The 230,686-nt window shown below is 41.6% G+C and carries 248 protein-coding genes, 6 tRNA genes, 4 pseudogenes, 2 riboswitches and 1 other annotated feature (1 of these 261 cut by a window edge); of the genes and pseudogenes, 48 read left to right on the forward strand and 210 right to left on the reverse strand.

What is annotated here, in order from left to right:
- Positions 1–281 precede the first annotated feature (281 nt).
- From ON01_RS09680 to ON01_RS09710, 7 genes are all read right to left on the reverse strand, one after another.
- A complete protein-coding gene (locus ON01_RS09680) occupies positions 282–1,286 on the reverse strand; it encodes a YpdA family putative bacillithiol disulfide reductase (RefSeq protein ID WP_010530839.1) in 1,005 nt (334 codons plus the stop codon).
- 170 nt (positions 1,287–1,456) lie between these two features.
- A complete protein-coding gene (locus ON01_RS09685; protein WP_010530840.1) occupies positions 1,457–2,737 on the reverse strand; it encodes a Glu/Leu/Phe/Val family dehydrogenase in 1,281 nt (426 codons plus the stop codon).
- Between the two features lie 160 nt (positions 2,738–2,897).
- The gene (locus tag ON01_RS09690) at positions 2,898–3,479 is read right to left on the reverse strand and encodes a genetic competence negative regulator (protein WP_029329076.1); all 582 of its coding nucleotides are present in this window, start codon (positions 3,477–3,479) and stop codon (positions 2,898–2,900) included.
- 346 nt (positions 3,480–3,825) lie between these two features.
- Complete coding sequence (locus ON01_RS09695; RefSeq protein ID WP_010530842.1) at positions 3,826–4,143, reverse strand: hypothetical protein; 318 nt, start codon at positions 4,141–4,143, stop codon at positions 3,826–3,828.
- A 13-nt stretch (positions 4,144–4,156) separates the two neighbouring features.
- Positions 4,157–4,723: a CPBP family intramembrane glutamic endopeptidase gene (locus ON01_RS09700; protein WP_010530843.1), complete on the reverse strand. Its 567-nt coding sequence runs from the start codon at positions 4,721–4,723 to the stop codon at positions 4,157–4,159.
- On the reverse strand, positions 4,720–6,258 hold the full coding sequence (locus ON01_RS09705; RefSeq protein ID WP_010530844.1) for a RecQ family ATP-dependent DNA helicase: 1,539 nt from the start codon (positions 6,256–6,258) through the stop codon (positions 4,720–4,722). Before ON01_RS09705 ends, ON01_RS09700 begins: the two co-directional genes overlap by 4 nt.
- A gap of 7 nt (positions 6,259–6,265) precedes the next feature.
- On the reverse strand, positions 6,266–7,312 hold the full coding sequence (locus tag ON01_RS09710; RefSeq protein WP_010530845.1) for a YpbB family protein: 1,047 nt from the start codon (positions 7,310–7,312) through the stop codon (positions 6,266–6,268).
- A 134-nt stretch (positions 7,313–7,446) separates the two neighbouring features.
- Between ON01_RS09710 and ON01_RS09715 the strand changes: the two genes are divergently transcribed.
- Complete coding sequence (locus ON01_RS09715) at positions 7,447–7,701, forward strand: ferredoxin (protein WP_010530846.1); 255 nt, start codon at positions 7,447–7,449, stop codon at positions 7,699–7,701.
- 100 nt (positions 7,702–7,801) lie between these two features.
- Here ON01_RS09715 and ON01_RS09720 read toward each other — a convergent pair whose 3' ends face one another.
- From ON01_RS09720 to ON01_RS09780, 13 genes are all read right to left on the reverse strand, one after another.
- Positions 7,802–8,317, reverse strand: coding sequence for an ECF transporter S component (locus ON01_RS09720; RefSeq protein ID WP_010530847.1), 516 nt, complete (start codon positions 8,315–8,317; stop codon positions 7,802–7,804).
- Positions 8,318–8,321: 4 nt separating this feature from the next.
- On the reverse strand, positions 8,322–8,759 hold the full coding sequence (locus tag ON01_RS09725) for a DUF4430 domain-containing protein (RefSeq protein ID WP_010530848.1): 438 nt from the start codon (positions 8,757–8,759) through the stop codon (positions 8,322–8,324).
- Between the two features lie 232 nt (positions 8,760–8,991).
- Positions 8,992–9,182: riboswitch (cobalamin riboswitch) on the reverse strand.
- A 108-nt stretch (positions 9,183–9,290) separates the two neighbouring features.
- The gene (locus ON01_RS09730; RefSeq protein WP_010530849.1) at positions 9,291–11,045 is read right to left on the reverse strand and encodes an ATP-binding protein; all 1,755 of its coding nucleotides are present in this window, start codon (positions 11,043–11,045) and stop codon (positions 9,291–9,293) included.
- Positions 11,045–11,761 carry a response regulator transcription factor gene (locus ON01_RS09735; RefSeq protein WP_010530850.1) on the reverse strand — a complete coding sequence of 239 codons (717 nt, stop codon included), beginning with the start codon at positions 11,759–11,761 and terminating at the stop codon, positions 11,045–11,047. Before ON01_RS09735 ends, ON01_RS09730 begins: the two co-directional genes overlap by 1 nt.
- Positions 11,762–11,813: 52 nt before the next feature.
- Positions 11,814–13,004, reverse strand: a complete 1,191-nt coding sequence (ccsB, locus tag ON01_RS09740) for a c-type cytochrome biogenesis protein CcsB (RefSeq protein ID WP_029329077.1) — start codon at positions 13,002–13,004, stop codon at positions 11,814–11,816.
- A gap of 31 nt (positions 13,005–13,035) precedes the next feature.
- Positions 13,036–14,670, reverse strand: a complete 1,635-nt coding sequence (gene resB, locus ON01_RS09745; protein ID WP_010530852.1) for a cytochrome c biogenesis protein ResB — start codon at positions 14,668–14,670, stop codon at positions 13,036–13,038.
- Positions 14,671–14,697: 27 nt separating this feature from the next.
- Positions 14,698–15,273 (reverse strand): thiol-disulfide oxidoreductase ResA, encoded by a 576-nt coding sequence (gene resA, locus ON01_RS09750; RefSeq protein ID WP_010530853.1) that lies wholly within the window; start codon positions 15,271–15,273, stop codon positions 14,698–14,700.
- A gap of 55 nt (positions 15,274–15,328) precedes the next feature.
- Positions 15,329–16,072 (reverse strand): pseudouridine synthase, encoded by a 744-nt coding sequence (locus tag ON01_RS09755; RefSeq protein ID WP_029329078.1) that lies wholly within the window; start codon positions 16,070–16,072, stop codon positions 15,329–15,331.
- A gap of 70 nt (positions 16,073–16,142) precedes the next feature.
- Entirely contained in the window at positions 16,143–16,673 is a 531-nt protein-coding gene (locus ON01_RS09760) for a spore maturation protein (protein ID WP_010530855.1), read from the reverse strand.
- Positions 16,674–16,676: 3 nt separating this feature from the next.
- Entirely contained in the window at positions 16,677–17,261 is a 585-nt protein-coding gene (locus tag ON01_RS09765) for a nucleoside recognition domain-containing protein (RefSeq protein ID WP_010530856.1), read from the reverse strand.
- Positions 17,254–18,357, reverse strand: coding sequence for a D-alanyl-D-alanine carboxypeptidase family protein (locus ON01_RS09770; RefSeq protein ID WP_010530857.1), 1,104 nt, complete (start codon positions 18,355–18,357; stop codon positions 17,254–17,256). Before ON01_RS09770 ends, ON01_RS09765 begins: the two co-directional genes overlap by 8 nt.
- Before the next feature lie 161 nt (positions 18,358–18,518).
- Positions 18,519–19,115, reverse strand: a complete 597-nt coding sequence (scpB, locus tag ON01_RS09775) for an SMC-Scp complex subunit ScpB (protein WP_010530858.1) — start codon at positions 19,113–19,115, stop codon at positions 18,519–18,521.
- Positions 19,097–19,852: a segregation/condensation protein A gene (locus ON01_RS09780; protein WP_010530859.1), complete on the reverse strand. Its 756-nt coding sequence runs from the start codon at positions 19,850–19,852 to the stop codon at positions 19,097–19,099. Before ON01_RS09780 ends, scpB begins: the two co-directional genes overlap by 19 nt.
- A 183-nt stretch (positions 19,853–20,035) precedes the next feature.
- Here ON01_RS09780 and ON01_RS09785 point away from each other — a divergent pair, with 183 nt between their 5' ends.
- Complete coding sequence (locus tag ON01_RS09785; protein WP_040912433.1) at positions 20,036–20,119, forward strand: YjcZ family sporulation protein; 84 nt, start codon at positions 20,036–20,038, stop codon at positions 20,117–20,119.
- Between the two features lie 83 nt (positions 20,120–20,202).
- Here ON01_RS09785 and ON01_RS09790 read toward each other — a convergent pair whose 3' ends face one another.
- The 7 genes from ON01_RS09790 to ON01_RS09820 all read right to left on the reverse strand — a co-directional run bounded on the left by ON01_RS09790 (position 20,203) and on the right by ON01_RS09820 (position 25,929).
- Entirely contained in the window at positions 20,203–20,580 is a 378-nt protein-coding gene (locus ON01_RS09790; protein ID WP_010530860.1) for a GNAT family N-acetyltransferase, read from the reverse strand.
- A gap of 323 nt (positions 20,581–20,903) precedes the next feature.
- Positions 20,904–21,353, reverse strand: a complete 450-nt coding sequence (locus ON01_RS09795) for a site-2 protease family protein (protein WP_010530861.1) — start codon at positions 21,351–21,353, stop codon at positions 20,904–20,906.
- 5 nt (positions 21,354–21,358) lie between these two features.
- Positions 21,359–21,796, reverse strand: coding sequence for a peptidylprolyl isomerase (locus tag ON01_RS09800; protein ID WP_010530862.1), 438 nt, complete (start codon positions 21,794–21,796; stop codon positions 21,359–21,361).
- A 66-nt stretch (positions 21,797–21,862) separates the two neighbouring features.
- Entirely contained in the window at positions 21,863–23,170 is a 1,308-nt protein-coding gene (lysA, locus tag ON01_RS09805) for a diaminopimelate decarboxylase (protein ID WP_010530863.1), read from the reverse strand.
- Between the two features lie 221 nt (positions 23,171–23,391).
- Complete coding sequence (locus ON01_RS09810) at positions 23,392–24,867, reverse strand: spore germination protein (RefSeq protein ID WP_010530864.1); 1,476 nt, start codon at positions 24,865–24,867, stop codon at positions 23,392–23,394.
- Between the two features lie 38 nt (positions 24,868–24,905).
- Positions 24,906–25,334, reverse strand: coding sequence for a stage V sporulation protein AB (locus ON01_RS09815; protein ID WP_010530865.1), 429 nt, complete (start codon positions 25,332–25,334; stop codon positions 24,906–24,908).
- Positions 25,312–25,929, reverse strand: a complete 618-nt coding sequence (locus tag ON01_RS09820; RefSeq protein WP_010530866.1) for a stage V sporulation protein AA — start codon at positions 25,927–25,929, stop codon at positions 25,312–25,314. The genes ON01_RS09815 and ON01_RS09820 overlap by 23 nt, the downstream gene beginning before the upstream one ends.
- A gap of 193 nt (positions 25,930–26,122) precedes the next feature.
- Here ON01_RS09820 and spoIIP (ON01_RS09825) point away from each other — a divergent pair, with 193 nt between their 5' ends.
- Positions 26,123–27,280: a stage II sporulation protein P gene (spoIIP, locus tag ON01_RS09825; RefSeq protein ID WP_010530867.1), complete on the forward strand. Its 1,158-nt coding sequence runs from the start codon at positions 26,123–26,125 to the stop codon at positions 27,278–27,280.
- Between the two features lie 55 nt (positions 27,281–27,335).
- Here spoIIP (ON01_RS09825) and sigF read toward each other — a convergent pair whose 3' ends face one another.
- The 13 genes from sigF to ON01_RS09890 form a co-directional block, all read right to left on the reverse strand.
- Positions 27,336–28,091 carry an RNA polymerase sporulation sigma factor SigF gene (sigF, locus tag ON01_RS09830; protein WP_010530868.1) on the reverse strand — a complete coding sequence of 252 codons (756 nt, stop codon included), beginning with the start codon at positions 28,089–28,091 and terminating at the stop codon, positions 27,336–27,338.
- 8 nt (positions 28,092–28,099) lie between these two features.
- Positions 28,100–28,537 (reverse strand): anti-sigma F factor, encoded by a 438-nt coding sequence (gene spoIIAB, locus ON01_RS09835; protein WP_010530869.1) that lies wholly within the window; start codon positions 28,535–28,537, stop codon positions 28,100–28,102.
- Positions 28,534–28,887 (reverse strand): anti-sigma F factor antagonist, encoded by a 354-nt coding sequence (gene spoIIAA, locus ON01_RS09840; protein WP_010530870.1) that lies wholly within the window; start codon positions 28,885–28,887, stop codon positions 28,534–28,536. Before spoIIAA ends, spoIIAB begins: the two co-directional genes overlap by 4 nt.
- 101 nt (positions 28,888–28,988) lie before the next feature.
- A complete protein-coding gene (locus tag ON01_RS09845; RefSeq protein ID WP_010530871.1) occupies positions 28,989–30,164 on the reverse strand; it encodes a D-alanyl-D-alanine carboxypeptidase family protein in 1,176 nt (391 codons plus the stop codon).
- Positions 30,165–30,450: 286 nt separating this feature from the next.
- Positions 30,451–31,755 (reverse strand): pyrimidine-nucleoside phosphorylase, encoded by a 1,305-nt coding sequence (locus ON01_RS09850; RefSeq protein ID WP_010530872.1) that lies wholly within the window; start codon positions 31,753–31,755, stop codon positions 30,451–30,453.
- A gap of 17 nt (positions 31,756–31,772) precedes the next feature.
- On the reverse strand, positions 31,773–32,594 hold the full coding sequence (locus ON01_RS09855; RefSeq protein WP_010530873.1) for a purine-nucleoside phosphorylase: 822 nt from the start codon (positions 32,592–32,594) through the stop codon (positions 31,773–31,775).
- A 12-nt stretch (positions 32,595–32,606) separates the two neighbouring features.
- A complete protein-coding gene (gene deoB / locus ON01_RS09860) occupies positions 32,607–33,785 on the reverse strand; it encodes a phosphopentomutase (protein ID WP_010530874.1) in 1,179 nt (392 codons plus the stop codon).
- 151 nt (positions 33,786–33,936) lie between these two features.
- Positions 33,937–34,830: a site-specific tyrosine recombinase XerD gene (gene xerD, locus ON01_RS09865; RefSeq protein ID WP_029329079.1), complete on the reverse strand. Its 894-nt coding sequence runs from the start codon at positions 34,828–34,830 to the stop codon at positions 33,937–33,939.
- Between the two features lie 5 nt (positions 34,831–34,835).
- The gene (locus ON01_RS09870; RefSeq protein ID WP_029329080.1) at positions 34,836–35,054 is read right to left on the reverse strand and encodes a YqzK family protein; all 219 of its coding nucleotides are present in this window, start codon (positions 35,052–35,054) and stop codon (positions 34,836–34,838) included.
- Between the two features lie 237 nt (positions 35,055–35,291).
- Positions 35,292–35,750 carry a ferric iron uptake transcriptional regulator gene (gene fur / locus ON01_RS09875; RefSeq protein ID WP_010530877.1) on the reverse strand — a complete coding sequence of 153 codons (459 nt, stop codon included), beginning with the start codon at positions 35,748–35,750 and terminating at the stop codon, positions 35,292–35,294.
- A 113-nt stretch (positions 35,751–35,863) separates the two neighbouring features.
- A complete protein-coding gene (spoIIM, locus tag ON01_RS09880; RefSeq protein WP_010530878.1) occupies positions 35,864–36,502 on the reverse strand; it encodes a stage II sporulation protein M in 639 nt (212 codons plus the stop codon).
- Between the two features lie 113 nt (positions 36,503–36,615).
- Positions 36,616–37,785 (reverse strand): endonuclease Q family protein, encoded by a 1,170-nt coding sequence (locus ON01_RS09885; protein ID WP_010530879.1) that lies wholly within the window; start codon positions 37,783–37,785, stop codon positions 36,616–36,618.
- A gap of 3 nt (positions 37,786–37,788) precedes the next feature.
- Positions 37,789–38,337 (reverse strand): NUDIX domain-containing protein, encoded by a 549-nt coding sequence (locus ON01_RS09890; protein ID WP_010530880.1) that lies wholly within the window; start codon positions 38,335–38,337, stop codon positions 37,789–37,791.
- A 114-nt stretch (positions 38,338–38,451) separates the two neighbouring features.
- Between ON01_RS09890 and ON01_RS09895 the strand changes: the two genes are divergently transcribed.
- Together ON01_RS09895 and ON01_RS09900 are read left to right on the forward strand one after the other, a co-directional pair.
- Positions 38,452–39,366 carry an aldo/keto reductase gene (locus tag ON01_RS09895; RefSeq protein ID WP_010530881.1) on the forward strand — a complete coding sequence of 305 codons (915 nt, stop codon included), beginning with the start codon at positions 38,452–38,454 and terminating at the stop codon, positions 39,364–39,366.
- Positions 39,367–39,918: 552 nt separating this feature from the next.
- A complete protein-coding gene (locus ON01_RS09900) occupies positions 39,919–41,169 on the forward strand; it encodes a Y-family DNA polymerase (RefSeq protein ID WP_010530882.1) in 1,251 nt (416 codons plus the stop codon).
- Between the two features lie 7 nt (positions 41,170–41,176).
- Here the strand turns inward: ON01_RS09900 and ON01_RS09905 are convergent, their stop codons facing one another.
- The 3 genes from ON01_RS09905 to ON01_RS09915 all read right to left on the reverse strand — a co-directional run bounded on the left by ON01_RS09905 (position 41,177) and on the right by ON01_RS09915 (position 44,767).
- Positions 41,177–42,142 (reverse strand): MBL fold metallo-hydrolase, encoded by a 966-nt coding sequence (locus ON01_RS09905; RefSeq protein WP_010530883.1) that lies wholly within the window; start codon positions 42,140–42,142, stop codon positions 41,177–41,179.
- Positions 42,143–42,224: 82 nt separating this feature from the next.
- On the reverse strand, positions 42,225–43,841 hold the full coding sequence (locus ON01_RS09910) for a M20/M25/M40 family metallo-hydrolase (RefSeq protein ID WP_010530884.1): 1,617 nt from the start codon (positions 43,839–43,841) through the stop codon (positions 42,225–42,227).
- 41 nt (positions 43,842–43,882) lie between these two features.
- A complete protein-coding gene (locus tag ON01_RS09915) occupies positions 43,883–44,767 on the reverse strand; it encodes a TIGR01777 family oxidoreductase (RefSeq protein WP_010530885.1) in 885 nt (294 codons plus the stop codon).
- Positions 44,768–44,892: 125 nt separating this feature from the next.
- On the opposite strand from ON01_RS09915, the gene ON01_RS09920 reads away from it, so the two are divergent.
- From ON01_RS09920 to ON01_RS09935, 4 genes are read left to right on the forward strand one after another with little or no spacing between them, the layout of a single operon-like run.
- Positions 44,893–45,639: a glycerophosphodiester phosphodiesterase gene (locus ON01_RS09920; RefSeq protein ID WP_010530886.1), complete on the forward strand. Its 747-nt coding sequence runs from the start codon at positions 44,893–44,895 to the stop codon at positions 45,637–45,639.
- Positions 45,640–45,655: 16 nt separating this feature from the next.
- Positions 45,656–46,672 (forward strand): NADPH dehydrogenase NamA, encoded by a 1,017-nt coding sequence (namA, locus tag ON01_RS09925; RefSeq protein ID WP_010530887.1) that lies wholly within the window; start codon positions 45,656–45,658, stop codon positions 46,670–46,672.
- Positions 46,672–47,595 carry a ribonuclease Z gene (gene rnz / locus ON01_RS09930; RefSeq protein WP_010530888.1) on the forward strand — a complete coding sequence of 308 codons (924 nt, stop codon included), beginning with the start codon at positions 46,672–46,674 and terminating at the stop codon, positions 47,593–47,595. The genes namA and rnz overlap by 1 nt, the downstream gene beginning before the upstream one ends.
- Positions 47,596–47,609: 14 nt before the next feature.
- Complete coding sequence (locus ON01_RS09935; RefSeq protein ID WP_010530889.1) at positions 47,610–48,986, forward strand: aldehyde dehydrogenase family protein; 1,377 nt, start codon at positions 47,610–47,612, stop codon at positions 48,984–48,986.
- A gap of 37 nt (positions 48,987–49,023) precedes the next feature.
- Here the strand turns inward: ON01_RS09935 and ON01_RS09940 are convergent, their stop codons facing one another.
- Together ON01_RS09940 and ON01_RS09945 are read right to left on the reverse strand one after the other, a co-directional pair.
- Positions 49,024–50,274 carry a DNA polymerase IV gene (locus ON01_RS09940; protein ID WP_010530890.1) on the reverse strand — a complete coding sequence of 417 codons (1,251 nt, stop codon included), beginning with the start codon at positions 50,272–50,274 and terminating at the stop codon, positions 49,024–49,026.
- 118 nt (positions 50,275–50,392) lie between these two features.
- Positions 50,393–51,190: an RDD family protein gene (locus ON01_RS09945; RefSeq protein ID WP_010530891.1), complete on the reverse strand. Its 798-nt coding sequence runs from the start codon at positions 51,188–51,190 to the stop codon at positions 50,393–50,395.
- Positions 51,191–51,289: 99 nt separating this feature from the next.
- Here ON01_RS09945 and ON01_RS09950 point away from each other — a divergent pair, with 99 nt between their 5' ends.
- On the forward strand, positions 51,290–52,270 hold the full coding sequence (locus tag ON01_RS09950) for a stage II sporulation protein M (protein WP_010530892.1): 981 nt from the start codon (positions 51,290–51,292) through the stop codon (positions 52,268–52,270).
- On the opposite strand, the gene ON01_RS09955 is transcribed toward ON01_RS09950, so the two are convergent.
- The 8 genes from ON01_RS09955 to mce all read right to left on the reverse strand — a co-directional run bounded on the left by ON01_RS09955 (position 52,248) and on the right by mce (position 60,902).
- Positions 52,248–53,606: a DUF58 domain-containing protein gene (locus ON01_RS09955; protein ID WP_010530893.1), complete on the reverse strand. Its 1,359-nt coding sequence runs from the start codon at positions 53,604–53,606 to the stop codon at positions 52,248–52,250. The genes ON01_RS09950 and ON01_RS09955 overlap by 23 nt on opposite strands.
- Positions 53,560–54,489, reverse strand: a complete 930-nt coding sequence (locus tag ON01_RS09960) for an AAA family ATPase (RefSeq protein WP_010530894.1) — start codon at positions 54,487–54,489, stop codon at positions 53,560–53,562. Before ON01_RS09960 ends, ON01_RS09955 begins: the two co-directional genes overlap by 47 nt.
- Positions 54,486–55,613: a DUF4350 domain-containing protein gene (locus tag ON01_RS09965; protein WP_010530895.1), complete on the reverse strand. Its 1,128-nt coding sequence runs from the start codon at positions 55,611–55,613 to the stop codon at positions 54,486–54,488. The genes ON01_RS09960 and ON01_RS09965 overlap by 4 nt, the downstream gene beginning before the upstream one ends.
- Before the next feature lie 13 nt (positions 55,614–55,626).
- Positions 55,627–56,274, reverse strand: coding sequence for a DUF4129 domain-containing protein (locus ON01_RS09970; protein WP_010530896.1), 648 nt, complete (start codon positions 56,272–56,274; stop codon positions 55,627–55,629).
- Between the two features lie 33 nt (positions 56,275–56,307).
- Entirely contained in the window at positions 56,308–57,222 is a 915-nt protein-coding gene (locus ON01_RS09975) for a hypothetical protein (protein WP_010530897.1), read from the reverse strand.
- 159 nt (positions 57,223–57,381) lie between these two features.
- Complete coding sequence (locus ON01_RS09980; RefSeq protein ID WP_010530898.1) at positions 57,382–58,509, reverse strand: M20/M25/M40 family metallo-hydrolase; 1,128 nt, start codon at positions 58,507–58,509, stop codon at positions 57,382–57,384.
- A gap of 21 nt (positions 58,510–58,530) precedes the next feature.
- Positions 58,531–60,078, reverse strand: coding sequence for an acyl-CoA carboxylase subunit beta (locus ON01_RS09985; RefSeq protein ID WP_010530899.1), 1,548 nt, complete (start codon positions 60,076–60,078; stop codon positions 58,531–58,533).
- Entirely contained in the window at positions 60,078–60,902 is an 825-nt protein-coding gene (mce, locus tag ON01_RS09990) for a methylmalonyl-CoA epimerase (RefSeq protein ID WP_010530900.1), read from the reverse strand. Before mce ends, ON01_RS09985 begins: the two co-directional genes overlap by 1 nt.
- Before the next feature lie 332 nt (positions 60,903–61,234).
- On the opposite strand from mce, the gene prli42 reads away from it, so the two are divergent.
- Positions 61,235–61,372 (forward strand): stressosome-associated protein Prli42, encoded by a 138-nt coding sequence (gene prli42, locus ON01_RS19515; RefSeq protein ID WP_175284945.1) that lies wholly within the window; start codon positions 61,235–61,237, stop codon positions 61,370–61,372.
- A gap of 22 nt (positions 61,373–61,394) precedes the next feature.
- Here the strand turns inward: prli42 and ON01_RS09995 are convergent, their stop codons facing one another.
- The 8 genes from ON01_RS09995 to ON01_RS10030 form a co-directional block, all read right to left on the reverse strand.
- Positions 61,395–62,378, reverse strand: coding sequence for an aromatic acid exporter family protein (locus ON01_RS09995; RefSeq protein WP_010530901.1), 984 nt, complete (start codon positions 62,376–62,378; stop codon positions 61,395–61,397).
- 98 nt (positions 62,379–62,476) lie between these two features.
- Positions 62,477–62,908 (reverse strand): BrxA/BrxB family bacilliredoxin, encoded by a 432-nt coding sequence (locus ON01_RS10000; protein ID WP_029329083.1) that lies wholly within the window; start codon positions 62,906–62,908, stop codon positions 62,477–62,479.
- 172 nt (positions 62,909–63,080) lie between these two features.
- Positions 63,081–64,328, reverse strand: coding sequence for a dihydrolipoamide acetyltransferase family protein (locus ON01_RS10005; RefSeq protein WP_010530903.1), 1,248 nt, complete (start codon positions 64,326–64,328; stop codon positions 63,081–63,083).
- 32 nt (positions 64,329–64,360) lie between these two features.
- On the reverse strand, positions 64,361–65,344 hold the full coding sequence (locus tag ON01_RS10010; RefSeq protein ID WP_010530904.1) for an alpha-ketoacid dehydrogenase subunit beta: 984 nt from the start codon (positions 65,342–65,344) through the stop codon (positions 64,361–64,363).
- A gap of 2 nt (positions 65,345–65,346) precedes the next feature.
- Positions 65,347–66,297 (reverse strand): thiamine pyrophosphate-dependent dehydrogenase E1 component subunit alpha, encoded by a 951-nt coding sequence (locus ON01_RS10015; protein WP_083838388.1) that lies wholly within the window; start codon positions 66,295–66,297, stop codon positions 65,347–65,349.
- 89 nt (positions 66,298–66,386) lie between these two features.
- Positions 66,387–67,811 carry a dihydrolipoyl dehydrogenase gene (lpdA, locus tag ON01_RS10020; RefSeq protein WP_010530906.1) on the reverse strand — a complete coding sequence of 475 codons (1,425 nt, stop codon included), beginning with the start codon at positions 67,809–67,811 and terminating at the stop codon, positions 66,387–66,389.
- 122 nt (positions 67,812–67,933) lie between these two features.
- Positions 67,934–69,028, reverse strand: coding sequence for a Glu/Leu/Phe/Val family dehydrogenase (locus ON01_RS10025; protein WP_010530907.1), 1,095 nt, complete (start codon positions 69,026–69,028; stop codon positions 67,934–67,936).
- 141 nt (positions 69,029–69,169) lie between these two features.
- Positions 69,170–71,239 carry a sigma 54-interacting transcriptional regulator gene (locus tag ON01_RS10030; protein ID WP_010530908.1) on the reverse strand — a complete coding sequence of 690 codons (2,070 nt, stop codon included), beginning with the start codon at positions 71,237–71,239 and terminating at the stop codon, positions 69,170–69,172.
- A 237-nt stretch (positions 71,240–71,476) separates the two neighbouring features.
- Here ON01_RS10030 and ON01_RS10035 point away from each other — a divergent pair, with 237 nt between their 5' ends.
- Both ON01_RS10035 and ON01_RS10040 read left to right on the forward strand, forming a co-directional pair.
- The gene (locus ON01_RS10035; RefSeq protein ID WP_010530909.1) at positions 71,477–71,701 is read left to right on the forward strand and encodes a DUF2627 domain-containing protein; all 225 of its coding nucleotides are present in this window, start codon (positions 71,477–71,479) and stop codon (positions 71,699–71,701) included.
- A gap of 39 nt (positions 71,702–71,740) precedes the next feature.
- Complete coding sequence (locus tag ON01_RS10040; RefSeq protein ID WP_010530910.1) at positions 71,741–73,087, forward strand: aspartate kinase; 1,347 nt, start codon at positions 71,741–71,743, stop codon at positions 73,085–73,087.
- A gap of 105 nt (positions 73,088–73,192) precedes the next feature.
- Here the strand turns inward: ON01_RS10040 and ON01_RS19220 are convergent.
- The 12 genes and pseudogenes from ON01_RS19220 to ON01_RS10095 form a co-directional block, all read right to left on the reverse strand.
- Positions 73,193–73,288: pseudogene (locus ON01_RS19220) on the reverse strand (sporulation transcription factor Spo0A); the annotation flags it as partial.
- A 524-nt stretch (positions 73,289–73,812) separates the two neighbouring features.
- Positions 73,813–75,324 carry an IS66 family transposase gene (gene tnpC / locus ON01_RS10045; protein ID WP_245545002.1) on the reverse strand — a complete coding sequence of 504 codons (1,512 nt, stop codon included), beginning with the start codon at positions 75,322–75,324 and terminating at the stop codon, positions 73,813–73,815.
- 144 nt (positions 75,325–75,468) lie between these two features.
- Positions 75,469–75,825, reverse strand: a complete 357-nt coding sequence (tnpB, locus tag ON01_RS20230; RefSeq protein ID WP_010530912.1) for an IS66 family insertion sequence element accessory protein TnpB — start codon at positions 75,823–75,825, stop codon at positions 75,469–75,471.
- The gene (gene tnpA / locus ON01_RS10055; protein WP_010530913.1) at positions 75,825–76,151 is read right to left on the reverse strand and encodes an IS66 family insertion sequence element accessory protein TnpA; all 327 of its coding nucleotides are present in this window, start codon (positions 76,149–76,151) and stop codon (positions 75,825–75,827) included. The genes tnpB and tnpA overlap by 1 nt, the downstream gene beginning before the upstream one ends.
- Positions 76,152–76,229: 78 nt before the next feature.
- The gene (locus tag ON01_RS10060) at positions 76,230–76,619 is read right to left on the reverse strand and encodes a hypothetical protein (RefSeq protein WP_010530914.1); all 390 of its coding nucleotides are present in this window, start codon (positions 76,617–76,619) and stop codon (positions 76,230–76,232) included.
- A gap of 248 nt (positions 76,620–76,867) precedes the next feature.
- Entirely contained in the window at positions 76,868–77,563 is a 696-nt protein-coding gene (locus ON01_RS10065; protein WP_010530915.1) for a hypothetical protein, read from the reverse strand.
- Complete coding sequence (locus tag ON01_RS10070; protein WP_010530916.1) at positions 77,556–77,798, reverse strand: hypothetical protein; 243 nt, start codon at positions 77,796–77,798, stop codon at positions 77,556–77,558. Before ON01_RS10070 ends, ON01_RS10065 begins: the two co-directional genes overlap by 8 nt.
- Before the next feature lie 35 nt (positions 77,799–77,833).
- Entirely contained in the window at positions 77,834–78,118 is a 285-nt protein-coding gene (locus ON01_RS10075; protein ID WP_010530917.1) for a hypothetical protein, read from the reverse strand.
- 119 nt (positions 78,119–78,237) lie between these two features.
- Positions 78,238–78,867 (reverse strand): hypothetical protein, encoded by a 630-nt coding sequence (locus ON01_RS10080; protein WP_010530918.1) that lies wholly within the window; start codon positions 78,865–78,867, stop codon positions 78,238–78,240.
- A complete protein-coding gene (locus ON01_RS10085; RefSeq protein WP_010530919.1) occupies positions 78,867–79,328 on the reverse strand; it encodes a phBC6A51 family helix-turn-helix protein in 462 nt (153 codons plus the stop codon). Before ON01_RS10085 ends, ON01_RS10080 begins: the two co-directional genes overlap by 1 nt.
- 14 nt (positions 79,329–79,342) lie before the next feature.
- The gene (locus ON01_RS10090; protein WP_010530920.1) at positions 79,343–79,744 is read right to left on the reverse strand and encodes a hypothetical protein; all 402 of its coding nucleotides are present in this window, start codon (positions 79,742–79,744) and stop codon (positions 79,343–79,345) included.
- A 15-nt stretch (positions 79,745–79,759) separates the two neighbouring features.
- Positions 79,760–79,987 (reverse strand): helix-turn-helix domain-containing protein, encoded by a 228-nt coding sequence (locus ON01_RS10095; RefSeq protein ID WP_010530921.1) that lies wholly within the window; start codon positions 79,985–79,987, stop codon positions 79,760–79,762.
- A gap of 358 nt (positions 79,988–80,345) precedes the next feature.
- Here ON01_RS10095 and ON01_RS20075 point away from each other — a divergent pair, with 358 nt between their 5' ends.
- Complete coding sequence (locus ON01_RS20075) at positions 80,346–80,480, forward strand: hypothetical protein (protein WP_280990984.1); 135 nt, start codon at positions 80,346–80,348, stop codon at positions 80,478–80,480.
- A 165-nt stretch (positions 80,481–80,645) separates the two neighbouring features.
- Here ON01_RS20075 and ON01_RS10100 read toward each other — a convergent pair whose 3' ends face one another.
- Positions 80,646–81,302 carry a hypothetical protein gene (locus ON01_RS10100; protein ID WP_010530922.1) on the reverse strand — a complete coding sequence of 219 codons (657 nt, stop codon included), beginning with the start codon at positions 81,300–81,302 and terminating at the stop codon, positions 80,646–80,648.
- Positions 81,303–81,528: 226 nt separating this feature from the next.
- On the opposite strand from ON01_RS10100, the gene ON01_RS19520 reads away from it, so the two are divergent.
- Positions 81,529–81,678: a hypothetical protein gene (locus ON01_RS19520; protein ID WP_175284946.1), complete on the forward strand. Its 150-nt coding sequence runs from the start codon at positions 81,529–81,531 to the stop codon at positions 81,676–81,678.
- Positions 81,679–81,799: 121 nt separating this feature from the next.
- On the opposite strand, the gene ON01_RS10105 is transcribed toward ON01_RS19520, so the two are convergent.
- A complete protein-coding gene (locus tag ON01_RS10105; RefSeq protein WP_010530923.1) occupies positions 81,800–83,155 on the reverse strand; it encodes an IS1182 family transposase in 1,356 nt (451 codons plus the stop codon).
- Positions 83,156–84,049: 894 nt separating this feature from the next.
- Between ON01_RS10105 and ON01_RS10110 the strand changes: the two genes are divergently transcribed.
- The gene (locus ON01_RS10110) at positions 84,050–84,604 is read left to right on the forward strand and encodes a tyrosine-type recombinase/integrase (protein ID WP_010530924.1); all 555 of its coding nucleotides are present in this window, start codon (positions 84,050–84,052) and stop codon (positions 84,602–84,604) included.
- Positions 84,605–85,041: 437 nt separating this feature from the next.
- Here ON01_RS10110 and ON01_RS10115 read toward each other — a convergent pair whose 3' ends face one another.
- Both ON01_RS10115 and ON01_RS10125 read right to left on the reverse strand, forming a co-directional pair.
- Positions 85,042–85,389: a hypothetical protein gene (locus ON01_RS10115; RefSeq protein ID WP_010530925.1), complete on the reverse strand. Its 348-nt coding sequence runs from the start codon at positions 85,387–85,389 to the stop codon at positions 85,042–85,044.
- A 720-nt stretch (positions 85,390–86,109) separates the two neighbouring features.
- A protein-coding gene (locus ON01_RS10125; RefSeq protein WP_138919703.1) for an IS3 family transposase occupies positions 86,110–87,229 on the reverse strand; the annotation gives its coding sequence in 2 pieces (ribosomal slippage) (positions 86,110–86,962 and positions 86,961–87,229; 1,122 coding nt in all).
- Positions 87,230–87,311: 82 nt separating this feature from the next.
- Between ON01_RS10125 and ON01_RS19225 the strand changes: the two genes are divergently transcribed.
- Positions 87,312–87,848, forward strand: a complete 537-nt coding sequence (locus ON01_RS19225) for a sigma-70 RNA polymerase sigma factor region 4 domain-containing protein (protein WP_175284947.1) — start codon at positions 87,312–87,314, stop codon at positions 87,846–87,848.
- 38 nt (positions 87,849–87,886) lie between these two features.
- A complete protein-coding gene (locus ON01_RS10140) occupies positions 87,887–88,366 on the forward strand; it encodes a hypothetical protein (protein ID WP_010530928.1) in 480 nt (159 codons plus the stop codon).
- Positions 88,367–88,851: 485 nt separating this feature from the next.
- Here ON01_RS10140 and ON01_RS10145 read toward each other — a convergent pair whose 3' ends face one another.
- The gene (locus ON01_RS10145; RefSeq protein ID WP_010530929.1) at positions 88,852–89,070 is read right to left on the reverse strand and encodes an ORF6N domain-containing protein; all 219 of its coding nucleotides are present in this window, start codon (positions 89,068–89,070) and stop codon (positions 88,852–88,854) included.
- 129 nt (positions 89,071–89,199) lie between these two features.
- Positions 89,200–89,595 carry a hypothetical protein gene (locus tag ON01_RS10150; protein ID WP_010530930.1) on the reverse strand — a complete coding sequence of 132 codons (396 nt, stop codon included), beginning with the start codon at positions 89,593–89,595 and terminating at the stop codon, positions 89,200–89,202.
- A gap of 152 nt (positions 89,596–89,747) precedes the next feature.
- On the opposite strand from ON01_RS10150, the gene ON01_RS10155 reads away from it, so the two are divergent.
- Entirely contained in the window at positions 89,748–90,059 is a 312-nt protein-coding gene (locus ON01_RS10155; protein ID WP_010530931.1) for a hypothetical protein, read from the forward strand.
- Between the two features lie 47 nt (positions 90,060–90,106).
- Here ON01_RS10155 and ON01_RS10160 read toward each other — a convergent pair whose 3' ends face one another.
- On the reverse strand, positions 90,107–90,673 hold the full coding sequence (locus tag ON01_RS10160; protein WP_138919769.1) for a hypothetical protein: 567 nt from the start codon (positions 90,671–90,673) through the stop codon (positions 90,107–90,109).
- 62 nt (positions 90,674–90,735) lie between these two features.
- On the opposite strand from ON01_RS10160, the gene ON01_RS10165 reads away from it, so the two are divergent.
- On the forward strand, positions 90,736–92,343 hold the full coding sequence (locus ON01_RS10165) for an IS1634 family transposase (RefSeq protein WP_010530933.1): 1,608 nt from the start codon (positions 90,736–90,738) through the stop codon (positions 92,341–92,343).
- Here the strand turns inward: ON01_RS10165 and ON01_RS10170 are convergent.
- From ON01_RS10170 to ON01_RS10305, 29 genes are all read right to left on the reverse strand, one after another.
- Positions 92,321–92,779: a hypothetical protein gene (locus tag ON01_RS10170; RefSeq protein WP_010530934.1), complete on the reverse strand. Its 459-nt coding sequence runs from the start codon at positions 92,777–92,779 to the stop codon at positions 92,321–92,323. The two genes, ON01_RS10165 and ON01_RS10170, sit on opposite strands and share 23 nt — an antisense overlap.
- A 191-nt stretch (positions 92,780–92,970) precedes the next feature.
- On the reverse strand, positions 92,971–93,138 hold the full coding sequence (locus ON01_RS19525; protein WP_175284948.1) for a hypothetical protein: 168 nt from the start codon (positions 93,136–93,138) through the stop codon (positions 92,971–92,973).
- Positions 93,139–93,149: 11 nt separating this feature from the next.
- Entirely contained in the window at positions 93,150–94,115 is a 966-nt protein-coding gene (locus ON01_RS10175) for a tyrosine-type recombinase/integrase (RefSeq protein ID WP_040912455.1), read from the reverse strand.
- Positions 94,116–94,280: 165 nt separating this feature from the next.
- Entirely contained in the window at positions 94,281–95,063 is a 783-nt protein-coding gene (gene spo0A, locus ON01_RS10180) for a sporulation transcription factor Spo0A (protein WP_010530936.1), read from the reverse strand.
- Positions 95,064–95,326: 263 nt separating this feature from the next.
- Positions 95,327–96,619, reverse strand: coding sequence for a SpoIVB peptidase (gene spoIVB, locus ON01_RS10185; RefSeq protein ID WP_010530937.1), 1,293 nt, complete (start codon positions 96,617–96,619; stop codon positions 95,327–95,329).
- Between the two features lie 184 nt (positions 96,620–96,803).
- Positions 96,804–98,513, reverse strand: coding sequence for a DNA repair protein RecN (gene recN / locus ON01_RS10190; RefSeq protein WP_010530938.1), 1,710 nt, complete (start codon positions 98,511–98,513; stop codon positions 96,804–96,806).
- A gap of 16 nt (positions 98,514–98,529) precedes the next feature.
- Positions 98,530–98,979, reverse strand: a complete 450-nt coding sequence (gene ahrC, locus ON01_RS10195) for a transcriptional regulator AhrC/ArgR (RefSeq protein WP_010530939.1) — start codon at positions 98,977–98,979, stop codon at positions 98,530–98,532.
- 17 nt (positions 98,980–98,996) lie between these two features.
- Positions 98,997–99,809: a TlyA family RNA methyltransferase gene (locus tag ON01_RS10200; protein WP_010530940.1), complete on the reverse strand. Its 813-nt coding sequence runs from the start codon at positions 99,807–99,809 to the stop codon at positions 98,997–98,999.
- Positions 99,810–99,856: 47 nt separating this feature from the next.
- Positions 99,857–100,450: a hypothetical protein gene (locus ON01_RS10205; protein WP_010530941.1), complete on the reverse strand. Its 594-nt coding sequence runs from the start codon at positions 100,448–100,450 to the stop codon at positions 99,857–99,859.
- A 677-nt stretch (positions 100,451–101,127) separates the two neighbouring features.
- Positions 101,128–102,018: a polyprenyl synthetase family protein gene (locus ON01_RS10210; RefSeq protein WP_010530942.1), complete on the reverse strand. Its 891-nt coding sequence runs from the start codon at positions 102,016–102,018 to the stop codon at positions 101,128–101,130.
- Complete coding sequence (locus tag ON01_RS10215; protein ID WP_010530943.1) at positions 102,015–102,248, reverse strand: exodeoxyribonuclease VII small subunit; 234 nt, start codon at positions 102,246–102,248, stop codon at positions 102,015–102,017. The genes ON01_RS10210 and ON01_RS10215 overlap by 4 nt, the downstream gene beginning before the upstream one ends.
- Positions 102,232–103,590, reverse strand: coding sequence for an exodeoxyribonuclease VII large subunit (xseA, locus tag ON01_RS10220; RefSeq protein WP_010530944.1), 1,359 nt, complete (start codon positions 103,588–103,590; stop codon positions 102,232–102,234). The genes ON01_RS10215 and xseA overlap by 17 nt, the downstream gene beginning before the upstream one ends.
- The gene (gene folD, locus ON01_RS10225; protein WP_010530945.1) at positions 103,580–104,440 is read right to left on the reverse strand and encodes a bifunctional methylenetetrahydrofolate dehydrogenase/methenyltetrahydrofolate cyclohydrolase FolD; all 861 of its coding nucleotides are present in this window, start codon (positions 104,438–104,440) and stop codon (positions 103,580–103,582) included. Before folD ends, xseA begins: the two co-directional genes overlap by 11 nt.
- A gap of 51 nt (positions 104,441–104,491) precedes the next feature.
- Positions 104,492–104,872, reverse strand: a complete 381-nt coding sequence (nusB, locus tag ON01_RS10230) for a transcription antitermination factor NusB (protein ID WP_010530946.1) — start codon at positions 104,870–104,872, stop codon at positions 104,492–104,494.
- 125 nt (positions 104,873–104,997) lie between these two features.
- Entirely contained in the window at positions 104,998–105,384 is a 387-nt protein-coding gene (locus ON01_RS10235; RefSeq protein ID WP_010530947.1) for an Asp23/Gls24 family envelope stress response protein, read from the reverse strand.
- A gap of 2 nt (positions 105,385–105,386) precedes the next feature.
- Positions 105,387–106,745 carry an acetyl-CoA carboxylase biotin carboxylase subunit gene (gene accC / locus ON01_RS10240; RefSeq protein WP_010530948.1) on the reverse strand — a complete coding sequence of 453 codons (1,359 nt, stop codon included), beginning with the start codon at positions 106,743–106,745 and terminating at the stop codon, positions 105,387–105,389.
- Between the two features lie 13 nt (positions 106,746–106,758).
- Positions 106,759–107,262: an acetyl-CoA carboxylase biotin carboxyl carrier protein gene (gene accB / locus ON01_RS10245; protein ID WP_010530949.1), complete on the reverse strand. Its 504-nt coding sequence runs from the start codon at positions 107,260–107,262 to the stop codon at positions 106,759–106,761.
- Between the two features lie 871 nt (positions 107,263–108,133).
- Positions 108,134–108,712: a SpoIIIAH-like family protein gene (locus tag ON01_RS10250; protein ID WP_010530950.1), complete on the reverse strand. Its 579-nt coding sequence runs from the start codon at positions 108,710–108,712 to the stop codon at positions 108,134–108,136.
- Between the two features lie 12 nt (positions 108,713–108,724).
- Entirely contained in the window at positions 108,725–109,360 is a 636-nt protein-coding gene (gene spoIIIAG, locus ON01_RS10255) for a stage III sporulation protein AG (protein ID WP_010530951.1), read from the reverse strand.
- A complete protein-coding gene (gene spoIIIAF, locus ON01_RS10260; RefSeq protein ID WP_010530952.1) occupies positions 109,357–109,989 on the reverse strand; it encodes a stage III sporulation protein AF in 633 nt (210 codons plus the stop codon). Before spoIIIAF ends, spoIIIAG begins: the two co-directional genes overlap by 4 nt.
- Positions 109,990–109,999: 10 nt before the next feature.
- Positions 110,000–111,193, reverse strand: a complete 1,194-nt coding sequence (gene spoIIIAE, locus ON01_RS10265; RefSeq protein ID WP_010530953.1) for a stage III sporulation protein AE — start codon at positions 111,191–111,193, stop codon at positions 110,000–110,002.
- An 18-nt stretch (positions 111,194–111,211) separates the two neighbouring features.
- Complete coding sequence (gene spoIIIAD, locus ON01_RS10270) at positions 111,212–111,604, reverse strand: stage III sporulation protein AD (RefSeq protein WP_010530954.1); 393 nt, start codon at positions 111,602–111,604, stop codon at positions 111,212–111,214.
- Positions 111,605–111,610: 6 nt separating this feature from the next.
- Positions 111,611–111,817 carry a stage III sporulation protein AC gene (gene spoIIIAC / locus ON01_RS10275; RefSeq protein WP_010530955.1) on the reverse strand — a complete coding sequence of 69 codons (207 nt, stop codon included), beginning with the start codon at positions 111,815–111,817 and terminating at the stop codon, positions 111,611–111,613.
- A 19-nt stretch (positions 111,818–111,836) separates the two neighbouring features.
- Positions 111,837–112,349, reverse strand: a complete 513-nt coding sequence (gene spoIIIAB, locus ON01_RS10280) for a stage III sporulation protein SpoIIIAB (RefSeq protein ID WP_010530956.1) — start codon at positions 112,347–112,349, stop codon at positions 111,837–111,839.
- Positions 112,294–113,271, reverse strand: coding sequence for a stage III sporulation protein AA (gene spoIIIAA / locus ON01_RS10285; protein WP_010530957.1), 978 nt, complete (start codon positions 113,269–113,271; stop codon positions 112,294–112,296). Before spoIIIAA ends, spoIIIAB begins: the two co-directional genes overlap by 56 nt.
- Before the next feature lie 137 nt (positions 113,272–113,408).
- A complete protein-coding gene (efp, locus tag ON01_RS10290; protein ID WP_010530958.1) occupies positions 113,409–113,966 on the reverse strand; it encodes an elongation factor P in 558 nt (185 codons plus the stop codon).
- A gap of 20 nt (positions 113,967–113,986) precedes the next feature.
- Positions 113,987–115,048: a M24 family metallopeptidase gene (locus ON01_RS10295; RefSeq protein ID WP_010530959.1), complete on the reverse strand. Its 1,062-nt coding sequence runs from the start codon at positions 115,046–115,048 to the stop codon at positions 113,987–113,989.
- Between the two features lie 13 nt (positions 115,049–115,061).
- Entirely contained in the window at positions 115,062–115,496 is a 435-nt protein-coding gene (gene aroQ / locus ON01_RS10300; protein ID WP_029329089.1) for a type II 3-dehydroquinate dehydratase, read from the reverse strand.
- A 91-nt stretch (positions 115,497–115,587) separates the two neighbouring features.
- On the reverse strand, positions 115,588–116,106 hold the full coding sequence (locus ON01_RS10305; protein ID WP_010530961.1) for a YqhR family membrane protein: 519 nt from the start codon (positions 116,104–116,106) through the stop codon (positions 115,588–115,590).
- Between the two features lie 264 nt (positions 116,107–116,370).
- Between ON01_RS10305 and ON01_RS10310 the strand changes: the two genes are divergently transcribed.
- The gene (locus ON01_RS10310) at positions 116,371–116,748 is read left to right on the forward strand and encodes a UbiA family prenyltransferase (RefSeq protein ID WP_010530962.1); all 378 of its coding nucleotides are present in this window, start codon (positions 116,371–116,373) and stop codon (positions 116,746–116,748) included.
- 12 nt (positions 116,749–116,760) lie between these two features.
- Here ON01_RS10310 and ON01_RS10315 read toward each other — a convergent pair whose 3' ends face one another.
- The 6 genes and pseudogenes from ON01_RS10315 to ON01_RS10340 form a co-directional block, all read right to left on the reverse strand.
- Positions 116,761–117,651: a patatin-like phospholipase family protein gene (locus ON01_RS10315; RefSeq protein WP_010530963.1), complete on the reverse strand. Its 891-nt coding sequence runs from the start codon at positions 117,649–117,651 to the stop codon at positions 116,761–116,763.
- Positions 117,652–117,797: 146 nt separating this feature from the next.
- Positions 117,798–118,217 (reverse strand): transcriptional regulator MntR, encoded by a 420-nt coding sequence (gene mntR, locus ON01_RS10320; protein WP_010530964.1) that lies wholly within the window; start codon positions 118,215–118,217, stop codon positions 117,798–117,800.
- Positions 118,218–118,622: 405 nt separating this feature from the next.
- A complete protein-coding gene (locus ON01_RS10325; RefSeq protein WP_010530965.1) occupies positions 118,623–120,011 on the reverse strand; it encodes an ISLre2 family transposase in 1,389 nt (462 codons plus the stop codon).
- A 307-nt stretch (positions 120,012–120,318) separates the two neighbouring features.
- Positions 120,319–121,437: pseudogene (locus ON01_RS10330) on the reverse strand (hypothetical protein); the annotation flags it as partial.
- 258 nt (positions 121,438–121,695) lie between these two features.
- Positions 121,696–122,340, reverse strand: a pseudogene (locus tag ON01_RS10335) (response regulator SirA); the annotation flags it as partial.
- A gap of 474 nt (positions 122,341–122,814) precedes the next feature.
- Positions 122,815–123,609: pseudogene (locus ON01_RS10340) on the reverse strand (ribonucleotide reductase N-terminal alpha domain-containing protein); the annotation flags it as partial.
- A gap of 347 nt (positions 123,610–123,956) precedes the next feature.
- Between ON01_RS10340 and ON01_RS10345 the strand changes: the two are divergent.
- Positions 123,957–124,328: a rhodanese-like domain-containing protein gene (locus ON01_RS10345; protein WP_010530969.1), complete on the forward strand. Its 372-nt coding sequence runs from the start codon at positions 123,957–123,959 to the stop codon at positions 124,326–124,328.
- Positions 124,329–124,375: 47 nt separating this feature from the next.
- Here ON01_RS10345 and gcvPB read toward each other — a convergent pair whose 3' ends face one another.
- From gcvPB to gcvT, 3 genes are read right to left on the reverse strand one after another with little or no spacing between them, the layout of a single operon-like run.
- Entirely contained in the window at positions 124,376–125,833 is a 1,458-nt protein-coding gene (gcvPB, locus tag ON01_RS10350) for an aminomethyl-transferring glycine dehydrogenase subunit GcvPB (RefSeq protein WP_010530970.1), read from the reverse strand.
- Positions 125,826–127,175 (reverse strand): aminomethyl-transferring glycine dehydrogenase subunit GcvPA, encoded by a 1,350-nt coding sequence (gene gcvPA / locus ON01_RS10355; RefSeq protein WP_010530971.1) that lies wholly within the window; start codon positions 127,173–127,175, stop codon positions 125,826–125,828. The genes gcvPB and gcvPA overlap by 8 nt, the downstream gene beginning before the upstream one ends.
- Before the next feature lie 13 nt (positions 127,176–127,188).
- On the reverse strand, positions 127,189–128,295 hold the full coding sequence (gcvT, locus tag ON01_RS10360; RefSeq protein ID WP_010530972.1) for a glycine cleavage system aminomethyltransferase GcvT: 1,107 nt from the start codon (positions 128,293–128,295) through the stop codon (positions 127,189–127,191).
- A gap of 193 nt (positions 128,296–128,488) precedes the next feature.
- Positions 128,489–128,585, reverse strand: a riboswitch (glycine riboswitch).
- Between the two features lie 137 nt (positions 128,586–128,722).
- Here gcvT and ON01_RS10365 point away from each other — a divergent pair.
- On the forward strand, positions 128,723–130,381 hold the full coding sequence (locus ON01_RS10365; protein ID WP_010530973.1) for a DEAD/DEAH box helicase: 1,659 nt from the start codon (positions 128,723–128,725) through the stop codon (positions 130,379–130,381).
- Positions 130,371–131,141 (forward strand): YqhG family protein, encoded by a 771-nt coding sequence (locus tag ON01_RS10370; protein ID WP_010530974.1) that lies wholly within the window; start codon positions 130,371–130,373, stop codon positions 131,139–131,141. The genes ON01_RS10365 and ON01_RS10370 overlap by 11 nt, the downstream gene beginning before the upstream one ends.
- A gap of 33 nt (positions 131,142–131,174) precedes the next feature.
- Here ON01_RS10370 and ON01_RS10375 read toward each other — a convergent pair whose 3' ends face one another.
- Entirely contained in the window at positions 131,175–131,354 is a 180-nt protein-coding gene (locus ON01_RS10375; RefSeq protein WP_010530975.1) for a YqzE family protein, read from the reverse strand.
- 65 nt (positions 131,355–131,419) lie between these two features.
- On the reverse strand, positions 131,420–131,911 hold the full coding sequence (locus tag ON01_RS10380; protein WP_010530976.1) for a shikimate kinase: 492 nt from the start codon (positions 131,909–131,911) through the stop codon (positions 131,420–131,422).
- A 103-nt stretch (positions 131,912–132,014) separates the two neighbouring features.
- Here ON01_RS10380 and comGA point away from each other — a divergent pair, with 103 nt between their 5' ends.
- The 8 genes from comGA to ON01_RS10420 all read left to right on the forward strand — a co-directional run bounded on the left by comGA (position 132,015) and on the right by ON01_RS10420 (position 136,421).
- Positions 132,015–133,031 (forward strand): competence type IV pilus ATPase ComGA, encoded by a 1,017-nt coding sequence (comGA, locus tag ON01_RS10385; RefSeq protein WP_010530977.1) that lies wholly within the window; start codon positions 132,015–132,017, stop codon positions 133,029–133,031.
- Positions 133,003–134,043 (forward strand): competence type IV pilus assembly protein ComGB, encoded by a 1,041-nt coding sequence (gene comGB, locus ON01_RS10390; protein WP_245545000.1) that lies wholly within the window; start codon positions 133,003–133,005, stop codon positions 134,041–134,043. The genes comGA and comGB overlap by 29 nt, the downstream gene beginning before the upstream one ends.
- Before the next feature lie 19 nt (positions 134,044–134,062).
- Positions 134,063–134,377, forward strand: a complete 315-nt coding sequence (gene comGC / locus ON01_RS10395; protein ID WP_010530979.1) for a competence type IV pilus major pilin ComGC — start codon at positions 134,063–134,065, stop codon at positions 134,375–134,377.
- The gene (gene comGD, locus ON01_RS10400; protein WP_010530980.1) at positions 134,364–134,795 is read left to right on the forward strand and encodes a competence type IV pilus minor pilin ComGD; all 432 of its coding nucleotides are present in this window, start codon (positions 134,364–134,366) and stop codon (positions 134,793–134,795) included. The genes comGC and comGD overlap by 14 nt, the downstream gene beginning before the upstream one ends.
- The gene (locus tag ON01_RS10405) at positions 134,782–135,123 is read left to right on the forward strand and encodes a type II secretion system protein (RefSeq protein ID WP_010530981.1); all 342 of its coding nucleotides are present in this window, start codon (positions 134,782–134,784) and stop codon (positions 135,121–135,123) included. Before comGD ends, ON01_RS10405 begins: the two co-directional genes overlap by 14 nt.
- Positions 135,077–135,520, forward strand: coding sequence for a ComGF family competence protein (locus ON01_RS10410; RefSeq protein ID WP_010530982.1), 444 nt, complete (start codon positions 135,077–135,079; stop codon positions 135,518–135,520). Before ON01_RS10405 ends, ON01_RS10410 begins: the two co-directional genes overlap by 47 nt.
- The gene (gene comGG / locus ON01_RS10415; protein ID WP_010530983.1) at positions 135,492–135,866 is read left to right on the forward strand and encodes a competence type IV pilus minor pilin ComGG; all 375 of its coding nucleotides are present in this window, start codon (positions 135,492–135,494) and stop codon (positions 135,864–135,866) included. Before ON01_RS10410 ends, comGG begins: the two co-directional genes overlap by 29 nt.
- A 312-nt stretch (positions 135,867–136,178) precedes the next feature.
- On the forward strand, positions 136,179–136,421 hold the full coding sequence (locus ON01_RS10420; RefSeq protein ID WP_010530984.1) for a DUF2626 domain-containing protein: 243 nt from the start codon (positions 136,179–136,181) through the stop codon (positions 136,419–136,421).
- 235 nt (positions 136,422–136,656) lie between these two features.
- Here the strand turns inward: ON01_RS10420 and ON01_RS10425 are convergent, their stop codons facing one another.
- Positions 136,657–137,280 (reverse strand): MBL fold metallo-hydrolase, encoded by a 624-nt coding sequence (locus ON01_RS10425; protein WP_010530985.1) that lies wholly within the window; start codon positions 137,278–137,280, stop codon positions 136,657–136,659.
- Positions 137,281–137,433: 153 nt separating this feature from the next.
- Here ON01_RS10425 and ON01_RS18940 point away from each other — a divergent pair, with 153 nt between their 5' ends.
- A complete protein-coding gene (locus tag ON01_RS18940) occupies positions 137,434–137,601 on the forward strand; it encodes a DUF2759 family protein (protein WP_010530986.1) in 168 nt (55 codons plus the stop codon).
- 132 nt (positions 137,602–137,733) lie between these two features.
- Here the strand turns inward: ON01_RS18940 and ON01_RS10430 are convergent, their stop codons facing one another.
- The 4 genes from ON01_RS10430 to ON01_RS10445 form a co-directional block, all read right to left on the reverse strand.
- Positions 137,734–139,686 (reverse strand): LTA synthase family protein, encoded by a 1,953-nt coding sequence (locus ON01_RS10430; protein ID WP_010530987.1) that lies wholly within the window; start codon positions 139,684–139,686, stop codon positions 137,734–137,736.
- A 186-nt stretch (positions 139,687–139,872) separates the two neighbouring features.
- On the reverse strand, positions 139,873–140,844 hold the full coding sequence (locus ON01_RS10435; protein ID WP_010530988.1) for an ROK family glucokinase: 972 nt from the start codon (positions 140,842–140,844) through the stop codon (positions 139,873–139,875).
- Positions 140,844–141,056, reverse strand: a complete 213-nt coding sequence (locus tag ON01_RS10440) for a YqgQ family protein (RefSeq protein WP_010530989.1) — start codon at positions 141,054–141,056, stop codon at positions 140,844–140,846. Before ON01_RS10440 ends, ON01_RS10435 begins: the two co-directional genes overlap by 1 nt.
- A gap of 111 nt (positions 141,057–141,167) precedes the next feature.
- Positions 141,168–142,625, reverse strand: coding sequence for a spore germination protein (locus tag ON01_RS10445; protein WP_010530990.1), 1,458 nt, complete (start codon positions 142,623–142,625; stop codon positions 141,168–141,170).
- Between the two features lie 159 nt (positions 142,626–142,784).
- Here ON01_RS10445 and ON01_RS10450 point away from each other — a divergent pair, with 159 nt between their 5' ends.
- Positions 142,785–143,645 (forward strand): hypothetical protein, encoded by an 861-nt coding sequence (locus ON01_RS10450; RefSeq protein ID WP_010530991.1) that lies wholly within the window; start codon positions 142,785–142,787, stop codon positions 143,643–143,645.
- A gap of 61 nt (positions 143,646–143,706) precedes the next feature.
- On the opposite strand, the gene ON01_RS10455 is transcribed toward ON01_RS10450, so the two are convergent.
- From ON01_RS10455 to rpmG, 5 genes are all read right to left on the reverse strand, one after another.
- Entirely contained in the window at positions 143,707–145,269 is a 1,563-nt protein-coding gene (locus ON01_RS10455; RefSeq protein ID WP_010530992.1) for a rhomboid family intramembrane serine protease, read from the reverse strand.
- 94 nt (positions 145,270–145,363) lie between these two features.
- The gene (locus ON01_RS10460) at positions 145,364–145,555 is read right to left on the reverse strand and encodes a hypothetical protein (RefSeq protein ID WP_029329091.1); all 192 of its coding nucleotides are present in this window, start codon (positions 145,553–145,555) and stop codon (positions 145,364–145,366) included.
- A 64-nt stretch (positions 145,556–145,619) separates the two neighbouring features.
- Positions 145,620–146,633: a ThiF family adenylyltransferase gene (locus ON01_RS10465; protein ID WP_010530993.1), complete on the reverse strand. Its 1,014-nt coding sequence runs from the start codon at positions 146,631–146,633 to the stop codon at positions 145,620–145,622.
- A gap of 1 nt (position 146,634) precedes the next feature.
- The gene (locus ON01_RS10470) at positions 146,635–147,204 is read right to left on the reverse strand and encodes a 5-formyltetrahydrofolate cyclo-ligase (protein ID WP_217490462.1); all 570 of its coding nucleotides are present in this window, start codon (positions 147,202–147,204) and stop codon (positions 146,635–146,637) included.
- Between the two features lie 91 nt (positions 147,205–147,295).
- The gene (gene rpmG, locus ON01_RS10475) at positions 147,296–147,445 is read right to left on the reverse strand and encodes a 50S ribosomal protein L33 (protein ID WP_010530995.1); all 150 of its coding nucleotides are present in this window, start codon (positions 147,443–147,445) and stop codon (positions 147,296–147,298) included.
- 182 nt (positions 147,446–147,627) lie between these two features.
- On the opposite strand from rpmG, the gene ON01_RS10480 reads away from it, so the two are divergent.
- Both ON01_RS10480 and ON01_RS19905 read left to right on the forward strand, forming a co-directional pair.
- Positions 147,628–147,861, forward strand: a complete 234-nt coding sequence (locus ON01_RS10480; RefSeq protein ID WP_010530996.1) for a hypothetical protein — start codon at positions 147,628–147,630, stop codon at positions 147,859–147,861.
- Between the two features lie 9 nt (positions 147,862–147,870).
- Positions 147,871–148,419 (forward strand): MltG/YceG/YrrL family protein, encoded by a 549-nt coding sequence (locus ON01_RS19905; RefSeq protein ID WP_010530997.1) that lies wholly within the window; start codon positions 147,871–147,873, stop codon positions 148,417–148,419.
- Between the two features lie 43 nt (positions 148,420–148,462).
- On the opposite strand, the gene phoU is transcribed toward ON01_RS19905, so the two are convergent.
- The 16 genes from phoU to ON01_RS10565 all read right to left on the reverse strand — a co-directional run bounded on the left by phoU (position 148,463) and on the right by ON01_RS10565 (position 161,228).
- Positions 148,463–149,119, reverse strand: a complete 657-nt coding sequence (phoU, locus tag ON01_RS10490; protein WP_010530998.1) for a phosphate signaling complex protein PhoU — start codon at positions 149,117–149,119, stop codon at positions 148,463–148,465.
- Between the two features lie 20 nt (positions 149,120–149,139).
- Positions 149,140–149,961: a phosphate ABC transporter ATP-binding protein PstB gene (pstB, locus tag ON01_RS10495; protein WP_010530999.1), complete on the reverse strand. Its 822-nt coding sequence runs from the start codon at positions 149,959–149,961 to the stop codon at positions 149,140–149,142.
- A 14-nt stretch (positions 149,962–149,975) separates the two neighbouring features.
- Entirely contained in the window at positions 149,976–150,854 is an 879-nt protein-coding gene (gene pstA / locus ON01_RS10500) for a phosphate ABC transporter permease PstA (protein ID WP_010531000.1), read from the reverse strand.
- Position 150,855: 1 nt separating this feature from the next.
- The gene (pstC, locus tag ON01_RS10505; RefSeq protein ID WP_010531001.1) at positions 150,856–151,782 is read right to left on the reverse strand and encodes a phosphate ABC transporter permease subunit PstC; all 927 of its coding nucleotides are present in this window, start codon (positions 151,780–151,782) and stop codon (positions 150,856–150,858) included.
- A gap of 199 nt (positions 151,783–151,981) precedes the next feature.
- The gene (locus tag ON01_RS10510; protein WP_010531002.1) at positions 151,982–152,980 is read right to left on the reverse strand and encodes a PstS family phosphate ABC transporter substrate-binding protein; all 999 of its coding nucleotides are present in this window, start codon (positions 152,978–152,980) and stop codon (positions 151,982–151,984) included.
- Positions 152,981–153,324: 344 nt separating this feature from the next.
- Positions 153,325–155,385, reverse strand: a complete 2,061-nt coding sequence (locus ON01_RS10515) for a peptidoglycan D,D-transpeptidase FtsI family protein (RefSeq protein ID WP_010531003.1) — start codon at positions 155,383–155,385, stop codon at positions 153,325–153,327.
- A 70-nt stretch (positions 155,386–155,455) separates the two neighbouring features.
- The gene (locus tag ON01_RS10520) at positions 155,456–156,727 is read right to left on the reverse strand and encodes an MFS transporter (protein WP_010531004.1); all 1,272 of its coding nucleotides are present in this window, start codon (positions 156,725–156,727) and stop codon (positions 155,456–155,458) included.
- Between the two features lie 264 nt (positions 156,728–156,991).
- The gene (locus tag ON01_RS10525) at positions 156,992–157,600 is read right to left on the reverse strand and encodes a superoxide dismutase (protein WP_010531005.1); all 609 of its coding nucleotides are present in this window, start codon (positions 157,598–157,600) and stop codon (positions 156,992–156,994) included.
- 241 nt (positions 157,601–157,841) lie between these two features.
- A tRNA-Phe gene (locus ON01_RS10530) sits at positions 157,842–157,914 on the reverse strand.
- A gap of 60 nt (positions 157,915–157,974) precedes the next feature.
- Positions 157,975–158,067 (reverse strand) — tRNA-Ser (locus ON01_RS10535).
- Between the two features lie 9 nt (positions 158,068–158,076).
- A tRNA-Ile gene (locus ON01_RS10540) sits at positions 158,077–158,153 on the reverse strand.
- A gap of 28 nt (positions 158,154–158,181) precedes the next feature.
- Positions 158,182–158,257, reverse strand: a tRNA-His gene (locus tag ON01_RS10545).
- A gap of 15 nt (positions 158,258–158,272) precedes the next feature.
- Positions 158,273–158,349: transfer RNA gene (locus tag ON01_RS10550), tRNA-Met, on the reverse strand.
- A gap of 3 nt (positions 158,350–158,352) precedes the next feature.
- Positions 158,353–158,427 (reverse strand) — tRNA-Asn (locus ON01_RS10555).
- 335 nt (positions 158,428–158,762) lie between these two features.
- A complete protein-coding gene (locus ON01_RS10560; protein ID WP_010531006.1) occupies positions 158,763–160,388 on the reverse strand; it encodes a Na/Pi cotransporter family protein in 1,626 nt (541 codons plus the stop codon).
- Positions 160,389–160,571: 183 nt separating this feature from the next.
- On the reverse strand, positions 160,572–161,228 hold the full coding sequence (locus ON01_RS10565) for an NfeD family protein (protein ID WP_010531007.1): 657 nt from the start codon (positions 161,226–161,228) through the stop codon (positions 160,572–160,574).
- 77 nt (positions 161,229–161,305) lie between these two features.
- Here ON01_RS10565 and ON01_RS10570 point away from each other — a divergent pair, with 77 nt between their 5' ends.
- The gene (locus tag ON01_RS10570) at positions 161,306–161,632 is read left to right on the forward strand and encodes a hypothetical protein (RefSeq protein ID WP_010531008.1); all 327 of its coding nucleotides are present in this window, start codon (positions 161,306–161,308) and stop codon (positions 161,630–161,632) included.
- Positions 161,633–161,686: 54 nt separating this feature from the next.
- Here ON01_RS10570 and ON01_RS10575 read toward each other — a convergent pair whose 3' ends face one another.
- Positions 161,687–162,094, reverse strand: coding sequence for an MATE family efflux transporter (locus tag ON01_RS10575; protein WP_010531009.1), 408 nt, complete (start codon positions 162,092–162,094; stop codon positions 161,687–161,689).
- Between the two features lie 282 nt (positions 162,095–162,376).
- On the opposite strand from ON01_RS10575, the gene ON01_RS10580 reads away from it, so the two are divergent.
- Entirely contained in the window at positions 162,377–162,661 is a 285-nt protein-coding gene (locus ON01_RS10580; RefSeq protein WP_010531010.1) for a DUF2624 domain-containing protein, read from the forward strand.
- 104 nt (positions 162,662–162,765) lie between these two features.
- On the opposite strand, the gene ON01_RS10585 is transcribed toward ON01_RS10580, so the two are convergent.
- The 37 genes from ON01_RS10585 to gpr all read right to left on the reverse strand — a co-directional run bounded on the left by ON01_RS10585 (position 162,766) and on the right by gpr (position 201,068).
- The gene (locus tag ON01_RS10585) at positions 162,766–163,659 is read right to left on the reverse strand and encodes a deoxyribonuclease IV (protein WP_010531011.1); all 894 of its coding nucleotides are present in this window, start codon (positions 163,657–163,659) and stop codon (positions 162,766–162,768) included.
- A gap of 15 nt (positions 163,660–163,674) precedes the next feature.
- The gene (locus ON01_RS10590; RefSeq protein WP_010531012.1) at positions 163,675–164,988 is read right to left on the reverse strand and encodes a DEAD/DEAH box helicase; all 1,314 of its coding nucleotides are present in this window, start codon (positions 164,986–164,988) and stop codon (positions 163,675–163,677) included.
- 14 nt (positions 164,989–165,002) lie between these two features.
- On the reverse strand, positions 165,003–166,118 hold the full coding sequence (locus ON01_RS10595) for a Nif3-like dinuclear metal center hexameric protein (RefSeq protein WP_010531013.1): 1,116 nt from the start codon (positions 166,116–166,118) through the stop codon (positions 165,003–165,005).
- On the reverse strand, positions 166,099–166,812 hold the full coding sequence (locus ON01_RS10600) for a tRNA (adenine(22)-N(1))-methyltransferase (RefSeq protein ID WP_010531014.1): 714 nt from the start codon (positions 166,810–166,812) through the stop codon (positions 166,099–166,101). The genes ON01_RS10595 and ON01_RS10600 overlap by 20 nt, the downstream gene beginning before the upstream one ends.
- Before the next feature lie 117 nt (positions 166,813–166,929).
- A complete protein-coding gene (locus tag ON01_RS10605; protein ID WP_010531015.1) occupies positions 166,930–167,355 on the reverse strand; it encodes a c-type cytochrome in 426 nt (141 codons plus the stop codon).
- A gap of 220 nt (positions 167,356–167,575) precedes the next feature.
- Complete coding sequence (rpoD, locus tag ON01_RS10610) at positions 167,576–168,697, reverse strand: RNA polymerase sigma factor RpoD (RefSeq protein ID WP_010531016.1); 1,122 nt, start codon at positions 168,695–168,697, stop codon at positions 167,576–167,578.
- 24 nt (positions 168,698–168,721) lie between these two features.
- Positions 168,722–170,536 (reverse strand): DNA primase, encoded by a 1,815-nt coding sequence (gene dnaG, locus ON01_RS10615; protein ID WP_010531017.1) that lies wholly within the window; start codon positions 170,534–170,536, stop codon positions 168,722–168,724.
- Positions 170,537–171,257: 721 nt separating this feature from the next.
- Positions 171,258–172,058, reverse strand: a complete 801-nt coding sequence (locus tag ON01_RS10620) for a pyruvate, water dikinase regulatory protein (RefSeq protein ID WP_010531018.1) — start codon at positions 172,056–172,058, stop codon at positions 171,258–171,260.
- A 16-nt stretch (positions 172,059–172,074) separates the two neighbouring features.
- Positions 172,075–172,704: a transcriptional regulator CcpN gene (ccpN, locus tag ON01_RS10625; protein ID WP_010531019.1), complete on the reverse strand. Its 630-nt coding sequence runs from the start codon at positions 172,702–172,704 to the stop codon at positions 172,075–172,077.
- 91 nt (positions 172,705–172,795) lie between these two features.
- Positions 172,796–174,880 (reverse strand): glycine--tRNA ligase subunit beta, encoded by a 2,085-nt coding sequence (gene glyS, locus ON01_RS10630; protein ID WP_010531020.1) that lies wholly within the window; start codon positions 174,878–174,880, stop codon positions 172,796–172,798.
- The gene (glyQ, locus tag ON01_RS10635) at positions 174,880–175,758 is read right to left on the reverse strand and encodes a glycine--tRNA ligase subunit alpha (protein WP_010531021.1); all 879 of its coding nucleotides are present in this window, start codon (positions 175,756–175,758) and stop codon (positions 174,880–174,882) included. The genes glyS and glyQ overlap by 1 nt, the downstream gene beginning before the upstream one ends.
- Before the next feature lie 164 nt (positions 175,759–175,922).
- Positions 175,923–176,091, reverse strand: a binding site (T-box leader).
- A gap of 67 nt (positions 176,092–176,158) precedes the next feature.
- A complete protein-coding gene (recO, locus tag ON01_RS10640; protein WP_010531022.1) occupies positions 176,159–176,902 on the reverse strand; it encodes a DNA repair protein RecO in 744 nt (247 codons plus the stop codon).
- Positions 176,903–176,936: 34 nt separating this feature from the next.
- Positions 176,937–177,083 carry a YqzL family protein gene (locus ON01_RS18945; protein ID WP_010531023.1) on the reverse strand — a complete coding sequence of 49 codons (147 nt, stop codon included), beginning with the start codon at positions 177,081–177,083 and terminating at the stop codon, positions 176,937–176,939.
- 85 nt (positions 177,084–177,168) lie between these two features.
- Positions 177,169–178,071, reverse strand: a complete 903-nt coding sequence (era, locus tag ON01_RS10645) for a GTPase Era (RefSeq protein ID WP_010531024.1) — start codon at positions 178,069–178,071, stop codon at positions 177,169–177,171.
- 165 nt (positions 178,072–178,236) lie between these two features.
- Positions 178,237–178,608 carry a diacylglycerol kinase family protein gene (locus tag ON01_RS10650; RefSeq protein ID WP_010531025.1) on the reverse strand — a complete coding sequence of 124 codons (372 nt, stop codon included), beginning with the start codon at positions 178,606–178,608 and terminating at the stop codon, positions 178,237–178,239.
- Positions 178,598–179,062 (reverse strand): rRNA maturation RNase YbeY, encoded by a 465-nt coding sequence (gene ybeY / locus ON01_RS10655; protein WP_010531026.1) that lies wholly within the window; start codon positions 179,060–179,062, stop codon positions 178,598–178,600. The genes ON01_RS10650 and ybeY overlap by 11 nt, the downstream gene beginning before the upstream one ends.
- Before the next feature lie 171 nt (positions 179,063–179,233).
- Positions 179,234–180,193, reverse strand: a complete 960-nt coding sequence (locus tag ON01_RS10660; RefSeq protein ID WP_010531027.1) for a PhoH family protein — start codon at positions 180,191–180,193, stop codon at positions 179,234–179,236.
- 2 nt (positions 180,194–180,195) lie between these two features.
- The gene (yqfD, locus tag ON01_RS10665; protein WP_010531028.1) at positions 180,196–181,410 is read right to left on the reverse strand and encodes a sporulation protein YqfD; all 1,215 of its coding nucleotides are present in this window, start codon (positions 181,408–181,410) and stop codon (positions 180,196–180,198) included.
- Between the two features lie 129 nt (positions 181,411–181,539).
- Positions 181,540–181,836, reverse strand: coding sequence for a sporulation protein YqfC (gene yqfC / locus ON01_RS10670; protein ID WP_010531029.1), 297 nt, complete (start codon positions 181,834–181,836; stop codon positions 181,540–181,542).
- A gap of 118 nt (positions 181,837–181,954) precedes the next feature.
- Positions 181,955–182,425 (reverse strand): hypothetical protein, encoded by a 471-nt coding sequence (locus tag ON01_RS10675; protein WP_010531030.1) that lies wholly within the window; start codon positions 182,423–182,425, stop codon positions 181,955–181,957.
- 24 nt (positions 182,426–182,449) lie between these two features.
- Positions 182,450–183,457 carry a flotillin-like protein FloA gene (gene floA, locus ON01_RS10680; RefSeq protein ID WP_010531031.1) on the reverse strand — a complete coding sequence of 336 codons (1,008 nt, stop codon included), beginning with the start codon at positions 183,455–183,457 and terminating at the stop codon, positions 182,450–182,452.
- A gap of 210 nt (positions 183,458–183,667) precedes the next feature.
- Positions 183,668–185,005, reverse strand: a complete 1,338-nt coding sequence (locus tag ON01_RS10685; protein WP_010531032.1) for an NfeD family protein — start codon at positions 185,003–185,005, stop codon at positions 183,668–183,670.
- Positions 185,006–185,190: 185 nt separating this feature from the next.
- Positions 185,191–185,637 carry a GatB/YqeY domain-containing protein gene (locus ON01_RS10690; RefSeq protein WP_010531033.1) on the reverse strand — a complete coding sequence of 149 codons (447 nt, stop codon included), beginning with the start codon at positions 185,635–185,637 and terminating at the stop codon, positions 185,191–185,193.
- A gap of 19 nt (positions 185,638–185,656) precedes the next feature.
- The gene (gene rpsU, locus ON01_RS18950; protein WP_010531034.1) at positions 185,657–185,830 is read right to left on the reverse strand and encodes a 30S ribosomal protein S21; all 174 of its coding nucleotides are present in this window, start codon (positions 185,828–185,830) and stop codon (positions 185,657–185,659) included.
- 143 nt (positions 185,831–185,973) lie between these two features.
- A complete protein-coding gene (deoC, locus tag ON01_RS10695; protein ID WP_010531035.1) occupies positions 185,974–186,639 on the reverse strand; it encodes a deoxyribose-phosphate aldolase in 666 nt (221 codons plus the stop codon).
- 77 nt (positions 186,640–186,716) lie between these two features.
- Positions 186,717–188,069, reverse strand: a complete 1,353-nt coding sequence (gene mtaB, locus ON01_RS10700) for a tRNA (N(6)-L-threonylcarbamoyladenosine(37)-C(2))-methylthiotransferase MtaB (RefSeq protein ID WP_010531036.1) — start codon at positions 188,067–188,069, stop codon at positions 186,717–186,719.
- Positions 188,069–188,827: a 16S rRNA (uracil(1498)-N(3))-methyltransferase gene (locus tag ON01_RS10705; RefSeq protein ID WP_010531037.1), complete on the reverse strand. Its 759-nt coding sequence runs from the start codon at positions 188,825–188,827 to the stop codon at positions 188,069–188,071. Before ON01_RS10705 ends, mtaB begins: the two co-directional genes overlap by 1 nt.
- A 1-nt stretch (position 188,828) precedes the next feature.
- Entirely contained in the window at positions 188,829–189,785 is a 957-nt protein-coding gene (prmA, locus tag ON01_RS10710) for a 50S ribosomal protein L11 methyltransferase (protein ID WP_010531038.1), read from the reverse strand.
- Positions 189,786–189,976: 191 nt separating this feature from the next.
- Positions 189,977–191,095 carry a molecular chaperone DnaJ gene (gene dnaJ / locus ON01_RS10715; RefSeq protein WP_010531039.1) on the reverse strand — a complete coding sequence of 373 codons (1,119 nt, stop codon included), beginning with the start codon at positions 191,093–191,095 and terminating at the stop codon, positions 189,977–189,979.
- A 250-nt stretch (positions 191,096–191,345) separates the two neighbouring features.
- Entirely contained in the window at positions 191,346–193,184 is a 1,839-nt protein-coding gene (dnaK, locus tag ON01_RS10720; RefSeq protein ID WP_010531040.1) for a molecular chaperone DnaK, read from the reverse strand.
- 29 nt (positions 193,185–193,213) lie between these two features.
- Positions 193,214–193,819, reverse strand: a complete 606-nt coding sequence (gene grpE / locus ON01_RS10725; RefSeq protein WP_010531041.1) for a nucleotide exchange factor GrpE — start codon at positions 193,817–193,819, stop codon at positions 193,214–193,216.
- A 235-nt stretch (positions 193,820–194,054) separates the two neighbouring features.
- On the reverse strand, positions 194,055–195,086 hold the full coding sequence (hrcA, locus tag ON01_RS10730; RefSeq protein WP_010531042.1) for a heat-inducible transcriptional repressor HrcA: 1,032 nt from the start codon (positions 195,084–195,086) through the stop codon (positions 194,055–194,057).
- 76 nt (positions 195,087–195,162) lie between these two features.
- Positions 195,163–196,323, reverse strand: a complete 1,161-nt coding sequence (gene hemW / locus ON01_RS10735) for a radical SAM family heme chaperone HemW (protein WP_010531043.1) — start codon at positions 196,321–196,323, stop codon at positions 195,163–195,165.
- Between the two features lie 76 nt (positions 196,324–196,399).
- Positions 196,400–198,205: a translation elongation factor 4 gene (gene lepA, locus ON01_RS10740; protein WP_010531044.1), complete on the reverse strand. Its 1,806-nt coding sequence runs from the start codon at positions 198,203–198,205 to the stop codon at positions 196,400–196,402.
- Positions 198,206–198,345: 140 nt separating this feature from the next.
- Positions 198,346–198,654: a hypothetical protein gene (locus ON01_RS10745; protein WP_010531045.1), complete on the reverse strand. Its 309-nt coding sequence runs from the start codon at positions 198,652–198,654 to the stop codon at positions 198,346–198,348.
- A 16-nt stretch (positions 198,655–198,670) separates the two neighbouring features.
- The gene (gene spoIIP / locus ON01_RS10750) at positions 198,671–199,852 is read right to left on the reverse strand and encodes a stage II sporulation protein P (RefSeq protein ID WP_010531046.1); all 1,182 of its coding nucleotides are present in this window, start codon (positions 199,850–199,852) and stop codon (positions 198,671–198,673) included.
- Between the two features lie 112 nt (positions 199,853–199,964).
- Positions 199,965–201,068, reverse strand: coding sequence for a GPR endopeptidase (gene gpr, locus ON01_RS10755; RefSeq protein ID WP_010531047.1), 1,104 nt, complete (start codon positions 201,066–201,068; stop codon positions 199,965–199,967).
- 187 nt (positions 201,069–201,255) lie between these two features.
- Here gpr and rpsT point away from each other — a divergent pair, with 187 nt between their 5' ends.
- Entirely contained in the window at positions 201,256–201,522 is a 267-nt protein-coding gene (rpsT, locus tag ON01_RS10760) for a 30S ribosomal protein S20 (RefSeq protein ID WP_010531048.1), read from the forward strand.
- A 40-nt stretch (positions 201,523–201,562) separates the two neighbouring features.
- On the opposite strand, the gene holA is transcribed toward rpsT, so the two are convergent.
- A complete protein-coding gene (gene holA / locus ON01_RS10765) occupies positions 201,563–202,576 on the reverse strand; it encodes a DNA polymerase III subunit delta (RefSeq protein ID WP_010531049.1) in 1,014 nt (337 codons plus the stop codon).
- A 300-nt stretch (positions 202,577–202,876) separates the two neighbouring features.
- On the opposite strand from holA, the gene ON01_RS18955 reads away from it, so the two are divergent.
- Positions 202,877–203,011: a YqzM family protein gene (locus tag ON01_RS18955; protein ID WP_010531050.1), complete on the forward strand. Its 135-nt coding sequence runs from the start codon at positions 202,877–202,879 to the stop codon at positions 203,009–203,011.
- 61 nt (positions 203,012–203,072) lie between these two features.
- Here ON01_RS18955 and ON01_RS10775 read toward each other — a convergent pair whose 3' ends face one another.
- From ON01_RS10775 to ON01_RS10825, 11 genes are all read right to left on the reverse strand, one after another.
- Positions 203,073–205,355 (reverse strand): DNA internalization-related competence protein ComEC/Rec2, encoded by a 2,283-nt coding sequence (locus ON01_RS10775; protein WP_010531051.1) that lies wholly within the window; start codon positions 205,353–205,355, stop codon positions 203,073–203,075.
- A 9-nt stretch (positions 205,356–205,364) separates the two neighbouring features.
- Positions 205,365–205,928 (reverse strand): ComE operon protein 2, encoded by a 564-nt coding sequence (locus ON01_RS10780; protein ID WP_010531052.1) that lies wholly within the window; start codon positions 205,926–205,928, stop codon positions 205,365–205,367.
- 66 nt (positions 205,929–205,994) lie between these two features.
- Entirely contained in the window at positions 205,995–206,576 is a 582-nt protein-coding gene (locus ON01_RS10785) for a helix-hairpin-helix domain-containing protein (RefSeq protein WP_010531053.1), read from the reverse strand.
- Between the two features lie 113 nt (positions 206,577–206,689).
- Complete coding sequence (locus ON01_RS10790) at positions 206,690–207,448, reverse strand: class I SAM-dependent DNA methyltransferase (RefSeq protein WP_029329095.1); 759 nt, start codon at positions 207,446–207,448, stop codon at positions 206,690–206,692.
- A 5-nt stretch (positions 207,449–207,453) separates the two neighbouring features.
- On the reverse strand, positions 207,454–207,813 hold the full coding sequence (gene rsfS / locus ON01_RS10795) for a ribosome silencing factor (protein WP_010531055.1): 360 nt from the start codon (positions 207,811–207,813) through the stop codon (positions 207,454–207,456).
- Positions 207,814–207,817: 4 nt separating this feature from the next.
- The gene (gene yqeK / locus ON01_RS10800; protein WP_010531056.1) at positions 207,818–208,390 is read right to left on the reverse strand and encodes a bis(5'-nucleosyl)-tetraphosphatase (symmetrical) YqeK; all 573 of its coding nucleotides are present in this window, start codon (positions 208,388–208,390) and stop codon (positions 207,818–207,820) included.
- On the reverse strand, positions 208,377–208,946 hold the full coding sequence (locus ON01_RS10805) for a nicotinate-nucleotide adenylyltransferase (RefSeq protein WP_010531057.1): 570 nt from the start codon (positions 208,944–208,946) through the stop codon (positions 208,377–208,379). Before ON01_RS10805 ends, yqeK begins: the two co-directional genes overlap by 14 nt.
- An 88-nt stretch (positions 208,947–209,034) precedes the next feature.
- Positions 209,035–209,325, reverse strand: coding sequence for a ribosome assembly RNA-binding protein YhbY (gene yhbY / locus ON01_RS10810; protein ID WP_010531058.1), 291 nt, complete (start codon positions 209,323–209,325; stop codon positions 209,035–209,037).
- A 3-nt stretch (positions 209,326–209,328) separates the two neighbouring features.
- Entirely contained in the window at positions 209,329–210,174 is an 846-nt protein-coding gene (gene aroE, locus ON01_RS10815) for a shikimate dehydrogenase (RefSeq protein WP_010531059.1), read from the reverse strand.
- A gap of 10 nt (positions 210,175–210,184) precedes the next feature.
- On the reverse strand, positions 210,185–211,285 hold the full coding sequence (gene yqeH, locus ON01_RS10820) for a ribosome biogenesis GTPase YqeH (RefSeq protein WP_010531060.1): 1,101 nt from the start codon (positions 211,283–211,285) through the stop codon (positions 210,185–210,187).
- A 2-nt stretch (positions 211,286–211,287) separates the two neighbouring features.
- Positions 211,288–211,803 carry a YqeG family HAD IIIA-type phosphatase gene (locus ON01_RS10825; RefSeq protein ID WP_029329096.1) on the reverse strand — a complete coding sequence of 172 codons (516 nt, stop codon included), beginning with the start codon at positions 211,801–211,803 and terminating at the stop codon, positions 211,288–211,290.
- 389 nt (positions 211,804–212,192) lie between these two features.
- Between ON01_RS10825 and ON01_RS10830 the strand changes: the two genes are divergently transcribed.
- The 8 genes from ON01_RS10830 to sigK all read left to right on the forward strand — a co-directional run bounded on the left by ON01_RS10830 (position 212,193) and on the right by sigK (position 218,780).
- Positions 212,193–212,333 carry a sporulation histidine kinase inhibitor Sda gene (locus ON01_RS10830; protein WP_010531062.1) on the forward strand — a complete coding sequence of 47 codons (141 nt, stop codon included), beginning with the start codon at positions 212,193–212,195 and terminating at the stop codon, positions 212,331–212,333.
- A gap of 289 nt (positions 212,334–212,622) precedes the next feature.
- On the forward strand, positions 212,623–214,959 hold the full coding sequence (locus ON01_RS10835; RefSeq protein WP_010531063.1) for a Na+/H+ antiporter subunit A: 2,337 nt from the start codon (positions 212,623–212,625) through the stop codon (positions 214,957–214,959).
- The gene (locus ON01_RS10840) at positions 214,960–215,298 is read left to right on the forward strand and encodes a Na(+)/H(+) antiporter subunit C (protein WP_010531064.1); all 339 of its coding nucleotides are present in this window, start codon (positions 214,960–214,962) and stop codon (positions 215,296–215,298) included. It abuts the gene before it with no gap.
- The gene (locus tag ON01_RS10845; protein WP_010531065.1) at positions 215,291–216,766 is read left to right on the forward strand and encodes a Na+/H+ antiporter subunit D; all 1,476 of its coding nucleotides are present in this window, start codon (positions 215,291–215,293) and stop codon (positions 216,764–216,766) included. The genes ON01_RS10840 and ON01_RS10845 overlap by 8 nt, the downstream gene beginning before the upstream one ends.
- Positions 216,767–216,772: 6 nt before the next feature.
- Positions 216,773–217,249 (forward strand): Na+/H+ antiporter subunit E, encoded by a 477-nt coding sequence (locus ON01_RS10850; RefSeq protein WP_010531066.1) that lies wholly within the window; start codon positions 216,773–216,775, stop codon positions 217,247–217,249.
- On the forward strand, positions 217,246–217,554 hold the full coding sequence (locus ON01_RS10855) for a monovalent cation/H+ antiporter complex subunit F (protein WP_010531067.1): 309 nt from the start codon (positions 217,246–217,248) through the stop codon (positions 217,552–217,554). Before ON01_RS10850 ends, ON01_RS10855 begins: the two co-directional genes overlap by 4 nt.
- Positions 217,535–217,912, forward strand: coding sequence for a monovalent cation/H(+) antiporter subunit G (gene mnhG, locus ON01_RS10860; RefSeq protein WP_010531068.1), 378 nt, complete (start codon positions 217,535–217,537; stop codon positions 217,910–217,912). Before ON01_RS10855 ends, mnhG begins: the two co-directional genes overlap by 20 nt.
- A gap of 160 nt (positions 217,913–218,072) precedes the next feature.
- Positions 218,073–218,780 (forward strand): RNA polymerase sporulation sigma factor SigK, encoded by a 708-nt coding sequence (gene sigK / locus ON01_RS10865; protein ID WP_010531069.1) that lies wholly within the window; start codon positions 218,073–218,075, stop codon positions 218,778–218,780.
- Positions 218,781–218,804: 24 nt separating this feature from the next.
- Here sigK and ON01_RS10870 read toward each other — a convergent pair whose 3' ends face one another.
- From ON01_RS10870 to recD2, 14 genes are all read right to left on the reverse strand, one after another.
- Entirely contained in the window at positions 218,805–219,032 is a 228-nt protein-coding gene (locus tag ON01_RS10870) for a YrhC family protein (protein WP_010531070.1), read from the reverse strand.
- A 79-nt stretch (positions 219,033–219,111) separates the two neighbouring features.
- On the reverse strand, positions 219,112–219,801 hold the full coding sequence (gene mtnN / locus ON01_RS10875) for a 5'-methylthioadenosine/S-adenosylhomocysteine nucleosidase (RefSeq protein ID WP_010531071.1): 690 nt from the start codon (positions 219,799–219,801) through the stop codon (positions 219,112–219,114).
- Between the two features lie 27 nt (positions 219,802–219,828).
- Entirely contained in the window at positions 219,829–220,473 is a 645-nt protein-coding gene (locus ON01_RS10880) for a DUF1510 family protein (RefSeq protein ID WP_010531072.1), read from the reverse strand.
- 170 nt (positions 220,474–220,643) lie between these two features.
- Entirely contained in the window at positions 220,644–221,120 is a 477-nt protein-coding gene (greA, locus tag ON01_RS10885) for a transcription elongation factor GreA (RefSeq protein ID WP_010531073.1), read from the reverse strand.
- A gap of 103 nt (positions 221,121–221,223) precedes the next feature.
- A complete protein-coding gene (gene udk / locus ON01_RS10890) occupies positions 221,224–221,865 on the reverse strand; it encodes a uridine kinase (RefSeq protein ID WP_010531074.1) in 642 nt (213 codons plus the stop codon).
- On the reverse strand, positions 221,858–222,517 hold the full coding sequence (locus ON01_RS10895; protein ID WP_010531075.1) for an O-methyltransferase: 660 nt from the start codon (positions 222,515–222,517) through the stop codon (positions 221,858–221,860). Before ON01_RS10895 ends, udk begins: the two co-directional genes overlap by 8 nt.
- A 132-nt stretch (positions 222,518–222,649) precedes the next feature.
- Complete coding sequence (mltG, locus tag ON01_RS10900) at positions 222,650–223,768, reverse strand: endolytic transglycosylase MltG (protein WP_010531076.1); 1,119 nt, start codon at positions 223,766–223,768, stop codon at positions 222,650–222,652.
- Between the two features lie 418 nt (positions 223,769–224,186).
- Positions 224,187–224,474: a DUF1292 domain-containing protein gene (locus ON01_RS10905; RefSeq protein WP_010531077.1), complete on the reverse strand. Its 288-nt coding sequence runs from the start codon at positions 224,472–224,474 to the stop codon at positions 224,187–224,189.
- Positions 224,475–224,488: 14 nt separating this feature from the next.
- Positions 224,489–224,905, reverse strand: a complete 417-nt coding sequence (gene ruvX, locus ON01_RS10910) for a Holliday junction resolvase RuvX (RefSeq protein ID WP_010531078.1) — start codon at positions 224,903–224,905, stop codon at positions 224,489–224,491.
- Positions 224,906–225,175, reverse strand: coding sequence for an IreB family regulatory phosphoprotein (locus ON01_RS10915; RefSeq protein ID WP_010531079.1), 270 nt, complete (start codon positions 225,173–225,175; stop codon positions 224,906–224,908).
- 96 nt (positions 225,176–225,271) lie between these two features.
- Complete coding sequence (gene alaS, locus ON01_RS10920; protein WP_010531080.1) at positions 225,272–227,914, reverse strand: alanine--tRNA ligase; 2,643 nt, start codon at positions 227,912–227,914, stop codon at positions 225,272–225,274.
- A gap of 448 nt (positions 227,915–228,362) precedes the next feature.
- The gene (locus ON01_RS10925) at positions 228,363–229,430 is read right to left on the reverse strand and encodes an AI-2E family transporter (RefSeq protein WP_010531081.1); all 1,068 of its coding nucleotides are present in this window, start codon (positions 229,428–229,430) and stop codon (positions 228,363–228,365) included.
- Between the two features lie 45 nt (positions 229,431–229,475).
- Positions 229,476–229,667, reverse strand: a complete 192-nt coding sequence (locus tag ON01_RS10930; protein WP_010531082.1) for a hypothetical protein — start codon at positions 229,665–229,667, stop codon at positions 229,476–229,478.
- Positions 229,668–229,868: 201 nt separating this feature from the next.
- Positions 229,869–230,686: the 3' portion of an SF1B family DNA helicase RecD2 gene (recD2, locus tag ON01_RS10935; RefSeq protein WP_010531083.1), read on the reverse strand. Its footprint extends 1,507 nt past the window's final position; only the last 818 of its 2,325 coding nucleotides appear in the window; the start codon falls outside the window, past its right edge — the gene reads right to left on this strand; the stop codon is at positions 229,869–229,871.

Consider the following 230,686-nt stretch of genomic DNA (forward strand, 5'->3'; position numbering starts at 1 on the left):
GAGACCCCACAGCGAGCGTTCTTTGCGAGCGAGGAGGCTTGTGGTGAGCCCACGGAAAGCGAGTATATTCCAGCTGCGTCGTTAGAGATTCTCGCTAACTTCTGGTTTGTGTCGCAGTTTATATCAACTGCGTAAAAACGCAGTAAAATATGCGAAAAATAACTGGTTTTTATATTCGCTTCGCAGACTGGGTTTTCATACTGAAAAACCCATTACACTAAAAAAGTAACAGCATGGATGGGCTGTTACTTTTCTGAAATGCGATAAAATTATCTCTGTTCTTACATCAACGATCGGGCATGTTTTCGCTTTTGTTCTGTAATTGCTTCAGCTATTTTTCCTCCATGAAAGCGCCCGTTTTCAATAAAAATTTCGTTGTTGTTGTAGCCTGCTGCAACGACTCCGGCTACATAAACGCCAGGTATATTCGTTTCCATGGTTTCCGGATCAAAGAACGGCCGGCCGGAGCTCTCATCCACCCGGACACCTGTCTGCTTCAATAACTGAAAGTCGGGCTTATAACCGGTCATCGCAAACACATAATCATTTTCGATTTCTTTTGTTTCATTTCCTGCTGTATAGATAACTTTATCTGCAGTTATTTCTTTTATATGCGCATTAAATTCCATCTGGACAATTTCCTTACGCACAAGTGAATCAAATTCCGGTAAAATCCATGGTTTGATACTTTTCGAGTATTCATCACCGCGGTATAACACGGTAATATTTGCTCCCGCCTTATTAAGTTCGAGTGTTGTGTCAACTGCGGAGTTTTTCCCTCCGATAACAACCACATTCTTATTGAAAAATGGATGCGCTTCTTTAAAGTAATGCATAACCTTTGGCAGGTCTTCACCAGGAGTATTCATCATATTTGGCTGGTCATAATAGCCTGTTGCAATGATAACATTCCCCGCTGTATAAACTTGCTTTTCCCCATTCTCTTTTTGTGTTTCAAGCGCAAAGCTGTTTTTACCCGAAGCGTTAATACTGATAACTTTTTCAAATGAGTTGATTCTTAAGTTTTTCCGGCTGGCAACTTCCCGGTAGTAGGACAAAGCCTGATTGCGAACCGGCTTTTGCTTTTCCGTTATAAATGCCACTTCACCAATTTCCAGCTTATCACTTGAACTGAAAAATGTTTGGTGGGTCGGAAAATTGTAGATTGTATTGACCACATTTTCCTTTTCGATGACTAATGGATTGATCCCATTCTCCTGGAGAGTAATCGCGCAGGACATCCCGCATGGCCCGCCACCTACAATGATTGTATTCTCACTTTGCATCGTACGCACTTCCTTATAATAATGTTTTGAAAACTGTCTGTTCATCGGATTATTTGCTGTTTTATCATAATAAAAAACTCCTATCCAACTATACAAGATAAGAGTTTTTTCGTCACTAATTTCGTTTTAAAGTCTCCAACAAAATCGGACTGATAAGGCAGCCGTTTGTATCAGACCCAGCCGCGGAATCTTGCCGCTTCAGCCATTTTACGGACACCAGCCATATAGGCTGCTAAACGCATATCAACACGTCTCGTTTCCGCCGTATTGTAAATATTGTTGAAGGATTTGATCATAATTTCGTGAAGTTTTTTATCAATTTCTTCTGCTGACCAGTAGTACCCTTGGTTATTTTGCACCCATTCAAAGTATGAAACTGTCACACCGCCTGATGATGCAAGTACGTCGGGAACAAGCAATTTACCCCGTTCTGAAAGAATTCTGGTCCCCTCCAGAGTTGTAGGACCATTGGCAGCTTCGACAACGATGCTTGCTTTAATGTTATGGGCATTTTCTTCAGTTATTTGATTTTGTACCGCAGCAGGTACAAGGATATCGCAATCAAGCTCCAGTAATTGTTTGTTGGATATCGTATTTTCGAATAGTTTTGTGACGGTTCCAAAACTATCCCTTCTATCCAGCAAATAATCTATATCGAGTCCATCAGGATCGCTAAGAGCACCGTAAGCATCCGAAATGGCGACTATTTTGGCACCTGCATCATACAGGAATTTCGCCAGAAAGCTTCCGGCATTTCCAAAACCTTGAACAACGACTCTCGCCCCTTTAACATCAATACCTTTTTTCTTGGCAGCTTCATTGATGCAAATTGTTACACCTTTAGCAGTTGCAGACTCTCTACCGTGTGAACCTCCAAGGACAATCGGTTTTCCAGTAATGAAGCCAGGGTTGTTAAATTCGTCAATACGGCTGTACTCATCCATCATCCATGCCATGATTTGCGAGTTTGTGAAAACGTCAGGCGCAGGTATGTCCTTGTTTGGACCTACAATTTGACTGATCGCCCGGACATAACCACGGCTGAGTCCTTCCAGTTCACGGAAAGACATCTCACGCGGATCGCAGACGATACCGCCTTTACCGCCGCCATATGGCAAATCAACAATACCTGCTTTTAAGCTCATCCAAATAGATAAAGCCTTTACCTCTTTTTCGGTAACATTCGGATGAAACCTGACACCGCCTTTTGTCGGGCCGACAGAATCATTGTGCTGTGCACGGTATCCGGTAAAGATTTTAATGGAACCATCGTCCATGCGGACAGGGATTCTCACTGTCATCATGCGCATAGGTTCCTTCATTAATTCAAACACTTCATCAGGGTAACCCAATTTTTCCAGTGCGTTTTTAACAACAGTCCGTGTTGAGGCTAACACATCCATACTTTCGCTATTTTCTTTGGTAGAGTCTGCTGCGTTATCGGCTACCATGAATTTACCTCCTAGATATCGAAAAAAATTTTATTTATAGCTGTACTCAGAGTTTAGTATACACGTTCCTACCAAATATGCAATAAAATAAGTTGATTTTATTTGTGCAAAAGGAAAAAACATGAAGGCGTTTTCGTGAATTGTCATTGACCAGTTCACGTCAGCTGTAAAATGTATCAATCAGCTGCTTGACAGCTGATTCACTCATGATCACTTTCCCGTACTCTTTCAGCCTGTAGGACGTAATAATACTCGGAAAAGAAAACTCCGACATTATTGCAATCACATTCTCTCTATGGCCTTGAGGCAGCTCACCCTCATTAAATAACACGTAATAACAATGATCCATATGATAAATTTGACCGCCATTTATATCTGAAGCTTCCAAATAACTCGCCACCTGGATGATATCTTCAAAATCGTCGAAGGCAAAAATTAACTCTTTGCTCTCGTCCAAGGTGACTTTCATTTCCACAAAGTCTTCATCCCACTCTGAACTGCTGCCATTTCGGGTCACGAACACATGCATACCCTGAGCTTGCATTAAATGAACCTGAACCAGCAGTTCACCTTCGAGCTCAAACCCCAGTTCAGTACTCGCTTCATACATCATATCACTGAACAAGTGACGTACATTAGCTGCATCATACCATAAATCCTCTTTGGTAAAACCACGGTCTATTAAGTCGTCAAACGTCAGAAATATGGCGAATTGGTTGTTGGATACCCGCTCAATACGCATAAAGCATCCCCCTTCTAGCTTACATTTTAAAACCTGCTCGGCATTGTAATCAAAATGTCCGTTTACAATCAGCAGCTGTTTCTTTACTAATACTATATGCATCTGCGGCAGTTGTTGAACATTATAATTATTATTTGTCACTTTGAATGCTCTATAATATTTTAAGTCAATATATCCGAACCATTATTATACAGGTGAAAAGACTGCATGGAAAGCGTAAAAATTGGGCACCTTGCTACAGTCTATATTTACTATCAAGGCTCCGAAGGCCTCACAAATATAAGCAATATGTATACTGAATTTAGTTTACACCTTTAATGAAAAGCCAAAAAGACAGGTTTCCGTACTACATACGACTGATAACATCGATGAGTTCTTCTCCCCACAAATAAAACGACACGCTGAGTATAAAAATTAAAACTATAACCACAGATGCTAACCGTACAGATGCGCTACTGAGTTTGAATGTCGTTCGCTTATTATGGCCGCCATGCACTTCTTTTCTTGGGGGCAGGTTTAAGATGTCAATGTCGCGCTTTGTCTCTGCTTCCGGTTCAACTATCGTCTTTTTCTCTTCATTTTTTTGTTGACCTGCACTCTCTACTTCATCCAGGATTTTCTGAAGCTCTGCTCCATGATTATTATAATCTCTTGATTCGTTCATAATGTTCTGCACCTCATTTCTGAAAGCGAATGATAATCCCTAACACAAAATCCACTGTAAAATGAGCTATAATTGTAGTGAGTAAGTTTTCTGTTAGAACAAAAATATATCCGATATAGAAACTTACAAACAAAACTGAAATAAGCAATACTGGTTTCTTCAGGTAACGAATATGCACAAGTGCAAATAAAATGCTTGCTGCTAGATAACCGAATACTGTCTGAATCACACCGCGAAACAGCAGTTCTTCGGTAATGGAAACCATTAATGCAATACTAAAAGTTCCGGAGATGGGGCGATTTTTAAAGATTCTATCATTTATTCCGCCATCGTCATAGTACCTTTTAGGAAAAATATACATGAGCAATAAATCAACAGCGACAATAATAAATCCCGGTACTAAACCGTAATAAATAAAATCATTAATATCAATGCTGAAATAGTCAAACCAGTCCGAAACGTTATCAAACAAGAGAATGCTTAAAAATATACTTAAAATCAGCAATAACGACTGGGAAAAAATCAGTTGTTTTGTTAATTCTTTATCTGTTAATTGCTTAACAATCTCGCTTTGTTTCATGGTTGATCTCCAATAAAAAACAGCTTTTTTAATTTGGCTTCCCATGAAGAAACGTTCTCACTGGCTTGGGTTTGCTCCGGTTGCCAGCTTGTAAAGGAAAAGCCACAATTGCTGCAGCAGGCGTACAGTGGGGTATTGTAACCGCTCTGGAAACCTTTGTAAAGATGATCCCGCAAACACTGTTCATTATTTATCCAGCCGATGATTTCATCAAGTTTTCTGTCTTTTAAAACTGATCTTTCTGCTATGAATGCCTTAATATGTCTGATAGCATGTTCCCATCGTTCTTGTTGAAATACAAGTCGGTTTTCTTTAATTATACCATGCCTTTCCATCTGATAACGTAAAAATCGCCACTGGATTTCATTGAGCTCCAACATTTCATGCACTTCCTCTGCCGGCGGAAGTTGTGGATTTTGTAGATATAATTGATATAGCTCTCTAAACAAATGATTTATATTTTCCACAGAAGGCAGTTCATTTGCAAGCATCGACTTGGGAAGGACCTCATCACCAGGAGCGTATAGCAACAGACTGACACTTGATTTTCCATCTCGGCCGGCTCTTCCAATTTCCTGTAGATAGGATTCCAACTGCAGCGGAAAATGATAATGCAGAATGAGACGGATATCCTGTTTATTGATTCCCATACCAAAGGCACTTGTACAGCAAATCACATCAATCTGATCGTTCATGAACTGTTGTTGTATCGAAATCCTGTCTACCTGGTCCATCCCTCCGTGGTAATAGGCAATACGATGCGAGGGAAGTTTATTGGACAGTATCACAGCAATTTCCTCGGTTTTTCGTTTACTGGAAAAATAAATCAATGTCGGTACACGATATCGTTTTAATAACTTAATAATCATTTCTTGTTTTTGTCTATCCTCATTTACTTTTTGTACCGTTAATGTAATATTTTCCCGGTCCATAGGATAAATATGACTGACAATGCCTGGCCTGTTTAACGATGTGATAATATCGTTCTGTACTTCTTTGGTTGCTGTTGCACTTAATGCCATAACAGTCGGGTTATTCATTTGCTTTATAACATTACCAAGCCGCAAATAGTCAGGCCTGAATTCATGTCCCCACTGTGAAATACAATGTGCTTCATCGATCACAAATAAATCGATCATCATTTGTTTCAGGCGATGAATAATGTCTTGATGCTGTAGAATCTCCGGAGACAGATAAATCAGCTTGTACTGATCCAACTGCTGTAAAACACGTTTTTTCTCACGGGGATTCATAAAGCTGTTTAATGCTACAGCTGCTTTAAATCCCGTGGCCTTAAGCTGTCTAACCTGATCCTCCATTAATGAAATAAGCGGCGAAACAACAATCGTAGCACCTTTAAACAGACTTGCAGGCAATTGGTAGCAGAGCGATTTTCCTGAACCGGTCGGAAGAACGGCAAGCACATCATACCCGTCCAATATATCGTTTATAATTTCTTCCTGACCCGGCCGGAACGAAGAAATATGAAATTGGTTTCTTAACTGTTCATTTAGTTTTTCCTTTATCAACGTCATCACCTTGTTATGATATTTTCTCCACAGCCAGTACGAGTCGAATCTGAAAATAACTGATCGCTTCGCTTACTTCCTGTTTAATGGCTTTTAATTTAAAGGATGAGATTTTTTTGGCAGCAGCCAGAATTTCCTTCTGTTCATCTGCTGTCACGTATGTTTCAAGCGGGAAATTCTCATCATACAACGCAATCTCAACCATATGATCATAGATTGTATTCAACTTTAAATGACGCATTTCGGCAATTTCTTCTGCCGAATATTGCTTATTCAGCAAACCTTTTGTCTTACCTGCTGAATTCGTGATTCCCGCCTCTTGTGGCAGATCCTGTAAAAAGCGTGTGAACAGAGGATATACTGCCGTATTCCGGCTGATGATTGTCAGCATACGATGAATGATAGCAGTTTTGATTAATGGAATATCAAGCTGGTTCAATCCATAGAGTTCTGCAATCTGAAATCTGCTCATTCCATAATGGTTGTACCCTGTGAGGCTGTCAACAAAAATATTTGCCTCCATATCCGAATAATTCTTCAATAATTGATAGAGTTCTTCATGAAGTTGGTTCAGAAAAACTGCCTGATTCTGATACAATTGCTGATACTGTTTTTTCACCCAATTTGTTGCGACCGATTTATCGATGACAGGAATAAAATGAAAATTATTTTTTCTGCTGTTTGTCATTGTCTGAATGAGCAGAAGCAGTCTTTCCAGAAAAACAGGTGCTTTCTGATAATAATCCATCCCGTTAAAATAATTAATCGGAACATGTTCTTGATGCTCATGAAGCCAATTTTCTCCACGAGCGGTCGTTTTTGCTGTGTTGTCATTATACAAGGCCAGCAAGTTACCGTCGGCCAGTTTATGTATGTGTTTATCAAAATCCTGTTTTTGCAGCATGGGATATATTCCATAAAAACGATTCAATTGGTATAGGTGTGAATCCTGCACCGTTTGAATCGAACGTTTTCCTTTTAGTAAGTGGTAGACTGCCGAAATACTTCGTCCATCTTTAAATCTGGAGCAGCATGACATGACAATATAATCAAACAGCAATAGAGGCCCCCCTTTCGATAAATCTAATACACTTTCATGTCAATGATAACACGTTCTGACGCAGTTGAAATGTGTAACATACTTTTTTACAATAGAAGGTGTGGCAACAGGTTCTTTTAAATGGGAGAGATTAGATGCCGAAATATACAATAGTGGATCAGGAAACGTGTATTGCCTGCGGGGCATGCGGAGCGACCGCTCCTGATATATACGATTATAACGATGAGGCGCTTGCCTATGTTATTCTGGATGAGAACGAGGGGATTGCTGAGGTGCCGGAGCACTTGGAGGATGATGTGCTCGATGCATATGAAGGGTGCCCGACAGACTCCGTTAAGATCGCTGATAATCCTTTTCACGGAGACCCATCAAACTATGAGGAGTGTTAGAAAACATATCTTTATTTTGGCATACAGCGGCTTCCTTGCCGCTGGTTTTGTCTTCTAATGGACAGTTTTGATGAGAAAAACAGATAAAAATACCAGCTTGTCAACTGATATTTTGCAGATAGAAACGGTTATTGGCATACTTTTTAAAGAAGTGGCTGATAATCGGATACAATAAAGTAATGAACACAGCATTGCCAATAGCGTGATACGTATCAAACGGCAAACCTGCCAGATAATAAGGCCAAAATTTACCAGCGATGGAATACGTGGTCAACGAAATAATTAGACCGTATAAAAATCCACAAAAGATTGAAAACAAAACGATGATATATACCGGAACCCTTCGCGGATATTTCCCTAAAAAGCTGCTGATAAGTCCGATCAATGCCCAGGAAACTACCTGCCAGATAGTCCAGATCCCCATTCCCAATAGCATATTGGATAAAAACGTTGTTAATAATGCGAGTATGGTGGCCGCTGCCGGACCAAGCAGCAGACCGCAAATGATGATCAAAGATGTGACAGGCTGAACATTGGGGAGAAATGTAAACGCACTTCTACCAACCACCGCAAGTGAAGCAAGCAAAGCCAGTAAAGTCAGCTTGTAAGTGTTCATCAGATTATTCCCATGCCTGTAAATCGAATGTTACTTTATCGCCAGGCGATAATTCATATTCGGCGGCGCCCACATTTGCCATTTCACCATTCACCTTGAAGATCCAAGACTTTTGTTCATCTTCCTTGGCGGAAACTCGTTCGATGGAAGTGATAAATTGTCCGTTCTCTTTCGTTTCTACATAAAAATTCTCCTGCAGTACGTCCATTAGTACAGCGCCTTCTTCTATCTCAATTTCTTTTTCTGCAATGTATTCGGATCCTTGATCTTTGCTTATTGTCATTCGGATTTCATCTTCGCTGAGTTCACCATCCGTGTTTTCATTTGTTGAAGTCTTGGTACCGTTATTTGATTCAGATTGCTCCCCTCCCCCGGCACTGCAGCCAGCTATTAATCCGATAACCACCAGTATCGAGGCAATTCGTAAAAACAATTTATTCATTTTCGTTCCTCCTGTGTGTCAGTTTTGGACTGTTTCTAAAAACAACAAACAATCCGAATACAGCCTTAAGGAAAAGCAGTGATGGAACCCAAAAGCATTGTTAATAATGAAAGCATCAGAATACTAAAAAAGCCAACCTCCTTCAAAGGTTAGCTAAAAGACAATCGAAACATACATGCTGAATTCATATATATCGTTTTCGGTTGTCCCAATCACTCAAATCCTCGGAGCATTGAAACATTAGACATTGGCAGGTCTACTGACTTGTGACTCATACCTACTCTAAGCCCTTCCCGTACGGTATGCCATACAGTGGTCTATGCTTATTTCGTCAATCACATACAGTTGCGAGGGCAGTTCCAGACTTTCACTGGATTCCCTTTTAAGTGGCTGTTCAATAAGTCCGCTAAATGAAGTTTCACTTTATCGTCCTTTTTGAACACGCTCATTAAGCTTTAACACCAATATCTATTACGCTTATTAAGATTTCTGGAATATAGTATCATAAACCCGTCGATTTTTCCAGCATATCTACAACGGAATTCTGATTTCAAACGTTGTGCCTTCATCCATCATACTTTTGACATTGATCGTTCCTTCATGTGTTTCAACGATATTTTTCGCGATCGCGAGCCCCAGCCCGGTACCTTTTTTCTTGCCATTCCTTGTTCGCGATTTATCTGCTTTATAAAAACGTTCAAAAACAAAAGGTATATCTTCTTCTGGAATACCGCTTCCGTTATCCTCTATTGACACTTTCAGTTCAGTATCTGTATTTTCAGCTGTTACTTTGACAAAGCCCTGTTCATTTGTATGTCTGATTGCATTGTCAATCAGGTTGGTGAATACCTGCTCCATTCGGTCAGCGTCCATCGATATATGGGATATGCTTAAATGGTTTTTTGAAATGAGCTGAACTTTACTTTCCTCAGCCAGCCCTCTGAATTTCTTCAGGATACGATCCAGAAATTTACCGGTATCAACGTTTTCTTTGTTTAACATAGTCTGGCCTGCTTCCATCCGGGCAAGATCAAGGAGTTCATTAACAAGTCTCCCCATACGAAGTGACTCTTCATGAATTATCTGTGCCAGATCATTTTTCTCTTCTTTGGAATCGGCGACATCATCAACGATTGCTTCGCTGTAACCCTGTAGCATTGATATAGGTGTCCGCAATTCGTGGGACACATTGGCAATAAAGTCCTGCCGCATCTTATCCAGTCGTCTTTCCTCTGTCATATCGCGAATGACAGCCACAGCGCCGCGCACATAAGACTGGTCATACAGTGGTGTCATGATCATGACCCATGTTCGCCCCTGTGCGTTAATTTCTCGAATCATTTCTTTTTCGTCCTGAATGACATTTTGTAAAATATCACCCAGCGGCTCAGGAGATTTTGGGTTACCATCGCCTGATTCAATACCATTTTCGTAATAGAGTTTTTCAATAAATTGCTCTGCAGGCGAGTTGGTTACCAGCATATCACCGTTTCGGTTCAAAGTTATGACACCATCGGCCATTGAACTGACAATACTTGAAAACTGTTCCTTTTCTTGTCTCAAAGCATTAATATGGAATTTGAGCTGTCTTCCCATTCGATTGAAGGCCATAGCCAGTTCACCGATCTCATCATGAGTAAGAATCGGCACTTTTGTATTAAATTCTCCGCGAGTCAGATCAAGTGCTGCCTCCCGCATCTTTATCAGGGGTGAAGTGATTCGCGTTGACAGAAAAAAGGCAAAAATGGTTGTTAAAACAATGGCAATCCCGGCAGCCAGGAAGATAATTTTAGTCGTGTCAGCTTTGGTTTGATTAACGATATCAAGCGACTGATAAATAAAAACAGCTCCGTTCGGATTGATCGGAGTACCGACAATCATTGCTTTCACATCAGTGTTCGGCAGTGTCGTCTCCTTTTGGACATCCTCACCATTCCTGAAGACATTCACTAAATCTTCGTCATTCCGCAGCCACTGGGGATCAAGCTTATTTAAGTCACTATCAGTGCTGTCAGATGTACGGAATGTTCCATCACCATAAACGATGGCGACCCGACTCACTGGGTCTTTTAACAATTCAGCATTTTCCAGGGGCAGTTTCTGGTTATCATATTGCTCAACCATTTGGGACACTTTTGTCGCTGTCTGCATCATATCCTCTTCAGCTTCATTTACATGGAAATTTTCAAAAAAACCTAATAATAAAATTGTTAAAATAAATAACACAAAAGAAACTAGCAATAATATCGTTATTGCTAGCTTCCCAACAACACTACGCCAAAACATTATGCATCATCTGCCTCAAATTTATATCCGACACCCCAGACAGTTACAATCATATCTGCGGCCTGCTTGGATACATAATTTAATTTCTCCCGCAATCGTTTCACGTGTGTATCAACTGTACGTAAATCCCCGAAGAATTCATATTCCCACACTTCCTTCAGCAGTACTTCCCGGCTGAATACTTTATCGGGTTCTTCAGCCAGAAAGCATAATAATTCATATTCTTTCGGTGTCAGACTTACTTCGATACCGTCAGCTGTGACGCGATGGGCATCATAGTCGATTGTCAAATGAGGGAAAACAAGCAAATTTTTGGTTGGCTTCTCCGTTTCATGATAATTGCCGGAAGTAACACGCCTTAATACTGCTTTAACACGGAGCACGACTTCTCTCGGGCTGAAAGGTTTGACAATATAGTCATCGCTTCCGACTTCAAATCCCTGTACTCGATTGGATTCCTCTCCCTTTGCCGTCAGCATGATAAGCGGCGTATCCTTTTCCTTGCGCAATTCTTTGGTCATTTCAATGCCATCCATCTCCGGCATCATAATGTCCAGCAGTATAACATCATAGTCAATATCCAGTGCCATTTCCAGTGCTTTTTTGCCGTCCTCCGCTTCCTCTACTATAAAATCTTCTTTTTCAAGATACATTTTTACCAGCCGACGAATCCGATCCTCGTCATCCACTACCAAAATTTTTGGCTCTGCACTCATTGATACTCCCCCTTATCCAGGTTTTGTACGGTATTATATAAACGCTAAATAGTTATGCATAGGAGTGTAGCCCGGCCAGGATCAGGTTGACGGCAATCAGATTAAACATAATGATTGCAAACCCGCCCACGGCAAGCCAGGCTGATCGTTCGCCATGCCAGCCTCTTGATAGCCGTAAGTGCAAAAATGCTGCATAAAAAAACCAGGTCACCAATGCCCATACTTCTTTCGGGTCCCAGCCCCAGAAGCGGTCCCAAGCAATTTGAGCCCATATGGATGCAAATATTAAACCGCCCAGTGTGAATACTGGAAAACCGATGGCAACGGCACGGTATGATATTTCATCAAGCATGTCCGGCTTAGCTTTTTTCAAGAATGGCTGAATAGCTGCTCCTACACGTTTGCGAAGAATTAACCGGGTCAAACCGTATAACACAATGCCAGCCAATACTGACCAGATAAGCGTATTGAATTTTCTTGCCGCATCAACACCCTGCATCCAGCCCGGTGCATCAAATAATGGTTCCATTCTGTCACCCGTCAGCAGCTTGCCTTCATTCGGACCGGCAATCGGCGGCAAGTGGTAGTCCGTCGTAGTTGTTTGACCATTGAATGTATACTCAAATTCAGCGCTGTACCCTGATAGGTTGAATGCAGTTGAAATCACACTGAAACCGACAAAAATAAACAGTGAAAGCAGAACAATTTCGAGCCACGTTGTCCGTTTGCTGCGGACAGTCTGATCGATTTGTCTGATTAAATAAATAAGCCCTGCCACAAAACTGATTGATAAGATTGCCTCACCAAGGGATACTGTTGTGACATGAATATACAGCCAGTGACTTTGCAGTGACGGAACCAATGGCGCGATCTCAGTCGGGAACATACTGGCATAAGCGATTACAATCATTGCAATTGGGAGGGCGAATAATCCCAATATATTTAACTTGTAAATAAAGTAAATAATAATAAACGCAAACACGATTCCCATTCCGAAAAATGTCATGAATTCGAATAGGTTACTGACTGGTGCGTGTCCACTCGCCATCCACCTTGTTATAAAATAGACAATTTGTGCCAGAAAACCGATGATGGTTATGGTGATGCCTATTTTTCCGCTAATGCTTTTTTTCGCTTGTTTCTTATTTTCTTTGATTGTCGCCCCAAAAAATATTGTCGCAATCAAATAAAGGATAAATGCCGTATACAGCATTGTGCTGCTTATACCAACCAATGAATCCATTTTATATCCTCCTCCAGCTGTGGGGGTTCAGTTATTCGATTTCCTGCTGGTCTTTAACCATCTTAACATTGGTATCTTCAATAATATGTTCAATATCTTTCTTTAAACCATACCAGTTTTTATTCGTATGGCCTGCTACCATCATACCCTCACTTTCCGGATGCAGCCAAATCCGGCGGTGGTGCCAGTACATGCCCTGGATGACGCCAATCATGAAAATGGCTGCACCGATGATAAATAATGGAAGCGTATAGTCGCGTCTGACCGTTAAGCCACTAGCATAACGGGTTTCAAAGTTTTCAATGCCCAATTTATAATCGTTCTCACCGGTCGCATCCACATTCCTTCCAATACCGACAAAACTTATTTCTGATTCTTCATTTCCCGGTGGATTTACATTGAAAACGAAAGCTGGGTTCCTTGGGTAATTCGTTTTGGATCTCGGTTCACCCTCATCCATCTCATAATCTGGGTAATACTGACTGACTGTAACACTGAAACCATTATCCAGGTTATATTCGTTTTTTGGATCGGTCAGATCGACTGTAAACGAACCTAGCGATTTTTCATCTGGGTCATTTGTTTCATGAACCTTAAATGTCATACTTTGAAATTCATTTTGCTGATATCCGGACTGATAAAGTGTATAACTGTCAAATTTCAAAGGATGATTCAACTTTATCTTTTCTTCCTTCACTTTCTCAAGTTTGGGTTCGGCTCCTGCCACTTTTTCGCCGGTCTCTTTATAAATGACAGCGTTTGTCTGATAGTTTTTTGCAACATTTCCTTCCTGGGCAATGGCTTCTTGAAAACGTGGATCATTTTCATCATAGGTTTCCAGAATAAAATCCTTGTTCTTAATGTGATATTCACCATCTGTGCCCGGGATAACGGTTTGTTCACCTTCCCGAACCCACACATATTCATCAAGATACATGAACGGCGTCATGCGTAATAAGGCAGCAATCAGGACAATAATCAGACCGATATGGTTCACGTACGGCCCCCAGCGGGAGAACCTGCCTTTCTCTGCCAATATATGACCATTCTCTTCATGAACCTTATACCGTTTTTTCTTTAGCTTGGTAATCAGTTTTGCTTTGTCGTCATCCGTTGTATTATCTGTTTCACTGAATAAACGCTGGCGTTTTAAAAATTGTGTATGACGCCTTGGCCGTTGTCTTTTCAGTGCTTTGTACAATGGCACGAACCGGTCAATGCTGCATATGACGAGTGAAATCCCGATTAATGCAATCAGCAGCATATACCACCATGAACTGTATAAATTATGAAAACCCAATTGATAGTATATTTGTCCCAAAATTCCATACTGGGATTCATAATAGATGGACGGATCACGGGATGCAGCGTTTGCAGGTATGTACTGTTCCTGGGGGAAGATTGTTCCCAGACCTGAAGCAATCAAAGCGAGAACAATCAGCCAGACCCCGACTTTAACCGAGGAAAAGAAATTCCATGTTTTATCAACAATTGATTTATTATATGTCTGTGATCGGCGGGCACTTCCATCATATCGCATATTGAGCAACTTGCGTTTATCATTGCCATCGATATGCTGATTTCCTTCTACCGGTTTACCGCATGCTTCACAAAGCACTGTTCCCTCCGGATTAACATGCCCGCACTCACATTTAATTTTACTCATTCGTATCCCTCACAATTAACGCATCCTTTACTGCTCCGGCTGTATCTGCTGCAGATAACCCTCGATCTTGTCCAGCGTCAGGCCACCTTCAACAACTTCTTCAATTTCACCGTCCGGATTGATGAAGAATGTAGTTGGAAGCGGCTCGACATTATAAGCGTTCATCACTTCTTCATTGGAATCATACGGTACAGGGAATGTCAAATCGTATTTATTGATGAATTTATCTACAACGAATTTTGTTGTATCAAGGTTCACAGCAACAATTTCGACACCTTTCTCTTTATACTCGGGGTAAAGAGATTGCATATAGGGCATCTCGTCTTCACAAGGATCACACCATGTGCCCCAAAAATTTAGCATGACACCCTTGTTTTCCAAGTCGCTCAATTGAACCGTTTCACGCTCGTTATTTTCGTTTATCTGTTCAAGCTTGAAATCGGGCGCCTCAGTGCCAGCTTTAACAGCTGTTTCATCCTGGGTTAAATTAGACACTAAAGCATAGACAACGGCGGCAAGCAATACTGCCAGTACAACGGTTCTGAAAATCAGCCGGTTTCTTTTTTTCTGTTTTTTATTTGATTTTGATTGATTATTATTCATGATTGCTCACTCCTTACGCCATTATACCACGTAAACAGTATGATAAATTTGTCCATTAATCAACAATTTGACTACTCGCTGAAAGCCGCATCTTTTTTACTTCGTGGGGGGTCAGCCGCCGGTAGTCGCCCGGTTGCATCCCTTTAAGTGTTAGCAAACCATATCTTTCTCGTTTCAGTTTTGAGACAGGGTATCCGAGCGACTCCATCATCCGCCTTATATGCCGGTTTTTTCCTTCATGAAGGGTCATTTCGATGATCATATGATTTTTTTGTCTGTCCGTTTCAAGGATTTTATACCCGACGATCTTTAACAGTTCATCGTCCGAATGGATTCCTTTACGGAGCCTGTTGAGCTCGCGCTTGTCCGGGATCCCCTTTATTTTCGCAACATAGACTTTATCGATACCATATCTTGGGTGCATCAGGAGATTGGCAAAATTTCCATCGTTGGTTAATAATAAAATACCGGAAGTATCGTAGTCCAGCCGGCCTATGGGATAAATACGCTCCTCCACTTCACCAAGGTAATCTGTAACAACCTTCCGCCCTTTATCGTCTTCAATGCTGGAAATGACGCCCCTTGGCTTGTACAGCATGTAATAAACAGGTTCTTCCTTTTCTAGCTGTACACCTTCCACGTCAACTTTATCCTGCGGGCTGACTTTTGTTCCCAGCTCCGTGACTGTTTTGTTATTTACCTTTACTTTACCGTCAATAATTAGTTTTTCGGCTTTTCTTCGGGAAGTCACCCCGCTTTGGGCGATTACTTTCTGCAGTCGTTCGAATGAATTTGTCATCATATCACCATTTTCTTTAATTCTTACCATAATAATAGCGTTAACCATATGTTAACGCTACTCTAACAGTTTATCCAAATATTAATGTAACGATAATAACCGAGGCAATTATACCAACAAGGTCACTTAATAGTCCAACTTTTAGCGCGTACCGCATTTTTCGGATGCCGACTGCACCAAAATAGATAGTTAATATGTATAGAGTTGTATCCGTACTACCTTGCATGGTTGATGCCAGTCTTCCTATGAACGAATCAGGCCCGTATGTCCCGATTAGTTCTGTCGTCATTCCCAGTGCAGCTGTTCCGGAAATAGGTCTTACCATTGCCAGCGGAATAATTTCCGGTGGTACACCGATAAAGACCAGAACCGGCGAAATCAGCTGAATAAATGCATCCAAGGCACCCGAACTTCGAAGGATTGATATGGCGACAATCATACCTACTAAAAAAGGGAGTAAAGAAAATGCCATTTTGACACCGTCTTTCCCCCCTTCGACAAACGTTTCATAGGTCGGCACACGCTTCCACGTTGCAGCAAGGAGCACAATCAGAAGGAAACATGGTATCAGCCAGGTGCTGATCAAGGTAATAACGCCCAAAATCTATCTCCCCCCAACGCTTCGGTAATAGAAGATTCGATCAATGATCAGCGCACTGATCGAGGAAATGAGTGTTGCTATTATGGTTGTACCGACAATTTCAGTTGGCAAAACAGAATCATATTGCATTCGGATGGAAATGACTGTTGTCGGTATTATTGTCAGACTGGAAGTATTTAAAGCAAGAAATGTTATCATTGATCTTGATGCAGTGTCTGATCCGCTCAGCTCCTTCATTTGTTCCATGGCTTTAATTCCCAAAGGTGTTGCTGCATTGCCTAGACCAAAAATATTTGCCGTAATATTGGATAGTATATACCCCATAGCAGGATGGTCTTTTGGTATCTCGGGAAAGATTCTTGTGATAACCGGTCTGAATAAGTTGGCTAGAAATCGTAATATCCCAGCCTCTTCGGCCACTTTCATAATCCCAAGCCAGAATACCAATATGCTGATCAGTCCAATGGATAAAGTCACAGCTTCTTCTGCACTTTCAAATAAGGCCTCATTAACCTCATCCATTGTTCCATTAAACATGGCATAGATAATTCCGATAACTGCCATTAAAGCCCATATGATATTAACCATTGGAATCAAACCCAGTTATCAATTGATACACCGATACGATATCGCTCAGGAAAGCCGATTCATGGCGTTCCGAATATATGGGGGTTTCTGTAACTGGCACAGCATCTACAAAATAAATCGTTTTTCCGATCACATCTTCTGCTGCACCAGGATTATCTTGTAAGATGAATGATTTGCTCTCGATATCTTCTTGTTCATTTTTTTGCAATGGCAGTGTTATATTCTGATGGAGATAACCAGTAACTCGATTGCCGGAGTCTGTCATTTGGTAAATCGTTTCCCCTTTTTGGTCAATCGTTGTCATATCAAAGTTATCAAATCCCCACTCAAACATTCCAATATGATCACGCCAATCATCGGGCCCATCCAAGGTAACCGCAATCAGTTCCATATCATCCTTTAAAGCGGAACTTACCAGAGTCCTCCCTGCGATTCTGGTAAATCCGGTTTTCCCTCCGTTTGTATGTTCATACATCCCAGTCAGTAATTTGTTTTTATTTTTCCAGGAATATGCTCTGTTTTCCGATTTATAGCTTTCAGTTTTAGTTACCTCCCTGAAAGTTTCATTGTCCATCGCATAACGCATTAAGAGGGCCATATCATAAGCTGTGGAATAATGATTGTCAGAATCAAGCCCATGCGGGTTATCAAAAGAGGTGTTCGTCATACCAAGCCACTCTGCTTTCTGGTTCATTAAATGGACAAAGCCTTCCATACTTCCACCGACATGCTCGCTTATGGCTACAGCTGCATCGTTGCCGGAACGCAGCATTAATCCATAGACAAGATCTTTCAGCTTTATTTTTTCTCCATTTTCCAAATAAATGGAAGAGCCGATGGCATTGACTGCGCGATTGCTAACTGTGACCGTTTCGTTCAATTCCCCGGATTCAATGGCAATGATCGCAGTCATGATTTTTGTGATACTTGCAATTGGCTGCTGTTCATGTGCTTGTCTTTCAAAAAGCACCCTGCCTGATGATTGTTCCATCAATACGGCATTATTTGCTGATACTCCTGGATTTGCTTGTCCGGTATTTGGGTAAAAAAGACTGCTTATCAAAAAAAGGGCAAGTACTATTGCGGCATTACGCATACATTTTCCTCCCGCAGACGATTGGTTTTCCAATACAGTTTATGCGTCTCCTGTAGAAGGATATGCTAATAAAAACCGAATTGTCTCGACCAAAGGGGTAAAACTGACACTTAAGCAAAAAATCCTTACTGTTGTAAGCAAGGATTTTAACATAAAGGCTTTTATTTATAATCAGTATCATCCATATGTTCCGTAAATTTTTCAAAAAACAGATCAGTCTCCTGCTCAAGCTGATCAGTGTCGATACCTTCAGGGAGAGGCGGCAATTCTTCAAGCGATGTTAATCCAAAAAAAGTCAGGAAGTCTTTTGTTGTGGCAAATAGCATGGGACGTCCGGATCCTTCCTTCCTCCCTATTTCCTCAATCAATGATCTGGCCATCAATGTCTGTACAGGGCGGTCACTTTTAACACCGCGTATATCTTCAATTTCGGTTCTGGTAATGGGCTGCTGATATGCAACGATTGCCAATGTTTCCAGGGCCGCCTGGGACATTCTCGCCGTCTGCGGCGTTTCAAGCAGCCTTTTGAAATACGGACTATGTTCAGGTTTGGTCGTCAAATGGAATACGTCATGTGATTGCATTAAAAGTATTCCGCGCTCTGTGTTGTTATAATCATACTTTAATTTTTCCAGTAACTGTTCAATTGTTTGCTCAGGTATATTCAAAACCCGTGCTAATTGTTTAATCGTAATGCCCTCATCACCGCTGGCAAATAATAAGCCTTCTGTAATTGCCTTTAGTTCATTGAATTCCACGATTTCTCCCCCAAATAGAATACATACAATTGATCGAAATGGTGTTGCTGCTCGCATGTAACTTGATTGTTTTTCATTAGCTCCAGTATTGCCATGAATGTCACGACTACATGAGAACGAGATGGGTAGTCAAACAGCTGGTCAAAAGATACCCCTTCTGCAGAATGCTTCACCAAATCAAGAACTTCAGTCATTCGCTGCTCAATCGGAATATCACTGCTTTTAACTCTAGTTTCCAGCGGTTCATTCCACTTTTTACGCTCGAACATTTTTCCTAAAGCATCAAGCATATCGTAGATGGATACGTCCCCTCTGGTGACAGGCTGAGTGGTTTCATAGTGCTCGAATGCTACGGGTGGTCTCGTGAAAATTTGATTAGCTTTCAATTCCCTGTCTTGCAATTTTTGGGCGGCATCTTTATATTTTCGGTATTCAATCAAACGCTGCATCAATTCTTCCCGCGGGTCTTCCGTATATTCATCATCAGCTTCTTCTATTTCCTGTATTGGCAGAAGCATCTGGCTTTTCATGGCAAGCAATGTCGCAGCCATCACCAAATATTCACTGGCGATATTTAATTCAAGGCGCTGCATTGTATGAATATAGTGCATGTACTGCTCGGTTATCTGAGCTACAGGGATATCATATATATCAATCTCATACTGGTTGATCAAGTGCAGCAAAAGATCAAGAGGACCTTCAAAAGCATCCAACTTCACTTGATATGGCTGATTCACAACTGTTCTCCTTTCATTTACAGCAATACTTATCCACCTTAACACGTAGTCAGCTGAATAAAGTTTCGTAAATTTGAAATAAACGCCCATACAAGGTGATGACTGTTGTCATAGGTTATTAACGTAAGATAAATGTTACCAAAAAAACATTTATTCGTTAAGCAAAAAAGGAGGAGTATCATTATGAGTTATAACTATGGCGGAGGATTTGCGCTGATCGTTGTATTGTTCATCCTTCTGATTATTGTCGGTGCTGCTTGGATGTAAGCATTATCCGGCTGGGTGGCAACCCCACTCAGGCAAATATTTACAAACAAAAGCCAGCTCTATAAAAAGGAGCTGGCTTTTGTTTAGTCACTTTCTTCGTTTCGCTGCTGTTCCTCTTCAATCGATTTATTCAGAAATTGCTGTATCGTTTCATCAGCACAGACTGCATACTTATCACCAAACATGTTCTGGATTTCTTTCACCATCATTTTGCCAATCCCTGAATTTCGATGTGAAGGGTTGACAGATATATGCTGGACAACCGCGTCAATATCATTCTCAATGCGCACGCCGATTGCACCCAGCACATCTTCATTCTTCCATAAGAAAAGGTGCCAATTCGGATTGGTTTCATATTCTTTAATGGTCTGCTGTAATTTTTTCACATCTTTCTCTTCAGGCATGAAAGATAATAAGCCCATTGCAATCTTTTCATAATTCTTTTTGTAACGAATAAACATAAATATCCCTCATTATGATAGTAACTCACCAATCAAAAAGAGCTGAATATACCCAATATGAATGACTACTCATGCACACTGGATAAACGTTTGTATATATAGTTATGCAGCATCAGGCTTTATTTGTCAACACTGAACGCTGATTATACCCTCAATAAATTTGCAGGCTAACTAAAAATTAAATACAAATCAATGGTTAATTCCCCTCATGATATCAGGAATAAGAAGAATTAAAGCAGCAGTCAATCCCCTTTATGCTGATACAAAGCTGACTTTTTATTCTTATTCATCATTACGATATTTTCACATCAACATACACGTGCTTATTTGCGTCTAATAGCTTCAAAAACTGTATAACCATCTGACTCTTTCCCTTTAAAACGAAATGGAATGATATTAATGAAGGCTATCCATAAATTAAATAGTAACATTAACAGTAAATAGCTGCCAGGATATACATAATATATAATGGCGCAAATACCTGCAGCCAAAAGACTGCTGAACGGCCCAAAGACAGCTATCCTGATGCGTTCAGCCGGCTGGTACGGCGCTTGGCGTTCACTGTATGCCATCCCCCCGATAAAGAAGAATAGACGGATTGCGATATGCATCTTGTTCCATATCGTACGGTAAACGATGCTGCCGGCACCTATCGTCAGCGAGATTTTATCAGCTCCAACTGATTTTGCACCAAGCATATGGCCCAGTTCATGGATCGCCGTCCCTGCCGGAGCAACCACGAAAATCAGATACAGGAATATATAAATGTCCATATCTATTATTCTGTCGTGATTTTTACTTCTTTCATAACATCGCCATTTTTCATTGATTTAGCAAAGTCAATCCCCGAAGTTACCTGGCCAAAGACAGTGTGGATCCCATCCAAATGCGGCTGTGGTTCATGAACAATAAAAAATTGACAGCTACCGGTATCTTTTCCGGCATGAGCCATTGAGAGCGATCCTTCCATATGTTTGTGCGGATTTCCTTCTGTTTCACATTTGATCGTATAGCCGGCATTCCCGGTGCCGGTCCCGTTTGGACAGCCGCCTTGACTAACAAACCCGTCAATCACCCGGTGAAATGTTAACCCATCATAAAAATTGCTGTTAGCCAGCTTTTCAAAATTTGCTGCAGTGTTTGGTGCTTCATTTGGATAGAGTTCGAATTCTATTTTATTTCCGTTTTCCAGCAATATATACCCTTTCTTCTGCATCGTCTATGTCTCCTTTTCTCTATTCTTACATTATTTTAGCTGACCTTTCTTCAGAAAACAACAACATCATTCATATGATAGATCATTTTTCACGACATCTTGATATGATTCACGCTGGACTACCAGATGATCCCGGCCATTTTCTACAAAAACCACAGCTGCTTTAGCAAAACGATTATAATGGTTAGCCATTGAATAACCGTACGCACCTGTTGAAAATACAGCCAGAATATCGTTGCTTTCAACAGCTGGCACAGGCAGATCCCACATAAGCATATCGCCTGATTCACAGCATTTGCCAGCTATAGAAACCGTATCTGTTACTGGTTGGGCTGCCTTGTTTGCCAATACGCCTTCATATTTCGCATTATAAAGGGCGGGACGTATATTATCAGTCATACCTCCATCAACTGCAACGTAATGGCGTACACCGGGGATCTCTTTTATGGAGCCAACCGTATATAGTGTTATCCCGGCATTACCTGCAATAGCACGCCCGGGTTCAATCCATATTTCAGGCAGAGGTAAATTAAAGTATGCCGCCTGTTCCTGAACAACGACCGATAATTCCTTCACATGTACAGAATAATCAAGCGGTTTATCCTCTTGTGTATAGCGGATGCCAAAGCCGCCCCCAAGGTTGAGAACCTCCGGCGTATAATCATATTTTTCATGCCATTCAGCTAATTTCTGAAAAAGAACTTTTGCCGCCAGCAGAATCTCTTCTGTTTCAAATAATTGAGAGCCGATATGACTGTGCAAACCTTTGAATTGAATATGCTCGCTTCGCTGTAACTGTAAAAATGCCTCATCAGCCTGTCCATTAGCCAAATTAAAACCAAACTTGGAATCTTCATTGCCGGTTACAATATAATCATGTGTATTTGGCTCAATCCCCGGAGTCACGCGCATTAATACATTCATCGCTTTGTTTTTCCGCTGCAGAATGCTATTGATTAGTTCAATTTCATAAAAATTATCGGCAACTATACACCCTATGTCATATTCGATGGCCATTTCCAGTTCGTCAATACTTTTGTTATTGCCATGCATATGTATTTTATCTGCAGGGAATCCTGCTTCCAGTGCTGTGTATAATTCGCCCTGTGATACCACATCAAGACTTAATCCTTCCTGTTTAATTACCTGAAGCATTGCAACAGATGAAAAGGCCTTACTGGCATACGCTACTTGCGCCGGAACGCCAAGCTCCCGAAACGTTTCGACAAAAGCTCTGCAATTCTCTCGGATTAACGAAACATCATAAACATACAGCGGTGTGCCATATTTTTCTGCCAGGGCTACCGAGTCAATTCCTCCGATTGCTAGATGTCCTGCTTCATTTAAGTTGAATGGATGGTAATCCAGTATCATATTAAATTCCCCCGTTTAATTCTGATTGACTTTTTCAAAAATCAGAAAACCCGATATCTGCATTATGTGAATGCGGATATCAAAGTTTTCTATGTTAATTGAAATTCAGATGTCTTAAAGTGTAAAGATACTTTACCATACAAAAGCCAAAAACGAAAGAGGAAGCGTTCAGAGTTGAAGTGTTCGCTTTCCTTGTTTTTCATTTTCGGATAACATATGCCCTAGGATTTCGGCTGCCTATAATCATTTTTAGGATGGACGATACTCGGACGCTTCTTGGAGTAAGGTACTGGAACACGTAATACCACTTCAATCATTGCTCTCGCATCAAACGGTATAAACGGCCACATATATGGTGTATGCAATGATTTTAACTGAATAAGATATAATCCATAAAGGGTAAGACCGACTGTAAAGCCAATCGCGCCGAAAATTGCTGTAAATAGAATTAATACTATCCTCGCAATTTTATTAGCTACGCCTAACTCATAACTTGGGGTCACATATACCCCAATAGCACTAACCGATACATACAAAATAACCTCGGGACCAAACAGCCCGACATCAATGGCAATCTGTCCGATTAGGACTGCAGCGATTAACCCCATCGAGGTTGCTAGAGGAGTCGGTGTATGGATAGCGGCCATCCGTAAAAACTCAATTCCTAAATCCGCAAGTATGATTTGAATCGTAATCGGAATTGTCCCTTCCTCTTTAGGCCCAATAAATGCAAGTTCCTTTGGTAATAATGACGGATCCAACGCAAACAACAGCCACAAAGGCAATAGAAAAATCGATAACATAATCGCAATCATTCTTGCCCAGCGCATAACGGTACCGACTACCGGTGACTCACGATATTCCTCAGCATGCTGTGTGTGGTGAAAAAAGGTCGTCGGCAATATCATAACGCTTGGTGAAGTATCCACAATCAGTACGACATGCCCTTCCATCAGATGAGTCGCTGCAACATCAGGCCGCTCGGTATACCGGACTAATGGATATGGCTTCCATTTTGGACCGACTATAAATTCTTCCAAGGTTTTATCCGTCATCGTAATGCCGTCAATTTCAATTTGATTCAAGCTGTTTTTAACAATTTCAATCAGATCTCTGTCGGTAACATCATCGATATAACATAGACAGATATCCGTTTTCGATCTTTCGCCGACTTTAAGCATTTCGTGACGAAGCCTGGCATCGCGGATTCGCCTTCTTGTCAATGCCGTATTTTCGATAATATTCTCTGTATAGCCATCACGGGATCCTCTGACAACATGCTCTGTATCAGGCTCTTGCGGTGTGCGACCAGGATAATTACGCACATCCACAATAAACGCATATTTTACCCCATCAATAAAAATAACCACTAAACCGGATAATACCTGATCGACAACCTCATCCAAGGATTGTGTTCGCTCCACCTGCTGATAAATTATCCGGTTTTCAACGATTTCCGAAACCTTTTTCTTGTTAATTTCATCATCATTGATTTGAATAAGCTGACGCATGATTTGCTGTACCACCGAAGCATCACAGAGTCCGGTAACGTAATACAGCTGAATTTTCGTTTTTAGAACGACTAATTCGCGAAAACCAAGATCAAACGATGTATCCAGCCCAACATTATCCTTCATGTATTGCTTGTTTTTTTCTATTTTAGCGTAAATCGGACTTTTATTTTGGTTCTGACTCATAAGATTCAACGCTCCACTATTCTGTACTTATAAATAATTTATTTTACAAATATCGTCCATTGAAAAAGGGATCCGGCTATTTTGCCAAATACGATAGCCATTAATAACCACAACAACTTATCTTCCATCTGAATGCGTTTTGACAGAACTGGAAATACATTCAGCACTTCCGTTAAAGCAGCTGCCAGCATTCCATTAAATACCCCGTGAAAAGCACCCCATAACACGAGCAGCAGCACCGGTTGATCCCATGATACATCCGCAAAAGACATGAATATGCCAAATAACGACCCTAGAATGATACTTGCGATATATACCGGTATCAACTCGTCCGTCTTGCTCAACTGAATTAGCCTTGGTATGATGCCCAATACCGTTAAGAAAGCAACAAAACCGCCCCCAACAGCCACACCAGCAGCGAATCCGATCATCACCTCCAGCAGACTAGTGAATATGCTTGTCATCATTTAACGTGTTCTCATAATGGGCAAGATATTGATCCATGTTCTGCTGGTAATTAAAGATTTCAACTTCGAGAGGGCTTGGTTCCTCATTAATTCGTTTGCGGAACCAGTGATTAAAAAACAGAAGCATACCGATTCCCAGTCCAAACGAGTACGGTATCTGAATCCATAAGGGATATTGGCTCTGTTCGCCTGTCAGTAAGTAATGAAGTTTTTGCTGAACCTCCTGCATACTGACATCGTAATGAAAATTGATAATAGTCATGGCGGTTCCAATAAAAAGAAGCAGCCAAACAATTGCTGTAATCATAATGTTTGGCGATTTTTTATGTTTTGGGATACGTATAAGTGTATGTGATGGTCCGACAATCTGAAATTCAAGTCCGCTATATTGCGTGTTTAAATGATCAATGACCAGAAAACTGTCCACAATCACGACATTCAGATCTTTTTTTGTAATACGATAGATAGGTGTTTTTTCCAATTCATTTTTCAATCGAGACGTTGTAGAAATGTGGGCAATATCCTTAAGGTTAACTTTCTTCAAAACCGGCATTTCAATACTCTTCTTCATGCGCAAATATACAATCTCCGACATTCGGGATACACCCTCTCTACGATGTTGTATGAAGTAGTATTTGTTAAAAGCAGGATAATTATCACAAAAGAATTAGCTAGGTTATCTCGAATTTAAATTCTAATCAATCCAATTCAGCATATTATTTCTATTAAGGCGCTATTAGTTAACTGGATTAATGGCTCTTTGAGCACGATTGTCAAGAGACCTATTAATGGCTTTACAAAAAGGCGGGCTGGTTTTTGTGAAAATAAAGTACCATATTATAACTTACATCATTTGTGTTTGTCTTATATTTTTACTCGTGTCATTCATATCCGTATCCAATAAACAAAATGGAGTTTTTCATTTTGCCGCTATTAATGAATTAACAGAATCCGATTTAATTTCGGAATCACTCGTGCTTTTGATGAGTTCTGAAATACCTCAACTGAAACAAAATTTAAATGAAAATAATATAAATTCGCCTGATTTTTCTTCTTTAATGTTTGCATTCACTTCAGGCATAACTCCCAAAAATTTCACAAGTTTGCTTGAACTTGAACTGCCGGGGATGAAATCATTTTCCAATGGTGTGCATCTGCAAGGAAGCGATTCTGAATTGACAGCGATGCCGGTTGAGTCACCTCCTCCTGATTTTGACAAACTTCTGAAAGAGGACGGATCTGACAATCAGTCTGAACAGGAAGGTGAGACCACCCAGGAAACGTCCGATGCAGAGGTATTTATTTATCATAGTCATGCCTGGGAAGCTTTTTTGCCTTTACTTGATGATGAGGAGAAGAAACCGAGTGAAGCATCGAGTACAAATAATAAAGAAAATATTGTACTTGCAGGGTCAATGCTCGCGGATCAACTGGAAAAGAGAGGCGTCAATACCCTTCATGATAAAACTAATGTTACAGCAAGTCTTAACGAAAAAGGCTGGGGGCCCGGTAATTCATATGAATTTTCCCGGCAGTCCGTTAAAGAAGTCATGTCCTCGAATGACAATGTAAGCTATTTTATCGATATTCACCGTGATGCCTTGCGTAAAGACCAGACGACAGTAACGATTGACGGCAAGGATTATGCAAAATTATTCTTTATTGTAGGAGTCGGCCATGAGGATTACGAGAAAAACCTCAAATTTGCAAAGGAATTGAACAATCAGATTGAAGCGAAATATCCCGGGCTCAGCAAAGGTATATATGAAAAAAGCAAATCCGAAGGGAATGGTGTATATAATCAAGATATTTCAGGACGTTCACTGTTAATCGAATTCGGCGGGATTGATAATAATCGCGAGGAACTCAGCAATACAGCTGAGGTTATGGCGGAAGTCCTTAGTGAACACCAAAAAGACGCTGAAAAGGTTAACAATACAGATTAAAAAGTTAAAGCTGACAGAAAAGGCTGTCCCGGATTAACTTCAGGACAGCCTTGATTCATGGGTTCATATTTACTTTCATTTCCTCTAATATTTTCTTCTCGAGCCTCGATACCTGTACCTGTGAAATACCAAGCCGCTCTGCCACTTCCGATTGTGTCCGGTCTTTGTAATACCGCAAATACAAAATCAGCCGCTCGCGTTCATTAAGCCGTCTGATCGCCTCCTGGAGAGTTAGTTTATCAAACCATTTTGTATCATCATCGGCAATCTGATCCAGCAGTGTTATCGGATCTCCATCGTTCTCAAAAACCGTTTCATGGATGGAATGTGGTGATTTTGCAGCTTCCTCGGCATGAACGACTTCTTCTGAAGTGATATGAAGTGATTCGGCGAGTTCCAGAACAGTTGGGGCACGACCCAGCTGTTTTGTTAGTTCATCCCGTTTTTTTCGTATTTTGTTGCCGGTTTCTTTTAAGGAACGGCTTACCTTAATGCTGCCATCGTCCCGGATGAACCGCTGTATTTCTCCGATTATCATCGGTACAGCGTAAGTGGAAAACTTGACGTCATAAGATAAATCAAATTTATCAATTGCTTTAATAAGTCCGATACTTCCTATCTGAAACAGATCATCCGGATCATATCCGCGGTTGATAAAACGCTGTACAACTGACCAAACCAGTCTGACATTATTTTCAACAAGTATATCCCGTGCGTATTTATCACCTTGCTGGCTTTTATGGATATACGTCTTCACCTGTTCGTCATTTAACGATTCCTGCCGATTATCATGACTGACATTTAGGTCCATAGGCATCCCTATTTAGAAACCGTTTTTTTTGAAAGTTGTTTTGTCATATGAACAGTTGTGCCAGTTTCAGGTGAAGAAATGATCTCTAATACATCCATAAAATTTTCGATGATAGTAAATCCCATTCCGGATCTTTCCAATTCAGGCTTTGATGTATAGAGCGGCTGTCTTGCTTCATCCACATTACCAATGCCAATTCCGTGGTCCTTGATTGTCAGTTCGATCTCATCTTCATGCAGCACACAGGATATAGAAACATGATGCCCCGGATCATTATTGTAACCGTGGATTATGGCATTCGTTACGGCTTCGGAGACGACTGTTTTAATTTCGGTCAGTTCGTCCATCGTCGGATCAAGCTGTGCCACAAAAGACGCAACTGTTACTCTGGCAAACGACTCATTTTCGCTTACACTTGCAAATTCCACAAACATTTCATTTTTCATGATGCCACCCCCAACGTAAATAACGCATGTTCTTCGTTCTCCTCCAACCTTACAATTTTAAACATACCGGACATTTCAAACAATCTCCGGACTGGCGCTGAAACGGAACATACAACCATCTCCCCTCCCAGCTGAAGCACTTCTTTGTATCTGCCAAGAACAACACCAAGTCCTGAGCTGTCCATGAATGTTACCGATTCAAGATTCAGCACAACATGTTTGATGGCGTTTGTATACATCATTTCTTTCCATTCGTTCCTTAATACTTCCGCTTCATGATGGTCCAACTCCCCGGCCATTCTGACAACCAGGACATCTTCCTTGACGTCAAACGCAGTAGACAAACCCATATTGTTTCCTCCCCACTTTTTCGTTCTGGATACTTTTTCGCTAAAATCCGGATTAATTCCTGCTTCCTGACAAAATAAGAAGCAATTCGTCAGAGATTCTGTTATTTAACCATATTTTGAGCTGTTCGTTTTAATAACGTTAAATACGATGCTTTCTTGACATCATAATCCACAATTAGCGGTGTTTTTGACAATGTTTCGCCGTTGCTTTTTACAATTAATTCCCCTACCTGGTCGCCTTTATCGATCGGCAGGTCAAGGTCGGATTCCAGATTTACTGACGTTTTCACATTTTTATCATTCTCGCCTTTGCGATGGATTGTGCTGATTGATTCAGATGTTGTTACATCAATCGATGTATCCTCTGCCTTCAATAATTCCAATGTTGTAATGGTCTGTCCTTTCTCGTATAAATTTTTTGTTTCGAAATGATTGAAAGCATAATCGAGCATACCGGTGATCGTTGAATTTCGCTCCTTGGTCGTATCGGCGCCCATAACGACAGCAATCATTCGCATATCATTTTTCTCTGCTGTTGCTGTCAAACAATATTTTGCTTCGTTTGTATAGCCGGTTTTCAACCCGTCCACGCCCGGATAAGATTTAACCAGTTTATTTGTATTCACCAGCCAAAATTCGTTCTCCTCACCTTTTCGCAAGTAATCCTCATAAATGGACGTATATTCGGTTACGGATTCATATTTCAATAATTCTTTGGCCATAACTGCCATATCATGGGCAGTGCTGTAGTGATTCTCAGCTGGAAGCCCAGTAGAATTCTGAAATTGAGTATTTTCCAGTCCCAATGCTTTTGCTTTTTTATTCATCTGTTCTACAAATGCTTTCTCACTGCCGGCAATTCTTTCGGCCAGTGCAACACTTGCGTCATTTGCCGAAGCAACGGCTATCCCTTTCAAGAGATTGTTGACACTCATTTCTTCGCCGGTTTCAAGAAATATCTGCGAACCCCCCATCGATGCAGCACGTTCACTTACCCTGATGGTTTCATTTTTATCGATTTTCCCTTTATCAAGGCTCTCCATTATCAGTAATAGAGTCATAACTTTTGTCATACTGGCGGGCGGCAATTTCTCATGCGCGTTTTTATCAAACAGTAATTTACCGGTATCACGTTCCATCAAAACGCCGGACTGAGCATCCGGAGCTAAATTAAGTTCCTGATCCGTATCATCTTGACCGTTTTCTTCACCAAACACTGTAAATGGCATGAAGAGAATTGAAAATATAATGCTAGTCAATAAAACAAACTTTTTCATTGTTCAACCTCCAACATTCAATATAGTTTTATGTTTGCCATTTCAGTGTGTTCTTATACGAGATACAAAAGTATTTAAGGCAAAGAAAAATCCGAACGATGATTCAAAATTCTTTAGATAGATTTCGAATTAGTTCGGATTTTTCTTCTTTTGTAAAATAGACATCTGCGTCAACCTTCAAAACGATGGTGGAAAACCAAAGAGGACCGACTGCCAGTAAATGCCCGATTCGGTTCAACTAACAATCATTGGGGGTGAAGAACCCCCCAATGATTTTAGTTTTACTTTACCTTGAGATGTTCTCATAAATAAGCGGTGGTTTCTCAACGGTTTCATCCGAGATGACAATGCTTGCATATAATTTTTCTTTTACATCATCTACGGTTTTGGTGTTTGCATGAATCGTCAAAAGTGATTCACCTTGACTGACGGCATCCCCGATTTTTTTATTGAGCACGATGCCGACAGACAAATCAATATCAGAATTCTTCGTCGCTCTTCCTGCACCAAGCATCATAGCTGCGGTTCCGATGGCATCTGCTTCGATTTCAGAAACAGCCCCTGACTTTTCAGCAGGTAATTCAAATGTATAAGATGCTTGCGGCAATAAGTCCGGATTATCCGCTACATCTGAATCACCGCCCTGTGCTTCAAGAAACACTTTGAACTGTTCGATTGCTTTCCCGCTATTTAGATTGTCCGTCAGCTGTTTTTTGGCTTCATCCAGTGTGTCAGCTTTATTTGCCAATACAACCATCTGACTGCCCAGCTCCAGACATAATTCAGTTAAATCGTTCGGTCCTTTCCCCTGCAGCGTATCAATTGCTTCTCTGACTTCCAGGGCATTACCGACAGCGTACCCAAGCGGCTGGCTCATGTCCGATATAAGAGCCATCGTATTTCTGCCAACCCGGTTGCCGATCGATACCATTGCCTGAGCCAATTCCCTGGCATCATCAAGTTCTTTCATAAAAGCTCCGGCACCAGTTTTAACATCCAAAACAATAGCATCAGCACCTGATGCTATTTTCTTGCTCATGATTGAGCTGGCAATCAGCGGGATTGAATTCACTGTTGCCGTAACATCCCTTAGACTGTAGAGCTTTTTATCAGCAGGCGTCAGATTGCCGGTCTGGCCGACGACGGCTGCTTTAATTCGGTTAACCAGATTAATAAATTCATCAATGGAAATTTCGACATGAAATCCAGGCACTGCCTCCAATTTATCAATCGTTCCGCCGGTGTGCCCGAGTCCTCTGCCACTCATTTTGGCGACAGGTACCCCGGCAGAAGCAACCAGAGGGGCAAGTATCAAGGTGGTCGTATCGCCAACCCCACCGGTCGAATGTTTATCAACTTTAATACCGGAAATGGCAGAAAGGTCAATTTGGTCTCCTGACTCCACCATCGCCGTAGTCAATTCGGCCCGTTCCTCCTCGATCATATCCTGGAAATACACAGCCATCAGCAGTGCACTTGCCTGGTAGTCCGGGATGTCACCATTTGTACAGCCGTCGACAAAAAAGCGGATTTCTTCGCTTGAAAGCTTTTCCCCGTCACGTTTTTTTTCAATGATGTCATACATTCGCATATAATCATCCTTATTGATTAGTTTGGCAGTGTACGTATGATTTCTTTAACAAACTTGAGAAAGTCTTCGCGCACCTGTTTCGTTGTCTCAATCACTTCGTCGTGTGTCAGCGGCTGATCAAGAATACCGGCTGCCATATTGGATATGCAGGAGATGCCTAGCACACGCAGGCCTGCGTGTCCCGACACAATCACTTCCGGTACGGTTGACATACCGACAGCGTCCCCGCCAAGTGTCCGAAGCATGTTGATTTCAGCCGGTGTCTCATATGCCGGGCCGGTATTTCCGACATATACACCCTCCTGTACGGTTAATCCCAATTTGGATGCACAGTCTTTTGCATGCCGCAGATAGGCTTCATCGTATACCTGTGACATATCCGGAAAGCGTTCACCGAGTGTTTCATCATTCGGCCCAAGCAACGGATTGTCCCTCATGTTGTTGATATGATCTGTGATCAGCATCAAATCACCGGGGTTAAACACCTTATTGATACCGCCGGCTGCGTTAGTGACGATGATCGAATCGATCCCCAATTTTTTCATCACCCGGACCGGAAACGTCACCTGCTGCATGGAATAGCCCTCATAATAATGAAAGCGGCCCTGCATTGCAATAACTTGTCTGCCTTCCAGGTCACCTGTGACAAGCTGTCCTTTGTGCCCCGATACGGTTGATTCCGGAAAATGGGGTATGTCTTTATAGGAAAACGTAACCGGGTTGTCGATTTCATCTGCTAAAACGCCGAGTCCCGATCCTAAAATGAGACCAATGGCAGGAGCACTTGATAATTTCTCATTTATATATGAAGCCGCTTCTTCAATAGCTGTCTGGTTCATGCTTATCCCCCCTTAATTAATATCGTTCAAAAAGCTTTTTCCGTGTTCCGGCATTTTAATATTAAAGTTATTAGCAATGGTAGCTCCAATATCGGCAAACGTTTCTCTTAAAGCAAGTACATTTCCTTGATCCATGCTCGTGTGATAAACGAGCAGCGGTACGTATTCGCGCGTATGGTCTGTTCCATGGTGAATCGGATCGTTACCATGGTCTGCGGTAATAATGAGCAAATCGTCATCATTCAGACGGTTCATGACTTCCGGCAGTCGTGCATCAAATGCTTCCAGGGCTTTACCGTAGCCTTCAGGATCGCGCCGGTGTCCATATTTGGCGTCAAAATCAACCAAGTTCAAAAAGTTTAATCCCGTAAAATCTTTTGACATTGAATCGACCAATTTAGTCATGCCATCTTCATTATCTGCTGTACGGATTGCCTTTGTGACACCTTCATCATCATAGATATCTGAAATTTTACCGAGGGCAATCACATCATAGTCAGCATCTTCCAATTCATTCATCACTGTGCGGCCAAAGGGCTTCAATGCGTAGTCATGCCGGTTAGCTGTACGCTGAAACGCACCCGGTTTTCCTGTGAACGGGCGCGCAATGACCCGGCCGACCATATATTTTTCATCCAGTGTCAGCTCACGGGCGATTTTACAAATATTATATAATTCATCTAATGGTACAACATCTTCATGTGCGGCAATCTGCAACACAGAGTCTGCCGATGTATAAACTATCAGTGCACCAGTTTCCATATGCTCCTGCCCTAATTCTTCGATAATGGCGGTGCCTGAGGCCGGTTTATTTCCGATAACTTTTCTGCCTGTTTTTGCTTCCAGATCAGCAACTAGTTCGTCGGGGAAGCCATCCGGAAATGTCCGGAAAGGCTGCTGGATATTCAGCCCCATGATTTCCCAATGGCCTGTCATCGTATCTTTACCGTTGGAAGCTTCCTGCATTTTTGTATAATGCGCTGTTGGCGATTCGGCTTTTTCAATTCCCTGTATCTCCCTGATGTTACTGAGTCCTAATCTTCCCATGTTCGGCATATTCAGACCGTCCATCCGTTCTGCAATATGCCCCAATGTATCAGCACCTTCATCGTTAAATGCTTTTGCATCCGGTGCCTCGCCAATCCCCACAGAATCCATAACAATCAAGAATACGCGTTTAAATTGTTGCATAATAGTCGATACCTCCTATAACTGTTTTTCCCTGTTTTGTTTTACAGTATGCTGGCTCCTTTTAGTTGTATGATGTCTGACGACTGTACCGACAAAAAAAGAGATGTTATTCGCCTGTCATTTGCCGGTCATTCTTTGCCTGCCAGTCAGACTAAGCTCGCGGGTGATAAGATTGATAAATATCTTTCAACCTGGATTTTGTAATATGTGTATAAATTTGAGTTGTGGAAATATCAGAATGACCCAACATTTCCTGAACCGATCGCAAATCCGCCCCATTTTCCAATAAATGTGTAGCGAATGAATGTCTCAGCGTATGTGGTGTAATTGTTTTTCTGATCCCGGCTTCACGGGCTATCCCTTTTAATATCTTCCAAAAACCTTGACGGGAAAGGGGCCTGCCATGCTGGTTAACAAATAATGCATTCTTATCCTGCTTCCGTTTTACAAGGCTTGTCCTGGCATCCTGCAAATAATCATCCATTGATTTTATAGCAACATCACCGAGCGGGACGATTCTTTCCTTCGAACCCTTTCCCATACAGCGCAAAAATCCCATTGTCAAATGAAGGTCGCTTACTTTCAGGCCGACCAGTTCCGAAACCCGCAGTCCGGTGGCATACATCAGTTCAAGCATTGCTTTATTCCGGATCGTCAAAGAGGTCTTCCCGTTAATTGTCAATAACGCTTCAACATCCTGTGACGTTAGTGTAGCAGGTAATTTCTGTTCTTTTTTAGGTGTCTCGATATGTATGCTTGCATCATGTTCGGCAAGCTGTTCCCGAATCAGAAATTGATGGAATGACCGTATTGAGGAAATCGCCCTGGCAATCGTTGCCGGTGATTTGCCTTCCTCCTTAAGCTTGTACAGAAACCCTATAATGTCAGCTCGTCCTATTTCGTTCCAGATCAATTTTCGGCGTGCTTGTTCCAGATAATGCATATAATTTTTCAAGTCGCGCTGATAAGATTTTAATGTATTATCCGTTACGCCGCGTTCTACTATTAAATAATGGACAAAATCCTCAAAAGCAGGCTTTAGCATAACCATTACTCCCCTAGGCGAAAAAATAAATTGAGCCGATCAATGAACCCCTCGTCATCAGTCTCAAAAACTTTTACTGACGGACCCTGTGGCGGATCGTACCGGTGAAATTGTTCATACTCAGTATGCATATACCGCAGTCCAAAATAGAATAGACATGTACAGCCTATAAACAGAATAAATACTTTCAGGGCATCCCGAAGCAATTGCGCCATTTGTCCCACCTCTTTCGCATATCTGCTGTGACCCGTTCAATAGTTCAATAAACACACCATTTATTTTATTAAAACCGTGTCACTAGTAAAGATATGCCAAAAAAGGCTGATAATATACATACCATCAGTATATTATTCTATTGTCCTATCACCAAAATACCGCATTTTCTTGAAAATGTAAATTACAACCCAGGATTAAAAAAACCTTTTTTCTCAAGTAAGAAAAAAGGCATTCCGCTCATTTCATTATCTTGCCGACTGAACTGCCGATTCCTGGCATTGTTTGCAAATCCCATGGAAAGTCAATCGATGATCCTCCACTTGAAAGCTAAAATCTTTCTCGACTATTTTTTCTACATCCCCAAGAAGGTCATCCACTATTTCTTCAACAGAGCCGCATTCCATACATACAAGGTGATGATGAAAATGCTCAGCTCCCTCTTTGCGCAAATCGTAGCGCGAAACACCGTCACCAAAGTTTATCTTATCAACAATCTTCAATTCTGATAACAATTCCAGTGTTCGATATACGGTAGCAAGACCTATTTCAGGTGCTTTTTCTTTTACCAGCAAGTAGATATCTTCAGCACTCAGATGGTCTTCTTCACGTTCCAGCAACACCCTGAGTGTGGCTTCCCGTTGTGGAGTAAGCTTATAACTTTGTGCATGGAGCTGTTTTTTTATCCGTTCGATTCGATGTTCCATGGCAAGTCTCCTCCCTATTATCCCCAACCTCATTATATGCGGACAGATGGAGCATGTCAAAATATAATGATTATAATTTGTTATTTATAATCATTATTATATAACATTTATTACTAACTATAAAGGGATTTTATTAACATTTCCATTGCTTCATTTGATACATATGCTTCCAGAGCTGCTGCAGCCAGGGAAAACACCATCAATGAAGCGAACAGCACCGCATATTTGCCGAAAGACTGTAATACCGGCTGGGAAATGCGCCACGAGAAAAGCTTCCTTAACAGAATCGTTGAGAAAATCATGGATAAGCTGCCTGCAATAATATAAATTGGTATCACCAGCAAATTTTGCGGTGCAATTGAAATTGAAGCCAAAAATAATCCGTTTGCACCGAGCTGATTCACCATAAAACCGACTGAAAATCCAACAACCAGGCCTTTTAAAAACAATAAAATCCAGACGACCGGAAGACCTATAACCGACAGCCCTAATATAAATAGCATAAAAAGATATTTCACATGATATAAAAAACTGCTCTTAAGCACTTCGCTGCTCTTCACCTGTTCTTCTTCAGTAATGTCACCAAAAAAGCGTTCAAGGTAAAAGAATAAGTCTTGCTTTTGAACGAAATTCATACTGTTGACAATAATTGCTCCAAAAATAATTCCAGTCAGAAAAAGGATCGTCATAAAAATATAAATGACAGCATGCTCTTTTACATGGTCGATTAACAGGGTCCGCTTGTTATACATTGGAATCCTCCATCACGTGTAATTTCGTTTCATTAGGCTGTCTATAAATGGCCTCTGATAAAAACTATGAAGAATTCCATGTAAAAATACCAAATTATTTTTGGCAATTAGAGTTAAGATGTTGTGACAGATCCATATTTTCCGCCGCCGCCGGCTTTTATCGATAACTTACCTTCTCTCATATCTATAATGGAGGATGCTAGTTTTTCCGGTATGACTTCTTTCAGATCATCCAGAGACGCGTAATGAATCACATTCATTTCCGTTTGAAAATGTTCCAGCAATTTCGTGAATGTCTTAGGCCCAAGCTTTGGCAAATACTCCAATGGCACTTGATATAAATAAGGCGGCCGGTCCTTGTTATCCTTCTCAGTGCTTTTTAGTTCCTGGATCCGGTCAAACACACCTTTTACAATTTTTTTCGAGCCGCACTGATGACATTTTATAGCATCGGCAGCTAGCGGCTCAAGACATTGACTGCAAACGGTTGTGTAATACTTTCCCAGATGGGGGTTCATGCCGAAGTTCCGCTTTATCCGCCGGTCGTCCACATTGTGCAATGCCCAGTAAAATTCCTTGAATGAAGGTTCTTCCATGGTTATTTCCTGATACTCCCTTGCAATTTTCGGGAGTGAGTGAGCATCGGAGTTCGACAAAAATGTAAAGGCATGAAGTTCGCTGATTTGATCAGCCATCATCGTATCTGAACTGAGTCCTAGTTCAATCGCATCGATCAGATCCGGATCAAGCACCTCCCTTAATGATTGATGGACCCCTTTCCCGTACATGCTTTTGAATGGTGTGAACACGTGTGCAGGTATGAAAACACCGGACAGTTCTTTCACTTTATACTGCAGCTGTTTTGCTGTTCCATAATAGCGCTGCGAGCTTAATGTAATGTTTTTCATTTTGGTTGTCAGCCACTCTGAAAACTCCTCCATCTTCTCCAATGTCGGAAGGAAGCATAAAACATGAAGCGGCCCCCGGCAATTTTCATCATACACTTCAATTTCAGAGCCGAGTATTAAGGTCACATTTTCAAAACGTATCCCGCCGTCATCCAGTTCATGGGCGTGTCCAGCACCGATAAGCTTTTTGATCTCCTGCTGAACGGCCGGTGCATGACTGTCAATCACGCCAGCCATATGGATGCCCTTGTTCCGGCTCGCCTCCTTTAAAACGTTTGTCAATGTTAACGTCTTGGCTCCGGTGATTTTGACCGGGTTATTAAACATATCCCGCCCTATGTGAATATGCATATCAGCAAAAAACGATTTCGGCATTCCTTACATCCTTTCAAGTGTTTCTAAGTATAATACTGCATAATTTGTTTTAGCGTCATGTATCCGTTTGTTTTTAACGTATTGTTTCGCTTCTTCCAGAGTTAATTCGATAAGCTCGATAAACTCATCATCATCACCAGCTGCCGGATTTTCCACCGGTTCCAGATTTTTTGCTGTATACAGGTACATGATTTCATCCGCAAACCCGGGTGATGTATAAAACGATGCTGCAAACGCCATCGATTCTGTCGTTGTATAGCCTGTTTCCTCCTCCAATTCACGCTTTGCAGTCACTTCCGGCTCTTCCCCGTTTTCCAGTTTCCCGGCAGGAATTTCCACCAGTGATTTTTCCAGCGGTTTTCTGTATTGTTCAACAAACACAATTTTATTATCCTTTGTAATAGGGATGATCGCTACCGCCCCCGAATGCTTAATGAGTTCACGCTTTGAGGTGTTCCCATCCGGAAGCGTAACATCATCCACTTGCAGTTTAACGACTTTTCCATTATATATTGTTTCCGTATGGGTGGTTTTTTCTTCAAATTTCTTCATTATGATCATCCTTTTTTCAAAGCTATTATTCATTCTATCATATCTTAATAGTTGTATTTGCCGCAATTTGTTCTCTACAATAGAATCAGATGAACTATATTGGAGGCGAATATGATGAATAAGAACCAGCTTGGGCAATCCGATTTATACGTTTCTGAGCTGACACTTGGCTGTATGTCACTCGGGACAGACAGCAAAAAAGCACGTGGTATTATCGATCGTGCATTGAATGCCGGTATCAATCATCTTGATACTGCGGACCTGTATGACTTTGGCCAAAATGAAAAAATTGTTGGTGACGCCATAAAGGGTAAACGGGATCAGGTTATTTTAACTTCAAAAGTCGGCAATAACTTTAATAAAGAAAAACAGGACTGGTTTTGGGACCCTTCCAGAGAACATATTGAAGATGGTGTTAAAGACAGCCTGCATCGTTTAGGCATTGATTATATCGATTTTTACATGCTGCACGGCGGCACGATAGATGATGCGATCGGTGAATCCATTGAAGCATTTGAGAATCTGAAAAAAGAAGGACTTATCCGAGCTTACGGCATCTCATCCATCCGGCCGAACGTTATTCGTGAATATGTGCAGCGTTCAAACATTGACGCAGTTATGATGCAGTACAGCATGCTGGACCGCCGACCGGAGGAAGAAATATTGGATTTTCTCCATGAAAACAGCATCAGCGTCTTGGCACGGGGGCCGTTAGCAAAAGGAATGCTCAGTAACCGAGGACTTGAACAAATTGAGAAAAAAGGTCGAAATGGTTTCCTCGATTACTCATATGATGAACTGGAAACCATTCACCAGGAACTTGAAACGATAAACGATGGGAATTCAATGAACTCCCTTGCACTGAATTACATTTTGAAACACCCCGCAGTGGCGAGTGCTGTATTTGGCGCAAGTTCGGTCAGCCAAGTTGATGATAATACCAGCTTTGAGAGCACGTCATTGACAGACGAAACATACAGAAAAATACAAAGCATAACAAAAGCAATTCAATATACCAATCACCGGTAGCCCTTCTTACTAGAACATAGAGACTGGGACAAAAGTATATAAGGTTAGAAAACTTGGCTTATCGCCAAGCTTTTATGGCGAAAGCCTTAGTTGCCCTTATGCAGTAAGAAAATATTTATACTTTCTTAACTGCCAAAGAAAAATCCGAACAATGATTCAAATTCCTTCAAATGGATTTCGAATCAGTTCGGATTCTTCATTTTATTGTAAAATGAGTATCACCTAAACCAGCGAAGGAAAAATGTGGAGACTCCTGGGGAGCATAGGCCTAGATGAGACCCGGAGTGCTGAAGGCACGAGGAGGCTTATCAGCCGCCCCCGGAAAGCGACGAGCAAAACATCCGCCGAATACGCTGCGAGTTGCGAGGAGTGCTGCTTCTCCGAAATTGCTTCCAACACGACGAGCACCAAGTATTTTTCCGAAGCGGTAGGTGTAACAGATACAAACATTGAACCAGAATCTCCCCCTCAATGACACTAATTTCCATTGATAATATGAGCTCGAAGGCATACAATAACAGAACAAACGTTCCTTTTAATGGGGTGAATAGCATGGATTATTCCAATTATCCGCGGAATGATGTTTTATGTATTGATATGCGTTCTTTTTATGCAAGTGTGGAAGCGGTCAAACGCGGGCTTGATCCGATGAAAGTTCAACTGGCTGTCGTCGGGGATCTGAACAGGCCCGGAAGCATCGTTCTCGCCGCCTCCCCGGCCCTGAAGAAAAAACACGGCATCAGTAATGTCAGCCGGTTTTTCGAGCTGCCCAAGGATCCGGATATCATCATGGCACCGGCTCACATGGCCGATTATTTGCAGGTGTCGATGGAAATTACCAAGTTGATAAATCAATATGTCCCGAAAGAAGCAATTCACCAGTATTCAGTTGATGAAGTCTGGGTAACCGTTAACGGACTAGATAAATTATTCGGTGGTCGTTGGAAGGTGGCGAACGCTATCAAACAGGATATTATGGAAAATTTCGGAATCACCTGCGCCATCGGAATAGGTGATAATAAATTTCTGGCTAAAGTGGTCATGGACTTACATGCCAAAAAACAAGGTATAGCAGAATGCACATACGAAAATCTCCAGGAACAATTATGGCCGTTTCCTATCCAAGATATTTGGGGGATCGGCCAGCGAATGCAGCGCAATTTAAACCGGATGGGAATTGTGACCCTTGGACAGCTGGCTAAATTTCCACTGAAGTCATTAACTAAACGGTTCGGCATTATGGGAGAGCAGCTTTATTGGCATGCGTGGGGCATTGATTTAAGCCCTGTTTTCGGCAATTTCACCAAAACAGAGCAAAAAGGTTTTGGTCATGGAATTTCGCTATTGCGTGATTATTCCGGTGATGAAGTCGCCACTTGTATTCTTGATTTATGTGAAGAGGCATGCCGCCGGGCGAGGGATGCCAATAAAGCCGGCAAAACGATTCACCTTGGCATCTCATACGCCAAAGAAACGGGTGGCGGCTTCAGCCGGTCGCGGTCCATCAGTCTGCCGACCAATATCACGATGGACATGTATGATGTCTGCATGCAGTTATTCAACCAATTCTATGATGGTTTCAGTGATATCCGGCATGTCTATGTAACGCTTAACAACCTGTCTGAAGACGGTGAGACCCAATTGGACCTTTTCGATGACAGACCGAAGAAAAAAGATATTGGCTATGTCATGGACGCAATCCGGAATAAATACGGGTCCACTGCCATACTTCGGGCCACAAGTTATACGGATGCAGGCATCACTATCGGACGGAGCAGCAAAATCGGCGGGCATCAAGCATAGCCAATGGTTACCTTAAAACTTCGAAAACATAAACACCATCCTGGAAACCTTTGACAACAAGCCCGTTATCTTCAAGGTAATCAAGCTGACCGATGGTTTCAGACATGGTCAGACTCAATTGATTTTCATATTGTTTCGGAAACAGCTGCTTGCATAGCTCAAACGGTGTTTGTGCTTTTGCCATCAAAAAGTCGTATGCTTTATGTGCCCGCTGTTCCTGCCTCTGCAAACGAACAGGAATCAGCTCATCCACATTCGTAAAGATCTCCCCATGTCCTGGGTAAACTGTCTGGATATCGAGCGACTGGCATTTGATTAAACTCCCGCGGTATTGAAGCATTGGCTTTGGCCGCTCCATTTGATTCCCGATTGGCGGTTCCAGCAGCGGGTTCGGTGAAATGTGCTGAAGCAGGTGATCTCCCCCAATAAACGCCCCATCACTTTCACGGCGAAATGATAAATGACTTTGAGCATGACCTTTTGTTTTGAAAACATGCCAATCATCATGCCCGGGGAGTGTATCTCCTTCGTCCAGCGTATCCGTCAGCTTTCCTTTCCCTGCAAATTGCAGTGTACTGCGTAATTCATCAGGGCTTGGCATCAATTCTTCAGGTACGCCGGAAACAGTAAACAATTGCCGGAAAAACTGTTCATATCGGTCGAAAAACGCTTCATCCCGGGTTAACCATAAATCTACGTTTTGATGTGCGGCAATTGTTTCAGCACGCGGAAACCCTTCAATCAAACCGGTATGGTCGGGGTGATGATGCGTTAGAATAATCTGTTCAACGTCATGAGGTGTATAACCCAATTCGTTTAATTGTGCTTTCAGTGCTTCCCATCCTTCTTTCGTTTTTACACCGGCATCGATAAGTGAAAGCGTGTCACTTTTAAGCAGATAGACATGTACATCGCCAACTGCAAATGGTGTTGGTATGGTCATTTGAATGATAGTTTTATCCAGTACTTTCATAATTTGACAGCCTCCAAAATGAATAACGATTCAGTTGATGATTGCTATTATATACCTTCTTTACGAAAAAGTCATACACCGGCTATTTAAGCAAACGGTGTATTGCCTCAGTCAATATAGATGGTAAACGGTCAAAGCTGTAGGACAGTTCCAGACGCTCTGTCCACTGGTGCGGGTCTTTTCCAAGAGGTCCAATATTTAAAATCGGCATTGTCAGCTGCTCTATGACATCTTCCGGGAAGGAAAAACCGTTATTCTGCAGCGGCATGTTGGTTGTCAGCTGCTGCAAATTGCCTCTTGACGACACAGGACCGACAAAGCTTAAGTCAGAAAGTCCCGTAAAAAATTCGGATACTGTCAAATCAAGCTGATAATGGGTTTGTGTATAGCTTTTGACGTCTTCCAGCACATTTTTAATGTATGGGTCATCAAGCGATGAAACAGCCGGATAAAATGGCGGACTGTAAAAAAGGACAATCATCGGTGCCAAATCCTTACACATGGCAGCCAATTCCTGGACAAGGGTGGCTGAAAAATCACGATCGCCCTGGTCACGCTGGCTGACAAGCAGATTTTGCCGGCGTGTCACTTCTTCTTTTCCATATCGTTTTACTGCCTCTCGATACAAATCCTCATACATCATGACATTGACACGGAAATCCGGCATGGTGAAATCCTCGGCCAATCTGGCAAAATGTTCAAATTTTTCCCGTACGTAATGTTCAACATTATCGGCTGCTGCGTGTGCACCAGCCAATAGTTTTTCATTTATTTCCCGGAAGGTTTGTTTCAAATACAAAACATTGTACATCGCAATCGCTGCATTTGGTGTCTGAACTGAATATTCTTCTTTCAGATCACGCTGCATCAGGCTGATTGGCGGCGGTGTCACTTCGTCATCCACTTTTTCAATAAAGGATTCATTCAGTTCAAGCTGCTGGGACAAAAAACTGACGATGAGGTTTGGATTAATCCCGGCAAACGGTTCGCCGACATGTGATTCTTTCCCATAACAGTAAAACCCGGGCAACACTTTGCCGATTGACCCGGCATAAACATAATAATGGCTGTCGCCCGGGTATTTACTGAACATTGGCTCCCCATTCAAACAAGCGTTATAGACCAGGTTTTCCTCTTGCATCAGTTGCTTCAAAACAGGCAGCGCCGTCATCATCCCTTGTGAATTGACTTCCTCATCAGGAACTGAGAGCAACAGAATGTTTCCGTCAAATTCGCCATCCATCGCTTTCTCCAGCATAGAAAGATGTAGAGCGAGCCCTGCTTTCATATCCATCGTGCCGCGGCCGAACAGCCAGTCACCGGATGATATATCAGATTGAACAGCTTCCGGCAGCCGCTCTTTTATGTATTCCATTTCCTTTGTCAACTCCCCGGGAGAGAAAGCGAGGTTTTTTAATGCCCCGTAATCATCTACACCAACCACGTCAAAGTGGCTCAGCAAAACAATTGTTTTAGATGAAGCATTCCCTTTTACGAGCGCAGTTAAGAGCCTGCGTCCATCTTCCAGCGGGTGTAATCTTAAATGATCCGGATTTTTTTCAAAATATGGCTTTTGTGCCAGCAAATGCTGCAAATACTCCGCCTGGGCAATTTCTGCGGAGCTTCCGGTAATACTTTGATGGTTAACAAGTGAAGTCAGTAAATCTATTAATTGTTGTTTGGATTGCCAAGTGTTCATAGAATCCCCCTTTAACATTTTGATTTTTAGAAACAGACTTATTATAAAATATCGTGTAAGGTATGCTGAAGTTTGTTAAAAGTAAACATGTAGCCCTCTTTTTCCAATTTCTCCGGGATAACCCAGCGGCTTTTAAGCACCAATTCCGTTTCTGTCTTAATAACCATCGCTCCTATTTCCAACAGCCATTTAGGAGAAGGCAAACCAAGCGGTATATTCATTTCAGTCCGCAACAGTCTCATAAGCTCCTGGTTACTCACGGGGTTGGGTGCCGAACAATTAAATACGCCGCTAAGATGATCTCTTGACTTTAAGAAAAGAATGATCTGAAATAGGTCTTCAATATGGATCCAGCTGAATTGTTGTGCCCCAGTTCCCTGTACTCCACCGAGTCCAAATTTGACCAAATTTTTATAAGGTGTCACAACGCCACCATTCTTGCCCAAAACAATAGCCGTGCGCAGAGCAATTTGTCTTGTTTTTTCCAAATCAAAGTCGAAGAAGGCTTTCTCCCAGTTTACAGCAACATCGACCGAGAACCCAGAGCCGATCTCTCCATTTTCTTCTGTCATCGGCCGATCTTCCGAGTGCCGGTAAATAGTGGCTGTGCTGGAATTCATCCAAATACTGGGCGGAAATTTGCAAGCCATGATTGATTCTCCAAGTATTTTTGTTGTCCTTATCCTTGAATTCCTGATATCCTGCTTGTTGGCTTCGTTGTACCGGCAATTTACGGATTTCCCAGCAAGATTAATCAGAAGTTCAGCACCTTCCAATGTTTCAACGATTGATGCTGTATCATTCCAGTTGACGTGAGGTGGTTGTCTTGAAATGATTCTTACCTCGTAACCAAGATTATGAAATCGATTCTCAAAATATCTCCCTATAAAGCCAGTCCCTCCAGCTATAACCACTTTCCCTGTCAAAGTATCAACTCCAGTTTAAAACTAAAATGACTTGCATCCCTCTATCAACTCTCTATCAACTCCAGCAGTACTTTTAATTGACTTCCCCTCCAAAATAAAACACAATCAAACAAGAGGTGAGTTTATTGCAGCCGAACATTTATGCCCATCGCGGTGCCAGCAAACAGGCACCGGAAAATACGATGGCCGCCTTCAGCCTTGCTTATAAGCAGGGTGCAGACGGAATCGAAACCGACGTCCATTTGACAAAGGATTATATTCCAGTTTTAATCCACGACGAGCATGTGAAACGAACAACCAACGGCACCGGCTATATAAAGGATTACACGTTCCGGGATCTACAGCAGCTTGACGCAGGCTCCTGGTTTTCCCCTGAATTCGCCGGATCACGGATCATATCGCTGGATGAATGTCTCAAATGGATTTATGACAAGCCATTACATTTAAATATTGAACTAAAAAATAATAAAATAGATTATAATCGATTGGAAAGGATCGTTTATGACAGAATATCACACTATCACTTACTACATCGTACTACACTGTCAACGTTTAATCCAATCAGTGTAAGCAGGCTCAAACATCTGAATCAATATATCGGGGTAGCCTTATTGACTTCAAAGCGGTACAAAAATCTTGTGGCGGCGGCAGAGGATTTAGGCGCAAATGCGATACATATCAAATATCGTCTGCTCAATCGGCTGCTTGTTGATCAGAGTCGTCAGAAGAATCTGGCTCTCCGTGTGTATACAGTGAATAAGCCGAAACATATGATCCGCTCATTCTCTATGGGATGCGACGGAATTTTCACCGACATTCCGGAAATGGCAGTCCATTACCGGAACCAATTTGGCGATCAACCAATGAAATAAATCAGGAGGAATCAGAATGACAAAATTATTCACACCAATCGAATTTAAACAAGTTCAGCTTAAAAACCGGATTGTCATGTCACCGATGTGCATGTACTCCTGTATGGAACAGGACGGAAAAATAACACCATTTCATGAAACACATTATGTTTCCCGTGCGGTTGGCCAGGCCGGTCTGGTTATGACTGAAGCGACGGCAGTAATGCCCGAGGGGCGTATCTCCCACGAGGACCTGGGCATATGGCGTGATGAACATATCGATGGTCTGAAACAGTTAAACGAACAGCTCCATAGCTGTGGTGCCAAAACCGGCATCCAGCTTGCCCATGCGGGTCGAAAAGCACGGCTTAATTCAGAGATCTTTGCCCCTTCAGCACTGGCATTCAATGAGTCATCAAAAACACCGTCTGAGATGACAAAAGAAGATATCATGAATACGATCCAAGCATTCAAAGATGGAGCGGAGCGTGCCGGAAAAGCGGGTTTCGACATCATTGAGATTCATGGTGCACACGGCTATTTAGCCAACCAGTTCCTGTCACCATTAACTAATAAACGAGAGGATGAATTCGGCGGAAGCAGAGAAAACCGTTACCGCTTTATGTCCCAGCTGATTGAAGCAGTCAAAACGGTATGGGATGGCCCGCTGTTTGTCCGCATATCAACTGACGAATATGATCCAAACGGCAACACTCTGGATGATATTCTCTATTTTGCCGAGCAAATGAAACAGCAGGGCGTCGATCTGATTGACTGCAGCTCAGGTGGTGTTGTTCCTGCCTCGATTAAACCATATCCGGGTTATCAGCTGAGGCGCTGCGAAACCATCAAACAGGAAGCATCCATTGCCACCGGTGCTGTGGGTCTCATTACGACAGGGCTGCAAACAGAGGAAATTCTGCAAAATGATCGTGCTGATCTTGTGCTGATCGGACGGGCATTGCTGCGAAACCCGTACTGGCCAAAAGCTGCTGCTGATGAGTTAAGTGAGTCGCTTCCTGCACCAAGACAATACGAACGGGGCTGGAAATAATGGAACTTGTTTTTCTGGGGACCGGTTCAGGTGTTCCTTCAAAAGAACGAAATGTATCGGCCACTGCATTGAAACTGCTGCAGGAGCAAAACAGTATCTGGCTGTTTGACTGCGGGGAGGCAACACAGCATCAAATCTTGCATACGAGCATCAAACCGCGTAAAATAACGAAAATTTTTATTACCCATATGCACGGTGATCATATTTTTGGGTTGCCCGGGCTGTTAGGCAGCCGGTCGTTTCAGGGGGGCGACAACCTTTTAACCGTTTACGGACCTGAAGGCATCAAAAATTATATTGAAACAAGTCTGGCAGTCAGCGGAACGACGCTTACTTACCCCCTTTCAATTGTCGAATTTACTGAAGGGGTGCTATTTGAGAATGAACAATTCACTGTCTCATGCAAAGAACTGGAACATGGCATCCCCAGTTATGGCTTCAGGATTTCTGAAAAGGACAAACCCGGCAGACTTCTCGTTGAAAAATTAAAAGACACCGGGGTCGAACCCGGTCCGATTTACCAGCAAATAAAGGAAAATGATGTTGTCCAAACAGACGATGGGCGTCTTATTCATCGTGATGAATACCTGGGTCCGCCTAAAAAAGGACGTGTCGTAACCATAATGGGTGATACACGTTCACCGGACAAAAATAAATCCTTTATACAAGATTCCGATGTTTTGGTGCACGAGGCCACGTTTGGCCATGAAAAAGAAACATTGGCAAAGGCCTATTTTCATTCAACAACGAAACAGGCCGCAACTCTGGCTAGAAATAGTAACACGAAAAAACTGATCTTAACTCATATTTCCTCACGTTATCAGCAAGGGGATGATGATAAGCTATTGGAGGAAGCCTGCCACATCTTCCCGGCGACAGAACTTGCTCGTGATTTTCGTGAAATAAGCATTGAATCCGAATAGGAGGCGTTTATTGTATGGGGAAACTGGAAGCGGCAGAAATTATTGATCAGCATCGTACGTTTTTTCTTACCGGTAAAACATTGGATCCTGCATTTCGAAAAGAGCAGCTGACTTCACTTAAGGGCATGCTTAAATCCTACCAGCAGGAGATTTACCATGCTTTAAAAAATGATTTGAATAAATCGGAGTATGAGGCTTTTACAACTGAATTGGGATATTTATACACTGACATTGATTTTGCGCTAAAACACCTGAAAGACTGGGTGAGCCTGGAAAAAGTCGAAACGCCGCTCACCCATAAAGGGAGTAAAAGCTATATCCAGAAAGAGCCTTATGGCGTCACACTGATTATGGCACCTTGGAACTACCCGCTGCATTTGGCAATCGCACCGGCAATCGGTGCCATAGCTGCCGGGAATACGGTTGTATTAAAACCTTCCGAACTCACACAGTCGACATCCACTATACTGGCCGATATGATCCGCTCAACATTTGATGCATCTTATTTTACTGTTGTCGAAGGTGCCAAAGACGTCAGCCAGCAATTGCTGGAACAACGGTGGGATTACATCTTTTTTACCGGCAGCACAAATGTCGGCAAAATTGTCATGGAACAAGCGAGCAAACACCTGACACCGGTCACGCTGGAATTGGGCGGCAAAAGCCCTGCCATCGTTGATCAGGATGCCAAAATTGACCTTGCTGCCAAACGGATTGTCTGGGGCAAATTCACAAACGCCGGACAGACGTGTGTTGCACCGGATTATGTTTACGTGCATGAGAAAGTGAAGCTAAAGCTATTAAGAGCGATGAAAAAACATATCAAATCGCTTTACGGCAAAAAACCGGTTCAAAATTATGATTATGTCCGGATTGTTAACAAACAGCATTTTGACCGGCTGAATGCCTTTATGACGGATGGAGAGATAATTCATGGCGGTGAGATCAATGAAGAAAAGCTAACAATTGAACCGACCATTCTGGATAAGATAAACTGGGATGATGCGATTATGCAAGAGGAAATTTTCGGGCCACTGTTGCCTGTTATGACATTCAGCTCACTGGATGACCTCATTTCAGAGATGAAAGAGATGGAAAAACCGCTTGCTCTCTATTATTTCGGCGAAAACGAGCTGAAACAGCAGAAACTAATGCTAAATGTATCGTTTGGCGGCGGCTGCATTAATGATACACTTTATCACCTTGCCAATCCGCACCTGCCATTCGGGGGGGTCGGCAACAGCGGTATGGGTGCCTATCACGGCAAGTACAGCTTTGATACGTTCTCCCACCGGAAAAGCATTTTAAAACAGACCACTAAATTTGATATTCCGTTCAGATATCCAGGCGGAAGATTAGCCAGGGCCGTTATCAAACGCCTTATGAATTAAAAAATAAGCGCTTCTGCTTCCTAATCGGCAGAGGCGCTTATTTTTTCTTATAATCATCCAGGAAGTCTTTTTGGAAACTTGTCCGCGGCTGGTCTTCCCTCTCGTCATTCCTGATTTGTTTAAAGAGGTTTTTCCCGTATTTCCGGGACAAATGATCAATCGCTTCATACAATTTTTCTTTTCCGGCTTCTTCTTCGTATGTGAATAAATCGAGCTGTTTGGCAATATTCTTTTTCTCGTCAACATCCTGGACAGTTATGCCAAGGAGCCTGATTGGCTCCAGATTCCAATGCTTTTGAAACAGTTCATTGGCAAATTGGAGGATTTCGGATTTATTTTCTATAAAATGGTGCAGTTTCTTGCTTCGCGTAATCGTTTTATGGTCATGATACCTGATCATGATCTGCACACTCTGCCCTGCTGCCTGTTTCCGCCTCATTCGCCGCTCGACATTTTCCGCAAGCTTATGCATCAGTTTGCGGATCTCTGCCTCATCAATTGTATCTTCTGCTAGTGTTTGAGAGCTGCCGATACTTTTAAATTCATGCACCGCCTCCGGATCAACCGGCCTCGTGTCGATCCCGTTTGCCTTATTCTGCAGCCGTTCACCGTTGATGCCGAGTATTTGCTTCAGCTGATAAGGATCTCCATTGGCAAGATCACCTATCGTTTTAATATCGAATGATCGCAGTTTTTTTGCCGTCTTTTCACCAACACCATACATTTCCTCAATCGGAAGCGGCCAAAGCTTTTCACTGATGTCCCGCTTCCGCAATACCGTAATGCCCATTGGTTTTTTCATGTCCGAGGCCATCTTCGCGAGAAACTTATTAGGCGCAATGCCGATACTGCAAGGGAGATCCAGTTCAACACTTATTTTTTGCTGCAGGTTTTGGGCAATTTCAATCGGATTGCCGTGCTGTTCGGTGCCGGTTATATCCATATACCCTTCATCGATGGAAACAGGCTGGATATATGGTGTTATCTCAGCAAGCGTTTGGAATATTTCCTTCGATGCTGTTCGGTACCGGTCAAAGTTCGGACGCAGAACAATTAATTCCGGGCAAAGCCTCCGCGCCTGCCATAATTGCATTGTTGTTTTAACACCTTTGGCCCTTGCCTCATAGCTGCTTGTAACGACAATCCCTTTCCGCTCTTCCGGATTGCCGGCAATCGCCAAAGGTTTGCCTTTCAGTTCAGGGTTATAGGCCATTTCAACCGACGCGTAAAATGAGTTCATATCGACATGAAAAATGACCCTTCCTTTTTTTGGATACCATTGTGACATCGCAAGACATCCCTTTGAACATAATTAACTTAATTATATCATCTATTAAAAAAGCCTGCCGGGTAAATGATAGCACCATCCGGTCGATTTTGACGCGATTCAACTTTCATCATGAATGTCACAATTCGATTTCCCATTCATCTTTAAGGATCAGATATAGCACGAGCAAAGTATCTTCTGTTCCCCGGATACTCATATTATCCGGTACCACTCCGATTTTAGGAAACAATGCAGCCGCTAATCTTTTTGTCAGATCTGTTCGATCGGCATCTTCTAATTGCAATAATCGTTCACTGTATCTTTTCAGTAAGTTCCATTCTTTCATCCCTAATGACCAGAGCGCCCAAGTATCAATCGGTAGGCTTTCTTTGGTAAGTCCTCTGGATTCAATTTCTTTTTCAATTGGATCGTATTTTCCCTTGCTCTTAACACGTCGTTCATGTACAACAATGGTGCCGGCTGCCATATCACCTAAACGTTTATGTCTTGAATGAAAGAAGACCATGATGATCCCTATAAAATAAGCTGTCGGAAGCATATCGATAATACGGAGCAAGTTACGAATCAGGCTTGAGAGCAATGTTATGCTGTGCCCATTGTCCTGAATAACTCTGATGCCCAATAGTCGTTTTCCGAGTGTTTTACCGCCAAAAAAATATTCACATACAAAAAAATAGCCCCAATAAACAGCAAATATAACCATAATTAAAATAGTCAATGGAACGGCTGAACCGGCCAAAAAAGACGAAAAACCGGATTGTACGACTAATACCACAAAAAGAATCGTCACAATATTGAACGCTGTCAGCAAAAGCTGATCGATTATCATGGCACCCGACCTGCTGCCAAGACCCGCCAATTTAAAATTAAGGGAGACAAACTCCGGTGTTTTTACAGCTACTTCTTCTTGATTCATTTATACTTGCTCCTTTTTATGATTTGAAGGTTTCAATTACCGTCAGGAAAAATTATAATAGATTGAGATATTCATTACATCTTAAAGGAAGGTGCAGCTGTGAATATAAGACAATTTATCAAAGCGAACCGCGATGACTGGAAAAAACTTGAACAATACATAATAATATTTGGCAAAAATAGGCGATCATTGAGCGGACAAGATATTGACCAATTTAACCGGCTTTATCAAAAATCAGCGCAGCATCTGTCCTATGGCCAAACTTATTTTCCAAATGAAGATGTAACGGTTTATTTGAATGAACTGGTCGCAAAAGCTCACAATCTGTTATACAAAGATCAAGTTTCCAGCCTCCGGCAAATCCGCACGTTTTTCAGTACAACATTTATTGGACTACTGCTGGAGCAGTGGAAGGCTGTTATCGTGGCCATGATCCTGTTTACTGCCGGCGCACTTGCTGCCTTTCTATCTGTACTTAATGATCCACTCAATCTCTATTCCCTGCTGCCTGAACAAGTGGCTCAATCGGTCAATCCCGAACAGCTTGGTACAAATACCGGATCGGTAGATGCTTCATTGATGTCTGCCTCGATTATGACCAACAATATCCAGGTCGCATTCCTGGCATTTGCAGGGGGCATCACGTTCGGGATCTTGACAATCTATATTATGGTCTCGAACGGTGTGATGGTAGGTGCGCTTGCAGGCCTTTTCTGGCATTACGGGAATTCTTATGAATTCTGGGCGTTCATCGTTCCGCACGGTGTTATAGAACTGGCCGCCATCTTCATAGCAGGCGGCGCCGGGCTTTTGATGGGCTATAAATTGTTTGCACCGGGACCATTATCACGCGCCTATCAGTTAAAACGTCAGGCAAAACGTTCAGTGCAGCTTTTGCTTGGGACCATTCCGCTCTTCATTATCGCTGGTATTATCGAGGGCTTTATTACCCCTACATCCCTCTCACTGGAAACAAAATATGCTGTTGCGGCGCTTACCATGACAGGGTTAATTGTATACGTTGCCTGCGGGAAAGTGCTGCTTCAAAAGAACAATGCTAAAGCATACCCTCATTCATAATGCGGATATAGTGCGAGACAGCGGCTGTAACCAGGCGTTCTTCTTTTGCTTCCACCATGGAGAGCCCTTGTTTTTCCCAGTATGTTTTCTTCTGTTTTTTGAAACCGATTTGTTGCTGAGCAACACTTTTGACCATGGCGATTTTCGAACTGTCCGGTTCTTGTCTTGCCGCTGCCAGCAATGTTTTGTCTTCGATTCCAATCAGCATAAACAAATGCCGCTGACGCATCCGTCTTAAATGATGGAGCACGGTTTCTTCATACAAAAATGTCTGGACATCACTGAATAACAGAATCAGACTTCTCTTCTTCAGAGCGGCGGACAAATAATTGAAAGCCGCCGAATAATTGGCTTCACTTGCCTCAACATGTATAGTGGAGATGGTTTGCAATATCTTTTGTAAGTGCCCCATCCCTTTTTCAGGAGGCACAAATCGCTGGACATCCGTGGAAAAAGCAAGTACTGCGACATAGTCGCCATTTCTGAGGGCAGCGGCAGCTGTTGTCAATGCTGCCTCCAACGCCTTTTCCAACCGGTTGCCTGTTTTTAGTTCAGCACCCATCATCCGTCCGCAGTCGATCAGAATTGTCACATACTTTCCATGCTCGGGTTCGTATTCATTGCTCATGATCTCCTGCAACTTTGCTGTTTGGCGCCAGTTGATCTTTCGTGGATCATCCCCGACAGCATAGCTGCGAATTCGGGCAAATTCCCCTGCTTCAGAACGCTGCTTCCTGACTCTGACACCTTCATGCAGCAAAAACTGCTGCGGACTTTCCAAATATCGCTTTGTTTGAGTTAAATCAGGGATGACTCTCACGTGCTGCTTTATGACAGCAGCTGTCTGTTTTTCCCATAGTCCAAAGACACTTCTGTAGCGGACGAAAAGTTTATCAATCTCATAATTCCCTCTTACTGGCGCAATGACCTGATAAGATAACGCCGAAGTCTCCTGGGCTTTAATCGTCCCTTCAAATGGGAATGGCGTCCGGAATGATTGGGGAATCCCATCGGTCAGCCGAACACTGCATGCTTTGTTTGAAGCGTTGGTAACCTCTATTTGCACGGCATATGTTATACCCCGCTCCAATGCATCTGGTATCTTTCGTTTAAATGATAAATCTTTCTTCTTTGGTGACAACCATAGGTCCAGCAGACTGATCAATAAAAGAAGCCCATTCATAACAAACAGCCATATCCATGACACATTTGAGAAAGCAGCCATGACAGTAATCCCGATGGAAAATATAAGAAACAAAGCGAGCAGCCGCTTTCCCGGTAAAATGCCCCTATCGCGGAACAGCAACCGATCCCACAAGCTCTTCAATGATTTCATCCAGGCCAACTCCCTCCAATTCCATGTGCGGGGCTAACTGCAGACGATGCCGCAATGCCGGTTTGGCAACCATTTTGACATCATCAGGTGTGACATACTCCCGGCCCGTTAAATATGCCCAGCTTCTCGCAGCCTTTGCAATGGAAATCGCCGCCCGTGTGCTTGCACCAAAACGGAAAGCTTCCATATCCCGCGTCTGACGTATAATTTGCATAATGTACGTTAAAATATCATCATTCAATTTAGTCGCTACCGCTTCCCGTCGTATGGACAAAAAAGCTTCCATATCGATTATGGGATTCATCACTGTTTCATCGTGTGTTCCTTCCAATACCTGTCTTAAGACATTTGTTTCTTCTTCAAACCCGGGAAAATCAACATTCAGTTTCAATAAAAACCGGTCCTGCTGCGCTTCCGGCAATGGATATGTCCCTTCAAATTCAATCGGATTCTGAGTAGCCACGACAAAAAAGACATCCGAAAGCGGGTATGTCTCCCCTTGAATCGTCACCTGTTTTTCCTCCATCGCTTCCAATAAGGCCGCTTGCGTTTTGGCCGGTGTACGGTTAATCTCGTCTGCCAGAAGTATATTTGAAAAAATCGGCCCCTTGATTGTTTGGAAGTTACTATCCTGCATGTTGTAAATAGTGCTGCCAGTTATATCACTCGGAAGCAAATCAGGTGTGAATTGGATTCGATTAAAGCTTCCATTCAATAAATCCGCCAATGTCCGCACCATCTGCGTTTTTCCGGTGCCTGGCACACCTTCAATTAATACGTGACCATCTGCTAAAACAGCCGATAACAAGAGCTTCAGATTCATAGACTGACCATGAATCCGCTCTTCATATTTCTCCAACAATAATGCCAGCTCATTCCTCATTCGCCCTCAACCTCTTTCCGTAATCGATTTATCCTTTTCGACCAGGACATATATGTTTTTTTATCTATACGTTCCTTCTGCAATACATTTGTTAAGCCGTCTATGTCATTTTTCATGTCCGGACCGGCTTCTGCTTTCTGATCAAGCTGTTCTTGTATATCCACCCAATTTTTGTAATATGGGATGCCCCATCGCTCCTGCAGAAGCATTTTCAGATAATCCGCCTGAATCTGCAATGAATCCCTGTATTGCCTGCTACGTTGATACCATGCGGCCAGTGCCTGTATACGCTCATCACTGAATCGGACTGTTTCTTCCCTTGGAACTTTGACGGGTCCGAAACGTTTGCCCTGAAACCACAGCCAGAGAGCGGCAAACAAAACCGCCTGAAATCCCAGTACCAGGATCCAGTACGGGTAAAGCGCTGTTAAGGATGGGGCATTATTAGAGCGATGTAAATATTCATCAAAATAAACTGTTTCCCATCCCGTGTTTCCAGCATGGACGAATGAGAGGATCAATTCCAGGTGATCCTGCTCTAAAATTTTTGCATTCATCATCCACTCGGGGGCTACAGCTGTTATTAATGCTCCATTTTCAAACGTGCTTTTCGTAGCGATAGCACCGGCCTCATCTTTTAATAGAATGTTATCGTTATTACTGGGATTAAGTCGAAACGCCGAATTTATTTCAGCCGTACTCACGTTTTCGTTCTGATCAGTTATGTCACCGGATGCATCCTGTGCCGGCACTGTTTCGGTACCGAACATCCCATCAGGATTTGTTTTCAAAAGCAAAATCGTGTTGCCGGATTCCATAAAGGCCATATAGTCCTCCATCTCTTCCGTACCAGGGGTGAAGGATGGCTCAACCATGATCAGCAACTGATTATTACCCCTCCCTGTCAGCAGTTCCGGTGAGTGACGCCATCTGTTAACAGCACCGGTCTGATTATCCATATATGTATAAAAAGCTTTGACACCTGTTGGAGAAGGCGACTCTGATACAAACGCCGGGTACTCTTTAGGGGTATCCGGTGCGATTATATAGCTGATACCGATAAACAGCAGAAGAACGGCAGCGAGCCAAATCAGTGCTCTTCTGCTTGTTATTCTTGAATGCAAGCTTGCTGCCCCCTTATTCTTCACCGACAATTTCCTGCCGTTCGTTATATAGCCATTTCATCGTTTCATTCCGATATCTAATATAATCATCTTGTTCTAATACTCTTTCGCCATAGACAACTTCATCAAAGACTAATGCGAGCTGACGGAATGACTCTGCCAGGTGTTTGTTGACGTGCTTCAGCTCAGCGAGATATTCCCAGTTTGTTTTCCAATTTCTTGCTTTTAGCCATTCTTTTTCATGAGAATAAAGCAGAAGTGCCAGGAACATATGCCGGGCAGCTACGGTATAGTCACCGGTTCTTTCCTGGTTTTGGGCTGCCTGAAGGTGATCATTATAGGTCCATTTTGTTTCATTCAGCGATTCTAGCGGCTTTATTTCGGTAAAGCCTCGGCTGGAGCGGGTTTGACGGACACGCTGATATACCACGAACCCTACAAGAATGAGGACAGCAGCGATGATGATAATCAGAACCAGGTCTGCAAAACCGCTTGACGGTTCCAATCCGGAAAATACTTTGGCTAACTGTTCCCCAATCCAGTTGGTCAGACGTCCCCACCAAACCTCGAGCAAGTTTCGGTTGTCCTCATAATAAATTTGATATTCGTTTTGATCCAAAATCTCTTGCAATTGTTTCTGTTTATTATCAGTCTTTGCCATCATGGCCACCACCCAGCTTGGTCAATCAGCTTATTATTTTACAATTATGGTATTCTGATAGTCGTTAATCATATGTTTTAAGTCGTCGCCGCCCTGCCGAATTTTTAAGTCAAAATAAAGAATGGCATAACCGACCATAAATATCGTTGTTGTCAGTAACGTAACCAGATTCACAATAATCGAATACAAAACACTGTTGCCCAGAAATGTAATGAGAACCGTTTCGACTGCTAAGCTGACTGCCAGGAATATGAGGAAAAAGACAATGTATATCCCAAAAACTTTCCAGCTGTTTTTACGAGTTAGATGCCAGCTCCTCCCTAAGCCCGGGATATTATTTTCAAATACAGCCGTCCCCAGAAAAAAGCTCCAGCGTGTCAGGAAATAGGCTGCTGCTAAGCCAACGGCAAGCATAAGAATAATCATAATAGCGATACCTGAGACTGGATCGGCAAAAATACTCAGGACGCCGATGATCATAATGGCAATGAATGGTATGAAAAACATCGCAAATAAAATGATTCCGAATATTAAACTGCTGCCCAATATAGGCCAGAATTTTGAAAAGGCCTGTTTGATAACGCTACCGACCGCAAAATCATCCTGCGTTTTTAAGCGGGATATGGCAAAGAGAACGGCTGCTTGCGCGACAGGTATGAAAATATATGTTAAAAGCCCCACTCCCAAATTCGCGATGTCTTCCCCAAGTGTCGTATTGGCTGTTGCTTCAAAACTGTTTAACGTTTGATTAAACCAATTACTGCCGCTTCCGGCTTCTCTGAAAAAGCTTCTTCCGGTTAAAAATAAAATCATAGATTGCAATAAATAAAGCGGCCCCACAGTAATTAAAATAATCAGGAAAAACTTTGAAAAATACTGTTTACATAATGTAAAAGCAGCATCCAGAATTTCCCCGGATCCTTTTGGCCTGTTCAGTCCTTCGTTCAATTCATTCACGCTCCCCCATCTATCAACACCTATGTATATCTGTCATTTTAACATTCATCAGATCAATTTCAGGAAGTATTTTTATTTTAAATGTTTTTAATAGTGAACGTGCCTGGGTCACTTTTTCCCAGACACGTTATCGTCATCACATCATTATTCTTATCTGCCTGCTGTTTCCTGTATAATAGCGGCGACAAGCTGTGTTACTTTTACCAGATCATCAACCGGAATCCGTTCATTTGTCGTATGAATTTCTTCATAACCGACAGCCAGATTGACAGTCGGTATTCCAAGTCCGGAAATGACATTGGCGTCACTCCCGCCACCGCTTTTTTGCAGATCACTCTCCAGACCAATTGATTTGGCAGCATTCCGGGCAACTGCAACGACTTTGTCATCAGCATCGAGACTGAATCCCGGATACATGATTTGAACATCTACCTCAGCATTGCCGCCATATTCAGCAGCAGCACTTTCAAATGCCTCCTTCATTTCATTGACCTGTTTCTCCATCTTTTCAGGCTCGAGAGAACGTGCTTCAGCAACGATATCGACATGATCGGGAACGATATTTGTCTGTTTGCCGCCTTCAAACCGGCCGATATTGGCCGTCGTTTCCTCGTCTATCCGGCCGAGCGGCATTTTAGCAATGGCTTTAGCGGCAAGCGTGATTGCTGAAACACCTTTTTCCGGTGCAAGACCTGCATGGGCGGTCTTACCCTTCATGATAGCATACAACTTTGCTTGCGTCGGCGCCGCAACAATGATGTCGCCAACAGCGCCATTACTGTCAATGGCGAACCCGTACTTTGCATTTAAAAGCGATTCATCAAGTGACTTGGCCCCAACAAGTCCGGATTCTTCTCCGGCAGTAATGACAAATTGGATATCGCCATGCTCTCGGCCCTGTTCTTTTAAAGAGCGAATGCTCTCCAAAATAGCAGCAAGCCCTGCCTTGTCATCCGCACCCAAAATTGTCGTGCCATCTGAGACAATATAGCCATCTTTGATGGATGGTTTAATGCCTTTTCCGGGGACTACTGTATCCATATGTGAGGTGAAATAAATCGGATCAACACCTTCTTTATTGCCCTTTAGTGTACAAATTAAGTTACCAGCACCGTGCCCCGTTTTATCCTTGCTGTCATCTTCAACGACATCCAGCCCCAAATCTTTAAACTTTCGAGTCAGCACATTAGCTATTTCTGTTTCATAGCCGGTTTCAGAGTCGATTTGAACCAGTTCAAAAAATTCGTCGATGAGTCTTTCCTGGTTGATAGAAATCATAATTGATGCCTCCTGAGTTTCCTATAAAGGTATATTGCCATGTTTTTTCTTAGGTCTTTCCTCTTCTTTGTGATAAAGCATTTCCAGTGCCTGAATCAATTTCGTGCGTGTTTCGCGCGGATCGATGACATCATCAATCATACCAAGACCTGCCGCCACATATGGATTGGCAAATTTCTCACGATAGGTATTGATTTTTTCCTGTCGGGTTGCTTCAGGATCGTCACTTTCAGCAATTTCTTTTGCAAAAATGATATTGGCAGCACCATCGGGTCCCATGACAGCTATTTCGGCGTTCGGCCAGGCGTAAACGAGATCAGCGCCAATCGATTTACTATTGAGAGCAACGTATGCTCCGCCATATGCTTTACGGGTGATGACTGTTATTTTCGGGACCGTTGCCTCGGAGTATGCGTAGAGGATTTTGGCCCCATGACGAATGATCCCGCCGTGTTCCTGTTTCACGCCCGGGAAAAAGCCGGTCACATCTTCAAAGGTAATCAGCGGGATATTAAACGAATCGCAGAACCGGATAAACCGGGATGCTTTATCACTAGAATCAATATCAAGTCCGCCGGCAAGGTATTTCGGCTGATTGCAGACAAATCCTGCCGTCTGTCCATTGATGCGCGCAAAGCCGACAACCACATTTTTGGCAAAATCTTTATGTATTTCGTAAAAACTGCCCGGGTCCACCACTTGGTTGATGACTGACTTTACATCATATGGACGCGTCGCATTGAACGGGACAATATCCGTTAATTCAGGCCGGGTTTCATCGTTCAACTCACATTGTTGTAATGGCGGTTTTTCCTGAGCGCTGGCCGGCAGATAGGCAACAAGATCCTTTACAGCATCGAGTGCTTCTTCTTCACTTGCTGCTTTAATATGGGCATTCCCGCTTTTGGCATTATGCACATCGGCACCGCCAAGTTCCTCAGAAGAAATTTGTTCGCCTGTTACCGTTTGAATCATTTTTGGCCCGGTAATAAACATTTGTGATGTTTTTTCGACCATGATGACAAAGTCTGTGATGGCGGGCGAATAAACTGCCCCGCCTGCACTTGGCCCCATAATTACCGAAATCTGCGGAATAACACCTGAATAAATCGAATTCCGGTAAAAAACATGACCATAGCCATCCAGAGACGAAACGCCTTCCTGAATCCGGGCACCGCCTGAATCGTTCAATCCGATAAACGGTGTACCGGTCTTGGCAGCAAGGTCCATTGCAGCTGCAATTTTCTTGCCGTGCATTTCACCAAGCGCACCGCCGTATACGGTAAAGTCCTGGGCAAATAAATAGATAGCACGCCCGTTTATTTTGCCGTAGCCTGTGACGACACCTTCTCCATTGGCATGTAAGTTGTTCATGCCAAAATCCGTCTCGCGGTGTTCGGTAAACGGGTTCAGTTCAACAAACGAACCCTGATCAAGCAGGTAGTCAATCCGCTCGCGTGCCGTCAATTTTCCTTTGTCATGCTGTTTGTCAATACGTTCATCACCGCCGCCAAGCTCGACTTGCCTGCGTTTATCATACAATTCATTAATTTTGTCAAAAATGTCCACTACTGTTCACTTCCTTTAGAAGGCTGACACAATTCAAACAGAACGCCATTTGCAGCCTTGGGATGCAGAAAAGCAACCCGGCTGTCATGTGCGCCTTGTTTCGGTTCTTCATTGATCAGTAGGGTGCCTTCAGATTGCATTCGATGTAGCCGTTCATCCAGCTGATCTGCCTCGAGTGCAATATGATGGACCCCTTCCCCTTTTTTATCCAAAAAACGCTGAATCGGGGAGTCCTCATTTAACGGCTCAAGTAACTCAATACGGGATTCGCCTATTCTTAGAAAGGCCGTTTGAACCCCTTCCGTTTCAACTGTCTCAACTCCCTCCAATTCCAGTCCAAGGGTGTCCGTATAAAATGATAAAACTTGGTCAATCTGCCGGACTGCAATACCGATATGTGCAATTTTTTCCGGCGGTTCGAGCTTCTCTTCTTCCGGATGGACCAATTGCTTGATATAGGTAGCAAGCGCTTCAGTAGATGAGCCGCTTGTAAATATTTTTTGAACACCCTGCTCAAGTAAAAAAGGTATATCCTCAGCAGGGATAACACCGCCTCCGACCACAGGAATATCAGTTGCGTTACGCTCTCTTAAAACTTTCATGATTTTTGGAAATAGCGTTTTGTGTGCACCGGAAAGCGAGGACAGCCCGATAACATCAACATCTTCCTGGATGGCGGCCTGTACGATTTGTACCGGTGATTGCCGCAATCCGGTATAAATCACTTCCATTCCGTGATCACGCAAGGCCTGGGCGATCACTAAAGCACCCCGATCATGACCATCGAGTCCGGGTTTTGCTATTAAGACACGTATTTTCCCCATCTTGTCTCCCCCCCCCCCCCCATTTTTTTACAAAGAGTCTGCCGAACCCAACATGTTACATACCCGTATATTCACCAAACTCATCCCGAAACACATTGCATATTTCGCCAACGGTTGCGTAAACTTTTACAGCATGCAAAATATGCGGTATTCAATGTCTTCTCAACGGATGACTCCCAGTTTTCTTTATTCGTTTGAAATTTATCATCACTCATAAACTGACCCCCCCTGTTTTTTCAATCCCGGATAAATTCATCTAATAATGGTACTTGTCCAAACCCCTAATTAACGGTAAAATACAAGTCAGGAAAAGGATTTAAGGAGGAATCGAATTGGCCAAAAAGCTAACGAAAGCGCAAGCACCAAGAAAAAAGTCTAAACGTGAACGCCGAGTAAAAGTTGTTATATATATTATGATACTGGCAATGATACTTTCAACACTGACAATGGGTCTGTCAATGTTTATATAAGTGGGTAAAACAAGGCTGGAAATCATTTATTCCGGTCTTTTTTTGTCCGCTTTTCAGGAACATCACTTTTTTTAAATTTTTTCTTCAGCAGCAGGTAATCTTCAATCTCATGCAGTAGACGGAATAAGTTGGCTCTTGTTTCAAATTCTTCTTGTGTCTTCGGTAATTCCTCCCTGTCAAATGTTTTCCTAAGTTCATCCAATTCGTCCAAATAAAGACTGGCCGTATTGCCCGGATGAACATTATCACCCAATTTTTCAAAGAAGCTGGCAATCTTTATTGAAATGGAGTCCCTGTTCGGCAGCCTGCTTACCAGCGGAAGCATTCTTTCCAGAAGCTCCAGCTGTTTGTTCCGCATATGAAAATAATCGCGATAAGGGTGCTTGTTCCGCAGTAAATGGTTTTCTTTATCCAATAATACCAGATCCATTGCATCCTGTAATACATCCTCACAGATTTGCAGTTCTTTGCCGTCCCAATTTTCGTTTTTATCACGTATGTATAAAGCGATTTCATTTAGTATGATTTGGAAATAGTGTTCCAGTTCATCCTGTTTCTGTTTTAGTTGGGTTTCAAGACTCGGCATATATAAATTAACAAGCAATGCCGTCCCGATGCCGATAATTATGATAAAGAACTGTTCCGTTAAGAAAGAAAACGAGAGATATCCAGCACTGTATAAATTCAAAATGATTACCGAACTGGTTGCGATTCCGGGGGTCACCTTCAGCCAAACGGTCACAGGAATGAAAAAAGCAAGCATAATGCCAATTACTAATGGATGATACCCGATTAACTCAAAAAAAGTGACTGAAAACAAAGCAGCTACAACACAGGCCAGAAAGCGATGCCATGCACTCAGGACAGACCGCTTTCGTGATGGCTGAATACACAGGATTGTCAAAATCCCGGCAGAAACAAAATTAGTCAGACCCAGAACTTGTGCGATAGAAATCGAGATTGGGGTCCCGATTGCTGTCTTAATCGTACGCGAGCCAATTTTCACGATTATTTCTCCTTAAGCTACGATTCAACCAGTAATTAACAAAATGGAGCTGACCCGTTTAATGTTGAGACAGCCCCATACTATAGGATTTATTATGTTCAGACTTCTTCACAATGGTCGTCGAACACTTTTTGCAGCTTGCCTACTACATCTACTGCACTGTACCCTTCAATGTCAGAGCGTTCAAGCATTGTAACAATTTTTCCGTCTTTCATGAATGCAAAAGATGGTGATGACGGCGGATAGCCTTCAAAGTATTCTCTGGCCTTTTCGGTTGCCCCGCGGTCTTGTCCGGCAAACACTGTTACCAGATGATCAGGTCGTTTATCGTAATGGATGGCATTAGCTGCTGCAGGGCGGGCGACACCACCGGCACAGCCGCATGTTGAGTTAACCATAACCAATGTTGAACCATCGCGTTTCATCGCATCGTCAACAGATTCAGGTGTGGTTAACTCTTCGTAACCTGCATCCCGTACATCTTCCCGGGCAGCGTTTACGACGTCCTCCATGAATAAGTTGAAATCCATATGTGAATCCATCCCCTTTAACTTAATGATTGGTATTGCTATGATTAGCTTATCAATTTTATCAGCAGTTTTCAATTTAGAAACCTTTTGAAACGACACGATTTAACCGACCTCTTTCAATATCTGCTAAAAATTGAATAGCTAGGATTCCGGAGTCGTGTGATTGTTCCTTTTAATATAGATTGGTTGTGTCAGCATTAGTGTTTTCAACAATTTCTTTTACGCGAGCTAAAAATTGTCCCACAATCAGTCCGTCCAGTACCCGGTGATCAAGTGACAAACATAAGTTCACCATATCACGGGCTGCAAACATATCATTTATGATAACAGGCCGTTTTACAATCGATTCCACTTGTAATATCGCGGCCTGCGGATGATTGATAACGCCCATGGACTGGACAGAACCAAATGACCCGGTGTTGTTAACGGTAAATGTCCCACCCTGCATATCTTCAGACGTCAATTTGCCGGAACGCGCACGCATTGCCAGATCATTGATATCTCCGGCAATACCTTTGATGCTTTTGTCATCAGCGTTTTTAATAACCGGGACAAACAGTTCATTGTCTTTTGCGACAGCGATGGATAGATTAATATCTTTATGCTGGATAATTCTGTCCCCTGCCCATGTACTGTTCAACTGCGGGAATTCTTTCAGTGCCTGGGCTGTTGCTTTTACAAAAAAGGCAAAGAAAGTCAAATTGTACCCTTCATTTTGCTTGAATTCATCTTTTACCTTATTACGGTAACTGACCAAATCTGTCACATCGGCTTCAACCGCCATCCATGCGTGCGGTATCTCCTGGGCTGATTTAACCATATTTTGTGCGATTGCCTTCCTGACGCCTGTAACTGGAATTTCGACATCACCTGCCTGTGCTTGTTGATCATGCTGCTGCAAGCCTGGTTGTGCAGCAACTGAATCATTTTTCTCTGCAGCTGGTGCGGGTTTATCACCTGAAGCAATCAATTTTTCGATATCTTTCCGTGTAATTCGTCCGCCGCGGCCTGAACCGATGACGTGCGCCAAGTCAATGTCATTTTCTTGCGCGAGCCTCATGACAGCCGGCGAGTAACGTTTTTTCATAGAGGAGGAAGGCCCCTCTTCTTTCGGCGATGATGCATCCTGTTTTTCTTTGGCTTGTTCTTCTGGTTCGGATTCATCATGAGATGAGGTTCCTTCTTTCTCGATATAGCACATGAGGTCCCCAACTTGAATGGTGTCGCCTTCCTGTGCCACCAGCTCCTTAATGACCCCTGAAAATGATGACGGGACTTCAGCATTGACTTTATCGGTCATGACTTCTGCAATCGGATCATATTTATTGACTTTATCTCCTGCACCAACCAGCCAGGAACTGATTGTGCCTTCCGTGACACTTTCTCCCAGCTGCGGCATGTTGATTTTTTCGGTTGCCATTCTTTACCCTCCTTTTGTCTGCCTGTTTGACATTAAAATTCCGCAAGTTTCCGTATGGCTTTTTCTACTTTGTCCGGATTCATCATAAAGTACTTTTCCATGGCTGGTGAAAATGGCATTGCCGGTATATCTGGACCAGCGAGGCGCTGGATCGGAGAATCAAGGTCAAATAGACAGTTTTCCCCAATAATGGCAGACACTTCCCCTATAATGCTGCCTTCTTTATTATCCTCGGTAATCAGGAGAACTTTTCCGGTCTTCTGCGCTGCTTCAATAATCGATTCCTGATCCAGCGGGTACACAGTACGCAAATCCAAAATATGCGTGTCTATACCTTCTTCTTCAAGTTTCTCGGCAGCCTGAAGCGCAAAATGGACGGCCAGGCCATAAGTGATGACCGTAACGTCGGAACCTTCCCGTTTAATATCGGCCTTTCCAATTGGCAGGACATAATCATCTTCCGGAACATCACTTTTCAGCAAACGGTATGCTCGTTTATGCTCGAAGAATAGTACCGGATCATTATCACGGATGGATGCCTTCAAAAGCCCTTTCACATCGTACGGTGTTGATGGCATCACAATCTTTAAACCCGGCTGGTTGGCAAACACTGCTTCAACAGACTGCGAATGATATAATGCACCATGCACACCGCCGCCATAAGGCGCCCTTATTGTCATAGGCACGCTCCAGTCGTTATTGGATCGGTAGCGCATTTTGGCGGCTTCGGAAATGATTTGGTTAACGGCAGGCATGATAAAATCCGCAAACTGCATTTCTGCAACCGGACGCATTCCGTACATCGCTGCACCAATACCAACGCCTGCAATAGCAGATTCCGCAAGTGGTGTATCCAGAACACGGTATTCGCCGAATTCATCATACAGTCCTTTGGTAGCTCCGAACACACCGCCTTTTTTACCGACATCCTCTCCTAAAACAAATACTTTTTCATCACGCTGCATCTCTTCTTGTAACGCAGCTGTGACTGCCTGAATATACGACATGACTGGCATGGCTAATTTCCCCCCTGCTCTTCATAAACATATTTAAGCGCAGACTCAGGTTCAGGGTAAGCGGCGTTTTCCGCATAGTCTGTTGCCTCGTTAACGATCGAGTCAAGTTCACTGCGAATTTCCTGCTCCTGGTCTTCTGTCATAACTCCGGCTTCTTTTAAATAGGCAGCAAACGAAATAAGCGAGTCTTTTTTCTTTGCTTCCTCCACTTCAGCGCTTTCGCGGTATTGACGGTCATCATCGTCACTTGAATGGGCTGTAAACCTGTAGGATACTGCTTCAATAAGTGTCGGCCCTCCCCCGTTCATGGCACGTTCCCGAGCTTTTTTAATCTCTTCATATACTGCCAGCGGGTCATTACCATCGACTGTCACACCAGGCATTCCATAACTTTGACCGCGGTCTGACACATTAACGCTTGCAATTTGTTTATCCACCGGTACCGAGATCGCATATTTATTGTTTTCGACCATTGTAATAACCGGCAGTTTATGAACTCCGGCAAAGTTTAGGCCTTCATGAAAATCACCCTGGTTGGATGAGCCTTCACCCAATGTGACAAATGATGCAAAATCTTTCTTTTCCATCTTGGCGGCTAGTGCAATACCAACGGCGTGCGGAAGCTGTGTCGTCACTGGTGAAGATTGGCTCAGAATCCGATTTTTCTTTTGTCCAAAATGACTTGGCATCTGTCGTCCGCCGGAATTGGGGTCTTCCGCTTTTGCAAACGCAGAAAGCATCAATTCTTTGGCTGTCATCCCGAATGCAAGCACAATCCCCATATCCCGGTAATAAGGGGAAACATAATCCAGATTTCGGTCGAGCGCAAAAGAGGCGCCCACTTGCGAGGCTTCTTGTCCCTGACAGGAAATGACAAAAGGAATTTTCCCTGCACGATTCAAAAGCCACATCCGTTCGTCAATTTTGCGGGCCAAAAGCATGTGCCTGTACATGTCCACAGCTTGTTCGTCCGTTAATCCTAATGATTCGTGGCGATTTCTTACCAATTACTTTCCCTCCCCTAAATACAATAGTAGGATTTTTATCCGTGAATTTGATTTCCGTCCACAGCCATTGCTGCTTCACCCATTATTTCAGACAATGTCGGGTGTGGATGAACACTTTGCGCAATCTCCCATGGTGTTGCATCAAGCACCTTGGCCAGCCCCGCTTCCGAAATCATATCGGTGACATGCGGTCCTACCATATGAACACCCAGCAGGTCATCAGTCTGTATGTCGGTAATTATTTTGACAAACCCGTCTGATTCACCGTGAACCAGGGCTTTCCCAATTGCTTTAAATGGAAACTTGCCGACCTTCACCTCAAATCCTTGATCAATTGCCTGCTTTTCGGTCAATCCAACGCTGGCAGCTTCAGGGTTGGAATAAATACATGACGGAATTGTATCGTAGTTCAGCGGTAATGGATTTTTATCTGCCATATGTTCAACAGCTGCAATACCCTCGTGGGATGCCACATGTGCGAGCTGCATACCACCGATTACATCACCGATGGCATAGATATGTGATTCTTTCGTCTGGTAAAAATCATTCGTCTGAATGTAGCCGTTGTCTACAATGATATCCGTGTTTTGCAATCCAAGATTTGACGTGACTGCTTCGCGGCCAACCGAAACAAGCATTCTGTCAGCCGAAAATATTCGATTTTTACTGCTGCTGACTTCAGCTTCTATCTGTACGCCTTTTTCCTTTTGAAGCGTTTCAGGCAGTACTTTGGCACTTTTTATAAACTGAACACCTTTTTTCTTAAGCTGACCTTCAACTTCTTTGGCAATAGACTCATCTTCTGTCGGTAAAATGTGACTCATATATTCGATCACCGTGACATCAACACCGAAATCCGAAAGCATCGACGCCCACTCGATACCGATAACACCGCCCCCGACAATGAGTATTGAGGCTGGCAGTTTGCTCATGTTTAGCGCCTCATCGGAACTGATCACTCGTTTCCCATCCAGTTCAAGACCTGGCAGTGATTTTGGCCTAGATCCGGTAGCAATCAGTACATTTTTTGGTACGAGCATGGTGTTTTCGTCACCATTTGCATATTCGATTGAAATCGTACCGGGCATTGGCGAGAAAATACTTGGACCCAAAATTCGGCCAAAACCTTCATACACATCAATTTTACCCTTTTTCATTAATCCTTGTACACCTTGCTGCAGTGTTTTAATGATACGATTTTTACGTTCCTGTACTTTGTCAAAATTTAAGGTGACATCAGATGTTTCCACGCCGTATTGGTTCGCTTCCTTTGTTTGTTTAAATACCTCAGCACTCCGGAGCAGTGATTTGGATGGGATGCAGCCCCTGTTCAGACAGGTGCCGCCAAGACTGCCTTTTTCAACAACGGCAACCTGCATGCCCAGCTGTGAGGCACGTATTGCAGCGACATATCCTCCTGTCCCTCCTCCGAGTACGACTAAATCATATTCTTTCGCCATTAAGTGAATGCTCCTCTCCGATTAGATTGGAAGGTATGTTTGGCCGGTTCTACCTGCAGTTCCTTCTCAGGGAGTAAATAGGAATATCAGGACAATTTACCCCCGTATTTGCTTCACACACCTTATCGCCTGCTTAGTATGTGATGGCCATTTCTTAAAAACTGGCTGCGTGAGGCTTGCAGTGAACGGATCCGTTCTTCTGCCAAACGATCGGCGGCAGCGTATGTCGGTATTTGATCCCGTCTGGAGATTTCAAACACCTTGATCAAATGATCGTATATCATTTCCACCTTTTTCATTGCCCGTGTTTGATTGTAACCGTCTAATTCGTCCGAAACATTAATGACACCGCCCGAATTAATGACATAATCCGGTGCATAAACAATTCCCATTTCATAGAGCATATCCCCATGTTCCGTCGTTTTAAGCTGGTTGTTTGCAGAACCGGCAACAACTTTAGCCTTAAGTTGTGGAATTGTTTCATCATTGATGGTGGCTCCAAGTGCGCATGGTGCATATACATCACAATCGACACCATAAATCTCATCCGGACCGACTGCCTCGGCTCCGAAGGCATCCACTGCACGTTTGACAGCCTCTTCACTGATGTCGGTGACGATTAGATTAGCACCTTCTTCGTGCAAGTGCTCACACAAAGCATACGCCACGTTGCCGACACCTTGCACTGCGACCGTCTTTCCTTTCAGTGAAGCGTCACCGAACGCTTCCATTGCAGCCGCCTTCATACCCTTATAAATACCATATCCGGTCACAGGGGACGGATTACCGGAAGAACCTGATTCAGGAGAAGTACCTGTGACAAAATCTGTTTCCATGTTGATCAGATCCATATCATGCACAGTCGTTCCAACATCCTCTGCTGTAATATACCTTCCATTCAGACTTTGAATATATCGTCCGAAAGCACGGAACATTTCAGGATTTTTATCTTTCTTCGGATCGCCGATGATCACCGTTTTTCCGCCCCCAAGATTAAGTCCCGCTGCAGCATTCTTATAAGTCATGCCTTTTGCTAGCCTTAGAGCATCCTCTATTGCATCTGCCTCGGAATCATAAGTCCACATCCGGGTCCCGCCAAGGGCAGGACCGAGTGTCGTGTCATGGATGGCAATAATTGCTTTTAACCCGGAGTTTTTATCCTGGCAAAACAACAATTGCTCATAATCATATTCTTCCATATAGTTAAAGATTTCCATTATTACTACCCCCTGATTCTAGTCATTAAATTCAGTTAACGTTGACATCTGACTCCCTCATTCTATATGCAAAAACTGTGCCAATAAACTGGAATTGTAAGCGCTTTATCAGAGCATTTCAATCTGTGCAATAAATTGCGTTCATGAATGATTTTGCATGCTATCTTTTTCTATTTTATATTTGTTAAGTTTGTAGTAAAGATTTCGGATCGATATATTTAGATGTTTCGCAGTTTGTGTTTTATTATAATTTAACGCTTGCAGCACCTCGGAAATATACTCCTTTTCATACGCTTCCATAGCGTTTTGCAATGTTTGGTTTATTTCCGCTTTCTTTCCCGGCTGCTGGTGTGGATTTCCAAACGGCATCAGATCCGGTATATGTTCCTTAGTTATCACATCTTCATTCATACCGATATAAATCATAGCTCGTCCAATGATATTTTCCAGTTCACGGACGTTTCCGGGCCAGTGATAATCTTTTAGGTAATCGATTGCCTGATCATCAATGGATTTAACATCTCTTCCGTAATCCTGGTTGATTTTTTGAATGAGATAGTCAATAAGTTCAGGCAAGTCCTCTAAACGTTCTTTCAATGTGGGTATATAAATCGGAAGCCGGTTTAGCCGGTAATATAAATCTTCCCGGAAGGTTCTGTTCATAATGGCTTTCTCCAGATTGATATTGGTTGCTGTAATTACCCGGACATCAATAGCTATTGGCGATGTTCCGCCGACCCGCACGATTTCACCCTCCTGAAGCACCCGGAGTAATTTTGCCTGCATGTGAAGCGACAATTCGCCAATTTCATCCAGAAAAACACTTCCTTTGTTTGCTTCCTCAAACAGCCCTTTTTTGCCGCCTCGCTTGGCACCGGTGAAGGCACCTTCCTCATACCCGAACAGCTCGCTTTCCAGTAAACTTTCGGCAATGGCAGCACAATTCACGCGAATAAATTTATTACGCTTACGGTCACTTTCATTGTGAATGGCATGTGCAAATAACTCTTTTCCTGTACCAGAATCACCGCGTAAAAGAACTGTTGCAGGCGTTTTAGCCCCGACTTTGGCCTGTTCAAACGCTATCTGCATTTCCGATGAAGAGCCAATAATATCCTCAAACGAATATTTTGCTTCGAGGTTACGGATAATTTGACGTGCACGCTTCAGTTCGTTTGTTAATGACAGAATCTCTGAAACATCATGCAAAACGCCAACGCTCCCCTTTATTTTCCCGTCTACAATAACAGGGGCCACATTAACCAGCACATCTTTTTTTGCAGGACCCACTTTCAGATGGACTCTGCGAACGGCTCGGCGGGTCTCTAGTACCTTCATATGCATGCTTTCGCCCTCTGATATATCCACATTGGCAGGTTTCCCTATAATATCTGCTTCGCTAAGTCCGGTGATACGCGTATATGCAGGATTAATCATCAGGCCTTTTCCGCTCTCATCAACAACAGATATGGCTTCATCAGACGAGTGGATGATTGCTTCAAGCAGTGTTTTAATTTCTTTGAGATCGGTTATTTCTTCAGCAAGATTCATGATTTCGGTAATGTCTTTAAACACGGCAAAAGCACCAAGTACCTTTTCCTCAGCATTAATAATCGGAATTCGGGTTGTTATAACCTTTTTGCCGTTTTCCAAGATAAGTCGCTGGTTGACCTCTTTCCGCCGGCTCCGCAGCACGTGAGGCAGTCTGGTGTCAGCAATAACATCTTTAATACCCTTGCCGTTGAATTGTTCTTTGGCTAGGCCTACGATGCGCTCGGCACTTTTATTTACAAACTGTACAGCCGCCTGTTCGTTCACAACAATCATACCGTCATGGATATTATTCAGAATAAGTGCCTGATTATTCGTCTCAAGCGTCAATCGCTCCAACAATGATTCTTTTTCATCCATCAACTCGGCAATGATGTATGCAACACTGCCGGGGATAACGACAGTGTTCTTACCGCGCTTATCAAGCAATTCCCCCAGCACATCTTCCTCACCCGTAGCTTCTATTATGATATCAATATCGTCAGTCCAATCATCATAACTGGTGCCGGCAGGGATACCATAATCCTCGGCTAATTTTAAACCTTTGGCTTTCGGGTCGATATCTGCTATGCCAACAACATTCATTTTTTCTGTTTTATGTAAAATTTCCAGCAAGGCACTGCCGCCATTTCCCGCCCCAACAATCAGCACACGTTTCATGTCATCCCGCCTCTGCAATAATTTGCATAATTCAAGCATACGTTAATGTGCATTTTTTAGCAAGGTCTTTTAACAAAAGTTGTTCATTTGAAGCACTTATATATTTCAATTTACACCCGGACGGCGGTCCCCGGTTAAGTTTACCGATACACAAATATTCGGTGATGTGTTCATATTTTGGTTCAATTTTGCTATACTGAAAAGAGCCTGTTTTACATAAAGGGGAAAACCACACTCATGATTCGCATTATTGCAGTGCTTATGCTGCTTATACCCGGACTGATATCCGCTATTGGCATCAAACTGATGCGAGATACACTGTTCAATGATTTTTACCCTGTTTTTATTCATATAAGTATCCAATTTATTGCAGGTTTCCTGTTATTTCTCGGCGGTCTTGCATTTATCGCCGGTTTTATTGTTTATCGGGACAGGAAGAAACAGAAAGACAAGATAAAGTAAAGAGGACGACTTAATATTTCATTAATGGAGAGGTGTAGCATGAAAGTTGTAAAATTCGGGGGAAGTTCTGTAGCAAATGATGCACAGATTAGAAAAGCCGGCTCAATCATCGCGGATGATTCTGAACGAAAATTTGTCGTTGTATCGGCGCCGGGAAAACGGTTTAAAGATGATGTCAAAATAACCGATCTTTTAATTGAGCTAAGCGAATTGGTACTTAACAACAAATCACATGAAAAGAAATTCGCAGAAATTATGGCAAGATTTTCTGAAATTGTTAACGATCTTGAATTACCACAGTCTATCCTCGCTGACATTGAACAGTCAATCCAGAATACGTTAAACACCAATTCACCTGATCAAATCAAAGCAGATGGATTGAAATCAATCGGTGAAGACAGCAGCGCGAAAATAGTCAGTGAGCATCTAAAAACAAAAGGTCTGAACGCTCATTATGTAAATCCGAAAGACGCCGGAATTATTGTCAGCAATGAACCAGGAAACGCACAGGTGCTGCCTGAAAGTTTTACTAAAATATATGAGATGCGTGCAAGGGATGGGATTCTGGTCATACCCGGCTTCTTCGGATTTACTAAAAATGGCGGGCTGATGACGTTTTCCAGAGGCGGATCAGACATCACCGGATCAATTGTTGCTGCAGGTGTTCAGGCGGATTTATATGAGAACTTTACGGATGTTGATTCGGTATATGCCGTCAATCCGGCAATCGTTAGCAACCCAGAAAAAATAACGACATTAACATATAAAGAGATGCGTGAATTATCCTATTCCGGATTCGGTGTATTTCATGACGAAGCACTTATGCCTGCATTTCAGGCAGAAATACCTGTATGCATCAAAAACACCAATAATCCGGCCAGTCCCGGCACAATGATTGTTTCTGACAAGAATCCGCATACCAGATGTGTCGTCGGGATTGCCAGTGATACAGGTTTTTCCAACTTATATGTGAGTAAGTATCTCATGAACCGCGAACTCGGTTTTGGACGGAAATTGCTGCAAATTCTGGAAGATGAGGGAATTTCCTTTGAACATGCTCCTTCCGGTATTGACAATATGTCCGTTATTATACGGGACAGTCAGTTAACTGCTGAAAAGGAAATTAACGTTATTAATCGCATTAAAAGCGAACTGAATCCTGAAACCATTTCGATCGATTATGGTTTCGCCATGATCATGGTTGTCGGTGAAGGTATGATGAGCGCGGTTGGTATTGCTGAAAAATCCGCAGCCGCATTCGCTGAAGCCAATATCAGCATCGAGATGATCAACCAGGGGTCGTCAGAGGTATCCGTAATGTTTGGTATCAGGAAAGATAAACTCGATTTGGCTGTTAAATCACTTTATCAAAAATTCTTTGGATGAAAAAACTGTATGCGGGATGTCCGCATACAGTTTTTTTATGATTTGTACAAATAAGCCCCAGTCCTTGTACAGGCCTCAAGCTAATCAGTTGTTTGCCTGTGATCCTCAACTCGCCTTATGCTCCAGCCGCAGACGGTCAGCGACCATGGCGATGAATTCAGAATTGGTCGGCTTAGCTTTTGAAATATTAACTGTATAACCGTTGATATATCAAGGTTTTAAAAATTTTGTTTGTTAAACAATATCAATTATTTATTGGTTTGTAATTATGGATTTATTGGTTATCTATCATTAACTATTTTCAGTATAATAATACCAGTAAAGGAAGTCAATTACTTTTTTTAAAAACTGTGTCTTTACTGAAACAAACTACTATTTAATAACATGCTTTTTCTTTCCAACCTTCAAAATTGAAATTACAGATATTAATATACTGGTTATCTATAATCCAATTTAAAATGGTTTCTGTCTGTTTATCGGTTAAACTTGTAACATTACCTTTTCCATCCACTGCAACAAAATAAACATTACCAGTAATGATTATATAGTTACCCTTTTCATCCAGTAGAATCCTGTTAGGTTTTAAAGATGTACAAAAGGATTTAAAGAGTCTATATATTCTTGGTTATCTTCCAGTTCATTTCTTCATGCTTATAACTTCCATTGTTATAAAGTAAGCGTCAAATAATCCCCACCTGTATTCAGATGGGGATTTCGTGTATGCTTTATTTAGATTTATTAGGAACGTGACATTCTTGAGGGAGTGTTGCTGACCATGGTAGGAACTGAGCCAATTGCTCCTTATCTGTCGTATCCATATTGGGAAGTTCTTCAAATAAATAGTTGAGATAATTGAATGGATTTAACCCATTTTCTTTGGCTGTCTCAACGAGACTGTAGATAATCGCACTGGATTTAGCTCCCTTTGCGGTATTGCTGAACAGCCAATTTTTCCTTCCCAGCACAAAAGGCTTGATGGATCGTTCTGCACGGTTATTATCAATTTCCAGACGGCCGTCCTCTAAAAATGCTTCTAACTGTTCCCATTGTTTACGACAATATTTAATCGCCTGCCCAAGGGCACTTTTTGGCAGCACGCGAGGTGTCTGTTCTTGAAGCCATGCCAAAAAAGCCTCCAACACTGGCTGGCTGCGCTCTAAACGCTTTTCATAGCGTTCTTGGGGACTTGCGTCCTTTAATTCACGTTCAATGTCGAACACCTTATTACAGAAGGCCAACCCTTCTTTTGTCTTCGCACCTGTAGTGGATGATGCGGAGTCAGGCAACGCCTGCAGTGCTTCTGTAAATTTGCGGCGTGCATGCGCCCAGCAGCCCACCAGGGCTACATCAGGCAGTCCGTTATAGGCGGGATAGCCGTCTACATGCAAGTATCCCTGAAAGCCTTCCAGGAATCGGCGGGGGTGTTTACCGGCCCGGGTTTGCTGATAATCGTACAGAACAATTGGTACATCAGCCTGTCCGGAGCGATACAGCCACATGTAGGATTTTGACGTTGCGGACCGTTCCGGTTCGGATAAAACTTGTAATGTTGTCTCATCCGCGTGTGCGATGTCCAGCTCCAATAATTGGGCATGCATTTCGTTGTAAATCAGCTCAAGCCAGGTATTGGCACCGTACATCATCCAATTGGCCAGTGTCTGGCGTGGGATGAATACACCAAAACGCTCCAAATGCTTCTCTTGCCGATACAGTGGCATGCCTTCGACATATTTTTGAGTCATGGTGTAGGCCATTGCGGATGGAGAGGCCAGGCTACCCGGAAAGACAGGTTCTGGCATCTTCGCTGTCACAATTGGTGTTTCGAGCTCATGGCGTTCACAATGGCGACAGCTATATACATGGCGTACATGCTCCACCACTTTCACTTGTGCAGGAATGACCTTTAACTCTTTACGCACTTCCGTGCTCATGTCATGTAGTTCTTCACCGCAACACGAACAGACCTGTTCCTCATCAGTCAGACGATATTCCATCGTTTCTGTAGGCAGGTTTTCAAGCTTTTGTTCGCGCTGGCCACACTGTTTCTTGCGTTGATATGTAATCGTCTCGACAGTTGGTTCTTGGGTAGTCGGATCAGCTGTTTCTTCGGCTTCATTGAAAAGGGAGAGCTGGTTTGAGTCGGTCTTCTCACTGGAAGAACCAAATCTGCGTTGTTGGCTTAGACGAAATTGTTCTTCGTACCATTTTAGCTTGGCCTCCAACGCCTCGTTTTCCATCTCAAGCTTTTCATTTTGCGCTTTAAAATATTCAATTGATTCGTTTGATGTATGCGCTGTTTTTTCCATAAGATAAGTATACGAAAAAGAACCCGACTTGCCTAGTCGAATTCCTGTATTTTCATATTTCAGTTTCTTATAGTCTTATAGAATAGTGCGCGCTTTCACCTCACGGTGTGCCTGTTTCTGTTCGATTGGCAAACCATCCAGCAGCCAACGAAGTTGGCGCGGGCTGATATTCATGGGTGCCGAATCATTTTCAGTTGGCCAATGGAAGGTCCCTCTTTCCAGCCTGCGGTAATGCAACCAAAATCCGTTGTGTTCCCACTGAAGGATCTTCAGCTTGTCACGTTTCCGATTACAGAAAACAAACAAGCAGGGGGAAAAGGGATCGAGGTCAAAACATTCTTGTACAATAATCGCCAGACCGTCAATGGATTTGCGAAGATCCGTGCTGCCGCGAGCCAGGTACACACGATCGAATGTTACATTTGTCAGCATTAGCTTCGCAGGACATGAATGATATCGGATAGTAAGCCAACATTGGCTCCCGGCCGGACTTCGACTGAAATAGCACCAAAGTGAATGAAGATCGGGTCCTGTCCTTCGGACGATAACATGTCATCCTCCACTTGGGCGGCCAGCCATTGAGTTTCTGAGGTCTTCGGTTCTGGTGAAATCATATCTCTCTCGAAACGTCGAACCCAATAATACATTTGGTGAACCTTGATATCTTGGTCACGACACCATTCAGCTATACTTTGGCCACTGGCTTTCCAAGAGTCATATCGCGTCTTCCATTCTATTCGTTTGTCTTTCAGGGTCATCACATAACCTCCCAAATAAATTCTAAGAAGATTATCGCATCGATGACCTGAGATTAATACGTGTATTTTATTTGACGCTTACTCCTGTGATTTAACTTTAGATTTACCCTTATTACGTTCTGTAAAACGTGATATTAGCTTTACTTTAAACATTTCTGTGTCAAAACCACTTGGATTTTTTAAATAATCCATTGCATAAAGATATTGAAAAAAACTTTTTTTATATCTTTGTTGTGTGTCCAATTCGACCTTCGGGATAATTTTTTTATAATCATTAAAAGTTAGCTTTGTTACATCTAAATCTTCTACATCATTAACTAGTAGATTATGTATACTACTTCTATATTGTGCTTTTGTAGTTTCATTAGTGTAAAGAGATAAAAATGAATTAATAGCCTTTAAACTTATTGGATATTCCATTAGTAAATTATCCATAACATCTTTAGGTATTGAATCTTTTTTGACCATTTATTTCACCTTTGTCTATTTTATAATTTAGGACTATTTTATCATATTTTTAATTCTTTTCCTAAAAATAACACAATAAACAAAAATAGGTGCTGGAATATCTCCAACACCCACGCCATGAAAACAGACCTTAAACAAATACGTAAAAAGAAAGCGGAATCCTTGATTACATAACTTAAACAATTTTTACTTGAATTTCAGACAAAAAGACTGCACTTTGCTGGGAATAATGCCAGTGAGTGCTTTGATTATTTATACTGTTGTATGCCTTGCAGTGCCTGATTTACTTCATTATCTGATATGGTAAGATGCTGTAATGATACTGGTGCTTTTTCCGTTTTAATTCCCAGCATTTCAGCCATTTTTGCATTATGGTTAAAGCCGAATTCCTTCAGGTGCCTTTCTATAACCTTATCTGTATCAATCGCATCCTGATATGCTTTACCCACCGAAACAACACCCTTTAAATATGCCTGTTTCTGATGCTGAAGCTTGTTTGCTGTTTGCTGTATTTCTTCAGCCAGTGCATTTGTGTAAGCATCCTGAAGTTCCTGAATTTGATTAATAATATTCAATGTATCTTCTTTCTTGAATCCCTGCACCTTGTCCAGTTCTTCAGATGCTTCCTGAAGCGATTCTTCATAAGGTTTCAATGCCTGTTCAGCATCTTTCACATCGTGTTCTGAAGCAAGCTTCTTTGTGTATTGCTTGAAAACATCCTTATACTGCTGATAATACCGTTCATATTCCGTCAACTTACTATTATAATCAGCTTTCAACCCTGCAAGGCTTTTATTATAGCCATATGTAAGGCTGGTAAGTTCTTGTTTTAGCTGGTTAATCCTTGTAACATGCTTATCTTGTTTAGGTGCTTCAGGTGCTTCAGATTCCCTTTTATTCCGTATAAATATCCCCTTGCAGTAGTCTAAGATACCTTTAAACATCCTTTGTTCCCCCTTCCCTTGCTTCAAAGTTAAAAACTAGGTTATTCAGTTCTGATATAAAAGCTTCTTTATCCGATGCATTTCTGAAATACCTTGTATGGTTCACCGATTCACCAGCATCAGTCAGCATTATACTTAATTTATGGTGTTCTGATTCAGATTTTTCAGCCAGTGCCTTTTTACTTTGCATGTTTGCCCTTCTATTTTCTTTTGTCCAACTTGGTTTATCTGCCATAATTCCACCCCTTCATATATAAAAAAACACTGAAGTTAATCAGTGTTTTTTTTATCGTCATCAACTGTATATAAAATGTCATCTTCGTGTATTTCTGTAACATCATCATTCTCAAATAAAAGATTAAATCTGCTAACATCTATTACAAGATTTGTAATGATTCCTTTGTCATCAGTTTCAGCAATTACTGGATAAAAACCATCTGCACGTGTGTTATAATATACGCCTTCATCGGTTCCAGCATCTGATAATTTAATATTTGCAGTATCTACTGGAATATAGTTATAAATAAAAGCACCGTTCTTTACATTTGTTTTCATCTGTAATCCATCCTTTTTTATTGTAGTTTTATTTTCCTTTACACGCCTACAACAAGATTGAATTGAGATTCAGACACATATTTATAAAAAAAAGGCTGGTAAATAACCAGCCCTAGCCGTTAAATCTTAGGATTAAGTTTTCTTTGTCGGTACACCGTGCTTAACTCACGGTTACCGATGTTTAAGTAATCTTTACCTGTACCAAATTCATGCCCGAATCCGTCAACATATGGGGAAGGATAATCTATATAATTACGTGTTTTCAACCCCCCATCTACTGCAACATCAGCCATTTTACTTTTCAGTAGATATGTTTTGAACTGTTCATTCGATATATCAATAATTTGTTTAAGGTACTGCTGTTTAGCTTCTTTCAGCTTGTCCAGTGTTTCAGCGTATTGCTTTCTTTCTTCTTTTTGCAACTCTTTTTCGATTTCTTGGTATTCAGCATATACCTTTGATAATTCATATTGTTCAAGTCCATCAATATCGTTTACCTTTTGCTGGAGTGTAGCCAGTTCCTGCCGTTTTGCATCAGTTTGCTGTTTGATTTCATGATAAGCAGAAACATCTATATCATTCATGATGTATAGTGAATACGTTTCTTTTTCTTGCTTTTCCAGTTCCTGAATGGATTCTTCCAACTTTTCAGCATCTTCTTTTGCTTTCTGTTTCGAAGCTTCAAACTTTTGCCGTACCTGTTCAGCCTTATCTATTAGTTTTTGTGTTTCTGTAAATACATTTGCCATTATTCTATACCCCTTTCGCTTTTCAACCGTGTTAATAAAGAAGCCTTCTTATCTTCTACTGTTCTATCATCTGACGGCTTGCCTTTTTCAGTGATTCCCATCCGTTGCATTGCCTTTTGCTTCTCGTACTGAACAACATAATCAAAATGTTCAAGATACATATTGATTTCTTTTTCTGTTGGATTATCACTATTAACCCTTGCCAGTATGTGCTTTTTCACCACATCGTAAGCACGTAACTCATCACTGCTTATCAATTCGCCTTTAAGTTCCTGCACATAAGCGGAAAAGTCAGGATTTTTCAGCCATTTGCTTAGTGTTGCAGTAGACATGTTAAACTTCTTTACAAATTCGCCTTGTGGAAGCCGGTTATTCAATCCGTTCTGCACCCATGCTTTTGCAATCTTCACCTGTCTTTCTGTAAGCTTTTCAGGTGGTTCAATGTTCATCATTCCACCCATAAATAACACCCCTTCTAAACTGTGAAATATTTTCTAATAAAGTCTTTTGGTTGCAGTGAACGCCAGCCTGAAAGCTTCCTTTCAGTTTGCTTCGTGTAAAATTCGCTGGATATTAATGCATCCAGCAATACATTACAGCGTTTAATGTTCACACGCTTCTGCATCAGTTCATCAATTAAATCCTGAAGTGATGCCAGTGCTTTATTCTTATTACGTCTTGCAATATTTTGGTATCTTTCAATGTGTTCCATATAATTCGTATTGGTATATACTGCAAAAAACCGCAGTTCATTATGCTTTAGTTCTTCTAATACTTCAGCCACCAGTACAGCCAATTTCTGTACTTGATGCAGATGCCTTTCATCATTCAATGCTTTTTTAATAGCTTTGAGTTTCTTCAATTCCTGCTGTAACAACCCCCTACACCCCTTTTATTGTTGGTTTGATTTCTTCAGCCCTGAAAGTAAGTACACCTCATCTTGCGACAAGCCTTTTTCTTCAAGTGCCTTAATAACTTTTCTTTTGGTGGTTTCTGAAATGTTCAGCAATCCATTCTCGTAATGTGATAATGTACTTTGGTTTTTTCCAATCGCTGAAGCCAATTCACTTTGTGTGAAGCCAGCAACCGCCCTGCATGTTCTTAGTAAATGCTTATCCAATTAATAACACCCCCTTATAGAAGTAATAAATTATTAGTAAGAAGCTATAAAAAAAGATGACTGGGTTTAAACGCCAGTCATCACACATTACATTTCAGCCATTCAATCATTCTGTTAAATTAAGCTGAAACAGACACACATGAATACAAAAAAGGTTAGTAACAATGTTCTTGGAATTTGTTGCGACAAGGTATGTCGTACCTGTCGCATATATATAGGTTCACGAAACCCTTATAAAGTACGACAAAGAAAAAAATAAAATATTATTTAACTTTCAATCATGAAATGCTGTTATACTTAAAAGGGGATAATAAAAGCTGGCTGAAAAAGACTTTTCAGTAAATAAGGTGGTGTTGGTATGTCCGATGTATCGGATATTCTAAAGGTGATGAATGAAATTAACGAAAAGCTGGAAGGTTTAAAGAGTGGGCAGGATTCCATTATTTTAGATTTGAAGGCGTTAAATGAAAAGGCAGATAAACTTATCAGGTAGACTTTCAGAGTAAAATATTTGTGCTGAAAAATTAAAAAGGCACTGAAATATTTCATCCAGCACCCCAATGAAAATTAGTAGCACCATTTTAGAGTTAAAAAGTAATAAATATACACAAACCTATAGAAAAATTTACAATTCATTTTACTGAACTGCACTTTGGTGTTATTCTTGATAAAAGCCAATTAATTTTAAACCGTCATCTGTATCATGTATTTTCTCAAACCCATAATGTTTATATGTGTCTATATGGACAGGTGACTTTATAAATCGTACTTCCTTTGATTGCAATTTATTTATATATAGCTTTGCCTGTGGAAATTTTCCATTTATATAGAGAATATCTTCTTCTTTATAGCCACCAGGCGGTATATAATCATAGTACAATGTTTCTTTTATATCTTGAAACTTAACTAATCTTTCATTTGCGGGTAATCCTTCGAGTATATCAAATTCCTTTTTTTGTATTCTTATAAAATACTCTATATTTACATTAGTGGCTGGAAGGTCACCATTGTTATGTATTCTTAACTTCCATACTACCATATCATGTTTTACTTCAGGAAAAGGAAAACCTTCTTGATTAAAATCTAACCCACTAATTTTATCATTGACTGAAGCATCAAATTTATTTTTGGCATCTTCTATAGTTCCTTCCACAAATAACTTCGGATTTAAATTTCTATGAGTTAGTTTATAAACTAAAAAAACTATGTAAAGATTAGCAAGCGGTACCAATACGTTGCCTATAAAGGTTAATACATCACCAATTTCAGCAATCTTAGTAGTTATGTAACTAGCAATGAAAATGTATTTTATCAAGTTTTACTCTCCTAACCAACAATAAAATAATGTGCTGGTTTTATTATACAATGAAGAGAAATTATTTAACAGTTATTGTAAGTAATTCATACAGTAAGTGAGACAAACTTTTCATACTTTACATAAATACAGTAAAATTAAGTGAATGATAGTTTTTTCTGTCATAATACATAGGTACATGGATAACATTGGAAAAATGATGCTACAAAGTAAAGGTGGTGTTAGTGTGTCTGCTGTTTCTGAAATGCTGAAAGTACCGGATGTACTTGATAATATGAATAAAAGGCTGGATAATTTACAGCGTGGGCAGGGTTATATTAAATTAGACCTGAAGAAATTGAATGATAAGGCAGATTATCTTTCAAGGGAAATATAAGTGCCGAAATATGTACCGCAAATTTTGACAGCCGAATCAATTTCATAATTGCTCTTTTTAAAAACACAAAGACCTGCAGAATTTTTAAAATGGATTTTTTAAAATTCCTTTAAACAGCTTGCTAGGCAGCCTGTTGTTGGTTTAGCTTCGCATTAATACGATCTGCAGCTAGTTTTGAAGCATTATACATCAAAGTAACGATGTCAAAATGGACTTTAGCACGTTCACCTGTGCGATTACGAACATTGTTGAGCTGGAAGAACTCCTTTAAATACGCATTAACACGTTCCACTGCTGAACGACGGTTGTAAATAGCTTTCCAGGCTTTGGAGCCACGAGCCGGCGCTGTGTATCGTCTGAGGTCTTTGGTAATTTTCATCTTGAACACTTTTTGGCAAATACCTTCATTGGCTAATGGGCAATCTTTGCATTCCTTCGGGCTCGTGTACTTCAGTGTTTCATATTTGGCATCGTAACTATCATAACGATACGAATGCTCACGGAAACAAGTCGGGGCAAAATACTTATCAAACCCAATTGGTTCCGATTCATTCCGTTTATTATAGGCAATAATGGATTGCTGCCCCATTTGGTACACTTGCTGGTAAATCGGTTCAAAATCATAACCGGCATCCATCGTTTGATAACACAAGTTTGGAAGTGGCAAGCGTTCATCAATCCCTTTCAATAACGGAATGGCGCCTTTTCCGTCGTTCATTTTTCCTGACGAGAAAAGGGACTGTAAAATATATTGACTCGATGTACCAACCGCCAGATGGCCTTTATAGCCAAACCAGAATTCGTTTTTGCCTTCACTATTCTTCTTGACTCCCCATTGGGGATCCCGAGGAACTTCATCACGAAGTTCGGTTAAGGAAGCGTCTAATTGGGCTTCAATTTTTTTGTCATAAAGAGGCATATTAGCTTCTTTTTCAGCTTTTTCCTTTAACCATTGTTCACGCTCTTCTTTGGATTTACTGCCGCGCTTTTTAGGCTCCGGCTTTGGCTTTTCTTCTTTAAGTGGTGCCTGATCGCGTGCTTCGAAGTGAGTAGCATCGATTGCGACTGTATCATCAATGATAAAGCCTTCCGCAATGGCTTGGAGGACAACCTTTTCCTGCGCTTTTTCCAAAGCGTTTGTTTCTTTCAACTTCGCAAAAAGCCGGGAATAAGAAGCTTCAGATGGGATTGGATCAGAAACAAGAAATCCGCAATTCAGTTTAAAGGCAATATCGTCATTTAGACGTTTGACCAGGTCTTTTATCGTTGGGATGCGCTCGATGTATCGAATGAAAATGGAAATAATCATCGCTGCATAATTCAGCTCTTCCGGCGCACCAAGTCGCGATTTTTTGGTCACTTCATGGTAAATCGAATCCAAATCAATCGCGGAAATGATTGCCTCATATTTTTGGGTAGGTTCCATTTCATATAATTCTTGGATGCCAAATAGGCTCGTTTGCCGTATAATGGTCATAGGAAGTACTCCTCCAGTCTTTTTGGGATGTTTAGTCAACGACCATTATACAAGATTTGGGGAGGTACTTCCTTTTTTATGTCTGCGAGCCCTTGCGAGATAAGGGCTGGGAATTATGAAATTCACTCAGCCGATTGCTGAAAATATAAAAAGACAAAACCCTATTCACCCCTTAATGTTTCAGTAGGTGCAGTGTGTTCAGTGTGGGCAGGGAAATTTCAGACGCTGATTATATGGTCTGTAAATTATAGACGCAAACTCACACAAATCCCTGCACCCCCTACCCTTTACTACTTTTGAACATTAGGATTCAACTTCATCAGCTTCACTTACATCAGCTTATTAATTGGATTCTTTCAAATTAATTTATCTTTTCTTTTGTTGCTTGCTTTGTCTTGCTTGTCTGCATCACTACTGCACTACCACACTACATGCACACACATCAGCAAGAAAGAAAAAAGATAAGCAACGCCAGCCAGCCACACACCAGCTAAAAATGTTTATTATATACCCGTAGTCCTGCTGTATAACACAGCCCTGTATAAGCCTGTATGTGCCTTATATGCACATGCCTGTATATGCTTCATATTTGCCACTAAACACGCTTCTATATGTAACAGGATATAAGCTACCTGAAGCACTGAACAAAGCCCCTTATACCCTTTAAAATAGCCCTATCCCCTTTTTTAAAACACTGGTACACCCTTCAAAAAATAACACCCCTACCCCCTTAATTTTTTAGTTTCTTTCCAATGTAAGAAAATACATAAAAACTTACATTCATAATGCTGTATCTATTGACTTTATCAGATATAAGCCTTATCATATTGGTATCTCAATAAAATCGTACATTCAAAACACTGTATTTACTGGAATAGAAGGGATACAATTTAAATGCCTAAACAGATAAAAGATGTTCAGCCAATAAGAAGCCAGCAACAAATAACTGATATGAAGTGGTCACTTAAAAAATGGTGTTCTGAACGTGATTATATACTGTTCTTAATCGGTATTAATTCAGGTTTACGTGTTGGGGATATGCTGAAACTAAAAGTTAAGGATGTTAAAAACAAGAAAAGGGTTGTTATTCAGGAAGGCAAAACCAAGAAGAAAAGGATAATAAACCTTACTAACATTTATCAGGAAGTTCAGGATTACGTTAAAACAGTACAATCAGAATGGCTGTTCCCTAGTCGTAAGGGCGATAAAGCCATTACAACTACACAAGCATACAGACAACTTAATAAGGCTGGTGAAATGGTTGATATACCTGAAGGAATAGGAACACATACCATGCGAAAAACATTTGGTTACTGGTATTATAAACAATCTAAAGATATTGAATCACTTCAGCAAATACTCAACCATTCAGACGTTAAAGCTACCAAAAGATACATCGGAATCACTGAAGATGAAATTAATAATACACTTGAAAATTTTGTACTATAAGAAGCTGGCATGATGCTGGTTTCTTTTTTTGTGTATCTTGAAAGTTAGTATTCAACAAAATTGCAGTCTGAAAAAGGAAGGGAAGAAGATTCCTTTCAAACATCCAAGAACCGATTCATGTATAAAATTAACAAGTTCCGCACCATCCCAAGCACACCCACTGTTCACATTAAAGTATATTAATGTTCTTTAAATAGCACAAATTATAATCTACTGAAATGTACTGCAAATACTGGATTCGCCCCTGTTAAAAGCTATTAAAATTCCTTAACCACCCATTCATTCAGTGACTGATATACCCTATTTTCTGCCACAATTACTGTTATTACTGAACACACCAGCCACACCGTAAAAAAAAACAAATTCACCTGAAGATGTGGTGTATTTTACTAGGATATTTTACCTGTTAAAAGCCTGTTTAAATTTTTTAAATCGGTTTATATCTTTGGTCTTTGTATTTGTGCTGTAAATTCCTTATTCTTGTACATCTTCCACACTTCCCAGCCTATCCATGTATACACCTGATTTACTGAAAGAAACTTGAACTGTTCAGTTTGCCACTTTTCAGGATAGAAACGAATAGCACCAGCAATAATGATAAATGTTTTGTCATACCCCCACCTGTAAACCATTTCTTTTATCTTATCTGAATTGCCAAACCTAAAGTCGAATTTTATTTTAAATACTTTCTTGTATCTTTTCTGCCATTCTTTCTGAAGCAATGCTACTGCTATATCTAAATCAACGCCCTGCAATTGGTAAGGTTGTGTAAATCTCTTATCCATTGAATCAATTCAATCCTTTCATTAAGTTCATAAGCATTTCTAAACCTGAAACAACTTAATAAAAGGATTCAGACCACACTTGTTAAAATTTTTTAATACTGCAACGCCCTGCATTACTCCCCTTGTTTAAAATTTTTTATCCCAGTCCGTTTAAATTTACTAAATTAGTATTTTTTAACTTAACTATAACCACTCTTTAAACAATATCCAGTATCAATATCCAGTAATAAGTACGTGTGTATCTGTCTGTAATTGGTGCGTGTCTTGTTATAGGTATGTAGTACAGTATTACCTTCCTGATTAGTTATCTATTTATAAGGAACGTAAGGAACCAAGCATTTGTAACACTATTTCAGAAAAAGATAGAAAAAATTTCAAAAGGATGCGTATAAAATGAGTTTGGTGAAAACTGTTGAATCATATGAAGAAAGAATCCAAGAAACATATAATTACAAGCTGGAAAAAATCAGATATTCCAAAAATCAAAAAATCATAACTGAAATGGAACAATATTACATTCAGTACTTTTTAAGGTGGACCCCATTGTCAAGACACATATTTTATAAAAATAAGGTGGGGGGTGAGTTATCATTGTTTTCCCTTTCCCATCTTACTAACTAGCTCTTTCTTGTGTCAGGTTCTGTCAAGGGCGTATTTTCCCTTGACAGGTTCTGGCACAGGAAAGATAATTGCCCAAGATGGAAAGGATAACGGTACGGGCTACCCGAAATAAATAGATGCCGGTGTTTGATAATCTAATGATTGATGAGGCCGTTCATGATTATAAAGGTTCATATAATCCCTTATATTGCTTCTTGCCGCTCTTGGTGACCCATAGTCCTTTAAATAGACTTCTTCGTACTTAAGGCTTCTCCAAAAGCGTTCAATCATGATATTATCCAATGCCCGCCCCCTTGAGTCCATACTAATTTGTACGGATGGATGCTCTTTTAAAAGATTAATGTATTTTGGGCTGGTAAAATGACTGCCTTGATCACTGTTAAATATTTCAGGTGTACCGTGCGTGAATGCGTGTTGTACGGCATCCAGGACAAAGTCAATTGCCAACGTCTGATCCAGTTCCCAACTGATAATGTAACGGGAATACCAGTCGATAATGGCCGTTAGATACATCCAGCTATTATGCAAGCGAATGTATGTAATATCAATGCTCCAAACCTGGTTGGGCCGAGTAATATTCACTCCTTTCAGCAGATATGGATAAATACGGTGCTGTAGATTGCGTTTACTCAAATTAGGACCCGGATAAATGGCTTGTATACCCATTTCACGCATGTGACGCCGCACTCTTTTACGGTTGATATTCACTCCTTTTTTCTTTAGTATTTCAGCAATCCTGCGTGAACCAAAATACGGATATTTGGTATAAATCTCATCAATCCAATGTTTCATGGCAACCTCTTCCGGTGACGGTTGAACAGGCTTATAGTAAAGGCTTGAACGATTGATTCCGAGTAGTTTAGCCTGCTGGGAGATAGGCAGTTCCGGATCTACCCAGTCCACCATCTCCATCCGTTCCCGTCTAGTCGTGGTATATGCCAGATTTTTTTTTGATCCACGACAATTGCGTGGTTAACTTTCCGACTTCTGCATAGAGATTTTCAAGCTTTTCTTCATAGTCGGCTTTCATTTTTTCCTGGTCCTCATTCTGCTTGTTAAAGAGCTTCGGCATTTCTTGCAGGAATTGTGTTTTCCACTTATGAAGTTGGTTCACATGGATTCCGTTTTCCGAAGCAATTTGGCTCATTGGTTTTTCTTCCTTCAAGATTTCCAACACGATTTGTGATTTGAATTCTGGTGTATATCTTTTGCGTTTCATATACCTACCTTAACATCTCCTTTTTTCGTGTCTAAAATCTTGGGTCCATTATATTTTTAACAAGTCCATATCTATTAATGATTTGCTTCAAACCCCACCTATTGTACATACAATCAACAATGTTTCAAATGGATTTTACAAAAGCTATAAAAAGTATTCACGTGTTGCTTTAGATGACTTTATATCAGCGTGTAATGAAAAAGCGTGGAAAACAATACAAAGATATGATTATCAAAGTAATTATTGGTTATACCATCATCTAATTAAGTACCTGAAACATGCTTGTATAGACGTTTTGAGAAAAGAAGGATTAACAAAAGAACAATACAACCACACCAATAAGCTTTTTCATGATGCTGGTGCATTTGAATTTGAAAAAGTGGACAATTCCAACATGGAAGAATCAACCGCCTTATCAGTAACCCTTCAGGAAGCCACAAAAAACCTGCCTGAAGATGAATTAAAGGTGTATCAGGTGTTTTTACATGCTGACAATGTGGAAGCCGTCACACTTGATTATATTTGTACTGAAACTGGTTTCCAGTACAGGCAACAAGCAAAAAGGGTACTGAATAGATTACGTAAAAGGCTGGCTGATTCAGGATTATTTGTTGTTTAAGGTTTGTAATGACATATTATAAAGGTGGTAAAAAAACAATGGAAAATAAAAAACAATATCTTGCAATGAGTGTGATTTCAAAAGAAGCAAAAATAAAGCCTGAAAAAGTGAAGTTTTTTCTTAACAATCATAAACAGTTTATTGATTGCATTGAAGGCACCAAGTACCCTAAAACCAATAAAACAGAAATTGAAAAACTGCAATATATTGAACAACTGCACAAACTAGGATTAACGACGTTTGAAGTAAGTGAAGTGCTAGAAGATGCCAACAATATAAACAAGTATAGGAAGTTCGCCAGCGATTACGATTATCAAAACGGCATGACAAGAAAACAACTGATAAATGCATTCTATGACAACGCATTTCCACCCCTTTCATGTTTTAAGTGTAAACTTACTGGAAGAACTGCGGTATTTCTTACAGATAAGATTGTAAATAAAATTGGTGATTACACCCTAACAATGCATAGGACTGTTGAACAATGGACATTTCAAGGATTGTTTAATGAATTATAATAAAATCGGTCTTACTTTCAGCATATCCACTGCATATATAAGTAAGGGAAGCTAGTTTAACGGATGCTGGTTTCCCTTCCCTTTTAATGCAGTTTCTGCTGTAATACTGTAATAACATTCTTTCCGTAACGGAATGCCTTCAGCTTGTGCGGTAAAAATTCCCCACTGGTGTTACTTGCTTTTTTAGCTGGAAAGCTTGTGATGCTGGTGGGGAATTTTTTGTATCTGAAACTGAATATTAATGTTCAATACAGCTTCAAACCTTCAGAAACCTTTAGCAACACTTCAGCAATACCCTTTCAGGATTCCCCAGCCCATAACTAAAACATGTACTTCTTTAGCAATAAGCTTCACTATCACGCAATAACATTCCTACACACAAGATTGCACGTTTAGGGAACATGTTACTTCCACTGTTTGCTACTTTAACAATATTTCCTTTGTTGTCTTTAAGTGATACTGTTTGTGGTGTTATAGCTATATTGTCAATTTGACCATATAGCCCATTCAATATATCCCCGTTTGTTTTTTGCTGGTAAATTAATTTTACCTGCTAATTCCTTTCCATTGCATAAGGTATGTCCATCAGCATCAAATTCATCTCTATTATTAGAAATAGTCATTTTTATTAATGCTGTACTCACACCATAAAATTCAGCAACTTGTTTTGTTGTTGCCATTTCCAGTTGTGGAAGTAGAAGCAATCCTTTTACCTTGTCTAGGTATCTCCTTAAAAACATAACATTTTAGAATTGCCCATATAAACCATTCCAAGCTGAATTTACCCTGTTCCCGTTTTAATTTGCTATCTAATCGTTACCCTATCGGCTTAATTATCCTTCAGGAAACATAAGCTTAATAAGTACTTTACCATAATTAACTAAACCAGTTACAGTATCTAAAGAATCTTTAGTTGTTTTTGCCTTATCAGCAATTTCTAATACTTTACTTTCAGCTTCGTCCTTTGTTTCGGCTTTTAATACATTAGCCATATCTTTATATAATTCCAACACTTCTTCATTAATTTCGTTATTTTTCCTTACTAGCCCTACCATTTCAGGTATAAAAGAAGTGTTTTTTACTACCTGTTCAATCATGTTGTTTAATTCAAGTTCACGTTCTTCTTTAGCTTGTTCTTTTAATCTTTTCACTTCTTGCATTTCTTGAAATGCTTGATTTGCTTGATTTAGTCTATTCGATGCATTTGCTACTCCTTCATCAATTTTCACAATACATTAGCCCCCCTTTTTTTATCAGTTAAATTTATAATTCGATAATAGGAATAAATATCCTTTAATAAGATATGTCTGTTTTTATTTTAATGTTGTTTAAGGCATGAGAACAAGTGAAAAAATCTTAACAAGTAAAGGTGGAATTTGCAGTGTCAAACAAAAAACCGTATAATTTACAATCTGAACAAGGAAGCAAGATGATAATAAACATTGTCGAAAAATCACTAGCTGGAATTACAGTTAAAGAAATTATGGAACTGAAAAAGCTATGTGCTGAAGATAGGTATGAATATTATAACCGTATCAAATTAAAATACATTACATTGCTTCTTCCTTTAGGATTCAATTTTCTTATTACTGAAGAAGTTGAAAAGACAATATTTTTCTTTATTCACGATATTATCCATCAAATTTCCGTAACTGGTATTCCTGATAAGGAACTGGAAATACAAATTTCATAACAACCACACTTTAAGGGAACTGGAAACAGTTCTCTTTTTATATGCCTTCAGTCATCCAGCCAATTGTAATAAAAGCTGGTATCTCTTTTTGGTGCTGGTGCTGTCATCTTGTAATAATCACTGTATTTTATTCTGTCATGATACATCTTTTTAAATAATGCTGGTACACTTTCAGCAACCCCACCAAGATATAAAAACTTGTCCACTTTTGCCACTGCTTTTAATGCTTTTCCATACATAACATCATTGCAGTTACTTCCAGCACGTAGGCAAATAACTGAAGCATTTTCTTTAATGTCATTATGATAATTACCAGCCTTGATAATCTCATACAAGTTTAACTGGTACTGGTTGCTGGTATAATCCTTCAAGTTTATTTCATTAGTTTCTTTAGATTGAATAACTTCAGTTTCCACTGCATCCCTTATATTATTTATTTCTTGTTTAAGGATAAAACTGTTATCTATGTTAGAACTGGAATTTTCCCCTTCAGGCACTGATATTTCAACGTTTTCAGCGTTTGCCTGTTGTGCAGTCTGTGGTGCGATGTATCCTGGATTCCCGCCATCACATAACGATAAATTGGGTGAAAATCCGATAATGTTGGGCTTCATGCCCATTTTTTATTGTTTTATACTCGTTATGTGTTACAATATACATAACGAGGAGGCAAAAAATGGCTATCGTCTATCAGACAGATAAGCGATCAGGGATCACCTATGCGTATGAGTCCATTTCATATTGGGATAAGGACAAGCGGCAATCCCGATCCAAGAGGACCTTAATCGGACGGGTGGACCATAATACTGGTGAAATTGTCTCGACAGACGGAAGAGGACGGAAAAGTCATGAGGAGCATACCGTGACAAAAAGGGGGCCTGTTCCATCTGTGCAAACGTCACGTTATTTTTACGGCGCGACTTATCTTCTTGACGAAATCGGAGCCAATACCGGGATTACAGAAGATCTGAAAGCGTGTTTTCCCGACAAGTACCACCAGATTCTATCCATCGCATACTATCTGGTCTTGGAGGACAACGCTCCGCTCTACCGTTTTGAAAAATGGAGTCATCTACATAAACATCCTTACGGTCAAAACATCACGTCTCAGCGAAGCAGCGACCTGTTCGCGTCCATCACTGAAGACGCAAAATATAAGTTCTTCCAGCTGCAGGGGAAACGGCGGACGGAAAAGGAATTTTGGGCCTATGATATCACCACCATATCCAGCCAGTCTGAACTTTTGAGACAGGTGCAATACGGCTGGAATAAAGAAAGCGACCCACTGCCTCAGCTAAACCTGGCGTTGGTGTTCGGCGAAACGTCCAACCTGCCATTTTATTACCGCAAACTAGCTGGTAATATCCCGGATTCCAAGACCGTCAGAAAACTGCTTGCCGATTTGGATGTGCTTGGTTTCTCCAAAGTGAAGTTGGTCATGGACAGGGGCTTCTACAGCCAGGAAAATATCAACGCATTATTGAAAAACCATCTGAAGTTCCTGGTCTCCGTCAAAATGTCTCTTACGTTCGTCCGGAAAGAACTGGATGCCATCTATGACGGCTTTCGATCGTTTGAACACTACAGTGAGAAATACCAGCTATATGGCCGCACGGTCCGGACAACGTGGCATTATACGCAGCATCGTCCCTATAAAGGGGATACCCTGACACAGTCCAGGCGTATATATATTCACTTTTATTACAATATTGACCGAGCTGCGGAGGACGAAAAAGCATTCGATCGCAAGTTAATCAATCTGCGTCGTGAATTGGAATCAGGGAAAAGGCTGCCAGAACATGAAAAGCAGTATCAAACGTATTTTGAAACAAAAACCACACCGAAGCGCGGGACAAAAGTCACCGTCAAAGAAGAGGCTGTCAACAAGGCCAAGCGATATTTTGGATTTTTTGCTCTGATGACCAATGAAACGATGGACGCCATCGCTGCGTTGGAGCTTTACCGCAATAAGGACGTTGTTGAAAAGGCGTTCGGAAATTTGAAGGAACGGCTGAACCTGCGCCGCACACTGGTATCATCCGAACAGAGTCTTGATGGGAAGCTTTTTGTGGAATTTGTGGCACTCGTCTATCTTTCGTATATCAAAAAGCAAATGCAGGATACCGATTTATCCAAAAAATATACGCTACAGGGCGTGTTGGATCAACTGGATGTTATAGAATGCTTTGAAGCGCCCGGGAAAGAACCGCGTATTGGCGAACTTCTCAACAAGCAAAAAGAGATTTATGAAAAATTAGGTGTTACCCCGCCTGCCTCGTTATGAGTAGGCGGGAATCCAGGATGTATTGTGCGGTATCCAAGAAAAAAACGTTTGTTATAATCTCTTTAAAGTCAGCATGATTTTTGTACAGGAATACATACTTGTTTTTGCCATCAGCTAAACCACCAACAATAAAACACCTTAATTGCTTAATTCCCTTTACTGCATCTTTAACAGTTCTAACAGATGAATCTGTATTCTTTGCCAATGTTTCAGATGCAATTTTACAGATTCCACCAACTGACAGCATGTACACAATTTCATCCAGTATTTTATATCTCTTTGAACCTGAAGGAAACAACCGGTTAAAATTGATGCCATTTGTTAAAGCTTCTTCCTTCACTTCCTGAATGATTTCCCTTTTTGCTTCAGCGTTTCCCTTTTCTATGTACTTTTGTATATCCTGATTATATGCAGTTAGTTTTGTTTTTGTTTCCATATCTAGTTTTCCCCTTATCGTTCGGAAAAAACCATACTCCACCCCTTAAAAAGGCATTACTTAATAAGCCTTGCATTATCGAAATTTTTTCGATAAAATGAAGGTACAATTTGATGTGAATGTACGGCTTTTTCCGTATATTTTGTTTGAAATTCACCTACTACCCAATAGGTGGATTTTTCTTTTGCTTATTATTTAATCACAGCCACTTTAGGATTGTGTAATTCATAAGCTAACTGCCTTAAAGCTTCATCATCATTTAAAATCCAAACCTTATCTAATGCTGTAACAATTTTTGATATTTCATCATAGCTGGCTTGAATATTGATTGTGTTATTGCCTAAATTTTCAACCTTCATTTTTTTCACCCCTATAATTTTAAGTTGTTTAATGGCGAATGTTTTTGATACTTCGCCCCTATTTCTTTATCTGTAAAATCTAAATACGCCTTTTGCGTTACTTCTACACTGGAATGCCCTAATATCCTTGATAATGAAAACCAATCCCCACCGTTCAGCAAATAATACTTTGCAAAATTGTTTCTTAACTGATGTGGGTGGATGTTAACCCCTACATTCTTGCCAGCATCCCTTAATGACTTTTCAAAATTCCGTATTTGTAATTGTGTGCCCCGAATGGTTGGAAATATAAAATCACTACTGGAAAAGCGGTCATGATACTGTAACCAACGTTTTAAATCACTGGACATTTTAAAGGAAAAATACACATATCTTTGTTGATTGTTTTTAGGATTCTCAATTAAAATCGCTTTGTTTTTAAAATCAATTACTTTGGGTATTAATGCCAAACATTCTGAAATACGAATACCTGTATCCAGTAACAAACGTGTGACAATCCAGTTACGATAACCGTGAAAGGTAGTAATATCAAATTGCCTTAATACCTTTACAATTTCATCACTCGTTAGAAGTGCCTTTTGTTTTCTTTTGGGCTTAATAGGTGCTATGGATTCAACTGGATTTGTTTTTATTTCACGTTCTACATCGTATAAATAATTAAAAAATACTTTTATGTTCCGTAAATAATTAGCAATTGTCGTATCACCAATATCCTTTTTATAATCTTTTCTTTGGTCAGGGTGGTTCACTAATAAAGAAGCTTGATTTCCAGTGACTGAATACTTCCCACGTTCACGTAAATATTTAATGTAATGCCGAATGTGTGCAGACTTCACTTTACTGACTTCATTAATTTGAAACTGTTCTTCCATGTACATGGCAAATAACCTTAGTGTTTGTTCATAACTTTTTAATGTTTTTTCAGATAAATGTTTGCTGGTGCAATACAACATGAAATTATCCATTTGCAGTTCCATATCTGATAACAACAAAAAAAGACACCTTCCTTTACTGGTAATTTACATAACCAATAAATAAAGATGTCTTTTGGTAAACAAACGGTTTATTTATAGCCCTAAAAAGAAGTTTGTTGGCTAATGTTCACTAACATAAAAACCTTAAAAATACTGTCATATCAACGTTTATGAAGCTTTATGCTCCAGCCGCAGACGGTCAGCGACCATGGCGATGAATTCAGAATTGGTCGGCTTAGCTTTTGAAATATTAACTGTATAGCCAAACAGTGCTGAAATTGATTCAACATTCCCACGGCTCCACGCGACTTCAATGGCATGCCGTATCGCCCGCTCTACTCGTGATGCTGTTGTGTTATACTTCTTGGCAATATCAGGATACAAGACTTTGGTAATCGATCCTAAAAGCTCAATATCATTGTAAACCATTGTAATCGCTTCTCTTAAATACATGTAACCCTTGATGTGTGCGGGAACGCCAATTTCATGTATGATATTCGTAATATTGGCTTCCAAATCCTTTTTCTTGCGTTCCTTGCCGCCGGATTTTTTAGGTGGCGCCTGTTTTATAGTATCTGTACCCTGCACTTGACGGATCTGTTCAGCCAAATTGTCCAATTCGAAAGGTTTCAAAATGAAATATGATGCCCCTAAGTCCACAGCCTTTTTCATAACCTCTTCTTGACCGAAAGCTGTCAGCATAATAACGTTTGGAGCATTATCTCGTGCTTCTCCGCGTATCGTATTCAGTACTCCAAGTCCATCAATATGCGGCATAATAATATCCAAAACGAGTACGTCCGGCTCCAGTTCATCCAGCATATCCAGACATTCCCGTCCATTGTAAGCTGCCCCGATAACCTCAATATCTTCCTGTTCTTCAAAATACTCCTCCATTAATTGGACGAGTTCCCTGTTATCATCTACTAAACAAACCTGAATTTTTCCCACTAAAAGTTCCTCCTTTAATTCGAGCTTTCTCCACGTTATATATTCGACACATGATCCAAATATCCTTTTTTTATTTGAAAAACTTTAATTTTTTTTCGATATCCTTGTTTTTTCTCTAATTTAATTCAAATATCGATTTAATTTGATAAATTTTGACAAGAAGATGTTGTAATTGTCGAAAAATATTTATAAGTATTATAGCATAAAAAATAAATAAAAATGGCTTGCTATAGAAATTTATTCCTATAACAAGCCATTTTCCTTCAGCTAGCTTTGTCCTCATTTGTTTCCTCTTCTTTTACTTCTATTCCGGCTTCCTGCAGCATCCACTCAATATGAACACCGTAGCCGCTTGTCGGATCATTTACAAATACGTGTGTGACAGCACCAATTATTTTCCCGTCCTGAATAATTGGACTGCCGCTCATTCCCTGGACAATTCCACCGGTTTTATTCAAGAGTTCTTCATCAGTTATTTGAATGACCATTCCCTTTTTTGCCGGATTTTTTTGTGGCACACTGCTTACAACTTTGACATCAAATTCTTCAACGTTCTCTCCATCGAGAACGGTTAGAATTTTTGCCGGTCCTTCTTTGACTTCATGTGACAAGGCAATTGGCATTGGCTTGTCGTATTCGCCATTCGATATTGGTTTGTTTAATTGTCCGAAAATCCCAAACGGACTGTTTTTGGTAATGTTTCCAATCTTTTTGTCATCAACGGAAAATTTCGCCTGTTTTTCACCTGGCGTCCCATTGTTCCCTTTTTCAATTGACGTTACATTTGAACGGACAATCGATCCGTTATGGATTTCGATTGGTTTCTGTGTGTCCATATCGGATATAACATGACCGAGTGCCCCGTAATTTTTGCTTTCAGGGTCATAAAACGTCATGGTCCCGATACCTGCTGCCGAGTCACGGATATACAGCCCGATCCGGTATTTCTCTTCCTTTTTATCTTTTACCGGATCCAAGGTTGTTTCTATCGTTTCATTATCACGTTTCAGCGTGATATCCAGAGGTTTATCATTTTTTCCAGCCTTTTTAACAAATGGCTTAACATCTTCCATTTCCTTAATTTTCTCGCCATTTATTTTTAAAATGACATCACCAACTTGAATATTTGCATCCTCACCTGGTGATATCATCCCGTCCTTGCCTTCAACTTGATGATGACCAACAACGAGTACACCGAGAGTATGAAGCTGAACCCCAATTGATTGCCCTCCCGGTACAATTTTAATATCCTCCAGAACAGACACATCCACTTTCTTTATTGGAAGACCTGCAGCCTCATAAATCAGTTCACTATTTCCGGTTTCCTTTGCATAAAATTCCGTAGAATCAATCGCCTGGAGCGACTCATCCGAGGAAGCAACCGATACGTTATCGCCGATTGCAGGAACACTTATAGGAGCCGATGAATCATCAAAAGCAACAATTTGATTAGGAACGGAAAGGTAATGGCTGACTGGTGTAAAAAAAGGTACTGCCAGAACAGTAATCAGAAGCAGTACCCCTGTCAAAAACCTGATTCTTCGATGATCTTTCACCCAATTCACTCTCCTCATCCTAGCCCCACACCACCAATTAATTTTTTCTCTCTGTATTTCTAATCTGACCGAACGAAGCTTGTTTTAAACTGGTTAAAATCAAGAAAAGATGGTAACATTTCCTGTGTCATAAAATGCATACAAAAAAAGCCAGACATTATATCTTCTGGCTTTTTTCAAAAATTTATCCATAATTTTTTTTATAATCAGCAGCTAAGTCGAGCATTTCTGTGGCGTGATTTTTTGCGGTATCTGTCAATTTGGCGCCGGTGATCATCCGGCCTAATTCATTGATTTTTTCTTCTTTGGACAATTCCTCAACAACAGTAGAACTGCGGTTATCTTTTGCGTATTTCTGAATCAATTTATGTGTATCAGCCATAGCCGCCACCTGTGGCAGGTGAGTAATACACAATACCTGTGACTGACTTGAAATTTGCTGAATCTTTTCACCAATAGCCTGAGCAACCCGGCCGCTGACTCCAGTATCCACTTCATCAAAAATAACACTGGTTATCCCTTGATGCCTTGCAAATATTTCTTTCAAAGCGAGCATTATTCGTGAAAGCTCACCGCCTGAGGCGACCTTATGCAGTGGCCTTAGCGGTTCGCCGGGGTTTGTTGCTATCTGAAACTGAATATAGTCAAATCCGTTGTGGTGCAAGTTTGTCCGCTCACCCTTATTTTTTTTCGTATCAAAGAAGACCGAAAAGGATGTTTTTTCTAAATAAAGATCTTTTAATTCCCGATGGATTTGTTCCGTTAAGGCATGAGCGGCTGTTTCACGCAACTCATGCAGCTGTTTTGCTTCCAAATAAGCATCCTGATAAGTTTCCTCAATTTGTTCCTCCAGTTTTGACAAATGGGAATCTTTATCAGTAATCTGTTCAATTTCTTCTTCAACTTTTCCCAGGTATTCCAACATTTCATTTACCGTTGAGCCATACTTTTTCTTTAATCGGCTAATTTCATCCAACCGTGATTCAATATCGTTCAGACGCTGTGGATCGTACTCTAAAGTATCTGCATAGCTGCGCAGCTCATACATCAGTTCTTCAATTAAAAAATAATGGTTCGACATCTCCTCGGCCTTTTCATTTATAAAGGTATCATATTCTTTGCTGTCCTGCAGCGATTGACTGGCCATGTTCAGCCATTCCAGCCCCTTTTGTTCGCCATAAAGCGCGTTGTAAGCATCCTGTAAACCATTATAAATGTGTTCAAAATTGGCCAATTGACTGCGTTCTTCTTCGAGCTCGTCATCTTCATTCGGAATCAGACTTGCTTGTTCAATTTCGTTCTGCTGGAAATTTAATAAATCAAGACGCTGTGATATCTCCTGTTCGTTTTCACTTAATTCCTTGTATCGCTTTTGTAATGTTGTCAGTTTTTCATATAAACGTGTATATTCCTGTTTTGCGTCTGCTATACGTTCTCCGGCATACAGATCCAATAACCGTATATGGTTATCAGGGTCTAATAATGACTGGGTTTCATGCTGGCTGTGGACATCAATTAATTGTTTGCCAAATTCTTTAAGTATTGCCAGCGTAACCAGTTTGCCATTAACCCTGCAAATACTCTTTCCGCCGGACGTTATTGTTCGGTTTAGAACAACCATTCCATCCTGCACATCAATTCCATATTGATGTGCTGTCTTGTGTATTTGATGTCTGTCTGAATCTAAAGTAAACAGACCTTCCATTTGAGCTTTGCCTGCACCATGCCTTACATATTCGACTGAACCGCGTCCTCCGGCCAGTAACTGAACCGCATCAATAATAATCGATTTTCCTGCACCTGTTTCTCCGGTCAAAACCGTAAGACCTTCGTTAAACGTGATGGAAATTTTATCAATAATGGCAAAATCCTGGATCGATAATTCTGTTAGCACATCTGTCACCCCACGATTAAAGCATACCCAGGAAACGCTGCTCAATAACAGCCGAAGCATCTTCTGTCCTGCAGATAATCAGACATGTGTCATCACCGCATATCGTACCCATGATTTCGTCCCACTCCAGGTTATCAATCAGTGCTCCAATCGCATGGGCATTGCCCGGCAGTGTTTTTAAAACAATAAAATGACTGGTATGCTCAATTTTTACAAAAGCGTCTCTGATTAAGCGCTTTAATTTCTCCAGCGGATTAAAACGCTGATCGGCAGGCAAGCTGTATTTATAGTTGTCGCTGGACGAAGGTACTTTGACAAGATGCAGCTCCTTAATATCACGTGAGACCGTCGCCTGGGTAACGTTATATCCCCTTGATTTCAGCTCATCGACAAGCTCATCCTGAGTGTCTATTTCGTTTTCCGTTATCAGCTCGCGTATTTTAATATGGCGTTGAATTTTACTCATAAAAAGGCCTCCGAACCTCAGTTCAATGCATGGTGGGCTTCTTTAACAATCTCCAGTAATCCTTCATCGTCTTTATTAAATTCCGGCTGGTCTTTTTTCCAGCCCAAATGTGCCAAAAATTCAATATTACCATCACCGCCTGTGATCGGTGAGTGAATCACGTTAAGCAATTGATACCCCTCTCGCCGCGCAAATTCCACAGTCTCTTTCAACACATTAAAATGGACCGTTTTATCACGGACAATACCTTTGTTGCCTACTTGATCACGACCTGCTTCAAACTGGGGTTTTATTAAAGCAATGACATCGCTCCTGTTTTTAAGCAGCTGATTCAGTACTGGCAATATGAGCCTAAGGGAAATAAATGATACGTCAATCGTTGCAAAATCCGGCCAGCCATCCTGAATCCTATCAGGTGTGACATAACGGAAATTTGTACGCTCCATCACAACCACCTGATCGTCATTTCGTAGCTTCCAGTCCAGTTGATTATAGCCAACATCAATGGCATAACAAAGCTGCACACCATGCTGTAGTGCACAATCTGTAAAGCCGCCTGTAGATGAACCAACATCCATCATGATTCTATTTTTTAGACTTATGGAAAAAGCATTCAATGCCTTCTCCAATTTTAAACCGCCGCGGCCGACATATGGAAATAGCTTTCCCTTCACACGCAATGGAATGGTTTCCTCAACTTTGACACCAGGCTTGTCCAGGCGTTCCTGTTCGCTGAACACAAGACCTGCCATGACCATTCGCTTCGCTTTTTCTCTGGTCTCTGCCCACTCACGTTCTACCAGCAGAACATCCAAACGTTTTTTTGTCATTATTTATAACCCTTTATGTTAATTATTCTTCGAATATGCTCATATCTTTACTTTTTTGCTTCTTTCGATCCGTTGGGGATTAAACGTATTTTAAAGTTCTTTTCGATAAATGCCACTGTTTTGCCGGCAAAAAAAATGATTTTTGTTGATGACGTGATAGCAGCATACTTTCCCAGTGCCTTCCCGCCAACAGTCAATGCGGCAACGAGGCTTGTCAAAATAACAGACAACGTAATTTGAAACACGGATCCCTCGCCGTTTCCGACGATGTTGGATATCTGGAGTACAACAGTTGCTGATGCTGTTCCACTGACAACGCCGGATATGTCTCCAATGACATCATTACAAAAACTGGCAAATTTGTCAGCGTTACGGATAATGTTAACAGCTTCTTTTGCACCGGTCACTTTTTCGGCTGCCATCGCATGAAAGGGCTTTTCCACAGCTGCAGTGGCAGCTATTCCCATCATATCAAAAATGACACCTATAAATACTATGATAAATACAATCAATAATCCGATGATCCAGACAACATTACTGAGAACGGACTCAGAAACAATTGAAAAAATAGCCGCTAGCACGAACGTGATAACGGCAATGGTAACACTGAATTTCACAGATCTTTTCACTTGTGGACTCATTTTAACTCCTGTTTCTACAAAATATGTATATGAAGGAATGGTCATTTAAAAGGTAAAAACTGCGGCTTAGGTCCAGTAGGTTTTCCCAGGTGGATACCCAATGTTGCCATAGGGGCGGTTCCCCTTTAAACCCACCTCGACACCGTTTCCGAATGCCGGACTGGATTACCACTTAGTCCGCACTATAATGCCCTTTAAATGTCAATGAACAGTCTAGGAGTTTTCCTCGGCAGCCTTTAACCGTTCCCTATCCTCTTTTGCAGGGATGATTTCATAGGGATACACAAGCAATCCAATGGCCAATTGGACTGCATTTCAAGCCCTAATTCCCTCATCACCACTCAAGGCAGGCTACGCTGCGAATAAGGTCACCCTCACCCTATTACACAGGTTCATACCCCATTCCATAATGTAACCTAGGCTTAGGCTACACGACAGATATGGGCCTCCACGGTAATCGGGTCAACGCCCGCATGCCTTTGCGGATCGCCCGAAAACCTTAACTCCCAGCACCGACCCAAGGCTGGGCGCCTCAAGCCGGCACAAGGAACTTCATCGATGTGCCCTTTAGCGGATTTTTAGGCCCGCCTTCAGAAACGGAGGGCTGACTAGAATACTGCACCATTCCTATTATGTCTTCATTATAACATATGATTTAAAAATATACTATTAAAATTTTAATGATCACGGTTACTGAAATAGTCAACAAGCGCCATTAGATATGATGCATCGGCATTTGCTGCAGACAGTTCCTTTTTTGCTCGGCCTACGTAGTAATCTTTCTTTTCAACTGCTCCTTCAATACCTAGTAATTTAACATAAGTGTTTTTTTCATTTGCTTCATCGCTTCCAACAGGTTTACCGATTTTTTCAGCATCCCCGGTAACATCAAGGATATCATCCTGAACCTGAAAAATGAGCCCGAGATAATGGGCAAATTTATCCAAATGGGCAATTTGTTCTTGCGTTGCCTCTCCCAGGTATGCGCCTGAACGAATCGCAAAGCGGAATAATTCGCCAGTCTTTAGAGTATGAATTGTTTCCAGTTCCTCAAGCGTCACAGCTTTTTTCTCTGCTTCCATATCTCGAATCTGGCCTGCTACCATACCTTTGGGACCACTGACCTTCGAAAGCAGCTGAATGAGCTGCACTTTCTGTTTATCTGTTAGTTGAGGATCGTTTGCAATTAGTTCAAAGCTGAAGGTCAATAATCCATCACCAGCCAGAATAGCGGTCGCTTCATCAAATTTAATATGATTTGTCGGATGTCCTCTGCGCAAATCGTCATCATCCATTGCCGGCAAATCATCATGAATCAGGGAATAGGTATGAACCAGCTCCAGTGCAACAGCTGACGAGAGAACTTTATTAATATCATTGCTGTAAGCATTAAAGCTTGCCATTAAAAGTACCGGTCTTAACCGCTTTCCGCCTGCTTCTGCGGAATATATCATAGAATTCTTCAACTGTAAGGGTATATCCAGCTGATGCAAATGACGTGTAAGTTCCTGTTGAATCTTTTCCCTGGTTGTATTGATGACGTTATTAAGGTCCTGTTGCACGATCATTCTTCCTCCCGTACTTCAAACGTTTCAAACTGTCCTTGCTCATTCATGATTTTAGTCATCTGTTCCTGAACGTTGGTTAGCTTGTCTCCGCAAACCTTCGAAAGTTTCATCCCATCCTGATAATATGAAATAGCTTTTTCCAGTGGGACGTCCCCTTTTTCCAGTTTTTCCACGATTTTCTCCAGCTCAAGCATTGCCTCTTCAAATGAGAGATTATTCTCCCCTTCCATTGTTCTCCTCCTTTGTATCCAAAACATGACAATCAATTGTACCATCCGCCAGTTTCACCGAAATTTGCTCTGCTTCAGATACTATTTTAACTGATTTGATCAGGTCGCCTGATGAAGAGTATGTAATGGCGTAACCACGTTTCATCGTTTCAAGCGGATTGAGCAGTGACAATTTTTCAAGTGCCTGTTGCAGTCTGTCTGAATGTTGCTCCAGTTGGCTTGACATCACATTATTAATCTGTTTATTCAATTGCTTCAATTCTTTTTCTGTGCGCTCAATTTGCTGTCTGGGGTGTAATGCAAGCAGTCTCGAATTCATGTGTGACAGTGACTCATACTTCCGCTTCCACTCGTGCTGGTATGCTTTTCCAAGCCGTTCTACGTATTTATCCAGTTCCTGTTCCTTTTGCGCGATTAGCTGTTCAGGATAACGAAAGGCATACGACTGTTTAATGCGATTTAAATTTTGCTTTGAAGCTGTAATCTGGTCTGTGAGGACCCTTGTCAGCGAACGGCGCATGCTGTTGATTTTATCTGCAAGCTCCAGCTGCGATGGCACGGCGATTTCAGCAGCACCTGTAGGCGTGGGTGCTCGTACATCAGCCACGAAATCACTGATGGTAATATCTGTTTCATGCCCCACTGCAGATATAACAGGGGTACACGAATGAAAAATGGCATTCGCCACTATCTCCTCGTTGAACCCCCAGAGTTCTTCTATTGACCCGCCGCCTCTTCCTACGATTAATAAATCACAATCCGTCTCTTCATTCGCTCTTTTAATCGCATCAACAATTGAACCGGGAGCATTTTCACCCTGAACAAGTACCGGGATGATAGTCGTCTGCACGATAGGATATCTGCGCCTGATGGTTGTAATGATGTCACGTACAGCAGCCCCTGTAGGAGATGTAATAACACCGATATTTTTTGGGAATTTTGGCAGCGTTTTTTTATGTTCCTCATTAAAGTAGCCTTGTTTATGCAGTTTTTCTTTTAACTGCTCAAATGCCAAATAAAGCGAGCCGATTCCATCCGGTTCCATTTGTTGCACGTATAGCTGATATTGGCCGAATTGTTCAAATACACCAATTTCTCCTCTGATAAGCACATTCATGCCATTCTCCGGCCTAAATTTTAATCTGCGGTTATTTCCTGCAAACATGACAGCCTGAATACGAGCACGGTCGTCTTTGACTGTTAAATACATATGCCCCCGGCTATGATGCTTAAAATTTGATATTTCACCTTTCAGCCAGATGTTTTTTAAATGTGGGTCTGATGAAAGCTTACGTTTAATATATTTAGTCAGCGCTGTGACTGTTAAATATTTATCTTCCAATGCCTGACAGTCCTTTAGCAGCCTTAATCGTATTTTGCAGAAGCATTGTAATCGTCATTGGTCCAACGCCTTTCGGGACAGGTGTGATGTAGGAAGCTTTTTCAGATGCGGAAGTAAAATCCACATCACCGGTAAGCTTCCCGTCTTCCATACGGTTGATGCCTACATCGATTATGACAGAACCTTCTTTAATGTGCTCAGCACGAATCACATTTGGTTTCCCGATTGCCACAACCAGAATATCGGCCTCTCTGGTAAAGTCTGTCATATTTTTTGTTCTGGAGTGGCAGTATGTAACCGTCGCGTGTTCGTTCAACAGCAATTGCCCCACCGGCTTGCCAACTATGTTGCTTCGACCTATGACAACTGCATGGTTACCTTCTATTTGAATGCCATAAGAATGCAGCATGGTTAAAATGCCAAAGGGGGTGCATGGCACAAACGCATCATCCCCCGTCATCATTTTTCCGATACTGATTGGATGAAAACCGTCTACATCCTTATCAGGGCTTATGGCTTCGATGACATGCTGCTCATTTATATGGTCCGGAAGCGGGAGCTGTACGAGGATGCCATGAACGTGATCATCGTCGTTAAGCACGTCGATTTTTTCAAGAAGTTCCTGTTCAGAAGCAGAAGATGGCATTTCAATAATGTCGGAAGAGATCCCCGTCTGCCCTGACGCCTTCTTTTTTCCGTTTACATAGGATTTGGATGCGGGATCATCCCCAAGTATAATCACTGTTAAATGCGGTGTGACCCCGTTATTCTTTAATTGTGCCACTTCCTCCGCCATTTCAACCCGCAGTTTATGTGCAAGCTCTTTTCCATCAATTACCTGAGCTGTCATAACTCCATTCCCCTCTCTTCAATTATCTTTGAATCAGCAGAAAACATCTGTTTATGCCGCTATCTTTGATAATACACCATTTACAAACTTTCCGGATTTCTCATCCCCGTATAAATTAGCAAGTTCCACAGCTTCATTAATCGCCACATTTTGCGGTATGTCTTCCCGGAATTTGATTTCATAAACAGCGATGCGCAATATTGTTTTTTCCACAGAGGCGACGCGGTCCATTGACCATTTTTCCAGATGTTCAGCTATCGTTTGATCAACAACATCTTTTTGCCCGGCCACCCCTTCAACAAGATCTTTTAAATAATCATCCATTTCCAGTGATTCAGGGTGATCGCTCATAGCCTGTTCGGGTGGCTTGTCATTCATATCCAGTTGAAATAGGATTTGCATTGCTTTTTCTCGTGCCGCGTGCCTGTTCATCGGTCCATAACTCCTTTGACTTATACTCACACAAATCATAACACGATTATAAACCGAAAAGCCAGAACAACCTGAATCCACTAATGAAGAAAGGTCAAAAGATATAACTCTTTTGACCTTCCATGTTATTCATTATCTTCTGTATCTTCCATCTGAATCCCGACGACGTGAACATTGATTTCATCAATTTCCAGGGCTGTCATATTTTTTAGCGTCTGTCGGATATTTTCCTGAAGCTGTTGAGCCACTTTCGGTATTGAGACGCCAAAATTTAAAACCACATACAAGTCAATGAGGATGCCATTTTCGGTCAGATCGACTTTAACGCCTTTACCGTGTGATTTTTTACCAAATCGTTCAACGACGCCTGTTGCAAAATTACCGCGCATTGAGGACACACCTTCCACTTCAGATGCCGCAATGCCAGTAACGACTTCAATGACTTCCGGAGCAATCTCGACTTTTCCTAATTTCGATCCATCACCTACATTTAGCAAAGGCTGCTCGCTCATCTTCAATCATCCTTTTCTGTAATCGGATTTTCCTCAAGGAATTTCGTATTAAAATCACCATTCACAAAAACAGCATGATCCATTATCTGACGGTGAAATGGAATCGTCGTATCAACACCCTCAACAACATATTCATCTAGTGACCGTTTCATCCTGTTAATGGCTTCTTCTCTTGTTTTGCCATACGTAATTAATTTTGCGACCATTGAATCGTAAAAAGGCGGTATGCTGTAGCCTGGATAGGCACCTGAATCAACCCGCACCCCAAGTCCGCCCGGAGGCAGATACAAGTCAATTTTCCCAGGAGACGGCATGAAATTTTTAAATGGACTTTCAGCATTTATACGGCATTCCATAGCCCAGCCCTCGAACTCAATATCCTCCTGTCGAAAGGATAGCTTTTCATTATTGGCAACGTTAATCTGTTCCTTAATCAAATCAACACCTGTTACCATTTCAGTCACGGGATGCTCAACCTGAATACGTGTATTCATTTCCATAAAATAAAACGATTGATTTTTTCGGTCAAAAATAAATTCGATTGTGCCGGCGCCGACATAATCGACTGCTTTAGCAGCTTTTACGGCAGCCTCACCCATTTTCTCCCGTATGTCTGGTGTCAAAGCAGGTGAAGGTGATTCCTCAACCAATTTTTGAAGACGGCGCTGGATGGTGCAATCTCTTTCGCCAAGATGTATAACATTACCATGCTGGTCGGCAAGCACCTGAATTTCCACATGCCGAAAATCTTCAATAAACTTTTCCAGATAAACACCTGGGTTGCCAAACGATTTTTCCGCTTCTTCCTGGGTTACGCGTATGCCTTTGATCAGATCTTCTTCAGTCTCAGCTACACGTATCCCTTTACCGCCGCCCCCAGCAGTTGCTTTAATGATAAGTGGATAACCTATTTCTCCGGCAATTTGAATGGCTTCGTCCTCACTATCGATGATGCCTTCAGAACCGGGAACGATCGGCACATCCGCCGCTTTCATGGTTTCCCTTGCAACGTCTTTGACACCCATCTTTTGAATTGCTTCGGCAGGAGGTCCGACAAATGTAATATTGCATGCTTTGCAGATCTCCGCAAAATCAGCATTCTCAGACAAAAACCCATAACCCGGATGAACGGCATCGACGTCTGTCAGTATTGCGGCACTCATAATGTTAGTAAAGTTCAAGTAACTATCTTTGCTGAGTGCAGGTCCGATACAGTAAGCTTCATCAGCTAGTTGAACATGTAATGCATCCTTATCTGCTTCAGAGTAGACAGCAACCGTTTCTATATCCATTTCTTTGCAGGCTCGTATGATGCGAACCGCAATTTCTCCTCTATTCGCAATCAGCAGTTTGTTAATCACCCGCAACATCCCCCTATACTGTCTTTACTCTGAATAATGGCTGGCCGTATTCTACCAGCTCACCATCCTCAACCAAAACTTCTGTGATTTCGCCAGCTGTTTCAGCTTCGATTTCATTAAACAGTTTCATAGCCTCTACTATACAAACAACCGTATCGGCTTCAACTTTTGAACCCTTTTTAACATATATATCACTTTCAGGATTCGGTTTATCATAAAATGTGCCAACCATAGGCGAGACAATTTCCTTATCTCCTGTTGCAGACTTTTCCGGGATTTGTTCTTCTTTTGGTGTATTGTCTTCTTTTTGTTCTGTTTGAATCTCCGGTTCAACAGGCTTAACCGGCTCGACTGGCTTTTGGGGTACTGCTATCGTTTCAGTGTCCACAGCAGCTGCCGGGTTATTACTTGATTTTTTCATTGATATAGTCGTACCGTCTGCTTCATAGGAGAATTCATCAATAGCTGATTGGTCGACTAATTTAATCAGTTCACGTATTTCCTGTACTTTTAGCATATCTGGCACTCCTTCGTTTACAAATTTATAACAGGATTTTATAAGACCTTTTAACATTTTACGATAAATTCAAGCAAAACATCAACCGAAACTGCTGTACCCATTTACGTAAAACGCCTTCAGTACAGTCCATTATATCAATCTTCTTAAGTTTATGCGAATTTATTAAGGCTGTTTTCACATTGTATAATGCTTTTTGCTCCACAGCCGGTAAACACTCTTTTCGCGGTGCGGATGGCGACTACCAGTTCCCCAGGAGTCTGCGTGTATACGGGATACTTTTGAAGAAAATATACTTAGAGATTTCTTTAAAAAACTATTTTCTAAAAGGTTGTTGTTGTTTACACAAAATCCATAAACTGCGACGTAAAGGTTGAGTGGAATAACGTCGCTTCGGAAATACACTTCGCTTTCCGTGGGCGGCTGGTGAGCCTCCGCGTGCTGACGCACTGCGGGGTCTCACCTATGCCTCTGCTCCCACAGAAGTCTCCGTGTATTTCCTCCGCTAAGTTTTGTTCACTATATCTTGGTAAAACAAAATATTTTAAGACAGATAAAACTGGATTGCTTAACGCTTAAAAGCAGCTGGAATATGCGAGACTCCTGTGGGACAGCGAGCCTAAGAGACCCCACAGCGAGCGTTCTTTGCGAGCGAGGAGGCTCGTGGTGAGCCCACGGAAAGCGAGTATATTCCAGCTGCGTGGTTAGAGATTCTCGCTAACTTCTGGGTTGTGTCGTAATTTATATCAACTACGGAAAACGCAACAAAATTTACGAAAAAGCTTAAAGTATTATTCTTTTTGAAATCTGCCTCTATTAAAAATAAAAAACCGGATGCGTCTCCCACCCGGTTTAATGCTTACAAATGCTATTACCCTTCAGCTGGCTGATGGATAACATCCACCGTTATTTCTCCAAATTCATCTTTTACCATCTGCATAATATTGGCGGCTTCAGACTTGCTAAATTGTTCCTCTTTCTTGACATGAACAGTAACTTGATCATCGTCATGCCGAACAAGAACATCATTATAGTCGGCCGCTGCCATAATGGATTCTTCCAGAATGGATTCTTTACTTGAGATCTCATCAAGCTGGTTCATCTCGTTTCTTGCTTCATTTTTCTCTTCAACACTTGCGGTGCTTGAAGCCACAACATCATCCAGCCTGTCTTTAGTCTCGCTGCGCTCGTCCTGAATTTCCATTCGAATCGTCGCAAATAACTGTTCATCACCCACATTGGATATATCATTCACATCGGCATCTGTCTCGCCTTTAGTTGCCTCTTCACCCTCCTGGGCATCGGATGAAGCTGTTTCTTCCTGAGTACTTTCATCCTGATTTAAATAAGCAAGGTCACCGCCATTTCCAGGTGATGTCATGTAATAGACGCTTAGTACAATCATCAAACTTAACATTGTCAAAAGCCATATCGTTTGTTTCTTTAACATATTTACTCCCTCCTAATTTTTTGGCATTACAGATACTCTGTGTGTCGGTACATTGAGTACGCGTGAAATTGCCTCTATTGCCCGCTTTTCAACCGTTGCATGATCGACTCCCTTCGCAACAACAGCGACACCTCTGACATCCGGCTTTTCTGTTCGGATCAGCAGCGGAACTTCTTTATCACCCTGGTTTACCAAAACAACCTTTGTTTCCTTTTGACTGTCTTCAATGTCCCTGGTCCCGCCGTTAGTATCAGATTCCTCGGTTACCTGCTGACCAGTTATCAGATTTTTTTCATAAACTTTAACTTTGGTTGAATCTAGATTGACCATCACCTCTGCTTCTGAAATACCTTCTATTTTGTTCAGCATGTTCGTTAGATCGTCTTCATAGCTTCCTTCTATTTCTTTTACATCGGATGTTTTAGATGATTTATCTGAAAATGTTTCGTCAGTGTTCTGCTCTTTTGCATTCTCTGAAGGATCATAATTCATTGATGGGTCCTTATTTTCATCATTGGAGGTGAAAACATTGCCAATAATAAGCAGCAGTAGTCCGATCAGCCCTATGACAATAATGTATCCTGCTTTTTTGGAAACCTTATCCGATGAATCCGACTGTCGTAGTATTTTTTTAAAAAGATTTTTCAAGATGACCCTCCCTCCCCAATAATGGTAATTTTTTCTTTCTCTACATCCCACACATTGTGCAACAGCTGCTTAATCCCTTCTGCATCGAGGTCTGCTTCATCATTCATCGGCTCATCTGTATTAATGACTACATCGTCAACAGCATTCACTCCCCCCTCCCCTGGTTCGGATTCCTTTAGTGTGACTTTGACCTTATCCAAATTTTCATTCAGATTTTCGTATGTAAGTTCAGTCTGCGAGGAAAATTGAAAATCGATATCTGCTATTTCTTTCCTGTACTCCTCCTGCAGGGGATTATTTGCTAAATCTTTTAATTGGACAGCCATTTGTTCTAAAATATATGCACGTTGCGAGGCTTGTATTTCACTTTTTTGCTTTTTCATCAAATTTTCTGTCTCACTATTTTCAATACGCTCTTGATCCATCTCTGTAAAAGACGCCTCCAGAGCCTGTCTAACATCCAAATCAAACAAGTAGAATACGGGTTTTAAAAAAATAAGAATTAGGATCAGTCCCATTGCTAATTTGACGTATTTTTTCATTGAGTTGGCCGGTATAAGCAAGTCCACGACAGATGCCAGTAATAAAAATATAACAATTTGGGTCACCCAATTAATCAATAAATCCATTATTCCACTCCTAACGCAGGAGAATCGTAATATTACTGGCAGCCACTAAAATGACAATTGCCAGAAAAAACATTAATGTCACGGCTAATAGACAAGCAAGAATTAATACAATATACTTGCTGATTATATCGAGTGTTGAAATGACAGGTCCATCGCCAATCGGCTGAAGAATGGCTGCGGATAGCTTATAGATCAGAGCTATAGCAAAAATTTTAAGCGCCGGAAACAGGGCAAGCAATACGATTATCATCACACCTACAATCCCGACTGCATTTTTCAGTAATAAAGATGCGCTTAAAATGGTGTCCGTTGCATCGGTAAACGTCCTCCCGACTACCGGGATAAAATTACCGGTAATGAATTTGGTCGTTTTCATCGCCACGCCATCCTGTACGGCACTAGATGCGCCCTGTACCGACATAACCCCTAAAAAGATGGTTAAGAAGACACCAAGCGTCCCCATTCCAACTTGTTTAAACAAATTTGCCAAATTCGTAACCTTATAATTTTCATTCAGCGTACTCACAATTAATAACAGAGCAGCCAAAAATAACAATGGCAAGATAAACCTTGAGACGAGAACACCGCTCACGTTAATAAGAAATACAATAATCGGGTGGAAAAATGAAACCGTAATAACATTCCCCAGTGTCGCCATAATCCCGAGAACAAGCGGCAATAAAGCAATCATGAAACTGCTCATCATATCAATCGCGTCGTTTGCATAGGACACAGCAAGATAAAAACTGTTTAAAACCAGATATATCAGGACAATATAGACAACATAATAAGCAATTTTGCTGACCGCACTCTTTTCAAAAGCAGTATGCATTGTTTGTAAAATCGTCGAAAACAATGTCAGTATCAGAAGAGTTCCCAATAGTTTCCCGTTCAGAATCAATTCATGAAGTAGAAACTCAAGAAGTCCCCATAATGTATTTTTTAGCGAAAATGAACCATCCGATTTAATGAATTCATAGATACTCGTTTTTTCCAGCTCGGGGACATAACCACCGTACTCATCTACGAGTGTCCTCCAGTGTGATTGAATCCCGTCTAGTGAAACATCATTCAATAGCTGATTTTCTATATCATCCGGCCGCAGTTCTTCCTGATTTTCTGCAGCAGACACGGTTCCCTGCCCGACGAGGAGTAACAGCGGAATGAAAATGACTATGAATACTGTCCGCTTTTTTTTTATCACGCAGCCATTACCCCTTTCTTAAACCGTAGATACGAAGCTTAATATAGCCTCGATCACAGCAGTAATAATCGGAACAGCCAGCAAGAGGATAAATATCTTTCCGGCCAGTTCAATCTTGGCTGCCACTGAACTGAGCCCTGCATCCTTTGTGAGATTTGCTCCAAGTTCAGCAATATAAGCGATCCCGATGATTTTTAAAATCGTTTCCATATACATGCCATCGACATTTGCTTTATTTCCAAGTGACTCTATCATTTTAAAAATAATACCTATTTGCTGAATGATAGCCAAAAAAATAAGGACCGCTGTTATAAGAACTAAAAAAAACGCAAAGGATGCATTGATTTCTTTCAGGATGATGTAAAGAATACTGGCGATGATCCCAATAACCACAATTTGTATGATATCCATCTATGACTACCCCTGGAAAAGGAATACGGATTTAATCTGCTGAAACAGATCAGAAAGGCCATTAACCACAATGACCAGGACAATAATAAAACCTACCAGTGTCGCAAATTGAGCTATTTCTTCTTTTCCCATTTGCTTTAGTATCGTATGAATAAGTGCAACAATAATGCCGATTCCTGCAATTTGAAATAAGATTGAAGCATCAATAGCCATAGAAGTACTCCCTTCCCTTCTAAATGAGCAGCAATACAATAAACAGACCGCATAACAGCCCCAGGCTTTTGGCCATTTTACTGTATCTGTATTGGTTTTCCCTGGCATCATCGAGTTCACGGTCCAGGTGCTTTATTGTCAGATGAATATGCTTTTGCTGCTGGTCAAAATCGTGTTGACCAAGTGTTCTGCCAAACTGCTTCAAGATTTCTGCTTCATTTGAATCAAGTGCTGATGACTTTATTAATCCTTCTAAATGCCAGTTCCAAACCTGGGCCAAATCATTGTTATTTTGACTCAGCGAGGTATTTAACAGATCAAAAAATGAGCTGATTGGTTCCGGAATTTGTTTCGCTATCGTGGCAAACGCATCCGGTAAAGGCAATTGACTATATAATATTTCCGCTTCCAAAATCTGCAAAGCATTTTTCATGTGCCGGATATGTTTTGGCCGTTCGTTCAGTTTTTTACTGATGTCAAAGCCTGCCAGTGTTGTTGTGCCTATGAAAAGAAGCGCGCCAATCCACTGCATTAGTTACGCACCTCGATTTCTGCAAAAGATTTTCTTCATTTTCGTTATAAACCCGATAAATATCACCTGGCTTGTCCTGTCTGTTTAATAAAACGAATCGGCGAAAAACTTGCTGATCAAAAAGTGGCTTCAAAGATGGCCGCTTCTTCAGTGCTTCAAGCGAGCTGCTGTGAATGGTGCAGACGACTGCTACTCCAGCATTGACGGCTTCCATTAAAGCTTGTACATCTGATTCGCTGCCGATTTCATCGACCACTAGTACTTCAGGTGACATCGATCTGATCATCATCATCATGCCCTCATCTTTAGGACAAGCATCCATCACATCGGTCCTTACCCCTAAATCATGCTGGGGTATGCCTTTATGTGAACCGCCGATTTCCGATCGTTCATCCACAACCCCGACTTTATGTGCTCCTGCTTTGTCCCAGCCTGAACCAATCATGCGTGCCAGATCGCGAATCAATGTCGTTTTTCCCGTTTGCGGCGGTCCGATAATGAGCGTATTAACGTATTTATTATGGTACAAATAAGGGATGAGTGGCAGAGCCGCACCGATGGTTTGTTTGGCAATACGAATATTGAAAAACGTGATATGCCGGATAGCTTTCACCTGGCCATGCAGCGTGTTGACTTTACCGGATAAGCCGACACGGTGTCCGCCTTCAATGGTGATGTACCCCTCCCTCAATTCATCTTCCATCCGATATAAAGAGAATTCACTTAGCTGATTCAGCAAAAATATGCCATCGTTCTTGTCAGGTCTGATTCGGTCAAGCCATTCCGTATGATTGTCAAAAACAAATTCAAGCGGCCGCTGAAGCCTGAAACGGATTTCCTGTATGCCGGACCAGCGATTATGGAGTTTTTTATTGATCCCTTGTCTTATTTTTTCCGGGAATAAGCGCAATATCTCTTCCATTACAATGTCCTCACCTTACAATAGCTTGTTAGTAAATGTATGTTTGTGAAAACAAATTATGACTATGCTTACGGTAAAAACGCCTATAAAAAAAGCGACCCTATAATTTAGGATCGCTTAACCGTTCAATGATTCAACTAAGCTCTTGATACATATTTGCCTTCTGTTGTACTGATTACTAATACGTCACCCTGATTAATAAAGAGTGGGACCTGTACAACATATCCTGTTTCCAGTGTCGCAGGCTTTGTTCCGCCGCTTGCTGTATCTCCTTTTAAACCCGGTTCGGTTTCCGTTACAGCCAGCTCGACGTTTTTCGGCAATTCAACGCCGATTACTTCGCCCTCATATGTCACAACAGACACTTCCATATTCTCGCGCATGAAATTTAATTCATTTTCAATTTGGCTTGTCTGCAGTTCCAACTGTTCATACGTATTTGTATCCATAAATGCGTGAGTGTCACCAGATGCGTATAAATACTGCATTTTTCTATTTTCAATATGTGCCCTATTTACCTTTTCACCAGCACGGAATGTTTTGTCCTGGATATTGCCACTTCGCAGATTCCGCAATTTTGACCGAACAAAAGCGGCACCTTTTCCTGGTTTAACGTGCTGAAAATCAACGACTTGCCAAATGTCATTATCAACTTCGATTGTCAGACCAGTTTTAAAATCGTTTACTGAAATCATTCCAAAAAAGCCCCCTTGACCTAGAGTTGGATTAATTCTTTTTCTGCATGTGTCAGCCGTTCGCTGCCTGACTCTGTTATGACTATATCGTCTTCAATACGGCAGCCGCCAACATTTGGGATATAGATACCGGGCTCAACGGTTACGACCATCCCCGGTTCGAGCTTTTTGCCGGAACGGAACGACAATGCCGGTCCCTCATGAACTTCCATGCCAAGCCCGTGTCCTGTTGAATGGCCAAAATACTCCCCATAGCCTTCTTCTTTTATATAATCGCGTGTCAAAGCATCAGCCTCTTTACCGGTCATACCTGGTTTCAGTCCATCAACTCCGCGCAGTTGGGCTTTTAAAACCGTGTCATAAATTGTTTTGAGTTCATTACTGATCTCTCCAACCGCAACTGTCCGGGTTGTATCAGAGCAATACCCGTTAAACAGTGCGCCATAATCCATCGTTACCAGCTCACCGGATTGGATTTCTTTGTCAGAGGCAACACCATGTGGAAGAGCGGCACGGTAACCTGATGCAACAATAATGTCAAAACTTGATGATGCCGCCCCTTGTCTGCGCATAAAAAATTCAAGCTCATTTGAAATATCAATTTCTTTAACACCTGGTTTAATATAGCCCCGTATATGCTCAAATGCATCATCAGCTATTCTGGCTGCCTGTTTTAAAATCGCAAGCTCACTTTCTGATTTAATCAGACGAAGATCTTCAAGAAACCCGCTGACAGGCACCAGCTCAGCCTCAAAACTCTTATTATACTGTTCGTAGACCGAAAACGTCACATGATCTTTTTCAAAGCCGACACGTTTTACGTTCATTTGCTTTAACTGATCATTTATTTCTTCATGAATTAACCCTTTATGTTCGACAACTTCAAAATCAGTTATTTGGTCGTTCGCCTGTTCTATGTAGCGGAAATCGGTAATGAAACGGGCATCATCCAAACTGACTATGGCTGCCCCTGCTGTCCCGGTGAATCCGGTTATATACCTTCGATTGACTGGGCTGGCGATTAAAATGGCATCCATATTGTTTTCCCGTAATTTTCCGCGAAGTTTACTTAAATTCCCCATATGATCATCCCTTCTATTTATTTTTTAAAAAAGCAAATGCTGCAAGCCGATAGCTGTCCATGCCGAAACCGACAATCTGTCCATAACAAACAGCCGCAAGCATAGACTGATGGCGAAATGTCTCACGTTTGTGCACGTTGGATATATGCACCTCGATAACTGGAATATCAATCGCGGCAATCGCATCCCTTAATGCAACGCTTGTATGGGTATAGGCAGCAGGATTAAAAATCACCCCATCATACGGTTTTTCATTTGCCTTATGCAGATAATCTATCAGTTCTCCCTCATGATTTGACTGATAGCAGTCCAGTTCGCCCCCTTGCCCTTCAACCAATTTGGCTAGTTTTTCTTCAATCGTCTGTAAAGTGAACTCTCCATAAATTTCCTTTTCCCGTTTTCCCAATAAGTTAATATTCGGACCATTCATCAGCATGAGACGTTTCATGTGTTGTTTCATTCCTTTATCAATCATAATAGTTATGGACTGTTCCAGTTTATCACAAACTAAAACGATTGAGTAATCCAACGGGTATAATTCAGCTTCCACGATCCTTTTCAGATTTTAATTTATACAGCGTATCAGTATAATCGTAAGATATGGAATACCCGATAAACGTACCATATAATACATATAGACAGATTGTCGAAACAATCGTATTGGCATTCAAGTCCCGCAATGGAGGAATATTTGGAAAGATTGGCTGAACGATATAAAACACAATGAACCATAAAACGATCCCATACGCGACACCCATCCAGAGTGAATTGACCTTTTTAAACAGTATGAAATAAATGAACGCTGTCAATAGAGAGATGACGCCAATCATCAAAATAGACAAAACAGTTCCAAGCCAGCCGTCAATCCAGCTTGCCGTAAGCCAGGAACGGAGCAGATAACTCTTTGGGGCCACCTCAGAAAAATTAAAGTAGTATAACACCACTCCAAAAAATCCACCCAATAATCCTCCGATAAACCCCGTCAGCAATGAACGGGATAAAATGCTAATCGGTTCTTCCTGTTTATTCTGTTCAAGACGCTGATCTTGTTTTTCCATTAGAAACACCTCCATTTATATTGTTGCCGAATACCGCAAAACCAATCATCAATTTCACGGTTAATTAACTGGTTTTAGGGAGCATTTTCTAGTAAAATAAGAAGTGTAAAATACCTCGGCAAATCATGCATATTTTATACAGGAACGGAAACAATTATTAATAACATAAAATTTTTTAAAGACGATAAAGAAGATGATAAAACTAGCGGTAATCGTGGTATAAGTATAGTAGGCAGTACTAAAAGCGTGAAAGGAGGATATCAAATGGGTAATAATAAAGGTACTTTGGTGGTTTATTTAGTTATCGGGTTGGCCATTATTGGTGTTGTGACACAGTTATTTACCAATACAGCTTCTTTTCTGACCAGTATATTTACAATGCTCGGGTTTGGTATTGCCATTTTTGCGGTCATGTATTTTGTTTTTTTCAAGAAACGAACACCGTCAAACGATAACAAAAAATATAAAAAGGCGGTTAAACAATCAAAAGCCAAATATAGCAGCCAGCAAAACAAACCCAAAACTCCTTCTAAACGTCCGCAGCAGCCATTTTCACTGAAAAAGAAATCCAATAAGCGCCCGTCCCATTTGCGGGTTATTGACGGGAATAAATCAAAAAGAAAAAACCGGGCCAGCTTTTAAACTGTCCGGTTTTTAGTTTGGCCAATATTTTAGAAATTCGTCCGCCCGTTCTTTTCCAGTGCGAATCAGCTGTCCCCTGGTGGCGCGGGTCAATTCAAAATCTGTTGTATCAACATGGTCCACCGGGATAAAAACAATGTTATTCTTTTCGGATGTGGAAACGTAACGGTCATCATGCGCATTCAGCATCGTGGAGAACAGCGCCTGAAACATAATTATTGCATTATTGATGTCGCGCGGTTTTTCCTGCGCCGGATGTCCGCTTAATTTCATTCCGAGCACCGGGCGTTTGCTTCGATTGTTTTCGTCTTTGAAAACCCATAATGGAAAGTTGCTTAACAAACCACCATCAACTATCAGACTTTGCCCGTTCCCTTTGCCGGGAAGTTTTTTTGGCATAAAAAAGTACGGGAATCCTGCACTCATCCGTACAGCCTTTGCTATCGGAAAATAATTCGGGTTTATACCGTACACCCGTTCCAGATCATCAGGAATAACAACAAGTTTGCCTAGGGATATATCACTAACTATCACTTTTAAATAACCGGGTTTAAGATCATAAAAGGTGTGTATTTTTTTTCGTGCCAATTGTTTGTGAATCCATTTTTCAAGTTTATTACCTTTATAAAGACCAAGCTGAAAATAAAGAATCACCCATTTGGAAAATGGAATGAATGTCGTCCACTTCGGAGGATCCATCAGTTTTTTGGTATCCAGTTCCTGTATCATTTCATCCATCTCGTGAAACCGATATCCCGATGCAAGAAGTGCTGCGATGATTGCACCTGCGGATGATCCCGCTACCCTCTCAAACGTATGGTTATGGTCGTGGACTTGCTCTAACGCTCCAAGAAATGCATACGCTTTGACACCGCCGCCTGAAAATACGCCATCAATTTTCATCTGACCTCTCCCCATTGTCATCGCCTGTTTTGCTCTCGGTCAGCTCTTTTTTACCTGACGATCCCGGGTTTCTCCTGTCGCAAATTATGACCCGCTTTATATATATGTAAGTGCAGACAAGCAGAAATAGAACTCAAATTTTGCGGCTATTCTTCACTTGTCTGGATAATAGTTTGCAATTCGCTGACGCGTTTCTTATCAGCTTTGAAATATTGAACGAGGTCGCCGATCCTGTCAATAGAATTCCAACTGAGATGATGTTCGATCCCCTCCACATCTTCATAAATCTTATCACTATCAACCCCAATAATTCCCAGAAACTCTTCCAGTAATTCATGACGATAAACAAGCCGTTCACCGAGTTTTTCACCTTTTGAGGTCAATATGAATCCCCGATATTTTTCATAGTTAAGATAGCCATCCTTATCCAGCTTTTGGACCATTTTCGTGACAGATGATGGATGGACCAACAAGGCTTCTGCTATATCTGATACGCGGGCATAACCCTTTGATTCCATTAAATTGTGAATTTGTTCAATGTAGTCCTCCATACTTGGGGTGGGCATCAAATCACTCATTTCATTGGAATAATTTTTTAGTTAGTGCAAAATTGTTTCTCTTCAAATGATACAGGAAATCGGCTGATGAGACAAGCTTCATGCCAACAATGAGTGAGTCAAGTTTTTGCGGGAACTTTCTCTCGACCTTTGTATTTTTCTTTTGTTATAGCTGTAAAGATGATTTTTATCTCACCCGCGGCCCGGATACACTTCGCTTTCCGCGGGCGGCTGATGAGCCTCCTCGTGCTAACGCACTGCGGGGTCTCACCGAGGCCTCTCCTCCCGCAGGAGTCTACGTGTATCCGGGCCGCTTAGCGTATAAACCACATTTTTTGCCTCTAACATGTCGTTCCAAACAGCTTTTTAAACGGATACGACTCCTTGTCGGATTCCGAGCTCCATATCCGGTTTTTATGTGGACTGAAACCCAGCCAATCCACGCAAAGCCTGTGCTGTATAGCTGCTCGGCTCTTTACCCCACAGTACAGGCATGCTACCCATAATAGCTCCCACAGACTGTCTTGTCTTTTGTTTCAGTAATCGTTTGAGTGAAACCTTTCCTTCCTGGAAACTGTCGTCCTGATGATCACTTGGTGATGTTAAATCAAGTGCCTCTCCCAACGTTCCATCAAACCTGTGAATAATAGCTCTTGTCATAGCGTCAAGGCCGTTCACAGACCAGCTGTAACCCATTTTTTTCAGCCGCCTGGAAAAGAAGTTCATGTTGGATTCAGCGGAACCCATAGGGCGCATCCAAGCCGTCTCTACACCCTTTTCCTGCAGCCTTTCACGGTAATCCCTGATGGCTTCCTGATTATCTAAAATAAACGTGCGCAGCGCGGCAATGTCATCTTTCTTATCCTCGTCCATTTCCGCTTTCTCCGCCTCAGCAACAGCTGCCGATAAACCTGCCGGTTCATAATCGTCTGCAGCCAAATATGCCTTTCGCCTCTCTTGTTTGGAGCGATTACCTAAAGCGGCCTTGATCCACTTTTTCAGGTGATAATGATCATAGTTATAGATGGCCTGCGGAAAGTAGGCAAGACCTTCACGTATCCATGGCGCACCGTCCCCATTGATGATCACAGGGGTATCATCGTTAAGGTCATACTGCTCGTACAGCTGCCGGCTGAACGTTTCCCAAAAGAACTCGCCATTTTCCAGGGTATGATAATAGGTTTTATTCACCAGCTCGAAATCCTTACTTCCGGGATGACGTTTCTCCCAGCCTTCATGGGCAATGCCTACTTTCACCTCGCGTCGTTCTTTTTGATGGTTTTGAAGTGGTGTATAAATGCCATCAACCTCCAAAAATAGAGCGTCCACTTTCTTACGTTTTTCCTCGTCTACTCCGTGATCAACGTCCTGAACGTGTAAGGCCTTCTGACGAATTTGTTCATGGCTCATGGCCTGATACCCCAATAATTGTTGCAGCCGATCACGCGCGTCCCGGTAAGATGGACCTCGCACTGCCCAATCTACGGCCAATTCAGCCAGATAAGGGCTGAGCGAATCACTCCCCTGAAATTGGAGATATTGATCCAACAACGCCACACGTTCACCTTTTTCCCTGTCAGTGTATTTTCGCCTTTCCACCGTTACCGGTCCAAACACGGTATCAATGGTGGCAGGTTGTTTTTCCTTATACTTATAACGCTGATGATCCCGGCTCTCCATCAGCCAGGTATCTATATCCTCCAAAAACTTTAAAAGTATATCATGAAAATAACCCTGTAGCTGTTGAAACAGCGATTTTTCTATGGCTTTTAAATTGGTCGTATTATTGGTATCATTATACATAGGAACTCCACCTTTTGTTTGATTTTAGGCAAATCTATTCTATCAAAGGTGAGAGTTCCTTTGTTTTGTCATGCAAAGGAAAGACCAGAATTTCTGACATAAGGGATTCTGCCAGCAGAACCCCCATGTCAGAATATTACAAACCCTATATCCTTCCCGTAAACATTTTACTCATACGCCAACAATAAAAGGAACCGGCGATTACCGGCTCCTCCTTCTCATATCTGCACTATCCAGCATTTAACGCGCAATTTTCGTTCATCTAATAATCAGCGGAATAAAGCACCCTGATGATTGGATATTTTCTTTACAAACCACACTTAAGCTGGGCGCCGCAGCTTGTACATGTGTTGCATCCGCCGATATCCTCAATACTTCCGTTTCGGCAGACAGGACATGTATCCCCAACTTCCGACCCAATAGAAACGTTGGTTTTATCCAATTCTTGAACAGTATCCATCAGAACCACTTTCGGCTTTTCATCCTCAAAAAGCTCAGTTTGTTCAGTAAAGGCATTTTCTTCCGCTTTCAGCGTTAACACTTGTGTGTCACGGCTTCCATCAACATAGACAGTTCCGCCTTTTGCACCGCCATTATACAATCTGCGGTAGACACTCTCTACCTGATCAACTGTATAACCTCTAGGTGCGTTAACCGTTTTGGAGATAGAACTGTCCACCCAGCCCTGGATGACACACTGTGCATCGGCATGTTCTTCAGGTGTCAGATCCATAGCCGATACAAACCATTCCGGAAGATTTTCCGAATCCTGCTCAGCATGATTATTCAAATATTCCTGTACAATATCTGCATTGACTTCTATAAACTTACCTAATCTTCCGCTTCTGAAGTAAGAGAAAGAAAAGTAAGGTTCCAATCCTGTGCTGACGCCAGCCATTGTTCCTGTGGATCCAGTTGGCGCAACGGTTAACAAATGTGAGTTACGAATACCGTACTCAAGTATATTTTCTTTAATATCATCAGGCATTTTCTGCATATAACCGGTGTTTATGAATGATTCCCGCAGACTTTTTGTTTCATCATCGGTCTCTCCGACCAAGAACGGGAAACTTCCCTTCTCTTTTGCAAGTTCAATTGATTCACGGTATGCGGTCGTTGCAATTGTTTCAAAAATATTGTCAGCAAGTGTATTGCCTTCTGCCGACCCATACTTTGTTTCGCAGTAAATCAACAAATCGTGAAGCCCCATGACGCCAAGACCGACACGGCGTTCACCAAGTGCTTGTTTTTTATTTTCTTCAAGGAAGTATGGTGTTGCGTCAATGACATTATCCTGCATGCGTACTCCCGTTTTTACAGTTTGCTTCAGTTTATCGTAATCAACGGATTTCGTATTCTTATCGGCCATCTGAGCTAAATTGACAGCTGCAAGATTGCAGACAGAATAAGGTGCAAGTGGTTGTTCCAATTTTGTTATATCCCAGGCTCTTTATCCTGAACTTCTCCATTTTTCAACGGAGTATCGGACTATATCTTTACTTCGTTTATAATACCGAAGTATCGGACGCTCGTGGTCATTTCATCACTGTTCTAATGGTATATGACTAGTCTCTGAACCTTCTAACCATCCCTAGTTAGCTTGGCTGCTGATTGGCATAGGTTTAACCCCTTAGCTTCCCAGCAATTCATCCGATTTTTAACGTGAGGCAAACTATGCCACTTTACCACACGGGTTTGTTGCAACGACCTGATCGCCATAAGCCTGCGCGTTTGTCATTTCATTGGCATTATCGATGAAGAAAATGCCTGGTTCTGCCGAATACGTTGCGCAAATGTTGATCAGGTTCCATAATTCTTTTGCCTTAATCCGGCGATAAACACGAATACCGTAACCCATTTCTTCCCATTTGCGGACATCGCCGACTTCATGCCACTGCTCATTGTATGCCTTCATTTCTTCTTCTGAGTAATTCTCAACATCAGGAAAACGAAGTTCATACGCTTTATCATTTTCCACAGCTTCCATGAAATCTTTTGTGATGCAGACTGAAATATTGGCGCCGGTTAAGAACTCTGGATTATGAACATCGTATGTTCCACCGGTAACCAGTTTTTGTTCTGCTTCATGAATGGCAGCATGCGTGAAACCACCTTGTCCCGGCATTGACCGGTAATTGACAATACCTTGATAAAGATCGGATTCAGTTTCAGTTAATGGTGTAAATTTCAACTTTTCCTGTGCCAGCGTTTTAATCTGCTCGTCCTCGGTGTTTTCAATTAAATACCGCAAAATTCTCGGATTCTGCATTTTTGAAATGATAAATTCAATGATATCCGGGTGAGAATCGACTAACATGATCATTTGAGCCAAATCGTTACGTTGATACGTTACATCAACTCTCCAAATCACTCTGGAGTTCAGACCATATCTTACACATTTCTCAAAATGTGTCCCCGCGCTTCGAAATCACTTGATTTCTACTCTACTCGCTTACGTATTAAACGCGCTTTTGATGGCCGTTGAACCTTCTTCCCTACGAAGCTTGGCTGCTGATTGTCTTTGTCCACTTGCTGTTTTTTCGCATGTCACGCTTACCGTTTCCGGTTACGTTGTAGCCAGCAAGTCATATATGATGCATTTAACATTATCAAAATTATTATTTATGTCATCTATGAGATATTTTGTAACCACAAATTGCGCATTGTTGTGGTTTCTTAGCATCATATAATTTCACGATTTTTTTCACCTCTTTTTTAATATTTCAATAGGTGATTGCCACGTGAAATTTAAAGAGTTCCCAGCAATTCACGGGGTTTCTTTATAGACGAGGCACTTATGTTTACCACGTCTTGATCCACCTTGCTCTACAAGATGAGTCAGTTTGGCGATATCATCCAGCCAGGAAACAGATCCGGATGATTTTCCGTTTACACCTCTTGCAAGTGCATTTCTCGGCCTGAGTGTCGATCCGTTTGTACCGACACCGCCGCCACGCGACATAATCTCCATCACCTGTTTGCGATGATCTGAAATGCCTTCCCTTGAATCTTTAATATATGGCATAACGTAGCAGTTGAAATATGTCACATCAGTGTTTGCACCTGCCCCGTAGAGTACGCGGCCAGCCGGAATAAAGTTCATTCTGCTTAGTTCTTGGTTGAATTTTTCATACCATTCATTCTGTTGTTCTTGTGTTGCCTCTACATTCGCCAACCCTGTAGCATTCCGTTTGGCTATCTGTTCATAATAAACTTCCAGCGGTTTATCGATCACACTGAGTGAGCGTCTTATAATCCCCGTGGAAGCTTCCTCTTCATCATCAAGAACCGAAACAAAATCCGAATTAACTTCAATCATCGCTTCATTATTATTCCAGTCAATGGACTTGACAAAGCCAAGTCCGCGCGCAGGAAACTTTGGATCGGCCTTAACGGTCAACACAACAAAGTCTCCTGCTTTTAATGTCGTCTTTGACGTATCCTTGAATGCATACCGATCGAGCATAACAAGTCGTGATACGCCTTTATGCGTCAATGTCATATCATCTGTAACCGGATGTACTTGCGGAAACAGTTTAATATCTTCATTCAATGCTTGTACATCAATACCAAGCCGTTTTTCAACAGCAGTCGACATTCCGGATTCACTTCCTTTCATAAATGTGCTATTATAAACATACCACATTTTAAAAGAATAAAACAATATATAGTACATAAATTTTAAAAACAATACAATATATGGTAAAAAGAACGGATGATCAACCATTTGTCAATCACGGTAAAGCACAAAAATATCAAGAAAAATAAAGTAAAATCAAGATAACTGCTATAAATACAGCATTTTTAACCTTTTTCATCTTTGTTTTCGACACAAAAAAACTTTGTCTGACCCCCGTGTCTTCCATCAAGAAAAATACTTTGAAAAATAGTATGGTACGCCATATAATAGAGAATGGAAAGAATTAGATTGACGGGGGATTCATAATGGAATTTTTAATCATAATTGTTGTAGCCCTTTTGGCAGTAGGCATGTTCCGGTATTTCAGACAAAGAAACTTTTTGAAAACATTAACAGAAGAGCAGTTCCGTCAGGGATATCGAAAAGCACAATTGATTGATGTACGTGAACCGAATGAATTTGATAAAGGACATATTCTTGGTGCACGGAATATTCCGCTGACACAAATGAAACAGCGGCTTGTGGAACTGAGAAAAGATAAACCAGTCTACCTGTACTGCCAGGGTAGTTCAAGGTCAGCAAGGGCTGCTCAGCTGCTCCATAAAAAAGGTTATGAAGATATCAGCCAGCTCAAAGGCGGCTTTAAAAAATGGACCGGAAAGGTAAAAACTAAATAAATCTGCTTATTGTAAATAAAATGGACGGGTAGCCCCGTCCATTTTATTTATTTCTGATAACGCAATATTGGTTTCCGTGCAGCTGTTGTTTCATCCATACGTTTTACCACCGTATTATGCGGCGCTTCCTGAACCAATTCAGGCTCACTTTTCGCCTCTTCGGAAATTTGCAGCATCGCATCAATGAAACCATCCAGTGTTTCTTTTGATTCGGTTTCAGTTGGTTCGGTCATCATGGCCTCTTCTACATTCAATGGAAAATAAATCGTCGGCGGATGATAACCATAATCAAGAAGTCGTTTCGCTATATCCAATGTGCGGACACCCAGCTGTTTCTGTTTTTTACCGGATAAAACAAATTCATGCTTGCAATGCTGCTGATATGGCAAAGAATATTCTTGTTCCAGCCTGCGCATCAGATAATTTGCATTCAAAACAGCATATTCACTTACCTTTTTAAGCCCCTCTGCACCCATCGTCCGGATGTACGTATAGGCACGTAAATAAATACCGAAGTTTCCGTAGTATGGTTTAATCCGGCCGATGGAAGCAGGTCGATCATAGTCAAATATGAATTGGTCATCCTGTTTAGTCAGCACTGGTTTTGGCAGATAGGACGCGAACTCCTCAGTTACACCAACCGGCCCTGATCCTGGCCCACCACCGCCATGCGGTCCGGTGAATGTCTTGTGTAAATTTAAATGAACAACGTCAAATCCCATGTCCCCAGGCCGGGCATAGCCCATGATTGCATTCAGATTTGCCCCGTCATAGTAAAGCTTTCCACCTTCACCGTGAACAATTTCTGCCATTTCCATGATTTCAGTTTCAAATAACCCCAGTGTATTTGGGTTTGTCAGCATTAATGCGGCTGTCTCCTGGTTAACGACACGCTTTAAATCCTCGAGATCCACTAAGCCGTTATCATTTGTTTTAACCGTAACCGCATCAAAGCCGGCGACCGAGACTGATGCCGGGTTTGTACCATGGGCAGAATCAGGAACAATAACTCTCGTCCGGTCATAGTCCCCGTTTGCCTCATGAAAGGCACGGATCATCATCAGTCCGCTCCACTCACCCTGTGCACCGGCTGCTGACTGCAGTGAAAAGTCATGCATACCGGTTATTTCACTTAGAGAGGTTTGCAAATCATACATTATTTCCATGGCGCCCTGTACCGTTTTCGGATCCTGATGCGGATGAATATGACTGAAACCGGCAAGTTTTGCTACATCTTCATTTATTTTCGGATTATACTTCATCGTGCATGACCCAAGCGGATAGAATCCTGAATCCACACCGTAATTACGTCTTGATAAAGCTGTGTAATGACGCATAATATCAAGTTCACTCACTTCCGGCAGATCAGGTGCCTCGGAACGAACATAAGAATCCTCAAATTCACTGGCCAGGTCTATTTCCGGAACATCCAACTCCGGCAGACTGTAACTTGTTCGCCCCTTTTTCCCACGTTCGAAAATTAACGGAAAATCTGTATTAACCATGGATATCCCCCAATTCTTTAACAAACGTATCAATTTCTTCCTTAGTACGGTTTTCAGTAACAGCGACCAGCATATGATATGCCCATTCCGGATAGCTCTGTCCGAGATCATATCCGCCTATAATTCCGCTCTCTAAAAGCTTATCATTGATACTTGCAACATTTTCAGGCAATTTGATGACCAGTTCATTGAAAAAAGGGCCGGAAAAAACTGCAGGGAAGCCGGAAGCTTCAAGCTGCTGTTTGGCATAACGTGCCTTTTGCATATTTAGTACCGCCATCTTGCGCAGACCATGTTTTCCGATTGAGCTCATTGCTACAGAACTGGCAAGCGCGTTTAATGCCTGATTGGAACAGATATTGGAAGTTGCCTTATCACGTCTGATATGCTGCTCTCTTGCCTGCAGTGTCAGCACAAAACCGCGTTCACCATCTTCGTCTGTTGTTTGACCGACCAGCCTTCCGGGTACTTTCCGTTTTAATTTATCCGTGGTGGCAAAATAGCCACAATGCGGGCCGCCGAATTGAGCCGGAATACCAAACACTTGTGTATCGCCAACAACAATATCAGCCCCAAAATCCCCTGGCGGTGTTAAATAGCCAAGTGCCAGCGGGTTGCTGGAGACAATAAACATCGTCTTTTTCTGCTGGCGGACAATATCGTTGACTTTATCCAATGGTTCAATCTGGCCAAAAAAGTTAGGGTACTGAATGACGACACTTGCTGTATTTTCATCCATTTCCTTCTCCAGCTGGTTCAGATCTGTTATGCCTTTGTCAGCGTCTATTTCAACGATTTCTAGGTTCTGCCCCTTTGCATAGGTATGAATAACTGCCCGTGACTCAGGATGAACTGTCTTGGATACGATGACTTTACTTCGTTTCGTCTGACCAGTACTCAGCGTCACACCTTCGGCCAGTGCTGTCCCCCCATCATACATCGAAGAATTGGCCACTTCCATTCCTGTCAGTTCACAAATCATCGTCTGAAACTCAAATATCGCCTGTAATTCCCCCTGGGAAATTTCCGGCTGGTAAGGGGTATAAGCTGTATAGAATTCGGAGCGCGATATCACGTGATCCACAACGGATGGGATGAAATGGTCATAGACACCCGCACCAAGAAACGAGCTGTATTCTTTTAAATTGGCGTTTTTTCCGGCCATCCTTGTCAGTTCTTTCATCAGTGCCGATTCATTGGCCGGTTTCTTCAAGTTTAATTCACCTTTGAACCTGACGTCATCGGGAATATCCGCAAACAGTGCATCGGTCGATTCAACGCCAATGGTTTCCAGCATCATTTGTTTATCCGATTCAGTCATAGGCAAATAACGAAATTCCATATAAACCTCCCCCTCATTTTTCACGTTTGTAAAATGGTGTTTTAACGACGATTGCCCTCAATTTCCGTTTTCTTACCTGGATGACTAATTCAGTTCCTTCGGCAGCGAATTCAGTTTTAACAAGCGCCAGTCCAATATTCTTTTTTAACGTTGGTGACTGTGTGCCGCTGGTGACATGACCTGCTTCTTCGTCACCTGCAAAAACCTTGTAATCCGTGCGCGGAATCCCTTTATCAATCATTTCAATTCCAACAAGCTTGCGTGACGGGCCGTTCTCAATTTGCTGTTTTAAGATGTCTCTACCAATAAAATCTTGCTCTTTATTTACTTTTACCGCAAACTTCATGCCTGCTTCCACCGGTGAAATCGTTTTGGAAAGTTCCTGGCCGTATAAAGGCAAATTTGCTTCAAAACGCAGTGTATCCCTGGCCCCGAGACCTATTGGTTCCACACCATCTTCTTCCCCTGCCTCGAGAATGCGATTCCACAGCTCACTGCCTTCATTGGCAGCTATATATATTTCAAAACCGTCTTCTCCCGTATAACCAGTTCGCGAGACAATCGCTCCCGCCTCAGCTCCTTTAAAATAGACAGGATTTCCAAACCGGAAAAATTTAATCTGACTTAAATCCATATCAGTCATCCGTTGCAGAATTGTTTCCGCTTTTGGCCCCTGCAGTGCGAGCTGAACATAATCTACAGTAACATTTTCAATCGAAACATCGTTATCATTATGTTCTTTCAGCCATTCAAAATCTTTTTCAGTATTTGCCGCATTAACAACAAGCAAATATTTATTGGTCTCCAGCATATAAACAATAAAGTCATCCACCGTGCCGCCGTCTTCATAGCACATAAACGTATATTGAGCACGCTTGGGTGTTAATTTGGAGACATCATTGGTGACCACTTTCTGCAAAAACTCCAGACTTCCAGGACCCTGAACCACTATTTCCCCCATATGGGAGACATCAAATAATCCTGCCTTCGTTCTGGTGATTTCATGTTCATGCTTAATGCCGCTGAACTGAACAGGCAATTGCCAGCCGCCAAAGTCAACCGTCTTGCCCCCTGATTTTTCATATTCGGGGAATAGCGGTGTTCGCTTCAACTCACTCATCCCATCGACTCCTTTTCAAAATGATGTTCGGCATGGGATCTCTTTTTCTGCACACAAAAATAGAGATTCCCCTGCCTTTCAGGGAATCTCTGTCCTTCAACCAGAAAGTTGCACACTTTTGTGAAACCGCATCCATACATTAAAAGTGCTTGCTTCGTGGGTGGTTTACCATCGTAAACACTCTCCAGAGCTGCGTCCTACAAGAGTCTCTTTGCCTGAGAGATTCACTGAATGTTTGCTCCTTCGGCGTTACTGCTCTGCTTAGCAGTAAGCTCTCCCCTTGTATTCATTCGCATCATGATATTTATGATTTTGGTTATACTATGTATGAGTCAGGAAAATACTAATATCTATATTACTTGCATTATATCACATGAACCATGCTAATAGTAGGGATAATCATAACTTTGTGAAAAAGGAGTATACGATGAGTCAAATAGATATTCATCAGGATTCTACGTTCATTGAGGGGTTTGAAGAGAGATTGCAAACGGAGGGTCCATTTTCTTCATGGGATCTTTTCAGGATGAATTACGAAGCTGCACTGACAACGATGGCACCATCATTTGAAGGATTAAAAGCATTGGATTATTTACCGCAAATGGATTTTCTTGATCATCAATTGTCCACTGCCAGACAGGTCCTTGAGGAAATGAACGGACGGGCCATATTAGCCGATGAAGTAGGCCTTGGCAAAACCATTGAAGCAGGTCTGATCCTCAAAGAATATATGCTCCGGGGACTGGTAAAAAAAGCCTTGATTATTGTGCCAGCTTCTTTAGTCAACCAGTGGGCGCAGGAGCTGAACGAAAAATTCTATATCCCAGCAGTGACGTTTCGTAAAAGTTATCCATGGGATCAATACGATGTGATTATCACTTCAATCGACACTGCAAAACGGCCGCATCACCGAGAACAAATTCTCAAACAAAATTATGATTTTCTGCTGGTGGATGAAGCGCATAAATTAAAAAACCATAAAACAAAAAATTTTGAGTTTGTGAAAGCGCTGAAGAAAAAATACTGTCTGCTGCTGACAGCAACACCGGTGCAAAACAGACTGGTGGAAATCTTTAATCTGGTTTCCATTCTGAAACCCGGACATCTGGGTGATTACGACAGCTTCCTGGAACAGTACGGAAAAGACCGACAAAAGCTGAAACAGGATGGCTATCTGAAGCATTTAATCCAAAAAGTGATGATCCGGAATACAAGGCAAAACATAAAATTTGATGCCATTAAGCGGAACATTGAGACCGTCTGGATTGACTTCACTCAGGAAGAAATGGACGTCTATTCCCAATTGGAGAATACCGTTGAGGTCTTTCCTGCTTTTGCAAAAATCACATTGCTGAGAGAACTTTGCTCATCCCGGGAAGCTTGTTACCTGTCATTGCAAAAAATGATAACGGATGAGCCAAGAGAAAAGCTGATTAAACCGATTACAAATGAAATTGAACAGCTCCCCCAACATGTAAAGGCCGCCAAGGTTGTGGATTTAATCAAAAATGCCGGTGATGAAAAAGTAATCGTCTTTACAGAATATCGGGCGACTCAGGTTTATTTACAATGGTATTTAAAAGAAAATGGCATTACGTCAGTTCCATATAGGGGCGGCTTTAAAAAAGGGAAAAAAGATTGGATGAAGCAGCTATTTGAACAGCATGCTCAAGTTCTGATTGCAACGGAAGCCGGTGGTGAAGGCATCAACCTGCAATTCTGCAACCACTTGATTAATTATGACCTGCCCTGGAACCCCATGCGTCTTGAACAGCGCATCGGTCGAATCCACAGGTATGGTCAGGAGAATGATGTCCATATTTACAATGTCGCGATTCGCGGAACGGTGGAAGAACATATTATGACACTTCTGTATGAGAAAATTAATTTATTCGAACAAGTTATTGGTCACTTGGACAGCATTCTCGCTGAATTGAATATAAACGATATCGAATCCGAAATCCAGACTATCTTTTCTGAATCAGCTACCACTGGTGAAGCCAAAATTAAATTAGAGAATCTATCCTCAGTTATCCAATTGACACATGAGGAAACGGCACAGGAGGAGCAGCAATATGGCAATTAACAATTTACACGGTTTTTTAGAGGCATATTTCACAGCGCATCACTGTGACTTAATGTATAACAACAATGGAGTTCTCACCGTCCAATTAACCGAGAAGATGGATCGTGCATTAATGAACCGGCCATTTTACTGGCATTATATCAAGAAAATGGGACACCCCGGTGACCCCAAAGCGCTTTCGTTGATAACTGATCCAGAAAAAAGGGATGGCAAGCACGAGTGGATTCATTATGGCAGTCCGCGCCTGCACCAGATCATTAACCATTTACACGAACATGAGAAATACACGAAACTGTTTGAACAGATTGATACAACCCAAAAGATCGCATTGTATCCGTGGCTTATCACCAATATAAAAATCAGCTACCGTGGCAAGCAAAAAAAGGATGAAATAATTTCAATCGGACTGCACCTGGTCAACGGGATCATGAAACTGGAAATGATGTATGAGCTGCAGCATAAATCTTTGCAAAATACTATTCCCGATTATTGCTACACCATTTCACCGATGATCAAATTGTATAGCGGTTTTAAACGAATTGAAAATGTACTTGAGAGTTACGTTCAAGATCAGGATCATGACTGGGCAGATGCGTCATGTAAAACAATGGAGGAGGAAATTGATCTGGTCCGCCATTTCTACAAGGAAGGTTCGAATGAACATGAAATGGAAAAAGAAATCGACGAAATTAAAAAACGCTATTCGCCTTATATCACATTTGAAGTGGTTAATGGGGGCATCTTTTATTTGGAGAATTAATAAAGAAAACAGGCTTCACCTTTTGCGAGCCTGTTAATTGGTTTTATTCTTTGCTACTTTAAAAGCGAATGGCAATACGCCCAGCCATCTGTTTGAATAGACCGGTAATTCACCTTTATTATTTATCTTTTGCTCCCTCTTTTTCTCTGCCGGGGTATCAATATAGGATGTAATCTGCTGGGTTAAATATTTAACATAATCATTTAAAGGCATATCTAACACCTTCCTATTTTGGTTGTTACTCTAGTGTTAACCAGGATAATGAAAATTAATACACGTTATTGCAAATGCCCAAGTATTTCCTCCACTACGATATACGGTGATTTTTGATCAGTTGTAACCGTGATATCGGCCAGACCTGCATAAAGCTTGTTCCGACGCTTGTACAATTGCTGTTTTTCCGAATCATTTTTGCGCCACAATGGTCTGACGGGGTCATTTCCCAACCGGTCTCCAATTTCATCAAATGATGTATCCAGATAAATTATCAGCCCATTTTTTTTCATGAATTCACCATTTTCCTTCCGTTCTATTATCCCACCGCCAGTTGAAACAACAAAATTCTCACTAGCTGTTTCCTTAAGCATTTCGGTTTCGTAATCACGAAATTGGTTCTCGCCCTTTTGTTCAAAGATGGCTGCTATTTCACCATACTTTTCAACAACCATTTGATCCGTATCGTGATAAGAACCTCCTAACTTTTCATGCAGGAGTCTTCCCACTGTACTTTTTCCGCTTCCCATGAACCCGATTAAATAAAGTGTTTGCATACGCTTTAACCTGCCTTAATAAAATTAAAAATAAATTTTTTTAAAAAAAGAAGGAGTTTTATAAAACATGTCGAATATAGTCAATAAAGGAGGTGACAAATGATTGGACACAGTTTCCAGACTCTCTGAAAGACTCCTGCAATCCGCTATTGAGGTAAATGCTTCGGATATCCACTTCTATCCCTTCTCCGATCAGGTCAACATTTACTTTCGTGTATTTGGCAACAGAATTCTTCACGAAACAATTTCGGCCGGCCAATACCAATTGTTGCTCACTTATTACAAGTTTACATCAGGAATGGATATAGGTGAAGTCCGAAAACCGCAAAACGGCACAATCATCCATGATCAACTAAGCCACCGTTATGCATTACGTTTATCCACGCTTCCGGTTAATCACCTGGAAAGCCTTGCAATCCGCATCCTCCCGCAGGAAAACAATCTTACCCTTGATAGACTATTCCTTTTTCCGAATCAATTAAAAAAACTAAAGAAATGGATCACCAGCCGCAATGGCATCATTCTGCTGACAGGACCGACCGGCAGTGGAAAAACGACAACGCTGTATGCATTGCTGCAATCCATCCTGGCTGAAAAATCATATCAGACAATCACCCTGGAGGATCCGATTGAAAAGGAGATTCGCGATATCTTGCAAGTGCAGGTAAACGAAAAAGCTGGAATAACGTATCAGACCGGGCTCAAGGCAGCACTCAGACATGACCCTGACATTATTATGGTCGGCGAAATCAGAGATCGGTTTACGGCAGAATTTGCCTTTGATGCTTCACTGACGGGACACTTAGTTTTGAGTACGCTGCATGCCAAAAATGCGGCAGGCACCATACATCGTTTGCTGGAAATGGGGATAAAGGAGTCAGATCTGCAACAATCATTAATAGCAGTCGCTGCTCTGCAGCTAGTTCCAATTAAAATAAATCAGTATACAGCAAGACGCGCAGCCATTATGGAGCTGCTGGACGGACCACTGCTTGAAACTGTTATTAAGGGGGGAGATATGCCATCAACACAACATTTTCATACTTTCCATCACTTACGAAAGAAGGCTTATGCATATGGGTTTATCGGGAATGAAACGAATTTGGAAACCGGTAAATAATGCTCCAAAAAAAGAGCTGCAACTACGCTTTTTGCGCCGACTGTCCCGATTATTGAACAATGGATACCCAATAATTGAAGCCCTCGATATAATACAATGGGACACGCAGCTAAAACCAGTCGCCTCCTCTATTATTGCTTCGATGAAATCCGGCAGCCATTTTGATGAGGCACTGGAAAAAGTTTGTTTCAATCAGACCATTACAGCCTATTTATATTTTGTCCGCAGTAATGGCGATCTCCGTACAAGTATTGAAAAATGCATGGCAATGTTCGAACAGCGTATGATTTACACGAAGAAATTTCAGGAAACAGCACGATATCCCATCATCCTTCTCGTTATATTTGCCGTTCTTTTGTACTTTGTTAAACAGTCGGTTCTCCCCTCATTTATCGACTTGTTTCAAAACAGCTCGGAAACCGCCTCAACCGTTATGCTGACAATGGGCGTCATCGACTTCACCGTTCGATTTTTTACGATTTTGATTCTCATTCTTGGTTTGGGTTTTATAATCTGGCAGTTCAATCAGAAAAAAGTCAGTATTGATAAACGGATCAGGTTTTATAATCTGCTTCCTGTCTACCGGCAGTACAAAACAATGGAAATCTCATTTTTATTCGCCGCCCATCTCAGCTCATTATTGTCAACGGGCCTATCCATAAAAGAAATTCTCGTCAGTATGTCCAAACAGAAAAAACAGCCAATCCTTGCCCACTACGCCTCACTGCTGACTGCCGAATTATCGAGAGGTATTTATATAACCGGCCTCTTGGCTAATTTACCACTATTCGACAAGCAAATTTCAGCTATTTTTCAAAAAAACACAGATGCGGAAGAATTGGAAAAAGACTTATCCATTTATGCGGAATTTCAGACGGAGGAAATACACCGCAAAATTATGAAAGCCATCACCTATATCCAGCCTGTGTTCTTTTTGATTTTGGCAAGTCTCGTTATTTTTATTTACATGGCGCTCATGTGGCCAATGTTCCAACTAATCAATACAATCTGAAAAAGGAGATGCTATAGCAATGTTTAAAAACCAGCGCGGTTTTACGTTAATTGAAATGTTGATTGTTCTGATGATCATTTCTGTGCTGATCATTTTAATTGTTCCAAATCTAGCCGACAAAAGCCAAGAGGTTAACGAAAAGGGATGTGATGCATTAGTAACTGTCGTTCAAGCACAATCTGATGCCTATTTTATTGAGAAAAACAGTCATCCGACCATTCAAGATTTAGTAAGCAACAATTATATAAATGACGATCAGCAAACATGTCCTGACGGCACAGCGTTAACGATTGCTACAAATGGGATAGTTTCACGAAATAATGAAACAGAGTAATGGCTTCACCCTTATCGAGGTACTTTTCGTTCTGGCAGTTCTGTCTATCCTGATCCTGATCGCTGTACCCATTCAAGTTTCGGTGCTCGATAAAAAGACCGAGGAAAGCTTTCTGGAAACACTGGAAATGGATCTATTGTATACACAGAGCTTATCATACAATTCCCGAACGGATTACCGGCTTGCCTTCTTCCCTGACCAGGACCGTTATATCATCAAAAGTACGGAAAATCGCGATATCCTGGAACGAAAAATTCCAGAAGGATGGACAATAAACAAACGAATAATGCCAACCATTTCTTTCAATAAGAACGGGACAATTCTGGAACCGGGAACAATGGCCATCCAAACCCCGACTACTCATTATAATCTGATTTGCCCGCTTGGGAAAGGACGGTGCTATTTTGACAAACAGTAATGGCTTCTCGATGATTGAAGCGCTTGTAGCGGCCAGTCTTCTCATGGTAATCATTACCACCCTGATTCCGCTCGCAAGTCTTTTACTGAATGAGCGAGAGAGTTTGCAGCAAAAACAGAATATCAGCAGCGAATTGCATCACCAGCTCCAACCTTTTCTGCGGGAGGAACAACCAAGTCTTCCCCATCACCTTTTTAAAACGGTCGATGGTACAAAAGCCGAGTTCCAGTTTACCAATGAAGGCAAATTACTGAAAGGATGTGCCAGATGGAAAAATGCTAATGAGAGAAAGGGTCAATTCTGTTTATACGGATATCCAGAAAAATGAACAAGGATTTACATTTATTTCGATTTTTTTGGCAGTTAGTATTATATTTATGACGCTTCCTTTTACTGCTTATCTGGCAAAAACAATCGATGCCACCTCCAATTATAACCAGTTGTCGGTGCAGCAATTTTTCTTGTTTTTACGTGATGAAGTGATCAGGGCTTCTGACATCATTGTGGAGCCAACTGGTATAACACTTCTGCAGCCAGACGAATCACGCGTTGTATTAAAACAATATGATGATCTGATCATAAGACAGCTTGAAGACAAGGGATTTGAAGTATATTTGCGGAACGTCCGGGATGTTGAGTTTACATCTACGTCTTATGGTTTACAAGCTACCATTACAACTATAAATGGTGATCAATTTGAGAAAAATATTATCTTTTACAACTGACCAGCAAGGATTTGTGCTCCCCTACGTTCTGTTTTTTATTGCACTGGCATTGATAATCCTGACAGCAAACGTATATATATATCAGGATGAAATCCATATTACGCAAAACCAGACAGAGCAATTAAAAATCGAGACCCTTATACAAATGGCCCGGATGCAATTTAAGGAGGATATCTCCAATGAACCTAAAGACGATACGACCATCGTATATGATTTCCCATATGGAGATGTCGCAGTTAAATATACAAAACTGAGCGAGCAAGTGTATCATCTATATTTCACAATTCAAACGGACAATGGTACGATTCACAGTATCTTCAATCGTATGACATTTGATTCTGAATAGAAGTGGTTTTTCTGTGTCATCCTAAACCTGACCGAAAAAGTGAATCGAGTGAAGAGGCATACTGGCGTTGTATCAGACCGGTGAGAAATACAATCCAAAAATAGTTGTGCAATGTCGGTCAACACCATTAACTGCCGACTTTACCATTCCACTAAATGGAAAAGTCGGCAGTCATTCAAGGAATTTGGCTCCGGCGTCTGTAAAAGCTGTACTTACGCGGTAAAACTTTCAATTGTTTAAAGCGATTTATTTACATTATTCATCGGGTCGTTTATAATTACACTTATAAGGTAACCTAAAGGAGGGGAAAACATGGATCGAATGTTTCGGGTCCTTGCCTTTTGGACAAGTATATTTACCGTCATGTTTTACGTTGGAGAAATGGTCAATGTAGCATTGTTATTTCTCGTCCAGACGGCATTTTTCCTGACAGTAAGCTATCTGAAATTATCTGAACGTATGTATATGTACTTATTCGGAGCTTATTGTACCGTATTTATGGTCGGATTCACCTGGTATTCCGAGTTTATTTTAGTACCGGGATTCGGACATTAATGAGTAAGTCAGTTACTATTACGAAAAACCCCGCCTACATATAAAACGCGGGGTTTTTCATTTTTTTAGTTTTCACTGTTGACATAGTGCTAATATAAAAATATACTGTACTTAGTAGCTTAATTTTTATCCCTAACCAACAAAAGAGCAGAGCACATCCCCCTAAATGCCAGCCGTCAATCATGGCTGGCATTTTTAATTGGTCTCTTCATTCCACTCAACGGAATATCACATATTATACAGGAAAGAATGGATTATACATCTTTTCATTGCCAATTGACGTTGCAGGACCATGCCCTGGATAAACCGTGTATGAATCCGGCAACTGGTAAAGCGAATCACGTATACTTCGCTCTAATACGCTCATATCACCACCAGGCAAATCAGTACGTCCGATCCCCTGATTAAATAAAACATCTCCGCTGATCACCAATTGCTGATCACTGAATAAAAAGCTGACGCTTCCAGGTGAATGACCCGGTGTATGAATCACTTTAAGTGTAATTGAACCAATAGCCAACCTGCCCTGTTCCAGGTTATGTTCAGCACGTTTTGTAACAATTTTGCTGCCCATAAATGAAGTTGATCCGTTGTATTCCGGGTTTTCCAGCCACTCAGCCTCTTTATCATGCAGATAAACTTCAATATTGTAATACGACCTTAATGCGTCAACACCGCCAATATGATCAAAATGGGCATGTGTTAACAATATTGCTCTCGGGTTGACCTGTTCTTTTGTTAAGTAGTTAGTCATCGCCTCCGGATTCCCCCCGGGATCGATAATTAAAGCATCTGTATCGTTGTGTACAATATAACAATTCGTTCCCAGCGGGCCAGCCTCCATGCCTGTTATTTTCATCTGATCTCCCCCATTCGTAAATTGTTGTTCCAATTCATCTGGTTATACCTCGACAAAAATCATTTTATACTATAAAATAAGTATAGAAAACAGTTATTACATAATAATACAAATAAGTTTCCATGCATTAGTTATAGGGAGGATGTGTTACAAGTGGTTCTGGGACTTTTATTTTTGTTAGTTACCTTATTGGCCATTATATCTGTTATACGGCAACTTAAAGTCAAAAACTTATTTGCACTAGGCTTTTCAGCAGTTTCCGTATTAGTCTTTGGATTCTTTTCAGTTGCCACAATTGTTACGGAACTAGGTAATATGTAACATTAGACGCCAAACTTTGGTGAAAGCCTAAATTCTACTCATGCACTAAGAGAGTATGTATACTTACTTAGCTGCTTAAAAACAAACAAAAAGCTGACGCGAAACCATTAACCGCGTCAGCTTTTTGTTTGGTTATTGATCATTTTTAGTATTATCCGTCTTATTAAAATCAACAAACCGGAACAGATCGCCATAGATAATATTATCGGACATCTCCAGTCCCTTCTCGACTTTTTGCTTGATCGGATTGCATGGCGTTTCGTCCTGATTATGACCGGATGTGGTTGTATCATCTTCAGCTTTTTCTTCTGCCTTCTCTTCTGATGCCACAGGTTCACCAGTATCCCGGTTATAACAAATACCGCTGGTCGATATATATTCGTTACTGATAAAGTCCCCATTTCTTAAGGCGATATAGCCTTTGCGGTCATCAACGAACATATCATTGCCGAAATAGATGTCATCTTCGGTTGAAATACCCAGCAAATGCAATAATGTGGGTTTCACGTCAATCTGTCCCGTTACCTTTGAAATAACTTTACCATCCCCATGCCCGGGAATGTGAATAAACATTGGGACACGCTGCAGCTGAACATGATCATATGGTGTGATTTCGTCTTTGCCTAAATACTGACTCATGGCTTTATTATGATTTTCACTGATGCCATAGTGGTCACCCATCAACACGATAATGGAATCCTCATAGAGTCCAGATTCTTTTAATTGGTTAAAGAACTGTTCTACTGCTTCATCCATATAACGGACCGTAGGAAAAAAATTATTCAGCGTGCTTGAATTTGAGTCATATTTGTCGATCGAACTGTCCTCTTCACTCAGTTCAAACGGAAAATGGTTAGTCAGTGTAATGAACTTGGAATAAAACGGCTGCTCCATTGACTGCAGATACTTCATCGATTGATCAAAGAAAGGCTTATCCTTCAGCCCCCATCCGACAGAATTTGCTGCATTAACTTCATAGGCCGCTTCCCCATAAAAATCCTCAACACCAAGACTCTTATACATTTGGTCCCGATTCCAGAAACTTTTGTTGTTGGCATGAAAAACAGTCGAGTAGTAACCTTCTTCACCTAATATTTCTGATAATCCGTGATACTCATTCTGTCCGTGTGTAAAGAATACGGCTCCCCGGGACAACGGATAGAGTGAATTCTCAACCAGGAATTCAGAGTCTGATGTTTTCCCCTGTTCTGTCTGGTGGTAAAAGTTCTCAAAATAGTACGTGCTCTCATCACCAACTAGACTGTTTAAAAATGGTGTTATCTCTTCGCCGTTTACTTCATTATTAATCACAAAGCTTTGAATGGACTCCAGTGAAATGAAGATGACATTTTTATCCTCTGCAATACCATGTAGGGGTGATTTCTTCTCGCTCTTCACTTTATCATCAACGTATTCGGTAATTTCCGGAAGTTCGTTGCCATCAGCAAATACCCGCTGTGTCTTCACTTTGGAGTGGACTGCAGCATCATAAACATGGTAATTGAACAATCCGATATTTTTCACAAGATACTCACGATCAAATGCACGGGTAAATAATTGCGGACGTTCCATTTCAGCAAGGAAAAAATTACCGGCAAGGAGCAGGAACGACATTGCCAGTGCAAATACTTTTCCGCTCTTTTGATAACTGACTGCCAAAATGTCCGGTTTTTTCCTGCTTAAATACCAGATAACCGCGACATCGAAGAAAAGCAGTACATCGTATACCCAAATAAGTGTCAGGATACTTGACCCCAAGTCGCCCATATTGCTTGCCTGAAATAACTGTGGGGCCGTAATGAAATCATTGAACGAACGGTAGAAAACAAGGTTAAAATACAGAATCAGGCTACCGGCCAATGCGCTGTAACGGATAAACTTCATTTGCCGTGACTGTTTTTTAAACCACACAGATATGGCAAAAATCAAAAAAGCGGTTACAAAAGGATTGATGAATAGAATAAACTCCTGCATCTGGTTTTCCAATTCCAGATTAAACATAAAACGATACATAATATACGTTTTAATGCCGAATAATAACGATGCAACTATAAATAACGGCATCTTGAACCGTTTAAAGTTCATCTTTCTTTCCTCCCAGTGCGGGTGATGATTAACAATATATACTATTTTGTTAAATTCCCTGCATTAAAATTTAAAAACATTTTTACCCTATTATAAAACGTATTTACATCATAGAAAGTTTCCTAGAATTCATTTCGAATTAGCAAAATGTTATGTTAATTAATAAATAAAGCTGAAAAGGTTATTCTAGAATTTCAAGTTATGCAATTTATGCTTAACCAGGAATGCTGCTCCGATTATCCCGGCATCATTACCTAATTGAGCCAGCTTAAGCTCACAAATATCACTTACTCTTGTTAAAGCGTATCGGCGAAATGCATTTTCAATAAGCTTGATAAACACATCACCGGCACTTGATACACCACCGCCAATCAGAACCTTGGAAGGGTTGATAAGGGTTGATGCGTTTGATATCGCCAAACCGAGAACATCAGCAGTATATGCAATAATCTCCCTACATGGTACATCACCGGCATCTGCCAGTTCAAAAATATCTTTCGCTGTAATGTTGCCGGAAGACTCAAGTCTTGATGCAAGGCGACTTTCCGGATGCTGTTTCGTTTTCATTTTTGCCTGACGCACCATCCCGGTTGCTGAAGCAATTGTTTCGAGGCATCCTCTTCTTCCGCAATTACACAATATCCCATCGGGCTCGACCGTGGTGTGGCCTATTTCCCCTGCCATGCCGCTTTCACCATTCAGGATGTCCCCGTTTACAATGATGCCGCCCCCAACACCTGTACCAAGTGTAAGCGCAACAAGGTTTTTCACATTGCCACCGGCACCTTTCCAATTCTCACCCATTACGGCAGCATTGGCATCATTAGCCACAAATACCGGCAATCCGGAAATTGATCTGAGTTCATCAGATAACGGCATATTCCTCCAGCCAATATTAACAGCTTCAAAAACGTAGCCGGTATCATTGTCGATAAAACCGGGCGCACCGATTCCAATTCCCTCGATTGTTTTTTTCGGTATAGCGTTTTTTGCAAGTCTTTCATCCAGCGATTTCCAAATATCCGACACAATGAATTCCCCGGAATTTGTTCTGTTAGTGTGGATCGCCCATTTATCCAGTATATTTCCATCGTTATCGATTATGCCAATTTTAACCGTTGTACCGCCAATGTCAACACCAACAATTGACTTTTCCATCAGGAATTCGCTCCTTTTTCTCTACACAGGCGCGCTGCCTCTCCCCTCAGTATCAGCAGTGCTTTTTGATATTCGTCTGCTTCAATAATCTGAAACTGGTATAATTCTTTTACTTCTGCTTCCATCAATTCAAGATCAGCCATTCGGTTGCCTACATATATAATCGTTCCAAAACGTTTCAATAATTGCTGCACATCATATACTGTTTTCATTTGAATCACCAAACTTAATTATATCAAAGTGGAGCATAATAGTGAATAACCAAAAGATCATGACCGGTTTCACTTTATATTTTTCTTAAAAATTAATCCAGACCACTGATTTCAGCGGTCTGGATCTCTTGGGTTTAAAAATGTCGGCCTGCGATTTTTCAATGGAATCGGTGACCGCAGGAATACATCTCTGAATGCCCTGAATGAAAAAGGAAGAAATGGCCAGAGATACGCGATGCGGAAAGATGACATCCGGGTTAAATAAAGAAGCCAGAGCGTAATGCCGACAATATATCCTATCGCTCCAAACATGCCGGTCACTATCAGCAAGAACATCCTGATAAGCCGATTTGCCAGGCTTAGCTCATAACTCGGCGTGGCGTATGTTCCAATCGCTGCAACCGACAGATAAAGAACCACTTCATATGAGAACAGGCCAACTTCCACTGCAACCTGACCAATTAATATGGCGGCTACAAGGCCGAGGGCTGTTGCAAGAGAAGATGGAATATGCACAGCAGCCAGCCTGAGTACGTCAATACCCAATTCAGCTAGGATAAATTGGAGAATAAGCGGAACCGTCCCCTCCTCATTCGGACCAATAAACGAAAGATTCGCGGGTAAATAATCCGGATTCATAGCCAGCAAATAATACAACGGTAATAAAAATATAGACGCCAATACAGCGAAATAACGCACAAACCGTAAATATGCACCGACAATCGGTTTTTGCCGGTATTCCTCCGAATGCTGAAGATGATGCCAAAATGTTACCGGTGTTATCATGACACTTGGTGACCCATCAATAATAATCAATACATGTCCTTCATATAAATGCGCAGCCGCCGTGTCAGGTCTTTCTGTATAACGGACAGTCGGATAAGGATTCCAATGCCGGCCGCTGATGTATTCTTCAACTGTCTTTTCGGCCATTGCCAGGCCATCTGTATCGATTTTCTCCAAAATAGCTTTGGTGTCATCCACGCGTTCCTGATCCGCTATATCCTCCAAATAACAAAGCGTAATATCAGTCATTGACCGTCTGCCAATCTGCATATACTCCATGCGCAATGAACGATCCCGAACTCTCCTTCGTATGAGAGCCGTATTAAATACAATCGTTTCCACAAAGCCGTCCCTGGGTCCGCGGGTTACCCGTTCCAGATCCGGTTCGTCAGGGGATCGTACCGGATATGTTCGTGCATCAATTATAATTACCTCATCCATGCCCTCTACAACCAAGGCAGCCGGTCCGCCAAGTACAAGGTCTGATGCTTGGTTTAAATCTTTGACATGGTCAATTTCGATATACGGGATGTACGTCTTAAACAGCTTTTCCAATGGATCTGGTTCTAGCTGTTCCGGCTCAAGTTGTGCCAGCAGTTTCATAATATAATGCATAATTTCATCTTTGGCAAAACCGTCGATCATAAACATCGCCATGTTCCGGCCGGCGTATTTCAAATCCAAATTTATGACATCAAAGCTTTTGTCTACTGCCAGCCGGTCTTTTATATAGGATACATTTTTTGAATACGCGGAAAATAACGGTTGTTTTTCTTTTTCCATATGCTCACCTTTATTTCATAAGATCAGTCTTAGTTTGCGTGAAACAATGACACCTATACACAAATAGACATAAACGGTTGTACTGTTTCATACATTTCTTATGAAAATGGTGTTTATTTTTTAAATATCAAACCTAGAATCCGCTAAAGGATGGTCGGGATGAATAAACGATTAATGCTTCTGATCGTTATACCTTTAATCAGTACAAGCCTGTTGTTAATACTCCTATGGCGAATGGACACTGCCCCTGCAATTACTTATTTTCCGGAAGATGAACAAACTAGGTTTGAAGAGACCGGCACAATACTTGAAATGATTTCGGAAAATACGAGGGATTCCTATAACATGGCTTGGACGAGCACTTCAGTAAGTGAACAGGAATTATACTTGCGACAGGATGCCTCGCTTCTGTTTAATAACGGCCAGTTACTCGGGGTTCGGAGCAAATGGAAAGAAAACACCGACACCATCCGGATCGAAGAGAAGTTTAGTGCAGAAGACAGCAATTACTTTCAGGCGATATCATTTCACCACGGGGAAGTGCATTATCCGGATGATGAAATCAAAAGTATCCACCATATGACATATGATCAGCTATATGTCATTGATTCACCAAGCACTGTCCTTGAGTCATTCAAAACGCCAGAAACAGACTTTGAACAAGAATGGGCCCGACTGCTGGATCATACAACAGAGCAGCAGCTTGTCTATAATTGGAAACGGCTGATGGCGCATTTTGACATTAACGAAGATGCCTACTATAAAATACCACTCACAGATTTATACAAATATAACACCAAACCTCTGCCTTCACTCACGCAAAAGCAAACAAATCAGATCATGGGCCAGCTGTGGGAAGGAATTTATAAAAACTACGTCCTGAATGTTAAAAACCTGCGGGGCAAAACAGTGAAAAGTTATATACCCTTAATATTGTTTGATAAGCGAAGTGAGCATTTAATGGTCCTGTTTGAATGGAATGGAGAAAAAGAAAGACTTATACAGCAATATCCGGATTAATTCTGATAGTCCAATTAAAAACGCCCCATTCTGTCCACTAAAGCAGAACGGGGCTATTTCATCAGTCAATCACCCGGTTGCCAGTTATCTGCTCATATAAATTCGCGATATCCTCATTGCCAGGCTCCAGTTCATAGGCTTTTTTGATGTGCGTTGATGCCTTTTCTTCCGCACCGTTATTGCCATATAAAATAGCCAAATTATAATGTGCCCTGGAAAAGCTACTATTAAGTTCAACCGATTTTTCCAAATCTGTTATCGCTTTGTCTATACTGTTCAGTTGAATATAAGCATACGACCGCTGAAACAGCAAATGACTTTCCAATTCATCCTCAATTTGTCCCGAACTCTGCAATCCTTTAGCTGCGGTACTAACTGCGTCTTCATATTGTTCATCCATTATTAACTGCTCTGTCTTCATTAACAAATAGGAAGGGCTGCTTTTGTTATGGTCCATACCGTAAATCACCAGCCCAAGAACGATCAGCATATATAAAATGACAGCAGCTAATTGAATAGGCCTATTCTTTTTCTTAGGCAAAAACAAAATGGCTGATGCAATAAATCCTGTAATTAAACCACCCATATGCGCACCATTATCAACCTGGGGGACACTTAGCCCAAACACAATATTAATTCCGATTATAAACAATAGATTCATGCCCATTGTCTGGAAAAAGATTCTTCTATGTATGCACCCGAAAAACAACAGGGCTCCAAATAAGCCAAACAGCGCTCCGGAAGCCCCTGCTGAAACATTTGTTGTAAAGGCGAAGCTTGCCAGACCGCCCCCAATCCCAGCCAGAAAGTAAATAATCAGAAACCTGAGTGATCCATAGATCCGCTCCACGACCGTTCCCAGGTAGTAAACAGCCAGCATGTTCATTAATAAGTGCAGGATTCCGATATGCAGAAACATGGAGGCCACAATGCGCCACCATTCACCATCCTCAATAATCGCCGGGTTATATTTTGCCCCGAATTCGATTAATGTTTCAGTTGACGTGCTATTGCCGTTCAACTCCAGCAGCAAAAACATAAAAATATTAACAGTCAGCAGAAAATAGGTCAGAAAAGGCTTCCCGTATGAGAAAATCTCCTCGAATTCCTTTTCCTTCTGTTTCAGCTGCTTGGCTAATCTTCTTCTGCAAGTGTGAATAGCCTTTTCTTTATCATCTACAGAAATATTTTCAGCAGGCAGCCGGAATGTTGTCCCGACAGCATCGCGAAATCTTGCCAGTTCTTGCTCTTTTTCATCAGCTGATAAATAATACACGTTCATTTTGATCGGGTTTTTTTCTTTTAACTGCATCGGTTTTCTCAGAATATCCCAGTCGTCAACCGGGGCGTATTCAGCAATATAAACGTTATGTATTTCGGCATGCTTCCCCCGTAAATGACGCTTCAGAGCTTTTGTTTTCTGAAAAACCTGGCCTATATCTTTCTTTAAATGGTTCTTCCAGTCAAAACCGCCATGGAACAAACGGATAACATGTGATGTTTTGCTTTCGCGCTTCTCCAGCCACAATTCATCATCTTGATTCATATGTATGAGCTCAAAGCCATCTGTGTCCATCAGATGCCAGGCCAATCGATATAGTGTGTAGCCCTCATCCAGATACATGCAGTTTCCCCCTCAAAGCCATGATACCAAAATTAATCATATTTTTCTTCTGACATAAAAAGAAGCTGTTGGATTAACAGCTTCTTAAAACGAGTTATTTAACTGGCTGCTTCTGAAACAAAGCTGGCATTATTTTCTCCCGGATGACTGGCATATTCATTGAAATCATGACTGCCGCACGGCGCAAAAAACTGATAGCGAGTAAGGTATTCATAATCCTGAACCGCCACCTGAAAATGACTGCAAAGATCGTCATAATTACCGTAAGTACTGTGAAGACTCTCATTCCTGACACCCTTTTCTTATGTTGTGACAGTAATAGTTATCTGCCATTCATGTGAAATTATGCATCAGGACCCGATATATCGGTCATAAAAAGTACGTGCCAGAACAGGGTCTTCTGTTCCCTGGACAAGGACACGCCCGTCTTTGAACAAGACAAAATGAATGCCATCCTCTAAAGCAGCCTTTAATAAAAATGGTGTCCGTTTGATATTGGCAACCTGCCCTAACTTACTTTCCCATTGTTCCAGATTCATGCCGGCCTTACGGTGTATCTGAACTGTACCCCTTCCGCATAATACTGTTTCTTCATTTTGCGCTATTTTTTGCAATGCAGGAAATTCATGGTTCAGGCATACCGGGCATTCCGGGTCGGGAGTAGTAAGTTTCATATCATAATGATGATTATGCCAGACATCAAGTGTTTTTAGTGTTTGTCGCAATGCTTGCTGATTGCCGGTTAAATATTTTAATGTCTCCGTTACCTGCAAAGAGGATATCATATCAACTGCAGGCGATATAACGCCGACAGTGTCACAGGTCTGTCCGCCTCCTTCCCCTTCCTTTGTTATACATCTTAAACAGGGCGTTTGTCCCGGGATAAAAAACGCCGTCATCCCACGTGAACTGACAACACCCCCGTACGAAAACGGAATACCGTATTTGAAACAGGCATCATTTAAAAGGTACCGGGTTGAAAAATTATCAGTGCCGTCAAGCACAACGTCTGCATCTTTAATTAGATCATCTATATTATCAACAGAAGCATTGCCTGTAATCGCTTCAATGATAATTTGGCTGTTCACCTTTTCCAATTTGTTTTTAGCTGCAGCGGCTTTAGGCAGCATATGCTTCACATCTTCTTCATCAAATAGCATCTGCCGCTGTAGATTGCTCATCTCCACATAATCACGGTCAATCAGTATTAATTTTCCGATTCCTGCCCGTACCAATTGGCTGCAGATAACCGTCCCAAGCGCTCCCGCACCTACAACAAGCACAGTGCTTCCCGACAAACACCGTTGTCCCTTTTCCCGGATCGGTTCGAATAACATCTGTCTTGAATAACGTGTCAGATCCACTTTATAATCCTCCCTGCCTTAGAAAACCAGATTCTGTTATGACGTCATCCACTGGAATATCAAATGATGCAGCCGGGATCTTATCAACGACTTGCATATTTGCAGCAAGTGACAGTTTTTTATTTGTAAAATCAGTCAAAAAACGATCATAATAGCCACCGCCAAAGCCGATCCGGTAACCCTGTTTGTCAAAAAGCAGCCCAGGAACAACGAGCAAATCAATATGATGTTTCGTTATTTTTTCGGTTTCCCGGGGTTTTGGTTCCTGTAGATTGTAATAAACGACTTCCAATTGATCATAACTGTTTATACGATAAAAATCCATCTTGCGTTCTTTGGGCAGGCATTTCGGAGCACAAATTTGTTTCCCATTCTCCCAGGCCTTTTCAATAATTAATTTCGTATTCCATTCAAACCCATGTGAAATGGTTATTCCGATGACAGAAGACTGTTTCCAGATTTCAGATGTCAGCAGATTTTCTGCCAGTAATTGTTCGATATCGTTTCTTTCCGCAGCCGATAATGACTGAAGCTTCTCAATGATATCGCTTCGCAGTTCCGATTTATCCAAATCTTCACCCCCGACTGCCATTATAAAGCATTGTTCAGTATAATAGAAAGCTCCTGCCAAAATTAATGGCAGGAGCTTTCCCAAATCTTCGTTACTTCGTTTCACGATGCAATGTGTGTTTCTTTAATCGCGGGCTGTATTTCATAAGCTCCAAACGTTCAGGGTTTGTCCGCTTATTTTTTGTAGAAATATAGTTACGGTCACCTGTTTCAGTACAGGCCAATGTAATATTTACGCGCATATCTTTCCCTCCAAACAATAAATTGCTGTTGTTTATTAACATTTAATATCATTTTTCAGACCTTAACTATAATAGCAGATGTTCAGAGAATATTCAAGCTCGTAATCTGTAAAAATTTGACCATTTCGCTTTTCGACAATGTATGTTATAACTATATTGATACGTGAATGGAGGGGTGAAACATGCTGTATGCGATTGTTACCGTTATCGTCCTTGGAGTGGTACTGTTAATTCTGTCATTTTTCATGAACGATAAATTTGATGACCTTGAAAGTGAATTGGAACAACTATCAATATCAACGATGCAGGAAAATTATCAAATGAAGAAAAAAATAAAAACCCTTGAAGATGAAGTGCTGACAAATGATTTTTCTAAGGACACCATACATAAAAGCGATCATTACAATGAAAGATAGGAGAGCGTTATGAAACAAATCATTCGTTCATTTGCATTTGGTCTGCTGACAGCCGGTATCGTACTGATTGGGGTATATTATGTCTCTGATGAACCTCTTCCGGAAGCTGAAAATATTCCTGCGGAGAAAATGATTGAAATTGTTGAGTCAAAAGGTTATCATGTGCTGACAAATTCCGAATATATTTCTGTTTCTGTTGAGTCGGATAACAATGACAACAGTGAAGGAGATAATGAAAACACTGACAATGAAGACCAGCAGCAGACATCTTCAGATGAATCAAATTCTGATGAGGGCAATGACAATAATAATGGGCAGGACAATAGCTCAGAAAACACTAATGAAAACTCACCAACAACCTATACACTAACTATAGAATCAGGTGTAGCACCCTCCGAAATCAGCCAGACATTGGAAGATAATGGTATTATCGATGATGCTGATGCGTTTACAGAGTATTTAGAGGATGAAGACTACAGCGAGCTGGTCCAGCTCGGTGAGTTTGAACTATCAAGTGATATGGACCGCTATGAAATTGCCGAAACCATTACTAATTAAGCTGTATTGCCAAGTGCAATACAGCTTTTTTCATCTTTATTTCTCAATTTAATTTATACGATTTTCCTTTAACGAGATATAAAATACTTTCACCGATGTTCGTGATATGATCAGCAAACCGTTCGATGTAGCGTGCACTAAATGCCATTTGCATGACATATTGGATTTTCTCAGGATTTGTTGCGGTCTCCGATAATAAATCACGGACAATAAGTTCATATAGTTGATCGACCTCGTCATCCATATCTGATAATTTTCCGGCAATAGAAATGTCCTCATATTGGAACGCCCTCATCGCGGTTTTATTCATATTAATTGCCATATCTCTCATTTCCTTAATGCACGGGTGGATGGTCAGCCGGTGGCCCTCACCCAGATGAATTGTGGATTTTGCAATATTTTTGGCATTATCAGCCATACGTTCGATATCCGCTGTGACTTGCAACGATATGACAAGCCTGCGCAAATCCGTTGCTACAGGCTGTTGTTTGGCGATCAGCAATATAGTCTGGTCATTAATTGTATGCTCCTGTTCATCGACAAGATCGTCCTTATCTATAACGTTATTTGCCAAGTCCAGATCTTGATTAAACAATGCGTCAATTGCTTCACACAAGGCATCAACCGCCGAATTCGACAGTGCGATGATATCTTCTTTAATGTGATTCAAATCGGCCTCAAATTGCTCTCTCCCCGCCATCAGTATCCTCCTTTGTAAGGTCAGCCGAACCGGCCGGTAATATAGTCTTCTGTACGCTTATCATCAGGATTGGAAAAAAGTTTATCAGTGTTATTATATTCAATCACTTCACCGTTCAGGAAAAAGGCTGTTTTATCCGAAATTCTTGCAGCCTGCTGCATGTTGTGTGTCACAATCGCAATACTATAATCTTTCTTCAGGGTCTGGACCAGTTCCTCAATCTTTGTGGTGGAAATAGGATCCAGAGCGGATGTCGGTTCATCCATCAGAATCACATCAGGTTCAATAGCTAGACACCTAGCAATGCAAAGTCTCTGTTGTTGTCCGCCTGATAAACCAAACGCATTCTCATTCAACCGATCTTTCACTTCATCCCATAATGCTGCACCGCGAAGGCTTTTTTCAACAATTTCATTAAGGATGGATTTCTTTTTGATCCCATGCGTTTTTGGACCATACACAACATTTTCGTATATTGATTTCGGGAAAGGGTTTGGATTTTGAAAAACCATCCCGACATCAGTTCTTAAATCCTCCACTTTGTATTTGGGGCTGAAGATGTCTTTCTCCTTATATTCAATGCTTCCGCTCATTTTCACAGAAGGTACCAGTTCAACCATACGATTCAGTGATTTGATAAATGTTGATTTCCCGCAGCCTGATGGGCCAATAATCGCTGTTACCTTATTTTCGGGAATCTCCATTTGTACCTCATAAAGAGCTTGATCGGTTCCATACCAGAGATTGAAATTCTCAATGGAGTAAATCGTCTTTGTCTTGCCTTTATCTGGTTCATTTGTATTGAAGATTGATATTTGTTGAGTCTTTGTTGCAGTTGCCATGCTATAACCTCCCATTAATAACGTTTCGAAAATTTATTCCGTATGAGTACAGCAATCGAATTCATTAGCAATAACGCCAACAGCAGTATGATAATACCTGCAGAAGCAACGAGGTGGAATTCTTCCTGAGGTCTCCCTGTCCAGTTGAATATTTGAATCGGTAATACTGTGAAACTGGACCAGATATTTTCCGGCAGATAAGCAACAAATGATAATGCGCCAATCATCAACAACGGCGCTGTTTCCCCGATTGCTCTGGACAGTGCCAATATACCGCCGGTCAATATGCCTGGAATCGCTGCCGGCAGGACAACACGGCGGACGGTCTGCCATTTCGTAGCACCCATTGCATAAGATGCTTCATATTGGTCTTTAGGAATAGATCTTATCGCTTCTTGTGCAGCCACAACAATAATCGGCAGTATCAGCAGACTCATGGTCAATCCGCCCGCCATGACACTCCGGCCCATTTCCATCAGACGTACAAAAACCGTCAGACCCAGGAGTCCGAAGACAACAGATGGTACCCCCGCCAGATTCGATATATTCATGCGAATAAAACGTGTAAACTTATTTTCTCTTGCATATTCTTCAAGATAAATAGCAGTCCCTACTCCTAATATTAACGATATCGGGGCAGTGACAACCATCAGCCAAAGCGAACCGGCAATCGCCGCCTTTATACCGGATTCTTCAGGAAAACGGGACGCAAAACTTGTAAGAAATTCCCAATCTAAATAAGCGATACCTTCCGAAAATATCCGGTAGAGCAAGACTGCCAGCACAACGATTCCAAATGCTGTCGCCAGGAAGAACAGCTGCCGCATTATCCGACTTTTGAGGATCCGTCTATTCATTCTGCGTTGAACTAATTGTTTATCAACCAGATTCATATCAGTAATCCTCCTTGAATCTACGGGAGATATATTGTGACAGGAGATTCATCAGCAGTGTGAATATAAATAATGTCATCCCAACTGCATAGATGCTGTAATAAGTGGTCGAACCATAAGAAGCATCACCAAGTGTCACCTGGACTATATACCCGGTCATTGTCTGTATCGATTCTGTTACATCAGCGGTGAGCTTAGGCGTAGAACCCGCTGCAACCGAAACAATCATGGTTTCACCGATGGCACGTGATATACCCAGCACAAATGACGCAATAATGCCTGATAATGCTGCAGGTACAACGACTTTCAAGGCTACTTCAAGTCTGGTTGATCCTGTTGCCAAAGCGCCTTCCTTGATGGAATTAGGAACAGAACTCATGGCGTCTTCAGATAGCGAAGCAATCATTGGAATAATCATGACACCTACTATGATCCCCGGACTCAGTGCATTAAAAATAGGTAAATCAGAAATGAATGTCTGTAAGAGCGGCGTCACAAACGTCAGTGCAAAGAAACCATATACAATCGTCGGAATGCCTGCCAACACTTCGAGGATTGGTTTGACAACTTTACGCACTTTTTCTGAGGCGAATTCACTCAGATAGATAGCTGATGCAAGTCCAATCGGGATCGCCACAATCATGGCAACTACAGTGATCAGCAGCGTTCCTGAGATTAACGGCAGAATACCATAACTTGCATTTTCCCCAAACGGCCACCATGTTGTTCCTGTTACAAAATCTATAAATGAGACACGACTAAAGAATGTTATCGTTTCTATCAGCAGTGTGAGGACAATGCCTATCGTTGTGAGTATCGATACAATGGCACACACCATAAAAAATACGGGTGCTGCTTTTTCAGTAACAGCGAGCACAGATCGATTCGTTTTTTTTTCGTTCATCAATTCCTTAACGTTAACAGCCATATTGGTATCCCTCTTTTACATAAAGTGAAACTTATCGGACATTTACGGACAATTATCCCCTGTTTTTCCGAAGATTAATGTCCATTACATGCGGAGTTCACCTAATTGGTATGAATATTAAGAAAAATACAGGAAAGTGAGGAAAGGTATAGTGATACACTTTCCTCACAATTCGTTTATGTCACGTTGATCATGCAGATCACTTGCCTGCAACTTCATCAAGCTTTTGCAGTGCATCGTCATATGCACTGTCAGGTTTAGCGACGTAACCAACTGCTTCTGCCATTTCTCCACCGTTCTCAAGTGCATATGTTGCAAAATTGTAAACCGATTCATTTTGCAAGGCTTCATTTTTTACATAAATGAACAGTGGTCTTGAGAAAGGATTGTATTCACCTGATTGGATTGTTTCCTGACTTGGTGTTACTGCTTCTCCACTGTCATTGACTATCGGAACAGCTTTCAGGTTGTCTTTATTTTCAGCATAATATGCATACCCGAAATAACTGATACCGTTAGGTGAACCTGTAACCCCTTGTACAAGGACATTGTCATCTTCAGACAAAGAAGCGTCTTTACGGATTTGTCCTTCCTCGCCTAAAACAACCTCACTGAAATAGTCAAATGTTCCGGAGTCTGCACCCGGGCTGTAGAATTCAATTTCTTCTTCAGGCCAGCCTTCTCTGACATCAGCCCATGTTTCTACATTGCTGTCAGCAGACCACATTTTTTTCAATTCATCTACTGTAAGCTGATCGACCCAGTCATTCTCTTTATTGACGACAACTGACAGGCCATCAAGGGCTATTTCAAATTCTGTGTATTCAATTCCTGCGTCTTCAAGTGCTTGAACTTCTTCTTCTTTAATCGGACGTGAAGCATTTGAAATGTGGGTTTCACCAGAAGCAAATTTTTCAAAACCGCCGCCGCTTCCGGAAACACCGATATTTACACGAGCATCAGGGTTTTCTTTTTGATACTCCTCGGCGATAGCTTCCATAATTGGAAAAACGGTAGATGATCCATCAACCAGAACTTCTGTTGTTTCACTCCCGGAGTCAGCGTTTTCTTCACTGCTTCCTCCCTCAGCATTTCCACTCTCTTCTCCACTTTCATTACCTTCCGCATTGCCGCATGCTGCCAGCAATATTAAGAAAAATGACATGGCAAGCACTGGAAGTAATGATCTTGTCCTCATGTGAAAAGCCCCCTCTTATGATTATTTGTCAGGAATGGAAAGCGCGCGTCCCCCTCCTGCACTTCTTATCATAACGAAGGAGTGTTAACCCCCTATTAATTGACTGTAAAAATAATGTAAATTCAACAAGTTTTTTGAAAGCTTTCCGTGGTTCTACTCCTATAATCGTATAACAGATAAATAAAGAGGCATCATTTTAGAAATTTCTTCTGACATGACATGCCTCTTTTACGGAACTGGATTCGATTATAGTTATAAGGAAAAAGAAATGTTGAAACGATGTACGCTTATAAACAAAAAGCCTAAACCCTGTATAAGAGTTTAGGCTAATGAAACAGTTACATTTATTCGTCTTCGTCCTCATTTTCTACTTCAAAGTAAGCATCCAATATCCCTTGACCGATTTTGTGGTTGATCGGATGTTCATTTCCTTTTCCTACACGCGGTACAATTAAAGCAAAAGCAACTTCCGGATTGTCATAAGGTGCATATCCGATAAGCGTCAGGTTCTCGGTGGGTGTTTGTTCTCCATTGTCGAAAACTATATATTCTGCTGTTCCGGTCTTACCGGCAGCATCATATGGTTTATCGGCAAAATAACTTGATGCCGTACCATTCGGTGATTGAAATACTTGATGAAAACCTTCCTGAACACGATCGATTTCACTGTCGCTCATTTGTACCCGGTTCATAACCTCTGTATTACTGCTTTTATAGACCGGCCCCAGCCCTTCTTCATGTGGTACCGGATTGCGGATTTCCTTCATGAAATGCGGGCGAACGCGATAACCGTCATTGGCGATGGTTGACACATATTGTGCCAGTTGCATCGTCGTGTAAGTATCGTACTGACCAATTGCCAGGTCAAGCAGATTACCTGCGATAGGATTTGATCCCTCATAACCGGTTGATTCATATGGAAAGTCCACACCGGTCGGAGCCCCTAGTCCGAACTGGGCAAAATAGTTCCGCATTTCATCGAATGCAGCAAAATCCATGTTCACTGGCTCATTATACTGATAGTCATATTCACCAGCCATTCGCATAGCGATGTAAAACATATAAACGTTGGACGATTGTTCCAATGCCTCGTAATCGTTAACCATACCTAAATTTTGCCAGGAACTTTTTTCTTCCGTCCCCTTGATCTTAATCGGTCTGTCATAGAATGACTGGCCGGGCTCAATCGCGCCTGATTGATAACCTGCCAGCACGGTGGCACCTTTTACAGATGAACCGGGTGCATTGGCATTATAGATGGTTGCTGTTCCCGTATTTGAAAACTCCCCAGTCTCGTGATCATACCGTTGTCCGCTGGCAGCCAAAATTCCACCCGTTTCGGGATCCATGACGACAGCCATAGCCCGGTCTAAATACTCGCTTTCACTTGGGTACTTTTGGATTGCAGTCTTCATCTCGTCACGGATAACCTTATCAACTTTTTTCTGCAATTCCATATCGATGGTCAATACAAGATCTTTCCCGCGCTTGCCATCGACAACGACATCCGAGCCAACGACAGTCCCATTGTTATCCGTTGTGTATTTGATCTTTTCCTTGCGTCCACGCAGGACACCTTCATATTGCTCTTCGAGTCCGCTGTTGCCGACCCGGTCGTTCGGTCTGTAGCCTCTTGTCAGATAATAATCTTCTTGCTCGGCCGGAATTCCCTGTGATTCTGATGTGATGGATCCGGCAAAGTCACGGAACGTTTCATCATATGGATATTTCCTGTTCCAGTCAGTAGTTGCATTAACACCGGGCAGCTCTTCCAGATGGGCAGACACACGCGCAAATTCTTCAGGTGTAACATCCTCGTTTTTAATCACTTGCGGTGTCAATGTCATTGCTTTATCCATTTCTTTTTTAATCGCAATGACTTCAAGCTTCTGTTTGGAATAATCATCTACCTGATCTTTACTGATACGGTCAATAATTTCGTTATACTGCTCACCATTATCCATCTCTTCCACTTCTTTTTGAGACAGAAGGTCCTTGGCTTTTTCGGTATTATTTAAGTACCAGTACTCTTTTTTATTCCGAAGTGTGATACCATCCAGACGTTCCTCAGAATCCATGGAAATATATTCAGCCAATTTCTCGGCGACCCCAAGCCTGTCTTCAGCCCGTATCCCCTTTTCTGGTGTATACGTTATCGAATATTCAGCATCATTTCCGACAATCAGGTTTCCGTTGCGATCATACATTTTTCCGCGTGGAACGCTAATTTCGGTATAATCATTCGTGGTCCGGTCAATTTCAGCCTGAAATGTTTCCCCATTCAAAATCTGAACAACACCTAATTGCAGGACCAATGCCGAAAACAATAAAAAAACGATAAAAAACAGGATATTTAAACGAAAAGGAAGCTGGGATTTTTTCTGTTTCTTTTTTTTCGAAACCATACTCCTCACCCTAAACATAAACAATTATGCTTTACATTATATCATTTACAGGGCTGAATTCTAAGAGTTTTTACCGATTTTTTTCATCAGTTACCGGTTCTTTTGTAATGGCATCTTTTTTACCCGTACTCCCCAGGTAAATATCCTTTACAAAGAAATAGATAAACAAATGCCCAAGACCGAAAATGGCCAGCAAATATGGAATGATGGTTTCAGCCGGGAATAATGTGATGGCAGTCAAAAATATAACAATCGACGTTACCCGCCCGATGTTAACGAACAGTTCCCTGACGACAATATACTCAACACGGAGCTCTTTTGCTTTACGGGCTTTTCCTATCACATCATACGTCAGTGAAGCATATGGCACATTCACAATCGGATAGGCAATACCGATTAGTGCAGCATAAATCATCAGCTGCGTGTAACTGATATTAAACAGGATAATGTAAATTGAAAAATATAAGATTAACGCCCCGGTCAGGATTGCCTTTTTCCGTAATGATGGCTTCACGAATTTTGTTACAATGAAATAAAGCACGAATGACAAACCTGACAGGAATAAATTAAACATCCCTAAAGCAAACTCACTCTGGGTCGTTATAAAAACCCAAATGGAAATCACAAACAAAAATATACCTTCGCGCAATCCTTGTGAAACATGAGCGTTTAATATCCTCTTCCAATTCTTATTATGAGACCTTTCCTTTAAAATACGTTTGAAATAAAATAGGCCCTCTGCCTGCCGTCGCTTGAGAAAAAAACTGCAAATAACGGCACCGATAAACAAGATGAAAGAAATCGTGAAAATCACGCTATAGCCGACATTCTCCTGCATGCTTGCAATAATTGTTCCGGCCAAAAGCGGCCCCACCATACCTGCAAATGACTGCAAAACACCAAGGAATCCGTTGAAAAAATCCCTTGATTCCGGTTCTGTAATTTCAAATGTCAGCACATTAAATGCGAGCCAGTAAAAACCAAACCCGATACCCAATACACTGCCAAGCATAAAATTATATTTGGCTGCCTGCTCGGCTATCAGCAATACACTCAAAAAAAATAGAGATAAGAAGATTACCCCTAAACGCAATACGATAACGCGGTCAACTTTTTTGGCTATTTTTCCTGCCAAAATAAATGTCGTCGGCTGAAATAAATAAACCCCCAAATTATAAAAGGCGATGGTTGTGTAATCGCCTGCCTGTTTCCACAAATAGATGTTCACAAATGTATTGGATAAGAAAATACTGAGGGAGTACAATCCACCAATAACCAACAGTAAAATGAGATCGCGGCTAATATCAATTTTTCCGGCTATGTATTTTAAGCTTTTATGCATATCCATTGCCCCTTTTTGTTCATTTATAGTTTGAACAAAATGAAGGCAGATATGCATTGCATTAGAAAACTCGACTTATCTGGCCAATAAGATTATATCATTAAATTTAATACTTTCTCATCCATCTTAGAAAACTTGGCTTAGCGCCAAGCATTAATGGCGAAAGCCTTAGTTGCACTTATGCAGTAAGAAAGAATTTATACTTTCTTAACTGCCAAAAAACACGGGGTTTTCCCCCGTGTTTTTTGTGCCAGTATTTATTATTTAAGCTTCATTATAATTTTTCTCAACCTGATCCCAATTGACGACATTCCAGAATGCAGCCACGTACTCAGGACGCTTGTTTTGATATTTCAAATAGTAGGCATGTTCCCAGACGTCAAGGCCTAGAATAGGTGTCTTGCCTTCCATTAATGGTGTGTCCTGATTAGGTGTATCTGTGATTTCGAGTTCACCATTGTTGACGACCAGCCATGCCCAGCCGGAGCCAAAACGTCCTTTCGCAGCAGCTTCAAATTCTTCTTTGAACTTATCGAAGCTTCCAAATTTACTATTAATTTTATCAGCTAATTCGCCTGATGGTTCGCCGCCGCCATTTGGTGACATAACTTTCCAGAACAGGCTATGGTTAGCATGTCCACCGCCATTGTTCCGGACAGCAGTGCGAATATCTTCAGGCACAGCATCAAGATTGCCTACTAAGTCTTCGAGTGACTTATTCTGAAGATCTGCCTTTCCTTCAAGCGCAGTATTCAATTTCGTTACGTAAGTATTATGATGCTTTGTGTGGTGAATGTTCATGGTTTCCTTGTCAATAGTAGGTTCTAAAGCATCGTAAGCGTATGGTAGTTCTGGTAGTTCAAATGTTGCCATTTCTAATGTCCTCCTTTAATATTTTATTAAAAGGATTGAATATTCACCCTTTATATTCAAGATTATCAGAGCCATAACAGACATGCAAATTAAATGCACCTTTACTTAATATAAACGGTGAAATCCCTGTCACAAGATATGTTCCCATGTTAAATCAAAGTTAAACCATCAAATTAATAAGAGTATGACGTTCCTTTTGACGCCCAAACAAAAAAACAAGCACCCGGCTTGTTTGAAAGGATGGCTCGGGACGGAATCGAACCGCCGACACACGGATTTTCAGTCCGTTGCTCTACCGACTGAGCTACCGAGCCGTAGTATAATGTTGTTATTTCCCCTGTATGTTGCATCATGTCTTATTAGAATATTATGTATGGAGGAGGTAGAGGGATTCGAACCCCCGCGCGGTTTGACCCGCCTGTCGGTTTTCAAGACCGATCCCTTCAGCCGGACTTGGGTATACCTCCAAATATGAGTGGTGGACCCTGCAGGATTCGAACCTGCGACCGATCGGTTATGAGCCGATAGCTCTGACCAGCTGAGCTAAGGGTCCAATTTGATTAATAATGATGGTAAGGCTATGGGGCGACCGGTGGGGTTCGAACCCACGCATGCCGGAGCCACAATCCGGTGCGTTAACCGCTTCGCCACGGCCGCCATTAATAGAAGTTATGGTAGCGGCGGAGGGGATCGAACCCACGACCTCACGGGTATGAACCGTACGCTCTCGCCAGCTGAGCTACGCCGCCATATGGCTCCACAGGCAGGACTCGAACCTGCGACCGATCGGTTAACAGCCGATTGCTCTACCACTGAGCTACTGTGGAATAATCTGAAATGGGCATCAAGGTTATATAACCGAATGTTTTGTTCTAATCGTGCCGCACAACAAGTTGAATTCCCCTAAGAGCACCTTCATTAACCGGCAACGAAATATAATTTACCACGTCCGACAGAATCTGTCAATAATGTCCTGAAGAATTTATGTAAGATAAATATCATAAGAAATATGAGCGACACTAAATACTATAGCATGTTCAGAAATAATTTTCAATATAAACATTCCATAAAACTACATAATAATTCACGTTGTTAAAGCCAACTTTAATGTATACTTTCTTAACTGCTAAAAAAAGAGACGCTTCCTGCGCCCCTTTCGTTGTTATTCACCTAAAACAGCTTCAGCAATATTAGCTGCATGGTCACCTATCCGCTCAAGGTTACTGATGATATCAACAAATACGATTCCGGCTGACCCGGAACACAACCCTTCATTCATGCGAATGATGTGCTTTTTGCGGTAGTTTCGTTCGAGCCTGTCAATTTGATCTTCTTTTTGCACCACAGCCAGTGCTTCTTCACGGTCCATGTTGTCAAGTGCCTTTATTGCCTGTCTTACAGTAAGTGTTGTCAGATCAAACATATTATTCAAATCTTCCTGGGCTTGTTCGGTCATATCCACCTTGTTGGAAATTTTATAATCGATTAGTTCAATTATATTTTCAAAATGGTCGCCGATCCGTTCAATGTCCCGGACAGAATCCATTAACACCGTATGTTTGGAACTGTCCATTTCGGTCATTGATTCACCGGAAAGCTCAATTAAATAATCCGTGATTTTTCGATCCAAATTATTCAAAGCCCCTTCTACTTGCATAGACATTTCCGAATGTTTTTGATTTTGAGTGGTTAAATATAAATTTGTTTCCTCAAGCCCCTTGGAAGCATATTCACCCATGCGAATAATTTCTGCTTTCGCCTGATCCAAAGCCAAAGCTGATGATTGCTGGATAAAAATCGGGTCCAAATGTTTTGGTTTATATTCAATGACCGTATCATCACCTGGAATGATTTTAGTTACAAGCCATGCCAAGGCCCCAATAAACGGAAATTGAATGATTAAGTTGGTCAGGTTAAAACTTCCATGAGCAAATGCGATTGTCATTTCCGGATTCAGGTTAAGTGCTGACTGCAGAAAAATGACATATTGTGTAAAGACAGAAAGCAGTATCAGCCCAACCGTAGTCCCGAGCAAGTTAAACGTTACATGGACAAGAGCAGCCCGTCTAGCCGCTATAGTTGTGCCAATCGATGCAAGCAGTGCCGTGATGGTGGTCCCGATATTGTCACCGAATAACACCGGCAGTGCCGCATTTAGTTCAATGGCCCCTTCAGAAAACAAGCCCTGCAAAATACCAATGGTGGCACTGGAACTTTGTACAATAATGGTGAACAATGTTCCGATTACAACACCGAGAATTGGGTTTTCACTCATGCTAAGCGTCAAGTCCTGAAAAGCTTGTACACCTTCAAGCGGTGCCATTGCCTCACCCATGAATCTGAGTCCCAGAAACAGAGCACCAAAGCCGAATATTGCCTGCCCCACATTTTGCACTTTTTGATTCTTAAAGAAAAAAAGCAGCAGACAACCGACAGCTATAATCGGAAGTGCATAAGTTTCCAGATCAATACCTATGATGAATGCCGTGACGGTTGTACCAACGTTGGCACCCATAATGACACCAATAGCTTGTCTGAGTGTCATAAATCCTGCATTAACCAAACCGACCGTTAATACGGTTGTCCCGGAACTGCTTTGAATCAGGATTGTCACCACGATACCGGCCAGCACCCCGAGAAACGGATTGCTGGTAGTCTTATCTAGTATGTCGCGAAGCCTGTCACCTGCAGACCGCTGCAATCCTTCCCCCATATACTTAATACCAATAAGGAAGATCCCCAGACCGCCGACAAACTCAAAAATCAGTGTCTGCACATCGATATCCAAAAAATATTCCACCCTTCGAATCATGCTGAAATTTGTCGCATACCTTTTCCATTATTAATGCACAATTAATCTTTTGTAAAGGATATCCCTAAAAACTTAACATTAATTTTACATTTCTGTGCTGCTTATTATATTGGATGCCCTGATAGTTAAAGTTTCATTCCACAAATTGCCCATGAATCATTAAGATTCATGGGCCTCACCGTGTTCATCATTGAATTTTTCCACCAATATTTTTGTTCCATCAACGTGAATGACTTTTACAACACTGTCCTTGGGGATCCACTCTCCATTTGAAACTGCACTATAATTTTTATTATTTATTCGAATGGTTCCGACGGGGCGCATATCGCTTAATGTCATCCCCTGTTGCTCAAGCAGTTTTTCATAATCCTGATTCAAAGAGTTATATCCTTTTTCTTTTGTCAACTGATCCTTCAGTGTTATTTTGGACCACATTTCCCTTCGCTTAAACACTTTTAAAAAGAGCAGGGAGGAAAATCCGCCAATAAGTACTCCAATGACTGCGTACATGCCGGCAAACAGATTCGGCGCCGCCAATGCAACTGCCAGCAACATACAGGCGAGACCGATTGTTGCAAGTGTTCCGTCATTGATGATCTTACCGTCAATCATAATAAGTAATATTCCAGCCAGATAAATAATAAGCATAATGATAAAAGAGCCTGTTTCAAGGTAAACTGCAAAATAGAGCGTAATAAACCCCATTCCAAGCAAGCCAAAAATGCCGCGCATATTTACAAGCAGTTCACCAACCAGAAATAATGTTGCAAAACCAGTCAAAATAAAGCCAATCCAGTCCAATGAAAAAATAGCCATTGCCATCCCCCTCCATTCCCTTACCATTATTATACGGTTGCACACGGCTATGGTTTCATTTTAAGGGGCAAAAAAGTATGAATTCAATGAAAAGGTTGCTTATATATTTTTTTACAATCCTGCTTTTAGTCAGTATTTATAAAGATCTGACGGTTGGGACGCCTATAGATTCCAGGCCAGAGATACAGCATGACACAGAGACGGTCGAACAGGAATCGTTAACTGCCGTCGAAGTACAAGTGAATAAGGGTGATACTGTTTTAACCATTGTGGAAGAACTGAACCATCAGAATGACAAAGAATTGGATATTTCACAAATCCAAGCCGATTTCAAAGCTCTGAATCCCAACGCGGAACCACTGCACATCGAACCTGGCAAATATTATTATTTCCCCTTGTACTAATAACCAAAGTATGCTGTATATAAGAAAAGGGCTGAATGATTCAGCCCTTTTCCGTCATACAAATGGGAGCACAAACAATGTGATGAGGATGGAAATTGCACCCGCAATAATTGCTGTGTTACCCAGTGTATCCGCACCCCGGTTTCTTGATATAAATCCCAATATAATCCCTGCACCACCAAGAATAATTGGCATCATGAAATACGAGATAATTGACAACGCCAGGGCAATCCATCCAAACGCACTGTTTACCTCCGTGCCATCTTCATCTGAATCAGCTGGCTCGTCAATGTCATCAGCAGTCATCTCAGAGGCGTATTCCTCATCCCGACGACTTTGGATGTCATCTACACGTGGCTGGTCACCATCAAAGTTAGTGGCAACCATATCATCAGTATCCGGCTGTTCTTCCAGCTTCGGACCGTTTTCTGAACTGTTCACTCGGCGATTGTGTTCATCCATCAGCAAGACCTCTCTTTCCTGAAACGAGGTGCGTTTATAGTATATGGATGGATGACAATTATACTGCTGGTATTTGATGGAATAGCCTTTTCAGGTACAAGATATTTTTTCCGTTTAAAGACATATAATAAAGTGAAACTTCATTCAGTGGGATGCTTTTCACCATTGAATGTTAGTTGGCCAGAATCGGGCATTTAGGGCTAGTTAGCCGCCGTTCCTTGGCGGGTTACTGGCCATTAGATGCGGGATAATACACAATTATCATTTTTAAGGAGCAGATTTATGTCAACGTTCATTAAACACTTGATTACTAAAAAACTGAAGCAGCTTTCACCTGATGAACTGCTGCATTACGCACACCAGTATAACTTTTCCATTACCAGAAAGCAGGCACAGGAAATTACAGCTTATTTAAAACAACATCCGATTGAACCATTTGAGCCCGAATACCGTGCCAAAATGTTTAAGGAGCTTGCACGCATAACCGACAAAGACACCGCAAATAAGGCTCAAACATTATTTCAAAAGATAACAAAATCTTATGGGTTGGAAGGATTTTTTAAGTAAATTTGTAAAACTGCAAATACCTAGGTAAAGAAACACTCGAAATCAACAACAAAATCCAGCTTACTTAAAAGGAATAACGTCCAATAACGTTATTCCTTCATTCTTTACTGATTCATAATTTTCTCTTTTAAATCTTCTTCAAACTTTCCGTTTTTAATCATGTCGATCTCAAATTTATACGGCGGCTTTTTATTTTTCTTATCTTCCCCAACAAAAGGTGTTTCCAAAATTTTTGGCAAATCTTCCAGCTGGGGATGGTCAATAACATAATGAAGTGCATCGAAACCAATGTGGCCAAAGCCAATATTTTCATGTCGGTCTTTGTGAGCGCCTTGTTCATTTTTACTATCATTGACATGGACAACTTTCAAACGGTCAAGTCCAATAATTTTGTCAAATTCATTCAGAACGCCATCAAAATCATTTACAACATCATAACCGCCGTCATGAATATGACAGGTATCAAGACAGATAGACAATTTTTCATTATACGTGACACCATCAATAACTTTGGCCAGTTCATCAAACGTACGCCCAATCTCAGATCCTTTTCCCGCCATCGTTTCCAGGGCAATCTGTACATCTGTATTTTTATCAAGCACCTCGTTCAGACCTTCAATAATTTTATCAATGCCTTTATCGGCTCCAGCCCCGACGTGCGAACCAGGATGCAGAACAATTTGTTTTGCTCCAATGGCGGCCGTCCGGTCAATTTCATTCCGCAGAAAATCAACACCCAATCCGAATGTTTCAGGTTTTGAAGTATTGCCGATATTAATAATGTATGGCGCATGAACGACTACATCAATAATACCGTTCTCCTTCATATGATCCCTGCCGGCTTCAATATTTAACTCTTCCACGGGCTTACGTCTTGTGTTCTGCGGTGCTCCTGTATAAATCATAAATACGTTGCTTCCGTATGAAACAGCTTGTTCACTGGACCCTTTCAACATTTTCTTCCCGCTCATCGATACATGTGATCCTATTTTTAACATATCCTCACCCCAACATTATTTTCGCTTCTTAATTGACTTTTGTTTCATTTGTTTCTTGATCTTTTCCTGTTGTTTCTTCATTTTTTTCTTATAACCTGGTTTGACTGTTTTGGCTTTTTTAACTTTTTTCCATGCTTCGGAATCAGCATTATCCGTGGTCTTTTTGCGTCGATTACGCTCATTCCATGATTTGGATTCTTTCCATTCACCGTTTTTCACATCCCAAAATGTGAACGTTAGTCCTTTTTGCTGCAATTTTTGAATCAGTTTTAAATCATTATCATCATATAAACTGATCACTGTTCCTTCCATCCCAGCACGTGCCGTGCGGCCGGAACGGTGGATATAAAAATCTTCTTCCTTCGGCAGCTGAGCATTAATAACATGGCTGACACCTTTAATATCAATTCCCCTCGACGCAAGATCAGTTGCAACAATGTACTGATAACGGAGATTTTGAATCTCCTTGAGTGTCCTTTTTCGTTCTCTTGGAGATAGACCGCCGTGAATAATTCCCGCATCAAGACCTTTTTGCTGAAGAGCAGCAGCTAATGTATCGGCAGCCTCTTTTCCGTTTGCAAAAATAATGGCTAAATAAGGTTGTATTGCTTTGGAAATATCCATAATAATATCGGGCGCTTCCCGGTGCTTATATGGAATCAGGCAATGTTCCAATGTCTCCGGGGATAATCTGTCATCAATTTTTACGTGTAGCGGATTTTCAAGATACTTTCGGTAAAAATGCTCCAGCTGCTGAGGAATTGTTGCCGAAAATGCCAGGATTTGTATATCTTCCTGTGATCGGACAAGTAACTGATCGACATCACGGATAAAACCCAGATCAAGCATAAGGTCGGCCTCATCAATAACAAATGCGGCTGCAGAGAAAATTGAAATGGCCTCTTCCTTTATCAAATCAAGTATTCTTCCCGGCGTTCCAACAATGATATGCGGTGGTGTTTTTAACTTCTCCATCGCCTTTTGTTTATCAGTCCCGCCGACGAGCAATTTAGCGTTCCAGGTACCGCGCATGCCGGCATAATCAATAATCTTTCTGACCTCTTCGTAAATTTGCATGGCTAGTTCCCGTGTCGGGGCTGTCATCACAAATTGGATTTCCTGCTTGTCTGTTTCAATCCGGTTCAATAATGGCAAAAGATAGGCGTGGGTTTTACCGGATCCTGTCTGCGATTGCCCGATTACGCTTGTCCCGTCCAATACAGCAGGTATAACCTTTTCCTGGATGGCTGTTGGTTCATAAAAATTTAATTGTTCGATAACATCGTTCATAGTTGGATGAAACGAAAACTTGCTGAATTGATTATCCATATTGCCGGACTCCTTTATATAAACTGAAATGGTTCAGTGTTCGTCTTGGATAGACTAATTTCCAACTCTTCACTTGTAAAATAATCCTCAAGATATAATTTGGTGTAACCTTTCATTACTTCTTCGACATGATGACCGGGGTCGATCACTGACAATCCCATAGCTTGCGCATCCTGAGCAGTGTGGAACGTCATATCACCGGTTATATAGACGTCAGCCCCCATTTGTTTTGCTGTCGTGATATATTTCTCACCACTACCGCCCAATACAGCAACTTTACTGACTTCTTTGGACAAATCACCGGTGACTCGGACACTCGGGACATTAAGTGCTGTTTTTACCCGCTCGCACAATGCTTCAAGCGTTAGTTTTTGATTCAGCATGCCAACACGTCCAATACCATAAGCAGTACCGCTGTTTTCGACAGGATAGATATCGTAGGCTGCCTCTTCGTACGGGTGGACTGCAATCATAGCTTTGAGTACAGGTGACAGTTTTGAGGCCGGCAATATTGTTTCGATCTTGACCTCATCAACAAACGCCACGTCCCCTTGAGTGCCAATATATGGGTCTGTCCCTTCCAACGGCTTAAATGTTCCCTGGCCTGGTGATTGAAATGTGCAATGGCTGTAGTCACCGATATGACCTGCTCCTTTATCACTCATAGCATCCCGAATCTGTTCAGCATGTGTTTCCGGTACAAATACTGCAAGTTTAACCAGTTTTTCTGTATAATTTTGATCAAGTATTTTTCTATTTTGGATGGACAGTAAGTCACACAGCATATCGTTCACCCCGCCGTTTGCAGCATCAAGATTGGTATGGGCGGCATAGACAGAAATTCCATGCTGCAGCAGTTTTTGGATAATGCGGCCTTTTGCTGTATCTACATTAACTTGTTTCATGGATTTAAATAATAATGGGTGATGGGCAATAATCAAATCCACATTATTTTCAATTGCCTCATCAGCTGTCGCTTCTAATACATCAAGCGTCACCATCACCTTTTTGACGGGCTTATCAAAGGAGCCTACCTGAAGACCGACATTATCCCAGTCATAAGCCAGATGTTTAGGTGCCCACGATTCCATTGCCTTAAAAATATCCACATTACGCAGAATCGTTGTCATGACTTAATTCCTCCTCTATCCATGTTAATTCCTTTGCGAACGCTGCTATTTTTTCCTTATCAGGAACACTGGCCTTCTTCATCTGTTCGAGTGTCCGTATCCGTTTATCATGCTCATGTTTCCATTTATGATAAAACAAATCCGGTTTTTGTTTCAGCAAATATGGTCCAAACAGCAATTGCTTTTCGGTTAAATCCTGGATGCTACCTTCATTGACACCTATTATTATCTCATAAATATGACCTTTTTCCTCAACCATTGTTTCATCAGCAATCGTATAGCCATGACTGACAAACCAATGACGCACACGTCGCTCATCGATATTCGGCTGGGCGATAATTTGTTCAACTCCGTCAAGACGGTTTGCCCCCTTATCCAGAATGGTTTTAATCAAGGGACCACCCATTCCTGCTATCACAACTGAAGTCACTTCCCTCTCATTCAGAATCTGTAAGCCGTCGCCGAACCGCACATCCACCCGATCTGATAACCCAAAACGGCTGACAGTTTCCTGAGCGCGCTCAAATGGGCCTTTGCGCACTTCGCCTGCTATCGCCCGGGCATGTTCATCATGCAAGCACACGTAACAGGGAAGATAGGCATGGTCTGAGCCTATATCTGCAAACATTGTTCCTTGTTTTAAAAATGAAGCTATCTTTTCAAGGCGTCTTGAAAGTCTTAGATTGTTGTTCATTCTGATCCCCTTATGTACTCATACTTTTTGAACAATCTTGAAAAGTATAAAAGAGCAAGCCTGCTGACTATCCAGTAAGCTTACTCTTTTCGAGTTAACGTTGTTCATAATCCCATATTACTTTTGCTCAGAAAGCCATTGTGCTACAGCATCAGCATCTTCGCCCTGTACTATTCCCGGAGGCATTCCAGCACTAGGGAAACCGTCTGCAATAATTTGCTTAATTTCCTCTTTAGAGTACTTACTTCCTACAGAATTCAAGGCAGGTCCCATACCGCCGGATAAGTCTTGCCCATGACAGCTGGCACAGTTACTCTGGAAAACCTCTTCACCGTTAGCTGCTGTTTCGCCACCACCGGAAGAATCTCCACCACCGCCGGAACCGCCGGACTGACCTTCCTGCTGTTCACTTTGTTCTCCTCCGCCACTTTCTTCTTCCTGTATAGCTTCCTGTTGATTTAAACCAACAAATGATACGACGATAACTAATAGTATCCCTATACCGGCAATTAAAGCGTAAGGTATGACTGCATTTTTACCCATCGTATTTCCTCCTTATGTAACTTCCTTAGCTAAATACATTTTACTTTAAAACCTTTAAAGATGAAAGAAAAAACTGTGACAATTTATGAAATGATAACCACAAGATCCAGTTGGTGACATATACCAATCGTTCGACGCTTATGTTCCAATGCTGTGATTTACAAACATATGTATGGCAGCCATTGCACACAAATAGTGTGTGTTCAATGACTGAAATACGCTACTCCAAGAAATCCTTTAAACGCTTGCTACGGCTAGGGTGCCGCAATTTCCGAAGTGCTTTCGCTTCGATCTGGCGAATTCTTTCTCTTGTTACGCCAAACACCTTGCCCACCTCTTCCAGCGTTCTTGTCCTACCGTCATCAAGTCCAAAACGAAGTCTCAGTACATTTTCTTCCCGATCTGTGAGTGTATCCAGAACATCTTCCAACTGTTCTTTCAGCAGTTCATACGATGCATGATCCGATGGCGATACAGCTTCCTGGTCCTCAATAAAATCTCCCAGATGTGAATCGTCTTCTTCACCGATCGGCGTTTCAAGTGAAACAGGTTCCTGTGCTATTTTTAATATCTCGCGTACTTTATCAGGTGATAGCTCCATTTCTTTTCCGATTTCTTCAGGGGTCGGTTCACGGCCAAGATCTTGCAGCAATTGCCGCTGGACACGAATAAGCTTATTGATTGTTTCAACCATATGAACCGGAATTCTAATCGTACGTGCCTGGTCCGCTATCGCCCGTGTAATGGCCTGGCGGATCCACCATGTTGCATACGTACTGAACTTAAAGCCTTTACGGTAGTCAAATTTCTCGACGGCTTTGATTAAGCCCATGTTTCCTTCCTGAATTAAGTCAAGAAACAGCATTCCACGCCCGACATACCGTTTTGCGATACTGACAACCAGCCGCAAATTGGCTTCTGAGAGTCGTTTTTTCGCCTCTTCATCACCATTCTCGATCCGGGTGGCCAAATCAATTTCTTCGGCAGCTGATAATAAATCCACTCTGCCTATTTCCTTCAAATACATACGGACAGGGTCATTTATCTTGATACCAAGCGGGACACTGAGATCATTCAGATCAAATTCTTCCTCTTTGGCGATCTCCTGCATTTTGGGGTCTTCCTCGGAGTCCCCGATCACTTCTACACCTTGCTCTGACAGGTACTCATAAAATTCGTCCATCTGTTCTGATTCAATCGTAAAACCCGACAGACGGTCGGCAACTTCTTCATAAGCCAGTGCGCCGCGCTTTTTACCTATTTCGAGAAGCTGGTCTTTCGCTTGTTCCAGTGTCAGCTCACTGTTATTTTCTTTTGTTTGTGAAGGCTTATTTTCGGCCATGAGTCCCCCTCCTTCCAACTACAGTCAATTTATACTTTTCCATTGCTTTTGGAGTTCAATGATTTGCATAGCAATTCCCGCCGCTTTGATTGGATCATTTTGCTGTTCAGCCCGCCTTTGTTCCTCTTTCAATGACTGAATATCGCCCTTATTGTTGTTTTCAGCACGGATATTTCGAATATAATCATTAATTTCATCATTTGATATATTTTCATGCAATGGCATCATTGCAATATCTGTAACCAATTGCTTAAGTCTGTCATCCGTCAGCATTTCAACAAACATACTGACATCAGCTTGCTGGTGTTCTTCATAAAAGGCATATAAATGCGTAGCAATAACTTTATGCTCCTCAATATTAAAGGACGCTCCTATTTCCTCCTGCACTTTATCAGTAATAGACACATCTTGCAACATATATGCAAGAAGCTGCCGTTCTGCATTGTGAAAAGCAGGCAGCAATTTTTTTACATGTTCATGATCAGATACCTTATTAGTATATCTGTTCTTATTTATCTTATCCTTACCAAGCCCCATCTTTTCACGGTTAGACTGAATTTCCTGTTTTAATGAATCCATTGATACATTATATGAGTCACTGACCTCTTTTAAATAATATTCCCGTTCGACAGAGCTCTCAATCGTTGCGAGGTATTCTAATAATTTTTCGATATATTGTATGCGATCTCCTTCAAGACTAAGATTATAGTCCTTTTTTAGATACCTCATATAAAAGTTTGTAAAGGTCAGACTCGATTTAATAACCTGATTTTGAAATGCTTCTGTACCATATTCAGTTATAAAATCATCCGGATCCATATTATCCGGCATATTTGCTATTTTTACGTGGCATCCTGCTTTTTGCAGCAGTCCAGCAGCCTTATAGGCGGCTTCGGTCCCTGCTTTATCAGCGTCATAGCAAATAATGACTGTATCAACGTACCTCCTGAGAAGTCTTGCCTGTGAGCTTGTCAAAGATGTTCCAAGTGTTGCTACAGCATTCTTTACCCCGGCCTGGTAAGCAGATATGACATCCATATAACCTTCAAATAAAACAGCTTCACTTTGATTACGGATGTGTTTTTTTGCTAGATCAAAATTGTAAAGAATTTTGCCTTTTTGGAACAATTCACTTTCAGGGCTGTTTAGATATTTAGGTTCCTGATCCGAAATTGTCCGCCCCCCAAAGGCAATTGTTTTCCCAAGGTGGTTGCGGATCGGGAACATCACTCTGCCCCTGAACCTGTCTGTTATCGAATTATCCTCATTTAATGACAGCAGACCGGATTTAACAAGTATTTGCTGATGAAACCCTTTTTTCTGCAGAAATTCTGCTGTGAAGTCTTTTACATTCGGGGCAAAACCGAGCTGGAAGACATCAATTGTTTCATCTGTTATACCGCGTTCATTAAAATACTGATAACCTGCTTTCCCATCTTTCGTGTAGCGCAGAAGATGATGATAAAGCTTGGTGATCCACTCAGAAGCAGAAAGTATACTCTGGTTTTCCTGTGAAATGGATGATTTATGCTGATGAGAGAAGTCCGGCAAATCCACGCTGCTTCTATCAGCAAGAAATTTTAACGCTTCATAAAACGTATACTGTTCCATTTCCATGACGAATGTTAATACGTTTCCGCCTTTACCGCATCCGAAACAGTGGAAAATCTGTTTTTCCTGTGTTACGGAAAATGAGGGTGTCTTTTCACCGTGGAATGGGCAAAGGCCAAAATAATTTCGCCCTTGCTTTTTAAGTTGTATATATTCACCGATGACATCAACTATGTCATTGGTCTTTCGTATTTCCTCAATAACATCTTCTGATACCTGGTCAGGCATATTTACCACCATGCCTTCATAATTCGATATTCATAGAGAAAATCCTTCATTATTCGACAAACTTTTTACGTAAACCGTAAAAAATTCCTTCCAATATTGCAAAAATCTGCGCTGCAAGTCCAAAATCATATTGTTTTCCGGACTGCCCGACCAAACCCTGGAAGGACTTTCAGGTCACTATATTATTGTACCTCCTGAAGCACTTGTATAAACGTATTTTGCTCACAGATATTTACTAGTTGTATTCTACATAATGATTCATATTTCCTTCTTAAATCGCAATATTTTATTTTTCTGAATATACCCTGTTCACAAATAAGTCATATTTGTTTTTATTAATATATTTTTACACAAGAAATAATTATAATACAAAACCATTAAAAACGCTACAGATAATTTAATTTTTTGTTTGATGGTAAATTGACTACGCGTCATTCGTCACATCTGCTGCAATCTATCCAAGCCTCAATAAACCAGAAAAACATTCCGCTTTTGCTGCAGAATGTATTTCTCTCATTTTAATTATGATTTCAACTTGTAAATGCCCGAATTCGGTTCAACTAACAATCAGCGGAGAAAAACACTCCGCTGATTGAAGTTTCTACTTTTCCCCGCATCTAATGGTCAGTATGCAGCCAAAAGACGGCTGCTGACTGACCTTAAATGCCCGATTCGGTTCAACTAACAATCAGCGGAGAAAAACACTCCGCTGATTGAAGTTTCACTTTATCATGCGCATGATGGTGTTTGCTGTTTCTTCGACTGCTTTGTGTGATACATCGACAACGCGGCATCCGATTTTTTCTACAGCTTGATCAAAGTATTGCAGCTCTTGTTGAATACGTTCCATATTTGCATAGGTCGCCTGATCACCCAGTCCCAGAGCTTTGAGACGTTCTTTACGGATATCATAAAGCTTGGCGGGACTTATCCGTAATCCAATACATTTATCCGGGTTAACATTAAACAGCTCTTCAGGAGGATCAACTTCCGGTACTATAGGAACGTTGGCCACCTTCAGCCGTTTATGTGCAAGATATTGTGACAATGGTGTTTTAGACGTACGGGAAACGCCAATCAGGATTATATCTGCGCGTGCGATTCCGCGCGGGTCTCTGCCATCATCATATTTTACAGCAAATTCGATCGCTTCGACCCGCTTAAAATAGTCTTCATCAAGTTGGTGGACCAATCCGGGCTCCAAACGCGGGTCACTGCTAAAAGACCGCTTCATTGCAGAAATCATCGGACCCATTATATCAATTGCTTCAATGTTCATTTCACCGGCTTGTTTATTCAAATACGACCGTAAATCAGGGTCTACCAATGTGAAACCGACAATACCCTCTTTTTCCGTTGCCAGCTGGAGTGTCTCATCAATCGTTTTTTTATCCTCCACATACGGGACCCGCTGTATTTGGTACTCGCCATTATTGAACTGGCTTAACCCCGCTTTGATTACCAACTCTGCTGTTTCACCTACTGAATCGGAGAGAACGTAAACAAGTGGTTTATCCTGCATGGATTATCCTCCTCCCTTATAAATGATCATCCATAATCAGTTCAACAAATACTTTTGTAATAGTTGTTTTTGTAATCCGTCCGACAATCTCAAGCCCTTTTTCGGATTCCTTCAGGACTGGCAGACCATCAATTTGTTTATCAATCAATTTCCTGGCGGCATCAATCAGCAGATCATTCCGGTAGCAGACCGTAATATTGGGCATTCGCGTCATGATGATATGCACCGGTATCGCGTCCAGATTCTGATTTCCTATACTTGCCCGCAATAAATCTTTCCGTGATAAAACACCGGTTAACAGCGAATTATGATCGACAACAAACAAAGTTCCCACATCTTCCAGAAACATTGTTGAAATGGCATCGTATACTGAGGCATTCTCTTTCACGACAATCGGGACTGACTGATACTCATACACTTTAAACTGCTTTATTTTTTCAGTCAAAAGTTCTGTACCTGTTTTTCCAGTATAAAAATAACCAACTCGGGGCCTGGCATCCAAAAAACCTGCCATGGTCAATATGGCTAAATCCGGACGCAATGTTGCCCGTGTTAAATTAAGTTTCTCTGCTATATTTTCACCTGTGATCGGGCCATTTTCTTTGACAATCTCGATAATTTGTTCCTGTCTATTCGATAATTCCACTTTTTCACCACCTGCTAGCTTAGCTCAAATGTGACATACTGCTTCTGAATATTATACACGCTTCATAGTGAAAAAGGAAATAGTGACATTCTTAAAAGTGCTGTTTCCATTCGATTGCTGACAAATCCGCATAATCATAAATTAAAACAGCTATATTATTAAGAAGCGCCAGCCGATTATCACGGACCTTCTCCACATCGGTCATAACCATATTATGATCAAAGAAGTCATGGATCGGCAGAGACAGTTTTCCCAGTTGACCCAATGCAGTATCTGCCTCCTGATTATTATTTGCACGTTTATAATCATCCTTCACTGTCAAATACGTTTCATAAAGCTTTTGTTCCGATTCCGTCTCAAAAGCTTCGCGGCTGACAGTCAAGAGGTCCGTTTTAGCAGCCAGATTCAACACCCGGACAAGTGCTTCCTGTACCGGCTTAAATTCGGGATTATTCCGTTCGTGTGATAAGTTTTCAGCTTTTGCAGCCAGATATGGAACAACCCCGATCCCGTTATATAAAACAGCTTGAATGACATCCGGCTGAATAGCGGATTCTTTTAACAGATACGTGATGCGATGGCTAAAGAATTGTTCTATTTCGTTTCTTGACTTCTCCTTTTCTGATAAATCAGCATTTAAATCTTTATATTGCAGTTCAGCCAATTCCAGTAACGACTCAACGGTTACATTCCAATTGTATGTCTTAAGTATTTTTAAAACACCTGTTGCCTGCCTTCTCAAAGCGTATGGGTCCTGGGAACCGCTTGGTACCAATCCTGCTGAAATACATCCGACAATTGTATCAAGTTTATCAGCAATGCTGACAACCGCCCCTTCAACAGTTTCAGGAAGTTTTCCATCCGACTGAACAGGCATCCAGTGCTCAGCTACAGCCCGCGCAGTAGCTTGCTTCTCACCGGCATTTAATGCATATATTTCACCGATGATACCCTGCAGGTTTGTAAACTCATCAACCATATTTGTCGGCAGATCAAACTTGCATATCTTAGCTGCTCTGAGTGTGTTCGAACGGGCTTCTTCATTTAGATTGAGCCATTGTGTCAATTGATCTGTGATCACTGTTACCCGTTTAACTTTATCACCGATTGTTCCGAGTTTCTCCTGGAATACAATTCGTTCCAGCTTTTCCAAATAATAATCGATTGGCTGTTTCTGATCTTCTTCATAAAAGAACCGAGCATCCGATAATCTTGCCCGCAATACTTTTTCATTTCCTCTGACAACCGTATTAAGTGCATAGTCATCACCATTTCTTACACCAACAAAGAAAGGAAGCAATTCACCTTCATTTGACTCGACTGGGAAATAACGCTGGTGTTCCTTCATTGACGTAATCAGCACATCAGACGGAAGTGTCAGATAAGATTCATCGAACGAGCCGACAAATACGGTAGGATACTCCACCAGATTGCACACTTCATTCAGAAGTTCATCATCTTCCGGAATCCGAAAACCGTGTTCTGCTTCGGCTTTTTTTAAGCCATCAGCAATCATTTGCCTGCGCTTTTCCGGGTTGGCGATAACATACTGATCTTCTAATGCCTGCTCATATTCATCGGGTGCGAACAATGTCGTCATTCCGCCTAAAAACCGGTGACCATACGTATGGTTATCTGTCCTGACACCGGCAACTTCAAACGGGATGATATCCTGACCGAATAATGCTGCAATCCAGCGGATGGGACGCGCATAACGCAGCGATTGTTCAGCCCAGCGCATATTTTTCTTGAATTGGATAGATGTAATGATCTGACTGAACTGAGGCAATAATTCATGCGTTGGCTTGCCGATAATTTGTTTTTTGACAATGATGTATGTCGTCCCTTTTACATCCTTTGTATAAATATCATCTACGGTTTTTCCCTGGCCTCTTGTAAATCCGGCTGCCGCCTTTGTCCAATTCCCTTCTTCATCCTGAGCGATTTTTAATGCCGGCCCTTTCACTTCTTCCTCCAGTGACGTTTGTTCCTCTGCTACGTCTTTAATCAGCACGGCCAGTCTGCGCGGGGTTGAAAAAGAAACGATCGATGTATAAGGAATCCGCGAGTCGTTAAGCCATTTTCCCGTTTTAGTCAGCAGCTGATTTTCAGCATCATCCACAAATCGTGCCGGAAGTTCTTCAAGTCCTATTTCGATCAGTACATCTTTAGTCATTATTGTGCCTCCTTGTTCAGCATTGGGAAGCCCAGACGTTCCCTTTCTGCCACATATGCTTTGGAAATACTTCTGGCGAGATTGCGGATTCGGGAAATGTACCCTGTCCGTTCAGTCACTGAAATGACGCCTTTTGCATCAAGTAAATTAAACGTGTGAGAACATTTTAATACGTAATCATACGCAGGGAAGACCAGTCCTTTTTCCATCGTTAACCGTGCTTCGTTCTCATACATTGTGAACAGCTGAAAAAGCATGTCGGTGTCAGATTCCTCAAACGTGTATTTGGAATGTTCATATTCCGGCTGAAAGAAGATATCATTGATACTGACGCCGTCTGTCCATTCCAGATCAAAGACGTTTTCTTTATCCTGAATATATGAGGCCAGACGCTCAATCCCGTATGTCAGCTCGACCGAAACGGGGCTGGCTTCAAGTCCACCGATTTGCTGAAAATAAGTGAACTGGGTAATTTCCATCCCATCCAGCCATACTTCCCAGCCCAGACCAGCGGCACCTAGGGTCGGATTTTCCCAGTTATCCTCCACAAACCGGATATCATGTTCCAATGGATTAATCCCGAGGGCCTTAAGTGATTCCAGATATAATTCCTGAATATTGTCCGGTGATGGTTTCATAATAACTTGAAACTGATGATGCTGGTACAGGCGGTTTGGATTCTGACCATACCTGCCATCTGCAGGACGCCGTGACGGTTCAACATATGCCACATTCCATGGCTCCGGACCCAGACTTCTAAGAAGCGTCATCGGTGACATTGTTCCAGCCCCTTTTTCCACGTCGTATGCCTGCATGAGAATACAATTTTGATCTGACCAGTGTTTTTGCAGTGTCAAAATCATCTCCTGAATTGTCATAAATACATCCTCCATATCATTGTTAGTTGAACAGAATCGGACATTTACAACAGCCGATCCCCCACCTATACTTCTTTGTATTCCCGTACTTTTGACCGGTGAGGTCTTACCCTGCGTTACATGCGGAATAAAAAACCCCCGTCCCTATGCAAGTTCGATACCTGCATAGGGACGGGGTTATCCGCGGTTCCACCCTATTTGCTCTTATGTAAGAGCCGCTTTATTCCAATTGCTCCGGAGCGCCATTCCTTATGTTCTGTTATCCGGCTTTCACCATCCCGGACTCGCTCGAAACAGCAGTCAATAAGTACTCCTCTCCATCAGCACAATATTTGCATCTATTAACATTATGTACAAAAATACTACGATAAGACACGTCTGTTGTCAAGAAAAACGGACCCTATTTCAGCTTATCAAGCTGTTGCAAAAATCGTTTTGACTTTAGATAATAGCCGCCATATTGGTCATAATAGGCATCCATAATACTGCGAAGCAGCTTTTTGTTTTCCGGTTTCACTGAAATGTTTCCGATCCGTTCCAATGCAACTTCAGAAAATATATGCAATAAACGTGCCAGATTGTTCGGAAGTGGAACTGCGTTATGGTCTAAATGCTGGCATGCTGTACAGAGCAAGCCTCCTTCCCCTATTGAAAAAGCGAAGGGGCCGCTGCCATTGCCGCAGTTGACACATTTATCAACGATTGGTGCAAAACCGCCTGTATTAAAAAGTTTCAATTCATACATCATGATGGGAATGTCAGCATCTTCATATTCTGCAATCCAATTAAGCGTCTGATAAAGCTGATCAAAAAGGTAATGGTTCGGCAAATGAGAATCAGTTAATTTATCGGTCAATTCAACAATATAGGAACCGTAAGCTGTCTTGATGATATCTTCCCGTATGCGGCGTAATGAATTAATAACATCGCCTTGCTGTATGGTGCTCAAACCTGAATTAAGATAAATATGAAAATCACCATGGATGAATGGCTGCGTAACCGCAGCCATTCTGCTTTTTGGTTTTTTTGCACCCCTGGCAATTGCTGAAATCTTTCCATTTCTATCACTGAATATCGTCACAATTTTGTGTGTTTCCCCATAATCCTGCGTTTTCATGACAATACCCTGCATTTTTTCGAGCAAACTGTATCACCTTCTTAACAGTGCAGATGACTTATCACGATTCTGTATTCAGGGAATTCTTCTTTTCCTTCTGCAGATTCCTGGTTTGTTCAATTGATTCATTTTTTTCAAGCTCTTTTAACAACAAATAGGTTTCAATGTTTCCTGTCTGACTAAATAATTTCCAGGTAAAGTCGATCACAAGAAACCCCGCCTTTCCATAATGTGTTCACTATTAGATTTTCCACAAGCACTGAATCAATGAGTTTTAAAATTTACCAAGTGGATCAATACTCGTCACTCCGAAAACCGAATTCATGAAGCTGGGATTGCTTATTGCGCCAATCTTTCCGGACTTTCACCCAAAGCTCGAGATATACTTTTGATCCGAGAAGTGACTCAATATCTCTTCGGGCGTTTTTGCCGATATTCTTCAGCATCGCACCCTGCTTACCGATCACAATCCCCTTTTGTGTTTGGCGCTCAGTTATAACTGTTGCCTGGATGAAAACTGCATTGGACGCCCTTTTTTCCATATTTTCGAGCACCACTGCTATTGAGTGTGGCACTTCTTCTCTGGTTAACTCAAGCACCTTCTCACGTATTAATTCAGTGACGATAAATCGCTCGGGATGATCGGTCACATGATCTTCAGGATAATATTGCGGGCCTTCGGGTATATGTTTTTTCAATTCAGCAAGTAAGTGCGTCAGATTATTGCCCTGCAGTGCAGAAATTGGAATAATTTCTTCAAAATTATATTTATCCTTATAGCTGTCTATTAGAGGCAATAAATTATCAGGATGTACGAGGTCAATTTTATTGATAACCAAAAACACCGGGCGTTTCACTTTTTGCAGCCTGTCCAGTATGTATTGATCCCCTTTTCCATAGCCTTCCTTTGCGTTAATCATAAACAGTACGGCATCCACTTCATTTAAGGTATCTTCAGCTACCTTCACCATGAAATCACCCAGACGATGCTTCGGTTTATGGATTCCTGGCGTATCAATAAACACCAGCTGAGCATCATCAGATGTGAGCACACCCTGGATCCGATTTCGCGTTGTCTGTGCTTTATCACTCATAATTGCAATTTTTTGTCCGATTATCTGATTCATGAATGTTGATTTGCCGACATTTGGCCTGCCGATTATAGCAATAAATCCTGATTTAAAATTATCTGCCATGATGTTTCCTCCGAGACGTTGGTTTGATTATTCTATTGATATTTTTATCATACTATAAAATCCAGCACGTTTCATGCAATTGGACAAAACATTTGAAAAGAACTGTTATTACAACAAAAAACGACAAGCTAAAAAACCTTCAGCTATGGAAGGTTCAGGTGGGTACTATTTAAATAATTTAAAGAGTTCCGGGAGAAAAACAAATAAACCCGCCGCAACAGCAGTCAGTGCGGAAACCAGCACTGCACCTGCTGCAAGATCCTTGATTGCTTTTGCCTCCGGATGGATATCCGGCTTTAAATAATCAATCATTTTTTCGATAGCCGTATTCAACATTTCAGCAACCAGAACCAAACCAATTGCGAAGAAAACCACTATCCATTTCAATACTGTCAAACGAAAGACAAATCCTGCTGAAATGACGCCCAAAGCAGCAATAAGGTGTACCCTGAAGTTCGCTTCAGTTCTGAAGACGGCTTTGAGACCATCCCATGCATGTGAAAACCCAAATAAAGATCCCTTCCGATTATCGCTCAATGCCAAATTCACCCAAAATATCATCTTGCTTTCGGAACATTTCAGTTTCATCTTCCTTGTTCATATGGTCATAGCCAAGCAGATGGAGAAAACCATGAACCGTAAGGAAGCTCAGTTCCCTTTCCAGCGGATGCCCGTATTCCTCAGCCTGTTCTTTGGCTTTATCCACAGAGATAACAATATCACCAAGCACAAGCGGCAGATCTTCACCGATAATCTCCACCTCATCAGTCACTTTCTCCTGCATCGCAAACGAAATGACATCTGTCGGTCTATCCTGCTGGCGATAGTTCCGATTAATTTCTTTAATTTCCTGATTGCTGACAAACGTAACCGAAACTTCAGCTTCACTGGCAATTTCTTCTTTTTTCGCTGCAAATACTAGCAGACGCTGAAGTAAATCAGCGTAATCGGAAGGAACGGATTTTGTCTGATCGTGAAAATCAATATGCATGATTTAACCTCCTTGACAGGATATCGGATTCTTAAATGAAAGTTCCCTTTCATTATACACTAATGGTCTCATATATAATATCCATTTAAGCGGATATTCGTGCAGACGCCCCATTACAGATACAGAATAAGACCCATAGGCATATAGGTCTCACAAGGTCTTTAAAGTCCTTCATTTCGCTTTTTCATAGGCATCAATTATTTTTTGTACTAAAGGATGACGAACAACGTCTGTTCCGTTTAAATGGATAAATGAGATTCCATCAACCGATGCCAGAAGCCGATTAGCTACCTGCAGTCCTGATTGAACCCCATTGGGCAGATCGATTTGGGTTATGTCGCCATTAATGACCATTTTTGATCCGAATCCAAGCCGGGTCAAAAACATTTTTATTTGCTCTGGTGTGGTATTCTGCGCTTCATCCAATATGACAAAAGCATCATCAAGTGTCCGGCCGCGCATGTAAGCTAATGGTGCGATTTCAATCGTGTCGCGTTCTATCAGCCTTAACGTATGTTCACTGCCAAACACATCGTGTAAAGCATCATATAATGGCCGTAAATACGGGTCCACTTTTTCTTTTAAATCACCCGGCAGGAAACCTAAGCTTTCCCCGGCTTCGACTGCAGGACGTGTCAAAATAATGCGTTTAACTTCTCCGTTTTTTAAGGCGTGCACGGCCATAACAACTGCAAGGTACGTTTTGCCGGTGCCAGCCGGACCAATACCGAATACCATATCATTGTTCTTAATGGCGTCTGTATAACGTTTCTGCCCCAATGTCTGGACACGGATTGATTTTCCTTTTGCATTTTTGGTTATTTCATCTTCAAAGAGGGTTTCGAATTGATTAATCTTGCCCTTTTTGGCTAAATCAACTGCATATACAACATCCCTTTCGGTGATGTCAAGCCCTTTCCTGACAATTGACAACAATGTCATTAGTATTTCTTCTGCTAATGCACTATTGTCATTGCTGCCTGAAACACTTACCTGTTCACCTCTTGTAACGAGTGAGACATTAAGGAGTTCTTCAATTTGTTTTAAATATTTATCATTGGTCCCAAACAGTGCTAATGCTTCATTTGGGCCAGCTAGCTGTAACTCGATTGTTTTCAAGTTATTCGGCATAATCAATCTCCTTGGTCGATTGGTTCTTGTTTAACAATATCTTCTTTAACAGCCATATATAAGATTAATTTAACTTTACCATTCTCGGTGGTTTCTTGCAAAATATTTTCGGAAACTATTTCCGCCTCAGGTCCAAGCCTTAACTGCAATTCATTTTTTGCCTGTTTTATACCGATATCCACAGCCTCCGCTTTGTTTCTTGTCGTCTCATGATATTTTTTTTCACTTATCGTGGTTTCCATCAATGATACAGGCAGCTTCCATTTGAACAGGTAGAGTTCGTTTTCACTCCGGTCGCGATGAATGTCTTGATACTCCGGGTCTCCAAAACCCCAGACAGGAAACTCCACCCCGCCGACTTTCAAATGATATTTCGTTTCGGTATTGCCGGTTAGACGTTCATGACTGGCTTTAAGCGGTACCGTTACTTCTGTTTCATACCATGTTTTTGCAATAACTTCCCCTTCCGCAGCAACCAGATCTTGCGACTCGTCTTTTTCTTCGTCACTTTCATCGCTTTCAAATTGTATTTTTCCTGAAACAAGTACATCCCCCGGTTCGACGAAATCATTCACTTGTACTTTCGGCTGTCCCTTGGCGACATACATGTCTTCGATTACCCCTTTTTTGGACGCAACAAGGTTTCTTGGACCTTCAACTTCCTCCTCCTCAACAATCGTTTTTTCCACGCCTTCCAGCCTAAAGCTCGTCCCATTTTGATGAATGCCTACCCATAGCAGTTCAGGTATATCATTTATTAATTGCTGCTGAATTTCACTTGGCGGATCCAACGTAAACGCCCATGTGCCCTGATGTATACCGTACTCCTCCAGCTGATCGCTTATTTTCTCCTCAATTTCTTTTGGAACACCTGTTATCTTGACTTCCCAAATAATATTAGATAAGAAAAAAATGAGCAGTATACTCAGCAAAAGACCAAGAACCAGCTCTTTTTTCCGGGCGTAACGTTTAATTAAAAATGGAAGACCCCGTTTGTTTATAAAAGATAACTTATAATTAGTTCCGCGTTTTACTTGCTTTAACGCAGAGAGATCTCCTAATTTAATATTTCCGGTACAAGCCGTTTCAGAACGTTTCTCCACGTTCCAAACAGCAATATCCCGTTCGCTACACTTCTGAAAGAACAGCTCCGGTTGCCTGCCCTCTACCAGCACTGTTAAAAACCCCGTCATTGAAGAACCTTGTATATGTTTCATTTCCTCCTCCTATAATTCGTTTAGTTAGGTATAAGGTGGTTTTTTCAATCAGTGGGGGTAACCTGTCCCCTGCTGATTGTTAGATGAATCGGATAGTACTGACAGTTAACCCAGTAAAAATGCCATCGTCTACTGACTGTCGGTTACATGCGGGATAAATTTCACTTCTTCAATGGTGCCTTCGAGTAAAATTTCTTCAGGAAGCATCATTTTCAATACAAATGCATTTCCGGTTATTTGGATATAACCTTTGTTCGACTTTAATCTCAGTTCCGTATCAGAATAAACAATTAACCCCTGATGATTTTCAATATAGATATGAAGCTGACCAATCATCGTAATTCTGGGCAGCTCCATCATGACATCGGAAGGAAGTGAAAAATATTTTGTTAGCCATGGCCTGATCTTCTGTTGCCACTTCTTCACTGATGAGGCCCCCTCTCACCATATGTTTATGAATTGTACGGCTGAATAAGAACAAAAAAAGAACCAATATCCGGCAGTTTTCAGGCCTGCCTGATATTGGTTCTCTCGGATCTTTGTCTTATTTTTTTCTTTGCGCAACAATACTGCGATACGGTTTTACAGCTCTTGGCTGCCCCAAAACTTCTGACATAATGACGCCGTTAATTAACCCGGTACGTGTTAGATTGTTGTTCATGCTGTTCCTCAGTCTTTGGTGTTCAGCTGATAAATCGGTTCCCGGTTTTCGATTACGCGTGACTATCGCATCATGTTCGCGTCGTGTATCTTGGTGTTCCATCGCATTCATCCGCTCAGCCAATTTTTTACGCTGTTCATCCTGCTGCTCTTCAATTGAAGGAGCAGAAGCAGTCGTCTGTGTATCGGCTTTATCCTCCGGGCTGCTGTAGCTCTGATCACCGCCGGAGGGAGTCGGTGTTGGCTTTGGCGGGTTGCTCTTTCGTTTCGGAATCGGCGTGTCTGAGTCCGCCTTATCCTTGAATAAACCCGAAACCGTTCCAATGATGGCAAGGATGATCAGAATAACTTCCATCTTAACCCTCCTTGAACTGACAGATTATTTAGTGTGATTATGATTGTCATCATTTTCCTCATTATCCTGAGTTAATTTACCAATCGTGTCACGCATATCCGTATCAGCATCAATGTTCTTATAGTTCATATAATCCATAACACCCATATTGCCGGAACGTAATGCTTCCGCAAGTGCACGTGGCACGTCAGCTTCTGCTTCAACAACTTTTGCACGCATTTCTTCAACCCGGGCAACCATTTCCTGTTCTTGTGCCACGGCCATAGCGCGTCTTTCTTCCGCCTTGGCCTGAGCAATATTTTTATCAGCTTCAGCCTGATCTGTCTGTAAAATCGCGCCGATGTTTTTCCCGATATCCACATCGGCAATATCAATTGACAGAATTTCAAATGCCGTACCCGCATCCAATCCTCTACCCAAAACATTATGCGAGATGGCATCGGGATTTTCCAGTACCTTTGTATGTGCTTCTGAACTTCCGATGGTACTTACAACACCTTCGCCGACACGTGCAATGACTGTGTCTTCTCCGGCACCACCGACAAGCCGATCAATGTTCGCCCGTACGGTAATACGTGCTTTTGCTTTAACCTCGATACCGTCAATTGCAATACCTGCAATAAAAGGTGTTTCGATAACTTTCGGATTAACGCTCATTTGAACGGCATCCAATACATCACGGCCCGCCAGGTCAATTGCAGCAGCCCGCTCAAATGACAATTCGATATTGGCGCGATGCGCAGCGATCAGAGCATTTACCACCCGATCGACATTCCCGCCAGCCAGATAGTGGCTTTCCAGCTGATTCGTCGAGACACCAAGTCCCGCTTTATGTGCTTTGATCAGTGGATTAATGACTCTTGACGGCACGACCCGACGCAAACGCATCCCGACAAGTGTAAAAATGCCTACTTTTACTCCCGCCGCCAGTGCACTGATCCAGAGCATAACCGGAATAAAAGTAAACAACACTGCCAAGGCAATTATAATAATCGCAATGACAATAATAGGCATCAGTTGTTCAATACTCATGCAAATTCCTCCTACTATGTTTTTTAGCATATGCCCGATTCTGTTCAACTAACAATCAGCAGCGAAAAAACGTCCCGCAGATTGAAGTTTCTACTTTTCCCCGCATCTAATGGTCAGTATGCAACCAAATTACGGCTGCTGACTGACCCTAAATGCCCGATTCTGTTCAACTAACAATCAGCGGGGAAAAACGTCCCGCAGATTGAAGTTTCACTTTACCTCACGTACTACAACTCGAGCACCTTCGACTTTTACAACTTTGACCAATTGATCCTTTTCAATAAATCCGCCCTCAGTCACGACGTCCAAACGTTCGTCTCCAAGGAGAGCACTGCCTGAAGGGCGTAGAGGTGTTAAAGTTCTGCCCTCCAAACCGATTAAATCCAGACGGTTTTCGGAAGATACATAACCCAATTCTGTTGATGTCTGATCAGTTAATATCATACGACGGAAGAATCCTTTATCCCCTCCCATCGTTTTAAATAAGATAATGGAAGCGATAATCGTAACAATAAAAGCGATACTGATACTCATCGCCATATGTCCTATATCCTGACCTGACATGATGAGCGAGGCGATAATCGCTCCAATACCAAGCAATCCTGCAATTCCGCCAGGCAAAAATAATTCCGCAATAACTAAACCAACGCCTAGAATTAGCAATACTAAAGCTTCCATGCCCGCCAGACCTGCAACCATATGCCCGTAAAAAAACAGAATTAATGCCAGTGCTCCCATGATGCCAGGGATTCCAAACCCGGGTGAAAATAATTCAACAACCAAACCCAAACTGGCGATTGAAAGCAGAATAGGCACCACAACAGGATTTGTGATAAATCGTGCTATCTGTTCAGATATGGTCATATCTTCCTCAGCAACGGTCGCATTACTGAGTCCTAACGCTCCCAGAAGTTCTGTGCGGTCTTCAACAGTACCGTTTGAATAACCGACTTCTGCAGCTGACTCAGGGCCCAGTGTCAGATACTTGCCTTCTTCGGCCGCATATTCCGGAAGATCAATGCTCGGGTCTGCCATCGCTGCAGCGTAGAGCGGATCACGGCCCTTCGACTCTGCAGCACTTTTCATAGCTGAAAGCCAAGCTGACTGGGCCTTTTTATCCGCTGCTGTTCCATCCTGGTTGATGACGCCGCTTGCTCCCATAGTGGCATGAGGTTTCATATAAATATTATCCGTATTTAATGCAATATAAGACCCTGCCGATAATGCTCTGTTGACAATGAAAGATGTTGTTTCAGTCTCCAGGTTTTGCATTAACTCACCAATCTGTTCAGCAGCCGCAACAGCACCACCCGGGGTGTCAATTTCAAAGATAATATGATCGGCACCTTCCTGTTCAGCCTTTTCCGTTGCCCTCGTCAAAAAAGCTTCAAGTCCTTTTTCCACTTCATTCTCAATCGGGATAACATAAACCAGCCCCCCGCCGTTATTCTCTTTAGCATGGGAAACAGAAAGCAAGGTGAACGTGGAACATATTACAATAAGTATAAATGTGAACACTTTGAGCAGCCTGCGTCTGCCATCACACAAACTAACCCCCCCTTTCAATGACCCGGCAATTATAACTACGTTTTCTATGTGTAAATGGTTTCAATTATGTATAATAAATAAATCGTAACATAATCACAGGTGAAGATGTTAGTTGACTCTTAAAATTAATATATGGTCTCAATATGGCAAAAGGTCTTGCCAATTATGACAAGACCTTTGAACATTTAATTTAAATGTTTTTGAACAAGTTTATTTATTTGTGCACCATCTGCCCTACCTTTAACTTTAGGCATGATAGTGCTCATTACGTTGCCCATGTCTTTTTTGGAAGCAGCATTTACTTCCTTGATAGTGGCCTTCACTATCTCCTCCAGCTCTTCTTCTGTCAGCTGCTGGGGCATGTATGCCTGTATTACATCAATTTCGACTTCAAGTTTGTCAACAAGATCATCGCGTCCAGCTGATTTAAATTCTTGGAGGGAATCCTTCCTTTGCTTCAGTTCTCTTGAAAGTACTGTCAGTTCCTCGTCTTCCGAAAGATTTTTATTACCAAGTTTAATTGACTCATTTTGCAATGAGGCTTTTAACATGCGTATGATCGCAAGTTTATCCTTTTCCTTACTTTTCATCGCCTGTTTCATATCCTGGTTCAGCTGTTCAGTTAATGTCATGGGCCATGCACCTTCTTTACTATTTGCGCTTTCTGGCAGCTTCAGATTTTTTCTTGCGTCGTACGCTTGGTTTTTCATAATGTTCACGCTTACGATATTCCTTCAATGTACCGCTTTTGGATACGTTGCGTTTAAAGCGACGAAGAGCATCTTCAAGAGACTCGTTTTTACGAACGCGAGTTGTATTTGACATGCTAATTTCCCTCCCTCCGAAGCACAAAACAAAAAATAATAGCAAAAACATGTATAATATATCACATGTCTTTGCTAATTATAATATAATAGGACTGTTTAGGTCAACTTAAAATATTGCTAAGTGATAAAATTCAGGCATACTTAATAGTCAGATGAACCTGTTTCACCAGCTATGATATCAACTCCGGAACTGGCGCCAATCCTTGTTGCACCGGCATCAATCATGGCTTTTGTGGTCTGAAGGTCACGGACGCCGCCTGAAGCCTTAACACCCATGTCGCTGCCAACAGTTTCCCGCATTAACTTGACATCTTCCGCGTTGGCTCCGCCGCCGGAAAAACCGGTCGATGTTTTAACAAAGTCTGCTCCTGCTGCTTTTGCTAGCTTACACGCACGAAACTTTTCATCATCTGTTAGCAGGGATGTTTCGATGATTACTTTGGTTAGGGCACTCCCCTTCGCTGCTTCAACAACTGCTTCAATATCCCGCTGTACGGCTTCATCATTTTTTGATTTTAATTCGCCGATATTGATGACCATATCCACCTCTTCAGCGCCTTCCTGAATGGCTTGTTTTGTCTCGTGCACTTTGGCCGCTGTAGAAGTAGCGCCCAGCGGAAAGCCTATGACAGTACACACCTTCACATCAGTATCCTTCAGATGATCATAGCAGAACGGCACCCAGTATGGATTGACACAGACTGAAGCAAATCCATGTTCACGTGCCTCCTGAACAATTTGATCAATCTTTTCTTTCGATGTATCAGATTTTAGCTGTGTATGATCAATGTATTTAGCAAGATTCATACTCATTAATTGCTTCCTCCCAGCATTAGTTGTTCGTTCGTACTTCTTTGGGAAAAATTCCCGGCAGTATCCGGGAATTAAGAGGAAACCTCTGTCTTTCCATTTTGAGCATCCTCCATAACCCTTACAAATGCACCTTTATTGTAAGGATAGCCTGACTCCGTGACTTTCACACGTACAATTTGCCCGATTAAATCTTTCGTTCCGTTGAACCGGACTTTCAAGTAATTATCAGTATAGCCTTCAAGTACACTTTCTTCAGTTTCATTCACGTGTTCCTCCGGGATGACTTCGAGCACTTCATCCTCATAACCGGATGCATATTCTTTTGCGAGCTGATTGGATAATTCAATCATCCGGTTAACCCGTTCATTTTTGACATCAGCGTCAACCTGATCATCCATATGGGCAGCAGGCGTACCAGTTCTTCTTGAGAATGGAAAAACATGCAACTCTGAGTAACCAATTTCTTGAACAAAATTATAGGTCTCCATGAATTCTTCTTCTGTCTCACCCGGGAAACCGACTATGACGTCAGATGTAATCGCCAGTCCAGGCAGAGCCCGACGGATTTTATCCACTTTCTGCCTATAATAGTCGGTTGAATATTTTCTCCGCATACGATGCAGCACCGTATCAGATCCTGCCTGCAGCGGAATATGCAAATGCCGGACAATTTTTTCTGATTTATCTAGTACATCAATGACTTCATCTGTAATCTGGCTTGCTTCAATGGATGAAATACGAATCCGCTTCAAGCCTTCCACTTCTGTTTCAAGCTCCTGAAGCAATTTGGCAAAATTATAATCATTCATATCTTCACCATAGCCAGCCGTATGGATTCCGGTGAGCACAATCTCTTTATACCCCGCATCAACGAGATTTTGCGCCTGTTTTATGACATTTTCAGGGTCCCGTGACCGCAGCAGCCCCCTTGACCATGGAATAATGCAAAATGTGCAGAAGTTGTTGCACCCTTCCTGTATCTTTAACGATGCACGTGTGCGATCAGTAAATTCAGGTACATCCATTTCTTCAAAGACACGATTTTTCATGATATTTGTAACACCATTCACCGGTTCACGCGTCTTCTGGTGCTCTTCAATGTAGTCAATCATTTTTTTCCTGTTCTGTGTCCCGACAATCACATCAACGCCGGGTATTTCCATAATTTCACCAGGGGACGTCTGTGCATAACAGCCTGTCACACATATGACAGCATCCGGATTTCTGCGCACTGCTCGTCTGATAACCTGCCTGCTTTTCTTGTCACCGGTATTTGTTACGGTACATGTGTTAATAACATACACATCCGACTGACGGTCAAAGTCAACGCGTTCGTAGCCGCTGTCTTTAAACATGTTCCAGATTCCTTCAGTTTCATAATGATTCACTTTGCACCCTAAGGTATGGAAAGCTACTTTTGGCATTATGTCCACCTCAATTCTTCAAAATGATAAGAAATACTCGCCAATGCATATAAAGCTGCAGTTTCAGAACGCAAGATACGCGGGCCTAGTCTCACCGGGAGGAATTCATTCTGTTTCAGCACTTCAACCTCTTGGCCTGAAAAACCGCCCTCTGGCCCGATAACAATCAGAACTCGGTCACCGGGGCTCATTCTGCTTACGGATCTGCCAAAGGACTGAAACATTTCAACTTTTGCTTGTTCTTCATAGGCGAATAACTTTATCTGATAGTCATTGCTGTTCTTTGCAAGATCGGTTGTTGACGTGACCGTGTCGATGGAAGGAATTTTATTTCGATGGCTTTGCTCGCTCGCCTCTTTTATAATTTTTGAGTAACGCTTCATTTTCTTATCAGCCTTTTTATCATCCCAGACAACCACTGACCGGTCTGCCTGGACCGGAATAAACGAAGCAGCGCCCATCTCAGTGCCTTTCTGAAGCACAAATTCCATTTTATCGCTTTTAGGCAACCCTTGTGCAATTGTCACCTCGATTGGAGGCTCGGCTGACTCCTCAAGCCATTCGCTGATAACTGTATAAACCTTGTCCTTTTCAATAGCTGTAATCCGGCAGACCGCAGCATTGCCATCAGTATGGTTACAGATGACTTCATCCCCTAAGCGGGATCGCATCACCCGAATAATATGATGTGTGTCTTCGCCAGTAATAATGACCTGGTTACCTATCCAATTTTCCGATGGTATAAAATAACGCTGCAAGTCAGGCACCACTTTTCGTTTGATTCTTTTTGGCGATAATCGATACCCAGTCTTCCATTTCATTTAGTGTGATAATCTCGAACCCTGCTTTTTCCAGTTCATTCTTTACCATTTGCTTCTTTGCCTGAATAATACCGGAAGTTATGAAGAGGCCGTTTGGTTTCAGGTTTCGCCATGCCTCGTCAATGAACCTTACAATGATTTCGGCTAGAATATTTGAAACAATGATATCCGTCTGCATATCCACATGATCCAGCAGGTTATTCTGTTTCGGGGTAACTTTGCTTTCCATATTATTTAGTTCAGTATTGATTTTCGTACTTTTAACGGCAACATCATCAAGATCAAAAGCATGCACCTCTTGAGCTCCAAGCAATGCAGAAGCAATGCTAAGCACACCAGAACCGCACCCTACATCAATGACAACATCATTTTTGTGTATGTATTGTTCAATTGCCTGAATGCTCATCACTGTTGTCGGGTGTGTTCCAGTACCAAAAGCCATCCCGGGATCAAGCTCGATGATCACTTCATCAGTGGAGACAGGTTCATATGCTTCCCACGTTGGAATAATGGTAATCTTTTCAGAGATTTTAACGGGCTTATAATATTTTTTCCATGCTGTGGCCCATTCTTCTTCACCTATTTCACTCACGGTAATCTCATTTCGTCCCAGATCAATATCATAACGTTTCAGATTATTGATTGCCTGCTTTATTTCCTCAACCGTTTCGCCCAGAAAACTGTTCACAGGCAGATAAGCCTTTACGTAAACGCCCTCCTCGGGATATTCATCAGGATTTAATTCATACACCTCGCCAAAGAACGTATCGTGTTCTTTAACCAAATCAGCAGGATCTTCAATGACAACACCACTGGCACCAGTCTCATGCATGATGTTGGAAATTGGCTCCACAGCCTCATTTGTCGTATGAACGCGTATTTCAGACCAATTCACTTTAACCCACCCGTTTCCTGAAAATTTATCAGAATGTATAATCCAGCATCTAATGAACAGTAACCCGCCGAAAGACGGCGGCTAACTGTCCATAAATACTGATTCGGCTCAACTAACAATCAGTGGGGGATAAAGCCCCCACTGATTGAAGTTTCGCTTTATGTAGAAGGTGCCGGGATCAGCACCTCCAGTTAGCTTTTGAATGCATTTTTAAAACGCTGGAACAATGAACCTTGTTCGTCAGTTGCTTCATTTCCGCCAATTTCATTAAATTCGCGCAGCAGTTCTTTTTGCCGTTCCGAAAGACTATTTGGGGTGACAACTCTGATCTGGACATGCTGATCTCCATAACCATAGCCACGCACATTCGGAGCTCCTTTTCCTTTCAGGCGGAAAGTCTTTCCAGTTTGCGTGCTTGCAGGTATTGTCAGCATAACTTTTCCATGAACTGTCGGCACTTCCACTTCGTCACCGAGAGCAGCCTGGGCAAATGTTATCGGCAGCTCACAGTAGATATGGTCCCCCTCACGTTCGAAAAATTCATGGGAACGTACTTGAATAACAACGAATAAGTCGCCTGGAGGGCCACCGTTCACACCGGATTCACCTTTGCCTGCAACCCTGATTTGCTGCCCTTCGTCAATACCTTTAGGGATGGAGATGTGAATATTTTTGTGCTTTTTTACTTTGCCTGAACCGCCACAAGTATCGCATTTCTCCGGAATGATTTTGCCTGTGCCGTTACAGTGGTGGCACACACGGCGATTAACCACACGCCCGAATGGTGTATTCTGCTCGGTATTTAATTGGCCCGAACCTTGACAGTGGGAACATGTTTCGGTTTTAGTGCCTGGCTTTGCACCTGAACCGCTGCACGTGTCACACTCCTCTTCTTTTGGAATATTGATATCCGCTTCTTTTCCAAAAATGGCCTCTTCAAAGTCCAGCACCATGGTGTACTGCAAATCGGCACCCTGCTGTGGCGCGTTTGGATCACGGCGTCGGCCCCCGCCAAAGAACATATCGAATATATCGCCGAAGCCGCCGAAGTCACCAAAATCCTGTGCACCTCCAAAGCCGCCCTGACCTTGTGCACCTGCATGGCCAAACTGATCATATTGAGCTCGTTTTTGTTCGTCACTCAATACTTCGTAGGCTTCTTTTGCTTCTTTAAATTTGTCAGCTGCATTTTCCTCTTCACTGACGTCCGGATGGTACTTTCTTGCCAGTTTACGATAAGCTTTCTTTATTTCATCTTTAGAAGCGCCTTTATCAACGCCAAGCACTTCGTAATAGTCGCGCTTACTCACTTGTGAATCACTCTCCCGACACTATTGCATACATTTTATCATATCATCATTTATATTATGATAGCAAACAAGAAACGGTCTTCACTAAACCTTTATAACATGATTCTTTCATAATTAGTTGTCATATAACTCACAATCCGTGGCATTGTTTCATTTACCGTTTACTGCAATTTATATTTCCTGATGTCAGAAAAAAGTCAAAGTCAAGGGGATCCTGACTTTGACTTTTTTCGTTTAAATTATATGATGCTTATTTTTTGTCTTCTTCATCGTCAACTTCTTTGTAGTCGGCATCTACTACATCATCGTCAGAGCCTTGGCCTTCACCTTGTTCATCCTGGTTAGCCTGTTGCTCTTGTGCCATTTGTTCGTACATTTTAACGGAAAGCTGCTGCACTTGTTCCTGCAGCGCATCTTTCTTTTCCCTGATTTGATCAAGGTCATCGGATTCAATGGCTTTTTGCAATTCTTCTTTTGCTTCTTCAGCTTTTTGTTTCTCTTCATCAGTTATATTGTCGCCGAGATCTTTAATCGTCTTATCTGTTGTAAAGACGAGCTGATCAGCCTCATTGCGCAGATCTGCTTCTTCACGGCGTTTTTTATCTTCTTCGGCGTTCTCTTCGGCTTCCTTGACCATTTGATCCACTTCATCATCTGACAGGCCGGAAGAAGATTTAATGGTAATGGACTGTTCTTTATTTGTGCCTTTATCTTTTGCACTGACATTAACGATACCATTGGCATCAATATCAAATGTCACTTCAATTTGCGGTATGCCGCGCGGTGCCGGCGGAATATCCGTCAACTGGAAACGTCCAAGTGTTTTGTTATCTGCAGCCATTTCACGTTCACCCTGCAGAACATGGATATCAACTGCCGTCTGGTTGTCAGCTGCAGTTGAGAAAACCTGTGAATGACTTGTAGGAATTGTTGTATTCCGTTCTATCAGTTTGGTTGTTACACTTCCCATTGTTTCGATACCCAATGAAAGTGGCGTAACGTCCAATAATACAACATCCTTAACATCGCCTTGCAGTACGCCGCCTTGGATAGCTGCCCCCAGTGCTACAACTTCGTCAGGGTTAACACCTTTTGAAGGCTCTTTGCCTGTTTTCTGTTTAATTGCTTCCTGTACAGCAGGAATCCGTGTTGATCCACCGACCAGGATAACTTTATGAATATCTTTCGCTGATAAGTCAGCATCAGACAATGCTTTGCGGGTTGGCTCCATCGTACGCTCAACAAGATCTGATGAGAGTTCTTCAAATTTAGCACGTGTCATATTCATTTCCAGATGCAATGGCCCGTTTTCACCTGCTGTAATAAACGGCAGTGAAATTTGCGTTTGCGACACACCGGAAAGATCTTTCTTAGCTTTTTCAGCTGCATCTTTCAAACGCTGTTTAGCCATTTTGTCCTGGGAAAGATCGATGCCATTTTCCTTTTTGAATTCCTGTACCATGTAGTCCATGATGACCTCATCGAAATCATCACCGCCAAGGCGGTTGTCACCGGCCGTTGAAACAACTTCGAATGTACCGTCGCCGATATCAAGAATGGATACGTCAAATGTACCGCCACCTAGGTCATATACAAGAATTGTCTGATCCTGATCTTCTTTATCAATTCCATACGCCAATGATGCTGCAGTTGGTTCGTTGATAATACGCTCAACTTCCAGACCTGCAATTTTCCCGGCATCTTTGGTAGCTTGACGCTCGGCATCATTGAAGTATGCCGGAACTGTGATAACTGCTTTTTCAACAGTATCTCCCAAGTAATCTTCAGCATATGATTTCAGATACTGCAGAATAATCGCAGAGATTTCCTGAGGTGTATATTCCTTGTCTTCGATTTTAACTTTGTAGTCTGTACCCATATGACGTTTGATTGACTGAATAGTATTCGGGTTAGTGATAGCCTGGCGTTTTGCCACCTCACCTACCTGACGTTCGCCATTTTTAAACGCTACAACAGATGGTGCTGTCCGGTTCCCTTCCGGATTCGGGATGACAACCGGCTCGCCGCCTTCCATTACAGCTACACATGAATTTGTTGTACCTAAGTCAATTCCAATTATTTTACCCATAATCAATTCCTCCTTCACTGCTCTTACAATTACTTATTAACTTTAACCATTGCTGGCCGGATAACGCGGTCTTTGAGGATATAGCCTTTCTGCAATTCTTCCACCACTGTTTCTGATTCAGCTTCCTCATCCTCTATTTGCATCACGGCATGGTGTACATTCGGATCAAATGGTTTGCCGACAGATTCTATTTCTTCAACACCCTGTGATTTAAGTGCTTCCCTGATTTGGTTGTAAACCATGGAAATGCCCTCAGCAAAGCTTTTCGTTTCATCAGTAACTTCAACTTGCATTGCGCGTTCAAAGTTGTCGATTGCCGGCAATAGTTCTTTTGCCAGATCTTCTGACTTGTACTTGCGCACTGCTTCCTTTTCTTTCTGGGAACGCTTTTTGAAATTATCAAATTCAGCCTGGACACGCAACAAGCGCTGCTGCAGGTCGTCTTTTTCCTGCTTCAGCTGACTGAGTTCAGCCGGATCCGATTCAGCATCGGCTGACTCTGCTTGCTCTCGGTCTTCCTGATCATCTGTATCAATGACTTCAGTGATAACTTCTTCCTGCTCATGATCCTGTTGATCCTTTTCTTCATCTTTTGGATCGTATTGGTTTGCTGTTTCTTGATTTTGTTCAGCCATTCCGCCACCTCCTATCTATGAAATTGCCACGATAGAATATAACATGATTAGTGCATGAAATAAAGTGAAACTTCATTTCAGTAGGGCGATTTTCCCCACTGAATGTTAGTTGAACCGAATCGGGCATTTAGGGTCAGTCAGCAGCTGTAATTTGGCTGCATACTGCATGCGGGGAAAGTGAAACTTCATTCAGTGAGATTCAAGTCCCCTCATTCCGATATACTCTATAATGGCCTCATTCATTATCCTGATAATACTTATATAGCACGTCTGACATTTCATTTGACAGTGCGTCCAGTAAATTAATTACTTTTTTATATTCCATTCGGGTAGGACCCAGTAATGCAATCGTACCCATCTGCTCTTCATTCATTTCATAGGTTGCAGTGATAAGACTGCAATCTTTGATAGCATCAACTTTATTCTCATGGCCGATTGTAACCTTTACGCCATCAGATGCACCTTTAAGCAGATTGGCGATTTCATCCTCTTCCTCAATCATGGAATAAAACGACCGGACCTTATTAATGTCATTGAACTCAGGCTGCATTAACAGGTTCGTTTTGCCACCGAAGTATAACTTCACCGGATTTTCACTAAAAAATACAGCTTTCAGATAATCATAGGTTGTCTCAAAATCCGTCACATATTTATTCATCAGATTGATAATTTCGGTATTGAGTCTTTCATGCAATTTAAAAATCGGCACCCCATACAGCCGGTCATTTAAGATGTTAACCATTTTTTCCAGGTCTGAGGGATTAATGGCCTCGGGCACGGAAAACGACCGATGCTCTACATGGCCAGTGTTTGTAACCAATATAGCGACAGCTGTATTTCCGGTGAGAGAAATGATTTGCAGCTGTTTTAGTTTTGTCTCAAACACTTCCGGACCTAGGATGATGGATGTATAGTTTGTAATCCGGGACAGTATTTCCGCTGAGCTTTGAACGATTTGTTCAAACTCAAGCAGACCATCCTGCATGATGTTACGGATAATTTGAATATTGCCTGTTGTTTGCTCAGGCGAAACCAAATGATCGACATAATACCGGTATCCTCTCTCTGAAGGTATTCGGCCGGAAGAAGAGTGTGTCTTCTCTAGGTAACCCAAATCCTCCAAATCAGCCATTTCATTTCGAATTGTAGCCGAACTATAATGTATGCTCTCTTTTTTGGCAATCGAGCGAGAGCCTACCGGTTGTGCCGTTTCGATGAAATCATCAATAATGACTTGCAGAATCAGCAATTGTCGTTCTGTTAACATGATGATCACCTCTGTTAGCACTCATGCCTACCGAGTGCTAATGCTAAATATAAATTATCAAATCCTATTTTCTTTGTCAACGAACAACACTCAGATCCTTTTCTTCCAGCAAAAATTGCGCAAATACGTCATTCCCAAACAGGATTCCTTGATCGGTCAAACGCAGATTATCGCCGTCTGTCATAATCCATCCTTTGTCCCGTAAATAGGAAAGCGTATCTTTATACAACAGCTCATATGAAAAACCGAACTTCTTAATAAAATGCTGATTGCTGATGCCGTCCATCTTTCGCAGCCCAAGGAACATTTCTTCTTCAATCATTTCCTTCATTCTGATTTCCTCTGTATTCAGAACCGGATAGCCATCCTCCATAGCCTGTTTGACATAAGCCGGAAGCGGTCGTATATTGCCGGTCCGCATACCCGGTAAGTAGCCATGAGCCCCCGCGCCAAATCCGTAATAGTGTTCATTCTTCCAATAAACAAGATTATGCCGGCTTTCATAACCAGGCTTTGCAAAATTGCTGATTTCATAGTGCTTAAGCCCATTATTCTTCATCGATTCCTTCAGGATGTTATACATACGAACTTCATCTTCCTGCGGGGGACGATGCAACTTACCTTTATTATAACGCTGGTAAAATACCGTCTTCGGCTCAATCTGCAAAGCATATGCAGAATAATGCGGCAGGTTAAATGAAAGAGCTTCATCCAATGTACGCCTGAAATGCTCAACTGTCTGATTCGGCAACGCATAAATTAAATCAAGGCTGATATTATCAAAGCCATGTTGCTTCAATAAATCAACTGTCCTGTAAACATCCTTTATTTTATGCAAACGGCCGAGTTCTTCAAGCATGGCATCATCAAACACCTGGACCCCCAACGAGACCCGATTCACCCCAAAGCCTTTGAGTAATTTTGCTTTCTCTTCATCGAAGTCACCGGGGTTTGCTTCAATACTGAACTCAGAAGCAGCGGCTATATCAAATTTGGTGTCTATCAACTGCATAAGTGAACGCAACTGGACCAAATTCAATGCTGTAGGAGTGCCTCCGCCGATAAAGATCGTGTGGACCTGATTCTTTGTACCGCCAATTTGCGTATTAATTTCATTGGCGAGTGCTTCAATATATTCTGTTGCCAGTTTTTCATTATAAAAAAACTTGGTGAAATCACAATAATGACAGATTTGCTGGCAGAATGGGATATGGATATATACAGATTGTGCTTTCATGAGTTTCTCTCCTACACACAGAAAAGGGATAACCCCTGCTGGACAGCAAAGGTTTTCCCTGCTCCGTTAAAATTAGTTAATCATCATTCATTTCCAGTACAGCCATAAACGCTTCCTGTGGTACTTCGACAGACCCTACCATTTTCATGCGTTTTTTACCTTCTTTTTGTTTCTCCAGCAGTTTCCGTTTACGGGAAATATCCCCGCCATAACATTTGGATAATACATTCTTTTTCATAGCCTTAATTGTTGAGCGGGCAATAATTTTATTTCCAATAGCAGCCTGAACAGGCACCTCGAATTGCTGTCTAGGAATAAGATCCTTAAGTTTATCAACAATATGTTTCCCGCGCTCATAGGCAAAATCGCGGTGGACAATAAATGATAGCGCATCAATCGTGTCACCGTTCAGCAAAATGTCCATTTTTACGAGATTCGAAGGTCTGTACCCGATTAAATCATAATCAAATGATGCATATCCTTTTGTTTGTGACTTCAGCTGATCAAAGAAATCATAAACAATTTCAGACAGTGGAATATGATAGACAATATTAACCCGGATTTCATCAAGATATTTCATATCAGTGAACTGACCGCGTTTTTTCTGGGCGATTTCCATTACCGGTCCGACATAATCATTCGGCACCATAATGGTTGCTTCAACAAAAGGTTCCCGAACTTCGTTGACAAGCTGGGAATCCGGCATAGTGGAAGGATTATCGACTTCAATGATTTCGCCGTCTGTTTTCTCCACTTCATAAATGACAGATGGTGCTGTTGTGATTAAATTAATATTAAACTCGCGCTCGATGCGTTCCTGGATAATTTCCATGTGCAGTAATCCCAAAAAACCGCACCGGAAACCAAAGCCCAATGCCTGTGAACTTTCGGCTTCATATTGCAGGGAAGAATCATTAAGTTCCAGGCGCTCCAGTGCTTCACGAAGATCGTTATATTGATTCGAATCAACCGGAAACAGCCCGCAAAATACCATTGGATTCAGCCGTTTATAACCGGGAAGAGCCGTTTCTGCAGGATTATTGGCGAGGGTGATTGTGTCACCGACCCTGGTATCGCCCACATTTTTAATTGATGCCGTCAGAAAACCAACGTCACCGACAGACAGTTTTTCTTTAGGGACGGGATTGGGTCTGAAAACACCAATCTCATTAACCTCAAATTCTTTTCCATTGGCCATCAATTTAATCTTATCCCCGACTTTGACAGATCCCTCTTTAATACAAATATACGTGATGACACCGCGATAAGGGTCGTACAATGAATCAAAAATAAGTGCTTTCAGCGGTTCATCAGGTTCACCGGATGGCGCTGGTATATCAGATACAACACGTTCCATGATCTCATCAACACCGATGTCATCTTTTGCCGAAGCCAGGATAACTTCCTCCTTATCAATTCCGATGACATCTTCCAGTTCCTGAGCCACACGGTCAGGATCTGCATTTGGCAAATCAATTTTGTTGATAACCGGGATAAGCTCGAGATCATTATCCAGTGCAAGATAAACATTGGCAAGTGTCTGGGCTTCAATGCCCTGGGCAGCGTCAACTACTAATACAGCACCCTCGCATGCCGCAAGACTTCTGGATACCTCATATGTAAAATCGACATGACCGGGTGTGTCAATTAAATGAAATAAATACTCTTCCTCATTTTTATTTTCATAATTCAACTGTACAGCATTCAGTTTGATGGTGATTCCGCGCTCGCGCTCCAAATCCATGGCATCAAGGAATTGCTCTTTCATTTCACGCTGTGTCAATGCTTTTGTCTTTTCAAGAATACGGTCTGCAAGCGTTGATTTCCCGTGATCAATATGAGCAATGATAGAAAAATTACGTACATTCTCTTGTTTAATCATAAATGCAGTCCACTCCTACTTTGTGTCTCACCTTTCCTTACAGCTAAGGCAGGACATAACTAGAACTGATTATAGCAATTGCACTGCATAGATTCAAGAAAGTTAGCATGGGGCGAGGGACCCGTAGGCGGCTGCCGCAATCAGAAAAATACCTGAACAAGCTGGTAGACAGCGCCGACGACAAGCTCATAAAATCCTTTGACAGTGGATTCTAAAAATGATGCTGCCTTATATGTGAAATGCTCAGATGTCTCCGGACTCTCCAGTAATTGGCGGGACGAGTCATCCTCGGAAACATTCTTTTCCACTAAAACCTGTTCTTCTTCCTGCACAGCAACTTCCTCAACATTCCGTGAGCCTTCACTATCCTGATGACTGCGATCCATTCCTAAAGTCAGACCTGTCAGAAAAAACACGACCAGTGATAAAAGTATGGCAAGTAAACGCATGATTTTCCCCTCCTATCTATTGACCGGCATTTACTTTTTCAGCGTCCCAGTAATAATCACTGAACACATCGGCCACGGCATCTGCACTCCTGTATAACTCTTCCAATTTATTGCCGACCCCTCCAAACTCTATTAACATGGCATTCGGTGATAAATCCTGGTTATAAATTCCATTGCTACCTGCTCCCTTTTTTGTAATAACCCCTCTGCTGAGACCTGGATATTTCTTCTCAATAAGATTATGCAATTCATTGGCAATTTCAAGATTTTTCTCATATCCCTCATATTTGGCACCAACCACAAACATGACCCGGGCATATTCTTTACCGTTAATTTCCGTTGTTGTTTCATTTTTTGGACTGGCATCACGATGTAGATCAAATGCATATTGCAAATCACCATTCCCAGCAAAAGCTTCCTTGACCACATTTCTTGAGGCCTTGTATGATTGATGGTATTGCCAATTTTTTTCATTTAAAATAGTCATAATATCAGTCTGATTAACTTTCGATCCTATCCCATTTGCTTCAAGCGCTTGGGCAAATCTTTCACTGACTTTCCCAATATTCACTTCACCGTGCTGAGCTTCATCCGGATCATCTGTATCCGGCAAATGCGGCAAAAATGACTCCCGGCTATGGGTGTTATAAATAAATACAGCATCACGGCCGTCCGTACTCGGTTGCACCTCATTTTCCTCTTTTTTCACCGGATCCTGCTGTTGTTCCGGCTCCTCAATGACCGCTTCCCTCTCTTTTAAAATCTCTTCAAGTGGAGGTGCCGATTCGACAGGGAGATTTGTGTAATCGGTCCCTTCCCCTGCTACGATAATTTCGTTCTGAAACGTTAAGAAACCCGGCAGCTCCTGTCCAAGCAAACTTCTTGTGTCACTTGGTCTTATATTCGTGGCCATCTCAAACAACAGATTGCTTATATCAGGCAGCTCCCTGTCGTCAGGATAGGCCTCCCGGAAAGCCCGATTTTCCAGCCCCATCATATATAAAAAAGTTGAACTGTTCAGGTCACTTGTCCAATTAGTAATCGTATTGGACGAAACTCGGTAAGCCGGGGATACTGTTGTCAGCAATCCTGTCAAAATAAATATGGCAGCGAAACAGATAATATAAACACTGCTTCTCTTGCAAAGATGTTTTAAAGGCTTTTTGCTTTTTGGGCTGCGATGACTTTTAAGGTACATGGTTCCACTCCCCTGAATTATTTCCGGATATTAAAATCTATGAAATAAATTCAGAAGATAGAACCAGCTCTTTTAAATGATTAAAACATGATAGAACTTGACTGTTGATATTCTAACGGCTGTAAGATGCAAAGTTTTCAACCGTTACTTTATCGTGGAGCGCAGCATTTAAACCATTCGCTATCACGGTGGCCATATCTTTCATGAAGCCATCAACCTCTTTTGGGGTTACCATTAAATTATGTCCAATCGGTGTCAGGACTTCCTGAATCAACGATTTCTTCTCTTCTTCCGATAATTTTCCAACGATTCCAAGGAATGTTTCGCGTTTGTCTTCATCAGGCAGATCCTCTTCCGTAAACTTTTTATCCCCAAAAGACAGCCCGGCAGGCGTTAAAGACTTGGACGGCTTGTCCTTCTCACGCAGCTCCCGGCCAAAATGCTTCATCATAAAATCGATTGTATCGCTTGTGATTGTCACAGCGTCCACGACAGTAGGACATCCTACAGCAAAAACCGGCACACCGATCGTATCTTCACTCAATTCCTTACGTTTGTTTCCGACACCAGAGCCGGGATGAATCCCTGCATCCGAAATTTGGATGGTCTCATTGACACGTTCGATCGATCTGGATGCAAGTGCATCAACGGCAATCACGAAATCGGGGTTGAACTTTTCCACTATCCCAAAAATAATATTGCTCGTTTCCATTCCCGTGACTCCCATCACGCCAGGTGAAACTGCTGCTACCGGTCGATAGCCTTCTGATACGGATTCATGTTCCATCTGAAATAAATGGCTCGTTACAAGCACTTTCTCCACAGACATTGGTCCAAGAGCATCCGGGGTGACATTCCAATTCCCAAGCCCGACGATCAGACCAGTGCCGTCAGAAGGAACGTTATTTTTCTCGAGCAATTGTTCCAATTCCTTTCCAAATATCTTGGCAGCATTCTCTTGTTTGCTGGTATCCTGTTTTTTGACCCCGTCAGCATAGATCGTGATATATGACCCCTGTTTTTTTCCGAGTCGTTGTTCGCCTTCATCATCTATATCAACATAAGTTACTGCTATCTCTCCCTCTTTTTTGTCCTTGATTGTGACGCCTTTTATATCCTGTGTCTGCTCTTGCTTTTCTTCTTTCTCAACATACATGTCCCTGGCTTCGACTGCCAGATCCGTTCTGACGTTATACCGGATTTTGTTTTCCTCCATTACTAACCCTCTCTTTCACTCTTAACTGTTATCATTTATATGGTTAGCGTTTTTCATTCAAATCATTCAGGAATGAAGGATAGTAGTTGAAAAGCATGCTTTCGTTTGGTAAAATATCTTTTGCTGGAATGGAAACAATAGAGTCTAGTGTTTTATCCATCGCGAATAAACTCAGGAGGTGACATCTTTGGCAAATATTAAACAAGCGAGAAAGCGTGTTGACATCAATCAAAAGAAGCGCACGCATAATATCAAATTCAAATCAGATATGCGCACTCATATCAAACGCCTAGAGAAAATGATCGAACAAAAGGATACAGAAGGAGCAAAAGCTACTCTCCCTGTCACATTCAAAAAGATTGACAAGGCAGTTCAGCATGGCGGCATCCATAAAAATAGAGGCAACCGTCAAAAATCACGTTTGACGAAAAAAGTAAATGAATTGAGCGCGTAATAAAAAACGATCCTTCTTCAGGATCGTTTTTTATTAGCTTCTATTTTGTTAATTCATGCAGCAGAAGTTCAAAAGCAAGTTCTTTCTCCATTCTCCCCTGCTTTATAGCCGTGTCAGTCTGTGTCAATTTATCAATGATGCTTTCCAGCCGCTCAGTCGCGAATTTTCTTTCCCTCTGGCTTGCCATTTTAATCACGTATGGATGTGCACCAATCCGTTTCTGCATCTGGGACTGGCTATATCCTTTCTGATTGAGCAGCTTCACATGCAAAATCGTGCGAAACTGAAATGCAAGCAAAGCAATCAATCCAATTGGGTCTTCTTTCATTTTTTCCAAATCTTTATAAATTGAGATGGCTTTATGTAGATTACGTTCGATAACAGCATCAACAAGTCTTAGTGATGAACTTGTTTCAGTATGAGCAATCAGGTTTTCTGCAATCTCCTTGGTAACAAGACCGTTTTGGCCAACGTGCAAGGCCAGTTTTGTCAGCTCATTTTTTACCTGATGCAAATTGGTCGAGAGTTCCGTTTCAAGCATGTCATAAGCATCCTCCTCTATTGTTATCTGCATGCTGCCGGCAAGGTTTTTAATCCAATTCTTAAGTTCATAGTCCCTGATCGGGTTACATTCAGCGACAGCGCTATACTGTTTTATAGCTTTGGTTATTTTTTTCCGCTCATCAATTTTCTCATACGGGGCTGTGAATACAATTACGCTGTAATCAACTGGCTGGCTGAGGTATTGTATGGCACTATCCAAGTTATGTTCAAATGGCAATTTATCAGGCTTAGCTTTTAAAAATGAAGGATTATTGGCATAGATCAGCTTTTTGCCGCCAAAGAAAGGATATGTTTCAGCATCTGTGATCACTTCCTGGATAGGGGTTTCTTCCAGATCGTACACCGATAAATTCTCTGTTTCACTACCCAGAACTGCTTCACTCAGATGTTTTGTGATAGTCTGAATAAAATAGGATTCCGTTCCATATAATAAATATACGGGTGCAATCTGTTTTTGCTTTATTTGCTGCAATACATGCGTATATGACATACATTTCACTCCAATTATGCGATATAAGTAAGCGTAAAACGTATGCCCCGGATTCGCAAGTATTTAGGGAGCAGAGGGAAGAGTTTGCCCCTATCCCTCTGTCATCTATATAAACGTTTAAAACTCAGTCCTAGGAACTGACCTTTAAACGATGTTTGTAGTTATAGCTTAACCTGTGCAGCCAAAAGTATAGCTGTTAACTCTTTCTAAAAATGGTGGTCATTCATTAAAACTTTTAACGCATAAGTGGATTTTTTTATGTATTTATTTTATACTTGGGACTATATAGGAGGGGTAAACGTGAACGATTTTGAAAAGGACGTACAGTCAAAAAATAATGATGTAGTCGATTCCATTAAAGGATTTACATTTTCTTTTGTATTCTTTGTACTGATTTTTGCAATTGGTACTGTCATCAATTTCGTTGGTTCCTGATTATACTGAACACCATATACTTTAAAAGAGACTGCCGGTTGCAGTCTCTTTTTGCATGTCACTACAGCTTATGGGGATACGTAAAAAATGTTCCATCCGTTTCGTTAAAATAATACTGGATCGCCCCGCTCTCATCCGTTCTGATGGTGCGGACATTTTCTCTCGCAAGCTTATCAAGCACAATATTATGCGGGTGGCCGTACATATTATTTTCACCTGCAGAAATTAGTCCGTATACCGGCTGAATGATTTCCAGAAACTGTTGATCGGTTGATGTGCTGCTGCCGTGATGAGCGATCTTCAGGACATCCGCCCGCAACTCCGGATATACGTTTATAAGCTCCCGTTCCGTCTCGCTGCCAATATCCCCTGTAAACAGCCATGTTCGTCCGCCCATCATGGTATATAAAACAAGTGAATTTTCATTAGTGGACGCTTTATCCCTGATAGGAGCCAATACACGAAACTTCTGTTCGCCGATTGTTATTGACTCACCTGGAGAAGACCTGATAATTTCTGTACCATGACCTGATAATGCCGCAGATAATTGATCAGAAAATTGATAGTATTCACTCACAATAACAGCATTAACCATGTCGTTTTCAATGATATACTGTACACTTCCCATATGATCGATGTCCTCATGTGAAATAAAAACTGCATCCACTTCGCTTATTCCTCTGGAGTACAGATAAGGTCGAATGATCTGCTTAAAAACATCGTCATTGACCGTGTTATTTTCAAACGACATCTCCGCACCTGCATCAATTAAAATGACTCCTTCCCGGTAAGGCAATTCAATCACTATCGCATCGCCCTGCCCGATATCAAGCATTGTTACAATGCCTGCCGGTGAAAAATATGGCCTTAGGGTGATGGTTATAAGTAATAAGGTCAAATAGCACCCGTACAAAAAAGCCTGGTTGTGCCGCCTAGTTTCAATTCTGCTCATAAAGATTAAAAACAGAACATAGTATCCCAGAGCACCTGTCAGCGGAAAAGATCCAATCACCCACGGAAAATACAATACTTGGTCAATAACGTGAATCATCTGCATAAAAAGCTCATGGGTAGTGACGAATAACTGGTCAATATACGAAACTAGAAAACCTGCAAACGGGAAGACAAGAAGTATGAAAAACATCAGTGGTATAACAAACATGGTAAAGTAAGGAACAACTATAAGATTTAATAAAATGGAGAGCGGCTGAAATGTGAAGAAGTATTCAACCTGAAGCGGCAAAATAATCATTTGCGAGACGAAGCTTATTTTAAGAACGGCGAAAAATGCAATATTCGATTGGGCCAGCCACTTTTTGGACAGAAGCAGCCCCAGTGTGACAGCAAACGACAATTGAAACCCGATGTGGTACAAAATGTAAGGGTTCCATAGGATGAGTGTTATAAATACAATGCTAAGTACATCCGTGACACTGAATTTCCAATTTATTTTATTTGCGATCATAAACAAAAGGACCATTGCACTCGCTCTGAGGACTGATGGTTCCCCACCGGCAATCAGCGCATAAAGCGGCAGAAAGAAAATAACAGCCCATTGCGCTTTTTCTTTGGTAAGAATATTCATTTTAACAAGCAGAAAATAGCATAATCCGACAAGCAAGCCGACATGCAGACCGGAAATAGCTAATATGTGTGACAAACTCCAGCGCTGAAAAAGTTCGGTTGTTTCATCATTTATTTGTGTATCATCGCCTAACACGAGTGCATTCAGCCAGCCAGCTGTCTCAGGACTGATCTGATTCTGAACAAATTGTATCAGGCCAGCCCTGAGCTGATAAATATTACTCAGAAATGATGAACCACTGCACTCAAGATCCTTCAATGAACCAATGATGATTTGATAAGTGATGCCCTGTCCCAGCAAATACTTCTGATAATCAAACTGTCCCGGATTACTTGCGCCATCCGGTATTTCCGGTTTGCCATAAATAGTGCACGTCGCACCGTATCTTAAATCATGGTGCCCTTCTGAGCCATCAGTGAAATAAACAATCAGATATTTATGGCCGGACGCGCGATCATTAAATTCAAAAGCAATTCGTGATTCCGATTCGGTTATCGGACTTGCAATCCGACCTGTGAATGAAGATTTCTCAGACGTGAAGTTTTCATCTTCCGGAGGTTTTTCCAGTACGGGGATATAGGTGTAGGTAAATATGGTGAAGGTTAAGGAAATGAAGATCGTTGCCTTCCCTAACCTTTTATGGTAATACAGGAATAGCGTCCAGAAGAAGAACACAGCTATAAACCATTTGTTCTCAAACAGGATTGCCAGAAAACTTGAGGCAATGCCTAAGGCGGGGATATGCCAATATCCTTTCATAGCAGCACCTTATAATTTAAAGAGTGATTCAGCCTCAGCTTTTAAGGCAGCATATTTTTCAGGATCATCCGTCTGTGACTCAAGCTCTTCCAGAAGCTGACGGACATAAACTTCTTTTTCACGGTAATGATAATCAACTGTGAGGTCAGTTAATGCCACCTTCTTAGTCTCAATACCGACATCCGAAAACAATTCTTCTGCATATGGGTGGTTTTTATAATCCTCAGCATAATAGAGTGTTTTTATCCCGGCCTGGATGATCTGCTTGCAACATTGGAGACAAGGGAAATGCGTTACGTAAATTTCAGCACCTTCAGTCGGGACGCCAAATTTAGCACATTGCAAAAGAGCGTTTGCTTCCGCATGAATAGTACGGACACAATGCCCGTCAATCACATAACACCCTTCATCAATACAATGCACACCGCCGGAAACACTCCCATTGTATCCGCCTGCAATAATCCGTTTATCGCGGGCAATTGTTGCTCCAACCATAAGCCTCGTACATGTGCTGCGAAGTGCCAGCAAATGACTTTGCGCCATAAAATATTGATTCCACGAGATCCTTTCCAATTGTATTCCCACCTTTACATTTTTGTTTTTTAGTTTATCTTCAACTTATAACATTCGTCAATCACACTAAGGGACCTGTATATCTTCCTTCAAAGATTCAAGTGTCTTTTCACCAATGCCTGATACATCGAGAAGATCATCTGCTGTTTCAAAAAAGCCGTTCTCGTCACGATATTGAATGATAGCCGCCGCTTTAGACGGACCAATCCCGTTAAGCGTTTCAATTTCCTCCTGGCTTGCATAGTTAATGCGCACCTTTTCGTTTCCGCTGCTTGCTGGTGCAGAAGCAGACATTGGCTCACCGGCCTTCGGGATCATCACAACCATTTCATCCTGCACTTTTTGTGCCAGGTTTACCATTGACTGATCGGCATCTTTCGTGAATCCGCCGGCCATTTGAATGACATCATTGACTCGTGATTCGGATGCTATTTCATACACACCCGGTCGGGCTATCTCTCCTTTCACATCAACCATCACTTTTGCTGGGACCTTGGCCTCTTCATCCGTTGCAGCTGATGATTCTTCAGGAACTCTGTTAGACTCACTTTCAATTTTATCGTTACCGTCGTTATTAAAAATAAGAAAAGCACCTATAGCAACAGCTATCACAATCGGAAAAACATATTTTTTGAGGGGATCGAGCAATTTGAAGTCACATCCTTTTGGGGAAAATAGGTGGCACAATTTCAGCGGGTTATCCTTACTATTCGACAAAAGTTTGCAAAACCCTTTTTAAAAACGGAAACGATCGGAAAAATTTAATCCGATCGTTTTACAGCAGTTATAAATATCCGTTCAGCCTGATCGTCAACATCACTCTCTTCCAGTGAAAAGTCACCGTATAAACGCTGAATTTCAAATCCGGTCTCATTTAATAACCGTTTATAAAAATCAACTTGGAACGTCTGCTGATGATGCCATTCTTCAAAACGAGCATACCGACCGTCATGCTCATTCTCAACAAAAAATGTCAGATCATGATACATCTCACCACGGTTGTCGCCTTCCAGACAAAACCATATGCAGGAAACATCGTCACTGACTTCAGCAAACGTCTGATTGACCAGATTGTTCTCAACATGATGAAGCGAATGAATATCAAATATAAACAGACCACCCGGTTTTAATATACCGGCAATATTTTCGAACACTGTATACAACTCGTCCACTTCAGTTATATAGTTCAGTACATCACAGTAACTGACTGCCATATCCTGATTTTCAATCCCCGTTAACGTACGCAGATCTTGCTGCAACCATTGCACGGTCATATTTTCAGCACTTGCACGCTGATCTGCAATACTCAGCATATCACTGGAATTATCTACTCCGATCATCCGGTAGCCGGCTCGGGCAAGCCTTGTCGTTATTTGACCTGTTCCGCAGCCTAGATCGATGATCGATTCAACACTTTTGCCGGATTGCTGAATAATTTGTTCAGTAAATGCTATCCACTTGTCGTATGGGGCATCTTCCATGAGTAGATCATAGTAATGTGCCATCTGATGATAAGCCATACTCATTATCTGCTGTTCCCGGCAATCTGGATCTCAACTTTCGATGCATCACCCCATAGACGTTCCAGATTGTAATAATCCCGCTCATCTTTATGGAAAACATGACAGACAACATCGTCTAAGTCCACTAAGATCCAGCGTGCCTGTTCAAATCCTTCCATTCGTTTAACATGAATACCTGCCTCGTCCATCGATTCTTTGATGGCTCTGGCAATCGCCTGCACCTGACGTTCGTTGCTGCCGTGGCAAATCAGAAAATAATCAGCCATTAGCGAAACATCCTGCATATCAAGAGCAACAATCTCGTCTGCCCGTTTATCGTCGCAGGCTTTCGCAATAACTTGAATGAGTTCCCTACTGTTCATGAATTCAATTACCTCCATTCAAACGTAACGTTAAATCATTATAGGCATAAAATGTATCGGGATAAACGGATCCGTGTTTACCGACAAGGAACTGGATGGTATTCCGTAACGCCATCCATGCAGCCCGATACAAATTTGTATCAGCTGTTTCTCTTACTTCCTCCACTCCCGGAAAAGTCCTGCCAGGCTCAACATAATCAGCAACAAACAGAATCGTTTCAAATTGACTCATCCCGGCTCTTCCAGTTGTATGATACCGGATGGCGTTTCTGATGTCTTCATCCGTTATCCCGTGTTCCCGTTCCATAATGACAGACGCAGCAGGCCCGTGCCAGAGTTCGTGATGATACAAAAGCAGGTCCTGCGGCAATTCGCTTTCATTGATAACCTGTCTCAAATCTTCCAGTGGAAAATTCTTGGCATAATCGTGCAATATAGCTGCCAGTTCCATTCTATCGACCGATTGATTGTTTTTTTTAGCTAATGTCACAGCTGTTTCTGCCACTCTTAATGTATGTTCAAACCTTGTCTGTTTTAGTTGCGGTCTGATCAGATCGATTGCTTCATCGCTCTTCATATAAACGTTTCTCCTTTAAATAGGCCTCCACCCCGGATGTCACCATATATCTGACGGATTTGTGTTCAAGGACGCGCTGTCTTATATCGGTTGATGAAAGTTCAATCAGCGGAACATCCACTTCAAGGATTGAGTAATTGGCTTTAAGCTCATATCCCTTCCGTTTAACGCCCACAAACGTTACCAGATCAAGCAGTGCATCGATATGCTTCCAATGCGGCAAGTACTCGACCATGTCCGCTCCAATGATAAAATAAAATTCAGCATCCGGATGCTCGTCATTCAACGCCTTCATTGTATCAAATGTATAGGACTTTCCTAAACGATTCACTTCAATTGTATTAATGCGAAAATAGGAATTGCCCGAAATCGCTCTTTCCACCATTTCCACCCGGGCTTTTGAGTCTACACGTGCTTGTTGTTTGTGCGGCGGCTCGTAAGAAGGGATGAACCATATCCCATCCAGATCTAGTTCCTCACGCACTTCCTCAGCTATTAGCAAATGTCCCATATGTGGCGGATCAAACGTCCCGCCTAATATCCCAATGCGCTTCATGCATCAATCACCCCTTTATCAACATATCACGGTCAGTATCCGCCTTACTGCGGAGGTGACTGTCCGCGAAATTCCCGATTCACTTCAACTATGGAAGCTGGATCTGTTTGTTTTGTTCTGATTCTTTATAAAGGATGATATTTTTGCCGATAATTTGAACAATCTCTGCTCCGGTTCCTTCAGCCAGTTTCTCTGCAGCGGTATTTTTATCTTCAGGACTGTTCTGCAGAATACTGACTTTCAGCAATTCACGTTTTTCCAGCGCTTCTCCGATTTGTCCGGTCATATTATCATTGACCCCAGTTTTGCCGACCTGAAAAATCGGCTTTAAATGATGGGCTTCAGACCGCAAATAACGTTTTTGTTTACCTGTTAACATTTTCTACCTTCCTTCCAGTTTATGTTGTAACTGCTGTTCCATATTATCAGCCGGCACTTTTTTTGACGTCCAAAGTTCAAAAGCATATTGTGCCTGATATAACAACATTGTATGACCATAATGAATGGACGCACCTCTTTGACTCGCCTGATGTAAAAATTCGGTCTCAATCGGCTGATAAACAATATCACTGACAAGACTATGTTCACACAGCTTATCCAGCGAAATAATCATGTCGCTGACATTAGGTTTCATTCCGATGTTCGTTGTCTGGATAATTAAATCATACCCTCCAAGACTACTTTCGGCGTCTTCGAGTGTCATGATTGATGTATTGGTATTTTTTTCGCCTAATCCAGCAATGACTTCGGCGCTTGCTTGCGTCCGGTTAGCAATATCGATCCGGGCAAATCCTTCTTTCACTAGCCCATAATATATCCCGCGCGCAGCACCTCCGGCCCCGATAAGTAATATATTGCTCACCTTCTTTTGAAAAAAAGACGGGTAGTGATGTTTTAAACTCGTGATATAGCCGGTCCAATCAGTGTTATAGCCTGTCCATTTCCCATTTCTGTGGACAACCGTATTAACAGCTCCAATCGTTCGCGCATCCTCATCCAATTGATCGAGGAAATCGATAATCCGCTTTTTATACGGAACTGTAACATTAAACCCGTCGAATTGGCTGTTTTTTAGCCTATCAATTTCCTCCTCAAATGAGTCATCCGGATCTATCTCCTGAATAGAATAATCGCCTTCCAGGTCAGCCCTTTTAAGAAATTGCTGATGTATCCATGGAGAGAGCGATCGTTTAATGGGAAACCCGATAAGCCCCAATTTATACTTCATATTACCCCTCCTACATAAAAGACCTTCGTAATGAAATCCTGACGTTTTCAGGGCTGTGCACTGCGACCGTTATATCTCCCTTTGGTATCGTTACCCATCCCAAACCGGGGAACACAATATCTGTTTTTTCCTGCTCAATCTGATACGAATGAGCAGTCAAGTCAGGCATCATTTCTATGGTTTCATTGTCTGGAGGTGACAGGAGCCCGCCCATGTGTTCGCTCAATAAATGATCGGCATTTTTTAATTTGGTTCGGTGAATGGATAACTGATTTGAAAAATAACATACGAACGATTGCCTTTCACCTTTAATGAAATCAAGGCGGGCTAGACCCCCAAAGTAAAGCGTTTGCTGATTGTTCAACTGATAGACCCTTGGCTTGACTTCTTTTTTGGGTGTAATGATTTTCAGGTCATTGTCAGAAATATAATGTGCTATTTGATTCCGGTTAACGATTCCCGGCGTGTCAATTAGTGACGTGTTATCATCCAGCGGTATCTCAATAAAACCTAAGGTTGTTCCTGGAAAATACGATGTTGTAATAACGTCAGTCGTACCTGTCGTTTCCTGAATCAATTTATTAATAAATGTGGATTTGCCGACATTAGCTGTCCCGACAATATATACACTCTGCTTTTGTCGCTTCGCCTCAATGGCTTCTGACAAATCAGACAAACCATGGCCTTTTACCGATGAAATAAGATACACAGCTTTCACAGAGATTCCTGCTTCTTTGGCCATCGTCCGAAGCCATTTAATCAGTTTATTGCGGTTTGTTGATTTTGGCAGCAAATCCATTTTATTTGCGGCCAGGATAACTGGTTTATCCCCGACAATGCTTGAAAGGCCTTTTATCATCGTTCCGTCAACATTAAAAATGTCAACCAGATGGACAACAAGACCTTCTTTATCCTTAATTTGACCGACCATCTCAAGAAAGTCATCATCAGTCATGGAAACGTCTTGTATATCATTATAATGTTTTAAACGAAAACACCGTTTACACAGAATGATGTCCCTGTCCAGTGTGGATTCAGGTGTGTAGCCGGCTTCATCCGGGTTGGATGTTTGGATGTAAGCCCCGCATCCCTGACATTTTACCTCTTCCATTTTTATTCCTCCCAGCTTATCTTGCCCTTTCTTCGCATATAACTTAAGATCCGCCGCTCAACTTTCCGGTTAATTCGTGTAACCTTTCCGTCAGATTGAACGATCGGTACAACCAATATGGTATAAAAACCTGCCATATTACCTCCGAGCACATCTGTCAGAACCTGGTCTCCTATGACTACAATTTCTTCCTTTTCTAACTTCATTTCCTTTGCGGCTTTTTTGAACGCCTGGCTCAAAGGCTTCCGGGCACTGAACAGAAACGGGGTATCAAGTGGTTCAGAGAAGATTTTCACCCGTTCCATTTTATTATTTGAAATAATCGTTACTTTAATATTATGATCCTTCATCTGCTGAAACCATTCAGTTATCTCCGGTGTTGCATTTGCAACATCCCACGCAACAAGTGTATTATCCAGATCAGTTATGATTCCCTTAATTCCTTTCTTAAATAATGATTCAGGGTTAATATCAAAAATACTTTTCACATGTTCATTTGGCAAAAAGAACTTCAACAACCATTACACCTCTTAAACTTATTTAGCAGTAATCGTTTCTTATGTAATACGTTCAACACTATGAATAAAACAATCGTATAACAGATACTTATTATAACTCAACCCATTACCATCTTTCCATCATCGAAATAAATACCGTTAGAAAACCTGTTAAATATGCCAGGAAACGTTCGACAATTTCCTTCATTTTTCGATATGTGGATAACCTTATACACAAAATCCACACTGCAACATCAACAATTTTCGCCTTAATTCATGATTTGTTCACAAGTTATCTACAGGCACTTGTAGATAATATCAATCTTGTTATGCTTTTTATTTCGTGATAACTTATTAACTATCAACCGGTTTTACAATTGGTTGCTTTAAGAGTTAGGAGGGCTGTATTCATGGAATGTTTATCTGATGAGCTGCTGCTGGAATCCTATTATAAAGCAAATGAATTGAACTTAAGCCCCGACTTTATATATTTAATTGAAAAAGAAATTTACAAACGAAATCTAATGGACAAAGTCAAACTATACAATTGAATATCGCCTGTAACCCCTGTCTTTTTAAAATGGTCAGGGGTTTTCCCTTTCAACTGTCATTATGATTATGATAAGCTATCACTGATAATATTAAAATACATATAGAGGATGTTCAAAAAGTCCGGTAAAAATGACACATCGGTGTTTCTAGTTGGCTTGTTTCTTCGCGGCTCGAACTACTCGTTTTTTTATCCCCTTTTTGAGCAGACCATATAGAATCCCTGCAGCCATTCATTTCCTCAAGCTGTTAGAAGCTGGCATTTCCATTAAGAGGAGGACAACATATCAGATGATTTTCACAGTATTAATTCCACTACTGCTTGCTTGTTTTATTCCGTTCATCAGTAAATTTAAACATAAAATACATACAGGTGTTTTTGTTCTTTTTATCCCACTGCTCGTTTTCCTTTATTTTATACAATTTGTTGGTTCGGGCTTCGAGCCAGTACGGCATACTTATAATTGGATTCCATCACTTGGCGTGAATTTCGATTTTCATCTAGATGGGCTTAGCCTGCTGTTTGCCCTGTTGATCAGTGGCATCGGCACCCTGGTGGTTTTATATTCCATCTACTACCTTGACCGGAGTGAACCGCTTGGGCATTTTTATGTCTATTTGATGATGTTTATGTCGGCAATGCTCGGAATTGTATTATCAGATAATGTATTTGTTCTTTACACATTCTGGGAGCTCACATCCATTTCATCATTTTTGCTTATTGGATATTGGCACTTTAATGAACGGTCGAGATATGGCGCGTTGAAATCAATGATGATCACTATTTTCGGCGGACTGAGTATGTTTGGCGGGTTTTCCCTGTTATCAGTAATAACAGGAACAACAAGTATTCAGTCCATGATTGCGAATGCGGACGTTATTCTTGCGAGTCCATATATGCCGCTCGCTATGGGCTTTCTGCTATTAGGTGCATTTACGAAGTCAGCCCAGTTTCCATTTCATATCTGGCTTCCAGATGCTATGGAAGCTCCGACACCGGTCAGTGCTTACCTCCATTCTGCTACAATGGTAAAAGCAGGGCTATATCTGGTGGCAAGGTTTTCCCCGGTTTTTGGGGATTACGAATGGTTTTTTATCATTGTCAGTATGGCAGGAATTGTCACCCTTTGCTGGGCATCCTATATGGCGGTGCACCAGACAGACCTGAAAGCTATTTTAGCGTTTTCTACCATCAGCCAGCTCGGTATGATTATGGCAATGCTCGGTTTTGGTACAAAAGCAGCCATCTTCGCAGCCGTTTTCCATATTTTAAATCATGCTACCTTTAAAGGCAGCCTGTTTATGGTCGCCGGTACTGTCGACCATGAAACAGGCACCCGTGACATACGTAAGCTCGGCGGGCTTCTGACATTTATGCCGATAACGGCTACACTTGCGCTGTTTGGTACATTTTCGATGGCCGGGATTCCGTTGCCGTTCTTAAACGGTTTTTACAGTAAAGAATTATTTTTTGAATCCACTTTAGGTTTGCAGGAAGGGATGGGCGCGACTGCAAGTTTTCTTGTAGATATCATCCCATACTTAGCCGTATTGGGCAGTATCTTTACGTTTGTTTATTCGCTTTATTTCCTTTTTGGTACATTCGGCGGAAAAACGCAGCTTGACAAACTGTCCAAAAAACCGCATGAAGCACCGTTCGGTATGCTTGTCTCACCTGGGATTCTCGTGCTTGGCGTCATTTTAATCGGCCTGTTCCCGAGCGCTGTCAATGGTACATTCATTGCCCATGCGGCTGAGGCTGTTTACGGAGGGGAAGTTGTAAAAGATGTCTATTTCTGGCATGGATGGAATGCACCGGCATTCCAGATGTCACTCGTTGTTGTAGGGCTCGGTGCAGTGCTGACGGCAACAAGAACGAGATGGAACGGGATTTATCAAGTGCTTCCCGGCAGACTGAGCGTCAATAAAGTTTACGATGCCATCATGGCAAGAATAGATACTTACTCAAGAAATATCACTACATTCTATATGACCGGTTCATTAAGGACCTATATGGCAATTATTTTAAGCACCATTGTGGTCATCACTGTCGGGTTTATGCTGGCTACCGGCGGCTTTACGATTGATTTCAGCAACCTGGCACCTGTCACCGTCATTGAACTGGCCGTCGCATTGGTCATTACGGTCGCGGCCGTTGGTACCATCTTTGCGAATAAAAATGTGGCAGCCGTATTGATTGTCGGTGTAGTTGGATATGGTGTCGCCCTATTGTTTGTCATTTATCGGGCACCGGATCTGGCTCTGACGCAATTGGTGGTTGAAACAGTTTCAGTAGCTCTTTTCCTGCTGTGCTTCTATCACTTGCCGAAGCTAAAAAAGCGAAACGAATCAATGAACAAAAAGGTGGTTAACGCGATTATATCTGTTGGTTTTGGTGCCATGATGACCATGATCGCAATCTCTGCCCACAGCAGTGACTGGTTTGGAACTATTTCCGATTATTTCATTGAAACGTCGTACTCACTCGGCGGAGGAGACAACGTTGTCAACGTTATTCTTGTTGACATGCGCGGTCTTGATACGTTATTCGAAATTACTGTGCTGGGTATAGCAGCCCTTGCCATTTATACCCTCATAAAATCAAAAACAAGAAAAGGAGGGAAATAAGTGGAGTTTATTATTTCAATTCTTGCAGGAGTGCTATTCGCTACAGCCATTTATAACTTACTGCAAAAACAGTTTCTGAGACTGGTTATAGGCTCTGTTCTGCTCTCCCACGGGGCACACTTATTCCTTTTGACAATGGGAGAATTGAAAAGAGGCAGCCCGCCGATCCTGACTGAAGGAATCAGTGACTACACAGACCCTTTGCCGCAGGCGCTGATATTAACATCAATTGTAATCAGCTTCGGCATCACCAGCTTACTATTGGTGCTTGCATATCGTACTGCTGAAGAAAACAATACAGATAATATGGAGCAATTAAGGGGTAACGAAAATGAGTAATCTGGCAGTTTTACCAATCATCATTCCATTAATAGCGGGAATCATTCTCGCCTTTTTCCCGAAACGGCTGACACTTGTCCGTACACTGTCGAAAATATTTATCATCAGTAATCTTGTTGTAGCGAGCTTTATAGCATGGCTTGTGTTTAATCAAGGATCCATCATACTTGAAACCGGTGACTGGGCAGCACCATATGGTATTATAATTGTTGCCGATCAGCTGTCAATCCTTCTGGTACTGACAACAAACATTGTTGCGGCAGCTTGCGCTTTTTATGCTCCGCATTCCCTGACGGACCGAAAAGAGAAGTATTACTTTTATACATTCTTTTTCATGCTGATATCAGGTGTTTCAGGTGCTTTTTTGACCGGTGATATCTTTAACATGTTTGTTTTCTTTGAGGTCTTGCTGATGGCATCTTATGGCCTGATTGTCCTCGGCGGGGATAAAGTGCAACTGCGTGAATCCATGAAGTATGTATTCATCAACCTATTCTCGTCCATGCTGTTCGTAACAGCCGTCGGGTTTTTATACGGAGCGGTCGGTACAATCAATATGGCACAGATTGCACAGCGCGTACAGGAAGTGGACCAGCAGGGAATCCTGACAACTGTAGGCATTCTTCTATTTTTTGTATTTGCTGTAAAGGCAGCGCTGTTTCCCCTATATTACTGGATGCCAAAGTCATATGCTGTGCCGAATCCGGTCATTTCAGCGCTATTTGGAGCATTGCTGACAAAGGTTGGTATCTATGCGATCATCAGAGTGTTTTCACTGATCTTTGTACATAAGATCGAGCTGACACATGAAGTATTTATCTGGATCGCTGGTTTATCAATGGTTTTTGGTATATTGGGCGCCTTATCTACCAATAATATAAAATTGATCATCGCTTACAATATTATCCCGGCTATCGGTTTTATTCTGATGGGGATTGGTGTATTCAACCAGGACGGTATCAGCGGATCCATCTATTATTTAATCCATGACATGCTGATTAAAGCTAGTCTGTTCCTGCTGGCAGGCACGATTGCTTATGCGGCTGGAACATCCGATTTACGTAAGTTCAGCGGTCTGATTCATTATTATCCGTTTCTCGGATGGATGCTGTTTATATCGGGATTTGTGTTAGCAGGTATCCCCCCTTTTAGCGGCTTTATCGGAAAAATCCTGCTGTTGCGGGGAGCATTAGCAGCTGAAGAAATTGCTATTGTGATCATTGCATTATTATCCAGTCTGTTGATTCTTTACTCAATTATGAAAATATTCATCAGAGGATTCTGGGGAGAAAAGGATGAATCATTCCAGCCAAAATCAATAAAAGGCCGGAGTGCACCGATTGTCGTGTTATTAGCTTTTTCCGTATTTTTGGGTATAGGAGCGGAGTTCATATATCCATCAATTGAATCGATTTCCAAGTACTTGCTTAACCCGGCTGATTACATCAATGCTGTGATGGAAGGATGATATAGGATGGCTTTCCAAATTGTTATTAACCTGGTCATAGCAGTAATGTGGATGCTTCTCAGTGAAGCTTATACCGCACCCAGCTTTATCACGGGATACTTGCTGGGTATCCTGTTACTGCTTCTATTGAACCGTTTTATTCCGGATACTTTCTATTTGAAACGTGCCTTTAAAATCGCCGGACTAATTATGCTGTTCATAAAGGAACTTGTTTTATCCAACATCGATATCGTTAAGCTCGCCTATGCACGCAAACCTGAATTTGAGCCAGGTATTTTCGCTTTGCCGACTGAACTGACAAGCAATTGGGAGATAACACTTCTCGCCAACCTGATATCATTGACACCGGGTACGCTTTCAGTTGCAGTATCGCATGATAATACTTATTTGTACATTCATGCAATGCATATCGATGACATTGATGATGAAATCAATTCCATTAAGAATACATTTGAAAAAGCCATAATGGAGGTGACACGATGAACCTTTTGTCCGCCACCGAGTCAATTGTTCAAATATCGACCATCATATGCCTCGCTGCGATCTCTATTTCACTTATTCTGCTTCTCTGCCGGATCATTATAGGGCCAACAAATGCTGACCGTGCAGTCGCCCTTGATTCAGTGGGCATGAATATGATGGGACTGGCAGCATTGATGGCGGTACTGATTCCGACGACAAAATTAAATGATGTCATTTTACTGATTGGCATTCTTCTATTCATCGGGACATTAGCCGTAGCGAAATATCTGGAAAAGGGTGTTATCATTGATAGAAAACTGGATTGATATTATTGCAAACATCATTATAGCCCTTTTACTGTTATCTGGATCCTTCTTCCTGTTGTCCGGCTCAATTGGGGTTATACGCTTTCCGGATGTCTATACAAGGCTCCATGCAACCACAAAAGGGGCGACCTTGGGTATATCAGGTTTGCTGATTGGTGCTTTCTTATTTTTGTATATGCAGCATGGCATCATCAGCGGAAAGCTATTGCTTGCGATTGTGTTTACGCTCCTGACTTCCCCGGTTGCGGGGCATATGATATCGAGAGCAGCTCACAAAGCAGGTATCAAACCGGTTACAAACCAGAGAACGGATGAATATGAAAGAGCCATCCAAAACCAAAAACAGCAACAGAAGTGACTCTGACGGGTCGCTTTTTTTATACCCTCAAAAATGTCTTCTCTTCATTGCCAGATACAGACAGGTCTTTTCTGTTCGGACAGACACAAAAACGGCATCTCCTTCATACAGATGATATATAGGCGATCACCCAGCCATAATCCAGGGAGGTGCATTATATTTGTCAGGCATTTTGAGTTTTCTAGGCCTGCTAATTAAAGAAGCGCTTTTTTTTGTCTCCTATGTTAAAAACCACGCTTTTCCACAGCCCTTGTCACCCGAAGATGAAACTAAGTATATCAAAAAAATGCAGGAGGGTGATGAAGACGCCCGCAACAAGCTGATTGAACACAATTTACGGCTGGTTGCTCATATCGTCAAGAAATTTGAAAATACCGGAGAGGACATGGAGGATCTCATTTCGATTGGAACCATTGGCTTAATTAAGGGAATTGAAAGTTATTCCTCCGACAAGGGGACCAAACTGGCAACATACGCAGCTAGGTGTATTGAAAATGAAATATTAATGCATTTACGTGCATTAAAGAAAGTAAAAAAGGATGTTTCTCTGCATGATCCAATTGGTCAGGATAAAGAAGGAAACGAAATTAGCCTGATCGATATTCTGGAAGCAGAAAATCAGAATATTATCGAATACATTCAATTAAACATGGAAATCGAAAAGATGAATGATTACTTATCCATCCTTGACAGCAGAGAAAGAGAAGTGATTCTGTATCGGTACGGACTGAATAACTATAAGGAAATGACACAACGGGAAATTGCCGATATGCTGAATATATCCCGGAGCTATGTATCACGGATAGAGAAGCGCGCTCTGATGAAGGTTTTTCATGAGTATTACCGAAAAGAATTTAGCCAAAAATAGAGTACGGGTTTCCTGACCCGTACTCTATTTTTGACATTCTTCACTTAAGCGGCGGGTTAGGAAACTGAACCAGCCTGCGATTGCTGCCAAGGTAAATGACAATATGGTCAAAGCCTTTCCATCAGCAGAATAATTGATATACGTATTGATAACGGCTCCAATATATAAATAGACGGCCAATATGAGTAATGTTACAGTAAATCGGCGGTAATCTGCCAGCTTTGTCTCTGTTTTCTGTTCACGATGTGTCATATGATATCCCCCCCATGAGGAAATCATAACACATGTCATGACTTTAAACGGGAGGTAAATCATGGATGGAACTGACGGATCAAAGTTTTTGAACTATTTTCATAATCAGGTTTGCTGCATTTTTTGCAGCCATATCCAGGAAAGCATCAAATGAGATGGACGATTGTTTTCCGGCAATGTCCGATAAAGCCCTGATCACCACAAAGGGTGTTTCATATTGATAACAGACCTGTGCGATGGCTGCGGCTTCCATTTCCGCTGCAATGATTTCAGGAAATTTTTCTCTGACAGCTTCTGCCTGTTCCTCATCTCCCATAAATGAATCACTTGTTGCAATAATACCTTCCCGATAACCGATCCCGATCTGTCTAACAGCTTGTCCTGCTTGTGAGGCTATATCAGCATCCGATGTGTACATGGCAGGCATTTTTGGAACCTGTCCATATGCATACCCAAATGCTGTAGCATCTACATCATGATGCACAACCTCTGTCGAAATAACAATATCCCCGACGTTCAATTCAGCAGCAAATCCGCCGGCAGACCCGGTATTAATAACCTTCGTCGGATTGAACCGTTCATGCAGGATAGCTGTAGCCATGGCAGCATTTACTTTACCGATTCCGCATTTCATCAATACGGCATCATGACCGAACAGCTTTCCCCTGATAAACAAACAATTGGCAGCTGCAGTTTCTTCCTTTTCTGTCATGTTATCCTTTAACAAAGCAATTTCTTCGTCCATTGCACCAATAATCCCTACAGTCATAATTCATTCCTCCATAAACTTTTCCATTTACTCAAAACGCCATTTCTGATCGTTTTCTTTCAGTTCCTCTACTTTTGTCGGCTGCCAGCCTTCATTTGGAATCCACTGGTTATAGACACGGTATATTTCGGTTTCATCAGGATCGGAAACCGTATTAATCACTTTTTCGTCTCCATTACGCTCAATCCACCACATGGTTAAATTATTCACATCCAGCCCAGTCGCTTCTGCAACGGCTTGTCGCATCTCATTTCTGTCCTGAGAGCCTTCATTATAATTTATCGTATGCGGTTCAGACTGCTCCGTACCGACAGGCTCCCAGTCACCTGTATAGGCCTCTGCTACATTGTCATCAGATGGTTCGACCTGTTCAGTCTCCGTTTCCCCGTTATTTTCTTCATCCATATCAGAATCGTTGTTGGTTCCGGACTCGTCAGAACCATCAGCTGACCCGCTCTCACCTTCCGATTCTGAATTGGAATTTGACGCCTCTTCCTGTGATGACGATTGATTTGTCTGATTGTCACCTGACTTACCGGCTTCATCACTACCACCAAAAATAAGCAGCGCTATTAACACTATCACTAAAATACTTCCCACTATAATAAACGTCGATAAAAGCTTCGTATTTTTTCTTCTCTTTTCATACTTGTTAACACGTGAGGTAGACACGGGTTAGCCCCTCCCATCTGCTATTACCTTTTATACTATCATATTTTTTACAAGAAGCTATATGTCATTTTGCCGATTTTTAAAAACCTAACAAAAAGGAGCTATATAATTTCTATAGCTCCTTTTGTTCCGTTATGTCGATTTTGGAGATGGTAATGTGTAAGTAATTTTTATTCAACCTTTTCAATTCTTACCATAATATCCCCGGCAGGTGTAGTTACAGATACTTCAGCACCAGCTTCTTGGCCGATCAGACTTTTAGCCATTGGGGAGTCGTTTGAGATTTTGCCTTCGAACGGATCTGATTCAGCACTGCCGACGATTGTGTACGTTTCTTCATCCCCGTCAGGCAACTCTTTAAACGTAACAGAGCTGCCCAGTGAAACAATATCCGGATTTTCGTTATCGTTCTCAATAATGACGGCATTGCGGATCATTGTCTCCACCTGAGATATGCGTGACTCAACAAATGCTTGTTCATCCTTTGCAGCATCATACTCAGAGTTCTCGGACAAGTCGCCAAAACTGCGTGCAATCTTAATACGCTCCACGACTTCCTGTCTTTTTTCCGTTTTTAAATGCTGCAATTCCTTTTCCAGCTTATCTTTCCCCTCTTGAGTCATGTAATAACTTTTATCTGTAGCCATGAACATTTACACTCCTTTTATCCTCAGTACAGCATAAACCGTATTGGTATAAATTATTACTAGCAACTACTATGGCAGATTTAATTTAAATTTTCAATACTTTTCACTGTGAATTTTGCCTCGTTCTGGACAAAATCTTTTCAATTTTTGTAGCCATGATATCGATGGCTACATGATTCTGGCCGCCTTCCGGAATAATGATGTCCGCATACCTTTTTGTCGGTTCAACAAATTGAAGATGCATTGGCCGGACATTGCTTTCATATTGCCCAATAACAGAATCCAATGTTCTACCCCGCTCCTTAATATCCCGTAACAGCCTGCGAATAATACGGACATCGGCATCCGTATCGACGAACACCTTGATATCCATTAAATCCACCAGCCGCTTATCTTCCAGTATAAGTATACCCTCCAGAATAATCACCTCTTTTGGTTCCACAGTGATCACTTCATTTGACCGTGTATGCATTTTATAATCATAAACCGGTTTTTGGATCGGCTGATGATTGATTAGATCATGGACATGGCTGATCAATAAGTCATTGTCAAATGCCAGCGGGTGGTCATAATTGGTATTCAGCCGTTCCTCAAAAGGTAATTGACTTTGATCTTTGTAGTAATAATCCTGTTCAATGACAAGAATTGTTTTGTCCTGGAAACGCTGGCAGATAGAACGAGTTACGGAAGTCTTTCCGCTTCCGCTCCCACCGGCAACACCAATTACAACTGGTTTCTCAGGCATCGGATGAAAGCTCCTTTCTTTCCTTTGTTTTGCTGATTGCAATACCATCGCCGACAGGCACAATAGTCGTAGTAAAATCCGGATGATTTATAAGCCAATCGTTATATGCACGGATTTTTTGGGCGATTTTCTGATATCTTGGGTGCTGTTTTTCGCTATCTGCTACATAGCCTTTAAACAGAACGTTATCTGTTAATACAAATCCATCGCTTGCCAAAAGCGGTGTTGAAAGTTCAAAAAATCGCTGGTATTTTCCTTTTGCAGCATCAATCAGGACAAGGTCGAACGCATCATTTGTCATATTCTGCAGTACGTCAATTGCGTCCCCATAGATAATGCGGATATGATATTGCAGCCCTCTCTCCCTGACATTACGGATAGCTTGATTATAACGCTGTCGATCTCTCTCAATCGTTACAATCTTCGCGCCCGGGTTAGCTTGAAGCATTCTTAATGCCGAGTACCCGGTGGCCGATCCAACCTCCAGAATCTGACCAGGTTTTGTCAGCCGAATCAGCTGCATCACAAATTGCATACTAACCCGATCCATGATAGGAACACCATTATTATGGGCCGTCTGTTCAAGATCAGTAACCCAGTTCTCCTCATCCGGCAATGTTTGCAATAAATAGTTCGTTAACGTCTCGTCCAATCAATCACCCTCTTACATGCCACTCGTTAATGGTAAAGCTGAATTGTATTTAACTGGTATCCAGCTGCATTTAAGTCAAATCATTAAAAAACAGGAAATGCGGGACTAAGATCACACCGCACTTCCGCCTTTTTAATCAATATATTTCTCTTTGAGTGTATTGTGCGCTTTATTTGTTTCTGAAAAATGGATATTGCCTTGATCATCATGAAGAAAATATAAATAATCCGATTTCTGAGGGTTGACGGTTGCCTTCAGTGACGACTCGGCAAAGTTTGATATTGGTCCGACAGGCAGCGAATTTACGTGATACGTATTGTAAGGTGATTCCACTTCCAAATCCTTATGCAATACTTTATCTTTGTGCTCTCCTAGGGCATACAGTACTGTCGGATCCGTCTGAAGCGGCATACCTTCTTCAAGCCTGTTATAAAATAATCCAGCAATTTTTCTTCGCTGTTTATCAGAACTTGCCTCATTTTCAACGATGGACGCCATCGTCAGTGCCTCATGTACTGATAAATCCTGAGCAGAGATTTCATCCAGATAAGGTGTGACAACATTGACTGTTTTTTCGAGCATACGGCTTACCACCGCCTCAACAGACGGTTCCTTATTATAAAATTGATATGTGGCTGCAAATAGATATCCTTCCAGCGGTGTTCTGACCTTGGGATTTAAAATATCATTTGTAAGAATTTCGGGATATGATTTGATTAATGACTCAATGTATTCCCGGTCATTTACTTTTTTAAGAAAGTCCTTTTTGCTGAACGGCAATTTGTTGGCGTATATCTCAGCAATCTCATCGATTGATTTTCCTTCAGGTATTGTCACCTTATATAGCGGGTCTTCCATAACTTTCCCGTTTTGAAGCGCTTGAATGATTTCATCAATTCCCATGGAAGGGGAAAAAGTGTATTCACCTGCCTGAAATTGGGTCTCGTTACTTATTTTCGTATATACACGAAAGACAGTGTCATCTTTTATGATATTATTTTCTTCCAGGATTGCTGCAATTTCGGATGTCGAGGACCCCATTGGGATTTCGATGGCAACATCCTTATTACTGTCAGGATCAACAGGCTGCAGTGCGGATTTTATATAAAAATATGCCGAAATAATGCCCACAATTAAAATAAGCAGCAGAGAAATGATGGTTATCGCAGCTATTTTCCGGACCATTTTGGCATCTTCGCTGCGCTTCAGCAGGTTATTTTTGTAGCTGCCTGACATTTTTTTTTTGGACATTCTTCTCCCCCTTTCACCCGCTATATTATACTAAAAAAAATAGTAACTATCTATCCAGAAATATTAAGAAAACGTAGCTTATGGCCAGGCTTTAATGGGAAAAGCCTAAGTTGCACTTATGGTGAAGTTGGGACAAAAGAGTTTTATAAAAGAAAAATCCGAACGAACTTGTCATTATGGTTAGTGATATAACCCGCTCCGGAAATATACTTCGCGCACTTTAGGGCGGCTGGTGAGCCTCCTCGTGCTTCGCACTGCGGGGTCTCACCTATGCCTTTCCTCCTCTAAGTATATGTCCTACACTAAAGCAGTGCATTGTTCGTCTTTAGAGTTGCTGTGTTAGTTATGTCCCAACTCAACTGCCAAAAGAAAAACTGATATCAATCAAGATATCAGTTCATGCCAACCGATTCCATCTTCACTCGTCGTTCTCTTCATCAATCAATGTATGAAGCATTTCTTCAACCATTTCCCATTCCTCATCAGATTCAATTGGGAAAAGCGAAAGGTCATCATCGTCTTTTTTCTGCTCTTCATACCGGAAAGCATAGACTTCTACTTCTTCATCTTCTTTTTGTTCTGCCGGAACAACAGCTAAATAAGAATTTCCGGTCTGATCAACATCAAATGTAAATAATACTTCAAAAAGATGTTCTTCTCCATTTTCATCAGGTATAATAATGCGTTCGTTTTCTTCCAGTGCCATCAGTACACTCCTTTTTACGGTTTCTGATCCAGATAACTTTGTAGAATCATCACCGCTGCCATTTTATCAATTACTTTTTTTCTTTTCTTTCTGCTCATATCAGCTTCAAGTAAAACACGTTCAGCAGCAACTGTTGATAGCCGTTCATCCCAAAGTACCGCCGCAATGCCATGGACGGCCTCGACATGATCTGCATATCTCCTTGATGCTTCACCGCGCTCGCCAATCGTTCCATTCATATGTTTTGGCAATCCAATAACAGCTTTCCCAATAGATTGCTCTCTTATGATTGTTTTAAGCTGTTCATCTGCAGAAGCGATATGCTGTTCATCCCATTTAATTGTCGTTAGGCCCTGTGCCGTCAAACCCAAAGGATCACTCACAGCAACCCCGATTGTCTTTGAACCAACATCCAGTCCGATAATTTTCATCTAGCTTTCCTTCTGCTGTTCTTCAAGATAAAACTTCACAACTTCCTCAATGACCTCATCACGTTCTACCTTGCGAATTAAGTTCCGTGCATCATTATATCTCGGTATATATGCAGGGTCACCGGATAATAGATAGCCAACTATTTGATTGATTGGATTGTAGCCTTTTTCTTTAAGTGCACCGTGAACGGTCAGCAGTATTTCTTTTATATCCTGATCAAAAGGCTCCTCCGAAAAATTAAATTTCATTGTTTTATCAATAGAGCTCATAGTGACACCTCATTCCACATATTTTACCTTTATTTTCTATTTTAACATGTTTATCGTTCATATTATATCTTTTTTGCCAGATAGAATACAGGTTTTCTATTTATTTAAGTGTTTTGTGACATATTCTTTGGCACTTTCCAGCGCGTCATTAATTTTACCCGCGTTTTTTCCGCCTGCCTGAGCCATATCGGGACGGCCGCCGCCACCGCCACCGCATATTTCTGCAGCCTGCTTAATCATATTGCCGGCATGCAGACCTTTCGGAGTTAAATCTTCGGTCACGCCAGCAGCCAATTGAACTTTCTGATCGTTTGCGGCCGCCAGCAGGATGACACCTGACTCAAGTTTTTGTTTCAGATCATCCACCATGTTCCGGAGTTGATTCATATCTCTTACGCTGACTTTTTCAGCAAGCACTGTCACACCATCGACTGCTTCACTGTTTTCAAGGATGGATGAGGCTTCCTGGTTTGATAATTTTGCATTCAGCGATTCATTTTCTTTTTGCAGTGATTTGATTTCATCATACAAACCTTCGACACGTTCCACGACATTGGCATCATTCGTTTTCAACAGGTCAGCAGCTGCCTGCATTATGCCCAGCTTTTCGTTCATATAATCGTATGCCTGCTTGCTTGATACAGCTTCAATCCTCCGTGTGCCGGCGCCAATCCCGGTTTCGGAAATGATTTTGAATAAACCGATTTCGTCCGTGTTTCCGACATGGCAGCCGCCGCACAGCTCAATACTGTAATCACCAATTTGCACAACCCTGACGATGTCGCCATATTTTTCACCAAATAGAGCCATCGCACCCATCGCTTTGGCTTCCTCAAGCTTTTTATGATCAATGACAACCGGGATCCGGTCCCAAACCTTTTCGTTTACTTTTTGTTCGATTTGGTTCAGCTGTTCCTGGTTTACAGAACTGAAATGGGAAAAATCAAATCGCAGCCTGTCCGGTGTTACAAGAGATCCTGCTTGGTTGACGTGTTCACCGAGTACATCCTTCAGTGCCTGATGCAGCAAGTGTGTTGCGGTATGGTTCTTCACAATCCCGGAACGGAAAGCTGTTTCAACCGCTGCTTTGACATTTTCCCCTGTCCGGATTTCACCCTCTTTGACACGAACTCTATGAACGTTCTGGCCTTTTGGTGCTCTTTGGACATCCTCAACATATGCAGATGCGTTGTCGGTATATATCCAGCCATTGTCAGCGATTTGACCGCCGCTTTCAGCATAGAATGGTGTCTCCTTCAGGAAGATGAATACAATATCCCCCGCTGCCGCTGAATCAGTCAGTTCTTTTTTGTTAACAATCACGTCAATTACTGTTTCCACTTCCAGCTTATCATACCCGACAAAAGTGCTGTTCGTCTCGATTTCACCCAGCACACTGTCCTGAATCTGCATTGAATCGACCTTTTGCCGTGCATTTCTGGCCCGCTCACGCTGCTTTTCCATTTCCTCTTCAAATCCTTGTTCATCAATAGTAAAACCATGCCCAGCAACGTATTCTTCGGTCAGCTCTTTCGGAAAACCGTACGTATCATATAATCTGAACACTTCTGCTCCTGGAAAAACAGTACTTCCCTTTCGTTCCTCTTTTTGAATAATGTTATTTAATATCGCCAGACCGTCATTGAGTGTTTCATGGAACCGTTCTTCTTCTTTTTTGATGACCTTTTCAATATAATTTTGCTGTTTAAGCACTTCAGGATAGAAATCCTCCATGATTTCGCCAACGGTCGGAACCAATTTGTACATAAATGGTTCATCAATTCCAAGATGCTTGGCAAATCGTACAGCCCGGCGCAATAACCTGCGGAGCACATAACCTCTCCCTTCGTTGGAAGGAAGCGCCTTGTCGCCCACTGCGAATGCGACGGTGCGGATATGATCAGCTATGACTTTAAATGCGGTATCATCCTCTTCATTCTGCCCGTAAGTTTTACCGGAAATAGCTTCTGTCTGGCGGATTAGCGGTATGAACAGATCAGTTTCAAAATTTGTCGGTGTGTCCTGAATAACCGATACAACCCGTTCAAGTCCCATACCGGTATCAATATTTTGCTTCGGCAGCGGTGTATACGTATGGTCCGGGTTATGGTTGAATTGGGAGAAGACCAAATTCCAAATTTCAAGATAACGCTCGTTTTCACCGCCTGGGTAAAGTTCAGGGTCATTCGGATCGTTTCCGTAATACTCGCCGCGATCATAAAATATTTCTGAATTAGGGCCGCTTGGTCCCTCTCCAATATCCCAGAAATTTTCTTCAAGTCTGATTATCCGTTCTTCCGGGATCTGTATATCGTGAAGCCAGAGATCGTAAGCCTCATCGTCCTCGGGATGAACGGTAACAGATAAGAGTTCAGGATCAAACCCAATCCATTTATCACTGGTCAAGAATTCCCACGCAAACTCAATGGCTTCTTTTTTAAAATAGTCGCCTATTGAGAAGTTGCCAAGCATTTCAAAGAAGGTATGATGTCTTGCTGTAAACCCGACGTTTTCAATATCATTTGTGCGAATTGATTTCTGCGCATTCACAATTCGCGGATTTTCCGGGATAATGCGTCCATCAAAATATTTCTTCAGCGTTGATACGCCGCTGTTGATCCACAGCAATGTCGGATCTTCTTTCGGAACCAGTGATACACTCGGTTCCACCTGATGTCCTTTTTCTTTAAAATAGTCAAGAAACATTTGCCTGACTTGAGCTGATGTTAACCGTTTCATCTTTTTACCTCCACCATTCATAGTCTCCTGGAAACCCTGGTTTATTGCAAAGCTTTTACAGTGAAAAGCCTCCGTTGCTCTTATGCAGTAAGAAAGTATCTACAGGTATTAAAAAAATCTCCTCTCCAGTTATGTTAGAGACGAGATATCGCGGTACCACCCTAATTATGAATGAGCTTTTCATTCATCACTCTGCATGATAACGGTATGAAACCGACGGGAATTAACCGTACTCAGGTTTAGCTTCCATGACTCGACATTCAGGATTCTTCCAGCCTGCTGAAATCCCTCTCTGCAGTGTCTGGCTGAGCAGTATTGATCCAATAATACAGATTATTCGGATTCTATATACAACTTCCAAACACTTTTGAATGGAGGCACATGTACTCGTAACCTTCAGCGTATTCTCACGTATTTGCTGATAGTATAGACAACTATACTCCAATTGTCAATTATTCTTTCTGACGGATATGGTATGTGATATGACAACATTTAGTACGGCCAAGACTGGTACAGCCAGAATCATTCCGATCACACCGCTTAATTGACCGCCCAATAATAGTGCAAAAATGATGGCGATTGGATGAATATTAATACTTTTGCCAACAATGTACGGCGAAAGCAAATTCCCGTCAATTACCTGAATTGCAAAGATACCCGCCAGTACGAACAAAACCAGTTTGCCCGAAATAGTCGCCGTTATGGCAACCGCTGGAATTGCGCCGATAATCGGCCCAAAATACGGGATAATATTCGTCAGCCCCATAATAATAGCAAGTAATAATGCGTAAGGGATGTCTAAAAATTTAAATAAGGCAAAAGCAGTTACCCCGACAAACAGGCAAACAATAAGCTGTCCTCTTATGTAACTTCCAAGTCCTTCATCAATTGATTGGCAAAGTATCCGGGTACGTTCATGGTATTTCCAGGGAATCCACTTTTTGACATATTTTTTTATCGTTTCAAAATCCTTTAGAATATAGAAAACCAGAACCGGTATGACCGTAATGACAATTATCATATCGAATATTTTGGTGAAGCTCCGAACCAGATCTGTCAGCAGATCCTCGATATATGTTTCTGCTTCGGATATCAGTCCATCCATCCTGTCATGGACCGTTTCCGGCAAAAAGGATGTATATTCATAAAGGCTGTAAATAATGTTCCGGTACATCTCAATCATTTGCGGCAATTGCTCCTGCAAATCGCTGGTCTGTTCGATAACAGCCGGATAAATACGATAAATCAGATAACCTGCCCCGCCGAAAAACAACATATATATCAATAAAATAGCCAGGCTTTTCGGAAGACCGTGCTTATGCATTTTTTGAATAATCGGATAAAGCAGATAGGCAATCAAAACAGCAATCAGAAATGGAAGCAGCAGATGCCATAGGAATGAAAATACAGCATCATATACTGGAAAAAGTTTAACGAGTAAATAGATAAATAAAAATGAAAAAATGCCGGTTATGATCCAAAAGAGAAAATTCAATGGTTTATTATCCCGGAACATATCCACCACCCCCTGAAAAAGGGAAGCTTACTAGTGATGAGAGAATTACCATTGAATTTTCCTTTCGTCTTCCGTAAATAAATCATCAAGAGAGCTTAAAGAACCATCTGCTTCAACCTGATGAATCGCTAGTTTTTCATTTATTACGGTCAGTTCAATAAAGCAATTCCAGCAATAGAATTGCTGCGATCCAATTTTCCCTATATCTTTGCCACGGCAATTCGGACATACCAACATAGAAAAGCTCCTTTTAACCCGCATCTAGCTGGCATTAAGTTCCCACTGCATAATACACATTGAACCCTTGTGGGAGGCTGGGAACGACTGCCAGTAAATGTCCGATTCAAACCCCTAAGAATCAGTGAGGAATATACACCTCACAGAATCTCACTTTATTTTTCTATGCTTGCCCGAATCTAAAAAAATTATACATGTTTTTCACATAAAATCGTAGGGTGTGATTTCTTTATCCTCCGTCTCCTGATCCTGACTCGTATCAAAATCATGCAGGCGTTCACGAAGCTGCTCTTTAAGCGATGTGAAACGCTTATTGGAATCAAGGGTTCTGACGCCTCGTAAAAACGCACGTTTATCACCGCAGATAATCAGTGACTTCTTGCTTCTGGTGATCGCCGTGTAAAGCAAATTCTTCTTAAGCATTCGATTATAGGCGGAAACTACTGGCATGATAACTATTGGAAATTCACTGCCCTGTGATTTATGGATGGAAATACAGTAAGCATGCATAACATTCACATAATCTTTCCGTTCGTATACGACTTCTTTACCGTCAAAGTCAACAACAAGCTGTTCAGCATGATCAACATTTTCATCTTCTTCAAATATAGCAACCACTTCACCGATATCGCCGTTATAAATAGCATCTTCCGGCTGATTGACAAGCTGCAACACTTTATCGCCCACGCGGAAAATAATTTCTTTTGCTTTTATTTCCCGTTTCCCGTCTGACGCAGGATTTATAAGTGACTGCAAATGTCGATTGATTTCTGTTATGCCTGCCTGCGAACGATACATTGGTGCCAGAACTTGAATGTTTTTCAGGTCGATGCCTTTTGCTTGCGCCCGCTTAAATACAGCAGTCACGACATCAATCAGCTGATGTTCGCTGCAGGATATAAAGCTGAAGTCGCCGGCTTTATGTAAGACACTTTCGTCACACATACCTTGTTTAATTAAGTGTGCCAGCTCAATTATTTTCGATCCTTCTTTTTGCCGGTAGACATCTTGGAGGCTGA

This window comes from Lentibacillus jeotgali (assembly GCF_000224785.1).
Taxonomy (GTDB): domain Bacteria; phylum Bacillota; class Bacilli; order Bacillales; family Amphibacillaceae; genus Lentibacillus; species Lentibacillus jeotgali.

Bases quoted from the DNA above. Each gene is read 5' to 3' on its own strand.
- ON01_RS09680 (WP_010530839.1), bottom strand. From the start codon at position 1,286: ATGCAAAGTGAGAATACAATCATTGTAGGTGGCGGGCCATGCGGGATG.
- ON01_RS09685 (WP_010530840.1), bottom strand. From the start codon at position 2,737: ATGGTAGCCGATAACGCAGCAGACTCTACCAAAGAAAATAGCGAAAGT.
- ON01_RS09690 (WP_029329076.1), bottom strand. From the start codon at position 3,479: ATGCGTATTGAGCGGGTATCCAACAACCAATTCGCCATATTTCTGACG.
- ON01_RS09695 (WP_010530842.1), bottom strand. From the start codon at position 4,143: ATGAACGAATCAAGAGATTATAATAATCATGGAGCAGAGCTTCAGAAA.
- ON01_RS09700 (WP_010530843.1), bottom strand. From the start codon at position 4,723: ATGAAACAAAGCGAGATTGTTAAGCAATTAACAGATAAAGAATTAACA.
- ON01_RS09705 (WP_010530844.1), bottom strand. From the start codon at position 6,258: ATGACGTTGATAAAGGAAAAACTAAATGAACAGTTAAGAAACCAATTT.
- ON01_RS09715 (WP_010530846.1), top strand. From the start codon at position 7,447: ATGCCGAAATATACAATAGTGGATCAGGAAACGTGTATTGCCTGCGGG.
- ON01_RS09720 (WP_010530847.1), bottom strand. From the start codon at position 8,317: ATGAACACTTACAAGCTGACTTTACTGGCTTTGCTTGCTTCACTTGCG.
- ON01_RS09725 (WP_010530848.1), bottom strand. From the start codon at position 8,759: ATGAATAAATTGTTTTTACGAATTGCCTCGATACTGGTGGTTATCGGA.
- ON01_RS09730 (WP_010530849.1), bottom strand. From the start codon at position 11,045: ATGTTTTGGCGTAGTGTTGTTGGGAAGCTAGCAATAACGATATTATTG.
- ON01_RS09735 (WP_010530850.1), bottom strand. From the start codon at position 11,761: ATGAGTGCAGAGCCAAAAATTTTGGTAGTGGATGACGAGGATCGGATT.
- ccsB (WP_029329077.1), bottom strand. From the start codon at position 13,004: ATGGATTCATTGGTTGGTATAAGCAGCACAATGCTGTATACGGCATTT.
- resB (WP_010530852.1), bottom strand. From the start codon at position 14,670: ATGAGTAAAATTAAATGTGAGTGCGGGCATGTTAATCCGGAGGGAACA.
- resA (WP_010530853.1), bottom strand. From the start codon at position 15,273: ATGAATAATAATCAATCAAAATCAAATAAAAAACAGAAAAAAAGAAAC.
- ON01_RS09755 (WP_029329078.1), bottom strand. From the start codon at position 16,072: ATGACAAATTCATTCGAACGACTGCAGAAAGTAATCGCCCAAAGCGGG.
- ON01_RS09765 (WP_010530856.1), bottom strand. From the start codon at position 17,261: ATGGTTAATATCATATGGGCTTTAATGGCAGTTATCGGAATTATCTAT.
- ON01_RS09770 (WP_010530857.1), bottom strand. From the start codon at position 18,357: ATGCGTAATGCCGCAATAGTACTTGCCCTTTTTTTGATAAGCAGTCTT.
- ON01_RS09785 (WP_040912433.1), top strand. From the start codon at position 20,036: ATGAGTTATAACTATGGCGGAGGATTTGCGCTGATCGTTGTATTGTTC.
- ON01_RS09790 (WP_010530860.1), bottom strand. From the start codon at position 20,580: ATGTTTATTCGTTACAAAAAGAATTATGAAAAGATTGCAATGGGCTTA.
- ON01_RS09795 (WP_010530861.1), bottom strand. From the start codon at position 21,353: ATGGACATTTATATATTCCTGTATCTGATTTTCGTGGTTGCTCCGGCA.
- ON01_RS09800 (WP_010530862.1), bottom strand. From the start codon at position 21,796: ATGCAGAAGAAAGGGTATATATTGCTGGAAAACGGAAATAAAATAGAA.
- lysA (WP_010530863.1), bottom strand. From the start codon at position 23,170: ATGATACTGGATTACCATCCATTCAACTTAAATGAAGCAGGACATCTA.
- ON01_RS09810 (WP_010530864.1), bottom strand. From the start codon at position 24,867: ATGAGTCAGAACCAAAATAAAAGTCCGATTTACGCTAAAATAGAAAAA.
- ON01_RS09815 (WP_010530865.1), bottom strand. From the start codon at position 25,334: ATGATGACAAGCATATTCACTAGTCTGCTGGAGGTGATGATCGGATTC.
- ON01_RS09820 (WP_010530866.1), bottom strand. From the start codon at position 25,929: ATGTCGGAGATTGTATATTTGCGCATGAAGAAGAGTATTGAAATGCCG.
- spoIIP (WP_010530867.1), top strand. From the start codon at position 26,123: ATGGCTTTACAAAAAGGCGGGCTGGTTTTTGTGAAAATAAAGTACCAT.
- sigF (WP_010530868.1), bottom strand. From the start codon at position 28,091: ATGGACCTAAATGTCAGTCATGATAATCGGCAGGAATCGTTAAATGAC.
- spoIIAB (WP_010530869.1), bottom strand. From the start codon at position 28,537: ATGAAAAATGAAATGTTTGTGGAATTTGCAAGTGTAAGCGAAAATGAG.
- spoIIAA (WP_010530870.1), bottom strand. From the start codon at position 28,887: ATGGGTTTGTCTACTGCGTTTGACGTCAAGGAAGATGTCCTGGTTGTC.
- ON01_RS09845 (WP_010530871.1), bottom strand. From the start codon at position 30,164: ATGAAAAAGTTTGTTTTATTGACTAGCATTATATTTTCAATTCTCTTC.
- ON01_RS09850 (WP_010530872.1), bottom strand. From the start codon at position 31,755: ATGCGAATGTATGACATCATTGAAAAAAAACGTGACGGGGAAAAGCTT.
- ON01_RS09855 (WP_010530873.1), bottom strand. From the start codon at position 32,594: ATGAACCAGACAGCTATTGAAGAAGCGGCTTCATATATAAATGAGAAA.
- deoB (WP_010530874.1), bottom strand. From the start codon at position 33,785: ATGCAACAATTTAAACGCGTATTCTTGATTGTTATGGATTCTGTGGGG.
- xerD (WP_029329079.1), bottom strand. From the start codon at position 34,830: ATGCTAAAGCCTGCTTTTGAGGATTTTGTCCATTATTTAATAGTAGAA.
- fur (WP_010530877.1), bottom strand. From the start codon at position 35,750: ATGGAACATCGAATCGAACGGATAAAAAAACAGCTCCATGCACAAAGT.
- spoIIM (WP_010530878.1), bottom strand. From the start codon at position 36,502: ATGTATAACAAGCGGACCCTGTTAATCGACCATGTAAAAGAGCATGCT.
- ON01_RS09885 (WP_010530879.1), bottom strand. From the start codon at position 37,785: ATGCCGAAATCGTTTTTTGCTGATATGCATATTCACATAGGGCGGGAT.
- ON01_RS09890 (WP_010530880.1), bottom strand. From the start codon at position 38,337: ATGAAGAAATTTGAAGAAAAAACCACCCATACGGAAACAATATATAAT.
- ON01_RS09895 (WP_010530881.1), top strand. From the start codon at position 38,452: ATGAATAAGAACCAGCTTGGGCAATCCGATTTATACGTTTCTGAGCTG.
- ON01_RS09900 (WP_010530882.1), top strand. From the start codon at position 39,919: ATGGATTATTCCAATTATCCGCGGAATGATGTTTTATGTATTGATATG.
- ON01_RS09905 (WP_010530883.1), bottom strand. From the start codon at position 42,142: ATGAAAGTACTGGATAAAACTATCATTCAAATGACCATACCAACACCA.
- ON01_RS09910 (WP_010530884.1), bottom strand. From the start codon at position 43,841: ATGAACACTTGGCAATCCAAACAACAATTAATAGATTTACTGACTTCA.
- namA (WP_010530887.1), top strand. From the start codon at position 45,656: ATGACAAAATTATTCACACCAATCGAATTTAAACAAGTTCAGCTTAAA.
- rnz (WP_010530888.1), top strand. From the start codon at position 46,672: ATGGAACTTGTTTTTCTGGGGACCGGTTCAGGTGTTCCTTCAAAAGAA.
- ON01_RS09935 (WP_010530889.1), top strand. From the start codon at position 47,610: ATGGGGAAACTGGAAGCGGCAGAAATTATTGATCAGCATCGTACGTTT.
- ON01_RS09940 (WP_010530890.1), bottom strand. From the start codon at position 50,274: ATGTCACAATGGTATCCAAAAAAAGGAAGGGTCATTTTTCATGTCGAT.
- ON01_RS09945 (WP_010530891.1), bottom strand. From the start codon at position 51,190: ATGAATCAAGAAGAAGTAGCTGTAAAAACACCGGAGTTTGTCTCCCTT.
- ON01_RS09955 (WP_010530893.1), bottom strand. From the start codon at position 53,606: ATGAAATCATTGAAGAGCTTGTGGGATCGGTTGCTGTTCCGCGATAGG.
- ON01_RS09960 (WP_010530894.1), bottom strand. From the start codon at position 54,489: ATGAGGAATGAGCTGGCATTATTGTTGGAGAAATATGAAGAGCGGATT.
- ON01_RS09970 (WP_010530896.1), bottom strand. From the start codon at position 56,274: ATGGCAAAGACTGATAATAAACAGAAACAATTGCAAGAGATTTTGGAT.
- ON01_RS09980 (WP_010530898.1), bottom strand. From the start codon at position 58,509: ATGATTTCTATCAACCAGGAAAGACTCATCGACGAATTTTTTGAACTG.
- mce (WP_010530900.1), bottom strand. From the start codon at position 60,902: ATGGGGAAAATACGTGTCTTAATAGCAAAACCCGGACTCGATGGTCAT.
- ON01_RS10000 (WP_029329083.1), bottom strand. From the start codon at position 62,908: ATGGATTTCAACTTATTCATGGAGGACGTCGTAAACGCTGCCCGGGAA.
- ON01_RS10005 (WP_010530903.1), bottom strand. From the start codon at position 64,328: ATGGCAACCGAAAAAATCAACATGCCGCAGCTGGGAGAAAGTGTCACG.
- ON01_RS10010 (WP_010530904.1), bottom strand. From the start codon at position 65,344: ATGCCAGTCATGTCGTATATTCAGGCAGTCACAGCTGCGTTACAAGAA.
- ON01_RS10015 (WP_083838388.1), bottom strand. From the start codon at position 66,297: ATGTACAGGCACATGCTTTTGGCCCGCAAAATTGACGAACGGATGTGG.
- lpdA (WP_010530906.1), bottom strand. From the start codon at position 67,811: ATGGCGAAAGAATATGATTTAGTCGTACTCGGAGGAGGGACAGGAGGA.
- ON01_RS10025 (WP_010530907.1), bottom strand. From the start codon at position 69,028: ATGGAAATCTTTAACTATATGGAAGAATATGATTATGAGCAATTGTTG.
- ON01_RS10030 (WP_010530908.1), bottom strand. From the start codon at position 71,239: ATGAAACGTGTGCTGATTGTTGGGGCGGGAAATGGCGGCAGTGCCTTG.
- ON01_RS10035 (WP_010530909.1), top strand. From the start codon at position 71,477: ATGATTCGCATTATTGCAGTGCTTATGCTGCTTATACCCGGACTGATA.
- ON01_RS10040 (WP_010530910.1), top strand. From the start codon at position 71,741: ATGAAAGTTGTAAAATTCGGGGGAAGTTCTGTAGCAAATGATGCACAG.
- tnpC (WP_245545002.1), bottom strand. From the start codon at position 75,324: ATGGAAAACGAGGCGTTGGAGGCCAAGCTAAAATGGTACGAAGAACAA.
- tnpB (WP_010530912.1), bottom strand. From the start codon at position 75,825: ATGCTGACAAATGTAACATTCGATCGTGTGTACCTGGCTCGCGGCAGC.
- tnpA (WP_010530913.1), bottom strand. From the start codon at position 76,151: ATGACCCTGAAAGACAAACGAATAGAATGGAAGACGCGATATGACTCT.
- ON01_RS10060 (WP_010530914.1), bottom strand. From the start codon at position 76,619: ATGGTCAAAAAAGATTCAATACCTAAAGATGTTATGGATAATTTACTA.
- ON01_RS10065 (WP_010530915.1), bottom strand. From the start codon at position 77,563: ATGTTTAAAGGTATCTTAGACTACTGCAAGGGGATATTTATACGGAAT.
- ON01_RS10070 (WP_010530916.1), bottom strand. From the start codon at position 77,798: ATGGCAGATAAACCAAGTTGGACAAAAGAAAATAGAAGGGCAAACATG.
- ON01_RS10075 (WP_010530917.1), bottom strand. From the start codon at position 78,118: ATGAAAACAAATGTAAAGAACGGTGCTTTTATTTATAACTATATTCCA.
- ON01_RS10080 (WP_010530918.1), bottom strand. From the start codon at position 78,867: ATGGCAAATGTATTTACAGAAACACAAAAACTAATAGATAAGGCTGAA.
- ON01_RS10085 (WP_010530919.1), bottom strand. From the start codon at position 79,328: ATGGGTGGAATGATGAACATTGAACCACCTGAAAAGCTTACAGAAAGA.
- ON01_RS20075 (WP_280990984.1), top strand. From the start codon at position 80,346: ATGTCCGATGTATCGGATATTCTAAAGGTGATGAATGAAATTAACGAA.
- ON01_RS10105 (WP_010530923.1), bottom strand. From the start codon at position 83,155: ATGACCATTATACGGCAAACGAGCCTATTTGGCATCCAAGAATTATAT.
- ON01_RS10110 (WP_010530924.1), top strand. From the start codon at position 84,050: ATGCCTAAACAGATAAAAGATGTTCAGCCAATAAGAAGCCAGCAACAA.
- ON01_RS10115 (WP_010530925.1), bottom strand. From the start codon at position 85,389: ATGGATAAGAGATTTACACAACCTTACCAATTGCAGGGCGTTGATTTA.
- ON01_RS10140 (WP_010530928.1), top strand. From the start codon at position 87,887: ATGGAAAATAAAAAACAATATCTTGCAATGAGTGTGATTTCAAAAGAA.
- ON01_RS10160 (WP_138919769.1), bottom strand. From the start codon at position 90,673: ATGAAGCCCAACATTATCGGATTTTCACCCAATTTATCGTTATGTGAT.
- ON01_RS10165 (WP_010530933.1), top strand. From the start codon at position 90,736: ATGGCTATCGTCTATCAGACAGATAAGCGATCAGGGATCACCTATGCG.
- ON01_RS10170 (WP_010530934.1), bottom strand. From the start codon at position 92,779: ATGGAAACAAAAACAAAACTAACTGCATATAATCAGGATATACAAAAG.
- ON01_RS19525 (WP_175284948.1), bottom strand. From the start codon at position 93,138: ATGAAGGTTGAAAATTTAGGCAATAACACAATCAATATTCAAGCCAGC.
- ON01_RS10175 (WP_040912455.1), bottom strand. From the start codon at position 94,115: ATGGAACTGCAAATGGATAATTTCATGTTGTATTGCACCAGCAAACAT.
- ahrC (WP_010530939.1), bottom strand. From the start codon at position 98,979: ATGAGTAAAATTCAACGCCATATTAAAATACGCGAGCTGATAACGGAA.
- ON01_RS10200 (WP_010530940.1), bottom strand. From the start codon at position 99,809: ATGACAAAAAAACGTTTGGATGTTCTGCTGGTAGAACGTGAGTGGGCA.
- ON01_RS10205 (WP_010530941.1), bottom strand. From the start codon at position 100,450: ATGAGTCCACAAGTGAAAAGATCTGTGAAATTCAGTGTTACCATTGCC.
- ON01_RS10210 (WP_010530942.1), bottom strand. From the start codon at position 102,018: ATGATCGTGCAACAGGACCTTAATAACGTCATCAATACAACCAGGGAA.
- ON01_RS10215 (WP_010530943.1), bottom strand. From the start codon at position 102,248: ATGGAAGGGGAGAATAATCTCTCATTTGAAGAGGCAATGCTTGAGCTG.
- folD (WP_010530945.1), bottom strand. From the start codon at position 104,440: ATGACAGCTCAGGTAATTGATGGAAAAGAGCTTGCACATAAACTGCGG.
- nusB (WP_010530946.1), bottom strand. From the start codon at position 104,872: ATGAACAGGCACGCGGCACGAGAAAAAGCAATGCAAATCCTATTTCAA.
- ON01_RS10235 (WP_010530947.1), bottom strand. From the start codon at position 105,384: ATGAGCGAGCAGCCTTTGCTAAATGTAGGTGATGGATCGAAATTAGGA.
- accB (WP_010530949.1), bottom strand. From the start codon at position 107,262: ATGCTAAAAGTACAGGAAATACGTGAACTGATTAAATTAGTCGACCAA.
- ON01_RS10250 (WP_010530950.1), bottom strand. From the start codon at position 108,712: ATGTTAAAGAAACAAACGATATGGCTTTTGACAATGTTAAGTTTGATG.
- spoIIIAF (WP_010530952.1), bottom strand. From the start codon at position 109,989: ATGGATTTATTGATTAATTGGGTGACCCAAATTGTTATATTTTTATTA.
- spoIIIAD (WP_010530954.1), bottom strand. From the start codon at position 111,604: ATGGATATCATACAAATTGTGGTTATTGGGATCATCGCCAGTATTCTT.
- spoIIIAC (WP_010530955.1), bottom strand. From the start codon at position 111,817: ATGGCTATTGATGCTTCAATCTTATTTCAAATTGCAGGAATCGGCATT.
- spoIIIAB (WP_010530956.1), bottom strand. From the start codon at position 112,349: ATGCAGTGGATTGGCGCGCTTCTTTTCATAGGCACAACAACACTGGCA.
- spoIIIAA (WP_010530957.1), bottom strand. From the start codon at position 113,271: ATGGAAGAGATATTGCGCTTATTCCCGGAAAAAATAAGACAAGGGATC.
- efp (WP_010530958.1), bottom strand. From the start codon at position 113,966: ATGATTTCAGTAAACGATTTTAAAACTGGTCTGACAATCGAAGTTGAT.
- ON01_RS10295 (WP_010530959.1), bottom strand. From the start codon at position 115,048: ATGGGGAATTTAAGTAAACTTCGCGGAAAATTACGGGAAAACAATATG.
- aroQ (WP_029329089.1), bottom strand. From the start codon at position 115,496: ATGAAACGTCTCATGCTGATGAATGGTCCGAATATTAACTTATTGGGA.
- ON01_RS10305 (WP_010530961.1), bottom strand. From the start codon at position 116,106: ATGGAAAAACAAGATCAGCGTCTTGAACAGAATAAACAGGAAGAACCG.
- ON01_RS10310 (WP_010530962.1), top strand. From the start codon at position 116,371: ATGGGTAATAATAAAGGTACTTTGGTGGTTTATTTAGTTATCGGGTTG.
- ON01_RS10315 (WP_010530963.1), bottom strand. From the start codon at position 117,651: ATGAAAATTGATGGCGTATTTTCAGGCGGCGGTGTCAAAGCGTATGCA.
- mntR (WP_010530964.1), bottom strand. From the start codon at position 118,217: ATGCCCACCCCAAGTATGGAGGACTACATTGAACAAATTCACAATTTA.
- ON01_RS10325 (WP_010530965.1), bottom strand. From the start codon at position 120,011: ATGTATAATGATACCAATAATACGACCAATTTAAAAGCCATAGAAAAA.
- ON01_RS10345 (WP_010530969.1), top strand. From the start codon at position 123,957: ATGGAATTTTTAATCATAATTGTTGTAGCCCTTTTGGCAGTAGGCATG.
- gcvPB (WP_010530970.1), bottom strand. From the start codon at position 125,833: ATGGTTAATACAGATTTTCCGTTAATTTTCGAACGTGGGAAAAAGGGG.
- gcvPA (WP_010530971.1), bottom strand. From the start codon at position 127,175: ATGGAATTTCGTTATTTGCCTATGACTGAATCGGATAAACAAATGATG.
- gcvT (WP_010530972.1), bottom strand. From the start codon at position 128,295: ATGAGTGAGTTGAAGCGAACACCGCTATTCCCCGAATATGAAAAATCA.
- ON01_RS10365 (WP_010530973.1), top strand. From the start codon at position 128,723: ATGAGTCAAATAGATATTCATCAGGATTCTACGTTCATTGAGGGGTTT.
- ON01_RS10370 (WP_010530974.1), top strand. From the start codon at position 130,371: ATGGCAATTAACAATTTACACGGTTTTTTAGAGGCATATTTCACAGCG.
- ON01_RS10375 (WP_010530975.1), bottom strand. From the start codon at position 131,354: ATGCCTTTAAATGATTATGTTAAATATTTAACCCAGCAGATTACATCC.
- ON01_RS10380 (WP_010530976.1), bottom strand. From the start codon at position 131,911: ATGCAAACACTTTATTTAATCGGGTTCATGGGAAGCGGAAAAAGTACA.
- comGB (WP_245545000.1), top strand. From the start codon at position 133,003: ATGAAACGAATTTGGAAACCGGTAAATAATGCTCCAAAAAAAGAGCTG.
- comGC (WP_010530979.1), top strand. From the start codon at position 134,063: ATGTTTAAAAACCAGCGCGGTTTTACGTTAATTGAAATGTTGATTGTT.
- comGD (WP_010530980.1), top strand. From the start codon at position 134,364: ATGAAACAGAGTAATGGCTTCACCCTTATCGAGGTACTTTTCGTTCTG.
- ON01_RS10410 (WP_010530982.1), top strand. From the start codon at position 135,077: ATGAGAGAAAGGGTCAATTCTGTTTATACGGATATCCAGAAAAATGAA.
- ON01_RS10420 (WP_010530984.1), top strand. From the start codon at position 136,179: ATGGATCGAATGTTTCGGGTCCTTGCCTTTTGGACAAGTATATTTACC.
- ON01_RS10425 (WP_010530985.1), bottom strand. From the start codon at position 137,280: ATGAAAATAACAGGCATGGAGGCTGGCCCGCTGGGAACGAATTGTTAT.
- ON01_RS10430 (WP_010530987.1), bottom strand. From the start codon at position 139,686: ATGAACTTTAAACGGTTCAAGATGCCGTTATTTATAGTTGCATCGTTA.
- ON01_RS10435 (WP_010530988.1), bottom strand. From the start codon at position 140,844: ATGGAAAAGTCAATTGTTGGTGTTGACATTGGCGGTACAACGGTTAAA.
- ON01_RS10440 (WP_010530989.1), bottom strand. From the start codon at position 141,056: ATGAAAACAGTATATGATGTGCAGCAATTATTGAAACGTTTTGGAACG.
- ON01_RS10445 (WP_010530990.1), bottom strand. From the start codon at position 142,625: ATGGAAAAAGAAAAACAACCGTTATTTTCCGCGTATTCAAAAAATGTA.
- ON01_RS10450 (WP_010530991.1), top strand. From the start codon at position 142,785: ATGAATAAACGATTAATGCTTCTGATCGTTATACCTTTAATCAGTACA.
- ON01_RS10455 (WP_010530992.1), bottom strand. From the start codon at position 145,269: ATGTATCTGGATGAGGGCTACACACTATATCGATTGGCCTGGCATCTG.
- ON01_RS10460 (WP_029329091.1), bottom strand. From the start codon at position 145,555: ATGAGAGTCTTCACAGTACTTACGGTAATTATGACGATCTTTGCAGTC.
- rpmG (WP_010530995.1), bottom strand. From the start codon at position 147,445: ATGCGCGTAAATATTACATTGGCCTGTACTGAAACAGGTGACCGTAAC.
- ON01_RS10480 (WP_010530996.1), top strand. From the start codon at position 147,628: ATGCTGTATGCGATTGTTACCGTTATCGTCCTTGGAGTGGTACTGTTA.
- ON01_RS19905 (WP_010530997.1), top strand. From the start codon at position 147,871: ATGAAACAAATCATTCGTTCATTTGCATTTGGTCTGCTGACAGCCGGT.
- phoU (WP_010530998.1), bottom strand. From the start codon at position 149,119: ATGGCGGGGAGAGAGCAATTTGAGGCCGATTTGAATCACATTAAAGAA.
- pstB (WP_010530999.1), bottom strand. From the start codon at position 149,961: ATGGCAACTGCAACAAAGACTCAACAAATATCAATCTTCAATACAAAT.
- pstA (WP_010531000.1), bottom strand. From the start codon at position 150,854: ATGAATCTGGTTGATAAACAATTAGTTCAACGCAGAATGAATAGACGG.
- pstC (WP_010531001.1), bottom strand. From the start codon at position 151,782: ATGGCTGTTAACGTTAAGGAATTGATGAACGAAAAAAAAACGAATCGA.
- ON01_RS10510 (WP_010531002.1), bottom strand. From the start codon at position 152,980: ATGAGGACAAGATCATTACTTCCAGTGCTTGCCATGTCATTTTTCTTA.
- ON01_RS10515 (WP_010531003.1), bottom strand. From the start codon at position 155,385: ATGGTTTCGAAAAAAAAGAAACAGAAAAAATCCCAGCTTCCTTTTCGT.
- ON01_RS10520 (WP_010531004.1), bottom strand. From the start codon at position 156,727: ATGCATAAAAGCTTAAAATACATAGCCGGAAAAATTGATATTAGCCGC.
- ON01_RS10525 (WP_010531005.1), bottom strand. From the start codon at position 157,600: ATGGCAACATTTGAACTACCAGAACTACCATACGCTTACGATGCTTTA.
- ON01_RS10565 (WP_010531007.1), bottom strand. From the start codon at position 161,228: ATGGCTATTTTTTCATTGGACTGGATTGGCTTTATTTTGACTGGTTTT.
- ON01_RS10570 (WP_010531008.1), top strand. From the start codon at position 161,306: ATGAATTCAATGAAAAGGTTGCTTATATATTTTTTTACAATCCTGCTT.
- ON01_RS10575 (WP_010531009.1), bottom strand. From the start codon at position 162,094: ATGGATGAACACAATCGCCGAGTGAACAGTTCAGAAAACGGTCCGAAG.
- ON01_RS10580 (WP_010531010.1), top strand. From the start codon at position 162,377: ATGTCAACGTTCATTAAACACTTGATTACTAAAAAACTGAAGCAGCTT.
- ON01_RS10585 (WP_010531011.1), bottom strand. From the start codon at position 163,659: ATGTTAAAAATAGGATCACATGTATCGATGAGCGGGAAGAAAATGTTG.
- ON01_RS10590 (WP_010531012.1), bottom strand. From the start codon at position 164,988: ATGGATAATCAATTCAGCAAGTTTTCGTTTCATCCAACTATGAACGAT.
- ON01_RS10595 (WP_010531013.1), bottom strand. From the start codon at position 166,118: ATGACAACGATTCTGCGTAATGTGGATATTTTTAAGGCAATGGAATCG.
- ON01_RS10600 (WP_010531014.1), bottom strand. From the start codon at position 166,812: ATGAACAACAATCTAAGACTTTCAAGACGCCTTGAAAAGATAGCTTCA.
- ON01_RS10605 (WP_010531015.1), bottom strand. From the start codon at position 167,355: ATGGGTAAAAATGCAGTCATACCTTACGCTTTAATTGCCGGTATAGGG.
- rpoD (WP_010531016.1), bottom strand. From the start codon at position 168,697: ATGGCCGAAAATAAGCCTTCACAAACAAAAGAAAATAACAGTGAGCTG.
- dnaG (WP_010531017.1), bottom strand. From the start codon at position 170,536: ATGCCTGACCAGGTATCAGAAGATGTTATTGAGGAAATACGAAAGACC.
- ON01_RS10620 (WP_010531018.1), bottom strand. From the start codon at position 172,058: ATGCAGGATAAACCACTTGTTTACGTTCTCTCCGATTCAGTAGGTGAA.
- glyS (WP_010531020.1), bottom strand. From the start codon at position 174,880: ATGACTAAAGATGTACTGATCGAAATAGGACTTGAAGAACTTCCGGCA.
- glyQ (WP_010531021.1), bottom strand. From the start codon at position 175,758: ATGACAATTCAGGAGATGATTTTGACACTGCAAAAACACTGGTCAGAT.
- era (WP_010531024.1), bottom strand. From the start codon at position 178,071: ATGGCAGATAATTTTAAATCAGGATTTATTGCTATAATCGGCAGGCCA.
- ybeY (WP_010531026.1), bottom strand. From the start codon at position 179,062: ATGCATATTGATTTTCACGATCAGACAAAATCCGTTCCTTCCGATTAC.
- ON01_RS10660 (WP_010531027.1), bottom strand. From the start codon at position 180,193: ATGCCGAATAACTTGAAAACAATCGAGTTACAGCTAGCTGGCCCAAAT.
- yqfD (WP_010531028.1), bottom strand. From the start codon at position 181,410: ATGAAACATATACAAGGTTCTTCAATGACGGGGTTTTTAACAGTGCTG.
- ON01_RS10675 (WP_010531030.1), bottom strand. From the start codon at position 182,425: ATGGAAGTTATTCTGATCATCCTTGCCATCATTGGAACGGTTTCGGGT.
- floA (WP_010531031.1), bottom strand. From the start codon at position 183,457: ATGAGTATTGAACAACTGATGCCTATTATTGTCATTGCGATTATTATA.
- ON01_RS10690 (WP_010531033.1), bottom strand. From the start codon at position 185,637: ATGACATTAACTGAACAGCTGAACCAGGATATGAAACAGGCGATGAAA.
- rpsU (WP_010531034.1), bottom strand. From the start codon at position 185,830: ATGTCAAATACAACTCGCGTTCGTAAAAACGAGTCTCTTGAAGATGCT.
- deoC (WP_010531035.1), bottom strand. From the start codon at position 186,639: ATGAATCTTGCTAAATACATTGATCATACACAGCTAAAATCTGATACA.
- mtaB (WP_010531036.1), bottom strand. From the start codon at position 188,069: ATGCCAAAAGTAGCTTTCCATACCTTAGGGTGCAAAGTGAATCATTAT.
- dnaK (WP_010531040.1), bottom strand. From the start codon at position 193,184: ATGGGTAAAATAATTGGAATTGACTTAGGTACAACAAATTCATGTGTA.
- grpE (WP_010531041.1), bottom strand. From the start codon at position 193,819: ATGGCTGAACAAAATCAAGAAACAGCAAACCAATACGATCCAAAAGAT.
- hrcA (WP_010531042.1), bottom strand. From the start codon at position 195,086: ATGTTAACAGAACGACAATTGCTGATTCTGCAAGTCATTATTGATGAT.
- hemW (WP_010531043.1), bottom strand. From the start codon at position 196,323: ATGAAAGCACAATCTGTATATATCCATATCCCATTCTGCCAGCAAATC.
- lepA (WP_010531044.1), bottom strand. From the start codon at position 198,205: ATGATTAAACAAGAGAATGTACGTAATTTTTCTATCATTGCTCATATT.
- ON01_RS10745 (WP_010531045.1), bottom strand. From the start codon at position 198,654: ATGCGTTTACTTGCCATACTTTTATCACTGGTCGTGTTTTTTCTGACA.
- spoIIP (WP_010531046.1), bottom strand. From the start codon at position 199,852: ATGTACCTTAAAAGTCATCGCAGCCCAAAAAGCAAAAAGCCTTTAAAA.
- gpr (WP_010531047.1), bottom strand. From the start codon at position 201,068: ATGGAGGAAAACAAAATCCGGTATAACGTCAGAACGGATCTGGCAGTC.
- holA (WP_010531049.1), bottom strand. From the start codon at position 202,576: ATGTCATATACGCATGTATTGCAGCAAATAAAGCAAAAACAGATTGCA.
- ON01_RS10775 (WP_010531051.1), bottom strand. From the start codon at position 205,355: ATGAAAGGATATTGGCATATCCCCGCCTTAGGCATTGCCTCAAGTTTT.
- ON01_RS10790 (WP_029329095.1), bottom strand. From the start codon at position 207,448: ATGGCTTATCATCAGATGGCACATTACTATGATCTACTCATGGAAGAT.
- rsfS (WP_010531055.1), bottom strand. From the start codon at position 207,813: ATGAACAGTAGGGAACTCATTCAAGTTATTGCGAAAGCCTGCGACGAT.
- yqeK (WP_010531056.1), bottom strand. From the start codon at position 208,390: ATGAAGAGCGATGAAGCAATCGATCTGATCAGACCGCAACTAAAACAG.
- ON01_RS10805 (WP_010531057.1), bottom strand. From the start codon at position 208,946: ATGAAGCGCATTGGGATATTAGGCGGGACGTTTGATCCGCCACATATG.
- yhbY (WP_010531058.1), bottom strand. From the start codon at position 209,325: ATGTTAACAGGTAAACAAAAACGTTATTTGCGGTCTGAAGCCCATCAT.
- aroE (WP_010531059.1), bottom strand. From the start codon at position 210,174: ATGAAGTATAAATTGGGGCTTATCGGGTTTCCCATTAAACGATCGCTC.
- yqeH (WP_010531060.1), bottom strand. From the start codon at position 211,285: ATGGAAGAGGTAAAATGTCAGGGATGCGGGGCTTACATCCAAACATCC.
- ON01_RS10830 (WP_010531062.1), top strand. From the start codon at position 212,193: ATGGAATGTTTATCTGATGAGCTGCTGCTGGAATCCTATTATAAAGCA.
- ON01_RS10835 (WP_010531063.1), top strand. From the start codon at position 212,623: ATGATTTTCACAGTATTAATTCCACTACTGCTTGCTTGTTTTATTCCG.
- ON01_RS10845 (WP_010531065.1), top strand. From the start codon at position 215,291: ATGAGTAATCTGGCAGTTTTACCAATCATCATTCCATTAATAGCGGGA.
- ON01_RS10850 (WP_010531066.1), top strand. From the start codon at position 216,773: ATGGCTTTCCAAATTGTTATTAACCTGGTCATAGCAGTAATGTGGATG.
- ON01_RS10855 (WP_010531067.1), top strand. From the start codon at position 217,246: ATGAACCTTTTGTCCGCCACCGAGTCAATTGTTCAAATATCGACCATC.
- ON01_RS10870 (WP_010531070.1), bottom strand. From the start codon at position 219,032: ATGACACATCGTGAACAGAAAACAGAGACAAAGCTGGCAGATTACCGC.
- mtnN (WP_010531071.1), bottom strand. From the start codon at position 219,801: ATGACTGTAGGGATTATTGGTGCAATGGACGAAGAAATTGCTTTGTTA.
- greA (WP_010531073.1), bottom strand. From the start codon at position 221,120: ATGGCTACAGATAAAAGTTATTACATGACTCAAGAGGGGAAAGATAAG.
- udk (WP_010531074.1), bottom strand. From the start codon at position 221,865: ATGCCTGAGAAACCAGTTGTAATTGGTGTTGCCGGTGGGAGCGGAAGC.
- mltG (WP_010531076.1), bottom strand. From the start codon at position 223,768: ATGTCCAAAAAAAAAATGTCAGGCAGCTACAAAAATAACCTGCTGAAG.
- ON01_RS10905 (WP_010531077.1), bottom strand. From the start codon at position 224,474: ATGGCACTGGAAGAAAACGAACGCATTATTATACCTGATGAAAATGGA.
- ruvX (WP_010531078.1), bottom strand. From the start codon at position 224,905: ATGAAAATTATCGGACTGGATGTTGGTTCAAAGACAATCGGGGTTGCT.
- ON01_RS10915 (WP_010531079.1), bottom strand. From the start codon at position 225,175: ATGAGCTCTATTGATAAAACAATGAAATTTAATTTTTCGGAGGAGCCT.
- alaS (WP_010531080.1), bottom strand. From the start codon at position 227,914: ATGAAACGGTTAACATCAGCTCAAGTCAGGCAAATGTTTCTTGACTAT.
- ON01_RS10925 (WP_010531081.1), bottom strand. From the start codon at position 229,430: ATGTTCCGGGATAATAAACCATTGAATTTTCTCTTTTGGATCATAACC.
- ON01_RS10930 (WP_010531082.1), bottom strand. From the start codon at position 229,667: ATGTTGGTATGTCCGAATTGCCGTGGCAAAGATATAGGGAAAATTGGA.